Source organism: Agrococcus sp. UYP10 (assembly GCF_040547205.1).
Lineage (GTDB): Bacteria > Actinomycetota > Actinomycetes > Actinomycetales > Microbacteriaceae > Agrococcus > Agrococcus jenensis.
Window position 1 is genome coordinate 1169274 of sequence record NZ_JBEPPG010000001.1, and the last position, 222518, is coordinate 1391791.

Consider the following 222518-nt stretch of genomic DNA (forward strand, 5'->3'; position numbering starts at 1 on the left):
TCCAGTCGCTCACCACGGTGCCGGGCGGCGTGGTCGCGCTCGTCGCGATCGCCGTCGGGTTGATCGTCTACGGCGTCTACTGCGTCGCGCGCGGCGTCTGGGCGCGCTGAGCAGGACCTACTTGGCGCGGCCCTGTCGCGGGTGGGGCATGATCGGGTTCCGCAGCCGCGCGAGCCGCTTCGCGAGCTCCGCCGGGCGCACCCCGCGCTCGGCCAGGTCGTCCGCCGACAGCTCGTCGAGCGTCGCCTGCGGGCCGCGCTCGAGCGGGGGCCGCGCCGCAGGAGCTTCCGCGGCGTCATCCGAAGCATCCTCCGGCGATGACGGCACGTGCGGTGCGTGCTCGACGTGGGCCGCACCGCGCAGTCGCGCGTCGAGCGCGCTCAGGTCGGGGCCGGTGGACTGCAGGTCGCGGCCGAGCGTGCGCAGCACGCGCACGGTCGTCTCGTAGTCGGCGTCCGAGACCGAGGCCTCGGTGCGGCGCGCGACCTCGGCGTCGCCGAGCGACGCGCGCGCCCGCTCGATCGCGGCCGCCGCGAGGTCGATCCAGTCCTCGAGGCGCCGATTGCGATGCACCGCCATGGTCGCCTCCTCCGCCGATCGTCGTGCCTCCATCTTCCTCCTCCAGGCTGAGCGCGACATGGGCGAGATGGCGGGCGATACGCTCGGCGCGTGCTGCTCAGCGACCGCGACATCCGCGCCCGACTCGCGTCCGGCGACCTCGCCCTCGACCCGCTCGACCTCGGCATGGTGCAGCCGTCGAGCGTCGACGTGCGGCTCGACAAGGGCTTCCGGCTCTTCGACAACCACAAGTACCCGTTCATCGATCCCGCGGAGGACCAGCCGGAGCTCACGCGGCTCGTCGAGGTCGGGCCGGATGAGGCGTTCATCCTGCACCCCGGCGAGTTCGTGCTCGGCGCGACCTACGAGCGCGTGACGCTCCCCGACGACGTCGCCGCGCGCCTCGAGGGCAAGTCGTCGCTGGGGCGACTGGGGCTCTTGACGCACTCGACCGCCGGCTTCATCGACCCGGGCTTCTCGGGCCACGTCACGCTCGAGCTCTCGAACGTGTCGACGCTGCCCATCAAGCTGTGGCCGGGCATGAAGATCGGCCAGGTCTGCTACTTCCAGCTCTCGTCGCCGTCGGAGCACCCGTACGGGCAGGGCCCGAACCTCAACCGCTACCAGGGGCAGCGCGGACCGACGGCGTCCCGCTCGTTCCAGAGCTTCCACCGCACCCGGATCGACTGAGGCTCGGGCGATGGCCGGTCCGCTGCGCGTCGAGCACGACGTCGAGGTCGCGCGCTGGGTGCAGGAGGCGCTGCGCGACGACTTCTCGGTCAGCGCGGTCGTGCCGCCGATTCTCCAGGCGTACGCGCGCATCCTCCACCCGGCGACGCTCGACGTGACGACCGACGAGACGGATGCGTGGGGCAACCAGCGCTTCGAGTCGCGCGAGATCACCTGGGCGGAGGCCGCCGAGCTGATCGGCGACAGGGCGGGCCGCAGCCAGCCGTACACCGCGTGGCTCGCTCGCTTCGGCGAGCAGCAGTTCGAGATGCCCGGCGGCTGGCTCAACGAGCCGCACCAGGGCGACATCCCATTGTCGCTGCTGACCGAGGTCGCAGCGCTGCTGCTCGACGAGCACGGCGACGCCGACGTGCTCGCGGCGGTCTGGGAGGGGAGCGGGCTCGATACGACGAGCACCGGTGTGTTCGCCTGGTCCCCTGATGACGGCATGACCGCGGCGCAGCGCAAGCTGCGGCTCGCCGAGCTGCAGTCCGCGGCCTACGCGGCGCAGCTCGCGTCGGTCGACCCCGACGTGCGGCTCGCGATGGAGCGCCAGGAAGTGCTCGGGCTGCCGCGTGAACATGGAGGCCGCGGGCACGTGCTGCTGCACGGGCGGCTGTCGGCGTTCACGGATCCCGCATGGGAGCGCGCCGCCGGCCTCGGTTGGCGCGAGGACTGGCCGCACCCCGGGCGGACGCCCAACCTGCTCTGGCCCACCGAGCCCCACGCGTCTCCCGCGTGGATGGTCGCGACCGACCTGGACCTCGACACGACGCTCATCGGGGGCAGTGCGCGGCTGATCGGCCGGGTGCTCGCGCATCCGTCGTTCGAGGCGGAGCGGGTGCTGCCGACCGACCCGCTCGTCTGACGCACCAGGGCGCTCTCGCCGAAGCGAGGGCGCCCTGGTGCTCGGTCAGGATCAGCGCTGGTGGCGCAGATCCATCCCGATGCGCCGCAGCGTGCGCATGGTGGTGACGTAGTCGGCGTGGCTGACCGTGGTCGCGATGCGGTGCTGCAGCTGCTCCGGCGTGAGGCCGGAGTGGCGGATGCGCCGCGCGGACTTCACGATGCTGCGTGCGAGCGTCGGCCGTCCTCGACCGCCGTGGCCGAAGCCGTGGCGGTGCGGGGCGAAGCCGTGCTGCCGCGGGCCGAAGCCGTGCTCCCGCGGGCCGAAGCCCGGAGCGGAGCCGTGCGGCTGCTCACCGCGGCCGTGGGGCTGCTCGCCCGGGCCCCAGCCGTGCCCTCGCGGGTGGTCGGCACGCTCGCGGTGGGCGCCGTGCTCGCGACCGAAGCCGTGCCGGTCGCGGTGGTCGCCGTGCAGGCGGCCGAAGCCGTGCCGGTCGTGGTGGCCGCAGCCGTGTCCGGCGGGGTGCCGGTGTGCGTCAGGGTCGTGGTGCGGGTGCTCGGCGTGCTCGTGCTCGGCAGCGTGGTGCTGCTCGGCGGCGGGCTCGTCCGGGACCGGAGCAGCGTCGTGCTGCTCCGGAGCGTCGTGCTGCTCGGGAGCGTCGTGCTGCTCGGCAGCGTCGTGCTGCTCGGCAGCGTCGTGCTGCTCGGGAGCGTCGTGCTGCGGGGCGGTGCGGTCGAGCCCGTCGGTGGGCTGACCGTCGTGGGTGACGTGGTCGTCGGATCGCATGGCGATCTCCTCTCGATGGTGGGGCGGCCGTCGGGCCGCTGCTGCATCCCGTCCGGGTGGCGGTGCAACTGCATGTCATTGTGCATGTACATGTAGAGTGACATACATGTCGGACGGACGTCAAGACCCCAGCGCGGATCCCAGCCCCGAGACGCAGCAGATCGCCGAGGCGCTCGACCGCATCGGCATGCGCCGGCCGCCGCGGCCGGGACGCGGCGGGCCGCCGTTCGGCCCCGGTGGGCATTCGTTCGGGCACGGCGGGCCGCACGGGTTCGGACCGCTCGGCCACGGCGGCCCGCCGCACGGCGACGGCGGTCCGGACGAGCAGCACGGCGACGGCGCGGGCCGTGGGGGGCCGTTCGGCGCGCGAGGCATGCGCGGCGCGATGGGCGCTCGGCGGATGCTGCACGCCGTCGTGCGCGCCGAGCAGCCGGCGTCGATCACCGACCTCGGGCACGCCATCGGCGTCGATCAGCCGCGTGCATCCCGGCTCATCCAGTCGCTCGCCGACGCGGGCCTGGTTCGACGCATCCCCGATCCTCGCGACGGCCGACGCGTCGTGATCGAGGCGACGAAGGCGGGCCGAGCGCACATCGCGGCGCACGCCGAGGAGCGGGCCGCCGAGGTCGCGATCGCGGCCGAGGCGCTCACGCCCGCCGAGCGATCCGAGCTCGCGCGCCTGCTGACGCGGCTGGCCGACGCCTGGCCGTCGCGGTAGGCGGCGTCTCGGTCAGCTGCTCGCGAGCGTCGTGAGGGTGGCCGTCGCGGGATCCCAGTGCCGGATCGCGACGGCGGATGCGTCGATGCGGCCACCCAGGAGCGCGAGCGCGGTCGGGATGTCGACGAGGCGCAGCCGCCGGGCGAGCGTCACGTGCGGCAGCCACCGTCCGGGGAGGAAGTGCTCGTCGTCGGCCGGCCCAGCCGCCGCACGGACCGTCGCCTGCAGTGCGAGGAGGGCCGGGCTCGGCAGCACGGCCCGAGCGAGCACGCGGCGGTCACTCGACCCGAGCAGCATCGGCGGTCCGAGCACGAGGGGAACGGGCAGCTCGACGTGCTCGAGCGGCAGCGCCGGCAGCCCGATCCGAGCGAGCAGGGTCACGTGCGGCCGGTTGCTCGCGGCGTCGTGCCGCGCGAGGCTCGACAGCCCAGCATCGGCGAGCGCGCTCCACTCCGCCCGCACCTGCGCCTCCGCGCCGTCGTCGAGCAGCAGCTCGACGCTCGACATCCGAGTCTCCATGCCCACACCCTGCCCGACGCAGCCCGCTCGAGCCTGCTTCCCGTACCGATCTGCGGGTGCACGTCGCCACGACCCGCAGATCGGTACCGGAGATCAGCCGGGGGCACCTCGTCGCGCCAAGGCCGCGCGGACCCGCGCGACGAGCCCAGCGCCGCCGTTCCGCAGGTCGGCCTTCGTCACGCGGATGACGATCCACCCGAGCGACTCGAGCAGCTCCTGACGACGGATGTCCTTCCCCCACTGCGCCGGATCGGTCAGGTGGTGCTCGCCCTCGTACTCGATCGCGATCTTCCACTCCGGGTAGGCGAGGTCGATCACGGCGCGCAGCTCGCCGTCGACCCACACCTCGAGCTGCACGACGGGCTCGGGCAGCCCGGCCGCGATGATCGCGAGCCGCGAGCGCGTCTCCTGGGGCGACTCGGCGCCGACCCGGGCGCGCTCGAGCGCGCGTCTGAACGCGGTGGCCCCATGGGTGCCTCGGCAGCGCGCGACGAAGGCGGTCAGCTCCTCGACGGTCGTGAACGGCAGTCGCGGCAGCTGCAGGCCCGGGTAGCGCGGTGAAGGCGTGATGAGCGCGTCGATCAGAACGACGAGATCATCGGCGTCGGTCTCGCGAGCCATCGACATGACCGCGGACGCGGGGCCGAGGGCGAGCACGCCGTCGACCGTCCCCGAGGTGAGCCGATCCGGGTCGAAGCGCCGGATCCGGACGCCGTGCGCGCGCGTTCGAGTCGCACCGGCGGGCACGCCGATGACGAGCGGCTCGGCCACGCTCCACAGCATGGAGACGGGCAATCCCCAGAGCCGCGCCGCGGTGATGCCGGCGTAGACATGGCCGGGCGCCATGCGCTGCGCGTGCGCCGCGGCGAGGGCGCGCAGTTCGCTCGGCGCTCCATGCGACCGCACCCCGCGAAACGGTGCCGCGAGGTCGCGTGCGCGCAGGCGCCTGCGCGAGAGGCCGAGTTGGAGCGCCGCCGCGGTGGTGAAGGGGCCGTCGGCGAGTGGCTCGGGCAGAGGCGAGGCGGCGACCATGGGCGCATCGTGCGCCGCGAGCGCCAGCGCGGGTGCGGCATCCGGGGCCTCCTGTGGAGAGGTCTGCCTCGCGCGGAGGTGGGGCACTGCTGCCGCGGTCGCTCTCCGCGAGGTCGGAAGCAACTGCGTGCCCGAAATCGCAGGGAAGCAGGGGGGGGGCTCGGCTTGGGCACGAAGTGGCCGCGTCCCCGCGGCCCGCGGCGGCAACTTGGTGCCTCAAGAACGCAGGGAAGCCGTGGAGTACCCGGTTTGAGGCACGGAGTGGCCGCGTCCCGGCCCCTGACGGCGGCAACTTGGTGCCCCAAACCGCGGACCGGGGCGGGCGCGCGAAGTTTGGGGCACGGAGTGGCCGCGTCCCTGCCGCCTAGGGCGGCTACTCCGTGCCGCAAACGGGAGGTCCGCCACGCGGGCGGCGGGTTTACGGCACCGAGTGGCCACCTGCGTGGCTCGTGGGCCCGTCGGTACCGGAAACTCGCTAGTCGGCGCGCGTCGCCACGGCGCTCGGCTCGCCCTCGATCACCGTCGGCTTCGGGTGCACCGGCAGCACCAGCAGCAGGCCCGCGACCAGCACGAGCACGATGCCCAGGATGCCGAAGCGCACGTCGCCCGCGACCGTCACGAAGATGCCGAAGAGCGTCGGCGCGAGGAACGAGACCGCGCGCCCGGTGGTGGCGTAGAGGCCGAACATCTCGCCCTCGCGGCCGGCAGGCGTGATGCGCGCCATGAACGAGCGCGAGGCCGACTGCACCGGGCCGACGAAGGTCGACAGCGCGAGGCCGAAGACCCAGAACATGCCCTTCCCTTCGACGAAGAGCACCGCCAGGCCCGAGATCGACAGCAGGACGAGCGAGATGACGATGACGATCTTCGGGCCGAACCGGTCGTCCGCCCATCCGCCGATGAACGTGCCCGCGCCGGCCATCACGTTCGCGGCGATCGCGAAGAGGATGACCTCCTCGGACGAGAAGCCGAACACCGACGAGGCGATGATCGCGCCGAACGTGAAGACGCCCGAGAGCCCATCGCGGAAGACGGCGGACGCCACGAGGAAGAGCAGCGTCTTGGGCGCCGTGCGGCGGATGCGCCCGATCGTGCGGAAGAGGATGCGGTACGACTCGAGCATCCCCACGCGCTTGGGCGCGGCACCGGTCGGCGGCACCTCCGGCACCTTGAGCAGCAGCGGCAGCGCGAAGACCAGGAACCAGATCGCGCTCGCGAGCACCGCGAGTCGCACGTCGAGCGCCCCGCCCTCGCGGCCGTTCGGGATCTGCAGCACGCCGCCGGCGTCCGGGTCGGCGAGCGGGAAGATGAAGAGCACGAGCAGCAGCCCGAGCAGCACGATGCCGCCGACGTAGCCCATGCCCCAGCCGTAGCCCGAGGTGCGGCCGAGCGCCTCCTTGGTCGACACCTGGTGGAGCATCGCGTTGTAGTTGACCGAGGCGAACTCGAAGAACAGGTTGCCGGCGGCGAGCAGCGCAGCACCGAGCCAGATGTACTCGGGCACCGGTGCGACGAAGCACATGCCGATCATCGCGACGATCGTCACGCCGGTGTTCACCGCGACCCACAGCTTGCGGCGACCGCCGCCATCCGACCGCTGGCCGATGACCGGCGCGAGCGCCGCGACGAGCACGCCGGCGATCGCGATCGCCCACGCCACGATCGAGGCGTTCTCGGCGAGCGCGCGCGTCAGCTCGGGCGAGCCGCCCTCACCCGCCGCGTCCACGATCGCCGGGTCGACGAAGAGGTCGGATGCGATGTACCGGCTGAAGACGAAGGTGGTGATGACCGCGTTGAACGACGCGGAGCCCCAGTCCCAGAGCGCCCACGCCGTCGCGCGCCGGCTCAGCTCGCGGCGCGCGATCGGCGCGACGCCGATCTGCGACGGCTGCACCAGGTCGTCGGGTGCGGGCTTGGCGGTGACGGATGCCGCGCGCGGCTCCTGAGGGGCGCTCATGCCCCTGAGCGTAGGGCCGCAAGGCGAACGATCGGGGCGACGCGGGTGTCGCGGCGGTGTCGCGTGTCAGCGGTCCTCACCCCGCGAGTGGGCGGCCGCCTTTCACGGCGGATGCACAGCCGCGAAAGTTGACACAGGTCGACTCAAGGTGGAAAAGTTGAGCCATCGCGACTCAAGTCGGCGTCCAGCCGGGCGCAGGTCGCGGCTGCGGTTCCGGGGGACGAGCCCACCGCCAGGCAGTGCATCCGATGCGCTGCGGGGGATGTCGGTGCGCTCCTCCGCCGGAACCAGGCAGAGCAGGCAACCAGCAGGCATACCGCAGCACAGCTGCGAACAGGAGGCACCACCATGGCACGAGCAGTCGGCATCGACCTCGGCACCACCAACTCCGTCGTCGCATTCCTCGACAACGGCGAGCCCACCGTCATCGCGAACGCCGAGGGCTTCCGCACGACCCCGTCGGTCGTCGCCTTCGTGAAGGAGGGCGAGACGCTCGTCGGCGAGCCCGCCAAGCGCCAGGCCGTCACGAACGTCGACCGCACCATCTCGTCGGTCAAGCGCCACATGGGCACCGGCTGGAAGCAGGACATCGACGGCAAGTCGTTCACGCCGCAGGAGATCTCGGCGCGCATCCTCGGCAAGCTCAAGCGCGACGCCGAGACCTACCTCGGCGAGCCGGTCACGGATGCGGTCATCACCGTGCCCGCGTACTTCAACGACGCCGAGCGCCAGGCCACGAAGGAGGCCGGCGAGATCTCCGGCCTGAACGTGCTGCGCATCATCAACGAGCCCACCGCGGCCGCGCTCGCCTACGGCCTCGACAAGGGCAAGGAGGACGAGCTCATCCTCGTCTTCGACCTCGGTGGCGGCACGTTCGACGTCTCGCTGCTCGAGGTGGGCAAGGACGACGATTTCTCGACCATCCAGGTGCGCTCGACCGCCGGCGACAACCGCCTCGGCGGCGACGACTGGGACGACCGCATCGTCGAGTGGCTGAAGAAGCGCTTCCAGGAGCAGACCGGCGTCGACGTCTCGAAGGACAAGATCGCCATGCGCCGCCTGAAGGAGGCCGCCGAGCAGGCGAAGAAGGAGCTCTCGTCGTCGTCGACCACGAGCATCCAGCTGCCCTACTTCTCGCTCACCGAGAACGGCCCCGCCAACCTCGAGGAGACGCTCACCCGCGCCCAGTTCGAGAACATGACGAAGGACCTGCTCGAGCGCACCCGCAAGCCGTTCGAGGACGTCATCCGCGAGGCCGGCATCACGGTCTCCGAGATCGCGCACGTCGTGCTCGTCGGCGGCTCGACCCGCATGCCCGCCGTCTCCGACCTGGTCAAGCAGCTCACCGGCGGCAAGGAGCCCAACAAGAGCGTCAACCCGGATGAGGTCGTCGCCGTCGGCGCCGCGCTCCAGGCCGGCGTGCTGAAGGGCGAGCGCAAGGACGTCCTGCTCATCGACGTCACCCCGCTGTCGCTCGGCATCGAGACCAAGGGCGGCATGATGACGAAGCTCATCGAGCGCAACACCGCCATCCCGACGAAGCGCTCCGAGACCTTCACGACCGCCGAGGACAACCAGCCCTCGGTCGCGATCCAGGTCTTCCAGGGCGAGCGCGACTTCACCCGCGACAACAAGCCGCTCGGCACGTTCGAGCTCACCGGCATCGCGCCGGCGCCCCGCGGCATCCCGCAGGTCGAGGTCACGTTCGACATCGACGCGAACGGCATCGTGCACGTGTCCGCGAAGGACAAGGGCACGGGCAAGGAGCAGTCGATGACGATCACCGGCGGCTCGAGCCTCTCGAAGGAGGACATCGAGCGGATGGTGAAGGACGCCGAGGAGAACGCGGCTGCCGACCACGCCCGCCGCGAGGCCGCCGAGCTGCGCAACACCGGCGAGACGCTCGTCTACTCGGTCGAGAAGGTGCTGACCGACAACGCCGAGCAGCTGCCCGACGACGTCAAGACCGAGGTGCAGGCCGACGTGGACGCGGTGAAGTCGGCCCTCGCGGGCGACGACGACGAGGCCGTGAAGACGGCGGTCGAGACGCTGCAGCAGTCGCAGTCCAAGCTGGGCGAGGCGATCTACCAGCAGGCGCAGGCGCAGCAGGGCGCCGAGGGCACCGACGGTGCGCCGGAGGACGGCGCGGCTCCGCAGGGCGAGCAGTCCGCCGAGGACGACGTCGTCGACGCCGAGGTCGTGGACGACGAGGACGAGAAGAAGCAGCCGTGAGCGAGCGCGAGGAGTCGAACATGCCCGACGAGTCGAACGAGCCCGACCGCCAGGACGCCGACGGCGCCCACGGCGAGGCCGGCACCCCGCAGCCCGCAGCCGCCGAGCCCGAGCAGACCGAGGAGGCCGCGCCCAGCGCGGCCGCCTCGGCGCCCGGCCCCGACGACCTGAGCGACGAGGACCGTGCCCTGCTCGAGGGCGAGGCCGCGGCGATCGAGGCCGAGCGTGCCGCGTTCGAGGCGAAGTCCGCCGCGCAGCTCGACGAGCTGCAGCGGCTGCGCGCCGAGTACGTCAACTACCGCAACCGCACCGAGCGGGAGCGCGCGGGCGACCGCGACGCGACCACGGCATCTGTCATCAAGGCGATGCTGCCGGCGCTCGATGGGCTCGACCTGGCCGAGAAGCACGGCGACCTCGCCGAGGGGCCGCTGGCGCTCGTGGCGCAGAAGCTGCGCGCCTCGTTCGACCAGCTCGGCGTCGTGCGGCTCGGTGAGGTCGGCGAGGCGTTCGACATCGACAAGCACGAGGCGGTGGCGCAGCTGCCGAACCCGGAGGTGACCGAGATGGTCGTCGCCGACGTCGTGCAGTCGGGCTACCGCGTCGGCGAGCGCACGCTGCGAGCCGCCAAGGTCGCGGTGTTCGTGCCGGCCGAGTGAGCTGAGGTCCGGCATGGCGAGCAACGACTGGTTCGACAAGGACTTCTACGCCACGCTCGGCGTGCAGAAGGACGTCACGCCTGCAGACCTCAAGAAGCAGTACCGCAAGCTCGCGCGCCAGTTCCACCCGGACTCCAACCCGGGCGATGCGAAGGCGGAGGCCCGGTTCAAGGAGATCTCCGAGGCGCACGCGGTGCTGTCGGATGCGAAGCAGCGGCAGGAGTACGACGCGATCCGCGCGATGGCCGGTGGCCGTCCGCGGTTCGCGCCGGGCGGCTCCGGTGGCTTCGAGGACGTCTTCGGCGGCTTCGGCGGCGGCCCGCGGGTGCAGTACTCGCAGGGCGACTTCGATGACCTGCTCGGCGGGATGTTCGGCGGGAGCAGCCCGTTCGGCTCGCGTCGTCCGGCCAAGGGCCGCGACGTCACCGCGCGGGCGGCGCTCGACTTCACGTCGGCGGTGCAGGGCGACACCCTCAAGCTGACCGTCGGCGGCAGGACGATGACCGTCAAGGTGCCCGCGGGCGTCCACGACGGCCAGAAGATCAAGCTGGCCGGCAAGGGCGATCCGTCGCCGACCGGTGGCGAGCCGGGCGACCTCATCCTCACCGTGCAGGTGCGGCCGCACCCGGTCTTCACGATGGACGGGCTCAACCTGCGCGTCGACGTGCCGGTCACCTTCGCGGAGGCGACCCTCGGCGCGACGATCGAGGTGCCCACGCTCGGCGGCAGCCCGGTGCGGCTCAAGGTCGCGCCCGGCACGCCGTCCGGTCGCGTGCTGCGCGTCAAGGGCCGCGGCGTCGCGGGCAAGAAGGGCACGGGCGACCTGCTCGCGACCATCCAGGTCGCGGTGCCGAGCCACCTCACGAAGGACCAGGTCGAGCACCTCGAGCGGTTCGTCGAGGCCGGCCCGAGCGAGTCGCCGCGCGCCGACCTGCTCGCGAAGGCGAAGGCAGCCTGATGGCGAGCGCGCCGGCCGGCTTCGACGAGACGTCGCCGATCTTCTCGATCGCGGCGGCCGCGGAGCTGGCCGGCCTGCACGCGCAGACGCTGCGCCAGTACGACCGGCTCGGGCTCGTGCAGCCGAGCCGCACCGCGGGCAACACCCGCCGCTACTCGATGCGCGACGTCGGGCGGCTCCGGCAGGTGCAGCTGCTCTCCGGCGAGGGCGTCTCGCTCGAGGGCATCCGCCGCATCCTCGAGATGAGCGACGAGAACCGCGATCTGCGGCAGCGCGTGCGCGAGCTCGAGTCGGCGCTCGCGGATGCGGTGATGCAGCAGCAGGGACGCCGCGTCTTCGCGGCCGGCACCGCGGGCATCACGACGATCCGGGCAGGTGCCCGGCCGACGAGGCCGGGCTCGGTCGTGCTCTGGCGGCCCTCCGCCCGCTGACCCCCGCTCCGGGCCTGATCCCTGGCAGCGCCGGGTGCCGCGCAGGGCCGGATGCGATGATGTGCGCGTGGACCAGGAGCCTCGCGCGAGCGTCGACCCCGCGGCGCCCCCGCCGCCGGGCACCGACACGCCCGTGCCGTCGGACGCCACCGAGCGTGCCGCTGCCGCGGGCCGCATGCGACGGCGCGAGGCGCCGGCAGCGCCCGCCGCCGATCGGCTCGTGCCGGCCAAGGCGCTCGAGACGCGCGCGGAGGAGCGCGCGCGACTGCGGCGCGAGCGGCTCCTGCTGCAGCCGCCCGTGGGCGGGCAGGGCGTTGCGAACCCCGCCGCGGGCTTCGCCCCCTCCGGCGCGATGCTGCCGCCCGGGCTCATGCCGGCGGTCGCCGACTCGATGCCGCAGCGGCTCGCCCCGCAGCAGCCGACGCACGGGCAGGACCCGCATGGCGTGACTCCGTACGGAGCGAACCCCTACCCCGCGCCTGCGTACGCCGCCGGTCCCTACGGTGCTGGCCCCTACGGTGCTGGCCCCTACGGTGCTGGCCCCTACGGTGCTGGCCCCTACGGTGCTGGCCCCTACGGTGCTGGCCCCTACGCCGCAGCTCCCTACGCCGCAGCTCCCTACGCCGCAGCTCCCTACGCCGCAGCTCCCTACGCCCCGGTCGCCTATGCCGCTGGCCCGTACCCGCCGGCCGGCCCCGAACCCTACCCGCAGCTCGTGCTCGTGCCGCCGCGCATCCGCTGGACGAAGCGGCAGCGGAGCGCGGCGCTCCTGAGCTCCTGGGTCGGGCAGACGCTCATGGCGCTCGCGACGCACCTGCTCACCGCGTTCTTCCTGATCGTCGGGTTCGCGTTCCTCCTGCACGCCTCCGGCGACGAGGTCTCCGACTTCGAGGCCGACTCGTTCACGACGGTCGTCTCGCTCTGGTCGACGCCGGAGCGCGTGGGTGCGACGGTCGTCATCGGGCTGCTCGTCGGCGGCGGGCTCCTCGCGCTCGGCTGGCTCGCGCAGGCGCTCTGGTCGAAGTCGGCGGGGCTCGCGAAGCCGCACCGCTCGACCTGGCTCGCGTGGCTGTGCACGACGGCGACGACCGGCTTCATCGGCGTGATGGTGTGGCCGATGGCGCTCATGGGCGGCCTGTTCTTCATCCTCGGTGCGAGCTCCGCCTCGCTCACGACCGGCACGATGTGGACGACCCTGTTCGCGCTGCTCGGCATCGCGATCGTGCTGACGGGCGGCGTCGGCCTGCTGTACGGCTGGCTCTTCCTGTCGACGGCTCGCCCGCGGGTCGACTTCGCCGCGCTGGCCGAGGCGGAGGAGGCCGCGGCGCGCGCTCGCGACGAGGCCGAGCTCGCGCGCGTCGAGCTGCGCGGCGAGCCGAGCACCAGATGAGCCGCGCGCGGGCGGCCGCGCCCGACCCGCTCGACGCCGGGCAGCGCGCGGCGGTCCGGGCCGCCGGCAGCATCGGCCTGGCGCTGGTCGCGGCCGGCGCGAGCCTCGTGTGGGGGCTGCTCGTCGCGGCGATCGTGCTGCTGCTCGTGCGCTCGGTGGTGGTCGACCTCTTCGACGACGTCGCGTGGGGGCGCTCGGTGGTCGCGTGGGTCGAGCAACTCGACGGCACGCCGCTCGCGCCCGTCGTGCTCGGACTCGTGCTGCTCGCGGTCGGTGCGGGAGCGCTCGGCTGCTGGCTCAGCACGCGGCGGATGCACCGGGCCGGCGTGCCCGCGGCCGCGGCGGTCACCTTCCGCGGCGCCGCGCTCGGCACCGGCCTGCAGGCGGTCCTCTCGACGCTGTCGAGCTGGCTGCTCGGGCTGCTCGTGCTGCTGACCGGGGTGGTGGGCTTCTGGATCGTCGCCGCCATCTACGTCGTCGGCTCGATCGTCGTCTCGACGATCATCGGATGGCTCGCCGGGCCGCGCACGTGGCTCGCGATCGCCCGGCGTGAGGCGCGGCGCGCCGTCGGCCCGGAGCATCCGGCTGTCAGGGGCGCCACGAGCGGATAGTGCGGTCGAGGCGTCGCTGGGTGCCGCATCCGCCGGGGCAGCAGGCTGCCGGTCACCCCGCACACGCAGCGGCGCCCCCGCCGCGAGGACGGGGGCGCCGCTGCGTCAGGTTAGGCGCCGGTGCTCGCCGACTCCGAGGACGGCGTCGCGTCAGCGGTCTCGCCCGCGCCGCCGGTGCTCAGCTCCGACCGGCGGTCGCGCTGCTCGACCGAGATCTTGCGCGGCTTCGCGCGCTCGGCGACCGGGATCGTCAGCATAAGCACGCCGTGCTCGTACGTCGCCTCGATGCGCTCGAGGTCGACGTCGTTGCCGAGGCCCAGCTGGCGCATGTAGCGACCGGCCGGCCGCTCCTGCGCGAGCCACTGCGCGCCGTCCGCCGCGCCGATCGTGCGCTCGGCCTGGATCGTCAGCGTGTTCGCGTCCACGTCGAGGTCGATCGAGCCGGGGTCGACGCCCGGCAGGTCGACGTTCACGATGTAGTGATCGCCCGCGCGGTAGAGGTCCATCGGCATCCAGCTCGACGAGCGCTCGGTGCCTCCGCTCGTCAGCAGGCGGGCGGCCATCCGGTCCATCTCGCGGAATGGGTCGAAGGTCAGTGCCATTGACAACCACCTCCTCAACGTCGGGCCGTCGCCCCCATGCGACGGTCCCCGGTGTCTGTGGCAGCCCCTCGGGGCGTGCCCCGCGGAGCGACGCCAGATTAGCACTCTCGATAGGAGAGTGCCAGCGGTTCTCAGCGACCTCTCGGCAGCATCTGACCCCTTGCGAAGGGTCCCGGCGCCCCGCATGCTCGATGGGATCGCAGCCGGTGCCGATGCCGTCGCGACCGATACCGAGGGAGCGCAGATGCGACTGATCGCGCACGAGTTCATGACGCTGGACGGCGTGATGCAGGGGCCGGGCGGGGCGGACGAGGACACCTCCGGCGGCTTCCGCTACGGCGGATGGGTGGCCCCGGCGTTCGACGAGACCGTCGGCGAGGTCGTCACCGGATGGTTCGCCAAGACCGACGCGCTGCTCTTCGGCCGCGTCACCTACGGGATGATGGCCGACTACTGGCCGCAGGTGACCGATCCCGACGATCCCGTCGCGCAGCGCCTGAACACCGCGCCGAAGCACGTCGTCTCGACGACGCTCCGGCCTGAGGACGCGACCTGGGGTGGCACGGAGTCGGTCATCGGCGACGATGTCGTCGAGCGCATCCGCGCGCTCAAGGAGGGCGGCGACGGCGAGCTGCAGGTGCACGGCTCGTGGCAGCTGCTGCAGACGCTCATCGCCGAGGAGCTCCTCGACGAGCTGCGGCTCATCGTCTTCCCGACCATCGTCGGCCCCGGCAAGCGGCTCTTCGACGACGTCGCGCAGCCGTCGGGCTTCGACGTCTCGGATGTGCGCATCGCCGACAGCGGCGCGGTGGCGATGACGCTCACCCCGGCGCCGTTCCGCACCGCGACCTACGCCATCGTCGACGGCAAGGAGGTCCAGGTCGAGGGCTGAGCGCTCAGGCGCGACCTGCGCTGCGCGCGAGCATCCGCCTCGCGGCGCGGACCCGCACGAGGCGGCATCCGGCATCGGTCAGGCGGGCGACGATCACCGGCTCGCGGCGAGCGAGCAGCATGCCGCGGCGCACGAGGAACGCGGGGCTCTTGCGGCGCTCGCGGAGGTCGCGCGCGAAGCGCAGCCCCATCGTCACCCAGCGGGAGCGGTGCACGCAGAGCGCGTCGGCCAGGATGCCGCGGCGGCGCGCCTCGGCCACGACCTCGCCGACGAAGACGCCCTCGGCGACGAACAGCGTGGCGCCGTCGAGCGTGACGTCGCGGCTGCCGACGGTCGCGCTGCGCGAGATGTCGTAGACCGGGGCGCTCGTGCGACCGGTGCGCGCGAGCTGCTCGAGGGCGTCCGCCGCCCGATCGAGGTGCCACGAGCCGGGGTGGTCCCAGTCGACCTCGCCGGTCTCGAGCCGCGGCAGCGCGGGGTCGTCGCCCTCGCGGTAGAAGTCGTCGAGCCGCAGCACGGGCAGCCCCGAGCGCTCGGCGATGCGCGACTTGCCCGAGCCGGAGGCCCCGCCGATGAGCACGACGCGCGCGAGGGGCTCGGCGACGGAAGGCATGGGCTCCATCATCCCAGATCCGCCGACGCGCCCACGTCGACCGGCGTCGTTCAGCGCCGCGTCAGTCGCCAGGCGGCATGCTCGACGCATGCGGGTGCTCCTGGTCGACGACGAGGTGCGGCTCGCCGACGGCATCCAGCGGGGGCTCCGGGCCGAGGGCATGACGGTCGACGTCGCCCACGACGGCGTCGACGGCCTATGGCGCGTGCGGGAGTTCGCCTACGACGTCGTGCTGCTCGACGTGATGATGCCCGGCATGAGCGGCTACCGCGTCTGCCAGACGATGCGCGCGGAGGGCAACTGGACGCCCGTGCTCTTCCTCACCGCGAAGGACGGCGAGTGGGACGAGGTCGAGGGCCTCGACACCGGCGGCGACGACTGGCTCACGAAGCCGTTCTCGTTCCCGGTACTCGTCGCCCGCATCCGCGCGCTCGTGCGGCGCGGCGCGCGTGAGCGCCCCGTGGTGCTCGAGGCGGGCGACCTGCGGCTCGACCCGGCCGCGCGGACCGTGCGCCGCGGCGACACCGAGGTCGAGCTGACCGCGCGGGAGCTCGCGGTGCTCGAGCTGCTCATGCGCCGTCGGGGCGAGGCCGTCACGAAGGCAGAGCTGCTCGACGACGTGTGGTCGGAGGACTTCGAGGGCGACCCCAACATCGTCGAGGTCTACGTCGGCAGGATCCGCCGCAAGGTCGACCGGCCGTTCGGCCGGGACGCCATCCAGACGGTGCGCGGCGCCGGCTACCGGCTGGCGGCCGACGGTGGCTGACGCGGATCGCCCAGCGCCGCGCGGCGCGTCCATCCGCCTCCGGATCACCGCCGCCGCGCTCGCGGTCGTCGCAGTCGCGCTCGGGCTCGGCGCGGTCGGCATCGTGTGGTCGCTCGACCGCCTGCTCACCGCCTCCGTCGCCGAGCAGCTCGGCGACGAGCTCGCGGCCCTCGCCGACGGCGTCGACGCCGGCACGATCCAGACCGCGGCGCTCGTGCAGCGAGACGACGACGTGCTCGTCGCCCTGCGCTCCGCCACCGGCGTGGTCGTGAACGCCGACCGGGCGACCGCGGTGCCGGTGCCGACCGGCGCGGAGCCGCTCGAGGCGACCGTGGAGGGCGAGCGGTACGTCGTCGTCGCGCAGGAGGTCACGGCCGGCACGATCGTCGTCGCGCGCTCGGCGGCCGGCATCGACGACGCCGTGCGGCTCGCGACCTCGCTGCTCATGATCGCCGTGCCCCTCGCGATCGTGCTCGTCGGCACGGTCGTCTGGATCGTCGTGGGCCGCGCCCTCGCGCCGGTCGATCGGATGCGCGCGCAGGTCGACGCGATCGACGCGACCGCGCTCGATCGCCGGGTGCCGACGAGCGGCCGCGACGACGAGGTCGACCGCCTCGGCGCGACCATGAACCGGATGCTCGCGCGCGTCGAGGAGGGCGCGCGGGCGCGGCGCAGGTTCGTCGCCGACGCCTCGCACGAGCTGCGCTCGCCGCTCGCGTCGATGCGGCAGTTCGCCGAGCTCTCGCGCGCGCATCCCGACTCGACCGCGCCCGGCGAGCTCGCCGACGTCGTGCTCGAGGAGGGCGAGCGGATGCACGGCATCGTCGAGGGGCTGCTGCTGCTCGCCCGGCTCGACGAGCACGAGGCCGGCCAGCGGCGGCCGGTCGACCTCGACGACCTCGCGCTCGCGGAGGTGGAGCGGGTGCGCGCCCTCGGGCGCACGGCCGACGGGTCGGCCGTGCGCGTGGCGCCGGTCGTGGGCGACGCCCGGCTGCTCGCCCGGGCGCTCCGCAACCTCGTCGACAACGCCCTGCGCCATGCGCGCGACGCCGTCGCGCTCGGCTCGGTCGTGCGCGACGGGCGCGCGATGGTGTGGGTCGACGACGACGGCGCCGGCGTGCCCGAGTCGGAGCGCGAGCGCGTGTTCGAGCGCTTCGTGCGGCTCGACGAGGCACGGGCGCGCGACGATGGGGGCTCCGGGCTCGGCCTCGCGATCGTGCGCGAGGTCGCCAGGGCGCACGGCGGCGACGCCTGGATCACCGCCGCGCCCACGGGCGGCGCGCGCTTCGTGCTCGAGCTCCCGGTCGCGACCGATCGATCCTGAAGCGGTGTTCAGCATCGTTCAGACGCGCGTCAGCGGTCGTCGAGGAAGGTGAGGCCCATGAACGAGACTCCCCGCGATCCCCAGCAGCCCTTCGGCCAGGACGGCGACGCCCAGCACTCCGACGCCCTTGCCGCGAACGACCCGGCCCCCCGCGACCCCGCGGCCGGCGACGCCGCCCTGCGCGACGCCGACGCCACCACCCGCATCCACGAGGCCGCCCCGGCCGGCGCCCCCAAGCGGGGCCGCGGCATCCTGAAGCCCGTGCTCATCGGCTCGGCGGCCGCCCTCACCGTGCTCGCCGTCGCCGGCGTCGGCATGACGATCGCCGATGCGGTCGACGACGGCGACGACCCCTCGCCCTCCGCCACCTCGGCGCCGCTCGCATCGGCTCCGGCGCCGAGCGAGTCGAGCGACCCGTCCTCGACCGACGCCCCGAGCGCGACCGACGACCCGGGAGCGACGGATGGCCCCAGCCCGTCCGCCGAGCCCGGCGACGACCGCGGCGGCGACGACGACGCGCCCGCCGGCGGTGCGGCATCGGCCGCGGCATCCGACCTCGTCGCCGCCATCGACACGGCGATCGCCGCCGCCGGCGGCGGCTCGGCGACGAGCATCGAGGTCGAGCAGGGCGCCTGGAAGGTCGACGTGCGGCTCGACGACGGCAGCGAGCTCGACGTGCGCGTGCCCGTCTCCGGCGACGCGGTGGTCCGCGAGGACGACGACGACGACCGCTCGAGCGACGTGCCGCTCGACCCCTCGCGCATCGCCGCGATCGTCGACGCCGCTGTCGCGGCCGCGGGCGGCGGCACGGTGACCTCGATCGAGACCGAGGACGACCAGGTGCGCTACGAGGTGGAGGTCGCGGTCGACGGCGACGACGTCGACGTCGAGCTCGCCGAGGACCTCGCGGTGCTCTCCGCCGAGCGCTGATCCCGCACGACGACGACCGCCGCTCGCCCCATGGCGACGTGGCGGTCGTCGGCGTCGGCGCGCGTGCGGCTGCCGCGCCGGCCCGGTGCAGCTGCTGCGGCGGTTCAGTGCAGCTGCGGCGCCGGACTCGGCAGCCCGGCCACGATGCCGAGGAACTCGTCGTACTCGCGGATGTAGTCGGCGTTGTCGTACTCGTGTGAGGCGAGCACGACGAGCACCGCGTCGGGGCTGTAGGCGTACTGCGTGCCCCACGTGAGCGGCTGCATGTACAGGCCGATGTCGGGAGCGTCGAGGAGGTACTCCCGGCGCTTCGTGCCGTCGTCGGCGATCGCGTGCACGGATCCCTTGACGCAGATGAGGAACTGGTGGCACGCGCGGTGGGCATGGGCGCCGCGGGCGTAGCGCGTGGGCACGTCGTAGACGATGAACATGCGCTTCGGGGGGAACGGCAGCCCCGCCGCGAACTCGACGGCCGAGAGCGAGCCCCGGAGGTCGATGGCGTGCTGCAGCTCGATGAGGCCGAAGCCGCCGTCCGCGATCGCGTGGTTGACCGATCCCGGCGCCGCATGGATCGGCCCGATCGTCTCGGTGTCGGCGTACCCGATGATGCGGGCAGGGTTGCCCGCGACGATCGCGTACGAGGGCACGTCGCGCGTGACGACGCTGCCGGCCCCGACCATCGCGTGGCTGCCGATCCGGATGCCCGGCAGGATCGTCGCGTTCCCGCCGATCGATGCGCCGTGCTCGACGACCGTCTGCGGGTAGGCGGCGAGCCGCTGCTTGCTGCGCGGGAAGCGGTCGTTCGTGAAGGTGGCGTTGGGCCCGACGAAGACGTCGTCCTCCAGCCGGATGCCGTCCCAGATCTGCACGCCGCACTTCAGCGTGACCCGGTCGCCGATGACGACGTCGTTCTCGACGAAGACGCCGTCGTTGAGGTTGCAGTCGGCACCGATGACGGCGCCCGGCAGCACGTGCGCGAAGGCCCAGATGGTCGTGCGGTCGCCGACCCGCTCGCTCTCGCAGATGCCCCGCTCGTGCACGAAGTGGTTCATGAGTCCACCCTTCTCAATCGATGGCGCGGTCGCAGGAAGAGGAGTCGTCCCGCGAGGAAGCTGAGGGGCACGGTCACGGCCAGCAGGATCCCGCTCGTGAGCAGCAGCTCGACGAGTCCCGCGGGGTCCACCAGGGCCACGATGAGCCGGCCGACGAGGTAGACGACGACGTAGACGCCGACGAACGCGACCATCCGTCGCCAGCTGGTCCTCGTGCCGAACACGAAGTGCGGCGTCATGGCCGCGACGAGCACGAGGCCGGCGAGGTAGCCGGCGGTGTACGCGATCCAGGGCGCGACCAGCAGGCCGAGCACGATGAAGATGCCGTAGCTCACCGCGACGTTGAGCGCGCCGACCAGCAGGAAGCGCGAGGCCTGCCGCCGAAGCTCCCGGCTCATCGCTCGAACTCCGTCGCGCGGGCGACGATGGCGTGCGGGCGCCGCTTCGAGTTGTCGAACCCGCGTCGCACGTAGCTGCCGATCACGCCGAGCGCGATGAGGATCGCGCCGGTGCTGCCGAGGTTGACGAGCATGAGCGCGGTGAAGCCCTCGACCGGGATGCGGCCGAGCGCCCAGGAGATGAAGACCGTGAGCGCGATGACGATCGTGGTCAGGGTGCCGAGGATGCCGACGAGCGTGATGACCGTGATGGGCGCGTTCGTGAACGAGAACGAGCTGTCGAGGAAGTAGCCGATCTTCCGGCGTAGCGACCAGCCGCTCTTGCCGTGCTCGCGGGCCACGCGCGCATAGGGCACCTCGACCCGCCGGTAGCCGACCCAGAGGAGGAGCCCGACGAGGCTCGAGTGCGACTCCTCGAGGGCGACGAGCCGGGCGGCGACCTCGCGCGTGCAGCCGAAGACGTCGATGCCGCCCTTCGGCATCTCCGGCTGGATCAGGCGGCGGTAGAGCGACCAGTAGGTGCCGGAGAGCAGTTTCGACGAGCCCGGGTCGTCGCGCGACTGCCTCGTGCCCACCGCGACGTCCCAGTCACCGGCCTCGAGGATCGTGAAGAACTCCTCGACGAGCGACGTCGGCTCCTGCAGGTCGGCAGCCATGACGCCGACGTAGTCGCCCTTGACGACCGCGAGCCCCGAGCGGATCGCCTCGAACGACCCGAAGTTCCTGGAGTGCTCGACGAGCTGCACCGAGAACGGGGCGTCGGTGAGCTCGGCGCGGATGACGTCGGCCGAGCGGTCCGGCGAGCCGTCCACCACGAGCACGACCTCGAGGTCGCGCCAGCGGGTCGAGAGGTCGCGGAGCCGCGCGAAGAGGCTCGGGATCGTCTCCTCGTTCTTGTAGACGGGGATGACGATGGAGTACCGCGGTGCCATGGCGTCACGACATCTCGTGGAGCGCGGCGACGACGCGCGCCTGCTCGTCGTCGGTGAGCCCGGCGTAGAGGGGGACGCTGATGATGTGCTCGCTCGCCCACTCGGTGACGGGCAGCGGCGGGGCATCCGGCCCGGCGATCGGCTGGTGATGGTCGGGGATCGGGTAGTGGATGTCGTGCCCGATGCCGTGGTCGTCGAGGATCGCCGTCACGCGCTGCCGGTCGTCGACGACGACGACCGCGAGGTGGCCCGCGTAGGACGGCGTCGCGCGGTTGACCATGCGGATGCGACCGGTCGCCGCCGCCTCGTAGCGGCCGTGGATCTCGCGGCGACGGGCGACGTCGGCGTCGAGCGCGGGCAACAGGCGCCGCAGGACCGCGGCCTGCAGCTCATCGAGGCGAGAGTTCCGGCCCCCGGCCGCAGACGAGCGGTACTTCGACGACCACCCGTACTGCCGCAGCTGGCGGATGCGCGCGACGAGCTCGACGTCGTCGCTGAAGACCGCGCCGCCGTCACCGACCGCGCCGAGGTTCTTCGTCGGGTAGAAGCTCGTCGTGGCGATGGTGCCGAACGTGCCCGCGGCACGGCCGTCGCGGCGGGCGCCCATCGCCTGCGCGCAGTCCTCGACCACGGGCACGCCGCCGGCGATCTCGGCGATGCCCCCGGCGTCGGCCATCTGCCCGAACAGGTGGGTGACGACGACCGCGCTCACCGGCATCGGCGCGCTCCGGAGCGCCGCCTCCACCGTCGCCGGGGTGGCCTGCAGCGTCGCCGGGTCGACATCCGCGTACCAGGGGGTCGCGCCGATCGCCCGGGTGGCGGTCGACGTGTAGCCGCCGGCGTTGGCGACGGTGATGACCGCGGTCCCCGGCCGCGCGCCGACCGCTTGCAGCGCGAGCTGCAGGGCGTCGGTACCGTTCCCGACGCCCGCCGCGGCCGCGATGCCGAGCGACGCGGCCAGCTCGCGCTCGAAGGCGTCGTGCTGCGGGCCGAGCACGAACCATCCAGAGGCGAGCACCTCCTCGATGGCCTCGCGCACCCCTGGTGCGGTGCTCTGCAGCCCGCGGCGGAGGTCGTTGAAGCGCACCGCGTCAGGCATCGTTCTCTCCTCGACCGTCCGCGTCGGCGAGGCGCCGGCGCGAGGACCACAGGGTCGCGGGTGCGAGCGCCGCGATGAGCGCTCCTGCCCAGAACAGCAGCCAGCCCACGCCGAGCCCGGGGGTGGCGTAGGTCAGGGTGACGAGCGACGCGCCTTGGGGCACGTCGATCGTGACGAGGCCGTCGGTCGCGGTCGGCGCCCCGGTCACGCACACGTCGTCGGCGCAGACGGATGCCTGCCATCCGCGGTAGAACGGCTCGTTGAGCACGACCGCCCCGGCCGAGGTCGTCTGCAGGTCGTACTCGAGCCGGTCGGGCTCGTAGGCCACCGGCGTGACCCGCACGCCTCCGCACGCCTCGTCCGCGCACCCCTCGTCGAAGGCGGCTGCGGTGATCGCGGTGCCGGGGTGGGAGAGGAAGGCGAGCAGCTGCGCCGCCCGATCGCCCTCGCTGATCGCGGCCCGCAGCGTCTCGAAGTAGGTGTTGCCCTTGAGGTTGAGGTACCCGCCGAGCGCCGCCTCGCCGGTGTAGTAGGCCACGTTCCACTCGCTGCTCTGGATGTCGTCGAGGCCGGCGTCCGCGGGCAGCGGCGTGCGTCCCGGTCGCCGGTCGCCGGCGAGCGGTTCGGCGTCGGCGACGAGCTCCGCCACGGGGCCGTCGAACCGGCCGACCTCGGCGTCCACGCGGTCGGTCCGCCAGGGCTCGCGGTTCGAGTAGGCCCACAGCCCGCCGGAAGCGACGACGCCGACGATCAGCAGCGCCGCGAGGTCGCGCCGGCCGCTGCTCACGGCGAGCACGAGCGCCGCCGACGCGACGAGCACCGCGAGCGTGAGGGCGTAGTCGCGCAGGTCGATGCGCGCGAGCAGCCCGCCGACGGCGAGCAGCACGACGACGGCAACGGCCACGGCCACGCGCGCCCGCTGCCAGGGGAGCGGGGTGCGGTGCCGCACGAAGCCGTCGACCGCGGAGGCCGCGAGCAGCAGCACGCCGAAGAGCATGAAGACCTTGAAGTCGCTCATGGTGAAGCGGCTGAGCGACAGCCCGGGGAGCTGCTGCAGCGCCTCGAACCACGGGAACAGCGGCAGACCCAGCAGCGCGGCAGGGATGAGGATGCCGAGCCCGAGCCGCGTGAGCGGTGACCCGGGGCGCGCGAAGAGGGCGGCGAGCAGCACCGCGGCAGGGATGAAGAACGAGCGCATCGAGATGTCGTTCGGGTAGAAGCCGTAGTCGTAGCCGAACTGCAGCGAGAGGAGCATCGACCACGACCACTCGGACGCGTCGGGCTCGCGCACGCCGGTGAGGTCGTTGCCCAGCACATAGGGCAGCAGGCGCACCATGCTGAGGAGCAGGGCGGCGACCATCGCGATCCCGAGCGGCAGCAGGAAGTCGGTGAGCCGAGCGCGGCTCTGCACCTGCTGCAGCACCACCCAGACGACGCCGATGCACGCGTAGGCGACGAGCATCCCCGGGTACACGCCGGACGCCGCCTGCCACAGCACGAGCGTCGCGACGGGGATCGACCACCAGCGCCGCCACGGCCACCGCGTCGAGGCGACCAGCAGCACCCACGGCAGCCACGCGTAGCCGCGGGCGATGTCGGGATGCTCGGCGTTGCTGAAGGCGCCGACGGCGAAGAACCACCCGGCCGCGGCGACGAGGCCGGCGAGGAACGAGACGCCGTGGCGGCGGACGAGCAGGTACGCGCCGACGCTGCCGAACGCGACGTGGACGGCCGAGAGGAAGGCGAGGGCCCACGGCGTCAGCGGCATGACAGCGGCGACGGCGCCGTACGGCAGGTACCAGGCGCTGTTCTGCAGGCTGAGCGATGCGGGATAGCCGCCTCGCACCGCGGGGATCCACGACACGGGGTCGAAGAAGCCGCCGTGCGCCCACCACCAGTACGCCTCCTGTGCGTACGCGCCGAGGAAGTCCCACGGGGGCACGCGGGCCCCCCGGATCCATCCCTCGAGCACCAGCACCTCGAGCGCGACCACGAGACCGGCGAGGGCCGCGACCCTGAACCGCCGGCGCCCGGACAGCCGACGCAGGGAGGCGACGCGATCGGCCAGCGGGGTCGGGCGCACGCGCTCGTCTGCTGGGTGGATCAGGTGCATCATCGACCTCCCGGACCGTCGACAGCGGTGGGAGCGGGCCGTGGATCCCTAGGGTCGTCCGGCTCGGGGGCGAGCGGGCGCACTTGACGATCTCCTGACCCAGTCCTGAGCCATCGGAGAGGCGCCTCGGAGCGGCGGTCGCTACGCGCGCGCGGCGTTCGCCTCGCGCGGCGCCAGCGATCGGCGGCGCCACCGCGCGTACGCGACGAGTGCGGCCGCGCCCAGCAGCACCGTCGCGGCCACGATGAGGCACATCACCGCCACGCCGGCGTAGCCGTTCGCGTGCGTCGCCGGGTCGAGGAACGGGTACGGGTACCACCACGGCCGGCCGCTGGCCTGGTCGAGGGTGACAGGTCCGCGCAGCAGCGTGTAGACGAGCCACAGGACGGGGTAGATCGCGACGATGCGCAGGTCGGCGAAGCGCACCTCGCGCTTGCCGGCGGTGAGGAGCCAGTCGATCAGCATCCAGAGCGGCGCGATGAGGTGCAGCACCTCGTTCGACCAGCCGAGGGTCGCGCCCTGCGGCAGCTCGATGCCGCGCAGCAGCGTGTTGTAGACGATGCCGGTCACGACCATGTACGTCGTGGCGCACAGCAGCAGCACGTCGAAGCGGCGCCCGATCCTGGGTCGGCCGAGCTGGGCCGCGACCAGCAGCGCGAGCACGACCATGGCGAGCAGGTTCGACTCGATCGTGAAGAAGGAGAAGAAGTTCAGCAGGTCGAGCGGGATGGATTCGTCACCGCGGGCGGTCCAGAAGCCGACCGAGGTGATGAGCTGGCCGATCACCGCCGCGAGGATCGCGACGGCGATGATCGCGCGGCCGACGAGCACGACGCGGCGGATCGGCGAGGCGGTGGTCGGGCTGGTCGTCATGCGCGCTCCTGACGCTCGCGGTCCGCGATCGAGCAGGCGGTCGCCCGGTCATCGCGATCGTAGCCGCCGGCGTCTCACCACGAGCGGATCGGCAGCGGCTCGCCGTCGCCGGGCGGATCGGCGACGACCGCCTCCGCCTCGGCCCTCGTCAGGTGATCCGGGTAGAACGACTTCGAGAACCTGCCCGTCGCGTCGTGCTGATCGTGCGGGAGCTCGATCGCGGATGCCGCCACCAGGTCGAGCAGCGCCGCCGTCTCGGCCTCGCCGAGCACCAGCCGCCCGCGTCGGCGCAGGTGCACGGTCGCTCGGAACCCGCGGCGCGCCGCCAGCGTCAGCATGAGGCTCCGCTCCGTCGCGTCCGGCACGAGCGGCGCGGACGACAGGACCGCCGTGACGAGCTCGGAGGCGGCCACCTCGCGCGAGCCATGGCGCAGTCGGCTGCCGTCGGGCGCGATCCACGGCGGCTCGCTGCGACGTCGGAGCACGACGGCGGCGACGGTGACGGCCGCCACGGCGAGCGCGACCGCCGTCGCCACCGCCCACGGACCCAGGTCCACCAGCACCGGCACGAGCAGCACGACGAGCACGGGCACCTGGAACAGCTGGAACGGGATGGCCGACGCCCAGTCGCGCCGCACGTCCATCGGAGCCCGCCGAGACCCCAGGCGGATCCACCCGCGCGCATCCACCGACGGCTCCTCGGCCGGCCGGTCCCTCGACGCGACGGGGCCGGGCACCGAGGCCGTGCCCACCGCGATGAGCGATGCGCCGCAGAGCCCGAAGAGCACGATCACGGTCCAGGAGCGGATGGGCTCCAGGGCGGCGATCGGCTCCGGCACGAGCATGCCGACGGAGGTCGTGACGCTCGCCGCCAGCAGGAAGGCGCCGTAGACGAGTGCGCCCCGGCGGGCGCGCCGCGCGCTCCAGGCGTCGGGTGCCCCTCCCGGCGCGCGGGCGTGCAGCGACAGGCCGACCGCGACGCCGATCGACGCGAGGGCGAGCAGGATCGCCGCCGGGACGCCCCAGGGCGGCTGCGGGATCGCGGCGGCCGCGGCGATGCCGACGAGCGCGCTCGCGACCGCGAGCAGGAGCCCGGCGAGGCGGCGGCGCGGCGTGCGCTCGTCGCCCCCGGACGCGGCCCCCGATGCCATGCGGCGTGTCTACCACGGCTAGCCTTCGCGCATGGGCTCGATCTCCGTCACCGACGACCTCGCCCGCATCGACCTCGACGTCGTGCACCGCTGGCTCTCGACCGACGCCTACTGGGCGCTCGGGCGATCCCGCGAGACGGTCGAGGCCGCGGCCCGCGGCTCGCTGAGCTTCGGAGCGCTCGAGCAGTCCGACGACGGCGACGAGCTCGTTGGCTACGCGCGCGTCGTGACCGACCGCGCGACGTTCGCCTGGCTCTGCGACGTCTACGTCGCGCCGTCCGCGCGCGGTCGAGGGGTGGGCTCGGCGCTCGTGCGGGCGGTGCTCGAGGCGCTCGAGCCCATGGGGCTCAGCCGCGTCATGCTCGCCACCCACGACGCGCACGCGCTCTACCGGCGCCACGGGTTCGGCGAGCCCGCGCACCCGGAGTGGCTCATGGCGCTTCGGTCCACGGCCACCACCACCGCAGGCGCGGCGTCCGCCGTCTAGCCAACGCTCAGCATCCGGAGTAAACTTGAGCCGACAGCACTCAAGTTTGATCGGATGGGGGATTCGATGGCACGGATGGGCGGCATGATGCCCGGTCAGGACGACCAGCGGTCGGCGCTCGAGCAGTTCGGCACCGACCTGACGGCGATCGCGCGAGCAGGCAGGCTCGACCCGGTGATCGGCCGCGACGCCGAGATCCGCCGCATCAGCCAGGTGCTGTCGCGCCGCACGAAGAACAACCCCGTGCTCATCGGCGAGCCCGGCGTGGGCAAGACGGCCGTCGTCGAGGGCCTCGCGCAGCGCATCGTCGCGGGCGACGTGCCCGAGAGCCTCAAGGGCAAGTCGCTGGTCTCGCTCGACGTCAACGCCATGATCGCCGGCAGCAAGTACCGCGGTGACTTCGAGGAGCGCATGAAGAACGTGCTCGCCGAGATCGCGAAGGCCGAGGGCCGCATCGTCACGTTCATCGACGAGCTGCACATCATCATGGGCGCCGGCGCGGCCGAGGGCAGCCAGGGCGCGAGCAACATGCTCAAGCCCATGCTCGCCCGCGGCGAGCTGCGCCTCATCGGCGCGACGACGCTCGACGAGTACCGCGAGTTCATCGAGAAGGACGCGGCCATGGAGCGCCGCTTCCAGCAGGTGTACGTCGGCGAGCCGAGCGTCGAGGACACCGTGGCGATCCTCCGCGGCCTCAAGGAGCGCTACGAGGCGCACCACAAGGTGACGATCGCCGACAGCGCGCTCGTCGCCGCGGCATCCCTCTCGAACCGCTACATCACCGCCCGCCAGCTGCCGGACAAGGCGATCGACCTCATCGATGAGGCGGCGAGCCGGCTGCGCATGGAGATCGACTCGGCCCCCACCGAGATCGACCAGCTGCGCCGCACCGTCGACCGCATGGAGATCGAGCGGCTCGCCCTCAAGCGCGAGCGCGACGACGCGTCGAAGGAGCGGCTCGCCGCGCTCGAGCAGACGCTCGCCGGGCTGCGCGCCGAGCTGTCGGAGCTCGACGCGCGCTGGCAGACCGAGCGCGCGAGCCTCAACCGCATCGGCGGGCTGCGCGAGCAGCTCGACGAGCTGCGCAGCCGGGCCGAGCGCGCCCAGCGCGAGGGCGACCTCGAGCGCGCGTCGCGCCTGCTCTACGGCGAGATCCCGCAGATCGAGGCGCAGCTGAAGCAGGCCGAGGCCAGTGCCGCCGAGGCGGGCGCACGGATGGTGGGCGACCAGGTGACGGCCGACGACATCGCCGCGGTCGTCGCGGCCTGGACCGGCATCCCCGTCGGGCGGCTGCTGCAGGGCGAGACCGAGAAGCTGCTCGCGCTCGAGGGCGAGCTCGCGCACCGCGTGGTCGGCCAGCGCGAGGCGGTCACGGCGGTGGCGGATGCGGTGCGCCGCACCCGCGCCGGCATCTCCGACCCCGACAAGCCCACCGGCTCTTTCCTCTTCCTCGGGCCGACCGGCGTCGGCAAGACCGAGCTCGCGAAGGCGCTCGCCGAGCTGCTGTTCGACGACGAGAAGGCGCTCGTGCGCATCGACATGTCGGAGTACGGCGAGAAGCACTCGGTCGCGCGCCTCGTCGGGGCCCCTCCCGGATACATCGGGTACGAGCAGGGCGGCCAGCTGACCGAGGCCGTGCGCCGTCGCCCGTACTCCGTGATCCTCATGGACGAGGTCGAGAAGGCGCACCCGGAGGTCTTCGACCTGCTCCTGCAGGTGCTCGACGACGGCAGGCTCACCGACGGCCAGGGCCGCACGGTCGACTTCCGCAACACCATCCTCATCCTCACCTCCAACCTCGGCTCGGCGTACCTCACCGACCCGACGGTCGCGCCCGAGACGGCGCGCGACGAGGTGATGGGCGCGGTGCGCGCCGCGTTCAAGCCGGAGTTCGTCAACCGCCTCGACGACATCGTCATCTTCGACTCGCTCTCGATGGAGGAGCTGGGCTCGATCGTCGACATCCAGGTGCTCGGGCTCGACCGGCGGCTGCGCGAGCGCCGCCTCGTCGTCGAGGTGACCGAGGCGGCCAGGCAGTGGCTGGGGGAGCGCGGCTACGACCCGATGTACGGCGCGCGGCCGCTGCGCAGGCTCATGCAGCGCGAGATCGACGACCGACTGGCGCGGGCGCTGCTCGCGGGCGAGGTGCGCGACGGCGACACCGTCGTGGTCGACGTGCAGCCCGGCGGCTCGGGCCTCTGGGTCGGTCCGCAGGGCGCCGCCCGGCCGGCGCAGTGGTCGTTCGACGCGGAGTCCGACGCGAGCGACGTCGTCGAGGGCGAGCCGATCGACGACCTCTAGCGGGCGTCCGCCGGGCGCGCGCCGACCGGCATCGTCGGCACGGCATGATCGATCGGGTGCGAACCCGCACGGGAGCGGAGGATCGATCGTGGCTGTCGCGCCGCCCGTCGGGGCCGAGCCCGCCCTGCCGCCGCTGACGCCGGGCCCGCACCGGCGCCGCCTCGGCGTCATCTCGATCGTCGCGTGCTTCGGCGGCCTGCTGTTCGGCTACGACACCGGCGTCATCAACGGCGCGCTGCGGCCGATGAGCGCGGAGCTCGGGCTCGACGCGCTCGCCGAGGGCATCGTCACGAGCTCGCTCGTCTTCGCCGCCGCCATCGGCGCGCTCGCCGGCGGCCGCGCCTCCGACCGGTTCGGCCGCCGCTCGACGCTCGTGGCGCTCGCCGTGCTCTTCTTCGTCGGCACCGTCGTCATCGTCGCGGCGCCGGGCCTCGCGGTGCTGGTCGTCGGCCGGATCCTGCTCGGGCTCGCGGTCGGCGGCGCCTCGACCGTCGTGCCGGTCTACCTCGCCGAGCTCGCCCCCTTCGAGATCCGCGGCTCGATCTCCGGCCGCAACGAGCTCGCGATCGTGACCGGGCAGCTCGCCGCCTTCCTCGTCAACGCCGTGATCGGCAGCACGCTCGGCCACCTCGACGGCGTGTGGCGGGTCATGTTCGCCGTCTGCGCGCTGCCCGCGGTCGCGCTGTTCGTCGGCATGCTGCGCATGCCCGAGTCGCCCCGCTGGCTCGCCGAGCACGGCCGGCACGAGCGCGCGCTCGCGGTGCTCCGCAGCGTGCGGGCGCCCGAGCGGGCGATCGCCGAGCTCGCGGCGGTCGAGCGCTCGGTCGAACGGAAGTCGCGCGGCTGGACCGGGCTGCGGACGGTGCTCGCGCACCGCTGGCTCACGCGCATCCTGCTCGTGGGCATCGGTGTGGGCGTCGCCCAGCAGCTCACCGGCATCAACTCGATCATGTACTACGGCCAGACCGTGCTCGTGGAGTCGGGCTTCTCGGAGTCGGCCGCGCTCGTCGCCAACGTGGCGCCCGGCATCATCGCCGTGGTCGGCGGCGTCATCGCGCTGTGGATGATGGACCGGCTCGACCGCCGCAGGACGCTGCTCATCGGCTTCTCGCTCACGACCGCCTGCCACGTGCTCATCGGTGTCGCCTCGACGGTGCTCGAGCCCGGCGACCCGCTGCGGCCGTTCGTGATCCTGGCCCTCGTGGTCGCGTTCGTCGGCTCGATGCAGACGTTCCTCAACGTCGCCACCTGGGTCTACCTGTCCGAGATCTTCCCGCTGCGCATGCGGGGGCTCGGCATCGGGGTGGCCGTCTTCGCGCACTGGACCGCGAACGGCGTGCTCGCGCTGACCTTCCCGTCGCTCATCGACGCGGTCGGCATCACCGGCACGTTCTTCCTGTTCGCCGCCGTCGGCGCCGTGGCGCTCGCCTTCATCGCGACGCAGGTGCCCGAGACGCGCGGCCGCACGCTCGAGGGCCTCGAGGCCGACACCCTGTCGGGCGCGCTCTTCCGTCGCCGCGACCGCGGCTCACGGCCGCGAGCGGCGCGCGGGCGGGCTGGCTAGAGGCCGCCCGTGCCCCGCACCCGGTTGATGACGCCGTTCGGGGAGCTCGAGATGTGCACCGCGGCGAGCGCCGGGCCGTCGTCGGTGACCCGGCGATAGCCGAGCACGGCGAGGACGATGCCGACGGGGATGAGCACGAGCAGCACGATCGCGAGCACGAGCTGCAGGGCGGAGCCCTCCGTGCCGAGGAAGAAGGTCGCGACGGCGTCCAGCTCCGTGCCGCGCACGGCCTCGGCCGTGGGGCCGACGCGCGTGCCGAGCGCGATCATGGCCCCGATCGCCAGCACGAGGCCGGCGGCGAGCATGACGATGCCGGCCAGCCTGCGGCGCCGGTCAGCCGGCGTCGGCTCCGGCCGGCGCGAGCTGTCGAGCGAGCGCTCGACGGGCAGGGCCGCGGCCTCGGGCGCGGTGCGCAGGATGCCGGTCTCGCTGGGCTTCTGGGCCATGGTGACCTCCTCGTGGGATGTCACCGCACCATAGCGCGCCGGCGGCCGGTCGTGCGCAATCTTGCGGGATCGGCATCCGGCCGGCTCAGTGGAAGGGGCACTTCCCGCTCGTCGCGGGGCGCTCGGCGGATGCGCTGCGCACGCGCCCGCCGGAGGCCGGCTTCGTCGGCATGCGGCGCCGGCTGACCTCGAGCCCCTCACCGGAGATCGCCACGCGCGGGTCGCTGAGGGCGGCGATCGCGCTCGTGAGCGTCGAGAGCGTCACCCTCTCGCCCGGGCAGCGGTGTCCGGTGTTCGGGCGGCCGCCGCCCTGCGGCACGAAGGCCTCGATCGACTCGAAGTCGTCCACGCCGACGAAGCGCTCTGGGTCGAACGTCGAGGCGGTCGACCAGCTCGCGTCGTCGAGATCGGTCCCGAGCACGTCGAGGAAGACCTTGCCGCCCGCGTCCACGCGCTGGCCGTCGAGCTCGATGTCGCGGATCGCCTCGGCGGGCAGCATCGGCACGAACGGCACGGTGCGGCGCAGCTCGTGCGCGAACGCGGTCGCGAGCGGTCCGCCGGTGAGGCGGCCGCGCTCCGCCGTCTCGGCGGCGATCCGCGCCCGCCAGTCGCGGTGCTCGTGCAGCTCCTTCGCGGCGAACGCCACGAAGCGCGCGACCGCGATCGCGGGGCGGAAGGAGTTCTGCAGCTCGATGCCCGCGAGGCGCGCATCGAGCAGCTCGCCGTCTCGATCGCGATGCCAGGCCCACGCGTGGAGCGCAGTGCCGGCCGTCGCCTCGAGCGTGCCGGCCCGCACGGCCTCGATCAGCTCGCGCGCGTGCCGGTCCGACCAGGCCCGGTTCAGCATGGTGAGCAGGTACTCGGGGGAGTAGGGCGAGCCGAAGCCGTCGACGATCTGCGCCTGCCGGCGTGCCCATCGCGTGCGCGCATCCGCCGTGCCCGGGAGCCCCGCCCACGCCTGCATGGCCCGGCCGATCGCGCCCACCGCGGCGTCGTACGCCGTGCGCTCGCCGCCCGCCTGCCAGTCGTCGAGCTCGCCCCGCCACTCCTGCTCCAGGAACGGCTCGAGCCGGGTGACCTGCGCGTCGTCGTAGGCGAGGCCGAGGAACGTCTCCTTGCGGTGCCGGTGCTCCGCGGCGTCGAGCGTGTGCACCGAGCCGTGCCCGAAGAGCGACTCCTGGATGAAGCTCGGCATCGCGCCGTGCCGGCGCACGCTCTCGTCGTCGTAGAAGAGGCGCACGCCCTCCTTGCCGCGGACGAAGATCGCGTCGTCGCCGAGCACGCGCATCGGCGCGGCGCGGGCGCCAACGCGCACGCGCTTCCAGATCTCCGCGCCAGCGTCGTAGCCGCGGGTGAGGATCAGGAGGCCATCGTCCTTCAGAGGGTTGGGCATGTGGGGGACAGTAGCGAGCGCACGTGAGCGCGGCGTCCAGGCGGGCGTGCATCGCGCGCCGGCGGCTACACGTCGAAGCGGTGCCAGACGGATGGCTCGTCGACGGGGCGCAGCGGCGGCCTGTCGGTCGAGGCCGTGGCGATGAGCCGCTGACCGGCGGCGACGAGGGCGGCGCCGACGACGCCGAGCGCGATCCAGCCGAGCACGAGGGCCAGCGCCGCGGGCGAGTCGCCCTCGACGCCGAGGAAGTAGACCGCGGCATGCTCCATGCCGTTGTCCCTCGCGATCGTGGCGGTGGGGAAGACCCGGGTGCCGAGCAGCACGAACGCCGCGTAGGCGGCGATGAAGCCGGGCAGGAGCAGCCCCAAGCCGATGGCGTCGCGTCGCAGCACAGCACCTCCCCGGGTCCCGCTCAGGTGAGCCAGCCTACGTCCGCCGAGCCCGCGGCGGCAGGGGGATGTCAGGGCTCGGGCGGGCGGTCTGGCGCGATGTCAGACTCCCCTGCTAGGCTAGGGGCACTGTGCGAGCAGGGCGTCGAAGCCGGCTCGCCAGCGGGAACCACTTCCCAGCGTCGTAGAACGCTCCTCTCTCCGCCCGGTCCAGCCGGGCGTCGACGAACTTCCACGGCGAACGATCGCGACCACCGTCGCGCTCGCCGAACTGCGTCGATGCACCCACTGCTCGTCCCGCACGGTCCTGCCGTGCCTGGGGCGAGGGTGCACGCGCACGCTCAACGAAAGAGCAACGCATTGACTGACACCACACTGACCTTCGCCGAGCTGGGCGTCCCCGCCAAGCTCGTCACCGCCCTCAAGGGCATGGACCGCGAGACGCCGTTCCCGATCCAGGCCGACACGCTGCCCGACACCCTCGCGGGCCGCGACGTGCTCGGCCGCGGCAAGACCGGCTCGGGCAAGACGCTCGCGTTCTCGATCCCGCTCGTCGCCCGCCTCTCCGGCGAGCTCGCCGGCGGCGGTCGCCGCAAGGGCCTGCCGCTCGGCCTCGTGCTCGCACCGACGCGCGAGCTCGCGACCCAGATCGCCACGGAGATCGCGCCGCTCGCCAAGGCCGCCGGCCTCACCGTCACGACCATCTTCGGCGGCGTCTCGCAGCGCCCGCAGGAGACCGCGCTCCGCAACGGCGTCGACATCGTCGTCGCCTGCCCCGGTCGCCTCGAGGACCTCATGAACCAGGGCGTCGCGAGCCTCTCGGCCATCGAGATGACCGTCATCGACGAGGCCGACCACATGGCCGACCTCGGCTTCCTGCCGGTCGTCACGAAGATCCTCGACAAGACGCCCAGCTCGGGCCAGCGCCTGCTGTTCTCGGCGACGCTCGACAACGGCGTGGACAAGCTCGTGAAGCGCTTCCTCACCAACGAGGTCATGCACTCCGTCGACGAGGCGAACTCGCCCGTCGCCGCGATGACGCATCACGTCTTCGAGGTCGGCGCCGACGACAAGAACCTGCTCGTGCGCCGCCTCGCCTCGGGCGAGGGCCGTCGCATCCTCTTCACCCGCACGAAGCACCAGGCGAAGAAGCTCGCGAAGCACCTCACCGCGTCCGGCATCCCGGCCGTCGACCTGCACGGCAACCTGTCGCAGAACGCCCGCGACCGCAACCTCGCGCAGTTCTCCGAGGGCATCGTGCGCGTGCTCGTGGCGACGGATGTCGCCGCTCGCGGCGTGCACGTCGACAACGTCGAGCTCGTCGTCCACGTCGACCCGCCCATGGAGCACAAGGCTTACCTGCACCGCTCGGGCCGCACGGCTCGTGCCGGCTCGGCGGGCGACGTCGTCACGGTGATGATGCCCTCGCAGCGCGGCGACACCATGTCGCTGCTGCGCAAGGCGGGCATCGGCGCGAAGCCGCAGATGGTCATCGCATCGTCGGATGCCGTCGACGAGCTCGTCGGACCGTACGCGCCGCACGTGGCGCCCGTCCCGGGCGGCCCCGGCTCGGGCAACGAGATCCAGCAGCAGCAGGGCGGCGGCCGCTCGGCCGGCGGTCGCGGCCGTCGTGGACCCCGCGACGGTGTCGCCGGCTCCAGCGCGCACGGCGCCGGTGGCGGCGCGGCTCGCGCCGAGCGTCCCCGCAAGGACCGCTCGGGTCGCCCCGACGTCAAGCAGCCCGCGGCAGCAGGCGGCCGCGGTGGCCAGGGCGGCGCACGCTCGGGCCAGCCGGCCCGCGGCGGCCGTGGCGGCCAGGGCGGCGCAGCGCGCGGCGGCTCGTCCGTCGCGTGGTCGTCGACCGGCGGCGGCTCGCTGCAGTCCGGCGGCAGCGAGGGCGGCCAGCAGCGCCGCGGCTCGCGTCGCGCGCAGGGCTGATCCCCGCGCATCTCCTCAGCTGAGGCACGACCAGGCCCCTCCCGCTCGCCGGGAGGGGCCTTGTCGCGTCCCGAGCGCGCACGAAGGCCGTGAGCGTCGGCGCTTCGGCGTGAGGAAGCCGTGAGAGCGACGATCCCGTCGTCGCCTGAGGCGTTGGATCGGATCGTCGCCCCGCGGGGCGGCCGCGACCTTCCCCGGTCGTGCTCCCGAGTGAAGAAGCTGATCCACATGCTCGACGTGATCGTCGTGGCGAGCGCGCTCGCCCTGTTCGCCCTCCTGGGGCTCGTCGTCAAGGCGGTGGAGCGCCTGTGATGATCTTCGAAGCCATCGCCGCCGTCGCAGCGATCGGCGCGATCGTGCTGCTCGCGACCGCGCTCGTGCGTCCCGAGCGGTTCTGATGGAGTGGCTCTCGGGGGCCTCGTCCCTCCTCGTCGTCGTCGCCGCCCTCGCGGTCGTGCACCGCCCGCTCGGCGACTTCCTCGCGCACACCTACACGTCGACGCGGGACCTGCGCATCGAGCGCGGGATCTACCGCGTGATCGGCGTCGACCCGGAGTCCGAGCAGACGTGGCAGGCCTATGCTCGCGCCATCCTCGGGTTCTCCCTCGTCGGCATGCTCGCGGTGTACGCGCTGCAGCGGCTGCAGCCCGTGCTGCCGTACTCGCTCGGCCTGCCGGCGGTGCCAGAGCTGCTGTCGATGAGCACGGCGGCATCCTTCACCGCCAACACGAACTGGCAGTCGTACCTCCCCGAGTCGACCCTCGGCTACACGGTGCAGCTCGCGGGGCTCGTGGTGCAGAACTTCGTCTCTGCAGCCGTCGGCATGGCCGTCGCGGTGGCGCTCGTGCGCGGTGTCGCCCACCGCCGCTCGGGCACGATCGGCAACTTCTGGGTCGACCTCGTCCGCGGCACCGTCCGCGTGCTGCTGCCGATCTCGATCCTGGGCGCGCTCGTGCTGCTCGTCGGGGGCGTCATCCAGAACTTCAACGGCTTCCAGGACATCCAGACGCTCACGGGCGCCGCGCAGGTGCTGCCCGGCGGCCCGGTGGCGTCGCAGGAGTCCATCCGGCTGCTCGGGACGAACGGCGGCGGCTTCTTCAACGCGAACGCCGCCCACCCGTTCGAGAACCCTGCCGCCTGGACCAACATCCTGCAGATCCTGCTGATGCTGCTCATCCCGTCGGCCATGCCGCGCATGCTCGGCACCATGGTCGGGGACCGCAAGCAGGGCTACGCGATCCTCGCCGTCATGGGCGTGCTGTTCCTGGCGCTGTGGGCGGCCGCGATGGTGTTCGAGCTCGCCGGCGCCGGGACGGCCCCCGGCCTCGCCGGTGCCGCGATGGAGGGCAAGGAGGCCCGGTTCGGCATCCCCGGATCCGTCCTGTTCGGCATCGTGTCGACCGGCACCTCGACGGGTGCCGTGAACTCGATGCACGATTCGTGGACCGCGCTCGGCGGCATGATGCCGCTCCTCGCGATGATGCTCGGCGAGGTCGCGCCGGGCGGCGTCGGCACCGGCCTCTACGGCATCCTCGTGCTCTCGATCATCGCGGTCTTCATCGCCGGTCTGCTCGTGGGTCGCACGCCCGAGTACCTCGGCAAGAAGATCAGCACCACCCAGATCAAGCTCGCAAGCCTGTCCATCCTCATCACACCGGCGCTCGTGCTCATCGGCACCGCGCTGTCGTTCGCGATCCCCGCGGTGCGCGCCGATGTCGAGGGCACGTCGATCTGGAACCCCGGCGTCCACGGGCTGACTGAGGTGCTGTACGCGTTCACGTCGGCCGCGAACAACAACGGCTCCGCATTCGCAGGGCTCACCGCGAACACCGACTGGTTCAACGCCGCGCTCGGCGTCGCGATGCTGCTGGGCCGCTTCCTCCCGATCATCCTCGTGCTCGCGCTCGCCGGCTCCCTGGCGAAGCAGGAGCACGTGCCGGCGACCGCCGGCACCCTGCCGACGCACAAGCCGCTGTTCGTCGGGCTCACCGCCGGCGTCATCATCCTCGTGACCGCGCTCACCTACTTCCCGGTGCTCGCGCTCGGTCCGCTCGCAGAAGGGCTGGTCGCATGACCGCCGTCATCCAGGCGCCCGAGGCGCCCGCATCACCCCCCGAGACGAAGCGCTCGGGCATCGGTTGGGAGCAGGTCCGGCAGGCCGTCCCGGGCGCCGTCCGACGACTGTCGCCCCGGCACCTGTGGCACAACCCCGTCATGCTCATCGTCTGGGCTGGGGCCGTCCTCACCACGGCGATCGCCGTCATCGAGCCCTTCGCGGGCGGCCCCGGCACGTCCGGCGGCACGCAGGTGCCGGTGGCCTTCACCGCCATCATCGCCGTGTGGCTCTGGCTGACGGTGCTCTTCGCGAACCTCGCCGAGGCGATCGCGGAGGGGCGTGGCAAGGCGCAGGCCGACTCGCTGCGCGCCACCAGGACCAGCACGACCGCGCAGCGGGTGCACGCCTACGACGCCGACGCCGACGCGCCCGCCGAGCGCGCGCGCACGGCCGCGGTCGCCTCGAGCGACCTGCGGCTGGGCGACCACGTCGTCGTCACGGCGGGCGAGCTGATCCCCGGGGACGGCGACGTCGTGTGGGGCGTCGCCTCCGTCGACGAGTCGGCCATCACGGGCGAGTCCGCGCCCGTCATCCGCGAGTCGGGCGGTGACCGCAGCGCCGTCACCGGCGGCACGCGCGTGCTCTCCGACCGCATCGTCGTGCGCATCACGTCGAAGCCGGGCGAGACGTTCGTGGACCGGATGATCTCGCTCGTCGAGGGGGCCGCGAGGCAGAAGACGCCGAACGAGATCGCGCTCGACATCCTGCTCGCGTCGCTGTCGATCGTCTTCGTGCTCGTGGCGCTCACGCTCAACCCGATCGCGTCGTACGCCGCGAGCCCCGTGTCCCTCGCCGTGCTCATCGCGCTCCTCGTGTGCCTCATCCCCACGACGATCGGCGCGCTGCTGAGCGCGATCGGCATCGCCGGGATGGACCGGCTCGTGCAGCGCGGCGTCCTGGCGATGTCGGGCCGCGCCGTCGAGGCGGCTGGCGACGTGACGACGCTGCTGCTCGACAAGACCGGCACGATCACCTACGGCAACCGCCGCGCGACGGACGTGGTGCCGCTCGCGGGCGTCACCCGCGAGGACCTGCTGCGTGCGGCGGCGCTCTCGTCGCTCGCGGATCCCACGCCGGAGGGCCAGTCCATCGTGGAGCTGGCGCGCGCCGAGGGGATGACGCTCGACGCGCGCACGCCGGGCGACGTCGTCCCCTTCACCGCGGAGACGCGCATGTCGGGACTCGACCAGCCCGACGGCACCCGGATCCGCAAGGGCGCCGGCTCGGCGGTGCGCGCGTGGCTCGCGGCAGAGGGGGCGCCGCTCTCCGAGGCGGACGCGCAGGCGCTCGGAACCGCGACCGACGCGATCGCGTCGTCCGGCGGCACGCCGCTCGTCGTCGCGATCGCCGCACCGGGCGCGCCGGCTCGCGCCCTGGGCGTCGTCCACCTCAAGGACGTCGTCAAGGAGGGCCTGACGGAGCGCTTCGCGGAGCTGCGCGCCATGGGCATCCGCACCGTCATGATCACGGGCGACAACCCGCTCACCGCTGCGGCGATCGCGAAGGAGGCAGGGGTCGACGACTACCTCGCCGAGGCGACGCCCGAGCAGAAGCTCGCGCTCATCCGGAAGGAGCAGGAGGGCGGCAGCCTCGTGGCCATGACGGGCGACGGCACGAACGACGCCCCTGCGCTCGCGCAGGCGGACGTGGGCGTCGCGATGCACTCGGGCACGTCGGCGGCGAAGGAGGCGGGCAACATGGTCGACCTCGACTCGGATCCCACGAAGCTCATCGACATCGTGCGGATCGGCAAGCAGCTGCTCATCACCCGCGGCGCGCTGACGACGTTCTCGATCGCCAACGACGTCGCGAAGTACTTCGCCATCATCCCGGCGATGTTCATGGGCGTGTTCCCCGGGCTCGGCGTGCTCAACGTCATGGGGCTGCACTCGCCGGCGTCCGCGGTACTGTCAGCCGTCATCTTCAACGCGCTGGTGATCGTGGCGCTTATCCCGCTCGCCCTCAAGGGTGTGCGCTACCGGCCGGTCGCGGCGTCCCAGCTGCTGGGCCGCAACCTCCTAGTCTACGGGCTCGGCGGTCTCGTCGCCCCCTTCATCGGCATCTGGCTCCTCGACCTCGTCGTGCGCCTCATCCCCGGCTTCTGAGAGGCACCCATGTCCAGCACCAGAACCACTGCCCGCACCCTGTGGGTGTCGGCGCGCGCCGTCGCGGTCCTGACCATCACCACCGGCGTGCTCTACACGCTCGTGATCACCGGCGTCGGCCAGCTGGCCCTCCCCGCCCAGGCGAACGGCTCTCTCCTCCGCGACGATGAGGGGCGAGTGATCGGGTCGTCCTCGATCGGCCAGCCCTTCACCGGCGCCGACGGCGAGCCGCTGCCGGCGTACTTCCAGCCACGGCCGTCCGCGGCGGGCGACGGGTACGACGGCGGGCTCTCCTCCGGCTCGAACCTCGGCCCGGAGAGCCCGGAGCTCATCGCCGCTGTGGAGGAGCGCCGCGCAGAGGTGGCGGAGCGCGACGGCGTCGCCGAGGAGGATGTGCCCGCCGACGCGGTGACCGCCTCCGCCTCCGGCCTTGACCCGCACATCTCGCCCGCGTACGCCGCCATCCAGGTGGAGCGCGTCGCCGTCGAGCGCGGACTCGAGCCTGCCGTGCTGCGGGCGCTCGTCGCCGCGCACACCACCACCCCCGTCGCCGGCATCGGCGGCGCGCCCGTGGTGCACGTGCTCGAGCTGAACGTCGCGCTCGACGGCCTGGACGGCTGACGTGGCACGGGGGCGGCTGCGTGTGCTGCTCGGCGCCGCCCCCGGCGTCGGCAAGACCTACACGATGCTCGAGGAGGGCAGGCGGCTGCATGCCGAGGGGCGCGATGTGGTCGTGGCGCTCGTCGAGACGCACGGGCGTGCCGCGACCGCGGCCATGGTCGCGGACCTCGAGGTCGTGCCGCGCGCCGACGTCACGCACCGAGGCATGCGCCTCGACGAGATGGACCTCGACGCCGTGCTCCGCAGGGCGCCCGAGCTCGCGCTCGTCGACGAGCTCGCGCACACGAACGCGCCCGGGAGCCGCAACGAGAAGCGCTGGCAGGACGTGCACGTGCTGCTCGACGCCGGCATCGACGTGATCTCGACCGTCAACATCCAGCACATCGAGTCGCTCCACGACGTGGTCCAGCGGATCACCGGCATCGCGCAGCGCGAGACCATCCCCGACCACGTGCTGCGCGAGGCCGACACGGTCGAGGTCGTGGACCTCTCGCCGCAGGCGCTGCGCGATCGGCTCGCGGGCGGCAGCGTCTACCCGGCCGAGCGCATCGACGCGGCCCTGTCGAACTACTTCCGCCTCGGCAACCTCACCGCGCTCCGCGAGCTGGCGCTCCTGTGGCTCGCCGACGAGGTGGACCAGGCGCTGCAGCGGTACCGAGCCGAGCAGGGCATCGACGCGTCGTGGGAGGCGCGCGAGCGCGTCGTCGTGACGCTCACCGGTGGGGTCGAGGGCGAGACGCTGCTGCGGCGCGGCGCGCGCATCGCCACCCGGTCGTCCGGCGGCGAGCTCCTCGCGGTGCACGTCACGACGCAGGACGGTCTCCGCCGTGGTGATCCCGAGGCGCTCGCCCGGCAGCGCGCGCTCGTCGAGGAGCTGGGCGGCACCTTCCACCAGGTCGTCGGCGACGACATCCCGGCAGCACTGGTCGACTTCGCGAAGGCCGTGAACGCGACGCAGCTGGTGATCGGTGTGTCCCGCCGCGGTCGGCTGCAGTCGGCGCTCACCGGCCCCGGCATTGGGCAGAGCGTGATCCGCGCCGCCGGCCGCATCGACGTGCACGTCGTCAACCACGCGGCAGCCGGGGGCAAGCTCCGACTGCCGCAGCTCGGAAGCGCGCTCTCCACGGCTCGCCGAGTCGCGGGCTTCGCGCTCGCGCTCACCGCCGGGCCGCTGCTGGCGTGGCTGCTCGCGGGCGCCCGGGAGGAGGAGCAGGACCTGCTCACCACCGACGTGCTCGCCTTCCAGCTGCTCGTCGTGATCGTCGCACTCGTCGGTGGTCTGTGGCCTGCGGTGTTCGCCGCGGTCATGAGCGGTCTGACGCTGAACTTCCTGTTCACGGACCCGATCTACACGATCTCGATCGACGAGCCGGTGCATGCGGCGACCATCGCGCTGTACGTCATCATCGCCGTGCTCGTCAGCATCGTCGTCGACAGGGCTGCTCGCCAGACCCGAGCCGCCCGACGGGCAGCGGCGGAGGCGGAGCTGCTCGCGATGGTCGCCGGCAGCGTGCTGCGCGGCGACGACGCGCTGCAGGCGCTCGTCGAGCGCGCCCGTGAGGCGTTCGGGCTCGAGAGCGTCGCCCTCGTCGACGGCGGCACGGTCGCCCTCCGGTCGGGTGCGTCGACGCGGGAGCCCGCATCGATCCCGGTCGGCGACCAGGCGACGCTCCAGCTGCACGGCCGCGAGCTCGCCGCGAACGAGCGTCGGCTGCTGGGCGTGATCGTCGCGCAGCTCGAGGCCGCCCTCGAGCGCGACGACCTCGCCGAGACGGCGAGCGAGGTCGCGCCGCTCGCCGCCAACGACAAGGTCCGCACCGCCCTGCTCGCGGCCGTCAGCCACGACCTGCGACGGCCGCTCGCGGCCGCGGTCGCCGCGGTCAGCGGGCTGCGGGCCACCGGCGACATGCTCGCGGACGAGGATCGTGACGAGCTGCTCGCGACAGCCGAGGAGTCGTTGGAGGCCCTCACGGCCCTCCTCACCGATCTGCTCGACGTCTCGCGGCTCCAGGCCGGCGTGCTGGCGATCTCGTCGACCCGTGTCGACCCCGCCGCCGTCGTGCTGGCCGCTGTGGAGGAGCTGGAGCTGTCGGCTGCGGAGGTCGACCTCGACCTCGACCTTGACGCGATGGACGCAGCGGCGCCGACCGACGTGCTCGCCGACCCCGTGCTGCTGCAGCGCGTGCTCGTGAACGTGCTCGCGAACGCTCGCCGCCACTCGCCGCCGGACGCCCGCGTCCGCATCGCCACGAGCGCCTTCGCCGGGCGCGTCGAGGTGCGCATCGTCGATCACGGACCCGGCATCCCGGCAGATCGACGCGACGAGGTGTTCGTGCCCTTCCAGCGGCTCGGCGACACCGACAACACGACCGGGCTCGGCCTCGGGCTCGCCCTGGCGCGGGGCTTCGTCGAGGGCATGGGTGGCACGCTCGAGGCGGAAGACACACCCGGAGGCGGCCTCACCATGGTCGTCACCCTGCACGCGGCCGACGCCGCCCAGGAGCCAGCATGAAGATCCTCATCGCCGACGACGACCCGCAGCTGCTGCGCGCCCTCCGCATCACGCTCACCGCCAAGGGCTATGAGGTGATCGCCGCCCCCGACGGCACCGCGGCGGTCTCGCTCGCGGTCGACGCCCGGCCGGACCTCATCATGCTCGACCTCGGCATGCCCGGGCTCGACGGCGTCGAGGTGATCCAGGCCATCCGCGGCTGGTCGTCGACGCCGATTCTCGTCGTCTCCGGACGCACGGGCTCGGCCGACAAGGTGGAGGCGCTCGACGTGGGCGCCGACGACTACATCACCAAGCCGTTCGCGATCGACGAGCTGCTGGCACGGCTCCGTGCGCTCAGCCGGCGCATCCCCGACGAGCCCAGCCTCGGCACGATCGCCTTCGCCGGCATCTCCGTCGATTTCGCCGCGCGCCGCGCGATGCGGGGCGACCGGGCGATCCGCCTGACGCCGACCGAGTGGCGGCTGCTCGAGCTCCTCGTCGAGCAGCAGGGCAGGGCGGTCTCCCGCGAGTCGCTGCTCGACGCGATGTGGGGGCCGTACTACTCGCGCACGTCCAGCAACCTCCGCTTCTACATCGCGCAGCTGCGCAAGAAGCTCGAGCCCGAGCCGAGGGAGCCCGTGCACATCGTCACCGCCGACGGCAGCGGCTACCGCTTCGAGCTGGGCGGCGGCATCGACGGGCGAGAGGACCGGACGGAGGCCTGAGCGACGGGCGTGGCCCGAGCTGCGGCGCGGCGCGGCGGTCAGCGAGCGGCGAGCACCGCCGCGCCGATCGCTGCGGCGTGGCCGCCGAGGCGGGCGAGCTCGAGCCGGCGCGGCTGCGGCACGCCCTGGAGCGGCGCGTGCGTGGCGAGCTCCCGCTCGATGACCGGCAGCAGCAGGTCGGCGCACTCGAGCATCACGCGGCCGCCGAGCACGACCACCTCGGGATCGAAGGCGGGCAGCAGGCGGCGCAGCCCCGCGGCCACCGCCCATCCGGCCCGCTCGAGCACGGCGAGCGCCGTCGCATCGCCGGCGCGCGCCGCCCGCTCGAGGTGCACGGCGGTCGCCCGGCCGCCCGGCGCGAGCGCGACCGCCGCCGGCACCGCGGCCGCGTCGCGGGCGAGCGCGTTGCCGCCCGCGTAGGCCTCGATGCAGCCGCGGGCCGTGCACGAGCAGACCGGTCCCTGCTCGTCGACGGTCACGTGGCCGAGCTCGCCGCCGAGGCCGTGCGCACCGATGAGCGGCCGGCCGTCGACGACGAACGCGCCGCCGACGCCGGTGCCGAGCGCGATGAGGATCGACGACGACGCATCCGCCGCCGCCCCCATCGCCGCCTCGCCGACCAGGTAGCCGTTCGCGTCGTTGTCGATCGTCACGGGCACGCCGAGCCGTTCGGCGAGCGCCGCGCGCAGGGCGAAGTCGCGCACCGCGAGGTGCGCCGCCCAGGTGACGATCTCGCGGTCGCGCGTCAGCCACGCCGCGATGGCGAGGCCGACTGCCTCGATCGGCGCGTGGCCCTCCTCGGCGAGCAGCTCGTCGAGCTCGCGCACCGCGGCCTCGAGCGCGTCGAGCAGCGCCTCGGGCCCGTGGATGCGGTGGGCCCGATGGGTGCGGGCCAGCACGTCGTCCTCGGTCCAGGCAGGACCGCTGCCTCGGTCGCCGCCGCGCGCGCGGAGGGCGACCCCCGCGATCTTCGTCCCGCCCACGTCGAGGCCTGCGATCGTCACGGTCTCATCCTGCCGTGCCGCGCGGCATCCGGTGTCGAGAGGCCTCCGCAGGCAGGATGCAGGCATGCGGCTCGCCTCGTGGAACGTCCTGCACGGCCGGACGAGCGCCGACGCCGCGGTCGATGGGGATCGCTTCGCGCGCGCGATCGCGGCGATCGATGCCGATGTGCTCGCGCTGCAGGAGGTCGATCGCGGGCAGGCGCGCTCCGGGCTGCTCGACCTCGCCGAGATCGCCGCCGAGGCGACGGGCAGCGCCGTCGCGCGGTTCGTGCCCGCCATCATCGGCGACCCGGCGCGCGAGTGGCGCGCCGCGGAGGCCGCAGACCTCGACGCGGTCGCCGACGGCTACGGCATCGCGCTCGTCTCGCGATATCCGGTGCTCCGCTGGCACGTCCTCCGGCTCGAGTCGTCGGCGCGCTTCCGCGCGCCGGTGCTGATGCCCGAGACGCGCAGCGTCCTCTGGCTGCGCGACGAGCCGCGCGCGGTCGTCGCGGCCACGATCCGCACGCCGCTCGGCGATTGGACCGTGGCCTGCACGCACCTGTCGTTCCTGCAGGGCGTGAACGTGCGGCAGCTGCGGCGGACGATGCGATGGCTGCGCCGGCTGCCGGGGCCGAGGGTGCTGATGGGCGACCTGAACCTGCCGCCCGCGGTCGTGCGCCGGGTCGCGGAGGCCGACCTCCTCGCGCGCGGCGCGACCTTCCCGCAGCAGCGGCCGCTCGTGCAGATCGACCACATCCTGAGCGCCGATCCGCTGCCGCGATCGCGGCAGGTGCGCCTCGCGCGGCCTGCGCTCTCCGACCACATGCCGATCGCGATCGAGTTCGAGGAGTAGTCGAGGCGCGGCAGACTGGGTCGCATGCGCATCCTCGTGACCGGGTTCGAGCCGTTCGGCGGCGACGCCGAGAACGCGAGCCTCGAGGCGGTGCGCAGGCTCGAGCAGGCCTGGTGGGCCGACCCGCAGCCGGGCGTCGAGCTCGTCACCGGCACCCTGCCGGTCGCCTTCGCGGCAGCGGGGGAGGCGCTCGCGGCGCTCGTCGCCGAGCACCGGCCGGATGCTGTGCTCGCCATCGGGGAGGCCGGCGGCCGCACGGCGATCACGCCGGAGCGCTGGAGCGTGAACGAGGACGACGCCCGCATCCCGGACAACGACGGCGACCAGCCGCAGGGCACGCCGATCGACCCGGACGGCCCGCCGCGGCGCGCATCCGGGTTCGACGTCGACGCGCTCGCCGGCGCGATCCTCGCGGTGGGCCTGCCGGCGCAGCCGAGCGAGGATGCCGGCCGCTTCCTGTGCAACCACGTCGCCTACCTCGCCGCCGGCCTCGACGTGCCCGGTGGCTTCGTGCACGTGCCGGCGGTGCGCTCGAGCGGCACCGCGGGCGTCGGGCGCGAGACCGACGCGACCGCGGCGCCCACCGCATCCGCGCTCACGTTCGACGACCTCGCACTCGGGCTCGCCGCTGCCGTGCGCGCGATCGCGAGCGGTCGCGTCGGCGCGCCGGATGCCGCCGAGGCGGGGACGCGCATCGACCGCGCGGGCACGGTGATCGCCGTCGCGCCCGAGCGCGTCTACGAGGCGCTGCTCGACCCGGCCGCGCTCGCCGCATGGCTGCCGCCCGAGGGTACGACCGGCACGATCGAGGACATGGACGCTCGCGAGGGCGGCGGCTTCCGCGCCGTGCTGCGCTTCGAGCACCCCGACGACACGAAGACGACCGACGACACGGATGCGTCGGTCGTCACCTTCGTCGAGCTCGTCCCCGGGCGGCTGGTCGTCCAGCGGGTGGCGTTCGAGACCGACGAGGAGCGCTTCCGCGGCGACATGCGCATGACGTGGCGGCTCGAGCCGGTGCAGGCCGGCACGCGCGTGACGGTCTCGGCGACGGATGTGCCGGCCGGCATCGCGCAGGAGGACCACGAGGTGGGCCTCGGCTCGTCGCTCGCGAACCTCGCCCGCTACCTGGAGCGGTAGCGGTCGCCACCGCCGCGTCGCGGCGGCGCGATCAGCTGGCGGCGCGCGCCGCAGCCGCCGCGCGGTCGACCCACTTCGGGGTCTCGCCATAGCGCTGCGGTGGGATGAGCCTGCCCGCGGCGCAGTCGTCGGCCAGCTGCCGCGCCCGCTGCTCGCGCGTCTCCGCGCGCTTCGCGCCGAGCACCCAGGCGATCGCGCCGCGCCGGTAGGTCGCGGTCGCGGCGGCCAGGAACGCCTGCGCGGCGGGCGACGCGTCGAGGTGCGCCTGCAGGTCGGGCGGCAGCGCATCCACCTGCGTCTCGTAGGCGTAGATCGCGGTGCGGTCGTCGCGCCGGGCCTCGAACGCGGCGATCCCTGCCGGGCGCATCCGCCCCTCCGCCGTGAGCCGCTCGACGTGCGCCACGTTGACGGCCGACCAGTTGGAGGTCGCCTTCCGCGGCGTCCAGCGCTGTCGGCGAGCGTCGTCGTCGATGCGCTGCGAGAGCGAGTCGATCCAGCCGAAGCAGAGCGCCTCCGGAACCGCCTCAGCCCACGTCAGGCCGCGGGGTTCGACGTGCTTCGCGTTGAGCCCCATCCACAGCTCGGTGGCCGTCTCGTGGTTCGCCTCGAGCCACGCGCGGAACTCCGCCGCGTCGCGGAAGAACCTGGCGGGCCGGTCCGCCGTGCCGCCCTGCGTGCCCGTAGAAGCCATGCCGGAAGCGTGCCACAGGCCGCAGACGTCTTCAGGCCAGTGCGGATGCAACGTTCAGGAATGGGGTACAGAGTCCATAGGAGCAGGGGGACAACCTCCCGCGTCAACAGGATTGGATGACTCATGACCGACGCATACCAGCCCAATGACCCGCTCCGTCGGCCCGCTGGGCTCCCGCCCGAGGCTGAGGCGGTCTTCGACAGCCCGACCGTGCCGGTAGCGGCCACGCCCGCGACGGGCACCACCGTGCCGCCCATCACGACCACGCCGTCGACCGGCAGCGGGCAGACCTCGGGCGTGAAGGACTCCGCCAGGGACGTGAAGGACACCGCCAAGGAGGAGGCCGCCAACGTGGGCGAGTCCGCCAAGGACGCCGCAGGCCGCGTCGCGGGCACCGCGAAGGACGAGGCGCGCAACGTCGCCACCGAGGCGAAGCAGCAGGCTCGCCAGCTGCTCGACACGACGCTCCAGGAGGCGCGCAGCCAGGCCTCGACGCAGCAGCACCGCGCCGCCGACGGCCTCCGCACCATCGCGAACGACCTCAGCTCGCTGTCGTCGGGCAGCGGCGGCACGGACGGCATCGCGTCCCAGCTCATCGGCGAGGTCGGCAGCCGCGTGGAGTCGGCCGCGAGCTGGATCAGCGAGCGCGAGCCCGCGGACCTGCTCGAGGAGCTCAAGCGCTACGCGCGTCGCCACCCGGTGACGTTCATCGCCATCTCGGGCGTCGCAGGCCTGCTGGTCGGTCGCCTCACGAGCGGCCTCATCGCGGGCGCCAAGGAGGAGCGGGCTGCCACGGCCGGCACGACCGGCCCGACGTACGGCACCACCACGACCGGCTCGGCGTATGGCACCGGCACGGCCTACGGCTCCGACTCGGCGTACAGCTCCGACTACGCCACCGGCACGACCGGTGACGTCACCACGCCGCGGCACTTCGCAGCCGGCACCGACACCTGGGCCGACGAGCCCCTGACCGGCACCGCCGCGGACGACGCCATCTACGGGACCCGTCCCACGGAGGAGCGCGGGCTGTGAGCAGCTCCGAGTACGGCGCGCCCGGCGCGCATGCCGCCCACGAGGACCCGGTCGTCGCGGCCGCCACGAACGACGCGGAGCGTCGAGCGGCGCAGCAGTCGGTCGGCGACATCGTCGGCGACCTGATGCAGGACGTCTCCGCCCTCATGCGCGATGAGATCGCGCTCGCGAAGGCGGAGGGCATCGAGCAGGCGAAGCGCGCCGGCAAGGGTGCAGGGATGCTGGGAGGCGCTGGCTACGCCGGTCACCTCGTGGTCCTGTTCCTGTCGCTGACGCTGATGTTCGTCCTCGGCGGCCTGCTCGACCACCTCGGATGGGGCGCGCTCATCGTCGCCATCATCTGGGCCGTGGTCGCCCTCGTGCTCTTCCTGCAGGGCCGCAAGGCGCTCAAGCAGGTGGAGCCGATGCCCGAGACGGTCGACTCCGTCAAGCACATCCCCGATGCACTGCACACCAAGGAGGAGAACCGATGACTGAGACACCCGAGGAGATCCGCGCGCGGATCGACCGCACCCGCAACGAGGTCAGCGGCGACGTGGACGCGCTCGCCGAGAAGGTCTCGCCCAGCAGCATGGTCGACCGCCAGGCGACGCGAGCCAAGGCCGCGATCGGCGACGTCAAGGAGCGCCTGTTCGGCAGCGACCACCCCGCTGACTCCGGAGCCGTCGGCCGCGTGGGCGACCGCGTCGGCGACAGCGTGCACGGTGCCGTCGGCAACGTGCAGGGCGCCGTCGGCCGTGTCGGCGAGGGTGCGCAGGACGCCGCGCAGACCGTCGCCCGCAAGGCGAAGGGCAACCCGCTCGCCGTCGGCCTCATCGCCTTCGGCGTCGGCGCGCTCATCGCGTCGCTGATCCCGGCGAGCGAGCCCGAGAAGCAGGCCGCCGCCAAGGTCAAGGAGGGCGCCCAGCCCCTCGTGGAGGAGGCGAAGGACGTCGCCAAGGAGGCGGGCGAGCACCTGAAGCAGCCCGCGCAGGACGCCGCGCAGTCGGTCAAGGAGACGGCGCAGGACGCCACGGCCACCGTCAAGGACGAGGCGCAGGGCGCCGCCGGCCAGGTCAAGGACGACGCGCAGCAGGCGAAGGACCGCGTGCAGGGCGAGGCGCAGCAGGCGAAGGACCGCGTGCAGGGCGAGGCGCAGTCCGGCTCCTGATCCAGCAGGACGAACAGCCACGGGGCCCCGGCGGAGTACCGCCGGGGCCCCGATGGCGTCCGGGCCCCGACCGGGTCAGCTCGTGGGCGGGAAGGGCGCGGCGGGGAGGGGCTCCTCGGGCGTCGCGGCCTCGACCGGCTCCCCGCCGACGGCCTCGCGCACGGCCTCCGCGAGCGCATCCACGTCGGCCTCGGTCGTGTCCCAGGTGCACATCCAGCGCACCTCGCCGGCGGCGGCATCCCAGTCGTAGAAGAAGAACGCCTCGCGCACCGCATCGGCGACGCCCTCGGGCAAGCGCGCGAACACGCCGTTCGACTGCGTCGGGTAGGCGAACGAGACGCCGGGCAGCTGCTCGACCGCGGTGCGCAGCCTGGCCGCCATCGCGTTGGCGTGCACCGCGTTCTCGCGCCACAGCTCGCCCTCGAAGAGCGCGACGAGCTGCGCCGAGATGAAGCGCATCTTCGATGCGAGCTGCATGTTGAGCTTCCGCAGGTAGACGAGCCCGTGGCCCGCGCGCTCGGACAGCACGACGACCGCCTCCGCGCCCATCGCCCCGTTCTTCGTGCCGCCGAGCGAGAGGATGTCGACCCCGGCATCCGTCGTGAACGCCCGCAGCGGCTGGTCGAGCGCGACTGCCGCGTTGGCGATGCGGGCACCGTCGACGTGCAGCAGCATGCCCTTCGCGTGCGCGTGGTCGGCGATCGCGCGGATCTCGTCGGCTGTATAGAGCGTGCCGAGCTCGGTCGACTGCGTGATCGACACGGCGAGCGGCTGCGCGCGGTGCTCGTCGCCGTAGCCCCACGCCTCGAGGTCGATGAGCTCGGGCGTCAGCTTGCCGTCGGGCGTCGGCACGGTGAGCAGCTTCATGCCGCCGACGCGCTCTGGCGCCCCGCCCTCGTCGACGTTGATGTGCGCGGTCTTCGCGGCCACGACGGCGCCCCAGCGGGGGAGCAGCGACTGCAGGGCGAGCACGTTCGCGCCCGTGCCGTTGAAGACCGGGAACGCCTCGGCCTGCTCGCCGAAGTGGCGCCGCACGACCTCCTGCAGGTGCGCGGTGTACTCGTCGGCGCCGTAGGCGGTCTGGTGGCCGCCGTTCGCCGCGGCGATCGCGGCGAGCACCTCGGGATGCACGCCGGAGTAGTTGTCGGATGCGAAGCCGCGGCGGTCCGCGTCGTGGAGCGTCTGCACGGTTCCATCCTGGCAGGCGTCCAGGGCGGTTCCAGGTCGGGGGACGAGAGTGCTGTGCGCCAGCGGCGCCGCCGGCGCCGCGCGAGGATCGGAGTGGACATGTCTGACGAGACCGACCAGGCACGCGTGCCGGAGGGTGCGGGCGCCGTGCTCCCGGACGACGCGATCCCGGCGTCGGCCGACAGCCTGGGCGCGGCCGAGTGGCCGGCAGGCGAGGCGGACGAGCCGCAGGGGCAGCACGAGGTGCAGTCCGGTGACGGCGGCCGGGTGGCGGGCACCGCGTCGGCGGAGGACGAGCGCCTGCGGGCGGATCGCGAGACGGACGACGGCGAGCTGACGCCGAGCGACCCGTCGAGCGTCGACCAGGGGAAGCCGCCGGCGAACCTCGCCGAGCCGCTGCGCTGAGCGCACATCGGGCATCCGGCGGGCGGGCAGTAGCCTGCCCGCATGGGTGCCCAGATCGTGTGGTTCCGTCGCGACCTGCGGGTGCAGGACCATCCCGCGCTCGTGGCGGCCGCCACGGCCGGTGAGGTGCTGCCCGTCTTCATCGTCGACCCCGCGTTCGTCGGCGCGGGCACCGCGCGCGCCGCGGCGCTGCGCACCGCACTCGCCGCCCTGAGCACGGCCACCAAGGGTGCGCTCGTCGTGCGCGAGGGCGCACCCGAGCAGGTGCTGCGCGAGCTCGTCGACGAGGCGGCGGCGGATGCCGTGCACATCTCGGGCGAGTCGACGCCCGGCGGTCGCCGGCGCGATGCGCGCGTGGAGCAGGCGCTCGACGTGCCGCTCGTCGCGACGGGCACGCCTTACGCCGTCTCCCCTGGTCGCGTGCGGAAGGCCGACGGCTCGCCCTTCCGCGTCTTCACGCCCTTCTCGCGCGCGTGGCTCGCGCACGGCTGGCGCGCGCCCGCCGAGCTGCCGGACGCCGTGCGATGGCTGCGGGGGATCGAGGGCGAGCCGCTGCCCGCGGTGCCCGAGACCGAGGCGGAGCTGTCGTGGGCCGCGGAGGACACGGCCCTCGAGCGGTGGGCCGCCTTCCTCGACGGGCCCATCGACGACTACGACGAGCATCGCGACCGCCCCGACCTGGACGGCACGTCGCGGCTCTCGATCGCGCTGAAGCTCGGCACCGTGCATCCGCGCACGCTGCTCGCCGACCTCGACCGCACCGCGCCGAGGCGGAGCAAGGCCGCGCAGCGCTCGCTCAAGCGGTTCCAGGCCGAGATCGCCTGGCGCGAGTTCTACGCGGATGTGCTGTGGCACCACCCGCGGTCCGCGTGGCGCGACTTCGGAGACCAGCTGCGCGGCATGGCCTACGACGAGCCGGGCGAGGGCTTCGAGGCGTGGTGCGAGGGCCGGACGGGCTTCCCGTTCGTCGACGCGGGCATGCGGCAGCTGCGCTCGCAGGGCTGGATGCACAACCGGGTGCGGATGGTGACGGCGAGCTTCCTCACGAAGGACCTGCACGTGTGGTGGGTGCATGGCGCCCGGTTCTTCCAGGAGCAGCTCGCGGACGGCGACCTCGCCTCGAACAGCCACGGCTGGCAGTGGACGGCGGGGACGGGCACGGATGCGGCGCCCTACTTCCGCGTCTTCAACCCGGTCGTGCAGGGCCAGCGCTACGACCCCGACGGCGAGTACGTGCGGCGCTGGGTGCCCGAGCTCCGGCACATCGCAGGCGCGGCGGTGCACGAGCCGTGGAAGGTCGCGGACGGGTACGCACACGGCTACCCGGAGCGCATCCTCGATCACGCCGCCGAGCGGCAGGAGGCCCTCGACCGCCTCGCCGCGGTGAAGGCCTGAGCCGGCGCTCGCGCGCGGTGCCGGTCGCGCTGTCAGTGGCGATCCAGGTTGCCGGAGAAGACTCGCGGCGCGGAAGCAGCGGCACCGACCGGTGCCGTCCGCGCAGCAGGAGGGAGACCCGATGACGGACGCATCGCAGAGCGGCGACGAGCTGCAGCCCGGCGGCACCACCGGCGCCGAGCACGACGGCGGGATCCAGCAGGTGGCCGCGGAGTCGCAGGACGCGCTCGACGAGGCGCTCGACGGCCCGTCGCGGTGGGGCGCCGACCGGCCCATCAGCGGCGAGCCGACCGATCCGCTCGCCGGCTCCGGCGCCCCGACCGAGGGTGCGGGCGAGCCGCAGCAGGCGGTCGCCGCTGACGACGACGACGCCGCCGAGGGCGCAGCGCCCTAGCGAGACGAGCGGGGCCCGCCCGAGTCGACGACTCGGGCGGGCCCTTGCTGCGTGATCGGCTCAGCGAGCCTGAGCGCGGCGCACGAGCGCGAGCCAGACGGCCGCCCCGACCGCCCCGAGGAGGGCGACGACGCCCATCCACGGCAGCCAGCCCATCATCCCGACGTCGACCGCGAAGCCGCGGAACGGCTCCGAGAGCACGAGTCCTGCCGAGAAGGCCAGCACCACGATCGCGAGCGCGATCCAGAAGACCCAGAGGAACGACTGCCCCCAGCGGTGGAAGGCGGTGGTGATCGCGGCGCCGACGAGCATCACCGAGAGGATGAGCAGGAACGTCTGCACGAGCGTCTGCCACCACTCGCCGGTGCCGGTGAAGTGCGTGTCGAAGAAGCGGATGCCGAGCCCGAAGCCGCCGGTCGCGACCTCGATCACCTTGCCGATGGTGATGATCACCGCGTAGAAGGCCGCGTTGCCGGCGAAGACGAGCGCGGTGCCGGTCGCGAACTCGCGGCGGGTGAGGCCGAGGCCGAGCGCGAGCGGGAAGTACTGCCCCATCGCGGTGAAGCCGAAGCCGATCAGCGGGCCGAGCAGCGCGAAGATCGCGCCGTTCCACTGCATGCCCATGTTCATGCCGGCGCGCGCCTGGGCGCCATCCCCGGCTGCGGCGGCGACGTTCACGACGAGCGCGCCGATGATGAGCACGACGATGAGGGACAGCAGCATGATGACGAGCGGCCAGCCGAAGGCCTGCAGCTTGTTGACGGTGTGGAGCTGGACGACGTTGCGGATGCGCATGACGGTGCCTCTCAGGAGGTCGCGACGTCGGTCGCGGAACGGGTGCCGATGGGCTGCTCGGCGGCTGCGGCGTTCGCCGTGGTGAGGTGCACGAAGAGTGCCTGGAGCGAGACCTGGCTCACGTCGAGGCCGGCCTCGCGAGCGGCGCGCTCGTCGCCGGCGTGCGCGGTGAACGTGGCCGTGGCGAGGGTGCCGAGCACGGTGCGCTCGAGCACGTCGCGGTCCGACAGGAACGCATCCACGTCGGCCGCGCGGCCGGAGACCGCGATCGCCGCGTGGTGCAGCTCGTCGGTGTCGGCGTCGAGCAGCACGCGCCCCTCGTCGAGGATGATGACGTGCTCGAGGAGGTTCGCCACCTCGTCGATGTGGTGCGTCGAGAGCACGACGGTGCGCGGATGCTCGCTGAAGTCGGCGAGCAGGCGGTCGTAGAACATCCGCCGGGCGACCGCGTCGAGCCCGAGGTAGGGCTCGTCGAAGAACGTCAGCGGTGCGCGGGAGGCGAGCCCCACGACGATGCCGATCGCCGACAGTTGGCCGCGCGAGAGCTTCTTGATCATGCGCTTGACCGGCAGGCGGAACTCGTCGACGAGCCGGTCGGCGAACGACTGGTCCCAGTTCGGGTAGGCGCCGGCCGCGACCCGCAGCACGTCGATCGCGCGGAACGTGTCGGGGTACTTCTGGCTCTCCTGGATGAAGCACGTCTGCATGAGCACGTCGGCGTTCTCGACCGGGCTCGCGCCGAGCACCTCCATGGTGCCGTCGGTCGCGAAGACCTGGCCGGTGAGCAGCTGCATGAGCGTGGTCTTGCCGGCGCCGTTGCGGCCGAGGAGGCCGTGGATGCGGTGCTCCTCGAGCGCGATCGAGACGCCGTCGAGGGCGCGCACCTCGGGGTAGTGCTTGGACAGCTGGCGGGTGACGATGGCGGTCATCGGACGGCTTCCTTCGTGATCATGTCCGCGAGGTCCTCGGCAGAGATGCCGAGCTGTGCTGCCTCGCGGAGCAGGGGTGCGATGAACTGGTCTTGGAACGCGAACCTCCGGCGCTGCCGGAGCGCTTCGCGAGCGCCTGGGGCGACGAACATGCCGATCCCTCTCCTCTTGATGAGCACCCCGGCGTCGACCAGCAGGCTGAAGCCCTTGCCGGCGGTCGCGGGGTTGATGCGGAGGAATGCTGCGAGCTCGTTCGTCGAGGGCACGGGGTCGTTCTCGGCGTAGGTGCCGTCGAGGATCCCGTCCTCGATCTGCTCTGCCACTGCTACGAACAGCGGCTTGCTGTCGTCGAGCATGCTGCTTCCTTCGGTCGGTGGGTCGGATGTGCGCACATCCGGGAGCGTGCGGGTCGCTGAGGCGTTCCGCGCTACTCCGTTGGTTCATTACTCGACTAATGAACCATGCAACCTCGACGGTGTCAACCCATCTGCGGGATCACGTCCCGGAGATCGCGAATGGCCCCGTTCCGGGCAGGAGCGGGGCCATCTGCGACCATCCGACGGACGACGGCTACACCTTCAGCGCGTCCTTCCACTTCACGGCCGAGCCGGTCTTGAGCAGCGACCGCTCGTAGACCTTCGCGGCGAAGACGATCACGAGGATGGTCGAGACCACCAGGATCGCGAGCGAGAGGAACGGCTCCCACCACTCCATCGTGCCGAGGTAGACGCGCATCGGCACCGCGACCGGCGACGAGAACGGCACGTACGACATGATCTGCAGCGCGAGCGGGTTGTTGTTGAAGATGATCACGAGGAAGTACGGGATCATGATCAGCATGATGAGCGGGCTCGTCGCGGAGCCCAGGTCCTCGGCGCGGGAGACGAGCGCCGCCGCCGCCGCGTAGAGCGCCGCGAGCATGATGAAGCCGACGGTGAAGAGCACCACGAACCACACGATCGGCATGCCGAGCCCGTCGAGCAGCAGCTGAGAGCCGGTGATGGCGCCGCCCAGCAGCACCACCGCCGCGATGAGCAGGATCTGCCCGAACGCCAGGATCGAGTTGCCGATCACCTTCCCGGCCAGGATGGCGCGGGCCGGCACCGTCGCGAGCATGATCTCGACGATGCGCGACGCCTTCTCCTCGACGACCGAGTTGGCGATCGTCTGGCCGAACGTCATCGCCGACATGAAGAAGACGAGGCCGAAGGCGAGGCCGATGAAGTAGGTCAGCATCGGGTCTGGCGCGCTGGGGTCGAGCAGCTCGAGGTCGGGCGTGATGCTGAGCAGCTGGAGCAGGCTCGAGGGCGCCTCGCGGTCACCGATGACGACGAGCCCGGACGGGCCGTCGCCCGCGATGACGCCGGCGTCGACCGAGCCGTCGCGCACGGCGTCGCGCACGGCATCCGCGCTGTCGGCGGGGACGACGGCGACGCCGTCGAGCTGCTCGAGCGTCGGCGCGAGCTCCGACGTGGTGGCGACGTCGGTGTCCTCGTCGAACAGCTGCGGGCCGACCGACGAGAAGAGCACCGCGCCGAACACCAGCGCGAGCGTGATGATCGTCGAGATGATGAACGCCTTCGAGCGCAGCTGCGTCATGATCTCCCGCTGCGCGACGATCCCGACGGCCTGCGCGAAGCGCGTGCGCCCGCGGGTGTTCGTGCCCGGGGCGCGGGTGGTGGTGGTGCTCATCGGATGACCTCCTGGAAGATCTCGGTCAGCGGTCGGATGGAGGGGGCGAAGCTGCGGACGGTGCCGCGCTCGATCGCCTCGCGCAGCACGCGGTCGGCGTCGTCGTCGGTGGGGGCGGTGAAGCGCACGTGACCGCCGTCGAACTCGATGACCTCGATGCCGCGGATGCCGCGCACGAAGCCCGCGTCGTCGGTCTCGAGCACCCACTCGGGCCGCGCGTGGGCAGAGCGGATCTGCTCGCGCGTGCCTGCCGCGCGCACCTCGCCGCCGGCGAGGATGACGAGCGAGTCGCACAGGCGCTCGACGAGGTCGAGCTGGTGGCTCGAGAAGAGCACCGGGGCGCCGCTGCGGGCGACGTCGCGGAGCACCTCGACCGTCGTCTCGACGGCCATCGGGTCGAGCCCGGAGAACGGCTCGTCGAGCACGAGCGCGGTGGGCTCGTGCACGAGCGCCGCGGCGATCTGCGCGCGCTGCTGGTTGCCGAGGCTGAGCGACTCGAGCTTGTCGTCCCGGCGCTCACCGAGGCCCAGCTGCTCGAGCAGGTCTGCAGCGCGGGTCGACGCGTGCGCCGAGCTGAGGCCGTGCAGGCGGCCGAGGTACACGAGCTGCTCGTGCACCTTCATCTTCGGGTAGAGGCCGCGCTCCTCCGGCATGTAGCCGAACTGCGCGCGGTCATCGGCGGTGATGGGGCGGTCGTCGACGAGCACCTCGCCGGTGCTCGGCGTGAGCACGCCGAGGATGATGCGCATGGTCGTGGTCTTGCCTGCGCCGTTGGCGCCGACGAAGCCGGTCATCAGGCCGTTCTGCACGTCGAAGCTGACGTCGTTGAGCGCCCGGTGCCCGTTGAAGGAGCGGGAGATCGATCGGATGGAGAGCATGCTCCGACGCTACGTCGGCGGCCTCGCGCCGGCCTCCCCCTGACGGCTGGACTTGCGGCTCCGCCGTGCGGGGGAGCGGGGGCGGCGGCTCCGCCGAGCGGCCCCCGGACTGGTGCGCGCGGCGTCGATCGGCCAGGCTGGCCGCATGGACTTCGCCGAGCCCGACGGCCCGCTGGACGACCCGCCGACCCTCGACGCGGTGTCGGCCGAGTTCCCCGTGCGGCTCGCGACGCTCGTGGCCCAGCCGAGCATCCGCGAGACCGGCGTGAGCACGATCGCGTCGAGCAGCGACGGCGGACCGTTCCAGCTCGACGCCGCCGCCATCTCCTACGCGATCCTCTGGAACCCCGACGACCTCGACGACCCGATCAACCACGTGCGGCTCTCGCCCGACCTCGAGGCGGCGCTCGCGGATCCGTCGCCCCGACTGCCCCCGACGGCCGTCGAGTGGATGCGCTGGATGCGCTTCCCCGCGGCGTACGAGGCGGTGCAGACGGTCGTGCCGCGCGACGACGAGTCGGTCGCCGACGTCCTCGCCCTGCACATGCGCAACGTGATCGGCAACACCTTCCGCGAGGAGCGGGATCCGACGCCGCACGAGCCCGACGCCTTCATCGACGAGCCCTCGGCGCTCGACGCCGTCCCGAGCTCCATCCTCATCGACGGCGAGGAGGTCGCCTGCGTCGAGATCGGCGACGAGCACGTCGTCGGCATCGGCGTGGGGCTGGGCGACGCGGTGGCCGCGGTCGTGTGGCCGAGGCACCTGCTCCCGCTCGTGCGCCTCGAGCTGACGCGACGACCGCGGCCGGACGAGTGACCGGCGGCCCGCGCCGCGGCTAGCCCGAGGCGACCGGCCGGTACCGCAGGTTCACCTCCGCGGTGGGGTCGTCGCCGTTCACGAGCGACAGCCGGATGGGCGTGCCGCCCGGCGCGTGGTGCAGCCAGATGCCGTCGCCGAGCAGGATCGGCGCGATATGCAGGTCGATCTCGTCGATGAGCCCCCGCTCGAGCAGCTGGCTGCCGATCGAGGGCGAGAGCACCTCGAGGTTCTTGCCGGCGGCCGCCTCGAGCCCGATCCGCACCGCCTCTGCCACGTCGCAGTCGAGGAAGGTCACGCCGTCCACCGGCTGCGCGTCCTCCGGGTGGTGCGTCAGCACGAAGAGCGGCCCCTGCCACGCCCCGCCGTACGTCATGCTCGGGTCGGGGAACATGTCCCAGCCGACGCGACCGCCGAGCACGGCGCCGGTCGTCTCGACGTACTCGTCGATGAGCCCGTCGCGGTTCGTGATGCCGCTCATCCAGTCCATCGCGTGCTCGGGCCCCGCCACGAAGCCGTCGAGCGACATCGTGAAGTGCCACAGCACCTTGCCGCCTGCGGTCTGCGGCTCCGTGTCCCTCATCGCCCGCCTCCCTCGACCGCGTACTCCGTGACGACGTGCCCTGCCGGATGCGCGACCGACGACTCGAGCCGCAGCAGCCGCAGCCCGAGCGACGGCGGCGTGAAGCGCAGTCCGTCGCCGATGAGCGCGGGCGTCGTGCGCAGCCGGAGCCGGTCGACGAGGCCCGCGTCGAGCAGCGCGTCGGCGAGCGACAGCGATCCCCAGACGATGATCGAGCCGAACCGGCCCTTGAGCGCCCGCACGGCATCCGCCGCCGTCGGGTCGGGCCGCACGACCTCGATCTCGCCGTCACCCCACGGAGCGCGCTCGAGCGTGGCCGAGAGCACGAGCTTCGGCAGTCGCGCGATCGGCTCGGCGACGCGCTCCACCGCCGGATCGGCGGTCGGCCAGTAGGCGGCGAACATCTCGTACGTGCGCCGGCCGAGCAGGATCGCGTCGACGCCCTCGAGCATCGTCAGCTGGCCCTCGTCCGAGATGTCGCCGTCCGGCGTCGTCGCCTCGACGAAGCGCATGCCGCCGTCGGGCTCGGCTGCGAAGCCGTCGGCCGAGACGATCTGCTCGACGATGAGGCCGCTCACGATGAGCGCTCGCTCGTCGTCGCGAGGGCGTCGTCGAGCTCCTCCAAGGCCTCGGTCCAGCCGTGGAAGACGCTCTGCTCGCTCACGCGGTCCTCGTCGACGCCCGACAGGTGGAAGCTCATCTCGCACCGGCCGCCCTCGAGCTCGGTCAGGTCGACCGTGATCTGCATGGCGTCGGCGACCGCGTCGCCGGGGTCCGCCCACGAGAAGCGCAGCCGCTCGGGCTCCCGCACCTCCAGGTACTCGCCGCCGGTCGGGTACTCGCTGCCGTCGGGCGCGATCATCAGGTACTCGTAGCGGCCCCCGACCCGCAGGTCGATCCGCACCGACTCGGGCGGCACGGCCACCTCGTGCGGATGCCACCACTGCGCGGCGATCGTCGGGTCGGTCCATGCCCGCCAGACCGCTGCCCTGGGCGCGTCGAACGTGCGCGTGATCGTGAACTGCTTCGTTGCGGTCATCACTGCTCCTTCGGGTCGCCGACGGATGCGTCGGCCTGGTCGGACGTGCTGGTGCCGGATGGCCCGGCGTCGGATGCTGCGTCGTGGGCGTCGCTCGCGCTGCCAGCGCTGGGCTCGCCGGCGACCAGCGCGGCAAGCGTCTCGTCGAGCCGGTCGAAGCGCGACTGCCATGCGGCGCGGTGCTCGGTGACCCACTGCTCGGCGTCGTCGAGCCCCTCGGGGCGAAGCGCGCAGCTGCGCCACTGCCCCTGCCGGGTGCGCTCGATGAGGCCGGCCTGCTCGAGCACGCCGAGGTGCTGCGAGACCGCCGGCCGGCTCATCGCGAACGGCTCGGCGAGCTCGCCGACGGTCGCGGCGCCGGCTGCGAGTCGCTCGAGCATCGCGCGCCGGGTCGGGTCGGCGAGCGCGAAGAAGATGCGGCTGAGGGGATCGGTCGCGATCGGCACTGCGCACCTCCTTGCGTAAGCAACTACTTACATGGTGCGCCGGCCGGTCGGTGGAGTCAACCCCGAGTCGGTGCTGAGCGGGCTCTCGGCGGCCGGTGCGAAGGTGGGCGCATGGAGGAGGAGCGCCGCGAGACCGCGCCGGCCGCCCGCGCGCGCGTCGGCATCTCCGGCTGGCGCTACGCCGAGTGGCGCGGCGACTTCTACCCGCGCGGGCTGCCGCAGCGTCGCGAGCTCGAGCACGTCGGCGAGCGGATGTCGTCGCTCGAGCTCAACGGCTCGTTCTACTCGCTGCAGCGCCCGGCCAGCTACGAGCGCTGGCGCGACGCAGTGCCCGACGACTTCGTCTTCGCGGTGAAGGGATCGCGCTACATCACCCACATGCTGCGGCTGCGGGGCGTCGAGGCGGCGATGGCGAACTTCTTCGCGTCGGGCGTGCTCGCGCTCGGCGCCAAGCTCGGGCCGTTCCTCTGGCAGCTGCCCGAGCGCGAGGAGTTCGACGCCGAGGGGCTCGACCGGTTCCTCGCGGGCCTGCCGCGGTCGACGGGCGAGGCGCTCGAGCTCGCGCGACGCCACGACGACCGGATGCAGGGACGCGCGTGGCTCGAGGAGGTGCCCGACGTGCCGCTGCGTCACGCGCTCGAGCCGAGGGCGCGCTCGTTCGAGGATCCGGCCGCGGCCGAGCTGCTGCGGCACCACGGGGTCGCGCTCACCGTCGCCGACACGGCAGATCGCTGGCCGGCGTTCGGCGAGGTCACCGCCGATTTCGCCTACGTGCGCCTGCACGGCTCGCGCGAGCTCTACGCGAGCGGCTACACGCCCGACGAGCTCGACGCGTGGGCGGAGCGCATCCGCGGGTGGGTGCGCGGCGCTGGCACGCCCGACGGCTCTCCGCGCGACGTCTACGTCTACTTCGACAACGACATCCACGGGCACGCGCCGCACGACGCGATGGCGCTGGCGCAGCGCGTCGAGCCGACCTGATCTCCCGGGTCGGTCAGCGCTCCGGCGACGCCCGCCGGTGCAGCGCGACCGCGCGCATCCCGAGGAAGAGCGGGAAGGTGAAGGCGATCGCGATGACGGCACCCAGCACGACGAGCACCCACACCCAGCGCGCCCATCCGAGCCGGACGCCCTCGACGATCATGAAGATCGAGGCCGCGACCGCGACTACGAGCAGGTCGATCGACGCCGAGGCGCTCGCGGCGTTCGCGAACCATCCCTCGAGGTAGCCGAGCCCGCCGGGGTCGGCGAAGAACGCGATGTTGTACCACCACGTGCCGACCAGGCCGGCCGCAGAGAGCGCGAACCACACGATCGCCACCGCGGGGATGCGCCGCGCGCGAGGCTCCGACGCGGGCGCGCGGACGGGCTCAGGCACGAGGCGCGACCACCCCGTGCTCGTACGCCCAGATGACGGCGTGGATGCGGTCGCGGATGCCGAGCTTGAGCAGCACGTTCGACACGTGCGTCTTCACGGTCGCCTCGCCGACGAACAGCTCGCGAGCGATCTCGGCGTTCGACCGACCGCGCGCGAGGAGCAGCAGCGTCTCGCGCTCGCGGTCGGTGAGGTCGACGAGCACCGGGCTCGGCGGAGCGGCGAGCATCTCGCCGGTCGTGACCGCGGCGTCCGTCGAGCCCGACGCGCCGGCGAAGCGCTCGATGACGCGGCGGGTCACCTCCGGCGAGAGCAGTGCGTCGCCGCGCGCGAGCGCGTGCACGGCATCGATGAGCTGCTCGGGCTCGGCCGTCTTCAGCAGGAACCCGGAGGCGCCGGCAGAGAGCGCGTCGAACAGGAAGTCGTCGCGGTCGAAGGTCGTCAGCATGAGCACCGCGGCGTGGCCGTCGGCAGCGCAGATCGCCCGCGTCGCATCGAGGCCGTCCATCACGGGCATCTGCACGTCCATGCAGATCACGTCGGGCTGCAGCTCGGCGGCGAGGCGCACGCCCTCGGCGCCGTCCTTCGCCTGGCCGACCACGTCGAACCCGGGCTCGCTCGAGAGGATCGTCTCGAAGCCGGCGCGCACGAGCGCCTGGTCGTCCACCAGCAGGATGCGCGTCACGCGTCCCACGCTACCGGCGCCGCGGCCACGGATCGGGCGCCCCATCCGCCGACCAATCCCTCGACGCCTGCCGAGTGCGCACATATGCTGAAAGCAACCTCCTCCTGCGTGAACGCCCGAAGCTTGCGCCCGATCGAACGGCCCGCCGATGCGCCTTCGCCCTCGTCTCGTCGCTGTCGCGGCCCTCACCGCGCTCGTCGCCGGTCTGCTGACGGTCACCCCGCCCGCCGGCACCGGTGGCAGCGCCACTGCCGCCGTGGCGGCCGACTTCGAGGCCGGCTACCTCGTCTCCGACGAGCAGTTCTACGACGGTGGCGCGATGACGGCCGCGCAGGTGCAGGCGTTCATCGACGCGAAGCACGCGGGCTGCGCGGCCGGGTACACGTGCCTCGACACCTACAGCCAGAAGACCCCGTCGATCGCGGCAGACGCCTACTGCGGAGCGATGACGGGGAGGGCGAACGAGTCGGCCGCGAGCATCATCGCTCGCGTCGGGCAGGCCTGCGACATCTCGCAGCGATTCCTGCTCGTGCTGCTGCAGAAGGAGCAGACGCTCGTGACGCACCCGTCACCGAGCGCCTCGCGCTACGAGAAGGCGACCGGATTCGGCTGCCCCGACACCGCGCCGTGCGATGCGAGCGTCGCCGGATTCTTCTACCAGGTCTACTACGGCGCCCGGCAGTTCCAGCGCTACGCGGCACACCCCGAGCGCTACAACCACCGCGCCGGCGTCGTGAACCAGATCCGCTACGACACCGAGGTGGCATGCGGTTCGAGCCCGGTGCTCATCCGCAACCTCGCCACGGCGGGGCTCTACAACTACACGCCCTACCAGCCCAACGCGGCTGCGCTCGCGAACCTCTACGGCACGGGCGACTCGTGCTCCGCCTACGGCAACCGCAACACCTGGCGCATCTGGACGGACTGGTTCGGCGACCCGACCGAGCCGCTGCCGAGCGCGCAGCGCATCGCGGGCGCCGACCGGTACGCCACGTCGGTCGAGATCTCGCGCCGCGCGTTCCCGACGGGTGCTCCCGTGGTCTACCTCGCGAGCGGGGAGAACTTCCCGGACGGCCTCGCTGCGGGGCCTGCGGCCGCGCACGCCGGCGGACCGGTGCTGCTGACGCCGAGGGGCTCGGCCATGCCGGCCGTGCTCGCCGAGATCCAGCGGCTCAACCCTGCGGAGGTCGTCATCGTCGGCGGCGAGCCGTCGGTGTCGGCGGCGGTCGAGGATGCGGTGCGCGCGCTCGCGCCCGCCCGAACGGTGTTGCGGCTCGGCGGCACCGACCGCTTCCACACCAGCAGGCTCGTCGCCGAGCACGCCTTCGACTCGGCGGATGCGGCGTTCGTCGCGACCGGCCTGAAGTTTCCGGACGCGCTCGCCGCGGGTCCGGCCGCGGCGTTCCGCGGCGGGCCGGTGCTGCTGGTCGACGGCGGCAGCGGCTCGCTCGACGCAGCGACGCGCGCGACGCTGCAGGGGCTCGGCGTCGACTGGGCGGGCATCGTCGGCGACGGCACCTCGGTGTCGACCGGGGTCGCCAACGGGCTCTCGGCGGCCGTCCCGAGCGTCGTCCGCTACGCGGGGGCCGACCGCTTCGCGACCGCGGCGCAGCTCGCCGACGTCTTCGACGCGGTGAGCACCGTCTACATCGCGAGCGGCACGGACTTCCCCGACGCGCTGGCCGGCGCGGCCGCGGCGGGGGCAGAGGGCGCGCCGATGCTGCTCGCCCGGCGCGAGTGCATGCCGGCCGTCAGCCGCAGCGCGCTCCTCGGCTCGGGCGCCGACGAGGTGCTGATCCTGGGTGGCCTGCCCACGCTCAGCGCGGCGACCGCTGCGTACACCCGCTGCCCCTGACATCCGGCTGTTGAGCGTTTGCGTCCGAGTTGCGCTGCACTCGGACGCAAACCCTCAACGGGCGGATGCGTCGGCTCCCGTGGGCGCGTCGGCGGGTGCGGCGCTGGCGGGGGTCTCGGTGCTGGCGGTGGCTGCCGGGTCGCCAGCGGAGGCTGATGCCTCGTCGGCGAGAGCCGGCGTCGCCTCGTCGGCGCGCACCGGACCGGGGCTCGGCACGCGCGCCCGCACGAGCCAACCGCCGCGGGATCGCGGCCCCACCTCGAGCGATCCGCCGAGCGCGGCGATGCGCTCGCGCATGCCCATGAGACCGGCGCCCGCGCCGTGCGTCCCGGCGGCGCCGCCGCGGCCGTCGTCGGTGACCTCGACCTCGATCTCGTCGTCGAGATAGCGCAGGCGCACGTCGACCCGCGCGACCGGACCGGCGTGCTTGCGCGAGTTCGTGAGCGCCTCCTGCACGATGCGGTAGACCGTGAGGCCCACCATCGACGTCACGGGCCGCGGGGTGCCGATCGACTGCAGCTCGATCCGCTGCCCGCTCTCGCGCGCCGACTCGACGAGCGCGGGCAGCGCGTCGAGCTCGGGCGCCGCCGACGTGCCGTCGTCCTCCGATCGCAGCGTCACCACGAGCGAGCGCAGCTCGCCGATCGCGTCGCGCGCCGACTGCTCGACGTGCCGCAGCGCATCCGCCGCCTTCACGGGGTCGCGGTCGAGCACTCGCCGGGCGGCACCCGCCTGCACACCCATCGCCGACACGTGGTGGGCGACGACGTCGTGCAGCTCGCGCGCGATCCGCAGCCGCTCGAGCGAGACCGCCTGCTCGGCGAGCCGGTCCTGCTGCGCCTGGATCTCGGCGTGTGCGGCGTCGAGCGCCTCCCGCTCGACCGCGCTGCGCCACGCCCGGTCGCCGAAGACCCAGCCGGCGCCGAAGTAGGCGGCGTTGATGACGATCTGGATGATCAGGAAGGCGAAGAACGCCGAGACTCCGCGTTCGCCCGTCTCCGGGTCGAAGAAGCCGCGGACGGCCGACGAGGCGAGCCAGACCGCCATCGCGATCACGATGACGAGCCGCGACCAGAAGGCCCGGCGGCGGTCGGCATCCCACGCGCCGATCGAGTAGAAGCCCATGAAGAGGCTCACCTGCGAGGCGTACAGCTCGAGCACCGCCGCCTCGCCGGCCACGATGTAGATGGCGATCTGCGCGATCGACACCGGCAGCGGATGCACGCGGCGCAGCACGAGCGGCGCCGGCAGCAGCACGGCGGCCAGCAGCGGCGCCCAGATCGGCACGTCGGCGAACTGCAGGCCGGTCATGGCGCTGAGCGCCACCATGACGCAGCCGATGAGCGCGAGCGCGACGGCCAGCACCAGGTCGGCGCGCAGCGAGCTCGCGTCAGGGGCGCGGCGGACGGACATGGCGTCCAGCGTAGGCGCGCGGATGCGTCGGCCGCCTCCGCCGCCCGGCGGGCGGCCCGCCGTGGTCGCCTCCGCCTCGCGGGGGAGTTCCGAAAGGATGTGCGGCGGAGCGGCACGCGGCCTGCACTATCCCGCCGGCGCCCCGCTCAGCCGCACATCTTCCGGCCTCCGGACCGGGGCCTCGACCGTGACCGAACCGTGACTCCCACGATCGGCTCGGCAGGAGCATCCTGGACCCATCTGGACCGACGGGGGAGTCGCGACCAGAAGGAGCAGGCCATGATGATCGCCACCCGGCCGTCCGCTCGCGCGGTCGGCGCCGCAGCCGCGCTCGCGGCGGCTGTGCTGCTCGTCGGCTGCGGCCCCGACGCGCCGACGGCCCCGTCCGAGACGGCGGCCACGCCGTCGCCTGCGGTGGAGACCGCTGGGCCGACGCCCGTCGAGCCGACCCCCACCGGATCCGTCACGCCGGCGCCGACCGTCACGCCGGCACCGACGAGCGCCCCGGTGCCCACCGAGATGGCGAGCTCGACCTTCGAGACGCAGAACGGCACGATGCGGCTGCAGCTGCCGGAGGGCTGGACGGTGCTCGACAACAGCCGCCTGACGATGGACTTCGAGGGCGACCCGTGGTGGGAGAACACCGTCGGCTTCACGTCGCCCTCCGGCACCGAGATCACGTACTACGACGGCTTCGGCGACTCGGCCGGATTCCTGAACGCAGACTTCGGCATCGTCGAGGAGCGTGCCATGGACATCGCGGGTACCGCGGCGATGTCGTGGTGGGTGCACGCCGCCGACCGCTGGTTCGTGCACGCCGCGGTCGCGCGGCCCTCGCAGGAGGGGCTGGAGCCGATCCCGCTGTTCGGGCTGCCGGATGTCGAGCGCACCCACACCTGCACGATGCTGCTGCTCGGCGACGACCAGGCGGCGGTCGGCTCTCGGGCCGAGGCCGAGCAGCTGCTCGGCAGCGCGCCGGTGCTCGAGGCGCTCGACGTCATGACGACGCTCGAGCTCACCGGCGTCGATCCGTCGACGATGCCGGCCGGGGTGGAACCGTAGCGCCTGCAACTGATCGCGTCCCGCGTGTAACCAGGGCGCGCATCCCGGACAATCCTGGATGTGGACCTCGCGCAGACCGACGAGCAGCTGTGGCGTGCCGTCGTGCGCGGGGACGGGGTCGCCTTCGCCGCGATCTTCGACCGCCACGGAGACCGCGTGTGGCGACACGCATGGAGGCTGATGCAGCACCGACAGGACACCGAGGACGTCACGGCCGCCGTGTTCGCGGAGGCGTGGCGCAAGCGGTCGCGCGTGCGCATCGTCGATGACTCGGTGCTGCCGTGGCTGCTCGCCACGGCGACGAACTGCGCGCGCAACGCCCGCCGCAGCATCCGCCGCAACGAGCGGCTGATCGCGCACATCCCGCTCGGCCCGGACTCGCCCGACACCGCCGACGTCGCGGGGGACCGCTTCGCGCGGGTCGACGCGTCGAGCGCGGTCGGCGCGGCCCTGCGCGAGCTGTCCGAGACGGATGCTCGGCTCGTGTCGCTCGTGCTGCTCGAGGAGATCCCGCTCGCCGACGCCGCCAAGGCGATCGGCGTGAGCTACGGCGCGGCCAAGACGCGCATCCACCGCGCGAAGCAGCGGCTGCGCGGCCACCTGCAGGCGGCTGGCGCCGGCGACCTCGAGGAGGTGTCGGCATGAGCGATCGGCAGCAGCAGGGCATGAGCCCCGACTTCCGGGCGCGGATGCGCCAGGGCCTGTCGACGATGGCGGTGCGCGAGCGCGTGCGAGAACGGCGCCGCAATCGCGCGATCGCCGGCGGCGCGGTCGCCGCGGTCGCCGCCGCGGTCGTCGGGGTGGGCGTCTGGCAGTTCGCCGGCGCGCTCGACCCTCGCATCGACGAGGCCGCACCGGCGCCGACGACCACGATGGAGCCGAGCGCGGAGCCGAGCGCCGAGCCGACGGCGACCGCGACGCCCGAGCCGGAGCCGACGGAGACCGCACCCGTACCGCCGCCGGGCTTCGAGGGCGTGGCGGCCGGCGCGCCGATCGTCACCGACTTCGTGGACTGCCGCAACGGATGCGGTGACACCGGCGCCGCAGGCGGACCGACGCTCGAGCGGTATTACGACGTCTACGTGCTGTGCGAGGGATCCGGCTCGGTGCTGTTCGGCGGTGCCGAGTGGATCGACTGCGCGGACCACGAGCCGGGCACCGGTTGGGCGCTCGTCGACCGAGCCGATGTCGTCGGCGATGGAGATCCGCAGTTCACGGCGTCACCCGACTTCGACGGGCAGCTGCAGGTCGTGGATCCGGGCGAGGTGCCGCTCGGCTCGGTCGAGGGCGCGACGGCGACCGTCTACTACGCCTGCGGACCGACGGTCACGATCGGCGGCGTCACCTTCGACTGCAACGCCGATCCGGGCATCATTCCCCAGCTCGCTGCCTGGGGGGTCCCCATCGGGGACGGTTCGTTCGCGCCTCGGATGGAGTCCGGCGAAGGGGTCTCGCGGTCGGACATGCGGTGGGTGATGGAGCGATGATGCGCCGAGCTTCCGGATGGGCCGCGGGACCGCTCGCGGTCGCGGTGCTGCTCGGGCTCGTGGCGTGCGGCCCGGCCGGGGGCCTCGCTCCGGCGCCAGAGCCGGAGCCCTCCAGCACGAGCGCGACCACGGCGACGACGCCCGCGACGACATCGGCACCAGCGGACGCCACGCCGACCCCCACCGCGACCCCCACCCCGACCGCGAGCCCGACGCCCCAGGCGGCGCGCACGCCGCCCACGACGCCGCCGCTGCCCGTCCTCTCGCCAGCAGGCACGCCGGTGGCCGTCGTCGGCGCCGAGCTCGTCGAGGGCGAGCGCTACGACTACCTGATCCCGTGCGTGCCGAGCGTCCCCATGTGGTTCGACGCGGGCGACGGTCGGTACTCGTACGACTCGACGGACCGGCTGATCCCGTGCGACCACGGGCTCGTCGCTGCCATCTCGGTGAGGGTGGGCCACGAGATGTCGCTCCTGACGGTCTTCGAGCAGGACATCGGCGCGCCGACCGCCTTCCGCGTCATCACCGGAGCGGGCTTCGACGAGGCCACCGCCGCCGAGGTCGCCGCGCAGACCGGTGCGCAGCTGGTCGACATCGAGCTGGCGTGCGCCGGGGGCGACGGCGAGCTGATCGAGCTGGGCGATCGCTACGCCTACTGCACCGAGCCCTGGGGCTTCGCGGTCATCCCGGACGCCACCCTGAGCGATGCGCTCACACAGGTGGGCGTCGGATTCGGCTACTCGCGTGAGCTCTTCTTCCGGGCTTCGTGATCCCCTCGCGTCCCACCGCGTGATCCGGAAAAAAGTTGAGCGGATGTCACAGGCGCGTCGTACAGTGGTCCGAAGTCGTGCAGAGTTGCCTGATCGGCAACTCTGTGTTTCGGCACTGCCCCACGAGGAGAGATCACAACGATGTCCTTGACCGAGCCACCGAGGGTGGTGCCGGAGTCGAGCGTCTGGGCCGGGTGGCCCCACGCTGACGCTGCCGCGTGGGCGGACGCCCTGCTTGCCTTCGAGCGGCACCGCTTCACGTCGAAGCCGAAGCACATGCTGCTGCACGCGCTGTGGCACGACTGGCACGAGCGCGGCGCGCTGCCCGAGCTGCGCCGATGGGAGCAGCTCGCACGTCGCTTCGAGGCGCAGGGCGTCAGTGCCGATGCGTTCGAGCGGATGCACCGCGACGCCGGCGCGATGCCGTGGTCGCCCGCGGTCGAGCGCAGCTGCCCCGAAGCCGTGCCGCAGCAGGGCGCCTGAGGACCTCCGCCGTTCGTGATGGAATCGTGACCGGATCGGCGTGACCGCCGCCTGACGCTGGACATGTCAGAGCGTGCGGGGATGAGCCTCGCGAGAGAGGAATCCCGCCGTGCGCCCTTCCCCGAGCCGAGTGCTCGTCACCACCGCGATCGTCACGCTGACCGCCATGCTGGGCGCCTGCGCGCAGGCCCAGACCGGGTCGACCTCGGCGCCGGATCGACCCCGCTCGACACCGACCGCCAGCGCGACGCCGACATCGACGCCGACGCCGACGCCGACGACCTCCGCCGGCGCGACCGGTGCACCGGGCACCGCGACACCGCCCGAGAGCGATGCCGTCGAGCTCGTCCCGTTCGAGACGCAGAACGGCATGATGCGCATGCAGATCCCGGCGGACTGGACCGTCGAGGACAGCAGCCGCGTCGCCCTCGGCTACGACGGCCTGCAGCGGTGGGACAACATCGTGGCGGTCACCGGTCCCGATGGCGGCCACCTCTGGTTCGACGACGGCATGCCCGATGACGTGGGCGCGGCGGCGCTCGAGGAGCACGTCGTCGAGCGCATCGACATCGGCTCGGGCCTCGCGGCTACTGCCTGGTGGGAGCGCTACGAGAGTGACATCTACGTCGCCAGCGTCGCCGTGATCGACGGCGAGGCGCCGCTCTCCGACTCGTTCCGCGTCGATGGGTCCACGAGACTGCACTTCCTGAAGTTCGAGCACCCGGACGCCGAGGAGCAGTTCTCGAGCCGCGACGCGGTCGAGGCCTACCTGGGGAGCGACGAGGTCGCGCTCGCGCTCGACATCATGGCGACCGTCGAGATCTCGGGCGACGACACCGCGGTCCCGGCCGGCGTCGGCGTCGAGCACGAGGGCACCACGTACCTCCCGTACACGACGCAGAACGGCACGTCGACGTTCCTCGTCCCGCTCGAGTGGCGCATCGATGACAACAGCCGAGTGGGCTTCGGCCACGGCGGCGTGCCCGTCTGGGAGAACTGGGTCCAGCTGTTCCGGCCGAACGGCGGCAGCGCCGTGTCGTACGTCGACTACGTGCTGTTCGCCGGCGAGGAGCCCGAGTGGCCGTGGACCGCCGGTGAGGTGCGGCCGACGACGGACGGTCTGCACGCGGTCTCGTACATGCTCGGCGACACCGGCGACTACAACACCGGGCTCGTCGGCGTGAACCTCACGGACCAGGGGGACGCCACGCGGCCCACTGGCACCGTCTGCGCCGAGACCATGTGCCGCGTGTTCAGCAGCACGCAGCTGAACGAGGGCGACGCCTTCTTCGGCGGAGCGACCGAGGAGCAGCTGCTCACCGTCATCGCGTCGCTCGAGCGGCACCACGACGACGCCCGCATGCCCTGACGCAGGTGCAGCGCGAGGGCCGGGCGGAGCACCGCCCGGCCCTTTGCTGCTCCATCGCCCAGAAGCGTGACCGAACCGTGACCTCCAGCGGGTGACCGGTTCCCGCATCCGGACATCTCAGGACAAGCGGGGAGATGCCCCGCGAGAGAGGAACCCGCCGTGCGCCCCATCCAGAGCCGCCTGCTCGCCGCGACCGCCGTCGTGGTCGTCGCGACCATCACCCTGGGCGCGTGCGCGCAGGCCGAGGAGGCATCGGCACCGCTGCTGCCGGAGACCGCGCCGAGCGAGACGGCGTCACCCGCGCCGACGCCCTCGCCCACTGGCGAGAGCGAGCCGGCCACGACCGGCACCGCCACGCCGCCGCAGAGCGCGCAGCCCGCTGCCGTGGAGGCAGCGCCTGTGGAGATGGTCGACTTCGAGACGCAGAACGGCACGCTGCAGCTGCAGGTCCCGTCGAACTGGACCATCGAGGACACGAGCACGATCGCCATGCAGGGCTCGGGGCGGCAGGGTTGGAACAACGAGGTGGTCTTCTCCCCGCCGACGGGCGGGAGCCTGCAGTACTCGGATGGCTACTGGGGGGACACGGGTCCCGCGACGATCGAGACCCAGATCATCGAGCGGATCGCCATCGATCGCGGACTCTTCGCGGCAGCGTGGTGGGATCGGCACGAGGGCGGCCGCTACAGCGTCAGCGTCTCCATCGTGGGCGACGTGTCCGAGCCGTTCCACATGTTCCACGTCGGCGAGGGCAAGCGGCTGCACGGCATGGGCTTCTTCCACCCCGACGCACAGAACGGCTTCGACAGCCGCGAGGCGGCGGAGGCGTACATCGGCGGCCCCGAGGTCGCGCTGGCCCTCGACGTGATGGCCTCGGCCGCGTTCACCGGCGAGGACGACGCGCTGCCGGCCGGGGTCGGCGTCGAGCACGAAGGCACGACCTACCTGCCGTACACGACGCAGAACGGCACGGCGAGCTTCCTGGTGCCGCAGCACTGGAGCATCGGGGACCACAGCCGCCCCGGCACCAACCGAGCCGGCCAGGACGTGTGGGACAACTCCGTCGCGCTCTACCTGCCGAACGGCAACATGGTGCTGCACTACGGCGACATGTGGTTCACCAACCTCATCGAGGAATGGGAGTGGACGCTGGGCGAGGTCCGGCCGACGCAGACGGATGGGTGGCAGGCGGTCTCCTGGACGCTGGGCGACTCGGTGCCCAACCACGCGGGCTACGTCGGCGTGAGCCTCTCGGACCAGGGAGGCGCGGTGCGCCCGGCTGACAATGTCTGCAGCGAGAACCTCTGCCGCAGCTTCAGCGGCGTACCGCTCGACGTGCGCTGGCTCGACGACGGGCTCGACAGCCCCGATGACTTCTTCGGCAGCGCGATCGAGGAGCAGATGCTCACCGCCGTCGCATCGCTCGAGACGCACCACGACGACGCCACGCGCTTGCCCCAGTAGCGGCGCGGTCACAGATCCGGGGGCCGGGCGGAACACCGCCCGGCCCCTGTGGCAGCTGCGAGGTCGTCCTGCTACCGTGTCGCGCGATGGCGGAGTGGCGGATGGGCACGTCGATGCGGCGCGGGGCACAGACCCCGGGTCGGGCGCTGTCCGCGCGGGCACTGCTGCTCCTCGGCGCGACCGTCGTGCTGCTGATCACCGGTCTGCTGGGCATGCACGCGCTGGGCGGCTCGGCGGGCGGGCACGGGTCGGGCCACGCGATCGCCGGCCACCCGGACGCCGGCCAGTCGAACGTCGCGGTGGTCGCAGGTGATGCCCACGCCTCGCACGCGGCCCCTGCGCACCACGCGCATGACGCGGCGGTTGCGGTGAAGGCGAGGGGCTGCACCGATGCGTGCGCGACCGACGGGCCCGCCTCGCCGGGTCACTCGGAGCTCATGGCGTGCGTGCTCGCGCTGCTCGCCGGCCTGCTCGTGCTCGTCCCGCCCGCGCGTCTCGGCATCCCATGGGCATCGGTCGTGACCATCCCGATGTCGGCCGACGCATCCGCCGCCCGGGCCGAGCCGCCCACACCCTCGCTGATCCTGCTCTCGATCAGTCGGACCTGATCGGTCTGCCTGGCCATCGGCCAGGCCGCCGGCGTCGCATCCCGCGGCGTCGCAGATCCATCACATCCATTTGAGATCGAGAACAGGACCACCACCATGAAGACCATCAACCGCGCGCTCGGAGTCAGCGCGCTCGCCCTCGCCTTCGTCGTCACCGGCTGCTCCGCCGGCGGATCCACGGGTGCCACGCCCGCGGCATCACCCGGCATCACCGCAGCGCCGTCGTCGGCACCCGCATCCTCGGAGGCCAACGCGGCCGATCAGATGTTCGTGACGATGATGATCCCGCATCACGAGCAGGCCATCGAGATGTCCGACATCGTGCTCGAGAAGGACGACATCGACCCACGCGTGCTCGACCTCGCGCAGCGCATCAAGGACGCCCAGGGGCCGGAGATCGAGCAGATGGAAGCCTGGCTCGACGACTGGGGCATGGGCCACGGAGGCATGGGCGGCATGGACCATGGCGACGGCATGATGTCGGAGGGCGACATGGAGGCCCTCGACGCCGCGACCGGCAACGAGGCGAGCCGGCTCTGGCTGCAGCAGATGATCGAGCACCACGAGGGCGCCGTCGAGATGGCGGAGGCCGAGGTGGAGGACGGTCAGCACCCCGACGTGGTCGCCCTCGCGCAGCAGATGGCCGACGCGCAGGCGACCGAGATCGCCGAGATGGAACAGCTCCTCACCGAGCTGTAGGCCCCGTTGAGGGTTTGCGTCCGAGTTGCCCTGCACTCGGACGCAGACCCTCAACAGCCCGGTGCCGTGACGGGGCGTGTTGAGCCTTTGCGTCCGCGGGTCGCCCGGATGTGACCGCAGGGCGTTGCCGGACATGTCTCGGTAGGCGGGGTGTGGACCCCGCAGGCTCCCAGGAGGTCTCGCATGCACCGACGCACCCCGACGCTCGCTGGCGCAGCGGGCGCCCTGATCGTCGTCGTGACGACGATCGCCGGCTGCGCACCGGGCGCAGCGGCGCCGCCCGTGCCCAGCATGACCGCCGGCGCTCCGACCCCAGCGGCGACGGCCGAGCCGACCTTCGAGCCGAGCGCCGAGCCGACGGCCGACCCGAGCGCCGAGCCGACCGCCGCCCCGACCGCATCCGCTGCAGACGGGCAGGCGTTCGTCACGCAGATCGGCAACGCGACGTTCGAGGTGCCGAGCGGCTGGACCGTGCGAGACGAGAGCCGCGTCGGGCTCGATCACGACGGCCAGGACCAGTGGATGAACAGCATCGTCCTGCTCGACGGCCGCGGCCGGGAGCTGCTGCGCTACATCGACGGCGCCATCGACGCGCAGGGGCAGATCACCGCGGGCTGGGGCATGGTCGAGCAGCGTCCGATCGCTGCGGCGATCCCCGACGAGAGCGGCCTGCCGACGGCCGCAGCGAGCTGGTGGGTGCAGGGGGACGCAGGCGTGCAGGTCTTCGCCTCGGTCACGCTCGTGCCCGACGGCGAGGCGCCGTGGGGCATCGTCCCGGCGGGGGACGCCAGATCCGCGCAGTTCGTCGCCGACCTGTCGCTGCTCGACGCCTGCCAGCAGGTGGTCTACGTCTCGGATGCCGAAGCATGCCTCGAGAGCGACGACGTCGCCGAGCTGATGGCCGTGCTCGCGACGCTCGAGCAGCATGCGGTCCCGCGCGACGCGATGCCCTGATCGCACGTCCAGCCGGGCGCCTCATGATCGACCTCGAGACAGGAGCAGGCATGCGCAGCACGCACCACGGGCCACGCGCCGCGCTCGCGCTGCTCGTGGCCGGCGCGGCACTGGTCGTCGGCGGATGCGCGACGCCGGTCGTCAACGCACCGGCGGTCACGCCGACCTCGTCCTGGCAGCAGGTGGAGACGCAGACGGGGTCGGCGCGCTTCCGCATCCCGCCGGGCTGGACGGTCGAGGACCGCAGCGCGTTCGTCGGCGCGGGCGTGGTCTCGTGGGTGAACGTCGTCGCGCTGCTCGATGAGGAGGGCCAGCAGCAGCTCGCGTACGCGGACGAATCGGCGCTCGCGGAGCCGTACGTGGCGGGCGAGGAGGCGATGGCGTGGTTCTACAGCGACGGGCTGCCCGGCGCACCCGCGGCAGGGGAGGGCCTCGTCGCGGAGCGGGCAGCCAGCGAGGGCCGCGTCGTCGCCGGCTGGTGGGACGAGTCCCGCGTCTGCCTGCTCGGCTGTCAGTCCTCCTACCAGCCGCACCTGGCGGTGATCGATCCGGCGGCCGGCCCCAGCCGGGTGCTCACGACCGAGCAGTCCGACGGCACTCGCCGGCACGCATTCGGGCTCCTGCGCGCCGCCGACGGCACCGAACCGGGTGCCTACGACTCGCCGGACGAGGCAGCGCGCTTCGCGTCGGGGCCGCAGGGGCAGCTGCTGCAGGCCGTGCTCAGCACCCTCGAGCTGCTCGCGGTGCCGCTCAGCGCCCTGCCGCCCGGGGTGTCGCCTCCCGCCGATGTGCTCGACACGATCGCGTACGACGGGCCGCTCGAGCGCTTCACGACCGCAGACGGCGCGATCGCGTTCGACGTGCCGCACCTCCACACCGTCGTCGACGAATCCACCACCGGGCCGGGCGCGGAGCACCGGATCAGCGTGGTCGAGCCGTTCGGCGAGACGGTGATGACGATCGCGGACGGCGCGTCGCCGCCGCTGGACCCGACTGTGGGGCCGGGCGAGGTCACGGTGGTCGAGCAGCGCCCGATCGACGAGCGGCTGGCGGCGACGAGCTGGCTGATCGAGTCCGGGCGTGGGGTCACGGCGCACATGGCGCTCACTGAGCTGGGTACCGAGAACCCGGTCGGCTTCGTGCCGCTCGACGACGGTCGGGCGCTCGTCGTCTACGTCCAGTGGTCAGCGGGCGGATGCGCGATGCTCGGCGGCCTCAGCGAGGCGCGCGACTGCCTGGCCGGCATCGGCCCTGCCGCGCTGCTCGACACGATCGAGTCGATCGAGTCGATCGAGCTCGACGGCGGCTGACCTGCGGGGTTCGCTGCGCGCAGGAGCCGGTCGTCTCACGACCCGGTGCACGCGGATGACGCGCTCGAGCCCTCAGCGCGAGCGCGGGAACGCGAGCATCGTGAGGGCTCCCACGACCCACACCGCCCCCGAGGCTGCGAGCAGCAGGAGCGGGTCGAGGCCGGCGAGCAGACCCGCGACGGCCGTGCCACCCGCGCTGGCGGTCGTGCGCAGCGCAGAGCCGACGGTGAACACCTGCGCGACGACGTCGTCGGGGCTCTCGAGCCGCCGGAGCGTGAGCATCGCGGCGGTGGGTGCGGCGCTGAACACGCCCGACAGGCCGACGAGCACGATCGTCCACCAGAACCCCAGGTCGAGCGCGGCCGCGAGCGTCGCGAGCCCCACGAGCCCGAACCCGACGAGCATCGTCGCCTGCGGCGACAGGCTCGCGCGGCGGATGGGCTCGACGATGGCGCCGATGAGCGCGCCGATCGCGAAGGCGGTGACGATGAAGGCGCTTGCGGCTGCATCGCCCGTCGCGAGCAGCGCGATGCCGATTGCCGCGATCGGCATGATGCCGCGGCCGAACTCGACGAGCGTGCCCGAGACGGTGATCGTGGCGAGCGGCCGATGCGTCGACAGGGCGACGAGCCCCGCGCCGATCGAGCGCCACAGCCCCTTGCGCTCGGCCTCCCGCCGCTCGATGCGCAACAACGGGTAGGCGACGAGCGACACGAGCGCGATCGCGGCCATCGAGGCGAGCGCCCAGCGCGGCCCGAGCGTCGGCGCCAGCAGCGCGACGAGCGCGGGACCCGCGACACCGGAGAGGTTGTAGCTGAGCGCGTCGAGCGCGTACGCGCGGCGCGCATCCGTGCCGGCCGGCGCGACGAAGCTCGAGAGCCCGCCGAAGCCGAAGGGGTTGAGGAGGCCGCTGAGGACGAGCGCGATCGCGACGAGCCACACCGGAAGCGGATCGAGCGCTGCGGTCAGCCCGTAGGCGACGGCCGTGCCGGCGGCGGCGCCCATCATGAGCGGGCGCGGCCGGTGCACGCGGTCGAGGATCGCGCCGACGAGCGGTGCGGCGATGATGCTCGGCACGAGCGCGAGCGCCGCGAGCGCCGCTCCGAGGGCGATGTCGCCCGTGATCGACACCACGAGGATCGGGATCCCGATCTGCGCTCCGCTGGCAGCCGTTCGGATCGGCACGGATGCGGCGAGCTGGCGCATCCCCGCGGCCTTCCCCTCGTGGTTCACGAGCGATGCGGTCGGCGCGGACGCTGACGAAGGCCGATCGGCGTCGCGAGGGGATTGCATCCCTCAAGCATGCCGCCCTGCTCGCCGTCTAGCCGAATGCGCGGTCTGCGCGCGGTGTGCGAAGCGTGCACGGCGCGCGAGGCGGACGCGGATCAGCGCCGCAGGACGATGCCGGGTCGCGGCAGCCGGTCGGCTCGCCCGCGATGCCGGCGACCTCGGCCCTGCTCGTCGAGCAGGGTGCGGATGCGTCGCTCGGTCGAGCCGACCGCGCTCCCTCCGGATGCATTGAGCGCAGTCCGTGGGCGCCGTCGCTGTCGTGGGACGCACACGGAGGAGCCGGGCTCAGCCGGTTGGACGCTCGCGCTGGTGCGAAGCTCGATGCCAGGGTCGAGGGGCTCCGGCAGCTTCATGGCGAGCGAGGCGGGGGCGGCTGCGCCGAGCGATCCGCCGCGCGATCCAGTGGCGCCGGTCGCGGTGGCGAGCCCATCGACGCTCGGCATCTCGGCGGAGTCGTCGCGGCCCCACCGGGCCGGCTGGAGCTGCGACACGATCCGCCAGCTGCCGGGCCGTGGTCCGACCTTCTCGACCCGCAGCCGGCCGGCGTGGATCTCGTGGTGGTGGTAGCTGCAGACGAGGATGCCGTTGTCGACGTCGGTGGCGCCGCCGGCCTGCCAGGGGACGATGTGGTGCGTCTCGCACCAGGCGACGGGCATGCCGCAGCCGGGGACGCGGCAGCCCTTGTCGCGCTTGGCGAGGGCGCGCTTCTGCGCGCGGGTGAAGAGCCGCTGGGTGCGACCGAGCCAGAGCGGGTGGCCGTGCTCGTCGACGACGAGGTGGTGGATGTCGGCGAAGCAGACGAGCTGGTCGATGTGCTCGATCGGGACGAGGCTGCTCGTGTGCTCGATCGTGAGCGTGCGCTCGGCCTGGCGGACGCCCTGGACGTAGGCGCCGTACGCCTCGATCGTGCCGGTGAGGACGAGCGAGGGCGACTCGCCGCCGGCCAGCGGCGCGTCGCCGGAGGCCGCGTGCGCCTTCACCATCGCGATGAGGGCGTCGTGCGCCTTCTGCTCGGGCGAGCGGTCGTCGAGCGAAGGCTCCGCGCTGCTGCAGTCGGCGCCGGCGCAGCGGCCGTGGTCGCAGTGATCGTCGTGGAAGGCGACCTTGACGCGTGGGCCGGTGTACGCATCCACCAGCGACTTGAGCGCGGACCCGTCTTCGGCGGGGGAGCGCATGACGGTGAGCCACGAGCCGTCGCGCTGCTGACGGGTGCGGAACGAGCGAAGCGCCCGCTGCTGCTCGTCGTTCGGGAGCACCCCGTCCGGGTCTAGGAGCGCCACGCACCGGCGGGCCAGTACGACGAGCTGCTCGGGTGGGAGCGGCGTGGCCGCATCGGTGGCGGCCTCGACCAGCAGCTGCTCGGCCGTCTCGAGCTGCTCGACGTCGGCTCGCGGCGCGGCCGGATCGATGGTCGAGACGATCGCGTGCGCCTGCGCGAACGAGATCTCGGCCTCCGCGAGCGCGCCGGCGACCGCCGGGTACCTGGCGGCGATGGCGGCGCCGGTGATCGCGATCGACGGCGATGTCGCTCGCCCCATGAGCAGCAGGTCGAGCGCGCGGCGGGAGCCGAGACCGAACGCCCTCGAGACCGCTTCCCGCGAGTGCCGAGCCCCCAGCAGCATGCACAGTGGCTCATCGACCGCGCCGTGCGAGCGCTCCTCCACCTCGTGCGCGAGCCGCACCTGCAGGCTCTCGGCGACTCGCGCCAGCTCTGCGACTCGGCCGAGCAGCTCGGCGACCTCGGCGTTCGACGTCGTCGAGAACGACGGGGCCGCAGCGAGCAGGGCGCGGGCGGCGACGACCGCTGCTCGTGCCTGCTCGGTGCTCGTCATCGCCGCCTCCTTGTGAGGAGAGTAGAGGCGACCACCCACATCGACTCCGCCCTCGTCGCGAGCAGAGTGGATGCGACCACTGACACGCCACGCCGTGCCGGAAGACGAGTGCGCCGCGTGCTCAGGGCACGCGGCGCACTCTCATTCCGGCTTGGGGTTCAGCCCGCCAGCGGTGCCGTCACTCGGTGCCGGGGACGATCAGGCCGCCCCACGTCTCCAGCATGTAGGCGTCCGTCTCCTCGCTCGTGAGCAGCTCGTACAGCGCCGCGACGCGCGGGTCGCTCTCGAGCTCGGGCGTGGTCGCGAGGATGTTGAAGTAGTCGGAGTCGTCGCCCTCGGTGAGGATCGCCTGGTCCTGCGTGAGGCCGGCCGGCAGCGCGAACGAGGCGGTGACGAAGACCGCGTCGTTGTCCGGGATCGCGAGCGGCAGCGTCGCGTTCTCGACCTCGGTGAACTGGAAGTTCGACGGGTTCTCGGTGATGCCGTCGAGGTTGGTCGCGCCCTCCTCGATGCTGATGAGGCCCTCGGCTGCGAGGATGCCGAGCGCACGGCCCTCGTTGGTCGGGTCGTTCGGGATGGCGATGGTCGCGCCCTCGCCGAGCTCGTCGATCGAGGTGAGCGACTCCGAGTAGAACGCGGCGGCCGGCAGGTAGACCTCGCCGACCGAGACGAGCGTGCCGCCAGCCTGCGAGTTGTACGTCTCCATGAACGTCGAGTTCTGGAAGAGGTTCGCCTCGGTCGAGCCGTCGGATAGCGCCGGGTTGGGCGTGTTGTAGTCGGTGAACTCGACCCACTCGATGTCGAGGCCCGCCTCGGCCGCGAGGTTCTCGTCGACCCAGGTGAGGATGTCGCCGGCCGGCACGGGCAGGGCACCCACGCGGATCGTGCCGAGCGAGCCGTCCTCGGATGCCGCGGGGGCAGCGACGTCAGGGGTGCTGGAGGAGCAGGCGGCGAGCGCGACGACGGCGACGCCGGCGGCGATGGTCGTCGCGACGCGACGGCGGAAGATGTTGGTCATGGAGGTTCCTTAGGAGGTGCTCGACGGAGGCGTCGGGCGGCGGGGGTCGGGGATCGTGAGGTCCACGTCGAGGTGGGCCTGCGCATCCGCCGTCACGTCCTTCTTGGGGCCGCGACGAGTGCTGGGCGCGCCGAGCTTTCGGGCGAGCGCGGTCAGCGCCCACTGGATGAGCTGCACGAGGGCGAAGAGGATGATGACGACGCCGATGATGTGGATGCTGCTGTAGCGCTGCATGCCGTAGGTCAGGGCGACGTTGCCGAGACCGCCGCCGCCGACGACGCCGACCATCGCCGAGAAGTTGATGATCGACGTGATGGTCGTGGCGGTGCCGAGCAGGATCGAGGGGGTCGCCTGCGGCAGCAGCACGCGGCGCACGAGCAGCCAGCGGGAGGCGCCGAGCGATTCCGCGGCCTCGAACAGGCCCGGGTCGACCTCGCGCACCGCGATCTCGACGACGCGCACGAAGAACGGGATCGCGATGAGCGTGAGCGGCACGATGGCCGGTCCGGTGCCGATGAACGAGCCCAGCAGCCAGCGGGTGAGCGGGATGAGCGCGATCATCAGCACGATGAACGGCACGGAGCGGCCGAGGTTGACGATGAAGCCGAGCAGCGCGTTGATGACGCGGCCGAGCGCGCGCGAGCCGAAGGGCGCCTCGAGGAAGCGGCCCTGCTCGGTGCCGACGAGGATGATGCCGAGCGGCAGGCCGACGACGAAGGTGATCGCCATCGCGATCGCCGTCATGTAGATGGTCTCCCACGTGCCCTCGAGGAGCACCGCGATGAGCTGCGGCCAGAAGGTGGGGGAGCTGACGTCGATCATGCGAGCACCTCCCAGGCGGTGACGCCCTGCGCCGTGAGGCTGTCGACGACCTGGCGGGCGGTGTGCTCGTCGCCGGGCACCGCGAGGCGCGTGCGGCCGGCCTGGTGACCGTTGATGGTCTCGAGCGCGGCGCCGAGAATCGAGACGTCGAGGCCGAAGTCGCGGGCGAGCTGCGCGATCACCGGACGGTCGGCGCTGAGGCCCGTGTAGGTGACGTCGACGATGCGGTGGCCCGGGATGCGGTGGGGCTCGCCGACCGGGAAGAGCTCGGCGGCGACCTGGCTGCCGGGCGTGCGGATGAGCTCATCGAGCCCGCCCTGCTCGATGACGCGGCCGGTCTCCATGAGGGCGGCCGCGTCACAGATGCGCTTGACGACCTCCATCTCGTGCGTGATGAGCAGCACGGTGAGGCCGAGCTCGCGGCTCAGGCGGCGGATGAGCTCGAGGATCGAGCGGGTCGTCTCGGGGTCGAGGGCGCTGGTGGCCTCATCGCTGAGCAGCACGTCGGGGCCGGATGCGAGCGCGCGGGCGATGCCGACGCGCTGGCGCTGACCGCCGGAGAGCTGGCTCGGGCGGTCGTCGGCGCGGTGCGCGAGGCCGACGAGGTCGAGCATGTCGAGCGCCTTGAGTCGGCGGTCCTTCTTCGCGGCGCCGGTCGCCTCGAGCGCGAACTCGACGTTCTGCGCGACCGTGCGGTTGCCGACCAGGTTGAAGTGCTGAAAGACCATGCCGATCTTGTGGCGCTCGTTGCGGAGCGCCTGGGCGCTGAGCGCGGTGACGTCGACGCCGTCGACGGTGACGCGGCCGGTGTCGGGCCGCTCCAGCGCGTTGACGGTCCTGAGGAGGGTCGACTTGCCAGCACCGGACTGCCCGACGACGCCGAAGATCTGCCCCTTGGCCACCCCGATGGAGACGTCGTCGAGCGCGACGACGGCGTCAGGGCCGTCGCCGAAGCGGCGGCTGACGTGCTCGATCGAGATCATGGAACTCCAAGCGGGGGCGCGGTCAGCGCCCGGGATGGGGGAGTGGTAGCCCGGCTGCGGCGGCGGACTGCCTTCTAGTGTCTCGTGGATCGGGGGAGGGTGCGAGCATGTGACGCCGTGTGACGGGTTCGCTCCTTGAGGAAAGCCCTCGGCTCGCATGTGTAAAGCTGCGCGGATGGATGGTTACATGCGGTTCGTACGGTCAAGGTTGTCGGCGCCGGAGTCGGCAGAGATCGAGGAAGTCGACGCGTTGGCAAGTGCGCTTCATGAATACCTCACTCAAAGCGTCGTTCATTTAGCACAGACTCACGTGCACGGTGCAGGAAGTTCGGCGATTCAAAGCCTCGTTGGAAAGCATTTGCTCTCGTCCGCCCAGTTCGAAACTGAATCGGTTGTACTTGCCGGGCCGTCGATCACAGCCCGACCACGAGCTGATTTTTACGGGCGACTAAGCCCGGGTCGAGGTATCGTCGTCGAGGTCGAGCGTGGTGGGGCAACCACCAACAATCACGACCTGAAAGACATCTGGAAAACGCACTTAGCGGAAAACGCGCACCATCTTTTCTTGATTGTACCGAAGGCGAACTTCAGAGCAGACGGCTCAGCGCGGGAGCGTCCTTACTCCGTCGTGGTGCGTCGGCTCGCTGCATTCTTCGGAGATCCGCGCCGAGAGATCGACGTGCTCACCGCGCACGTATTCGGCTACTAGGCGACGCAGGCGCTGACAGCTCGTCCAGGGATCGGCACACCAATCAGTGGCGCTGTTCGGTCGGCGCAGGCATGGCTCGCATGCTAAGGCGTTCTTTCACTAGGTCAGCGTCCATGTCGGGCACTCCGATTCGCCCACGGAAGTGACTATTCTGCACAAGCAGCGCTTCTGCGAATGGGCTCACGAGCGACGCGATGGGATCCATCGCAGCAAGCCTTTCGGCGGTCACCGACTGCACTCTCTCTAGATCGATGACGAGATCAGGGATGTCGCGAAATGCGGGGAGGTAGTGGTACCGACCGCTCGTCGCCGTGAGCACGTCCTTCTTCAGATCGTTCCACGCGCCTTTCGATTCGGTTTCTGCCCATCTGACATGCTTCGGATGCGCCTCGAGGCTGCGAGCGTTCGCGAGCAGCACGAACTCATACTTGTTCTGGGCTAGATCGCACGAGGGGGTGAGAACCACCCACCATTCATCGTCGATCGCGCGTACTACGTCGCCCGGGCCTCGAATCGCGGTAGCTGGCGGGTAAACGTATCTGTGGCTCGGATGTGCGGTCAGAGCATGGTCCCGGTCCTCGTCCAGGATGCGGGCGAGCCGGCTGATGAGAACGCGCGCGATGTTGGTTGATTCGGCGCCCGCCGTATATTCCTCCCAGTGCGGTGCCAACTCGGTCCACATATGACGGGTCAAGACGGCTGCAACGTCAGCTGCGATATCTGCGATGATTTCGACGGCGCCGCTCGCGATTGCCGATTTGATCGCCCCTGGGAGCTGATCCATGTCGTCCTTTTTCACTACGGCGACTAGAGGCTGCATTGCTTCATCCGCAACCGATTCTGGAAGCGCAGTCCAGAAGATCACCGGTGCGAAGCGCGCGGCTCTGATTTGTTGATAGATCGTGTGGCCCGCCGTCTCATCTTCCGGTGACGGTGTCGGCCCATCACGCCGGACGTCCAGCACAACCAGATCGCAAGACCCATCGCGCACGACGGCGAGACCCGCCTCGAAGTCGGTCTCGGTGCGCACCTCGACGTCGATGTCCGCCTCAACGTCAAAAGCGTCGGCAATCTCGCGCCGAGCGTCTTCGGCAAGGTCCGCATTGTCTTCGATGATGAGGATGCGCCACAAGGGATGGGTCATCAGCTCCGCCTTCTGAACGTGGCCTCAAAGGTAGCTCCTGGCAGGGGCCCGTCGTGGACGAGCACAAGTTCCCCCGCGTACACATCCCCAACCAGCAGCCCGGCGATGCTCAATCCCAGTCCCACTCCATCCGGCTTGCTGGAGAAGTATGGATCAAAAATAAGCTCTCGGAGCTCTGGGGCGACGCCCGGCCCGGAGTCGCTGACGATGAAGGTGAGTGAAGAGTCCTCGTTGACTCGAGCATCGACTAGCACCACGCGGTCTTGCCCTTGTGGACGGGTAGACGTCCAGAAGATGGCGTTTTGAACTAGATTCACTAGTACGGTGAGGAGCTCGGATTCATCGACCCGAGTTACATGATCGCATTCTCCAGCTATAAGCGTGACCCCAAGGTCGTCAGCTTCCATTTTCATGATCGTTATGACGTTAGCAATGGCATCGTGCACGCGCACCTCTTTCGGCCGACCACGCTTTCGCCCACCGAAAGGCTCGATCTGATTGAAGAGTGACGACAAGACGCCGGTCTGCAGCTCGGCTTTCTCGAGTGCCGCCCGAGCGGCGGACACTTTCTGCTGTTCCAGCAACGCATTGCTGTCGAGATCTCTGATTCCAAAGCGAGCAGCGTTCTTCAGTCGTGTGACAATAGTTCGACCGTCGTGCAGGACTCTATCCACCAACGAGCCAAGCGTGGCCAGCCTCGAGTACCGCGACAGTACTTGCTGCACCTCCGTGACTCCTTCTTGAATCTCGCGATCTTTAGCTTCAATGAGCGTGAGAACGCGGCGGGCGTTCGGTTGGTCGATGGAGAGCTCGGACTTGATCGCGCTCAAGTCGAACCGCGCGAACAAGCCGCCTTTATTCGCCGCGCCGGGAGTATTGTCGCTGCGGCGAGCGGCATAGCGTCGGACTTCGAGTTCATTGAGCGCCGCCTGAACTAACCGTTGCAGGTCAGAATATGCGGAACCCGCAAGCATCCCCTCGCGATTAGTTTGATCCCTAAGGTTACTATTGTCGTCCGCACCAATGAACACATGTCCAATTAACTGGTTGTTTGATAGTCGCCGGGTAGGGCTCTGAACTCTTCTCAAGTCCAGTCCCAGCCAGTCATCGCCCTTCTCTCCGAAGGGGAGGACGCGAAAGCCGTCCCGGTAGATACTGACGCCAGCGACATCGTCGAGGGCGTCGCGGAAGCGCTTTAACTCAATGGACGGACTGGAGGCGCCCGTCGAGGTCGAGCCTACAGTCCTAGCCAGCGCCTCCTTGTCTCGATCCCAGACGTTGAGCTCGAATTCAAATGGGCCGCAGCTGGGGCCACGCTGTTTGTGTTGCCAAAGGAGCTTGGAGCCGAGGTCTTCGTCCAGAGCAGGTTCTTGCTGCGAGTAGCGCATGGTCGCAACTCCGTCGGAGTCAACTGAGCCTGAAAGGCGGTAGTGCGGCGCTTGGAGGCCGTCCAGGGTGTCTACGGGCCCGGCTAAGACCTCGACGTCCTCCGGTGCGTCGGTCAGCTCGAGCACTACTCGGAAGGTCGCCGCCCCAGGCCCTGCTCCAGTTCCGGGCGAACTGGCCGTCGAGGCCAACGCTTTGGATGGCCGCGGTCGTATCAACCGCGCAAGCGCGGTTCGGAGTTCTAAAAAGTCGTCGCGGGACCACGCGTGGCTCAGATGGTCCATTCTGAGCACGGTTCCCCGGTCACGATGCCACTTGCCGGTTGTTGCCGCCTCAAAGATCTCGGTCGCTGCCCCACCGCGGTCGAAGATTGCGGTCGCCCCTACCTCCCATGCAACTTCAATCTCATCCAGATAGGCATCCGCTCTATCGAACTGCCGCCAATCGATGAGCAAGCTAACTTCGATTGAGTTGATGCGCTTGCTTGTCATCATCAATTCATGACTCAGCCGGGCTGCAGCGAGTCGACCGATGCCCTTCTCGCCGAGCATCCGACGGCCAGCATCACTAACTGAGCGTTTGCGCTTCACATCTGTCGCAATATCCAACCAAGAACCTTGAAGGGTCTCCACGTCCATCCCGTGGCCATCGTCCCAGACTTCGATTCGCCCACTCGACGGGTCTTGCGGCCTAACAAACCGCACGATCACTACGCTCGCGTCCGCATCGAACGAATTCTTGACCAACTCCAGCAGAGCGACCTTGTCGCTACTGATTAGGTCATCTCCGAGTGTCCGGAGTAGGCGCGCCCGTGGTCTGAGCGCGCCAGTCCCCGACGGGTGCTCGTTGACAGTGGCAGTCATGCGTGCTCCATCGGCTGAAGGGACGACTCAGGCGCCTTAACGAACGCTCGCGCTTCCGAAAGATTAATGGTCCGAATCGCGCACATCCTAAGCGCAGCGTGCGGCCCACGCCCGACTAGTTGAGCCAGCGCGACCTTGATGTCGGTGTAGAGTCCGGTCTGAGCATCCGGAAGCTCCATTAACATGGCGACGACTGAGGCAACTCGTTTGCTTAGAATCAGTTCGTCACGCCCTTGTAGAACAGCGAAATTCTGCAGTTGAGCTTTCCCCATCATCTTTTCCACTTCAGTTGGCCAGGAGTCTTCATCCTTGCCCTGAAGGAGCGCTCGGAGCTCCCTGATCGAATGGCGACGTGTGGCACTCAGTGCTTGCACGTCGATGTGAGACAACATCTTTGGGTTGAGCTTCAATACTCCACGAAGCGGTTCCATCATCGCGCGGGCGAGGGCGACGGGGAGCCGGTGGACCTCGAGAAGCGCAGCAACTGCAGCAGCGGCAGGAGTCATCTCTGGGCCCGGGTAGAGCCACCATTCTGAACGGCGTGCGCGGGCTCCCCAATCGGCGAGGCGTGAACGCATGAGGGGCAGGCGCGCGGTCTCGATTTTCGGCGCCGCAGAGCAGGCAAGCGACTGCGCGACAGCGCGACCGAGGATTGGAGGGACGGCGTTGCCTATCTGACGGAAAGCGTCACTCCGCGTGCCTGAAAAGCGGAACCCGTCCGGGAACGTTTGGATACGCGCCGCTTCTCGGACGGTGAGCGTGCGGTGTTCGGCTGGGTGGATATACCAATACCCATCCTTCGCGATATGTGCGGTGATAGTGCGACTCAGCTGGTCCCAGTCCAGCCGCTTGTACTTGTCATTGAAGGTGTCGGACCGATAACGCTTGAGGCGCTCAGGCAGGTCGGAGTATAGCGTCGTCGATGTCATCATCGCGAACGCTTCGCGGTCGTCTTCCCTGACAGGTCGCGTCATGTGATCGAAGACGACGCCCGAGTCTGCTTGTCCCCGAAGCTCCCGAGCGAGTGCGCCCTCGGGCGTGCCCGGGTAGTGCATTTCTCTAGAGCCAGTCGTCAGCTCAAGCGGCGGCAAGTCGCCGATGGCGTCACGAACTGTCGGACCCGAGCGGTCCAGACGAGGCCAGGTTGGAACCACACCGTCTCTCCTCGCCTGAAGGATGAATCGCTTCCGATGTTGAGGCACGCCGTGGCGCCATGCGTCGAGGAGTCGGTAGTCGACGACGTAGCCGGAATCTTCAAGGAGACTTGCGATCTCTCTTACGACAACGAGGTCGTCGCCAATAGCCATGTCGGGAACGTTCTCCATCAGCACGGCGCGGGGACGTAGCGCCAAGGCAACGTCTATAAACGAACGCCAGAGCTGCATCCGAGCGTCGACCGGGTCGCGGACGCCCTCGGTGATCAGACTCCTAATTTTTGCCCGACCCGCTCGACTAAACGGCTGGCAAGGGGGCCCGCCCGCGACCAAGTCGATGGGCAGGAGGCGCAGTTTGTCAACGAGGTCGGCAACCTGCAGCGGATCCGCCATATCGATGTCAAGCGCCTTGCCGGGGAAATTCGCACGGTGAGTTGCGAGCGCTTCACGGTCATTGTCGACTGCAGCGACCACGGTCCAGCCAGCGGACTCGATGCCTAGACCAAGCCCCCCTGCGCCGGAGAATAGGTCGACCGCCAGCGGTCGACCCGCGGCGCGCTGTGTGTTGCACCATGCGAGAAAGCCTTCGTCGCTGGGCGCGCTGGGGTGAGGGTCCAAGACCAGCGGTGCCGAGCGCTCGAGCTTTACGGCGTATGAGACCACGCGTGAGCACCCTCCGTGACAAATGCCTCGTCAGTCTAGACGGCTTACGGATGTGACCGAACGAGCGACACCCTGTCAGGGGGTGCCCAGGTTAGCCTTCCGCCGCCGGTGATGGTTCGCACCCCGGCGGGGTGGATGCGGATTCTGGCAGAGCGATCTCTGCAGACGGCCAGTGCTCGAACTCGCTCGCCGCACCGTGCGTGCCGAACGGGTCCGGTCAGCCGCGGTCTTGTTGCGAGCCTTCGCCCCGCGGCAGGACTGTTTACCTCACACGAGGGCCGGCCGCCTCGAGCTGCCTAGAAGCGTAGGTGAAGAGTCATACCAGGTCCGGCGCGCCGATGATGCCGTAGAGGTCCTTCGAGTCCTCAGGCTCGGTGACGAGGTCGATCGCCTGCGAGAAGCGCGTCGCCGCCGTCGCCTTCTGCACGTAGCGCAGCGCCGTGAAGTCCTCGATCGCGAAGCCGACCGAGTCGAACACGGTGACCTCCTCGGTCGAGATGCGACCCGGCTCCGCGCCGGTGATCACCCGCAGAGCTCCGTCACGGGGAAGTCGGCCGGCAGCTTCTGGATCTCGCCCTCGATGCGCGTCTGCGGCGTGTGCTCGACGAAGACGCGGATGCGGCGCACGATCTCGACGTCGAGCTCCGTCTTGCCGGGGCAGTCGCCGCCGATCGCGTTGATGTGCACGCCGGCCGGCACCTCGTCGACCCGCTGCACGGTCGCGTTCGTCTTGTCCGCCGTGGTGCGCTTCTGCTCGGCGTCGCGCTGCATCGCGTGCCACTCGCCGAGCATCCGCCGAGCGTGGTCGAGCAGCTCGAAACCGGCACCGGTCAGAGCGACACCGCCGGCACGTCTCGTGAAGAGGTCCACGCCCAGCTCGGCCTCGATCTTCTGGATCCGCTTGGTCAACGCCGGCTGGGCCATGCGCAAGCGCACGGCCGTCCTGTTGAAGTGCAGCTCCTCGGCGAGGACCACGAGGCATTTCAGATCGCGGACGTCGAGCATGGGCCCAGTCTGGCCCGGCTCAGCGCCGCGGCGCGTAGCCTCGGAGGATGGACGAGACGACGATCACGCCGGTGGAGCTGTCGCGGGAGCTGGGGCTCGATCGCAAGGGGAAGCAGATCCGGGGGTTCCTGCGGAACCCGGTCGACGGTCGGGGACCCTTCGAGGGGCACGAGATCGGGACCGAGTGGCACCTGACTGTGGCGCAGGCCGACCGGATTCGGGAGCACTTCCGGAAGGGGTGAGTGGTCTCGATACGCGGCCGGCTTCGCCGGCTGCTACTCGACCAGCGTGGGGGAGCGGCTGCTATTAGAGCAGCGTGTGGAGCGGCCGCGCTACTCGACCGGCACGGAAGTAGGATCGGCGGGTCGGGCTCTCCGGCGTCTCCCCGCCGTGAGGCGTCCTAATACGCGCGGCGCCGCGCATTCGATCTGCGATGCGCATGAGCGCACACCCGAGGAGCCTTCATGGCCATCACCACCCCGACGCGCGAGCGCTATCGCGACGACCCGTCCGTGCTGACGGTGCTCAAGAGCCCGCGGCTGCTGACACGTGAGGCGCTCGCCGGGCTCGTCGTCGCGCTCGCGCTCATCCCCGAGGCCATCTCGTTCTCGATCATCGCCGGCGTCGACCCGCGCGTCGGGCTCTTCTCGAGCTTCGTGATGGCCGTGACGATCGCGTTCGTCGGCGGCCGCCCCGCCATGATCAGCGCAGCGACCGGCGCCGTCGCGCTCGTGATCGCGCCGATGATGCGCGACCACGGCTTCGACTACTTCATCGCCACCGTGCTGCTCGCCGGCGTCATGCAGATCGCGCTCGCGCTGCTCGGCGTCGCCCGGCTCATGCGCTTCATCCCGCGCAGCGTGATGGTCGGGTTCGTCAACGCGCTCGCGATCCTCGTGCTCATCGCGCAGCTGCCGCACCTGTTCGGCGTGCCGTGGCTCGTCTACCCGCTGGTCGTCGTCGGCGTCGCGGTGATCGTGCTGATCCCGCGCCTGCAGAAGGTCGTGCCGTCGCCGCTCATCGCGGTCGCGCTGCTGACCTCCGCCGTGCTCGTCTTCGGCTGGTTGGTGCCGAACGTCGGCGACCAGGGCGAGCTGCCCCGCAGCCTGCCCGAGTTCTTCGTGCCGCAGGTGCCGCTCACCCTCGAGACGCTCGGCATCATCGCGCCGACCGCGTTCGCGATGGCGCTCGTCGGCCTCATGGAGTCGCTCCTCACCGCCAAGCTCGTCGACGACATCACCGACACCCGCTCGAACAAGACGCGCGAGTCGTGGGGCCAGGGCGTCGCCAACCTGCTCTCGGGCGTGTTCGGCGGCATGGGCGGCTGCGCCGTCATCGGCCAGACGATGATCAACGTGAAGGTCTCCGGCGCCCGCTCGCGCGTCTCCACCTTCCTCGCCGGCGTCTTCGTGCTCGTGCTCGTCGTGGCGCTCGGCGACGTCGTCGCGCTCATCCCGATGGCGGCGCTCGTCGCCGTCATGATCATGGTCGTCGTCAGCACCTTCGACTGGCACAGCATCCGCCCGTCGACGCTGAAGCGGATGCCGCGCTCCGAGACGCTCGTCATGGTCGTCACCGTCGTGGTCGTCGTCATCACGCACAACCTCGCGATCGGCGTGATCGTCGGCGTCATCACCGCGATGGTGCTCTTCGCCCGCCGGGTCGCGCACTTCCAGACGGTGACCCGCACGGTGACGGATGCGACGGCCCACTACGCCGTCGAGGGTGAGCTCTTCTGGGCCTCGTCGAACGACCTCACGACGCAGTTCTCCTACACGGAGGACCCGGCGCACGTCGTGATCGACCTCTCCCGCTCGCACATCTGGGACGCCTCCACCGTCGCCGCGCTCGACGCGATCGAGACGAAGTACGCGCGACTCGGGAAGACGGTGGAGCTGCGTGGGCTCAACGCGGCGAGCACCGGCATGCGCGAGCGGCTGACTGGGCAGCTCGGCGCCGAGAGCTGACGCAGCCCCGACGTAGGCTGGCGGCGTGTCAGCAGAGCAGTCGCGCGTCGCGCTCGTCACCGGCGCGACTTCGGGCATCGGCGTCGAGATCGCCCGCCGGCTCGTCGAGGACGGCCTCCGCGTCGTCATCAGCGGCCGCTCACGAGCGCGGGGTGAGGCGGTCGCGGCCGACATCGGCGCTCGCTTCATCGCCGCCGACCTGACCGCGCCGGGGGCCGCCGACGAGCTCGTCGCCGCGACCGTCGCGGCCGAGGGCCGGCTCGACGTGCTCGTCAACAACGCCGCCATCGACCACACCGGCTGGCTGCTCGACACCCCCGCCGAAGAGGTCCGCACCACGTTCGAGACCAACGTCTTCGCCGCGATCGCCTGCCTGCAGGCGGCAGGCAGGGCGATGCGCGACGCCGGCCGCGGCGGCTCGATCATCAACATCACGTCGCGCCTCGCGAGCATCGGCGTGCCGACGATGAGCGTCTACAGCGCGAGCAAGGGCGCGATGCTCGCGCTCACGACCGCGGCCGCCGTCGAGCTCGCGCCGCACGACATCCGGGTGAACGCTGTGGCGCCCGGGATGACGCGCACGCCGCTCTACGAATCGTGGGTCGCGTCGCAGGACGACCCTGCCGCCACCGAGCAGCGCGTCGCCGCAGCGATCCCGCTGCAGCGCATCGCGACGCCGCAGGATGTGGCCGCTGCCGTCGCGTTCCTGGCGAGCCCGGGCGCGGCCTACATCACCGGCACGTCCATCCCTGTGGACGGTGGCTACCTGGCGCAATAGGAGGAATCGTCACCATTCGCGATGTTTCAGCCTCGTGACGTATCTCCGATCGCGCTCGATCGGATGCGTACGATCAGGTGTCGCCGCGGCTCCTGCTGCTCGCGGCTCACCCGCAGCAGAAGGAGCGCTCACGTGGCACGCGATCCCATCCCCGGCTCGAGCGCGAGCTCGCCGTACGACAACCCCGTCTCGCCGGAGACCTCCGCCGGTCAGATCGTCGGCAAGAAGCTGAAGTCGCGGCACGTCACGATGATCGCCCTCGGCGGCATCATCGGTGCGAGCCTCTTCGTCGGCTCGGCCAACATCATCATCGCGGCCGGCCCCGCGGCGACGCTCTCGTACCTCGCGGGCGGCATGATCGTCTTCCTCGCCATGCGGATGCTCGGCGAGATGGCCGCTGCGCGCCCGGCCGTCGGCTCCTTCATGGAGTACGCGCGCGTCGGCCTCGGCGACTGGGCGGCCTACATCGTCGGCTGGCTCTACTGGTACTTCTGGGTCGGCGTCATCGCCTACGAGGCCGTCGTCGGCGGCGGCATGATCGCCGAGTGGTTCCCCGCCGTGCCCGCATGGGTCGGCTCGCTCGTGCTGCTGGCGATCTTCGTCACGACCAACCTCGTGTCGCTGCGCTCCTTCGGCGAGACCGAGTTCTGGCTCGCGAGCATCAAGGTCGTCGCGATCGTCGTATTCCTCGCTGCCGGCCTGCTCTTCGCGTTCGGGCTGTGGCCCGGATCCTCGATCTCGATCCCGAACCTCTGGGAGCACGGCGGCTTCATGCCCAACGGCTTCGGCGTCGTCATCTCGTCGATCGCGCTCGTGCTCTTCGCCTACTTCGGCGCGGAGATCGCCGTCATGGCGGCGGCCGAGTCGGAGGACCCGGCCAAGGGCATCCGCCAGGCGGCCAACACCGTCATCTGGCGCGTGATGCTCTTCTACGTCGGCGCGGTGCTCGTCATCGTGACGGTCGTCCCCTGGAACGAGCTGCCCCCGCCCGACGAGATCGCGCCGTTCGCCTACGTCTTCAGCCTGCTCGGCATCCCCGGGGCCGAGGCGATCATGACGCTCGTCATCTTCACCGCCGTCATCTCAGTGCTGAACTCCGGCACCTACTCCGCGTCGCGGATGTTCGCCGCGCTGTCCGAGCAGCGGCTCGCCCCGGCGATCATGTCGAAGCGCTCGAAGCGGGGCGTGCCCGTGTTCGCGGTGCTCGCGTCCACCGCCGGCGGCCTGGTCGCGACGCTGGTCAACTTCATCGCGCCGAGCTCGGGCATCTACGACTTCATCATGAACTCCACCGGCCTCGTGGCGCTCTTCGTCTTCGTCTTCATCGCGGTGACGCAGTGGCGGCTGCGCCTCGCCATGACGCCGGAGCAGCGCGCGGCGCTCACGCTCAAGGTGTGGATGTTCCCCGTGCTCAACGTGCTGCTCATCGCGGCGGCGATCGGCATCGTCTTCATCATGCTCGGCACGGAGTCGGGCCGCGCGCAGGTGCTGACGAGCTTCATCGCCGTCGGCGCGCTCGCCATCTTCTGGCCGATCGTGCGCAAGAACCTGCGCCGTGCACGGGCCGAGGGCGTGATCGAGCCGGAGCCGGAGCCGACTCCGATCGGCTGATCGGCTGACGGGACAAGAGGGGGAGGGGCGGATGCCCTTCCCCCTCTTGTCGTTAGGGCGTGGCCCTACCCGTGCGTGCCCATCCCGCCGCCGAGCGTCGCGGCAGCCGCCACGAGCAGGCCGCCGAGCATGAAGCTCACGATGACGCCGACGAGGAAGCCGGACGACAGGTCCGGGATGAAGCGGCGGGCGCCCACCGCCGGCTGGGCGCCGTGGTGGTACTGGTGGGTGAGCGCGTGCCCCTTCCCGCGCTGCAGCAGCACGCGGTTGACGGGATAGGCGGCGAAGAACGCGACGGTGAGCGCGATCATCATCCCGATCCAGAAGACGGGGTTGACGAGCCCCGCGTCCATGGCTCCCGGGATCAGCGCCATCACGCCGTTGTCGACGAGCTCCATGGTCGCGATCGAGAGCGTGTCCGCAGCGAGCACGACACCCAGGGCGGTGCCGAGCGAGAGGCCGGCCTTGAGGAGCGGCAGGGTCGAGAGCGCGTAGCCGAAGAGGAACGCCAGGCCCACCGCGAGCACGACGGTCCACAGTGACGACAAGCCGATCGCGGTGCCGATGACGAGCCCCAGGATCTCGCCGATCGCGCATCCGGTCAGGCAGTGGAGCGTCGCGCTGGCCGCCATCCGGTTGATGCCGCCCGCTCCGCCACCGGCGTGCTCGTGCTCGTGGCTCGCCTCGCTCGAGGCGACGTGCTCCCCGTGGTGCTCCGCGTGGGGCTCACCGGCGTGCTCCCCGTGGTGCTGTCCGTGGTCGTGATCCATCGCCATGTCGGTACGGTCGCACCTGCGGGAGCGCGCGTCAACGCGCCGGGGGCCGGATGCGCGTCACTCGGGCGAGAACAGATCCTCGATGCGGCACTCGAAGACCGCGGCCAGCCGGAACGCCACGGGCAGCGACGGGTCGAAGCGACCCTTCTCGATCGAGATGACCGTCTGGCGCGAGACGCCCAGCTCGTCGGCCAATCGCTGCTGCGACCAGCCGCGCGCCTGGCGCCGCTCCGGCAGCGCGTTGCGCATCAGGCGCCCGCGCGCTTCGCGAGCAGGTAGCGCACGGCGAAGTCCAGGGCGATGAGCACCGCGAGCCCGAGCAGCAGCATGCCGGTGTCGACCTGCACGCGGGTGATCGAGAAGACCGCGGCGGCGAGGCCCACCGTGACGAAGACGTCGAGGAAGGCGCTGCGGGCTGCGGAGTCGTACCAGGCGGACTCGACCGAGTCCTCGGGGCGTTCCACCGCATCCGGCAGGCTCGAGCGGTCGACGAGCACGGCCCACGCGAGCGCGGCCGCGACGGGCAGGGTGACGAGTGCCATCACGGTGAACCGGAGGCCCGCATCGCCCGGCTCGCCCAGCAGCGCGAAGCCGGCGCCGAGTCCGGCGGCCAGCGCAGCTCCGATGAGCACCGAGACCAGGATCAGGGCGGCGCTGCCTCCGCCGAAGCGTGCGCGGCCGAAGCGCGCGGGGGTGCGGGACGAGGAGGAGCTGGTCACGGGGTGCCTTCCGGAGGAGCGGTCGATGTCAAGGTCGCTTGACTGGTCCTGTCAGCGTAGAGAAAAGTGACCTTGACAGTCAAGCGTGCTTGACGTCACCCTGTTCAGGGCGGCCCCGCGCGCGGACGTGCCGCCGGTGACCTCGTCGAGTCGAGGTGGCGCGCTACGCGCGCGGCAGCACCGCTGCGGCCACGACCACGTTGTTCACGACGATCGCCGTCATGGTGCGCGCGACCGCGTGCGCGGCGGCATCCGCGCCCCAGTCGCCCTGCTCGAGCTGCTTCGCGCGCTCGATCACCGGGGTGCCCCACGGGATCTCGCGGTGGAGCTGCGGCAGCGCGCCGCTCGCCGACACCAGCGCGGCGAGCGCGGCGATCCGCGGCGTCGGATCGGCCCCGTCCACGAGCACAGCGCGCACGTCCGCGAGCAGCGCGGCGCGACGGTCGCCGCCGTCGCCCAGCAGCACATCCGTCGTGAACAGGCCGAGCGACCTGCGCTGCTCGCGCTGGATGTCGCCGCGCTCGACGAGGCGCTCCAGCACCGGTGCGCGCAGGGTCGGACCGATGGCGGCGAGCACCGTCTGGACGCCGCGAGGTCGCTGCGCCATGTACTCCCACGCCGTGCGCAGCAGGGCGTCCGCGGGAGGGTTGGCGGCCACCGCGCCGACGCGAGCGGCTCGCGTCGCCTCCTCTGCGCGGACGTGCTCGCCGAGCGCGAGCTCGGCCAGCACCGCGCCCGCGAGCGCGTAGAAGAGCGTGCCCTCGGCGGCGATGTGGCCGGTGTCGGAGCGCCCTCCGGATCCTGGCTGGAACAGCAGCAGCATCAGGTCTTCGGCGAGGGTCGGGTCGACGGGCTGGTCCGGATCGTCCGCGGTGTGCATGCGAGTTCCTCTCGGGGTCGGTGTGGATGCGTCAGGCCAGCAGCGCCGAGACGGCGAGCCAGGCGGCGACGGTGGTGAGCGTGGTCCAGAGCACGATCGCGATGGCCTGCCACAGCAGCACCCAGCCGCGGGGCACGCCAGAGGCGACGAGCGTCGCGGCGGTGAAGTGCGTGGGGATCGCGAGCGGCCCGAGCAGGCTCGCGCCCGGCACGCCGAAGCGCACGAGCCAGCGCTTGAGGCGCTGCTTGCCCTTGGACTCCGGCTTCGCCGGCCCATCGGGTTGGTCGGCCTCGAGGGTCATGACGGCGCCGGCCTCGCCGCCGGCGGACGTGGCGCCGGATCGAGCGCCGCGCCGCGCCGTCAGCGTCTCCCGCGTGCGGGAGGTGAGCATGACGACGGCGAGCACGGCGAGCAGGTTGCCGGTCGCGGCGGCGATGCCCGCCACGATGGGATGGATGCCGCCGATGATGCCGATCGGCGAACCGCCCTCACCCTCGATGAAGGGGATCATGCCGGCGAGCATGACGATGAAGGGCTGCAGCAGCTCGGGCACGGCGGCCACGAGCTCCTGGAAGCCGATGACGAGGTCTTCGATCGGGTTCACGGTGCTCCTTGGGTGAGATCAGGCGCCGAGATCTCGGCGCGTGACCCAGTAGGCACTGTGTTCCCACCACAGGGTCAAGCGCGCCCGCGGCGGTGCGCCCGCAGTTGAGCGCTCGACATGTCGCAGGGCGGTGAGCGAGGTGCGGGCGGCGTTCAGGAGCCGGGCTCGTCCTCCGCGTCTCCGTCCGCCGGGTCGGCCTGCTGCAGCCGCGATCGCGCGATCGCGTCGCTGCGGGCGAGCGCGTCGAGCTGCGCCGGGTTGTAGAGCTCGACGACGGCGCTGACGAAGGCCTCCGTCGTGGCCTCGGCGCTGCGCCGCGACCGGGCGACGGGATCGAGCACCCAGGGGTAGTCGCGCATGTGCTGCTCCATGGCCGGGGCGAGCGCCTCGGCGACGCGCTGGCGGGTCGCGTCGTCAGCATCCGGCCCCAGCGCATTGAACGCCGCCTCCGCGGTGTCACCGACCTCGGCCTCGACCATGCGGCGCAGATCCGCGAGGGCGTCCTCGTCGTAGAGCTGCGCGTAGAGGTGCAGCATCGAGCTGTCGGCGGACGACAGCTGCGCGGAGACCGACTCGAAGCCGCGCGGGCCGTCGGCGGGGCCGTTGCCCCGAAGGATGGCCGCGATGTCCTGGCGCGCCCGCTGCAGCTGCTCGATCTGCTCGGCGAGGTGCGCGTCGACCGCGAGCAGTGCCTCAGGCGTGCGCTCGACCTCGCTGCTGATGCCCGAGATCTGCGCGAGCGGGACACCGAGGTCGACGAGGCGCCGGATGCGCAGCAGCCGCACCACGTGCTGCACGCCGTACTGCTTGTAGCCGTTGACGGTGCGCTCCGGCAGCTCGAGCAGCCCGAGCCGGTGGTAGTGCCGGACGGTGTTGACGGTCGTGCCGGTGAGGTCGGCGAGCTGGCGCGTGCTCCAGGCCATCGGATGCCTCCCTCGCAGGTGCTGGCTCGACCCTACTCACCGGTGCGCAGGGCGGCGTCCACGCCCGGCCGAGGCGCGCTCGCTAGCCTGGCTCGCGCGGGCGGGACGCGCCGCGCGCTGTGACGAGGGGACCGCATCCGATGCAGGCATGGACCGACATCGCCCACCACTTCTCGACGACCGCCGTCGCGCACCTCGCGACGCTCGAGCCGGATGGCGCACCGCAGGTCGTGCCGCTCTGGATCGACCGGCACGGCGACGACGAGCTCGTCTTCTTCACGATCGCCGGCTCGCGCAAGGACCGGAACATCGGCCGCGATCCGCGGGTCGCCGTCTCGATCACCGCGCCGGACGACGCCTACGTGATGGCCACGGTGCGCGGTGATGTCACCGCTCGCATCGACGGCGAGGAGGGGATGGCGATCGTCGACCGGCTCTCGGTGAAGTACACGGGGGAGCCGTACGCGGAGCGGGAGGGCTTCGTCGCGTTCGTCATCCGTCCGCGGAAGTGGTCCGCGGTCGACTACGGAGCCGCTGACGCGACGGCGAGCTAGCGGCCGCGGGCTCCCTGCTGCTCGTGGGCGTCGTGCTCAGCCCACGCGCTGCGAGATGAGGCAGCGCTCGCAGCCGTTGGCGCGCCCGTAGAACGCGGTCGCGAGGCGCACGGCGCTCGCACCCCCGTCGTGGGGGCCCAGCTCTCGCCGGTCCGCCTCGTCGGGCAGGCAGCTCCAGATGGTGGCGCGGTCATGGACCTGGTGGTCGCCGTGCTCGTCGGCGCGCCGGTTGACGACGTAGTGGGGCATCGGGGGCTCCTTCGCTGTGGATGCGGACTCCTTGGCTCGACGCTCGCCGGTCGGCCGGGTGCTCGTCCAGCGCTCGGGTGCACTGCTTGAGGAACGCTTGGACGCTGCAGAAGAGGCAAGCGAACGCTGTGTGCAAACGGTGTCCGGCATGAAGGCCGAGGGCCTCGGCTCGCGGTAGTGCGGCCGCTCCATCGCACCGCCCGGCCCGTCCGCCGCGCGCCGCCCGCGCTCCAGCATTCGCCATGCGAACGCGCAGAGTGCATGCACGCTGCTTCGCTATCGTCGGCCGCATGCGGAGGGCATGGGGAGCAGGGGTCGCGGTGGTCGTGACGGCGGTGCTGCTGACGGGATGCGCGACCGTGCCCACCGATCCCGACGGCACGCTCGAGCGCGTCCAGGGCGGGGTGCTGCGCGTCGGCGTCACCGAGAATGCGCCGTGGGTCGAGCTGAGCGACGGCGGCGACCCGTCGGGCACCGAGCCGGCGCTCATCCTCGAGTTCGCGGAGCGGCTCGACGCCGAGGTCGAGTGGACGCCGGGCAGCGAGGCGACGCTCGCGGAGGCGCTCGAGGCGGGCGAGCTCGACCTCGTCATCGGCGGCTTCGTCGAGGACACGCCCTGGACGGAGTTCGGCGCCTCCACCCGCCCCTACGTCGAGACCGGCACCGCCGAGGGGAACGACAAGCACGTGATGCTCGCCCCGCTCGGCGAGAACGCCTTCCTCGTCGAGCTCGAGAGCTTCCTCGACGAGGAGGCCGTCTCGTGAACCCGCGCTTCGGCCGCACCGAGCTGCCCGAGCGCCAGGCGAAGGCGCTCCGCAAGGCAATCCGATTCGAGTGGTGCACGCTCGCGTTCCTCGCGGTCGCGATCACGATGGTCTACCTCGTGATGGGCAGCTCGCAGGCGATGAAGGCCGCCTGGATCGAGGACCTGCTCTCGCTCGCTCCGCCGATCGCGTTCCTGCTCGCGGTGCGGCTCGTGAACAAGACGCCGAACCAGAAGTACCCCTACGGCTACCACCGGTCGGTCGGGGTCGCGCACCTGGTCGCGGGCGTCGCGCTCTTCACGATGGGTGCGTTCCTCATCTACGACTCGGCGACGGGGCTCATCACCGCCGAGCATCCGCCGATCGGCTCGGTCGTGCTGTTCGGGCAGACCGTCTGGCTCGGCTGGCTGATGATGGGCGCGATGGCGCTCACCATCCCGCTGCCCATCTACTTCGGTCGGGTCAAGATGCGGCTCGCCGAGGAGCTGCACGACAAGGTGCTGTACGCCGACGCCGACATGAACAAGGCCGACTGGATGACCGCGGCCGGCTCGATCGTCGGCGTCGCGGGCATCGGGCTCGGGCTCTGGTGGACCGATGCGGCGGCCGCGCTCTTCATCGCCGCGAGCATCCTCTCGGACGGCTTCAAGAACATGAAGGCGGCCATCACCGACCTCATGGACACCCGGGCGACCACCTTCGACGACGGCCGGCCGCATCCGGATGCGGCGAAGGTCGACGCCTACCTCGAGAGCCTGCCGTGGGTGGCGCGAGCCGGCTCCAGGGTGCGCGACCAGGGGCACGTCTTCCACGTCGAGGCGTTCGTCGTGCCGCACCGGGGCATGATGCCGACGCTCACCGACCTGCTCGACGCGCGCGACGGCTGCATCGACCTGGACTGGAAGGTGCAGGACATCGTGCTCGTGCCGATCGACGAGCTGCCGGAGGAGGTCGGCGGGCCCGACCGCAGTCGGCAGTCGGAGCGGAACCGGTAGGGCGTCAGTGGTGGCGACGCCGCGCGGGGCTTCGCCGGGCTGAGGCAAGGCGCAGCATTGTGCAACAGGCTGTTGCACAGACGGCTCGTCGATGACGACGCGGCACGGACCGTGCCGCGCGTGCCCGAGCGGCGCCGCCGCATCCGCTCCTAGGCTGAGCGGGACACGAGGAGGCCGTGATGTCGGAGACCGTGCCGGAACTGCTCGCGGAGCTCGCCGCGCTCGACGACCCGCGCGCCCGCGAGGTGAACGAGCGCCATGGCGACGACCATGGCGTCAACCTCGGCAAGCTGCGCGCGATCGCGAAGCGGTTGAAGACGCAGCACGAGCTCGCGCTCGAGCTGTGGGCGACGGACGAGACCGCCGCGCGGCTGCTCGCGCTGCTCATCTGCCGGCCGAAGGCCTACGCGCGCGACGAGCTCGACCGCATGCTGCGCGAGGCGCGCGCGCCGAAGGTGCACGACTGGCTCGTGAACTACGTCGTGAAGAAGCACCCGGAGGCCGAGGCGCTGCGGCTGTGGTGGGTCGACGACGCGGATCCGGTGGTGGCGAGCGCCGGATGGGCGCTGACGAGCGAGCGGGTCGCGAAGCGGCCAGAGGGGCTCGACCTCGACGTGCTGCTCGACACGGTCGAGGCCGAGATGCGCGACGCACCGGACCGGCTGCAGTGGGCGATGAACACCTGCCTCGCGACGATCGGCATCTCGCACCCCGAGCACCGCGCGCGGGCGATCGCGATCGGCGAGCGGCTCGAGGTGCTGAAGGACTACCCGACGCCGCCGAACTGCACGTCGCCGTTCGCGCCGATCTGGATCGAAGAGATCGTGCGGCGGCAGGACGCGGTCGCGCTGCAGGTCGGCTGAGCAGCGAGCTCAGCAGATGGGCCGATCGGCTCCGGGTGTGCCGCGGTGCTCGGCCCGACGCAGCGCCCGCATCGACGAGGCCGCGTGGCGCAGCCGACCGCCGGCATACGGCACGCCGCCGGCCGCCCGCCAGGCGAGGGCGACCCACGCGGTGATCGCCCGCTCCGCGACCCACGCCGGCGCCCAGAGCGCTACGGTCGGCGCGAACACCTGCCGCCCGCCGGCGACCCGCCGTCCACGCTCGGCGACCATGACGGCGGCAGCCGCCCAGACGAGGTAGCCGCCAGGCGCACGGGCCTGCAGCAGCAGGGCGGGCAGCAGCGCGAGCTCGGCCGCGAGCCGCCAGGGCTGCGCCTGCGAGTCGTACGCCTGCCGCACACGCTGCGACCGGAAGTGCCGCGCACTCGGCGGCCGGCGTTCGACGAAGAGGTCCTTCGCCCGCTCGACCGTCCCGCCGCGCGCGGCGACGGTGCGCAGCAGCTCGAGGTTCTCGAACAGCACGTCGCCGCGGTAGCCGCCGGCGGCGAGTGCTCGCCGCACGGCGACCGTGCCGGCGTAGTCCGCGCCGAGCGCCCGGTTGAGCAGCGACCTCGCCGTGTCCCAGCGCGCGTGCCACGGCAGCGGGCGGAAGTGGTCTGCGGCATGACGATGGCGGCGCGGTCCAGCCGGCGCACGACGTCCGCGGGGCCGCGCTCGTCGTAGCGGGCGTCGTCGTCGGCGATCACGATGCGGTCGCGTCGGGTCGCCCGGATGCCGGTCAGCACCCCCGCCACCTTGCCGTTCGGGCACGGCGGCCCCTCCGGCGGGATGTGGCGCACGAGCCCGGACCACGCCGCGTCGTGCTCGGCGAACACCGGCGGGTCCGAGCCGTCGACGACCACGACATCCGCCCATTGGCTCAGGCGCGCGAGGTAGGCGGTCAGCTCGGGCAGCTCGCGGTGGGACGTCGCGGCGTCCCAGCGCAGCGGGAGGATGTAGTCGACCCGCATGCGCCGCTCGCTCCCGGTCCGCGTCGGGCGGTCAGTCCGCCGCGGTGAAGAACGTGCCCGCCACCGCCCGGAGGTCGTGGAGGTCGCTCACGCCGGCGAGCTCGCGCGCCGAGTGCATCGACAGGATCGGGATGCCGACGTCGACCGTGCGGATGCCGAGCCGCGTCGCCGTGATCGGCCCGATCGTCGAGCCGCACGGCACCGCGTTGTTCGACACGAACGGCTGGCTCGTCACGCCCGCCTGCTCGCACCACGCCTGCCAGGCGGCGGCGCCCGCGCCGTCGGTCGCGTAGCGCTGGTTCGCGTTGATCTTCAGGATCGGGCCGGAGCCGAGCACCGGCTGCACGCGGGGATCGTGCTTCTCGGCGTAGTTCGGATGCACCGAGTGGCCGACGTCGCTCGAGACGCACCACGACGCCGCGAGCGCGCGCATCCGCTCCTCGCGGCTCGCGCCGAGCGCGAGGCCGATGCGCTCGAGGACGTCCTCGAGGAACGGGCCGGCCGCGCCGGAGCGAGTCGCCGAGCCGATCTCCTCGTGGTCGAACACCGCGAGCACCGGGATGTGCGCCGCATCGAACCCCTCGGCGGCAGCGGCGAGCGCGACCGTGCCGGCGTGGACGCTCGCGAGGTCGTCGAACCGCCCGGCGGCGAAGAAGGCGTCGTCCTTGCCGAACACCGCGCCCCGCGCGCTGTCGGCCGTGACGAGGTCGAACCCGCGGATCCGGGCGACGTCGACGCCGCTCGACGCGGCGACCTCGGCGAGCAGATCGGCCGACTCGGGCGACCCGAGCCCCCAGACCGGCTGTGTGTGCGCCTGCTTGTCGAGCGTCAGGCCGTCGTTGGCGCCGCGGTCGAGGTGGATGGCCAGCTGCGGGAGCCGGAGCAGCGGTCCGGAGTCGGCGAGCACGTGGCTGCCGTCGTCGAGCACGAGCCGACCGGCGAGGCGCAGCTCGCGGTCGAGCCAGGAGTTGAGCAGCGGCCCGCCGTAGACCTCGACGCCCGCCTGCAGCCAGCCGAGCCGGCCGGTGGTCGGCTGCGGCTTGAGCTTGAAGGCGGGGGAGTCGCTGTGCGCCCCGAACACCCGCACGGGCGTCGTGGCGCTCGCGGAGGCGGGCACGATCCAGGCGATGACGGCGCCGTCGCGCACCACCAGGTAGCGGCCGGCGGCCTCCGGCCACGCATCCGCCTCGTCGAGCGCCGTGAAGCCGGCGTCCTGCAGGCGGCTGGCCACCTCGGCGGCCGCGTGGTAGCTCGACGGCGACGCATCGACGAACGATGCGAGATCGTCGGCGTGGGCGCGGGCGGTGTCGGACGCGGATGCTGCGGGCACGAAGGGACCTCCTGGGCGACGGGCTCCGATCGTATCGAGCGCTCGCCGCGCTCGCCCCGGGCAGCGCGCCGCCGAACGACCGCGTGCTGTCGATCTCAACGGAGCGCTTGGGAGCGCGAGGCGATAGTGCCCTCGCGCGACCACCCGCTCCGTTGAGATCACAGGCAGCGGGCGGGGCGGAGGGTGGTCAGCGGACGGCGACGGATGCGCGGATGTAGTCGGAGGCCGTGCGCGGCTCGATGCCTGCCGCGCGGAGCGGGGCGTCGTCGGCCGTGCTCGGGTGGGTGTCGCTGAAGAGCGCCATGGCGAGCATCGACGCGAGTGCCGGCTTCATGTTCCACAGCGCCCGCGTCGCGACGTCGAGCACCCCGCGGGGCACGTGCCGCACGCGCAGCTCCCGCCCGGCCGCCGCGGCGAAGGCGGCGACCACCTCGTTGCGGGTGAGCGCCTCCGGCCCGCCCACCTCGACCACCTTCGGCGGGTCGTCGACGGTCGCGAGGTGCGCGCACAGCGCCGCGAGGTCGTCGGCCGCGATGTAGCGGTGCGCGGCCTGCCCGCGCCCATAGACGACGGCCTTGCCGTTGCCCGGGTCGATGCCTGAGAGCGGCTCGAGCCAGATCTCCATGAGCATGTCGCTGCGCACCACGACGCTCCGCATCGGCGACGCCGCGAGCGCCTGCTCGGCGTGCCACTTCGCCTCGGTGAGCGGCGCGAGGCGTTCGAGCCCGCGACCCATCCCGGTCGCCGAGACGAACACGAAGCGCTGCACGCCCGCCTCGCTCGCTGCCCGGATGAGATCGAGGTTGCCGGCGAGGTCGACATCCGCGATCGTGAGGTCCTTGTCGCCGTCGAGGATGCGGCTGATCGCGTTCGCCGAGGTGACGACCGTGTCGACGCCCGCGAGCGCGGCGCGCACGCTCGTCGGGCCGCGGAGGTCGCCGCGCGCGATCGTGACGCCGGATGCCTGCAGTGCCGACGCATCCGTGTCCGGGCGGACGAACGCGCGCACCGGCTGCTCCGCCTCGACGAGGTGCTCGACGATCCGGCTGCCCAGCAGCCCCGTGGCTCCGCACACCAGGATCATGACGGCTCCCTCTGCGCCGGAGCCGGTCGTGCTCACGACCCGCCGCAGCCCCGACGGTGTGCGCCGAACGCTACTCCGGCGCGCGACCGCTGGACAGGCGAGTCTTCTGCAACTCTGCTGGACCTGCGCCGAGAGCCCGCGCTAGCGGATCGCGCGCTTGATGGTCTCGCGCTCCTTCTCGAGCTTCCGCACGCGACGGCTCAGCTTGAAGAGGCGCACGGAGCCGAGCAGCGCGGCGATGAGCACGCCCGCGATCGCCGCGAAGAGCATCGCGACACCGAGCGGCAGGTTGAACTGTAAGCCGAAGTAGGCGAAGTCGGCGGGCACGTTGTTCTGCAGGATGAAGATGAGCAGCAGCACGAGGATGAGCGTGCCGAGGATGAGCGCGATCCACGTGCCGCCGGTGACGCCCTGCCGCTGGTGCGAGTCGAGCGAGGGGTCGAGCGTGATGCGCTTCGGCTCGACGGCGGTCGGCGCGGCCTGGGTCGTCGAATCCTGCGTCGTCGTGTCGTGCGTCGTCGCGCTGCGGTCGCTCGAGGTGTCGGATGCGGTCGCTCCGTCGCGGTGCGCGCGATCGTCGAGTCGCTCGGTCTCGGCGCGAGCGGGCGTGCCGTCGGCGTCGACGCGACGCGCGGCGTTGGGGTCGTCGTACTGGGACATGACGCTCTCCTTGCTCGCGGACTCCTGCGGTTCCACGCTAGCCCCGCCCGCCTGAGATCCCGCGGTGGATCGCGGCGCGCGGCTAGCGCGGTCGCCGCTCCGGCGCCGGCGGCACGGTCTTCGCCGCCACGATGTCGGCGATCGCGATGACGACCTCGCCGCGACGCGTCGCGACCGTGCACGACACCGGGCCGACGGCGATGAGGTCGCCCAGCGCATCCGTCGCCCCGTGGGAGTCGCCGTGCAGCCGGTAGCGCACGACGACGCGCGTGCCGGGCGGCAGCGCCCGCAGCTCGGCAGGCGTCATGGCGCGGTCACGCGGTCACCAGGACGTGCGCTCACCAGGAGCCAGGCGCGTAGTCCTTGAGGAAGACGCCGAAGAGGTCCTCGCCAGCCTCGCCGCGCACGATCGGGTCGTAGACGCGGGCGGCGCCGTCGACGAGGTCGAGCGGGGCGTGGAAGCCCTCCTCGGCGAGCCGCACCTTGGTGAAGTGCGGGCGCTCGTCGGTGATCCAGCCGGTGTCGACGGCGGTCATGAGGATGCCGTCGCTCTCGAACATCTCGCGCGCGCTCGTGCGCGTGAGCATGTTGAGCGCCGCCTTCGCCATGTTCGTGTGCGGGTGGCCGGGGCCCTTGTAGCCGCGGCCGAAGACCCCCTCCATCGCCGACACGTTGACGACGTAGGTGCGGCGGGCGCTCGACGCGGCGAGCGACGGCCGCAGGCGCGAGACGAGCAGGAACGGCGCCGTCATGTTGGCGAGCTGCACCTCGAGCATCTCGAGCGGCTCGACCTGGTCGACGTGCTGCGTCCAGGAGTTGACGTGCTCCTCGTCGGGCACGAGCCCGCCCGCGTCGATCGCGGTGCCGGCCGCGAGCCGCTCGAGCGAGCTCGAGCCCGCCGCCATCGCCTCGGCGGTGAGCTCGTCGGCGGTGCGGGCGGTGCTCGCAAGCACGGGGTGCGCGGCGACGGATGCCGTGAGCGAGAGCGGATGCGCGTCGTTCGTGTGGCCGAAGGTCACGAGCTCGGGCATCGGGCCGCCGTTCGGCCCCGTCGCGGGCAGCGGCTCGAGCTCGGCCTCGACGAGCGGCGCGTAGGCGCCCGCGGAGCGGCGGACGGTCTGGGCGGCGTTGTTGATGAGGATGTCGAGCGGTCCCGCGGCGGCGACCTCCTCGGCGAGCCCTATCACCTGCGCGGGGTCGCGCAGGTCGATGCCGACGACCTTGAGGCGGTGCAGCCACTCCGCGGAGTCGGGCAACGACGAGAAGCGGCGCACCGCATCCCGCGGGAACCGCGTCGTGATCGTCGTGTGGGCGCCGTCGCGCAGCAGCCGCAGCGCGATGTGCATGCCGATCTTGGCGCGCCCGCCGGTGAGCAGCGCGCGCTTGCCGGTGAGGTCGGTGCGGGCGTCGCGCTTCGCGTGGCTCGTCGCCGCGCAGGCGGGGCACAGCTGGTGGTAGAAGGCGTCGACGAGCGTGTACTGCTGCTTGCAGATGTAGCAGCCGCGCGAGCGGATGAGCGTGCCGGCGGTGGGCGCTGCGGCCCGCGTCGCGAGCGGGATGCCGCGCGTCTCGTCGTCGATGCGGTCGGGGGCGCCGGTCGCGGTCGCGGCGACGACGGCACGGTCGGCGGCCTGGATGCGCGCGTGCTTCGCCTTGCGGCTCGCGAGCTTGACCTCCTTGAACATGTTCGCGGTCGCCTGCCGCACCGCGACGTAGTGGGGGTCGTCGCGGTCCATGCTGTGGAGCGTCTCGAGCACGCGGAGGGTCGTCGCGACGTCGGCGGCGTCGAGCGTGGCGGGGGCCGCATCCGCTGCGTCGTCGATTGCCGCGTCGGGCGTCGCCGGCTGGTCCGCGGGCGCGCCAGACGGGTCCGAATGATGGGGGAGCACAGGAGATTCTACCGAGCGGCGCGTGGTGCGGGAGGATCGAGTCGATGAGCCTCCTCGACCACGCGCCAGCGACCTGGGATCCCGACGCCGCGTTCGAGGCGTTCGCCGCCTGGTCGGCCGAGCGCGGACTGCCGCTCTACCCGGCGCAGGAGGAGGCGCTCATCGAGATCGTGAGCGGCGCCAACCTCATCCTCTCGACGCCCACCGGCACCGGGAAGTCGCTCGTCGCGGCCGGCGCGCACTTCGCCTCGCTCGCGCAGGGCAAGCGCACCTTCTACACGGCGCCGATCAAGGCGCTCGTGAGCGAGAAGTTCTTCGCGCTCGTCGAGATCTTCGGCGCCGAGAAGGTCGGCATGGTGACGGGCGACTCCTCGGTGAACGCGGATGCGCCGATCATCTGCTGCACCGCGGAGATCCTCGCGAACCTCGCGCTGCGCAACGGCGACGCCGCCGACGTCGACCAGGTCGTCATGGACGAGTTCCACTTCTACGGCGACCCGCAGCGCGGCTGGGCGTGGCAGGTGCCGCTGCTGACGCTGCCGCACGTGCAGTTCGTGCTGATGTCGGCGACGCTCGGCGACGTCACGCGCATCGCCGACGACCTCAGCCGCCGCACCGGCCGCGAGACGGCCGTCGTCACCGGCGTCGAGCGGCCCGTGCCGCTCTCGTACGAGTACGCCATGACGCCCGTGCACGAGACGATCGAGGAGCTGCTCTCCACCCAGCGCGCGCCGGTCTACATCGTGCACTTCTCGCAGGCGGCGGCGCTCGAGCGCGCGCAGGCGCTCACCTCGGTGAAGATCATCAGCCGCGAGCAGCGCGACCAGATCGCCGACGCGATCGGCGAGTTCCGCTTCACCACGCGCTTCGGGCAGACGCTCTCGCGGCTGGTCCGCTCGGGCATCGGTGTGCACCACGCCGGCATGCTGCCGAAGTACCGGCGGCTCGTCGAGCAGCTCGCCCAGCAGGGGCTCCTGCGCGTCATCTGCGGCACCGACACGCTCGGGGTCGGCATCAACGTGCCGATCCGCACGGTGCTGCTCACGGGGCTGACGAAGTTCGACGGCACCCGGATGCGCCAGCTCTCCGCGCGCGAGTTCCACCAGATCGCGGGTCGCGCGGGCCGCGCCGGTTACGACACCGCCGGCACGGTCGTGGCGCAGGCGCCCGAGCACGAGGCCGACAACGCGAAGATGCTCGCGAAGGCGGGCGACGACCCCAAGAAGCGCCGCAAGCTCGTGCGCAAGAAGGCGCCGGAGGGCTTCGTGTCGTGGGGGCAGCCGTCGTTCGAGAAGCTCATCGCCGCCGAGCCCGAGCCGCTCACCTCGCACATGCAGGTGAGCCACTCGATGCTGCTCAACGTCATCGGCCGCGGCGGCGACGCGTTCGCCGAGATGCGCGAGCTCATCGCCTCCTCGCACGAGCCGTGGCGGTCGCAGCTCGCGCTCGAGCGCCGGGCGCTCGCGATCTACCGCACGCTGCGCACCGCCGGCGTCGTCGAGCAGCACGCCGATCCGCACGGCGGGCCCGACCGCATCCGACTCACCGTCGACCTGCAGCCGAACTTCGCGCTCAACCAGCCGCTCTCGCCGTTCGCGCTCGCGGTCATCGACATGCTCGACCCGGCCGACCCGACGCATCCGCTCGACGTCATCTCGGTCATCGAGTCGACGCTCGACGACCCGCGGCCGATCCTGTCGCAGCAGCAGTTCCTCGCGCGCGGCGAGGCGGTCGCGGCGATGAAGGCCGACGGCATCGAGTACGACCAGCGGATGGAGCTGCTCGAGGCGGTCACGCACCCGAAGCCGCTCGACGAGCTGCTGACCGAGGCGCTCGCGGTCTTCGCGTCGTCGCAGCCGTGGGTCTCGGACTTCGCGCTGTCGCCGAAGTCGGTCGTGCGCGACATGTGGGAGCGGGCGATGACGTTCGCCGACTACGTGCAGCACTACGCGCTCGCCCGCAGCGAGGGGCTCGTGCTGCGGTACCTGTCGGATGCGTACCGCGCGATCCGCCAGACGGTGCCGGACGAGGCGAAGACCGACGAGCTGCTCGACCTCATCGAGTGGCTCGGCGAGGTCGTGCGGCAGGTCGACTCCAGCCTGCTCGACGAGTGGGAGGAGCTCATGCATCCCACCGCGCCCGGCGAGGCGCCGATCGCGCCGCCGCCGCCGCCCTCCGTGGTCGCGAACCCGCGGGCGTTCCGGGTGCTCGTGCGCAACGAGCTGTTCCGGCGCGTGCAGCTCGCGGCGCTCGACAAGCACGAGGAGCTGGGCGAGCTCGACGCGGCCGCCGGCTTCGGCGCCGACGCCTGGGGCGACGCGCTCGACGCGTACTACGAGGAGCACGGGTCGATCGGCACCGGAGCGGATGCGCGCAGCGCCCGGATGCTGCAGATCGACGAGGGGCCGCTCGTCTGGGAGGCGCAGCAGATCCTCGCCGATCCGGCGGGCGACCACGACTGGCGCATCTGGGCGTCGATCGACCTCGCGGCGTCCGCGGAGGCCGGCACCGCCGTCGTGCGCGTCACCCGCGTCGGCCGCCTCTGATCCTCGACGTCGCGGGCGGTAGCGCGAGGCTGTGAGCGCGATGCGCGACCACTGGCGACGTTGAGGATCCTGCGGGTCAGGGGGCGAGGACGCGGTAGCGGATGTGCGTGGCGCGCGGGGTGCTGACGACCTCCGCGATCTCGAGCCGGATGGGGGCGGGCAGCACGTCGAACAGGCGGCGGCCCGCGCCGAGCAGCAGCGGCACGTGGTGGATCTGGATCTCGTCGATCGCACCTGCCTCGAGCGCGGCCGGCACCCACGCGGCGCCGATCATGTGCACGCGCCGGTCGCCCGCTGCCGCCTTCGCCTGGCGGATCGCGTCGACCGGATCGGCGACGTAGTGCACGAGCGGGAGCGCGGCCGCCTCGGCACTCGGCGCACGCCGGCTGACGACGAAGATCGGCACGCCCATCCCGTGGTGGTCGCCGCCCCAGTGCCCGGCCTGCTCGGCGGTGCGCCTGCCCGACAGCACCGCGCCGGCGTCGCGGACGGCGTCCATGAGTTCGCGGTCACGGCCGTCGGCGCTGCTCGGATCGTCAGGGTCGCCGATCCAGTCGTGGAGCGAGAAGCCGGCGCCGCCCGGCAGCTGAGGGCTGTCGTCGGGTCCGGCGATGAAGCCGTCGAGCGACATCGACATGTCGAGCACTGCGATGGCCATGGGTCCTCCCGGGGTGCGCTGCTGCATGGACCGTACGTCGGCGCGCCCGCTCGGGCAACGCTCGGATTCGGTCTCGCGGCCGGGCTACGCTCGCGATGGACGAAGGAGCACGCATGCCATTGACGGGCGAGTACGCACCCAGCACCTCCGAGTGGGCGCGCAAGCAGGCGGAGGCGTTCGAGGCATCCGCCGGCGCCGAGGCCAACACCCTGCGGGGCAAGCCGATCATCCTGCTGACGAGCGTCGGCGCGAGGTCGGGCAAGCTGCGCAAGACCGCGCTCATGCGGGTCGAGCACGAGGGCGAGTACGTCGTCGTCGCCTCGAAGGGCGGCGCCCCGGAGCACCCGGTCTGGTACTACAACCTCAAGCAGCACCCGCTCGTCGAGCTGCAGGACCTCGCGGAGCGCCACGACTACATCGCGCGTGAGCTCGAGCCCGGCGCCGAGCGCGACGCCTGGTGGGAGCGCGCGGTCGCCGCGTGGCCCGACTACGCGAACTACCAGGCGAAGACCGACCGCCTCATCCCGCTCTTCCTGCTCACCCGCACCGACTGACCTCTCGACGGAGCGGCTGGGAGCAGGAGGGGATACTGCCCTCGCGCTACCGGCTGCTCCGTTGAGAGAACTCGGCGGTGAGCTCGGCGGCGAGGGCGGTCACGTCGGTGTGGCCGGCGAAGTCGCGGTCGGGCTGCGCGGCGCGGTCAGCGTCGGAGACGAGCGCCTTCACGCGCTTCACGACCGTGCGGGCCGGGGTCGCGCGCAGCTGGTGGCCGACGGCGGCGAGCCACGCCTCGGCGGCGGCCTTGAGCGCCACGTAGTTGGCGTTGCCGGCGGTCGGGCGCTCGACGCCGGTCGTCGAGATGATCGCGATGACGCCCGCCTCCGAGCGCCCGATCGCGTCGGCGAAGGTGCGGGTGGTGTTGCGCAGCGTGCGCACGACGCGTGCCTCGAGCCACGCCCAGTCCTCGTCGGACTGGCCCGCGAGGCCGCCGCCGCCGCGCCAGCCACCGACCAGGTGCAGCAGGCCGTCGAGCTCGCCGACCTCCTCGCCGAGCTGCCGGACCGCGTCCGGGTCGGTGAGGTCGCACTCGAAGCGCTCGCTCGCGTCGACCATGCCGAGCCGGTCGGCGTTCGAGCCGACCGCGATGACGTGGTGGCCCGACTCGAGCAAGGCGGATGCCGTGGCGTGCCCGAGCGCGCTCGTGGCGCCGGCGATGAGGATGCGCATGGCTCCAGTGTGCCGTGCGTGCCCGCCCTCGCGGTCCGCGCGGTCAGCCGGCGGCGACGACGAGCCCGGCGGCGACCGACACCGCGAAGATGCTCGCGCCGACGAGGCTCGCTCGCAGCGCGCGGCGGCGCTGCACCGCGAGGACCACGACGGCGACTACCGTCGCGATCCAGACGGCGAGCGGCAGCTGCCAGGTGAGCAGCATCGCCCACGTGCGGGCCGTGCCGCCCTCCGGGTTCGCCGCGAACAGCAGCACACCCATGACGATGGTGGCGGCGTAGCCGAGCACCGCGACCGCGACGAGCACGGCGGCGCTGCCGAGCAGGTCGGCGGTGCGGCGACTCGGGTCAATCGGCGGGATGAGCGATGCCATGGCGTCAGCGTAGGCGCGAGTCGCGCCGACCGCGCGTCATCCGCGTCCCCAGCCCCACAGCCTGCCGTCGAAGGGCGACGGGACGGCGTGCGTCGTCAGCCGGAACAGCCGCACCGTCCGGCCGGAGTCGCGCTCGTACTGCCGGTAGCCGGGCCACTGCCGCTCGATGCGCGACCAGGTCGCCTCGCGCTCGGCGTCGGGCACGCGCTCGGCGCGCACGCGGAACCGCCGGCCCCGCACGACGACCTCCGCGTCGGGATGCGCGGCCAGGTTCGCCGTCCACGCCGGATGCGCCGCACGCGCGAAGCTCGTGCCCGCGACGATCGCGCCGCCGCGGCCGTCGGGCGTGTACATGAGCTCAGAGCTGCGCGGCTGCGCGGACCGCGCGCCGGTCGTGCGCAGCACGAGCGAGGGCACGAGGATGCCCGACACCACGAGCCGGCCGCCGGTCGCGCGGCGCAGCAGCCGCTCGGCGACCGGCAGCGCTCGCGGGCCGACGCGGCGGAACCACCGCGTGCGCGACACCGGCGCCGCGATGCGCCGCAGCGCTCGCAGCACCGGGTGCGTCACGGTGCGTCGTGGTGCTTCGCTGCGCCCGCGCGCGCCTCGCGCACGAGGTCGCGCACCTCCACCTCGCCCGGTGTCGCGCCGCCGGCGTCGAGCTGCTCGAGCACCGCGGCGACCGCGTCGTCCTCGCTGCCCTCCAGCGGCACGCGCAGGCCGCGCTTCAGGAGCTCGCCGTAATCAGGGATCCACTCGACGTCCATGCCAGCACTGTCGCAGACCCGCGGCGCTCGCGACAGGGGCGGATGCCGCGTCGCGAGCGCGCCTGCTCAGTACGCGAACGAGATGTGCTCGCGCACGTGCGCGCCGGCCTCGATCTCGTCGACGACCGCGAGCCCGAAGTCGGGACCCGAGATGACCGACTGCCCGTCGGCGTCGTAGAAGGCGTCGTCGCCGCCGGTGCGGTACTCGCCGCGCCGCGTCTGGTCGGGCACGTAGCCGCCGAAGGTGCCGGCCGGGCTCACGTAGGTCCAGTCGACGTCCATCGCGCTGACCCGCTCGAAGGCGGAGAAGAGCTCGAGCGCCTCGGGCTTGTACTCGGGCGCGAACGCTGCGGTCTCGACGATGCGGTCGCCCGCCTCGTCCTTGAGCGAGCCGAAGCCGCCGACGATGATGAACCGCGTGCCGGGCGCGAGCCGGGCGGCGACGTCGGCATAGGCATCCGCCACCTTGCCCTCCATGTCACCGCGCGGCGACAGCGCGCCCACCACGACGTCGGCGCCGTCGATCGCCTGCGCGAGCACGTGGGCGTCGAGCACCGAGCCCTGGATGACGCGAGCGCCGGCGGGCGCGTCCTGCGGCGCGGACCGCGAGACGAGCGTGAGCTCGTGGCCGCGGCTCGCGGCCTCCGCTGCGATGTGGCCGCCGGCGAACCCGGTGGCGCCCAGCACGGTGATCTTGGTCATGGTCAACCCTTCCTCGGAGCCTTCGACGCTCAGCGAGCAGTCCTCGAGGCGAACCTCCGAGCGGCGTGCGGCATTCCGCATCCGCATGCAGCGAGGAGGCTCCCTGCCGGGAACCTCCTCGCTGGTGAGCGGACGAGCGCTAGGCCGTGATGCCCTTCGTCGAGGCGATGACGTCGCGCATCTTCTTCTCGAAGGCCTCGTAGAACATCGACAGCGGGAACTCGTCGTCCATCACCAGGTCGGTCAGCTGTCGCGGGGCGCCCTCGAGCGGCAGCGCGCCGGCCTTCCACGCGGATGCGGGGTGCGGCTCGACGACGGAGGAGACGAGCTCGTAGGCGGCGAGCCAGTGCGCGATCTTCGGGCGGTCGATCGACTTCCAGTACAGCAGCTCGATCGCCTCGCCGAGCTTGTTCACGACGTCGGGCACCTCGTCCCAGTCGAACGCGAGCTGCGTGTCGGTCCAGTGCAGCACGCGGTGCTGGTGCAGCCACGCGAAGAGCAGCTGGCCGCCGAGGCCGTCGTAGTTGCGGGTGCGGGTGCCGGTGATCGCGAAGCGGAAGATGCGGTCGAAGATCACCGCGTACTGCACGAGCTTCGCGTGCTTCGCGAGGTCGCGGTCGGCCTCCGTCGCCGCTCCCTCGCCGGTCACCGGCATCGCCGCGATGCGGCGCTCGATCGCGACCGACTCGCGGAACGCGGTGAGGTCGCAGCGCAGCTCCTCGAGCGAGTAGAGGAAGAACGGCATCCGCTGCTTGATCATGAACGGGTCGAACGGCAGGTCGCCGCGCATGTGGGTGCGGTCGTGGATGAGGTCCCACATCACGAAGGTCTGCTCGGCGAGCGACTGGTCGGCGAGCATCTCGGCGGCGTCGGCGGGCAGCTCGAGCTTCGTCACCTCGCACGCGGCCTCGACGACGCGGCGGAAGCGCGCGGCCTCGCGGTCCTGGAAGATCGCGCCCCACGTGAACGTCGGGATCTCGCGCATGGCGACGGTCTCGGGGAAGAGCACGGCCGAGTTCGTGTCGTAGCCGGACGTGAAGTCGATGAAGCGCAGCGGCACGAAGAGCGCGTTCGAGTAGTCGCCGGCCTCGAGGTCGGCGATGAAGTCGGGCCAGATGACCTCGACGAGCACGGCCTCCACGAGCCGGTCGCTCGAGCCGTTCTGCGTCACCATCGGGAAGACCACGAGGTGCTGCAGGCCGTCGACGCGGTGCTGCTGCGGCTGGAACTCCACGAGCGCGTCGAAGAAGTCGGGCACGCCGAAGCCCTCGGCCGCCCAGCGCTCGAAGTCGACCGCTGCCTGCGCGAGGTACGCGGCGTCGTGGGGGAACTCCGGCGCGATCTCGCGGATGCCCTGCACGACATCGGCGACGTGGCCGCGGGCGGCGTCGTGGTCGGCCGCGTCCTCGATGGCGCCGCTCTTCGACTGCATCGGCTGCAGCGCCGTCGCTGCGGCCTTGATGCGGAGCCACGCGGGGTGCTGGCGGAGGTCGGCGGCGGTGGCCTGGGTCATCGTCATGGGAGCCTCCATGGTTCGGTCGGGGATCGGGGCGGATCGCGCTGTGCGCGATGCGCGCTGGACGATCCGTGCGTGAATCCAGCGTATGGAGTCCGTCGCGCACGTTTGTTGCACCCGGCCCCGGCTTTCCTGCCACTTCCCGGCGTCGCGCGCGGTCCGGCTGTCGGCCGCAACGGACGTGCGCGGGTGCCCGGATGCGCCCCTCAGACGAGCGTCGTCGCGATGAGGAAGCCGGTCCAGCTCGCGACCGCCGCGAGCACCGGCGGCACGATCGCCCAGCGCTGACGGGTCGCGGCCGCTGCAGCGCCGATCCCGTTGCCCACGATCGTCGCGCCGAGCAGCGTGATCCAGAAGGTGAGCCGCGCGGGGCCGACGTCGGTGCCCGACGCGTCCGCAGCCTGCAGGAGCCCGCCGTCGCCGATCGGCGCCAGCAGCAGCAGCCCGAGGAGGTTCGCGAAGATGAGCACCCACGCCGCGAGCCGCAGGCGCTCGGCGGGGGTGCGCACGCGCCGCGGCTCGAGCTCCTCCCAGTCGGCTCCCTCGTCGAAGGTCATGCGCGCGACACGTCCATCGCGACGAAGAACACGATCCAGCAGGCGACCGCGGCGAGCGCGGCCCAGCCGAGCCCCCAGCTGCGGCGCTGCCAAATGGCGAGGCCGTTGAGCACGACCGTGGCGATGCCGAGCGCGAACCAGTAGCCGGCGACGACGCCGCCGGGTGGCTCGGTGCCGGCGTTGTCCTGGGAGACCTGCGACTGCAGCCCGACCGCGGCCGCGCCGAGCGCGCCCAGGATCGCGAGCGCCAGCAGGTTGAGCGATACCCCCGTCAGGGTCGCGATCTCGAGCACGCGCGCGGTGCGCGAAGGCGCGGGCACGCCGACCGGCGCGTCGACCGGCCCGTCGACCGCCGCGTCCTGCGACGGCGCGGGACCGCCCGACGCATCCGGCATCAGAAGATCATCGGGCGGTCGTCGTCGAGCTCGGTCTCGAGGTCGAGGTCGACGACCACCGGCACGTGGTCGGAGGGCGCGTCGCCCTGGCGCTGATCGCGGTCGATCGAGGCGCGCGTGACGAGCTCGGCGAGCTCGGGTGTGCCGAGCACGAAGTCGATGCGCATCCCCTCGTTCTTGTTCCAGCGCCCGGCCTTGTAGTCCCAATAGGTGTAGCCGGGGGCGCGGTCGCGCACCACGTCGACGAGGCCCGACTGCAGCAGCGCGTCGAACGCGGCCCGCTCCGGCTTCGACACGTGCGTCGAGCCGTCGAACGCGCCGATGTCCCAGACGTCGGTGTCGAGCGGCGCGATGTTGAAGTCGCCCATGAGGGCGAGCGGGCGCCCGCCCCACGTGCCCAGGTGATCGGCGAGCACGCGCAGCCACTCGAGCTTGTAGCCGTAGTGCGCGTGCGCCAGGTCGCGGCCGTTCGGCACGTAGAGGCTCCACACCCGCACGCCCTCGACCGTCGCGGCCATCGCGCGCGCCTCGACGACCGGGTCGCCGGTGTTCGCGTAGCCCGGCTGCCCCTGGAAGCCGCGCTCGACCTCCGTCATCGGCAGCCGCGAAGCGATCGCCACGCCGTTCCACTGGCTGAAGCCGTGCGCCTGCACCTCATACCCGGCGGCCTCGAACGCCGCGTAGGGGAACTGCTCCGTCTTGCACTTGATCTCCTGCATGGCCAGCACGTCGACGTCGCTGCGCTCGAGCCAGTCGACGATGCGAGCGGTGCGGGCGCGCACGGAGTTCACGTTCCAGGTGGCGATGCGCATGCATCGAGCCTACGGGCGGGACCCCTCCGCGGGTGCTCCGACGCGCATCCGCGGGGCCTCGCGTGCGCACGGCGCCGGGGCTCGGCGCGTGCGACGGTGCACTATGGATGGATGGGCACCGCTCGCGAACGCTACCTCCAGGCTCTCGACCTGTTCTCGGCCGAGGCGCGAGCCGGCGCCGACCGGCTCGGCCTGCCCTCGGCCTGCACGGACTGGTCGATCGCCGACGTCATCCGCCACGTCACCGGCGTGCAGGCCGAGTACGGCGCCGGTGCGCTGCTCGGCCGCGCGGAGGGGGATGGCGACCTCACCGCCGACCACAGCACCGTCATGGCGCACGGCTCCGACTTCGAGGCCGTCGAGGCGTGGGAGGTGCTCGCCGCGCGGCTGCGCTCGGCCGCGCACGACGCCGACGAGGATGCCTTCCGCGCCCTGCCGCTCGCGACGCTCGACATGGCGCTCCACGCGTGGGACATCCGCTGGGGCTCCGCCCGCGTCGGGCTCGCCGGCAACCTCGACTTCCCCGCCGAGCTGCTCGAGTGGATGGAGGAGTACCGCGAGCGCGCGAACGAGGCGTCGATCCGGAAGCCCACCATCTTCGGCGCGGCGATGGAGCCGCCGGCCGACGCCTCGCCGTCGGAGCGCTTCGCCGCCTGGACCGGCCGCGAGACGCGCACCGGCCGCGAGCCGCGCGGCGACAGCCTGCCCGGCCCCAGCGACGGCTGACCGCCGCTGCCTTCTCAACGTCGCGGGTGGTCGGACGAGCCGCTGAGCGGCACGAGCGACCACAGGCGACGTTGAGAAGTAGCCTTGGGGGCGTGACCGCGCGCGACCAGCTCATCCAGCTCATCCGGGACGAAGCCGTCTTCCACGGCGACTTCGTGCTCACCAGCGGCAAGCGCGCCAGCTACTACATCGACCTGCGCAAGCTCTCGCTCGACCACCGTGCCGCGCCGCTCATCGGCGACGTGCTGCTCGACCTCATCGCCGACATCCCCGACGTCTCGGCCGTCGGCGGGCTGACGATGGGCGCCGACCCGCTCGCGAACGCGGTGCTGCACCGCGGCCTCGCGCGCGGGCTCGAGGTGGACGCGTTCGTCGTGCGCAAGGAGCCGAAGGACCACGGGCGCGGCCGCCAGATCGAGGGCCCGGAGCTCGAGGGCAAGCGCGTCGTCGTGGTCGAGGACACCTCCACGACCGGCGGCAGCCCGCTCAAGGCGATCGAGGCGCTCCGCAAGGTGGGCGCGGAGGTCGTCGCCGTCGCCGTGATCGTCGACCGCGCCACGGGCGCCCAGGCCGTGATCGAGGCCGCGGGCGTCGAGTACCGCGCAGCGATCCGCCTCGATGACCTGGGCCTCGAGGCCCAGTAGACCCGCTCCGCTGGTCGAGCCGGACGGCCGACCCCGCCCTGCTGGTCGAGCCGGACAGCCGCCCCCGGCGGCTGCCCGAGTCGAGACCACCACGCCACGCATGGCACGCCCGCTCCGCGGTGATGTCAGACTTGTCCTGACCAGTGGACGAGCGAGCGCGGAGGTGACATGGGCGGCGTGCTCATCGGCTTCGCCGTCATCGGGTTCGTCATCTTCGTCGGCTGGCTCCTCGCGCGGCTGAACGTCGTGAACCAGGAGGGCCGGCTGGTCCTCAACAAGACGTCGTTCTTCGCCGCGAGCCCCGCGCTGCTCTTCATCGTGCTGAGCGAGGCCGACGTGGGACTCCTCTTCTCGAGCGTGCTCGCGGTCGCGCTCATCGGCTTCATCGCCGTCGCCGGCATCTACATCGTGGTCGCCCGGATCTGGTTCACGCGCGACCCCAGCCGCATCGCGCTCGGCGCCACCGCATCCGGCTACAGCAACGTCAACAACATCGGCCTGCCGGTCGCGATCTACGTGATCGGCGATCCCGGCTTCATCGGGCCGATGCTGCTGCTGCAGCTGCTCGTGCTCGCGCCGCTGCTGCTCACGACCCTCGACGTGCTCACCGCCGGCCGCGCATCCTTCATGGGCATCATCACCCAGCCGCTGCGCAACCCGATGCTCATCGCCGCGGCGCTCGGCGCGCTCGTGTCGGCGCTCGGCATCCAGCTGCCCGACCCGGTGCTCGCGCCGCTCGAGATCCTCGGCGGGGCCGCGGTGCCGCTCATGCTGCTCGCCTTCGGCATCTCGCTCGGCGGGGAGCGCCCGCTGCAGCCCGGCTCCGGCCGCAAGGAGGTGGCGCTCGCGGTGGTGCTGAAGTCGCTCGCGATGCCGGTGATCGCCTACCTGCTCGCGCGGTTCGCGTTCGGGCTCGACGAGCAGCTCGTCTACGCGTGCACCGTGATGGCGGCGCTGCCGTCGGCGCAGAACATGTACCAGTATGCGCTCCGCTACGACCGCGCGACCGCGGTCACCCGCGACATCGTGCTGCTGACGACGATCGCCTCGCTGCCCGTGATGCTCGTCGTCGCCTGGCTGCTGAAGCCCGCCTAGCCAGGCCACTCCGTCAGCGGCGGGGCTGGCCGCAGGCGCCCGTCGGGCACCGGCAGCTCCCAGAAGCGCGCGTCGCCGCCGATCGCGCCGAGGTCGTCGCGCTTCACCCGCACGCGCTCGGGCGTGACCTCCGTGACGCGCACGCGCTCGTCGGCGCCGTCGACGGCGAGCAGGAACGCGTCCATGAGCCACGCCAGGCTGTGCTCGTCGAGCAGCGCCTCGGCGGCGGACCAGTCGCCCGGCTCGGCGAGCGGTCGGCCCAGAAGGTCCATCGGCTGGAAGTCGTCGCCCGCCTCGCGCAGGTAGCCGACCACCTCGCCGTCGGCGCGGCGATGGGGGATCCAGGATGCGGGGATCATGCCCACGACCCTAGGGCGGCCGGGCTCGGCCGACCAGCGCGCGGGCGTAGCGTTGCAGCGTGCGCTGGTCCGACCGCCTCTTCCGGAGGCCGCCCCTCATCGTCGCCGGGCAGCCGGCCACGGGATGGCTCGGGCTGCTGACGTCGTGGGCGACGGCCGGCTACGGGGCCGCGTCGGCCTCGAGCGCGACCGGGATGCTGCTGTCGGCCGACGAGGCATGCGGCTCGCTCTCGACCGCCGTCTGCCAGGTCGCGGGCTGGGGCGGGCTGCTCATGGGCGTCGTGCTGCTCGCGGTCGCCGCCGTGCTCGGCCTCGTGGTCGCGCGCGGCTTCGGCCCGCCGATCACGTGGTGGGTGCTGCCGCTCATGCTCGGCGCGCTCGCCTTCGCGCCGTTCCGGGCGGCCGCGGGCGCGTCGGTGCCGTGGCTCTGGCTGCTGCTGGCGGTCGCGTCGGCGATGCTCGCGCTCGCCGTCGCGGGGGCCGCGGTCCGGCGAGGCAAGGCCGCGCTCTACGGCTGGATCCGCATCGACGGGCTCGACGCGCGCGAGGCGGCCCACCGCCCGATCGACCGGGTGCTCGCCCCCGCTGCACTCGCCGCGGCCGTGATCGCGGGCCTCTTCGGCGCCCACGTCATCCGCCTGCTCTCCGAGTCCTGATCTCTCAACGGAGCAGCTGGCAGCGCGAGGGCACTATCCCCTCGCGCCGCCAGTCGCTCCGTTGAGGATCCCGATCGAGGGGGCTAGACGTCGGTGTGGGGCTCGTCGAGCTCGGACTCGGCGGGGACCGGGTCGACGAGCTCGTAGACGCCCTGCAGCGTCTCGTCGGGCCGGAAGGGGTAGGTCGCGACGAGCGACGGATCGGAGATGCCGGTCATGACGAGCACCGTGTGCAGGCCCGCCTCCATGCCGGCGATGATGTCGGTGTCCATGCGGTCGCCGATCATGCCGGTGACCTCGGAGTGCGCGCCGATCTTGTTGAGCGCCGAGCGGAACATCATCGGGTTCGGCTTGCCGACGATGTAGGGCACGCGACCCGTCGCCTTCGTGATGAGGGCGTTGATGGCGCCGGTCGCCGGCAGGATGCCGTTGGCGCTCGGGCCCGTCGCGTCGGGGTTCGTCGAGATGAAGCGCGCGCCGGCCGCGATGAGCCGGATCGCCTTCGTGATGGCCTCGAACGAGTACGAGCGGGTCTCGCCGATGACGACGAAGTCGGGGTCCGACTCCGTCATCGTGAAGCCGATCTCGTGCAGGGCGGTGATGAGCCCCGCCTCGCCGATCACGAACGCCGAACCGCCGGGCATCTGGTCGTGCAGGAAGTCGGCGGTCGCGAGCGCGCTCGTCCAGATGCGCTCCTCGGGCACGGTGAGGCCGGATGCGCGCAGGCGCGCGGCGAGGTCGCGGGGCGTGAAGATCGAGTTGTTCGTGAGCACGAGGAACTCGGTGCCGGCGTCCTGCCACTGCTGGAGCAGCTCCTTGGCGCCGGGGAGGGGCCGCTCCTCATGGACGAGCACGCCGTCCATGTCGGTCAGCCAGCATTCGATGTCGGCACGGGTGCGCATGGGCTCAGGCTACGCGCCCCGTGCGCCGCCCTCTGTGTCGGCCTCGTGAACACCTGACTTCCTTCGAATTCGAACCACCCTTGCCGAACGCTGAGGTTGCCCAGTCATGAACTGAGGATTCCTTTAGCGCGACGGGCAAGTTTGCTGAGACTGGCTCAATACCGTTCTGGAAGAACCATCGCCCCGGTGCGCGATCCCCTGCCCACCACTCCTGCGCGGTCCTCTTCCCCCTCTCGAAGGCAGTCATCCCCATGCGCATCCGCACGTCCACGCCACGACGCTCCACGCGAGCCGTCGTCGCTGCGGTCGTGCTGTCGGTCATGGGCGGACTGCTGCTGCCCTTCGCCTCCTCGGCTGCCGCGCGGGCCGTCCCGGGCCCCGAGACGATCAGCTCGACCTCGGTGGCATGGCGCGTGACGGATGCGTCCGGCGCGCTCGTCGGCGGCGCGACGTTCGAGCTGCAGGGCCCGCGCACCAGCACCGTCTGGGGCAACATGGAGTGGAACGTCAGCTGGAACACGGCCATCACCGTCACCGACTGCAGCGCTGCTCCGTGCGCGGGACCGGACGTCGACCCCGACGCCGGCGAGTTCCAGGTCGCGAGCATCGGCTCGCACCGCGTCGAGACGGGCGCGCGCTACCGCCTGCGCCAGACGGCGAGCCCGGCCGGCTACGAGTCGCCGTCGACCGCCTGGTCCGAGATGGGCAGCAACGCCCAGTGGCAGTCGCGCGTCTACAGCTTCTCGGCCTTCCAGGTCGCGGCACTGCCGGAGGTCTCGTGCGCGTCGAACCGCCTCTACGCGACAGCCGCCAACGGCATTGTGAGCGCGATCGTCGTCAACGGCAGCACGGCGAGCCTGTCGACCTTCGGCCAGTGGCCCGGCGTCGACGACGTCAACGCCCTCGGCGCGAGCGCCGACGGCACGCTCTACGCCCTCCAGCGCGCGAGCGCCACCTCCGTCGAGAGCGTGCTGCGCTACAGCAGCACCACCGGCTGGCAGTCGATCCCTGCGAGCTACACCGCCGGCAGCTCGCTCATCGCCGGCGCGGTGAGCCCCCTGAACGGTCGCTTCTACTTCGGCGGCGGCTTCCTCGAGGGCAGCGTCTACAACTTCCGCCTGCACCAGTTCGACCCGGCGACGGGCGTGGTCTCGCGGGTCGGCATCATCACGACGAGCCTCACCGCCGAGCAGAACGCCGACATCGCGTTCGACGCGGCCGGCAACCTCGTGGTCTTCCACAGCCCGCTGAACGGCAGCACGACGGTGTCGCGCTTCGACGTCGCGGCCTCCGCGGTGAGCGCCGGGACCGGCACGACCCGGCTCGCGTCGGTGCGAACGACGGTCGCGTCGGTCGCCGCCAACGTCAACGGCGTCGCCTTCGACTCCGACGGATCCGTCTACTTCGGCACCGAGACGCAGCTGCGTCGGGTGGATGCCGCGGGCGGCACGCCGACGACCATCGGCCAGCTGCCGAGCAGCGTCGACCTCGCGAGCTGCGCGGCGCCGGTGACGATCACGGTGCAGAAGGCCGTCCCGGCCCGCGCCGCCGCGACGGACCAGTTCGCGCTCTCCATCCGCCAGGGCACGAGCGGCACGGTGCTCGGCACCGCCACCACGACGGGCACCGCCACCGGTGTCCAGGCCGCCCGCATCACCGACATCACCGTCCCCACCTCCGAGACCGTCACGATCTCCGAGTCGATGGCCTCCGGCACCGCGGCCGACTACGACGCGAGCTGGGCCTGCGTGAGCGGGACGCAGGTCATCGCCTCCGGGACCGGCACGTCAGGCACCTTCACCGCGCCCGCCACGGGCGGGGCGAGCGTCGTGTGCACCTTCACGAACGCGCCGCTCGTCACGAGCATCACGGTGCGCAAGGACATGCAGGACGTCAACGGCGCGAACACCGCGCCGCGCGAGCGCTGGACGGTCGGCGCGGCGGTCGCCTCCGGCGCGACGCAGATCGGCACCGTCACGACGTCGACGCAGCAGACCGCCGCGAACGGCACCGCGAGCTGGACGATCCGCCACACCAACGCCAGCACCGCCGCCCGGATCGCCATCAGCGAGCAGCAGCAGGCCGGCTTCGACTTCGTGCAGGCGTACTGCGACGTGACCCCGCTCGGGGGCACCCCGGCGCGCACGGCGATCACGAGCGCGGCCGGCAGCACCCTCACCATCGCGCCGGGATCGACCGTGAGCTGCGTCTTCACGAACAAGGTCCGGCCGACGACGCTGACGCTCGTCAAGCAGGTCACCTTCGGCACCGCACAGGCCAGCCTCTTCACGCTCACCGCGACCGCCCCCTCCGGCGCGCTCGCCGGACCGACCGGGGTGAGCGGCGCCGCCGCCACGACGAGCGCTCGCATCACGCCGGCCGCGGCCTACCGCCTCTCGGAGTCGGGCGGTCCCGCCACCTACGCGCAGGTCGGCAGCTGGACGTGCGTGAACCAGACGGGCGCCACGGTCGCCGTGAGCGCCGCGGGCGATGTCTCGGCGGCGCAGGGCGACGACGTCACGTGCACCGTCCGCAACGCCACGGCGAACCTCGTCATCCTCGAGCGCATCGAGGGCACGACCTCGCTGACGGCGAACCAGTTCTCCCTCACCTCGACGCCGACGGCCCTCGCAGGCCTCGCGGCGACGACGGTGACGGGCTCCGAGTCGGTCGCGAGCGGGAGCACCATCCAGGTGCGCCCCGGTCACGGCTACGCGCTCACCTCGACCTCGACCGCGGCCTTCATCGGCCTCCGGTTCGAGCGCTACACCGGCACGGTGGGCGCGAACGGCTCGGTCGACCACACCAATGCCGCCCTCTGGGTGGCGGCCGATCCCGCGACCGTCTCGGTCGCAGCGGGACAGACCGGCATCTACCGGTTCGTCGCCACCGCGCCCAACCCGTTCGTGCTGCCCTCCACGGGCGGCGTCGGCACGGCCCAGATCCAGCTGCTCGGCGGAGGCTTCGCGGCCCTCGCCCTCCTGACCGGCCTCGGGCTCCTGCTCCATCGCAGGCGCCACGCGGCCTGACCCCTCACCCAGAGACCCGGCGCCACGCCGAACCCGATCACCACGATCGGCATCATCAAGGAGAACGACATGAACACCACCACTCGCAGGAAGGGCAGCCGCCTCGTCGCTGGCCTCGTCGCCGCGGGCATCGGCGTGGCCGCAGCCCTCGGCGTGGCCACCCCGGCCATGGCCGCCCCGGACTCGTCGAACATCAACCCGGCGGCGACCGGCTCGGTCGTCGTGCACAAGTTCCAGCAGCCGACCACGCAGGGCGCCCGCTCGACCGGCTCGGCGCTGCCGAGCGCGCAGACCTCGACGCTGACCCCCGTCTCGGGCGTCACCTTCTCGGTGCGCCGCGTCACGCACGCCACGGCCCTCGACCTCACGAAGTCGTCGACCTGGCAGACGCTCTCGACCCTCACGCCGGCGCAGGTCACCGCCGCAGGCAGTGGCTACTCGCTCGGCACCGCTGCCACGCAGGTCACCGCGGCCGACGGCACGGCCACGTTCGGCTCGCTCCCCGTGGGCGTCTACCTCGTCGAGGAGACCGCGGTCGGCGCCCAGCCCGTCGCGCTCCGCGCACAGCCGTTCCTCGTCTCGATCCCGCTGCCCGAGAACGGCGCCTGGGTCTACGACGTGCACGTCTACCCCAAGAACGCGATGACGGCCATCACGCTCGCGCAGGACACCACCGCCGCGCGTGCGCTCGGTGACACCGTGAAGTACACCGTCACCACGAACGTCCCGAACAAGCAGACCGGCAACCCGATCACGTCGTACGTCATCACCGACACGCTCGATGTCACGCAGGTCACCTACGCGAGCTCGGTCGTCCGCCTCGGCACCACGGTGCTCAGCGCCCCCGGCACCGCGACGCCCGACTACACGCTCACGACCGACGCCGCGACCGGCCTCGTCACCGTCACCCTCACGACGGCCGGCATCGCCAAGGTCAACGCCGCCCCGAACGGCTCGCAGGTCATCCTCGAGGTCAACGCCACCGTCACCGCCCTCGGCGACGGCAGCATCGAGAACAACGCGACCGTGAACATCAACAGCACGACGACGGTCCAGGCCACGCAGGTCGTCTCGAGCTGGGGCGCCGCCCGCATCATCAAGTACCCGTCGACGAACGAGAACCTCCGCCTGCAGGGCGCCGTCTTCGAGGTCCGCCTCCCCGGCTCGGCCACGGCCATCCCGGTCGGCAGCGGCACGCCCCGCCAGACGCAGTTCACCACCGGCGAGAACGGCGAGGTCGTCATCCCGGGCCTCATCGCGGGCAGCTACGAGCTCGTCGAGATCACGGCGCCGACCGGCTACCAGGTCAACTCGACGCCGATCGCGTTCACGGTCACGGCCGGCACCACGGCCAACGCCGTGCAGGTCAAGGTCGCCAACACGCAGGTCCCCGCCTTCGCGCTCCCCATCACGGGTGGCGACGGGCAGATGGCCTTCATGATCGGCGGCGGCTCGCTCCTCGTCGTCGCAGCTGGCGCCTTCCTGATCGTCGCCGGCCGCCGCCGCGCCGAGCAGCAGGCCTGATCCACCACGAGGGGAGGTCGCGGCAGCAGCCGTGACCTCCCCTCGCCTCTCTGCCTCATCCGTCCCCGGCCCCAGGAGCACCATGCGTCCCTTCCGCCCCACCCGCCGCGCCGTGCGCGGCGCGGTCGCGGTCGCGGTGCTGACGATCCTGGGGGCGGGGACGATGCTCTACCCCGCTGGGGCCTCCTGGTTCTCGCAGCTCGAGCAGTCGCAGCTCACGCAGGAGTACTCGGTCGAGCGCGGCAGCGAGGGCGCGGCCGTCGAGCGCGAGGCGCTCGTGCACGCCCGCGCCTACAACGACACCCTCCCCGGCGGCGCGATCGGCGATCCCCAGGACCCGAGCTCGGCCGACGGCACGGGGGAGATCGCCGAGCAGTACCGCTCGCTGCTCGCGAACGACGCGAACGGCGTCATGGCGCGCATCCGCATCCCGTCGATCGGCGTCGACCTGCCCGTCTACCACGGCACCATGGAGGAGACGCTGCGGGCCGGCATCGGCCACCTCTTCGGCTCGTCGCTCCCGGTCGGCGGCGTCGGCTCCCACTCGGTGCTCACGGGGCACCGAGGGCTGCCGGAGTCGATCCTCTTCACCGATCTCGACAAGGTGGTCGTCGACGACCTGCTCCAGATCGACGTGGAGGGCGAGACGCTCACCTACCGCATCATCAGCTCCGAGGTCTTCGATCCCGCCGACACCGACCCGCTGCTGCCGGTGGTGGGCCGGGACCTCGTCACCCTCGTGACCTGCACGCCGCTCGGCATCAACAGCCAGCGCATCTTCGTCACCGCTGAGCGCGTCGCGAACCCGCCTGCCGACGACCCCGCGCTCGTCATGCCCGAGATCCCTGGCAAGCCGTGGTGGACCGTCGCCCTCGCGGGTGCCTTCGCCCTCGGCGCGATCGTCGTGACCGGCACGTCCCGCCCTCGAACGCCGCGGCAGCCGGTGCGCGGCCGCCACGGCGCGGGGCGCGAGGGGCAGCACGCCCAGCCGGCGACCATGGCCCCCACCTCGATCATCGTCTGACGCGCCCTAGCCTGGAGCGGTGGGGGAGCGCGAGCGGGACGGATCCGAGCGGGATGCCGTCGAGCACGATGCCCCCGAGCCGCAGCTCGAGGTGGGCGTCGGTCCCTGGCAGGGCGAGCGGCCGCAGGACGACCGCCTCGATGCCGAGCTGCTCGCGCTGGGCGACCGGCGCAACGTCGTGGACCGGTACCGCTACTGGCGCATGGAGGCGATCGTCGCCGACCTCGACACCCGCCGCCACCCGTTCCACGTCGCGATCGAGAACTGGCAGCACGACCTCAACATCGGGTCGATCGTGCGCACCGCCAACGCGTTCACCGCATCCGCCGTCCACATCGTGGGCAAGCGCCGCTGGAACCGTCGCGGCGCGATGGTGACCGACCGTTACCAGCGCATCGAGCATCACGAGTCCGTCGATGCGCTCGTCGCCTGGGCCAGCGGAGCGGCGCTGCCGATCGTTGCGGTCGACAACACCCCGGGCTCCGTGCCGGTCGATGCGTCGCCGCTGCCGGAGCGCTGCGTCCTGCTGTTCGGGCAGGAGGGACCGGGGCTGACGGATGCCGCGATCGCGGCCGCGGACGCCCACGTCGCGATCCGGCAGTTCGGCTCCACGCGGTCGATCAACGCGGCCGCTGCGGCCGCGATCGTGATGCACGAGTGGGTGCGGGAGTGGGCGCGCTGAGAGGGGTGACGCCCCGCGCTTGTTCAGGGCGCGTACAGCGCACGTAGGACAAACGTTCACCTATGTGCAAGGTTGCGTCAGACGCACGAAATTCCTTGCATCTTCTGCAATCTGCCCGTACCGTCGTGATCGTCACCCGAGGTGAGCTCGACGCCGGAGCCCTCGACGCTCACCCACTCTCGACGAGGACGACGCCGCATGCCCTGGCCCCTGTCACGCCGCGCGCGCGCACGCGCTGTGGCGACGGGCCTGGCGCTGGTGCTGGCGGTCGGAGCGCTCGTCGGGCCGGTCGTCCCGGCGCCCTCGGCAGCCGCCGTCACCGGGCCCGAGCCGACCGTCGCAGCACCGTACCTGCACTGGCGGGCGACCGATGCGGCGACCGGTGCCCTCGTCGGCGGCGCCACGTTCGAGCTGCAGGGCCCCCGCGGCATGACGGGCCTGACGTGGAACACCGCGATCACGGTCGCCGACTGCTCCGCCGCGCCGTGCACGGGCGCCGACCTCGACCCGGACCCGGGCGAGCTCCAGGTCACGAACATCGGCACCCACCGCATCACGGCCTCCGACCGGTATCGCCTGCGTCAGACCGCCTCGCCGTCGGGCTATGTCGCACCCACGACCGCCGCGTCGACCTTCGTCGAGATGCCCGCCGGCGCGACGTGGACGGCGGGCGCCTACAGCTTCGGCACCTACGCGCTCACGGCGCGCGCTGCGCTCGCCTGCACGACGGGCACCTTCTACTCCGTGAGCTCGGCCGGGCTCGTCCGCCGCGTGAACAACGTCAGCGGCACGGGCACGATCACCGACTTCGGCACGTTCCCCGGCACGCTCGCCAACGTCAATGCGCTGGGCATCGGCTCCGCCGGCACGACGATGTACGCGATCGAGCGATCGACGTCCGCGGCGGACGTGCTCTCGGTGCTGCGGTACACGGTGGCGAGCGGGTGGGAGACGGTCGCGGGCTCCGCGTACACGACCGGCAACTCCTCGTCGCTCGTCGCCGGCGCGGTGAGCCGCACCAACGGCCGCTACTACTTCGGTGGCGCGCACCAGGCGGCCGGCAGCTCGACCTTCAGCTTCCGCCTCCACCAGTTCGATCCCGCGACCGGCCAGCGGTCGCTGGTCGGCACGATCGCGACGAGCTCGACCGTCGCCGCCAACGGCGACATGCTGTTCGACTCGGCCGGCAACCTCATCCTCATCCTGAGCGGCACGAGCGGCGTCACGACGCACACCGTCCCGGCGGCGACCCTCGCCGCGGCCACCGGCGGCACGCTCGCCGCGACCTCGACGACCGTCGCGAGCAGCGTCGGCGCCGACATCAACGGCTTCGCGTATGAGTCCGACGGCTCGGTCTACGCCGGCAACGGCACCACGGTGCGGCGCTACGACCCGACCACCTGGACCCAGATCGGGACCACGCCCATCACGACCGCCCTGACGAGCAGCACCGACCTCGCTAGCTGCGCAGCACCCGTCTCGATCACGGTCGTGAAGAGCGTCGCCGGTCGCGTCGCGGCCACCGATCAGTTCACGCTCGCGGTGCGCAACGCGTCGAGCACGGTGCTGGGCACCGCGACGACGACCGGCACGAGCATCGGCCAGCAGGCCGCTCGCATCACCGGCGTGAACGTGCCCACCGGCGCCGCGCTGACGATCGCAGAGACCGCCGCATCCGGCAGCCTCACCAACTACCAGTCGACGTGGGCGTGCACGAGCAACGGCACCGCCTACACGTCGGGCACGGGCGCGTCGATCGCCCTCACCACCCCGGCGACGCCCGGCGCCAACGTGGTCTGCACCTTCACGAACGCGCCGCTCGTCACGAGCGTCGTCGTCCGCAAGGTCGTGCAGGACGCCGATGGCGCGAATCCGCAGCCCGGCGTGGGCTGGACGGTGCGCGGCGCCACCACCGCGCAGACCGGCACCGTCACCGCGACGCCGGCCGCGACCACGCAGCAGACGCTCGCCGACGGGGCGGCGCGCTGGAGCCTGCGCCACAGCGCCACGTCCGCGCTCGCGACGATCGCGGTCGGCGAGACGCAGCAGGCCGGATTCGACTTCGTGAGCGGGCAGTGCACCGTCACGACCGCGGCGGGGGCGGTCTCCACCGTCGCGCTGCTGAGCGCGAGCGGCGCGAGCGTGACCGGCGTGCAGCCGGGGTCGAGCGTCGACTGCACGATCGTGAACCGCGTGCGCGTCACGACGCTCACCCTCGTGAAGGCCGTGTCGTTCGGCGACGCGGCGCCCAGCTCGTGGCCGCTCGCCGCGGTCGGGGCCACCGGGTCGCTCGCCGGCCCGTCCGGCACCTCCGGCGCCACGTCGGCGAGCGCCCGCATCACGCCGGGCGTGGCGTACCGGCTGAGCGAGTCGGGCGGACCCGCGACCTACGTGCAGGTCGGCGGCTGGGCGTGCGTGAACCAGACCGGGGCGACCGTCGCCGTCTCGGCGGCCGGTGACGTCATCGCGACCCAGGGTGACGCGGTCACCTGCACGGTGACGAACGCGACGGCACGGCTCGTGCTGCTCGAGCACGTCGAGGGCGCCGCCACCGTGGTGCCCTCCCAGTTCTCGCTGACCGCGACGCCCGCCGCGCGCCCGGGGCTCTCGGCATCGACCGTCGCCGGCTCCGACACGGCCACGACCGCCGCGACCGTGCAGGTCCGGCCGGGCCACAGCTACGCCCTCGCCTCGACCTCGGAGGCGCCGCACCTGCAGCTGCGCTTCGAGCGCTACGTCGGCACCGTCGGCGAGGGCGGCGTCGTCGACCACGCGAACGCGAGCCTGTGGCGCGCTGCGGACCCGTCAGCCGTGACGGTCGCGGCCGGGCAGACCGCGATCTATCGCTTCGTCGCCGCCGAGCCGTTGGCGTTCGCGCTGCCGTTCACCGGCGGTGTCGGCCTCGACCAGGTCCAGCTCGTCGGAGCCGGCGTCTTCGCCGTCGGCCTGCTCGCCGGATTCACCGCCCTGCTGCTGCGCAGGCGACGGACCTCATGACCACTTCCTCTCAACCACTCGACATCGACCGCCCGGTCGTCACCCAAGGAGAAACCATGCACACCACCACCCGTCCGAGGGGCGCACGCCTCGTCGCGGGCTTCGCGGCAGCGGCCGTCGGCGCCTTCGCGGCGATGGGCGTCATCGCCCCGGCGTCCGCCGCTCCCAACATCGACCCCGATCTGACGGGTTCGATCACCGTCCACATGTTCGAGCAGCCGGCCACCACCGGCACGCCGAGCGACGGCCGCCCGCTCCCCAGCACGAGCGGCCTGACGCCGCTCGAGGGCGTCACCTTCAACGCGCAGCGCGTCACGTCGATCGACCTCTCCTCGAACACCGGCTGGACGACGGCGAGCGGCCTGACCGCGAGCGACGTCATCGCCGACTCCGTGGCCTACCCGCTCGCCGCGGGCACGCCCGACACCACCGACAGCGCCGGCGTCGCGACGTTCACGGGCCTCGAGATCGGCGTCTACCTCGTGCAGCCGACCGCGGTCGGCGGCAACGAGGTCGCGCTGCCGACGCAGCCGTTCCTCGTCTCGGTGCCGACGCCCATCGAGGGCGATGAGTGGCTCTACGACGTGCACGTCTACCCCAAGGCGTCGCTGACCGACATCACCATGTCGCTCGACGACGAGGACGCGTACGAGCTCGGCGATGACATCACCTGGACGATCGACGTCCTCGTGCCGCGGCAGAGCGAGGGCGACACCATCTCGTCGTTCATCGTCACCGACCAGCTCGACGCGACCCGCCTCGACCTGCAGTCGACGACCGTCACGCTCGGCACCACGACGCTCGTGCTCGGCACGCACTACTCGCTCACCGAGGTCGACGGGCTCGTCACCATCACGTTCCTGCCCGCCGGCCTGACGCTGCTCAACGCGAGCGGCGGCCAGACGCTCGAGATCGCGCTCGTCACGACGGTCACCGCCCTCGGCGACGGCACGATCGAGAACTCGGCGAACCTGTACGTCAACGACACGGCCTTCGCCGCGCCGTTCCCGTCCGACACCGAGATCAGCTACTGGGGTGCGGCCGTGATCGTCAAGCACGCGCTCGGCGACGAGGCGGCGCTGCTCGACGGCGCGGTCTTCGAGCTGCGCAACAGCGCGGGCACCGTGCTCGAGACGATCACCGTCGACGGCACCTACACGATCCCGGGCCTCCGGACCACGCCCGCTCGCGAGGTCTACACGCTGACCGAGATCGAGGCACCGACGGGCTACGTGCTCGACGCCACGCCGCGGTCGTTCGCCGTCATCGCCGGCCCGGTCGCATCCGCGGTCGAGCTGCAGATCGCCAACGCGCAGGCTCCGGCCTTCGAGCTGCCCGTCACGGGTGGCGCGGGCCAGACCGCGTTCCTGATCGGCGGCGGCGCGCTGCTCGCGGTGGCGCTCGGTGCGCTGCTCGTGCAGGTCGGCCGACGCCGCACGGCCAAGCAGGACTGACCCGGTGCTGGGAGGCCGCGGCGACGCGGCCTCCCAGCGCTCGTGCACGACGACCGGAGGGGATCGGTGCCGCGGATGCGACGGACTCGACGCGCGACGCGCGGCGCGCTCGGCGTCGTCGCGCTGCTCGTCTCCGGCGCGTGCATCATGCTCTACCCGGCGACGGCCGCGTGGTTCGCCGAGCTGCGGCAGTCGCAGCTGCTCGGCGACTACGCGACCGTCGTCGAGCACACCGACGGCGCCGCGCAGCGCGCTGCGCTCGCGTCCGCGCAGGCCTACAACGAGACGCTGACGGGCGGCGCGATCGTCGAGCCCGACCTGGAGCGGGCTTCCGACACCACGGGTGAGGCGGCGGCGGACTACCGCGCCCAGCTCGCCGGCGACGAGCACGAGGTCATGGCCCGCGTGCGCGTGCCGGCGATCGGCGTCGACCTGCCGATCTACCACGGCACCTCCGAGGAGGTGCTGCGACGGGGCGTCGGTCACCTGTTCGGCACGGCGCTGCCGGTCGGCGGTGCCGACACGCACGCGGTCATCACGGGCCACCGAGGGCTGCCCGAGTCGACGCTCTTCACGAACCTCGACCAGGTGGGCGTCGGCGACCTCGTGCAGATCGACGTCGCCGGTGCGCTGCTGACCTACCGGGTGTCGGCCACGCGCGTCGTCGAGCCGAGCGACACCCACTCGCTGTTCCCCGTGCCGGGCCAGGATCTGCTCACGCTCATCACCTGCACGCCGCTCGGCATCAACAGCCACCGCATCCTCGTGACCGCAGAGCGCATCCCCAACCCCTCGGCGGACGACCCGTTGCTCGAGATGCCGCCGATCCCCGGGCTGCCGTGGTGGAGCGTCGGCCTCGCGGCCGCGCTCGGCGCGGCGGCGGCGATCGTCACGACGTCGTCGCGCGCTCGCGACGAGGTCGCCCGCGAGCGCCGCCAGCTCGCGCACGCCGAACTTCCCTGAGCAGTCGATCCTCCCGACCGAATCCCCGAGTTCAGGGAAGCTGGGCGATGGATCAGACGGCGGACGGCTCCGGCTGGCAGCGAGGGCACCACTGCACCTGGCGCAGCATGCCGTCCTCGAGGCCCAGCTGCGCATCGCGGATGCGCGTGCCGCAGCGCAGGCACGGCTGGCCGCCGCGGCCGTAGACCCACGTCCGCTTGCCGCGCCGCGCATCACCGGTGAAGGTCCGCTCGGTGCGGTCGCGGTTCGCGACCATCAGCCGCCGTGCGAGCGCGACGAGCGGCTCGACGTCGACCTGCGCGATCGGCGTGACCGGATGCACGCCCCGCAGGAAGCAGAGCTCGCCGCGGAAGACGTTGCCGAGCCCGGCGACCGCGTGCTGGTCGAGCAGGGCGACGCCGATCGGCGCATCCGTGTCGCGCAGCCGCCGCACCGCCTCCGCCGCCATCGCGTCGTCCCAGGCGGGATCGAGCAGGTCGGGGCCGAGGTAGGCGAGCGTCGCGAGGTCCCCCGCGCGGGGCAGCAGCTCGAGCACCGGCAGGCTCGACCCGACGATGTCGTGCTCGGCGGTCGACAGCACGACGCGGACGGTGTGGCTGGCGACCGGCGCGCGGCCGCCCGGCGCGAGCACGTGCCAGAGGCCGTCCATGCCGGCGTGCGAGTGGATCGTCCAGTGCTCGCCCCGCATGAGCAGGTGCTTGCCGACGCTGCGGACCTCCTCGATGCGCTCGCCCGAGAGGTCCGCGGTCGCGAGCGACGGCACTCGGAAGTCGCTGCGCTCGAGCGTCCGCCCCGCCATCGCGGCACCGAGGTTGACCGCGGCGCGATAGATCGTGTCGCCCTCCGGCATCAGCTCTCCCTCTGCTCAACGTCGCCAGTGGTCGCGCGTCGGCCAGAGCGCCTCGTGCGACCACCGGCGACGTCGAGATCCTGGAGGGTCACGGGCCGATCCGGTAGCCGCGCGGGGTGCGCCGCAGGTTCGCGCGCTCGAGCATCGGCGCGAGGTCGGCGTCGAGCGACGAGCGGCCGTCGACCTGCTCGAGCACGCGGCGGCGACCGCCGAGCCGCGCGACGGCATCGGCGAGGCTCTCGAGCGCCCGCACGAGCACGTCCTCGTCGTCGACGAACGTGAGCAGCGACTTGCCGCCCCGCTCGAGGTGCAGCACCGGGCGGCCGCCGACGATCGTCGTCAGGGCACCGACGCGGCGGGTCGGCCGGTGGTCGCCGCGAGGCTCGGGCCAGGGGAGCGCTGCCCCGAACGGATTCGCCGGGTCGACGGCCGAAACCGTCGCGATCGCGTCGGTCGGACCGCTCGACTGGCGGGCGCGGAGCGCGTCGACGACCGGCGCATCCGCGAACTGGGCGGCGCCGAGGCCGTCGACGAAGTAGCCGCGGCGGGTGTGGCCGGCCTCCTCGAACGCCTTCAGCACCTGGTAGACGCCGTGGAAGCCGCCCGGCACGTCTTCGGCGACGACGCTGCCGCGGGTGACGACGCCGTAGCGCGCGAGCAGCGCGTCGGCGGTCTGCGCCGCGAGCTCCGTCGGCGCCCCTGCCGGGCTCGACGCGAGCAGCCAGCGGCCCGCGAGCAGCGGCATCGCGTCGCTCCGGGATGGGCGCGCGAGGCCGATGCGGCGGCGGCTCGCGGGCGAGGCGCGCCGGCTCGGGGCGGGCGCCGCGCGGGCGCGGGCACCGAGCAGGTGGGCGCGCAGCGGCGCGATCGTGTCGTTCGTGACCCGGCCGGCCCAGACGAGCGGCCACAGCACCTCCGCGAGCCGAGCGGGGTCGAGCGCGACCATGTCGCCGAGCTGGCGGGCGAAGAGCGCACCGCCCTCGGCGAGCGCCGCCAGGATCGCGGCGGCCTCCGGGTCGTCGTGGCCCACGTCGCGGCGCTGCGCCACCCCGTCTGCCGCACGCAGCACGACGCGGCCGTCCTTGCCCGTCAGCGCGCCCGCGCCGGCCCAGGTGATGAGGCCGCTCGCGGTCAGCTCGTCGAGCATCGAGGGCCGGTAGCCCTTCACGCGCGAGGGCAGGATGAGCGTCTCGAGCGCGCTCAGCGGCAGCGGCAGGCCGTCGAGGCCGTCGAGCGCCTCGAGCAGCCCGTCGCTGCCGGTGAGCGGCCGCGTCACGTGCTGGTGGGCGAGCAGGTGGTCGGCGAAGACGGCGTGGTCGACGGGCTCGACGTCGCTGCGCAGCGCCTGCAGGCTGCGGCGCTTGAGCTTCGACAGCACCTGCGCGTCGATCCACTCCTCGCCGCTGCCGCCCGGTCGGTAGGCGCCGGGCAGCACGCGGCCCTGCGCCTCGAGCGCGCGCAGCGCCGAGCGCGCGACGGCGGGTGCGAGGCCGAGCCGGGCGCCGACATCCTCGACGGTGAACGGTCCGTGCGTGCGCGCGTGGCGGGCGACGACGTCGCCGATCGGATCGAGCACCGTCTCGAGCAGCGCCGACGGCACGCCAGGCGGCGGCGGCACGCCGAGCGCGTCGCGGAGCCGCGCGACGTCCTCGATCGCCGCCACGCGCTCCTCGTCGCCGATCCGCACGCGCACCGCGCGCCGCGCATCCACGAGCTCGGCGGCGAGGGCGGCGGCGCCGGCCTCGTCGAGCGCCGCGTCGCCGGCTCCCTCGAGTCGCGCCGCGAGCTCGCCGACGGTGAGCGGTCCGAGCAGCCGCAGCAGGTCGGCCGCGCCCTCGACGCCGCGCGCCCGCCGATCGGGCGCGAGCCGCTGCAGCTCGAGCTCGATGCGCTCCACGACCAGCGGGTCGAGCAGCTCGCGCAGCGCCGTCGTGCCGAGCACCTCGGCGAGCAGCGTCGGGTCGAGGGTAAGCGCAGCCGCGCGGCGCTCGGCGAGCGGGGCGTCGCCCTCGTAGAGGAACGCGCCGACGTAGCCGAAGAGCAGGTGGTGCGCGAACGGCGACGGGCTGGGTGTCTCGACCTCGACGACGCGGATGTCGCCGTGCTGGAGCCGCTCCGCGATCGAGCGCAGCGCCGGCAGGTCGTAGGCGTCCTGCAGCACCTCGCGCAGCGCCTCGAGCACGATCGGGAAGTCCGGGTAGCGCTTGGCGACGTCGAGCAGCTGCGCGGCGCGCTGCCGCTGCTGCCAGAGCGGGGCGCGGCGCGCGGGGTCGCGCTTCGGCAGCAGCAGCGCACGGGCCGCGCACTCGCGGAACCGGCTGGCGAACAGCGCGGTGCCGCCGGCCTCCGTCTCGACGATGCGCTCGAGCTCGTCCGGCTCGAAGCGCAGCAGGTCGAAGCCGGGCGGCTCCGCGTCGGAGTCGGGGATGCGGATGACGATGCCGTCGTCGGACGCCATCGCCGCTGCACCAAGGTCGCGGTCCTCGCGCAGCCGCCGGTCGATCGCGAGCGCCCAGGGCGCGTGCACGCGGCGGCCGTAGGGGGAGTGGACGATGAGCCGCCAGTCGCCGAGCTCGTCACGCGAGCGCTCGACGACGATCTGCCGATCGGTCGGCACCGCTCCGGTCGCGGCCAGCTGGTCGCGCACATACGCCTCGAGGTTGCGGCGGGCGCGCTCGTCGGAGTGCGTCAGCTCGAAGCCGGTGCCGGCCGCGAGGGCGGCGGTCGCGCGGCCGATCGAGGCGCCGAGATCGGCGGGCCTGCCCTCGTTGTCGCCGTGCCAGAAGGGCAGCTTGCCGACCTCGCCGAAGGCCGGCACGACGAGCACGCGGTCGTGCGTGATGTCGACCACGCGCCAGCTCGTCGCGCCGAGCGCGAAGACGTCGCCGGTCCGCGTCTCGTAGACCATCTCCTCGTCGAGCTCGCCGACGCGCGCGCCGGGCTTCCCCTCCTGGCCCGAGAGGAACACGCCGAACAGGCCGCGGTCGGGGATCGTGCCGCCGCTCGAGACGGCGATGCGCTGCGCGCTCGGGCGACCCGTGATCGTGCCTGCCTCGCGGTCCCACACGACGCGCGGCCGCAGCTCGGCGAACTCGTCGCTCGGGTAGACGCCCGCGACGAGGTCGAGGGTCGCGTCGAAGGCGCCGCGCGAGAGCTGCGCGAAGGGCGCCGCCCGCCGCACGGTCTGGAACCAGTCGTCGACCACGAGCTCGTCCATCGCCGCGGCGGCGACGGTCTGCTGCGCGAGCACGTCGAGCGGATGCCGCGGCATGCGGATCGGCTCGAGCTCGCCGCGCGCCATCCGGTCGGCGACGACCGTGGCGTGCAGGAGGTCGGCGCGGTGCTTGGGGATGATGACGCCGCGCGAGGCGTCGCCGACGTTGTGCCCGGCGCGGCCGACGCGCTGGAGGCCGCTCGCGGTGCTCGGCGGGGCCTCGACCTGCACGACGAGGTCGACCTCGCCCATGTCGATGCCGAGCTCGAGGCTCGAGGTCGCGACCACGCAGCGGAGCCGGCCGGACTTCAGCTGATCCTCGATCTCGCTGCGCTGCTCCTTCGACACCGAGCCGTGGTGGGCGCGCGCGAGCGGCGGCGCCTCGGCGTCGGGGCCGGCCGCGTCGCGCGCTGCGGCGCGCTCAGCGAGCCGCAGCCGGATGTGCTCGCTCACGTCGCGCAGGATGACGCCGCTGCCCGCTCGGCCTGCCGCCGCATCCGCCGGCGGCGCCGCCTCTGCCTCGTCGAGCCGCTCGGCGTCGAGCTCGTTGAGTCGCGCGGTGAGCCGCTCGGCCGCGCGCCGGGCGTTCACGAAGACGATCGTGGAGCGGTGCCGGTCGACGAGCTCGAGCACCTCGCGCTCGATGTGCGGCCAGATCGACGGCTGGTCGGGCTTCGTCGCGCCGAATGCGCTGCCCGTCGGCGCCGCCTCCTCGCGCTGCGGGCCGCGCAGGTCGGTCATGTCGTCGACCGGGACGGTGATCGTCAGCTCGATGCGCTTCTCGCTCGGCGGCGCCACGACCGTGACGGGCGCCGGGCCGCCGAGGAACGCGGCGACCTCCTCCGCCGGCTTCACGGTCGCGGAGAGGCCGATGCGCTGCGCGGGTCGCTGCAGCTGCGCGTCGAGCCGCTCGAGGCTCAGCGCCAGGTGCGAGCCGCGCTTCGTCGGCACGACGGCGTGCACCTCGTCGACGATGACGGTCTCGACGGTGCGGAGCGTCTCGCGCGCCCGGCTCGTGAGCAGCAGGAAGAGCGACTCGGGCGTCGTGATGAGGATGTCGGGCGGATGCTTCGCCTGCGCCCGGCGCTCCTCCTGCGGCGTGTCGCCGGTGCGGAGGCCGATGCGGATCTGCGGCGGCTCGGCGCCGTCCGCGCGCCCGCGCGCCGCGATGCCGGCGAGCGGTGCGCGCAGGTTGCGGTCGACGTCGACGGCGAGCGCCTTGAGCGGCGACACGTAGAGCACCCGAACGCCCGGCTCGCGCTCCTCGTGGGGTGTGGCATCCTCGCGCTGCAGCCGGTCGAGCGCCCAGAGGAACGCCGCGAGGGTCTTGCCCGACCCGGTCGGGGCGACGACGAGGGTGTGTTCGCCGCGAGCGATCGCCGCCCACGCCTGCGACTGCGCGGCCGTCGGGGCGGAGAACGCGCCGGAGAACCACGCGCGGGTCGCGGGGGAGAACTGCTCGAGCGCATCGCTCACCCGCTCAGTACAGCACAGCGGCCTTGGGGGACGGCCTGAGGGCCGGGCGCGCTGTGCGAGCTCACTCGCAGCTGGTGAACGACCGCTCGACGACCATGCGCGGCTCCACGTCCAGCCCCTCGACCCGTCGGAGGTGGAAGTCGTCGCGGATCAAGAGCTCGGGCGCGTCGGTGCCCGGGGATGCCAGCCGGATGCGGGCCGTGATGTTGACGCCATGGGACCCGTCGGCGTACTGGGTCTCGAAGAACGTCCCGTTGCCGTGCACGCCCTGATGGATGATCGTCCGGTCGACGTACTCGACGCCCGTCTCGAGCCCCACGGCAGTGGCGTGCACGGTGCGGATGCGGAGCTGCGTGACGACACCGCCCGAGGCGCTCGTCACCTCCTGCTCGGTGAAGCGCACCTCGCCGCCGGTGTACATGAGCGGCTCCGTGCAGCCCTCGTCGATGATGCCGCCCGCGAGCGGGATCACGATCGTGCTCCGCACGACCGCGGCGGAGGCCGGTGCCGCCGTGCCGAGGAACGCGCACCCGGCGACCGCGACGACTGCCAAGGATCGGAACCTGATCACGGTGATCATCCCCTTCGATGTGCGCTCACCGCGCTGCCTCATGACGTGCGTCCACCGTGGCACTGCCGAGCAAGCGGGTCAACGGCCGTCCTCGCCCGGCGCCTTCGGTCAGCACAGGCCACGTGGGGGACGAGCGTGAACAATGGAGCGGTGCCCGCTGCCCCCTCGCTCGACGTCGACATCGACCGCGGCGAGGGTGCCCGAGCGCTGCATCGCAGCATCGGTGCGCTGCCCGCCACTGTCGCCGATGCGCTCACGATGGCGCCGGCGATCGCCGCCGCGGTGCCGCTGCCCGCGAGCGGCCGGACCGCGGAGCGGCTCGAGGTGCTCGCCACGCTCGGCGCCCATGACCTCGAGGTCGCGCGCGCGATCGAGCCGCATCTCGACGCGGTCGCGATCCTGTCCGAGGCCGGTGTCGCCCCTCGGCCCGGCGCGTACGGTGTCTTCGCGGCGGAAGGCCCCGGCAGTCGGCTCGAGCTGCGCGAGGGGCGGCTCGCGGGCGAGAAGCCGTGGTGCTCGCTCGCCGACCGCCTCGATCGCGCGCTCGTCTCGGCGTGGCAGGGCGAGGAGCGCGTGCTCGTCGACGTCGACCTGCGGCAGGACGGCGTCCGGGTCGTGCCGGGGGCGTGGCACGCGCGAGGACTGGTCGGCATCCCGTCCGGTCCGGTCCGCTTCGACGGCGCCGCGGCGGAGCCCGTCGGGGAGCCCGGCTGGTACCTGCGGCGGCCCGGCTTCGCCTGGGGCGGCATCGGCGTCGCGGCCTGCTGGCACGGCGGCGCGGTCGCGATCGCGCGGCGCCTCCTCGGTGCGACGGCGGATGCGCCCCTGCGGCTCGCGCACCTCGGTGCGGTCGACGAGGCGCTCACGGCGTCGCGGCTGGCGCTCGCCGACGCCGCCCGGCGCATCGACGCAGGTGACGCGTCGGTCGACCCCGGAACGCTCGCGCTGCGCACGCGCGGGATCGTCGCCCGCGCGGTGGACGAGGTGCTCGCGCGCGTCGGCCGGGCACTCGGCCCTGCCCCGCTCGCGCTGGAGGCGGAGCACGCCCGCCGCGTCGCCGACCTGCAGCTCTACGTGCGCCAGCACCACGCGGAGCGCGACCAGGCCTCGCTCGGCGAGGCGGTCGCTGCGATGGCCGCCGGAGGACGGAGCGCGTGGTGACGAGCGGTCCTCCGCGCTTCGAGGGCGACGATGCCGGCACGCCGCACGACGAGTGGCTGCGCAGCGCCGCGCTGCGCGATGCGCCCACGCTCGAGCGGTCGCCGAGCGCGCTGCTCGTCGTGGCCGCGCATCCCGACGACGAGGTGCTCGGCGCCTTCGGCTCGATGCACGCTGCCGCTCGCCGAGGCATCCCCGTCACGGTGGTCGTCGCGACCGACGGCGAGGGCTCGCACCCCGGCTCTCCGACGCTCGAGCCGGCGGCGCTCGCCGAGCGTCGTCGGGCCGAGCAGGAGGAGGCGCTCGCCGGCGTGGGGGCGCGGCTGATCCGGCTGGGGCTCCCCGATGGAGCCCTGCAGGCCCACCGACGCGAGCTCGTGGCCGCGGTCGCGCCGATCGTCGCGGCGCTGCCGGACGACGCGCTCGTGCTCGCGCCCTGGTCGCGCGACGGGCACCCCGATCACGAGGCGGTGGGCGACGCCGTGGCTGCCGTCGCTCGCGAGGCGGGGCGCGCGTGCGCGTGGTCGCCGATCTGGGCTTGGCTCTGGGGCGAGCCGGGGCTGTTCGACGGGATGCCGGTGCGCCGCGTGCCGCTGGATGTCGACGCGCGCGACGCGAAGGTGCGCGCGATCGCCGCGCATCGATCGCAGGTGGCGCCGCTCTCGTCGCACCCGGCCGACCGCGTCGTGCTCACCTCGGCGATGCTCGAGCGCTTCGCGGGCGACGAGTGGCTGGTGCTCGCTCCGTCCGCCGAGCGCACCGCGTTCGACGACCGCTACGCGTCGGTGGGCGACCCGTGGTCGACGCGCTCGTCCTGGTACGAGCGGCGCAAGCGCAGCCTCGTGCTCGCGTCGCTGCCCGACGAGCGCTACCGGCTCGCCGTCGAGGTCGGCTGCGGCACGGCGACGCTCACCGCCGATCTCGCCGCCCGCTGCGACGGGGCACTCGGCGTCGACGCGTCGGTGCCGGCGCTCGCCGAGGCGCGCCGCACGCTCGCGGATGCGCCGAACGCGTGGGTCGAGCACCGCACCGCTGCCGACGGCCTGCCCGCCGCCGACGTCGACCTCGTCGTGCTGAGCGAGCTCGGCTCGTACATCGCCGACGCCGACCTGCTGCACGTCGTCGAGCAGGCCCGCGACCGTGGCGCGCACCTCGTGCTGTGCCACTGGCGAGGCGAGAGCGACGACATGCGCCGCTCCGCCGAGGAGGTGCACGCGCTCGCCGCGGGCATCCGCGGCCTGCGGCGAGTGGTCGAGCACCGCGACGACGCATTCCTGCTCGACGTGCTGGTGCCGGAGTGACGCCGATCGCTCGCGTGCTGGTCATCGTGCCGGCGCGGGACGAGGCGTCGACGGTGGGAGCGTGCATCGCGAGCATCGACGTCGCTCGCGCAGCGCTCGCGGCACGCCAGCCGGGCATCGAGACGGCGGTCGTCGTCGTCGCCGACGCGTGCGTCGACGCGACCGCAATGACCGCCCGCGCGGCGGGCGCCGAGGTGGTCGAGATCGAGGCGGCCGCCGTGGGTGAGGCGCGGCGCGCCGGGATCCAGCACGGGCTCGCCCGCTGGCCCGACGCCGAACCTGCGGCGACGTGGATCGCCATGACCGACGCGGACAGCACCGTGCCGGCACGCTGGCTGCTCGACCACGTCGCGGCCGCGCACGACGGTGCGGACCTGCACATCGGACGCGTCGTGCCCGACGGTTCGCACCTGCCGCAGCGCGTGCTCGAGGCGTGGCACGCCGCGCATGACGCCCTGCCGGCCGGAGCGGCGGTGCAGGGCGCGAACCTCGGCGTGCGGGCCGACGCGCTCGCTCGCGTGGGCGGCGTCGCGCCGATGCGGCTTCACGAGGACGTGGACCTCGTCGCCCGGCTTCGTGCGCACGGCGCGGTGCTCGACCTTCGACGACGAGCCCCGGTGCGCACGTCGGATCGCACTCGCAGCCGCGTCGACGGCGGCTTCGCAACCTACCTGGCGGTGCTCGAGGGGCGCGGGCAGCCGCTCATCGACTAGCCCTGCGCGGCCCTCTCTGCGCCCGATCGAGCGCCCTCCGGGCGCTAGTCCGTGCCCAGATCCATCGCCGCGCGGTCGTTCCACTGCTCGAGCGCCTCGGGGTCGTCGGTGGGCGACGCGACGATCTCGTCGGCGCGGCCCGCCTCAAGGGCGCCGAGCAGCGCCTTCGTCTCGCCCTCGATGAGTCCGGCGGCGGCGTACGCCTCGAGCCGCGAGCGCGAGTCGGCGATATCGAGGTTGCGCATCGTCAGCTGGCCGATGCGGTCCTCCGGACCGAACGCGGCGTCGCCGACGCGCTCCATCGACAGCTTGTCGGGGTGGTACGAGAAGCCCTCCCCGCGGGTGTCGACGATCGTGTAGTCCTCGCCGCGGCGCAGCCGCAGCACGACCTCGCCGGTGACCGACGAGCCCACCCAGCGCTGGATCGACTCGCGCAGCATGAGCGACTGCGGGTCGAGCCACCGGCCCTCGTACATCAGGCGACCGAGGCGGCGACCCTGCTCGTGGTAGGTCGCGACCGTGTCCTCGTTGTGGATCGCGTTCATGAGCCGCTCGTAGGCGATGTGCAGCAGCGCCATCCCCGGCGCCTCGTAGATGCCGCGGCTCTTCGCCTCGATGATGCGGTTCTCGATCTGGTCGCTCATGCCGAGGCCGTGACGACCGCCGATCGCGTTCGCCTCCATGACGAGCGCGACGGCATCCGGGAACTCAGTGCCGTTGATGGCGACCGGCCGTCCGGCCTCGAAGCGGATCGCGACGTCCTCGGTCGGGATCGACACCGACTCGTCCCAGAACTTCACGCCCATGATGGGCTGCACGATCTCCATCGACTCGTCCAGGTGCTCGAGCGTCTTCGCCTCGTGCGTCGCGCCCCAGATGTTCGCGTCGGTCGAGTAGGCCTTCTCGGTGGCGTCGCGGTAGGGGTAGCCGTGCTCGACGAGCCACTCCGACATCTCCTTGCGGCCGCCCAGCTCGGTGACGAACCGCTGGTCGAGCCACGGCTTGTAGATGCGCAGCGCGGGGTTGGCCATCAGGCCGTAGCGGTAGAACCGCTCGATGTCGTTGCCCTTGTAGGTCGATCCGTCGCCCCAGATCTCGACGCCGTCCTCCTTCATGGCGCGCACGAGCAGCATGCCGGTCACGGCACGGCCGAGCGGCGTCGTGTTGAAGTAGGTGCGGCCGCCGGAGCGAATGTGGAACGCGCCCGTCGCCAGAGCCACCAGGCCCTCCTCCACGAGCGACGCCTTCGCGTCGACGAGGCGGGCGGCCTCCGCGCCGTACTCGTTCGCGCGTCCGGGCACGGCGTCGATGTCGGGCTCGTCGTACTGCCCGATGTCGGCGGTGTACGTGAAGGGCACGGCACCGTTGTGCCGCATCCACGCGACGGCGCACGACGTGTCGAGGCCTCCGGAGAAGGCGATGCCGACGCGCTCGCCGACGGGGAGGGAGGAGAGGACCTTGGACATGGCCCCAATCCTACGGTCGGGGCCGGTTGCTGTGCGCCGCCTGAGAACGCCCCCGATCGGCTTGTTGCGCGCCGCGCACCGTGGGACCATCGGCTCTGGGGTACAACGCGGTGCCCCAGGACGATGAGATCGGAGGCGAAGATGCAGATCGATGAGTCGTTCGAGGTGGCAGCGCCCCGCGAGGACGTCTTCCGCGTGCTGACGACGTTCGAGCTGTTCCCCGAGTTCATGACCGGCGTGGAGTCGGTGTTCGCCGAGACGCGGGAGCGATTGCGCTGGCGCGTCTCGATCGCCGGCGTGCCCGAGACCTTCTACGCCGTGATCACGGAGCTCGTGCCCGACGAGCGCATCGCGTGGACGAGCGTCGACGCGACCACGATGGCGTGGTCGGTGCAGCTCGCCGAGCTCGACCCCGGGACCACGTGCGTGACGGTGCACGTCAAGTGGTCGCCGCCCGGCCACGAGACCGCCGCCGATGTGCCGGAGCTGGATGAACTGAGCGTCCGCTGTGACTTCCACCGATTCCGGATGCTCGCCCAGGGTCTTCACGCCGCCGCCGCGTAGCATCGCCAATCCCGTACGACGACAGCAAGAGGAGCATCGCAATGCCGCAGGTCACCGACAGCATCGACGTCAAGGCCCCCATCAGCGCCGTCTACGCGCTGTGGACGAGGTTCGAGGAGTTCCCCCGCTTCATGGGCGGCGTGGAGTCCATCACCCAGCTCACCGACGCGAAGCTGCACTGGGTCGTCTCGATCGCCGGCGTGGAGCGCGAGTTCGACGCCGAGATCACCGAGCAGCACCAGGACGAGCGCGTCGCCTGGCGCAGCACCGACGGCGAGACCCACGCCGGTGTCGTCACCTTCCACCGGATCGACGACGACCAGACGCGCGTGAACGTGCAGATCGACTGGAAGCCCCAGGGCATCGTCGAGGCCGCAGGCGCGCTGCTGCAGGTCGACGACGTGCAGATCGGCAAGGACCTCAAGCGGTTCAAGGAGATCGCCGAGGAGGCGCCCGCGCAGCTCGCGGCCGAGTCGGGCTGGGAGGGCGACATCGACCGCGCTCCCGACAGCACCGGCCACTAAGCACCGCCACCCGTACGCCCCGCTCCTGTGCTCCGGCACAGGAGCGGGGCGTACGTTCGCGTCATGGGCATCCAGCACTGGAGCACGATCGACGCCTCGCCCGACGAGGTCTTCGCCTGGCACGAGCGGCCGGGGGCGCTGCAGCGGCTGATGCCGCCCTGGCTGCCGGGCTCGGTGCGCCGCGAGGCGACCTCGCTCGAGGACGGCCGCGCCGAGCTCGCGCTGCCCGGCGGGCAGGTGTGGGTCGCACAGCACGACCCGGCCGGCTTCGAGCCCGGCCGCGCGTTCGTCGACGAGCGGATGCCCGGCCTCTCCTCCGCCGCGCTCGGCCCGCTCCGCTGGCGGCACGAGCACCGGCTCGAGCCGCAGGGCGGCGCGACCGTCCTGCGCGACCGCGTCGACACGCAGGTGGGATCGCGCCTGCTGCGGCCGATGTTCGTCTACCGCCACCGGCAGCTGGCCGACGACCTGGCGCGGCACCACGAGCTCGCCGCCGCCCCCATGACGATCGCGCTGACGGGCGCCTCCGGCCTCATCGGCACCGCCCTCGCGGCGTTCCTCACCACCGGCGGCCACGAGGTGGTGCGGCTCGTGCGGCACGAGCCGGGGCCGGGCGAGCGCCGCTGGGCTCCGGACGCGCCGGCCGCCGACCTGCTCGACGGCGTCGACGCGGTCGTCCACCTCGCGGGTGCCTCGATCTTCGGCCGCTTCGGCGACGAGCACCGCGAGCGGATCCGCGACAGCCGGATCGGGCCGACCCGCCGCTTGGCCGAGCTCGCGGTGGCGAGCGGCGTGGGCGCGTTCATCAGCGCATCCGCCATCGGCATCTACGGCGACGACCGCGGCGACGAGGTGCTCAGCGAGGCGAGCGAGCCCGGCGACGGCTTCCTCGCCGACGTCACCGTCGACTGGGAGGCCGACACTGCGGCGGCCTCCGAGGGCGGCGTGCGCACGGCGCTCATCCGCACGGGCCTCGTCCAGACGCCCCGCGGCGGCGTGCTCCAGGTGCTGCGCCCGCTCTACGCGGCAGGCCTCGGCGGGCCGCTCGCGGGCGGCCGCCACTGGCAGTCGTGGATCGACCTCGACGACCTCGTCGACATCTACGCCCGCGCCCTCGTCGACGAGCGGATGTCTGGCGCCATCAACGCCGTCGCACCCGAGCCGGTGCGGCAGGGCGACTACGCCGCGACGCTCGCGGCGGTGCTGCACCGGCCGGCGCTGCTGCCGACGCCGGCGCTCGGGCCGCGCGTGCTGCTCGGCGAGCAGGGGATGCGCGAGCTCGCGCTCGCGAACCAGCGGGTCGTGCCGTCCCGGCTGGCCGAGCTCGGCCACCGCTTCCGCCGCCCGGCCCTCGAGGACGCCCTGCGCCACCAGCTCGGCCGCTTCGCCTAGCCACAGCGCGGCGGCCGGACGCGCAGCGCCGCAGCCGCCGGAACCGCACCCGCCGGGGTGGTCACGACACGCCGCGCGCGAGCGTCGGCGACGGCGCGTCGTGACCACCCGCACGGCGGGTCGTGACCACCCGGGGTGCGGGCGGGCGGCGTCAGCGCGCGGCGGGGGAGCCGAGCGCGCGCGAGATCGCCTCGGCGGCGGCGATCGCCTGCGGGGCGAACTGCTCGATGCTGGAGCCCGGGTGCTCGAGCGCGATCGACGAGATCGACAGCCCGTAGGTGACGCGGCCGAGGTGGTCGCGGATGGGCGCCGAGACGCAGACCGTGCCGCGCTCGTTCTCGCCGAGGTCCATCGCGTAGCCACGGGCCCGCACGCGGGCGAGCTCCTCGTGGAGCGCGGCCGGGTCGGTGATCGTGTCGTCGGTGCGGGCCGGCAGGCCGACGTCGGCGATGAGCCGGTCGACCTGCTCGGGCGTCCACGATGACAGCACGGCCTTGCCCATCCCGGAGCAGTGCATCGGCAGCGAGAGGCCGACGCGCGAGCCCATCCGGTAGGGCTTCGAGGAGTCGCGCCGCAGCGCGTAGACCATCTCGAAGCCGTTGAGCACGCCGACGTGGATCGTGCAGTCGACCTCGCGCACGAGCTCGTCGACGATCGGCTCGGCGATCGCCGAGATGTCGAGCCGCGAGATCGCGCTGCCCGCGATGCCCAGGAAGCGGGCGCCCGGCTGGTAGCCGCGGTCGCTGTCGCCCGAGATGAACTCCTGCTCGACCAGCGTCGCGAGGATGCGGTGCACGGTCGCCTTCGCGAGCCCGGTCTCCTCGACGATGTCGGTGAAGCGGTCGTGCAGGATCGCGGCCTCGAGCACGCGGAGCGTCTTCTCGCTCGCCCCCACCGACGGCGCGGGGCTCGCGTCGAGCGTCCTGTGCTCCAGGGTCATGGTCCGCCTCATCTCATGTCGACGATCGCGACGCCGTCCATGTCGTCGAACGACTGGTTCTCACCGGCCATGGCCCACACGAACGAGTAGTTGGATGTTCCCACACCCGAGTGGATCGACCAGGAGGGCGAGAGCACGAGTCCGCCGTCGGCGACGAGCAGGTGCCGCGTCTCCTGCGGCCGGCCCATGAGGTGCACGACCCGGGCGTCGGCGTCGACGTCGAAGTAGACGTAGAACTCGGTGCGGCGGTCGTGCGTGTGCGACGGCATCGTGTTCCACATGCTGCCCGGGTGGAGCTGCGTCACGCCCATGACGACCTGGCAGCTGCGCACGCCGTTCTCGTGGATGTACTGGTTGAGCGTGCGGCGGTTCGAGGTGAGCGGGTCGCCGAGCTCGCGCACCGTGCCCTGACCCGGCTCGACGAGCGCGGTCGGGTAGGTGGTGTGCGCGGGCGCCGAGAAGCCGTAGAAGCGCGCCGGCGTCGCCGCGTCGTCGCTCTCGAACGAGACGTCGCGCACGCCGCGGCCCAGGTACAGGCAGGCGCCGTTGGCCATCGCGTGCCGCTCGCCATCGGCGACGACCGTGCCGGCCGCACCGATGTTGACGATGCCGATCTCGCGGTGGTCGAGGAACTGCTCGCTGCGGATCTCCGGCACCGCCTCGAGGGCGAGCGGCGCGTCCGTCGGCACCGCGCCGACCGCGACGACGCGGTCGTAGTGCGTCACGACCGTGCGCACGGCGCCCGGCACGAAGAGGTCCTCGACGAGGTAGCGGTCGCGCAGCTGCTGCTGCGTCGAGCCGGTGACCTGCTCGGGCGAGGTGGGTCCGTAGACGGGGGTCATGGGTGCTTCCTTCCGGTCGGGGATCAGAGGAGTCCGGCGAGGCCGGGCAGCCACAGCGAGAGCTGCGGGACGAAGACGATGATGAAGAGCATCACGACGAGCACGGCCAGGAACGGCCACAGGCGCCCGATCACGGACTCCAGGCGGGCCTTCGCGACCTGCGTGCCGACGAACAGCACGGGCGCCGACGGTGGCGAGATCACCGCGATCGAGAGGTTGAAGACCATCATGATGCCGAAGTGCACGGGGTCGATCCCGTACGAGACGGCGATGGGCAGGAAGATCGGCGTGAAGATGAGGATCGCGGGCGTCGGGTCGAGCGGGATGCCGATCACGAGCAGCACGAGCATCATGATGAGCAGGACGACGACCTTGGAGTCGGTCCAGCCGAAGAGCGACTCCGCGATGAGCTGCGGCAGCCGGGCGTAGGTCATGACGTACGACATGATCGTCGACACCGCGATGAGGAAGATCACGATGGCGCTCGTGCGGCAGGCGTCGTAGAGGATGCGCGGCAGGTCCTTCACCGAGATCGTCCGGTAGACGAACGACAGGCCGAGGGCGTAGAGCACGGCGATGGCCGAGCCCTCGGTGGGGGTGAAGAAGCCGGCGACGATGCCGCCGATCGCGACGACGATGAGGCCGAGCGACGGGACCGCGCGCCACAAGGTGTTGAGGAAGACGGCCATGCCGGGGAACGACTCGCCCTTGAGGTCGGGGTGGCGGCGCGCGTACACGAAGACCACGACCGCGCAGGCGAGCGCCCAGAGGATGCCGGGCACGTAGCCGGCCAGGAAGAGCGCGCCGACCGACGTGCCGCCCGCGGCGAGCGAGTAGACGATGAGCGTGTTGCTCGGCGGGATGAGCATGCCGGCCGGCGCGGAGGCGACGTTGACGGCCGCGCTGAACGCGGGGTCGTAGCCGGCCTTCTTCTGCATCGGCGCCATGGTCGAGCCGACGGCGGCGGCCGAGGCGACCGCCGAGCCCGAGACCGTGCCGAAGATCGCGTTCGCGAGGATGTTCGTCTGCGCGAGCGGCGCGGGCGTGCGGCCGACGAGCACGCGCCCGAGGTTCACGAGCCGCTCGGCGATGCCGCCGTTGTTCATGATGACGCCGGCGAGCACGAAGAACGGGATGGCGAGCAGGGCGAACGAGTTCGCGCCGCCGAGCATCTGCTGCGCGGACGTGATGGCGCCGCGGTCGAAGTCGACGATGAGCAGCATGCAGAGCGCGCTGGGGAGCGCGATCGAGATGGAGACGGGCGCGCCGATCGCGAGCAGCAGCACGAGGCCGCCCACGAGGATCGCGGTGATGGTGCCGGGGTCGATCACAGTGCGGCCGCCTCGAGGTCCTCGTCGGGCGTGCCCACGTGGCCGACGTAGCGGCTCGAGAAGGTCCCGACGATGTGGATGAGCAGGTAGATGGTGAGGAGCACGCCGGAGATCGGCAGCACCAGGTAGAGCTGGCCCTGCGAGATCGGCAGCAGCGGGTTCTTCTGCGCCCAGGCGAGCATCGACTGCTGCAGGCCGCCGAGCACCATCACGTACAGCACGAACGCGAGCGTCGCGAGGTAGGCGATGATGTCGGCGACCCGCTGCAGGGAGCGCGGCAGGCGCTCGACGAGGAAGTCCATGATGACGTCGGCCTTCTCGCCGACCGCGATCGCGATGCCGATCAGGCTGACCCACACGAAGGCGTAGCGGGCGGCCTCCTCCGACCAGGCGCTCGGCTCGCCCAGCACGAGGCGGGTGAAGACCTGCCACGCGACGAGCAGCACGAGCACGGCGAAGAGCACGACGCAGATCGCGCGGAGGGTGCCGTCGAGCCAGGCTCGAGCGGTCGTCATGAGCTTCCTCATGGCCATCAGCCGCGCGCCGCCTCGATGGCGTCGTAGATCGTCTGCGTGCGCTCGGTCGTGACGCGCTCCTCGTGGAGCGGCAGCACGGCCTCGCGGAACGCCTCGACGTCTGCGTCGCTGAACTGGGCGCCGGCCTCCTCGGCAGCGGCGACCGACTCCTCGACGGCGGCGGCGAAGCGCTCGAGCTCGGTGTCGACGGATGCGGCGAGCAGCTCCTCGAAGATGGCCGTCGTCTCCTCGTCCATGCCCTCCATGACCGACGGTGCGGCGATGAGGTAGTCGGGCATCATGAGGTGCTCGGTGCGCGAGTAGAAGCCGGCGATCTCCGCGTGCGACAGCGACGAGTAGATGAGCTCGTTGTTCTCGGCGCCGTCGAGCACGCCCGACTGGATGGCGGTGTAGACCTCGCCCTGGGCCATCGGCGTGCCGACGCCGCCCATGAGCTCCATCATGCGGACGTTGGTGTCGGAGCCGATCACGCGGATCTTCTGGCCGCTGAGGTCAGCGGGCGTCTCGACGGGGCCGGCGCTCGAGTACACGTTGCGCACGCCGCCGTGGTACGCGGCCATCACGTCGATGCCGTCCTCGAGCAGCGCGTCGTAGAGGTCGCCGACGATCGCCTCGTCGTTGAGCACGCTCATCTGGTGCTCGGGCGACTCGTAGAGGTACGGCAGGTTGACCACCGACATGTCCGACTCGAAGTTCTCGAGCAGGCTGCCCGCGACCATGGCGAAGTCGATCGTGCCGGCCTGCACCTGCTCGATCGTCGCGGCCTGGTCGCCGAGCGTCTCGTCGGTGTAGAGCTCGAGCGAGTACGCGCCGTCGGTGCGCTCCTCGAGCGCGTCCGAGAGCTCGGTGAGCGCCTGCGCCTGCGGGTGCTCGGCGTTCTGGTTGAAGGCGACCCGGAAGACGGTCGGCTGCTGCGCGCCGCCCTCTTCTCCCTCGCCGCCGGCTGCGCTCGAGCACGATGCGAGCGCCAGCGTCATGACCGCTGCGGCGCCGATGGCTCCGAGCATCCGTCGTCCCTGCATGGGGTTCCTCCTCGTTGAGTCGCCATCCCGGTCGCACTTGCGCGAGTGGGTGGGTCGGGGGCTACTCTAACCAGATAGAACCGAGTTGCGCCACACGGAACACGAAATAGAACCGAGTTTCGCGCGCAGCCACCAGCTCGAAGAGGAGACGGCGTTGCGAGCAGCGAAGTACATCGGCGGAGGACGCGTGGAGGTCGGCGAGGCCGACGCCCAGGCGCCCGCGGCAGGCGAGGTGCGCATCCGCGTCGCCTACAACGGCATCTGCGGCACCGACCTGCACATCGTGCAGGGCCACATGGACGCCCGGGTCGACATGCCCGCGACCATCGGCCACGAGATGAGCGGCGTCATCGAGGCGGTCGGCGACGGCGTCGACCTCGCGGTCGGCGCGCCCGTCACCGTCATGCCGCTCCGCTGGTGCGGCTCGTGCGCCGCGTGCGCCGCGGGCCACCAGCACATCTGCCAGCGCCTCGACTTCGTCGGCATCGACTCGCCCGGCGCCCTGCAGGAGCTGTGGACCGTGCCCGCCTCCGTCGTCGTGCCGCTGCCCGAGGGCCTCTCGCTGCAGCACGCCGCGCTCGTCGAGCCGCTCGCCGTGGCCGTGCACGACGTGCGCCGCTCGCGACTCGCCGCCGGGGAGACGGCCGTCGTCATCGGCGGCGGCCCGATCGGGCAGCTCATCGCCGTCGTGGCCCGCGCGGCCGGCTCGACCGTGATCCTCGCGGAGCCCGACGCCGCCCGCCGCGACTTCGCCGCGCAGCAGGGCGCGATCGTCGTCGACCCGATCGAGGGCGACCTCGCCGCGGTCGTCGAGGAGCGGACCGCCGGCGCCGGCGCCGACGTCGTCTTCGAGGTCGCCGGCACGCGCGGCACCGCGCTCGACGCGACCCGTCACGCGCGCACGCGCGGCCGCGTCGTCTTCGTCGCGATCCACCCGGAGCCCGTGCCGGTCGACCTGCACCGCATCTTCTGGCGCGAGCTCGAGGTGCTCGGCGCTCGCGTCTACGAGCGGGAGGACTTCGAGCGCGCGATCGAGCTGCTCGCCGCCGGGCACGTGCCGGCGGATGCGCTCATCACGCGGGTCGTGCCGCTCGACGCGACCATGGAGGCCTTCGAGGCGCTCCTGTCGGCCGCCGCGATGAAGATCCTCGTCGACGTGCAGGGGGTCGGCGCATGAGCATCTCCTTCGACCTCACCGGCAGCACCGCGGTCGTCACCGGCGCCCGCCGCGGCATCGGCTTCGCGATGGCCGAGGCGCTCGCGATGGCCGGCGCCGACATCATCGCCGCCTCGTCGAGCCAGGAGCCCGACGGCGGCGCGATCGGCCGCCGCGTGCGCGAGCTCGGTCGCGCCTTCGAGGGCCACGCCGTCGACTTCCGCGACCGCGACGCCGTGCTCCGCTTCGCCGAGGCGGTCGGCGACCGCGCCGACATCCTCGTGAACAACGCCGGCACCATCCAGCGCGCCCCCGCGGCCGAGCACCCGCTCGAGTGGTGGGACGAGGTGCTCGACGTCAACCTCCGCAGCCAGTTCGTGCTCACCCAGGCGCTCGCGCAGGGCATGCTCGCGCGCGGCTCGGGGCGCATCGTCTTCACGGCGAGCCTGCTGAGCTTCCAGGGCGGCATCAACGTGCCCGGCTACACCGCGGCGAAGTCCGGCATCGCCGGGCTCGTGAAGGCGCTCAGCAACGAGTGGTCGGGCCGCGGCGTGACCGTGAACGCGATCGCCCCGGGCTACATCGCCACCGACAACACCGCGGCGCTGCGCGCCGACGAGGACCGCTCGCAGTCGATCCTCGAGCGCATCCCGGCCGGCCGGTGGGGCCGTCCCGACGACCTGCAGGGCGCGACGGTCTTCCTCGCGAGCCCCGCCGCCGCCTACGTCACGGGCGTCACGCTGCCCGTCGACGGCGGCTGGATGGGCCGATGAGCGCGCTCGGCGGCGTCGTGCCGCTCGCGACCGTCGCGGACGCCGCGTCGGCCGACGCGCTCGCCGACGGCCTCGTCGCGGGCGGGCTGCCAGTGCTCGAGGTCGCGCTGCGCAACGAGTGGGGACTCGACGCGATCGCCCGGATCGCCGCGCGCGGCGACGTGCTCGTCGGCGCCGGCACGGTGCTGTCCATCCGGCAGCTGCGCAGCGCGCTCGACGCGGGCGCCGGCTTCGTCGTGGCGCCCGGCCTCGACGAGGAGATCGTCGAGGCCGCCCTCGCCGCCGGCGTGCCCGTGCTCCCCGGCGTCATGACGCCGAGCGACGTGCAGCGCGGCATCCGGCTCGGTCTCGACCGGCTGAAGCTGTTCCCCGCGGGTGTCGTCGGCGGCCTCGGCATGATCGGCGCGCTCGCGCCGGTGTTCCCGGGCGTGCGGTTCATGCCGAGCGGCGGCGTGAGCGCCGCGAACCTCGCCGAGTACCTCGCGCACCCCGCGGTCTTCGCCGCGAGCGGCTCGTGGATCGCATCGCCCGCCCGCATCGCGGCGGGCGCCGAGGCGGTCGCCGAGGCGGCTCGCGAGGCCGTCGCGATCCAGCAGGCGTCCGAGCGGGTGTCGCCGTGAGCGTCGTCGCGCTCGGCGAGTCGCTCGGGCTGCTCGTCGCCTCGCGCATCGGCCGGCTCGAGCTCGTGCCGACGATGGACCTCGGGTTCGGCGGCGCCGAGAGCAACGTCGCGATCGGGCTCGCCCGGCTCGGCGTCCCGGTGACGTGGATGGGCCGGCTCGGCGACGACGCGCTCGGCCGCCTCGTCGAGCGGCAGCTGCGCGCCGAGGGCGTCGGCGCGGCCGTCACGCGCGACCCGGAGGCGCCCACCGCGCTCATGCTCAAGGAGCGGCCATCGGCCGGCTCGAGCGCCGTCTCCTACTACCGCGCGGGCAGCGCAGGGTCGCGGCTCGCACCGGAGCACCTCGACCTCGACCGCATCCGCGACGCCCGGGTGCTCCACATCACCGGCATCACGGCTGCGCTGGGCGACGCCCCTCGGGCAGCGCTCGACGCCGCCGTGGACGCGGCGCGCGACGGCGGCACGATCGTGTCGTTCGACGTGAACCACCGCTCGCGCCTGTGGGATGCGGAGCGCGCGGTGCCGGCGTACCGCGCCCTCGCCGCCCGTGCTGACGTCGTCTTCGCGGGCGATGACGAGGCGGAGCTGCTCACCGGCGAGCGCGAGACCGACGCGCAGATCGCGGCGCTCGCCGCCCTCGGTCCCGCCCAGGTGGTCGTGAAGCGCGGCGCCGACGGCGCCACCGCGCTCGCGCACGGCGAGCGGGCCACCCAGGCTGCGTTCCCGGTGCACGCGGTCGACACCGTCGGCGCGGGCGACGCGTTCGTCGCCGGCTACCTCGCCGAGCTGCTCGCCGGTGCCTCGCTGGCCGAGCGGCTCCGCACCGCCGCGGCCTGCGGCGCGCTCGCGTGCACGGCCCCCGGCGACTGGGAGGCCGCCCCCGACCGCGCCGCCATCGCGCGGCTCCTGATCGGCGGCGACCCCGTCCAGCGCTGACCGCCTGACCCGACGCGGCGGGTGGTCACGACACGCCGCCCCGTCCGCGTCGGGTGGTCACGACGCGCCGCGCAGCCCCGTGTGAGGCGGCGTGTCGTGACCACCCGGCGACCGGCGCCGGGCGCGGGGCTCGCGGGGCGGGCGTCAGCGCTCCCGCACGACCCCATCGGCGAAGCCGGCCGCGCGCATCCGCAGCTCGTCGATGCGCCGGACCCTCGCCGCCTCGAGGTCGTAGCCCTCGTAGGCGAGCGGGGGCAGCTTCCGCACGTTGCGCGAGCACTCGAAGTCCTCGCACAGCAGCGTGCCGACGGTGTCGCCGCGGCGCCCGGCCGCGCCGGCGAGCTTCGCGCTGTAGAAGACGACGTCGTTCGGCAGCCGCACGTCCTGGCACCACGAGCACTGTGCTCGGGCGCGCGGCGCCGCGTCGGCGCGGCGCAGCACGATGCCGACGTGCTCGCCGTCGAGCGTGGGCGCCACGACGTACGCGCGCCGCGCGATCTTCGGGTCGCGCCAGCCGAGGTAGTCGAGCGACGCCCAGTCGGCGTCGTCGAACCAGTCGGGGAGGGTGATGCTCGTGACCTCCTTGCGGCTCGCGTTCACGAACGCGGCGCGGAGGTCGACAGGGGTGATGGGCAGCATGGTGGATCGTCTCTCGAGGGCCGGTCGACGCGACCGGCGATGGGTGGAGGAGGGCACGCCGAGATCGGCCCGTGCGGGCCATCGCGGTGCCGCGGGCCGGTCGGCGATGAACGCGGACCGGGCGCGGCGACTACCTGCCGCCGACGGGGTTGCCGCCGACGACCTCCTCACGCCTCGAGGGCGTCGCTGCTGCGAAGCTCACCCGTCCAGCGTACGCGCCCGCGCCGGGTGGGGGCCGGGCGCTCGATAGGGTGGGGTGTACGCGAACCCGTCGAAGGGATGCCCCATGCCAGGAATCGTCATCATCGGCGCCCAGTGGGGCGATGAGGGCAAGGGCAAGGCCACCGACCTGCTCGGCAGCCGCACCGACTACGTCGTGAAGTTCAACGGCGGCAACAACGCCGGGCACACGGTCGTGGTCGGCAACGAGAAGTACGCGCTGCACCTGCTGCCGTCCGGCATCCTCACCGAGGGCGTCACCCCGGTCATCGGCAACGGCGTCGTCATCGACCTCGAGGTGCTCTTCGACGAGCTGACCGCGCTCTCGGCGCGCGGCGTCGACGTGTCGAAGCTGCGCATCTCGGCGAACGCGCACGTCATCACCGACTACCACCGCACGCTCGACAAGGTCACCGAGCGGTTCCTCGGCAAGCGCTCGATCGGCACCACCGGCCGCGGCATCGGCCCGGCCTACGCCGACAAGATCAACCGCGTCGGCATCCGCATCCAGGACCTCTTCGACGAGTCGATCCTGCGCCAGAAGATCGAGGGCGCGCTCGACGTCAAGAACCACATGCTCACGAAGGTCTATAACCGTCGCGCGGTCACGGTCGACGAGGTCTTCGACGACCTGACCTCGTACGTCGAGCGCATCCGCCCGATGGTGGGCGACACCGGGCTCGAGCTGTCGCAGGCGCTCGACGCCGGCAAGACGGTCGTGTTCGAGGCAGGCCAGGCGACGATGCTCGACATCGACCACGGCACCTACCCGTTCGTGACCTCGTCGACCGCGACCGCGGCCGGCGCCGCGTCGGGCTCGGGCGTCGCCCCCGCGCGGCTCGACCGCGTCATCGGCATCGTCAAGGCGTACACGACCCGCGTCGGCGCCGGCCCCTTCCCGACCGAGCTGTTCGACGAGTGGGGCGACCTGCTGCGCAGCAACGGCTTCGAGTTCGGCACCACCACCGGCCGCCCGCGCCGCTGCGGCTGGAACGACACCCTGCTGACGCGCTACGCCTCGCGCGTGAACGGGCTCACCGACATCGTGCTCACGAAGCTCGACGTGCTCACCGGCATCGAGCGCATCCCCGTCTGCGTCGCCTACGAGGTCGACGGCGTGCGCTTCGACGAGATGCCGGTCTCGCAGTCGGACTTCCACCACGCCAAGCCGATCTACGAGGAGCTGCCCGGCTGGAGCGAGGACATCACCGGCGCCCGTGACTTCTCCGACCTGCCGGCGAACGCGCAGGCCTACGTGCGGTTCCTCGAGGACTGCTCCGGGAGCCGCATCTCGGCGATCGGCGTCGGACCCGCCCGCGACGAGATCGTGCAGCTGCACGACCTCATCGACTGAGCCTCATCGACTGAGCCCCAGCGACGGAGCCTCAGCGACGGAGCTGCGTCCACTGGACCCGCGCGCCGACCGCCGTCCGGGATGAGCCGGTGGCACCCGCCTCCTCCATTCGGATGAATCCTGCACCGCGCTCGGAGGCTCAACGGCTAGCCTCCGAGCGTGCCCGGATCGGCCGTGCACCGAGAGGGAGGCGACGTTGACCCGGATCGGCCCGACACGAGCCCCCGTCCGCACACCGACGATCGGCGTCGCCGCGGTGCTCGTGCTCGCCGCGGGATGGGCGACGCTCGCAGCGGGCGCAGGCGCGCTGCTGGCTGCGCTCGCGACGCCCGCCGAGCCCGTCGGCTGGGCCGCGCTGGTGCTCACCGCGGGCCTCATCGGCCTCGCGCTGCTCGTGGGGCTGCGGCAGCTCGTGCTGTTGCTCGTGTCGCTCACCGTCCGCGCCAGCCCGCCGCCCGCATCGACGCCGATGACCGGCGCGCGCGTCGCGATCCTCTACCCGACGGCCGACGACTTCCGCGCCGACGTCGTGCGGCGGAGCGCTCGTCAGACCCATGCGCGCACGCGCACCGTCGTCCTCGACGACTCGCGCCTGCCCGAGACGCGCGCCCGCGTCGCCGAGCTCGAGGCCGACGGCATCGAGGTGCACCGGCGCGGGTCCCGCACCGGCGCCAAGGCCGGCAACCTCAACGCGTGGCTGCGCGCGCACGGCCACGAGGTCGACCACGTCGTCGTGCTCGACGCCGACCAGGAGGTCGACGAGGGCTTCGTGGCTGGGGCGCTCGCGCGCTTCGCCGCGCACCCAGAGGCGGCCGTCGTGCAGGGCCGCATCCGGTCGCGCGACGGCGACACCTCGTTCGCCCGGGACTTCTCCGGCCTCTTCACCCGCCACGCCGACACGAAGCTCGCCGCCCGAGCGGTGCTCGGCGTCGTCGACTTCTCGGGACGCGGCGCCATGCTCGACGTCTCGGCGCTGCGCGACGCCGGCGGATTCCCCGAGGTCGTCATGGAGGACACCGCGCTCACGATCGAGCTCGAACGCCGCGGCTGGTCGATCGTCGCCGCGCCGGAGCTCGTCTCGATCGAGGACGCGCCTGTCGACCACACGGCCTTCGCGGTGCAGTTCGGCAAGTTCGCCGAGGGCGCGGTGCAGCTGCTCGTGCGCTCGCGCAGGAGCTTCGTCGACCCGAGGCTGCGCGTGCGCCGTCGCGTCGACCTCGCGCTCGAGCTGCTCGTGCCGGTGCTCGCCGCGCTCGTGCCGCTCGCCCTGTTCGCCTACTCCGTCGTCGGCGCCGTCACCGGCATCGCCGCCTTCCCGTGGCAGCTCGGCCTGCCGCTCGCGGTCCTCAGCCTCGTGCCGCTCGTGCCGGAGGCGCTGCACCGCTGCCGCTCGCGCGGGCTGCCGTCGGGGATCGCCTTCGCGGTCCGCGCCTCGATGCTCTACGCCTCGATCGGCGTGGTCGCGGCGCGCGCGGTGGTCGCGGTGGCCGTCTCCGGCCGCGCCCGGTTCCGCATCACGCCGAAGGAGCGCGCGGGCGGCAGCGCCACCGTGGTCGTGCGTCGCCGCGCGCTCGAGCTGACCGTGGCCGTGCTCGCGCTCGCCGTCGCCGTGCTGTGGGCGGGCCGCCCAGAGATCGCCGCGCCGTTCGTCGTCATCGCGGCGACCGCGCTCGCGTTCGGGTGGCGCGACGCGGTGGGTGAGCGGCTCGGCTGACTCCGCTCAGCCGCCCGCGCGCAGCACGCCCTCGAGCCCCGCATCCGGCCTGCGTCCGGTGAGGAAGCGCAGCGCCTCCTCGCCCACACCGCGGGCGGATGCGTTCGCCGCGGCGAGCTGCACCGCGTCGAGCAGGTGCGCGGGTGGCGGCGACCACGCGACCGACGCGGCGTCGGCGATGTCGATGCCGTGCACCGTGAGCTCGAAGACGCGCGTGCGCAGGTACTCGTCGAGGCGCATCGAGACGCCCGCGGTCGGCTCGCCGATCGCGACCAGCCGGTCGAGCCCGGCGCGATCGACGGCCTCGACCGCGGTCGCGGCGAGGTCGGCGATCGCGCCGACCGGATCGTCGCCCAGCATCGACGCGCTCTCGCGGCCGCGGGCGGCGATCGCGTCGTCGTCGCCGCTCTGCCGCAGCACCACCTCGAGGTAGTCGCTCGCGGTCTGCACCGTGAGCTCGCGCGGCTCGGGCTGGGCGAGGTAGCCGACGACGGTCGAGAGCGCGCGGGAGGTGTGCCCGATCAGCTCGCGGAGCGTCCACTCGCCGAGGCCCGGGTCACCGAAGCGCTCGGGCGGCACGAGCGCCACGAGGTCGACGAGCTCGAACGCGGCCCGACCGAAGTGCACCGTCATGCGCGCATCGTCGCATGCCGCGCGAGGGCGGGCAACGCCTGCGCTGCGGGGCGGGCCGGGCGGCGAGCGCTGCCCAGCAGAATGGGGAGGTGAGCATCCTCGACCTGCCCGTCCTGACGCATCCGCTCGTCACCCTCGAGCCGCTGTCGCACGACCACGCCCCCGCGCTCGCCGCTGCCGCCGCCGAGGGCGATCTGTGGCGTCGCGCCTGGTACACGTCGGTGCCCGAGCCGGATGCGGTGGGCGCAGAGATCGATCGCCGCCTCGGCCTGCACGCCGAGGGCACGATGGCGCCGTGGGCGATCGTCGCCGGCGGCCGCGCAGTGGGGATGACGACCTACATGCACATCGAGGCGGAGACGCCACGGCTCGAGATCGGGTCGACGTGGATGGCGGCGTCGGCGCAGGGGTCCGGCATCAACCCGGCGATCAAGCTGCTCATGCTCGAGCGCGCGTTCGACGAGCTCGGCTGCATCGCGGTGGAGTTCCGCACCCACTGGCACAACCGGCAGTCGCGCGACGCGATCGAGCGGCTGGGCGCGAAGCTCGACGGCGTGCTGCGGAGCCACCAGATCTACAAGGGCACGCTGCGCGACACCGTCGTCTATTCGATCATCGCCCCCGAGTGGCCGGCCGTGCGCCGCGGCCTCGAGGCGCGGCTCGACGCCCGCGCGACCTAGGCTGGAGGCATGAGCTCGCCCGACGACCAGCTGCAGCGCCTGCGGCGCTCGATCGACAACGTCGACGCCGTCCTCATCCACACGCTCGCGGAGCGCTTCAAGCTCACGCAGGCGGTCGGCGAGCTGAAGGCGCGGCACGGCATGCCGCCGTCGGACCCCGGCCGGGAGCGCACGCAGATCGCCCGGCTGCGGCGCCTCGCGGAGGACGCCGACCTCGACCCCGAGTTCGCCGAGAAGTTCATCACCTTCGTGATCGCCGAGGTCATCCACCACCACGAGCGGATCGCCGGCGGCGAGTAGCGCTCAGGAGAGGCGCGGAGGCGGCGCCGACGCTCAGCGCTCGGCGGCCGCCGCGATGTCGTCGAGGTCCTGGCGCATCATCTTCCGCGTCATCGCCATGCCGGCGGGCGCGGTCAGCTTCGCCATGACGCGCTGCACCCATGAGGGCGACAGCAGGGTGCCGCTGAAGCGCATCCGCAGCAGCGTGTGCACACCGGCCTCCGACGGCATCGGCTCGAGCGTGAACTCGGTGCGGTACGTCATGCCGTGCGTCTCCGAAGCGATGATCGTGGAGCGGCCGTCGTCGATGCCGACGACCTCCATCTCCTCGGTCGACTCGGCACCGAGCGCCCTGCGGGTCTCGCGCCAGCGCGTGCCGATGCTGTAGCCGACGCCCGCGAGGCGCTCGACGCGCGTGACGCCGGACAGCACCGTCGCGGACCGCTCGATGTCGGTGAGGACGCTCCAGACCGCGGTCGGCGGCGCCGCGATCGACCGCTCGAGCGCGAGGGTGATGTCGCTCATGCTGCCGGCGGCCAGAGGCCGATGACGAGAGCCATCGCGGTGATCACGAGCAGCTCGTTGAGCGCCGTGTGGCCGGTGACGCGGAAGCCGCGCGGGTCGAACGCGTCGTGCACGACGACGCGGGCGAGCGTGAAGCCGACGAAGAGGATCCAGGCGGTGACGAGCGCGTTGAGCAGGAAGGATCCGCCGTAGAACTCGTGGCTCATCCAGGCGGCGCCGGCCAGCACCCACGCGGTGACGAAGGCGCAGACGATGATGAGCGGGTAGATCCACGGCTTGACGCCGCGGCCCATCGACTCGCGGTCATGGCCGATCGCCCGCATCCACGAGGTGCCGAGCACCTTCGGGTGGTAGTAGACGAAGCCCACGGCCATCGCGACGACGGTCGCGAGCAGGACGGCGAGGATGTTGATCGCCGGGACGGTTGGCTCCATGGCTGAAGCATAGGCTTCCCAGCCTCGCGCGGAGATCACGACCTGCTCTCAACCGGGCCAGTGGTCGGCCGACGCGACTATTGCGCCGCGCGACCACAGGCCCGGTTGAGGAAGCAGGGATCAGGCGAAGCGGCCCCGGATGGGTGTGCGGTTGGTGGCGCGGAGGTCGTCGAGCGAGAGGCGCGCGACGTCCTGGATCTCTATAGCGCCGCTCGTCGCATCCGTCACGCCGATGCGGAGCACGGGCACGCCGCGCGCCTCGCACATGCCGGTGAACTTGACCTCGTCCTCGCGCGCGACCGCGACGAGCGCGCGGGCGCCCGACTCCGAGAAGAGGGCGGCGGTGTCGTCGATGCCGTCGCGCTCGGTGACGCCTGTGAGCCAGATGCGCGCGCCGATGCCGAACCGCAGCGCTCCCTCGACGACGGCCATGCCGAGCCCGCCCTCCGAGAGGTCGTGGGCGGCGGTGGCGAGGCCCTCGAACGCGATGCCGTGCATGAGCCCCGCGAGCGCCTTCTCGGCGGCGAGGTCGACCTTCGGCGGCAGGCCGCCGAGGTGGTCGTGCACCGCGCCGGCCCACGCCGAGCCGTCGAGCTCGTCGCGGGTGGTGCCGAGCAGGAAGAGCGCCTGGCCGTCGTCCTGCCAGCCGGAGGGCAGGCGGCGGTCGACGTCGTCGATGATGCCGAGCACGCCGACGACGGGCGTCGGGTGGATCTGCGTCTCGCCGGTCTGGTTGTAGAACGACACGTTGCCGCCCGTCACCGGGATGCCGAGCTCGACGCAGCCGTCGGCGAGGCCGTCGACGGCCTCCGCGAACTGCCACATCACGGCGGGGATCTCGGGGTTGCCGAAGTTCAGGCAGTCGCTCACGCCCACCGGCGTCGCGCCCGAGACGGCGACGTTGCGGTACGCCTCGGCGAGCGCGAGCTTCGCACCCTCGCGCGGGTCGAGCTGGCAGTAGCGGCCGTTCGCGTCGACCGCGACCGAGAAGCCGAGCCCCGACTCCTCGTCGATGCGCACCATGCCGGCGTCGTCGGGCGTCGAGAGGGCCGTGTTGCCGAGCACGTAGTCGTCGTACTGGTCGGTGATCCAGGATGCGTCGGCCAGGTTCGCCGAACCGGCGAGCGTCAGCAGCTGGTCGCCGAGCGCCTCGCCGGTCGCGCGGTCGAGCGTCGCGGCGGTGTCGGCCTGGAGCGCGTCCTGCCAGTCGGGGCGCGCCATCGGGCGGTCGTAGACGGGGGAGTCGACCGCGACCGTCTTCGGGTCGACGTCCACGATCACGTCGCCGGTGTGGGTGATGACGAGTCGGCCGTCGCCGGTGACCTCGCCGAGCACGCTCGTCTCGACGTCCCACTTGCCGGTGATGGCGAGGAACTTGTCGAGCTTCGCCGGGTCGACGATCGCCATCATGCGCTCCTGCGACTCCGACATGAGGATCTCCTCGGCCGTGAGCGTGGGGTCGCGGAGCAGCACGTGGTCGAGCTCGACCTTCATGCCCGAGTCGCCGTTCGCGGCGAGCTCGCTCGTCGCGCACGAGATGCCGGCGGCGCCGAGGTCTTGGATGCCCTCGACCACGCCCGCGGCGTAGAGCTCGAGGCAGCACTCGATGAGCACCTTCTCGGCGAACGGGTCGCCCACCTGCACCGCGGGGCGCTTCGTGGGGCCCTCGTCGTCGAACGACTCGGAGGCGAGGATGGATGCGCCGCCGATGCCGTCGCCGCCGGTGCGGGCGCCGAAGAGCACGACCTTGTTGCCGACGCCCGTCGCGTTCGCGAGGTGCAGGTCCTCGTGCCGCAGCACGCCGACGGCGAGCGCGTTCACGAGCGGGTTGCCCTGGTAGACGGCGTCGAAGACCGTCTCGCCGCCGATGTTCGGCAGGCCGAGGCAGTTGCCGTAGAACGAGATGCCGCCGACGACGCCGTGCACGACGCGAGCGGTGTCGGGGTGGTCGATCGCGCCGAACCGCAGCGCATCCATCACCGCGACAGGGCGCGCACCCATCGAGATGATGTCGCGGACGATGCCGCCGACGCCCGTCGCGGCGCCCTGGAAGGGCTCGACGAACGACGGGTGGTTGTGGCTCTCGATCTTGAAGGTGACGGCCCAGCCCTCGCCGACGTCGATGACGCCCGCGTTCTGGCCCATGCCGACCATGAGGCGCTCGGTCATCTCGGGCGTGACCTTCTGCCCGAACGTGCGCAGGTGCGTCTTCGACGACTTGTAGGAGCAGTGCTCGCTCCACATGACCGAGTACATCGCGAGCTCGGCGCTCGTCGGGCGGCGGCCGAGGATGTCGCGGATGCGCGCGTACTCGTCGGGCTTGAGCCCGAGGGCGGCGAACGGCTGCTCGCGCTCCGGGGTCGCGGCTGCGCGGTCGACGGTGTCTCGCTCGACGGTGGGGCGCTGGGTGGAAGCGGTCACGACTCTCCTCGGAGCTCTGCTCTGCGGTCCCTCGATCCTATCGAGCGGGCCGCGCCGGGCCGGTCGCGGGTCGGCGCCCTTGCCCAGCGCAGCGGCTCAGCGGCGAGCGCTCAGGCGAACCACTCGCTCGGCGGGCCAGCGGTGAGCAGCGCCGCGAACACGACGGCCACGACGACGAGGGCGATGACGGCGAGCAGGATCGGGTGGGTCACGCCCCAGCGGAACGCGCGATCGATCGCGGTCGCGTCGCGCGGGTCATCGCCCGGCTCGGTGCGCCACGCGCCCTCGAGCGCGCCGCGCCGCTCGAGGCGGCGCTCCCACGGCACGGTCGCGTAGGGCACGACCGCCGTGACGACGCCGAGCAGCACCGTGCCGGCCGACCAGCGCTGGTTGCGGCCGATGACGAGCTGCATCGCCGTATAGGCGAGGAAGACGAAGCCGTGGATGGGGCCGGCGATCGGCACGAGCGCGTCGACCTCGAAGCCGTACTTCGCGATCATCGCCGTGATGAGCAGCGTCCAGGTGACGGCCTCCGCGATCGCGAGCGAGCGGTACACCCGCTTCGGCGTCAGTCCGGTCGAGGTCGTGCGCGTCACATCCGTCATGTAGCCAGCCTACATTTCCTGCCCTGGTGCACAACGCAAGCCCGAACCGATGATCGCGCGGCTCGGCGGCGTCGGCCGCACGGTCCGCGGCTGACCGAGGCGCGGCGGCTTGCGTTGTGCGAACGCGGTCGGGGAGGAGGTGCGGGAGGGAGAGGCGGGCAGGCCGTCAGGCGGCGATGCGCTCGAGCGCCGACTTGAAGATGTCGAGGCCGTCGAGGCCCGCCTTCATGCGCGTCGTCGTCGGGCCGAAGCCGAGCTCGACGGCGTGCTCCGGATGCGGCATGAGGCCGACGACGTTGCCCTTCGCGTTCGCGAGGCCGGCGATCGCGTCGACGGAGCCGTTGGGGTCGTCGCCGACGTAGCGGAACACGACGAGCCCCTCGCCCTCGATGCGCGCGACCTCGTCGGGCGTCGCCACGAAGCGGCCCTCGCCGTTCTTGAGCGGGATGACGATCTCCTGGCCCTCGGCGAACCGGTTCGTCCAGTCGGTCGACGTGCGCTCCACGCGCAGCACCTGGTCGCGGCGCACGAAGACGCCCGTCTGGTTGCGCACGAGGCCGCCCGGCAGCAGCCGTGCCTCGGTGAGCATCTGGAAGCCGTTGCAGATGCCGAGCACCGGCATGCCGCGCTCGGCCGCGTCGACGACCTCGGTCATGATCGGCGAGCGCGCGGCGATCGCGCCGCAGCGCAGGTAGTCGCCGTACGAGAAGCCGCCCGGCAGCACGAGCGCGTCGACGCCGTGCAGGTCGTGCTCGCCGTGCCAGAGCGCGACCGGCTCGTGGCCGGAGAGCCGCACGGCGCGCTGCGCGTCCCGGTCGTCGAGCGTGCCGGGGAAGGTGATGACGCCGACCCTCACAGCGAGGCTCCCTGCGCCGCCTCGTCCACGACGTGGATGTCGACGACGTCCTCGATGACCGTGTTCGCGAGCACGTCGTCGGCGACCTGGCGCACCTCGGCGAGCAGGGCGTCCGTCACCGGTCCGTCGACCTGCAGCTCGAAGCGCTTGCCGACGCGCACGTCGCCCACCGCCCCGTGGCCGAGCCGGGCGAGTGCGCGGGTGACCGCCTTGCCCTGCGGATCGAGGATCTCCGCCTTCGGCATGACGTCGACGACGATGAGGGCCATGGGTCGCTCCCTGGGGCTCGAGGGGTGGGGGTGCGCCTCCAGTCTACGGATGCGGCGGATGCCGTCGGCGGCCGGTGCCGTCCGCGGCGCCCGGATTCCCGGCGGCCCCGCACCGCCGCCGGGCTATTGTCTGTCCATGACCTTCAGGGGCGACGCGAACTTCGACACCAGCACGGTGAGCCGGGGCGGCGGTGGCGGCCGCGGCGGCGGCGCGATCGCGGTCGGCGGCGGCGGCATCCTGACCGTCATCCTCGTGATCGTCTCGATGGTGTTCGGCGTCGACCTGACCGGTCTCGCACCGGGCTCGCCGATCGAGCCGCAGTCGCAGACCCAGTCGCAGGGCGAGGAGGTCACGGGCTGCACCGGCGAGGAGGCCAACGACCCGAGCAACGTCACCTGCCGCATGGAGGGCGGGGCCGACTCGCTGTCGCGCTTCTGGACCGAGACGGCGGCCGCGAACAGCATCCAGTACGCAGACCCCTCGGTGCAGCTGTTCGACCGGCAGGTCGAGACCGGATGCGGCAGCGCGACGAGCGCGGTCGGGCCGTTCTACTGCCCGCCCGACCAGCGCATCTACATCGACACCACGTTCTTCCAGCAGATGCGCGACCAGTTCGGCGCGTCCGGCGGCTCGCTCGCGCAGCTCTATGTGCTCGCCCACGAGTGGGGCCACCACATCCAGGGCATCACGGGCCAGCTCGAGCGCGTGCAGCAGGGCGACACCGGGCCCCAGTCGTCGGCCGTGCGCAGCGAGCTGCAGGCCGACTGCTACGCCGGCGCGTGGATCGCGGGCGCATCGCAGACGCGCGACGACGACGGCGGCGCGCCGGTGCTGATCGCGCCGACGCAGCAGGAGATGAACGACGCCCTGAACGCGGCGAACACGATCGGCGACGACGCCCTGCAGCAGATGGGCGGCGGCGGCGTGAACCCCGAGGGCTGGACGCACGGCTCGAGCGAGCAGCGGATGCGCTGGCTGTCGACCGGCTACAACGAGGGCGTCGGCGCCTGCGACACCTGGAACGCCCCAGAGGTCTAGGTCCCGGTCTAGGTCCCCGCGCTCCCGTTCCCAGCGGCTTCGCCGCCTCGGCGTCCTCGCCCTGAGACCGGCGTCGCTGCGCGGTCGTCCTCCACGCGATAGTCGAACGCGCCCGTGTAGCGGAACACCTCGCCGAGCACGACGGCCCGCACGCGGACATCGACGTGCTGCTGCCCGGATGCCGCGTCGACGCGCTCGGTCACGCGCACGCCGGCGATCGGCGGCAGCGGCACCCGCAGTGCGCCGACCCGCCACGCGATCCGGCGCGACGTGAGCGCGAGCCCGCCGTCCCGCACCTCCGCGTCGAGCGCGACCTCGAGCCCTCCGCGCGCACCGAGGCGGTCGATCAGCGTGCCGCGCTCGACGCGCATGGCGTCGACCATGCGCCGCTCCACGTGCGGGAAGGCGAAGGTGCGCACCGCGTGCAGCGTGCCGTCGGCGTCGTAGCGGTTCTCGACCCGCAGCCCGACGCCGGTGCCGCGCTCGGGGAAGAGCACGTCGCGGGCGGCGAGCAGGCGCAGGATCGGGCGCAGCATCCGCCAGCGCGAGCCGGCGATCGCGTAGACGCCCTCGCCGCGGCCGACCTGCCCGGCCGGCACGACGCCGCAGTACCGGCGGAGGGTCGGGTCGAGCTCGGCGAAGCGCTCTCCGAGCACCCGCTCGTACACCGATGCGCTCATGCGCAGCGGGGGAGGAGCAGCGACGACCCGAGTGCGTAGGGCCGACCGGGGATCCAGGAACTGAACATGTTCAGAAGTGTACTAGGGTTGCGGCATGGACGCACCCGTGCACGCTTCTGCAGACGCATCCGCACCCCCATCGCCGCCTCGCGCCGTCGTCGCGGGCGCCAGCGGCTTCCTCGGGTCGGCGGTCGTGCGCGCGCTGCTGGAGGACGGGTACGAGGTGACGCGCATCGGCCGCACAGAGGCCGCTCACTGGGGCGACGCCGGCTCGATCGCCCGGGCCGTCGATGGTGCCGCGCTGCTCGTGAACCTCGCGGGGCAGTCGGTGAACTGCCGCTACCACGACCGGAACCGCGACGAGATCTACCGCTCGCGGGTCGACACCACGCGGATGCTGCGCGAGGCGGTGACCGCGGCAGCGTCCCCGCCGCGCGTCTGGCTGAACGCCTCCACCGCGACCATCTACCGGCACGCCACCGATCGCGCGAACACCGAGCAGGCCGGGGAGCTCGGCGCAGGGTTCTCCGTCGACGTCGCTCGGGCGTGGGAGCGGGAGCTGTTCGCGGGCGAGCTGCCGCGCACCCGCCGCGTCGCGCTGCGGATGGCGATCGTGCTCGGCGACGGTCCGGCCACCCGGCTCCTCGCCACGCTCGCGCGCACGGGCCTGGGCGGACCGCAGCACGACGGCTGGTGCCCGCCGCACCGCCGCTACCGGGGCATCGGCCCCGACCCCACCGGCGAGCGACCGCCCTGGTACCGCACGCGCGGCCGGCAGCGCTTCAGCTGGGTGCACGTCGACGACGTCATCGGCGCGATGCGCTTCATCGTCGACCGCGACGACCTCGACGGCGTCGTCAATGTCGCGAGCCCGCATCCGCGCGACAACCGCACGCTCATGCGGCTGCTCCGCGAGCGCGTCGGGATGCCGATCGGGCTGCCGTCGTGGCGGTGGATGCTGGAGCCCGCGATGTGGCTGCTGCGCACCGAGCCGGAGCTCGTGCTGAAGAGCCGGTGGGTGCTGCCCGCCCGCCTCCAGGACGCCGGCTTCGTCTTCGCGCACCCCCACCTCGAGGAGGCGCTCACGGAGGTGCTGGGCCGCCGGACCCCGACGGAGGCGCGGGATGCGCGGCGACCGGTCGCGCGCTGAGCGACGAGCCGCCTCAGCCGGCGGACGGCCCTAGCCGACGAGCGGCTCGCCCTCGCCGCCCGTCAGCCGCTCCAGCAGCTCCCGGTAGCGCGCCGCGGTGCGCTCGACGATCTCGGGCGGCAGCACCGGCGGCTCGCCCTCGCCGTCCCAGTGCTCGCTGAGCCAGTCGCGCACGATCTGCTTGTCGAACGACTCGACACGGCCCTCGGCGAGCGGCGCAGCGTCCCAGTACCGCGACGAGTCCGAGGTGAGCACCTCGTCCGCGAGCACGAGCTCACCGGTGATGCGGTCCCGCCCGAACTCGAGCTTGGTGTCGGCGAGCACGAGCCCGGCCTCCGCCGCGATCGCGGCGCCCTGCTCGAAGACGCGCAGCGACAGGTCGCGGATGGCGGCCGCGTCCTCCGCACCGACGAGCTCGACGGTGCGCTCGAACGAGACGTTCTCGTCGTGCTCGCCCTGCGGCGCCTTCCACGCGGGCGTGTAGATCGGCTGCGGCAGCGCGTCGCCGTCGACGAGGCCCTCGGGCAGCTCGACACCCGAGATCGAACCCGCCTGCTGGTACTCCTTGAGCCCCGAGCCCGTCACGCGCCCACGCACGACGCACTCGACGGGCAGCATGTCGAGCGTGCGCACGAGCATCCCGCGTCCGCGCACAGCGGCCGGCGTGCGCTCGTCGCCCTCGGGCGCGAGCTGCGAGGGCAGCCCGAGCCGGTCGATCCACCAGCGGGTGAGCGTCGTGAGCAGCTCGCCCTTGCCGGGGATGGCCGGCTCGAGCACGTGGTCGAACGCCGACACCCGGTCGGAGGCGACCATGAGCATCTCGGGCGCGCTCGCGAGGTCGAGCCCGGCGGGCACGTACAGGTCGCGCACCTTGCCGCTGTAGGCGAGGTCCCAGCCCTCGAGCGCGGGCGCGTCGGTCACGCGCCGGCCGCGATGTCGGTGCGCGCCTGGCCGCCCTCGAGCCCGATCCGCGCGAGGCCCGCGTAGGCGCGCTCGCGAGCCTCGGCGATCGTCGGGCCGGTGCCGACCACGTTGAGCACGCGTCCGCCGGTCGCGGTGAGGCCGTGCTCGCCGGCACCGGTCGCGGCGTGCAGCACCTGCACGCCCTCGAGGCTGGCCGCGTCGTCGACGCCCGTGACGGGCCGGCCGGTGATCGGGTCGCCGGGGTAGCCCTCGCTCGCGAGCACGACCGCGACGGCGGCGGCATCGCTCCAGACGAGCGGCGGCGCCGCGTCGAGCGACCCGTTCGCGGCGGCGAGCAGCACGTCGCCGAGGCCCGACTCGACGCGCGGCAGCACGACCTGCGTCTCGGGATCGCCGAAGCGCGCGTTGAACTCGATGACCTTCACGCCGTCGTCGGTGACGATGAGGCCGCAGTAGAGCAGGCCCGTGAACGGCGTGCCGGCATCGGCCATGGCGCGGATCGTCGGCAGCGCGACCGTCTGCACCACCTCGTCGACGAACGCCTGCTCGCTGCCGTAGCGGTCGGCGAGCCAGGGGAGCGGCGAGTAGGCGCCCATGCCGCCCGTGTTCGGCCCGGCGTCGCCGTCGCCGAGGCGCTTGAAGTCCTGCGCGGGTGCGAGCGGCACGGCGTGCACGCCGTCGGTGATCACGAAGAGGCTCACCTCCGGTCCGGCCAGGAACTCCTCGATGAGCAGCGGCCCGTCCGGCAGGAACGCCTCCGCGTGCGCCTCGGCGGCGGCGCGGTCGTCGGTGACGATGACGCCCTTGCCGGCGGCGAGGCCGTCGGCCTTCAGCACCCACGGCGGCGGCGATGCGTCGAGCGCTGCGCGCACCTCGTCGAGCGTGGTCGCGGTGGTGTCGGCGCCGGTCGGCACACCCGCGCGCGCCATGACCGCCTTGGCGAACGACTTGGAGCCCTCGATCGCGGCCGCGGCCTTCGTCGGGCCGAACGCGGGCACGCCCGCCTTGCGGAGCGCATCCGCGACGCCGGCGACGAGGGGCGCCTCCGGGCCGATCACGACCAGGTCGAAGGCGCCGTCGACGGCGAGCTCGGTGACGAGCTCCGGGTGCTTGATGTCGATGCGCACCGCCTCGACGTCCTGCGCGATGCCGGCGTTGCCGGGCGCGGCCGTGATCTCGTGGCCGCCCTCCGCCAGGAGTGCCGCGATGATGGCGTGCTCGCGCGCGCCGCTGCCGAGAACGAGGATCCGCACCGCTCCATTGTACGAAGCCTGGGAGTGCGCGGTGTCGCGCGCACGGATGCATCGGCGATGAGTGCGCTGGACGTCGGGCCCTGGCGGGCTCGCCCCGCGGTCGTTGACACCGCCGAGCCGCCGTGCGGAGGATGGATGCGACGACACCCGAGGGGAGCGCACCGTGACGAGCGCCGACGCACGCCCGACGCCCGAGCGCGTCGAGCGCTCGACGACCGACCGGCGGCTCGTGCTCTCCGGGGTGCTCTTCGGGGCCGGCATCGCCGCGTCGGTCGTCGACCTGTTCGTGCTGCACCTGCTGCTGCAGTGGCACCACTTCTACGACCTCTCCACGACCGAGGTGGCGCTCGCGGCCGACGGCCTCTTCCACGCCGTGGCGTGGGGCATGACGGTCGCGGGGCTGTTCCTGCTCGCCGACGCCCGGCGGCGCGACGCGGTGCCGTGGGGCCGGTGGACCGGCGCGGTGCTCGCGGGGCTCGGCGGCTTCCAGCTGCTCGACGCCCTCGTCAACCACAAGCTGCTCGGCATCCACCAGGTGCGCTACGACGTCGACCTGCTGCCGTACGACCTGGCGTGGACCGGATCGGCCGCGGTCCTGCTCGTCGCCGGCCTCGTCGTGCTCTGGCGGACGCGGCGCCGGGCGTGAGCGCGCCGGTCATGGCCGCCGCGCACCTGCACGGCACCGCCGTCGATGCGTGGGCCGTCGTCGAGGGCGCCGGCCTCACGGCGCTCGGCGTCGTCGCCGCGCTCTACGCCATCGCACTCTGGACGTCGCGACGGCGGAGCCCCTGGCCGCTCGGGCGGTCCGCGTGCTGGTTCGCGGGACTCGCCTGCGCCGCGCTCGCCATCGGGCCGATCGCGAGGGCCGCGCACGAGAGCCTCACCGCGCACATGGCGGGGCACCTGCTGCTCGGCATGGTCGCGCCGCTGCTGCTCGTGCTCGGGGCGCCCGCCACGCTCGCGCTGCGGGCGCTGCCGGTCGACGAGGCGCGCGCGCTCTCGCGCCTCCTCCGCCGGCCCCCGGTGCGGTGGCTCACGCATCCGGTCGTCGCCGGCCTGCTCAACGCCGGCGGGCTGTGGCTGCTCTACGGCACCGCAGCCGACGAGGCGGGGCTGTTCGCGCTCATGCACGGCTCCGCGTTCGTGCACGCCGTCGTCCACCTGCACATCCTGCTCGCCGGGTACCTCTTCACGGCCTCGCTCGTGGGGCGGGACCCCGACCCGCACCGCGCCCCGCTCGCCGTGCAAGCCGGGGTGCTGCTCACCTTCATCGCGGTGCACTCGATGCTCGCGAAGCGGCTCTTCGCGCATCCGCCCGCCGGGTTCGACGCGGTCGACGCGCAGGCGGCGTCGCAGCTCATGTACTACGGCGGCGATGTCGTCGACGTGACGCTCCTCGTGCTGCTCGGCCTCGGCTGGTTCGCTGCGAAGCGACCCCGCGTGCGGGCGGCGCGGGCCGTAGCGGCCGCGTAGCCTGGCGGGATGCCGAAGCGCATCCCCGACCTCGACGGCGTCGACGCCGTGCGCGCCGCCCTGCAGCCGGGCGCCGCGCGCGCCGACACGGCGCTCGCCGTGCGCTACACGCTGCAGTGCCTCGGCGAGCGGGCGCCGGGCAAGAGCGTCGAGGTGCGAGTGCCGCCGTTCGGTGCCGTGCAGGCCGTCGAGGGTCCCGGTCACACGCGGGGCACGCCGCCGAACGTCATCGAGACCGATGTCGCGACGTGGCTCGCGCTCGCGACCGGCGCCGAGACGTGGGCGGAGGCGGTCGGTCGCGGCGTCGTGCGCGCGTCCGGCGTGCGCGCCGACGTCTCGCCGTGGCTGCCGCTCGTGCGTCCGGTGGAGCGCCCGGTGGAGCGCTGACGCGACGGCGCTCGCGCACTGCGGTGACCACGCCGCCCGGATCCCAGCCGGTGCCCCCATACTGAGACCATGGCCCAGGTCGTCCGTCCGCAGGGATTCATCGGTCCCCTCGTCGTGACGGTGATCGGCGTCATCCTGCTCTTCAACGGGGTCCCGGCGCTCTGGCAGTGGATCGGCTGGGTCGCGCAGACGGCCCTCGTCGTCGGTCCCGAGCGCGCGATCGAGATGGCGCTCACGCCGCTGCTGTTCGCGGCCGGTGCGACCTTCGTCGGCTTCCTCATGCTGCGCGGCGGCTTCGGCTCACTGCGCTCGCTCATGCGCGGTGCCACGCAGCGGGCGCAGGCGCAGGTGCGCGGCGGTGTGCAGCAGGTGCGCGGCGGCGTCCAGCAGGCGCGCACCGAGGTCGGGCAGCGCTACGGCGAGGCCCGGGCGCAGGCGGAGCACCTGCAGCCGTCGGGCCAGCAGGGCTGGTTCGAGCGCATCGAGTCGCTCGGCCGCGAGGTCGAGGCCGAGCGCGCGCGCCGATCCGGGCAGCCGGTCGCGCAGCAGCAGCGGCCCCCGCAGCAGCGCCCGCCGCAGCAGCAGCGCCCGCAGCAGCCGCAGCAGCAGCGACCGGCGCCGCAGCCGCAGCAGCGAGCGCCCCAGCAGCAGCAGCAGCCGCGCGCGGGTGCACCGGGCGGGGAGCGGCTCGGTCGCATCGAGGAGCTGCGGCAGCGCGTCGACACGCGCGTGCAGCAGGCGACGCGCATCGGCGACGCCGGCACGCAGGCCGCGCAGCGCGTGCGCCAGGCGGCCTTCGACGAGGCCGCGCGCGTGCAGCAGCGGCAGCTGCCGAACCCGTCCGACGAGGTCGCGGCGCTCATCGGGCGCCTCGACCTCGCCGACCACGAGCGCACGGTGCACCACGGCTCGTCGCTCACGCGGTCGTCGCTGCGCACCTCCGCGCTCTCGAAGACGTCCCTCAGCCTGAACTCGCTCCGGCAGCACCGCCGCTGACGCTCGACCGCGTCACCGCGGGCCGAGAGCACGTCGGCCACCGGCCCGGTTGCGGACGCACCGGTGGGCGCGTGGGATGCTGGTCGGCATGGATGCCACGCGCGAGCCGGCCCCGCAGGGCGACGAGGGCGAGCAGCACGAGACCACGCGCGAGGAGCTCAGCGTGACCGTGCGACGCTCGCCCAGGTACGGCGTCTTCATGGCGATCGGATCGGTGCTCGGCATCGTCACGGCCTGGATCCTGTCGTCGATCGCGGAGCCCGCCGTCAACGAGGCCGGGCAGCCGGTCGACACGACCGCCGTCGTCGGGCTCGTGCTCGTCATCGGCTTCGTCGCGGGCGCCGCGATCGGCGGCATCGTCGCGCTCATCGTCGACCGCTCGCTCGCGAAGGGCACGCGCACCGCGGTCGCGGAGCGGGTCGAGACGCGCGAGCGCGAGACGCTCGACGAGCTCGCCGCGGCCGACGCGGGCGAGGCGGCGTTCGAGCACCTCGACACCGGCTCCGCCGTCGATGCCGCGCCCACCGAGCTGGACGCTGACGGTGCCGGGCGCACGGATGCGCGCGACCGGCCCTCCGACGACGACCGCCCGCGCGAGGCCTGACGTGCCGCGTGCGCGGCTCGGGCTGGCGCACGCCCTCGCGTGCGCCGGTTGGGGCGCGGCCGCGGCGCTGGTCGCCTCGCAGCCGATCGCGCCCGCATCGATCGCGCTCGGCGCCGCCGTCGCCGCGGGCACCGCTGCGATCGCCGTGCTCCTGCCGCTCCGCGCCCGACCGGGCAGCATCGTGGTCGGTGCGCTCGTCCTGTCGATCGTCGCGGTCGTCGCGGGCGGGGTCGCGTCACTGCTCGCGGGCGACCTGCGGGCCGCCGTGCTCGTCGCGCCGCTCGCCGCCGCAGCCGGCATGCATGCGCGCGCGATGAGCGGCGCCGCCGCTGCCGATCCGAGCCTCGCGCCGCGCGTGCGGCTCGCGCCGAGCCTGCTCGCCCTCGCGGGAGGCGCCGCGCTCGCAGCCGGGGCATCGGCGCTCGGCCAGCCGGCGCTCGTCGTGCTCGGGGTCGTCGTGCTGCTCCAGCTCGCGGCGCTCACGCTGCTCCTCCGCCGGGTGGCCGACGTCGAGCCGCAGACCGAGCCCGCCGACGTCGCGGCGGCGCCGCCGGCTCGGCTGCTGCCGCTGCTCGCGGTCGCGGTGGCCGGCGCGGCAGCGGTGGTCGCGCTGCGCCCCGCCCTCTCGGCGCTCGGCGCCGAGGAGCCGCAGCCGGCCGGACCGGCCGCGCTCACCCTGGCGATCGGCGGGCTCGCGGGCCCGCCGCTCGCGCGCCTCGTGGCGCGACTGGGGCTCGGCCGTGGCGGTGCGCTGCTCGCGACGCTCGCAGGGGCCGCAGCCCTCGCCGCACCCATCGCGCGCCCCGGCGCCCTCGACCTGCTGAGCGCCGCGGTGCTCGGCATCGCGCTCGCGGCAGCGGTCGCGCTCGCCGAGCTCGCGCGACGCTCCGGCGTGACGTTCCCGCCGCGCGCGGTGACGCTGCTGCTGCTCGCGGCAGCGCTCGGTGCCGCGGTCGCGGCCCTGCTGCTCACGAGCGTGCCGCTGCCGGACGTGGTGCTCGGCGCATCCATCGCCTGCCTGGTGGCGGGCCTCGGCGCGTGGGCTCCCGCCCCCCGCGAGCGGGTCGCCTGACCGCAGGAGCGGTCAGCTGAGCTGGGTGCGCTCCACCCAGTCGAGGTACTCGTCGGTGACGGTGCCCGTGACGTACTCACCGGTGAAGCACGACATGTCGAGGCCCTGGATGTCGGAGCCGTCGAGGATGGCGCGCTGCAGGTCGTCGACCTCCTGGTAGACGAGGAAGTCGCTGCCGAGCGCGTCGTTGACCTGCGGGATCGAGCGGCCGGAGGCGATCAGCTCGGCGCGCGACGGCATGTTGATGCCGTAGACGTGCGGGTAGCGCACGGGCGGCGCCGCCGAGGTGAACGTGACCGAGTTCGTGCCCACCGACCGCATCATCTCGACGATCTCGCGGCTCGTCGTGCCCCGCACGATCGAGTCGTCGACGACGAGCACGTTCTTGCCGCGGAACTCGCTCTCGAGCGCGTTGAGCTTCTGCTTCACCGACTTCTTGCGCTCCTGCTGCCCGGGCATGATGAAGGTGCGGCCGACGTAGCGGTTCTTGTAGAAGCCCTCGCGGTACTCGATGCCGAGTCGGCGCGCGACCTCCATCGCGGCGGGCCGCGACGAGTCGGGGATGGGCATGACGACGTCGATCGCGCCGGACGGCGTGTAGCGCTCGATCGTGTCGGCGAGTCGCTCGCCCATGCGCAGGCGCGACTCGTAGACGTTGATGCCGTTCATCACCGAGTCGGGGCGCGCGAGGTAGACGTACTCGAACGAGCACGGCAGCAGCACCGGGGCGTCGTGCGTCTGCGCCGAGGCGAGCTCGCCGTCGGGGGTGATGAACACGGCCTCGCCGGGCGCGACGTCGCGCTCGATGTGGAAGCCGGAACCGGTGAGCGCCACCGACTCGCTCGCGACCATCCACTCCGTGCGGCCGCTCTCGGCGAGCCGCGAGCCGAGCACGAGCGGGCGGATGCCGAACGGGTCGCGGAAGGCGAGCAGGCCGTGGCCGGCGATGAGCGCGATGACCCCGTACGAGCCCTCGACCCGCTCGTGCACGCGGCGCACGGCGGTGAACAGCCGCTCGGCGTCGAGGTCGCCGCCCTTGACGAGCGTCTGCAGCTCGGAGCCGAGCACGTTGACGAGCATCTCGGTGTCGCTGCCGGTGTTGACGTGCCGGTGGTCGACGGTCGCGAGCGCGTGCTCGAGCTCGCGCGTGTTCGTGAGGTTGCCGTTGTGCACGAGCACAATGCCGTAGGGCGCGTTCACGTAGAACGGCTGTGCCTCCAGCTCGTTCGTCGCCTCGCCGCGGGTGGCGTAGCGCACGTGGCCGAGGCCGATCTTGCCGAGCAGTGCCCGCATGTCGCGAGTGCGGAACGCCTCGCGCACCTGGCCCTTGGCCTTCTTGACGTGGATCGACCGGTGCTCGGCCGTCGCGATGCCGGTGGAGTCCTGCCCGCGGTGCTGGAGGAGCGCGAGTGCGTCGTAGACCTGCTGGTTGACGCTCGAGTCGGAGACGATGCCGACGATGCCGCACACAGGCGAGCTCCTTCTGTCGCGGGGGGAGGAGTCCAGTCTACCGAGGCGCGCGTGCCGAGCCGCGCCCCGGCAGCCGGACGAAGATCGTCCTCGAGGACGAGGGTCCTCGGCCCGGAGGTCGAGGGCGTCGACGGGCGGCACCGCGCATCGTGGAGGTGTGCAGCCCCGCCGCGTCCTCCTCGTCATGGACTACCGACTCGAGTACCTCGGCGGCGCCCAGGCGGCGCTGCGGCAGCAGGCCGCGGCACTGCTGGCCGCCGGCCACGCCGTGACCGTCATCGCCCCGGACGCGCCGGCAGACGCCGCGCTCGCGGCGGTCGGCGCGACCCTGCGGCGAGCCGCGTCGTGGGGTGCGGTGCCCGGTGTCGCGCTGCCCATCGTGGTGAACGGCGCGCGCACGCGTCGCGTGCTCGCCCGCCTGATGGACGACGAGCGCATCGACCTGGTGGTCGTGCACTCGGAGCTCGGCCTGGCGGCTGCCGCGATCGAGGTCGCGCGCGCCCGGAGGACGCCCACGATGCACGTCGTCCACACGTTCTTCTGGCGCGCCCCGCGCATCGCCGCGCCGCTCGCGCCCGTGGTGACGGCGCTCCACGCTGCGCTGACGGGGTTGCGCGGAGCGGCGCCGCGCACGGCGGACCGCCTACTCGACTCGGCGCTCCGCGGCATGACCTGGCGCGCGTGCATGGCTGCGGACCTCGTGGTGTCGCCGTCGAGGCACCAGGCGGCGGCGCTGGGTGCCGCGGGCGTCGAGCACGTGACCGTGATCGGGAACGCGGTGGGAGCGATGCCGTCAGCCCGACGACCGCGCACGGACGAGCTGCGGCTCGTCTGGGCCGGACGCTTCGCGCCCGAGAAGCGGCTCGACGTCGCGCTCGAAGCGATGCGCCTGGTGGATGCGGCGCTGGGCCCGGGGCGCGTGCGGCTCGACGTCGCCGGTGGCCGGCTGCCCCGCCGCGCGCGATCGGCCTCTGTCGTCGCGCACGGCCGCGTCGCGCCGCACGAGGTCGCCGCACTGCTCGGTCGCGCCGACGCGGCGGTCATCACGTCGTGCGGCTTCGACAACCAGCCGATGGTCGCGCTCGAGGCGTTCCGCGCGGGGCGCCCGATCATCGTGAGCGACCCCGTGCTGGCGGCGGAGTTCCGACCCGCCGCGATCGCCGCCGAGACTGCGACCGCATCCGGGCTCGCAGCGACGATCCTGGGCCTGGTCGCCGACCGGTCGGCGCTCCTCGACGCTGCGCTCGGCGCGGCCGCGCTCGCATCGGAGGCCTCGCCCGCCGTGCACGTCGACCGGCTGCTCGCCGCGCACGACCGCCTCGCGGCGCGCTCGCGGGTCGCGCCCTCCGGTCGCGCCTGGATCGACTGAGGCGCGGAGGATGCCCAGACCGGGTCAGCCCTCCGGGTGCTGCAGCCGGTCGGCGAGCCGCTCGGAGAGCTCGCGCAGCGGCTCGAGCGCCACGCTGTGCTCGTCGTCGACCGCGACGAACGGCACCATCGCGGGCGTCGGCAGGAACCACCGCACCCGGAAGCGGGCGCGCGTCGCGTCCTCGGCAGCGGGGGAGAGGTCCACGACGAAGGTCGCCACCCGCACGCCGTGCCTGCGCACGCCGCCGGTGACCGTGCTCCCGACGAGGATGCGGTCGACGGCGAGCTGCGTCGTGTCGTCGCTCGTGCCCAGCGCCTCCGACCGGATGAGCTCGACGACCCGCTGCTCGTCCGCCGGTGCGACGACGTCGAACGACAGCGCCGCCATGCGGTCGCCGATGGACTCGCCGGGCCGCGGTGCGTCCTCCGGCGGCGCTCGCGAGAGCCCGGGCTGCGTCAGGCGCTCGGCGAGCTCGCGGGTCGGCACCGCGAGGACCGCCGGGTAGGTCTCGGCGATGATCGGGGCCGTCGCGACGATCGCGCGCGGGCGGTCGGCCCGCACGGCGAAGACGACGCAGACGCCGGCCAGCAGCGCGAGCGAGGCGGCGACCGCCCACCACGTCGGCCAGGGCACGCGCGACGCGCTCCAGGAGCCGAGCGCGACGCCGTGCGCCGTGGCGACGAGCAGCGATCCGGCGTCGCGGGTGTGGCCGAGGGCGGCCGTCGCCAGCGGGGTGCTGAGGCGGATCTCCGAGAGGGTCGCGCCCGAGCCCAGCTCGACGAGTGCCAGGCGAGGGACGGATCCGCCGGTGGCGACCATGAGCGTGCCGTCCGTCGACCCGTCGGCGGCGCCGGTGATGGGATCCGCGGGGTCGTAGCGCGCGGAGGCGTGCAGCGAACGTGGGTCGAGCAGCAGCAGCTCCGCGTCGTTCCAGACGGCGACCGCCGCGCCGTCGTCGACGAGCGCCACGCCCGTCGGGCCGCCGCTCGGGGGGATGGCGGAGTCGAGCACACGCCCCGCCGCCGCGTCGAGCACGAACACCGCGTTGTCGGTGAGCGCGTACACCGTCGATGCCGGCCCAGCCGCGACGGCGGTGATCTCCCGATCGAGGTCCACCTCGCGAGCGGGGCCGCTCCCGCGGCTGCGCAGCTGCAGCCGGTGGGAGCCCGCGGGCGCCACCGCCACGTACGCGCCGTCGGCGCTCGTCGCGACCGCTGCGCCGGCCGCGCCGTCGAGCTCCACGGTCGTCGCGCTGAGCGGTGAGGCGTCGGCACCCTCGACCTCGAACAGCGACAGCGCGCCGGTCGCGTCCACGGCCGCGAGCAGGTCCGCCGTCGGCGAGAGGGCGACGCCGAGCACATCGCCGCGGAGCCCGAGCGTCGTCTCCGTGCGCGATCCGCCCGCGAAGGCCGTGAGGTGCACGGCCGAGCCGCCGCCGCGAGCAGCGGTGCCGTCGGCGACCGCGACCAGCGAGCGGTCGCCCGGGGCGTCGCCGCCCGTCGCTGGGCCGTCGAGCCCGCCGAGGTCGACCGCGCCGAGGTCCGGTGCCGCGAGCGTGCCGTCGCTCAGCCGGGTGGCGGCGGCCTGCGTCAGCGTCTGGTGGAGCAGCGGCACGCCGAGCGAGCAGAGGGCGAGCGCGCCGAGCGCGGCCGCGGCGACCCTCGCCCAGCGGCGGTCCCGGCGCGCGGGCCCTTCGACGTCGCTCGCCACGCAGACCTCCTCCGCGCTCGGTCGCGATCCGCGACATGGCGTCGAAGGTACGCGCGGCCAGGGCGGGCGTCTATGACCTCGTGTACCCCGATGGTCGTCGCGGCGAGTGCGGATGCGCGCTCGCCCGCGGTCGCCGCCGGCTCACCGCGGCTCCGCGCTCAGGGCACCAGCACCTCGAACGCGTGCCCGGCGCCGACCGGGTGCGCCGCGATCAACGGCTCGACGATCGCCCGTGCCCGCTCGAGATCGGGCGCCGAGATGTACACGGTCGTCCCGTCGGCGTCGCTCCACCACGTCTGCACGACGAAGACGCCGTCGGCGGCGTCGGGCAGCTGCTCCATGAAGTCCATGGCCGCGTACGTGCAGGGCACGTGCTCGTAGCGGACGTCGGGCGGCGCGGCGGCGGGCAGGTGCAGCGCGAGCACGCCGCACTCGCCGAACTCGACCTTCGCGCGGCCGAGCATGGAGAGGGAGGAGCCCCGCGGTGCGCACTGCTCGACGAGCAGGTCGATCAGGTCGTCGAGCTCGTCGTCGACGGGATCGGCGAGCGCGACGTCGACGACCGCCGCGACAATGCGGCGATCCGCGTCGAGCTCGGTGCCGCCGCCGGTCATGCGGTTGCCGCGGCGCTGCTCCTTGAAGCGCCGGATGAGCGCATCCTCGTACCAGTCGCCGCGATGCATCGGCTGGAGCGGCAGGTTCAGCCGCACGCTGACCTCGGTGCGGCGACGTCGCCAGCGGTCGAGCAGCCCCACGGCGCGATCAGGCGGCGACGCGGTCGCGCGAGGCCGCGAAGGCCGCGACCGCGCGATCGACGTCGTCGTCGGAGTGCGCCGCCGAGAGCTGCACCCGGATGCGGGCCTGGCCCTTGGGCACGACAGGGAACGAGAAGGCTGTGACGTACACGCCCTCCTCGAGCATCGCGTCCGCCATGCGGCCCGCGAGCCGCGCGTCGTGGAACATCACCGCGGTGATCGGGTGCTCGCCGGGCAGCAGCTCGAAGCCCGCCGCCTCCATGCCCTCCCGGAAGCGCACGGTGTTGCGCTGCAGCCGCTCGCGCAGCTCGCCAGCGCCCTCGACGAGGTCGAGCGCGGCGAGCGATCCCGCCACGACCGACGGCGCGAGCGCGTTCGAGAACAGGTAGGGCCGCGAGCGCTGGCGCAGCAGGTCGACGATCTCGGCGCGCGCCGCGATGTAGCCGCCGGAGGCGCCGCCGAGCGCCTTGCCGAGCGTGCCGGAGATGATGTCGACCCGGTCCTGCACGCCCGCGAGCTCGGGGGTGCCGGCGCCCGACGGCCCGGTGAAGCCGACCGCGTGCGAGTCGTCGACCATCACCATCGCGTCGTAGCGCTCGGCGAGGTCGCAGATCGCCTCGAGCGGGGCGAGGTAGCCGTCCATCGAGAAGACGCCGTCCGTGACGATGAGGCGGCGGCGCGCGCCGGCCGACTCCTGCAGCCGCGCCTCGAGCTCGGCCATGTCGCGGTTGGCGTAGCGGTAGCGGGCGGCCTTCGACAGCCGGATGCCGTCGATGATCGACGCGTGGTTGAGCGTGTCCGAGATCACGGCGTCGTCAGCGCCGAGCAGCGTCTCGAAGAGCCCGCCGTTCGCGTCGAAGCACGACGAGTAGAGGATGCAGGCGTCCTGGCCGAGGAACGTCGCGAGCCGCGACTCGAGCTCGAGGTGCTGGGTCTGGGTGCCGCAGATGAACCGCACCGAGGCCATCCCGAAGCCCCAGTCGTCGAGCGCGGCCTTCGCCGCGTCGACGATCTGCGGGTGGTCGGCGAGGCCGAGGTAGTTGTTCGCGCAGAAGTTGAGCACCTCCGCGCCGCCCGCAACGACGGTTGCCGACTGCGGCGAGTCGAGCGGCCGCTCGCGCTTCGTCAGGCCGGCGGCCTCGATGTCGGCGAGCTCTTCGGTGATGGATGCGCGGGCGGAGAACACGGTTCAGGCTCCCTGAGAGTCGGTGGGGGTGTCGGTGCTGGTGAAGTCGAGGATGACCTTGCCGGCCGCGCCCGATCGCGCGCGGTCGAACGCGCCCTGCCAGTCGGCGAAGGCGAAGCGGTCGGTGATGACGGGGGCCACGTCGAGCCCGGTCTGCGCCATCGCCGACATGGCGTACCAGGTCTCGTACATCTCGCGGCCGTAGATGCCCTGGATCGTCAGCATGTGGGAGACGACCTTGCCGAAGTCGATCTCGATCGGCCGCGACGGCAGCCCCAGCACGGCGATCCGGCCGCCGAAGTTCAGGTTCTCGATGATGTTCCCGAGCGCGCTCGGCGCGCCCGACATCTCGAGCGCGACGTCGAACCCCTCCTGCATCCCGAGCTCGTGCTGCACGGCCGCGAGCGGCGAGGTGCCGTCGGCGTCGCCGCGCGGGTCGAGCGTGCGGAACCCCAGCGACCGCGCGAGCTCGAGCCGCGGCTCGGCGATGTCGGTGATGACGATGTGCCGGGCGCCCGCGTGCCGGGCGACCATCGCGGCCATGAGCCCGATCGGTCCGGCGCCGGTGACGAGCACGTCCTCGCCGATCACCGGGAACTTCAGCGCCGTGTGCACGGCGTTGCCGAACGGGTCGTAGATGCCGAAGACGTCGAGCTGGTCGGGCGTCGCCGAGCCGGCGGTCACGCCCGGGTGCACCCACACGTTCGACGCGGGGAGCACGACGTACTCGGCGAAGCAGCCGTCGCGCTGCACCCCGAGGTTCGAGGTGCGGATGCACAGGTGGCGGCGCCCGGCGCGGCAGTTGCGGCAGTGGCCGCAGACGACGTGGCCCTCGCCCGACATGATCTGGCCGACGGCGTAGTCGGTGACGCCCTCGCCCACCTCGACGATCTCGCCGCAGAACTCGTGCCCGACGGTGAGGCCGGGTGTGACGGCCGACTGCGCCCACGCATCCCACGCGTCGATGTGGAGGTCGGTGCCGCAGATGCCGGCGCGCAGCACGCGCACCTTGACGTGGCCAGCGGGGGTCTCGGGCTCGGGCAGCTCGATCAGCTCGAGTCCTGGCCTGCCTCGGGTCACGAGTGCATGCATGGGCGTCTCCGTCGACAGTGGTGGGTGTGCCGCCCCCATCCAACCATCCGCGTGCGTCCTCAACCGGGTCAGTGGTCGGCGGGCGGGATAGTCGCGCCCGCGGACCACAGAACCGGTTGAGGAGCCGGAGGCGGTGTCGGGGCTCGGTAGCCTGGGAGCATGACCGATCCGTATGCGTCCGCCGGCGTCGACACCGAGGCGGGCGACCGCGCGGTGGAGCTCATGAAGGCCGCCGTGTCGCGCACGCACGGCCCCGGCGTGCTCGGCGGCGTCGGCGGCTTCGCCGGCCTGTTCGACCTCTCGGCCGCGGGCGCCTACGCGAAGCCGCTGCTCGCCACCTCGACCGACGGCGTCGGCACGAAGATCGCGCTCGCGCAGGCGATCGACAAGCACGACACGATCGGCCAGGACCTCGTCGGCATGGTCGTCGACGACATCGTCGTGGTGGGCGCGAAGCCGCTCTTCATGACCGACTACATCGCGTGCGGCCGCGTCGTGCCAGAGCGCATCGCCGACATCGTGCGCGGCATCGCGCTCGGCTGCGAGGCCACCGGCACCGCGCTCGTCGGCGGCGAGACGGCCGAGCACCCGGGCGTCATGGAGCCCGACGACTACGACGTCGCGGGCGCCGCGGTCGGCATCGTCGAGGCGGATGCGGTGCTGGGCGCGGAGCGCGTGCAGACCGGCGACGTCGTGGTCGCGATGGCCTCGTCGGGCCTGCACTCCAACGGCTTCTCGCTCGTGCGCCACATCCTCGCGGAGCGCGGCATCGCGCTCACCGACCGGGTCGACGAGCTGGGCGGCGTCGCCGCCGAGGTGCTGCTCGAGCCGACCAGGCTCTACACGCTCCCGCTGCTCGGCATGCTCGACGAGGGCCTCGGCATCCGCTCCATCTCGCACGTCACGGGCGGCGGCATCGCCGCCAACCTCGCGCGCGTGCTGCCGCAGGGCATGTCGGTCGAGATCGACCGCAGCGGCTGGCAGGTGCCCGCGGTGTTCGGCGCGCTCGCGCAGCTGGGCGGCTTCCCGCTCACGCAGGCCGAGGGCACCTGGAACCTCGGCCTCGGGATGCTCGTCGTCGTCGACGAGGCCGACGCCGCGTCGGTCGTCGCGGCGAGCGAGCGCGCCGGCATCGCCGCCGCCACCGTCGGCCGCGTGGAGCCGATCGGCACCGACGCGCTGCAGGGCGCGGGATGGGTGCAGGGCGCCAAGGGCGTCGACGGCGGGGCCGTGCGACTGGCCGGCGCCTACCGCTGAGCGCCCACGCAGCTGCCACGGGACGTCCAGGAGACTCGGACCCGGGCGGCCTATGGTTGCCCTGCATCGAGCCGAGCAGCACACGTCGACGAGCACAGGGAGGTACGGGATGCAGCCAGATCCGGATCGCTTCCGGCCGCGCGACGCGTCGCCGGCCGTGCAGTCACCGCCGTCGGCGAGCGCCGACGACCCGAAGCGCGAGCCGCGGCAGCCGCAGCGCTACGCGGCGCCGCAGTACGGCGCCCCGCAGCAGTACAACGACCCGCGGCCGGGCAGCGCGAAGGCCCGCCCCGGCCCCGGCTACGCGCCGCCGCAGCCCACGGCCCGCTACGGGCAGCCGCCGCTCGAGGGCCGCGACGCGCCGCTCATCCACCCGGCCGCCGCGCAGGCGTCGAGCGTCACCCACTACGGCGCACCGGTCTACCGCACGCCCGTCTACGCCTACGCGCCGCAGCCGCAGCGCGGCCTGTCGATCACCGCGCTCGTGCTCGGGCTCTGCTCGTTCGTCTTCGCGTGGACGCTCGTCGTCGTGCCGATCCTCGGCATCGTCTTCGGCTTCATCGCGCTCAAGCGCGAGCCGGCCGGCAGGGTCATGGCGATCGTGGGGCTCATCGCCTCGGCGATCGGCCTGCTCTTCGTGCTGCTGTTCTACCTGCTGCCGCTCTTCGGCGTGCTCATGGCGATGGTCCTCACGGCCGGCGCCGTCTGACCCTGCCGTCGTCCGGCGATCGGCCCTACGCTGGAGCCGACGCGTCCCGCGTCCCTGCACCAGCCTTCGTCACGCGAGGAACCACGATGACCTACACCCCTCCTGAGCAGCCCCAGGGCGGCTACCAGCCGGCCGACAGCGGCTACCAGCCCGCCAGCGGCTACCAGCCCTACCAGGGCAGCTCGCCCAGCTACAGCGCCGCTCCCTCCACCTCGAAGAAGCTGTCGATGTGGGGACTCATCCTCGGCATCTCCAGCATCATCATCCCCATCTGGATCAACGCCATCGCCGGCGCGGTGCTCTCGGGCATCGGCCTCGCGAAGGAGCCCGCCGGCAAGACGATGGCGATCTGGGGCCTCGTGACCTCGGTGCTCGGCTTCATCTGGGCGTTCATCTTCTGGCCCGTCGTGCTGTTCGGCATCATCTTCGCCGCGGTCGCGCCCTACGCGACCACCGGCTACTGACCCATCGCTCGACGACGAAGGGCCCGCCGATCGGCGGGCCCTTCGTCGTGCGCGGCGGCGGATGCCGCGCTCAGCACTCGATGAACGCCACGGCGAGCCCGCCGAGCGAGGTCTCCTTGTACTTGTCGCTCATGTCGGCGCCGGTGCGGCGCATCGTCTCGACGGCGGTGTCGAGGCTCACGTAGTGGGTGCCGTCGCCCTGCTGCGCCATCCGCGCCGCGTTGATGGCCTTCACGCTCGCCATCGCGTTGCGCTCGATGCACGGGATCTGCACGAGCCCCTTGATCGGGTCGCACGTGAGGCCCAGGTTGTGCTCGATGCCGATCTCGGCGGCGTTCTCGATCTGCTCCGGCGTCGCGCCGAGCACCGCGGCGAACCCCGCCGCTGCCATCGCGCACGCCGAGCCGACCTCGCCCTGGCAGCCGACCTCCGCGCCCGAGATCGACGCGTTCGACTTGATGATGATGCCGATCGCGCCGGCGACGAGCAGGAAGCGCACGTGCCACGGCACCTCGTCGTCGACGCAGTTCGCGAAGCGGTCGGCGTAGTGCATGACGGCGGGGATGATGCCCGCGGCGCCGTTCGTGGGCGCGGTCACGACGCGCGCACCCGCGGCGTTCTCCTCGTTCACGGCGAGCGCGTAGAGGTTCACCCACTCCATGCCCTCGAGCAGGTCGGGCCTGCCGGTCTTCGGGGCGGCGTCGCGCGCGAGCAGCTTCTCCTGCCAGTCCTTCGAGCGCCGCTTCACGTCGAGCCCGCCCGGCAGGATGCCGTCGGTCGCGATGCCGTGCGCCACGCACTCCTGCATGACCTCCCAGATGCGCTCGAGCTGCGCGATCGTCTGCTCCCGCGGGCGCCAGGCGGTCTCGTTCTCGAGCATGAGCTCGGCGACCGACATGCCGGTCTCGCGGCAGCGCGCGACGAGCTCGTCGCCGTGCGAGAAGGGGAAGGGCATCGGATGCGCCTGGATCGCCGGTGCCGGCACGGGGGAGAGCACGTCGCCCTCGTCGTGCCGCATGACGAAGCCGCCGCCGATCGAGTAGTACCCGGCGGTCGCGATCGTCTCGTCGTCGGCGTCGTACGCGGTGATCCGCAGCGCGTTCGGATGCTCGGGGCGCACGGTGAGCGGGCGGAAGACGAAGACCTTCGCCTCGTCGAACGCCACCGGGCGGCGCCCGCCGAGGCGCAGCTCGGTCGTCGAGCGGATGCGCTCGAGCGTCTCGGCGATCTGCGCCGTCTCGACGGTGTCGGGCGCGAGGCCCGAGAGGCCGAGCATGATCGCCGTGTCGGTGCCGTGCCCGGAGCCGGTCGCGCCGAGCGAGCCGAACAGGTCGACTCGCAGCCGTACGATCTCGTCGAAGCGACCCGACGCATCCGCCTGCACGACGAAGTCGAGCGCGGCCCGCATCGGGCCGACGGTGTGCGACGACGACGGGCCGATGCCGATCTTGAACAGGTCGAGCACCGAGAGCGATTCGAAGACCGGCGCCGTCTCGGTGGCATGCCTGCCGAGGGCGGCGGGCGCGTTCAGCGGTGCGGTGGGCACGTGCGAGGTCACGATCGGCTCCTTCGCCTAGGCGCAGCGGAGCCGGGGTGGTGGCTCAGGCGCTGCGGCCCGTCTGGTACTCGTCAGCGTAGTCGTCGTCGTCGTCGGTCTCGGTGGCCGGCGCGTACTCCGCGTAGTCGGCCCACTTCTCGGCGTCGGGGCCGGCCTCGGGGGTCGCTCCCAGCTCTGCCGCGAGGACGTTGTAGTTGATGTTCGGGCTGAACGACTTCAGCTCGCGCGCCAGCTTCGTGTGCTTGGCCTTCTGCCGACCACGTCCCATGCTGGACCCCCTTGCGGACTGCGCCGGCCCGGGGCCGGCGAACGGTGAGAGAACTGCGGTTTAAGTCCAACCTCCATCCTAGCATCGAGCCCGCCTGTCGGCTGTGGCCCCGCGATGCGTGGGGATAGGGTTCCGCTTCCTCAGGCCGCGGTCGCCGGCGCGAGCATCGCGCCAATGAGCAGGCCCGCGGATGCGGCGATCGCCCCGCCGACCACCGTGACGGCGAGCGTCGCGAGCGCCTGGCCGCTGCGCCGGTGCTCAAGCTGCTCGACCGCCTGCACCGCGAACGCCGAGTAGGTCGAGAGTCCGCCGCAGAAGCCGGTCACGAGGATCGCGCGCCACGCGTCGTCGAGCACGAGCAGGCTCGTGAGGATCCCGGCGAGCAGGCTCGCGACGAGGTTCACGGCGATCGTGGCGCGCACCGGGCGCTCGCGCGCGAGCGCCCCCGCCAGGAAGCGGACGACCGCGCCGATGCCGCCCGCGCCGGCGATCACCAGCAGCTCGAGCGGCGTCACGCGGCGCGCCTGCGTGCGAGGCGACGGCCGAGCGCGAGCCCCGCCCAGGCGGCGAGCAGGCAGGCGACGAGCATGCCGACGGCGATCGCGATGCCCGGCAGCGCCGGCACGAGCGCGGGCCACCCGTCGCCCGCGGCGCTCGCCGAGGCGCTCGCCACCGCGATCGCGCTGAAGGTCGTGAAGCCGCCGAGCAGCCCCGCGCCGATCCCGTGCCGCACCCAGTCGGGTGCGCCCGCGAGCGCGGCGACCGCGAGGCCGAGCAGCGCGCAGCCGACCGCGTTCACCGCCAGCAGCGCCCACCAGTCGGCGATCGCGGCCTCGAGCAGCGCGCGCCCGGCCGTGCCGATCGCGCCGCCCACTGCGACGGCGAGCACGGAACGGGCGAGGCGCATGCGAGCCAGCGTAGGCGGCCGAGCGAGCGGGCCGACGCGAGGGGGTTGACGTTGACGCCACGTCAACCCGTAGCGTCGTCGACATGGAGTGGTCGATCCAGCGCATCGCGAAGCTCGCCGGCGTCTCGAGCCGCACCCTGCGGCACTACGACGCCGTCGGCATCCTCGCCCCCGCCCGCACCGACGCGGGCGGGATGCGCTGGTACGACGAGGCATCGCTCGCCCGCCTGCAGCGCATCCTGCTGCTGCGCGGGCTGGGCGTGGGGATCCCCGCGATCGCCGAGAGCCTGGAGCGCGCGTCCGACGAGGAGGCGCTCTCGGGGCACCTCGCCGACCTCGCGCGCGAGGCCGACCGCATCCAGAGGCAGATCCGCGCCGTCGAGCAGACGCTGCGGGCACGAGAGGGAGGAGCCGCCATGACGGCAGAGGGAGCGCTCGACGGGTTCGACCAGGGCCAGTACGAGCAGGAGGTGACCGAGCGCTGGGGCGCGGACGCCTGGCAGCGCGGGCAGCGCTGGTGGAAGGGCATGTCGGATGACGACAAGCGCGGCTTCCAGCAGGAGCACCGCGACATCGCCGCGGGCTACGCCGCGGCTCGGGAGGCTGGCGAGCCCGCCGACTCGGAGCGGGTGCAGGCGCTCGCGGAGCGCCACTACCGCTGGATCGGCGCCGGCTGGCAGACGGCCGAGCCCGACCCCGCGATGTTCGCGAGCATGGGCGACATGTACGTCGCGGACCCGCGGTTCGCGGCCAACTACGGCGGCGCCGAGGGCGCCGCGTACGTCCGCGACGCGATGCGGGTGTTCGCCGAGCGGCGGCAGCGCTAGGCGCAGGGCGCGGGGCGGATGCGGGGGCCAGCCCCCATATCCGCCCCACAGCCGGTGATGCGAGGATCGCGAGGTGCATCTGCTCTCGCTCGCCAGCCTGAAGAACCGTGCGCTCATCGTCCTCGCGACGATCTGCATCGCCATCTTCGGCGGGGTCGCCCTCTCCAGCCTCAAGACCGAGCTCACCCCCGAGCTCGAGCTTCCCGCCGTCGTCGTCACGACGACGCTGCCAGGTGCGAGCCCCGAGATCATGAGCGAGGACGTCACGGGACCGATCGAGCGCGCGATCCAGTCGGTGCCGGGCCTCGAGGGCACGACCGGCACGTCGTCGACGAGCTCGAGCGTCGTGTTCGCCGAGTTCACCTACGGCATCAACATCCCGACCACCGAGCAGCGGGTGCAGCAGGCGGTCAACCGCATCCTCTCCCAGCTGCCCGAGAACGCCGAGCCGACCGTGCTCACCGGCTCGATCGCCGACTTCCCGGTGCTGCGCATCGCGATCTCGAGCCCCGGTGACCAGGCTGCGCTCGTCGACCGCATCGAGACGGTCGCGGTGCCGCAGCTCGAGCGCACCGAGGGCGTGCGCGCAGTGCAGCTGCAGGGCGCCCCGGGCCAGCGCATCACGATCGACCCGGACGACGCGGCGCTCGCGGCCGCGGGCCTGTCGCGGCTCGACATCACCGAGGCGATCGACGAGCACGGCCAGCTGCTGCCGGGCGGCACGGTCGACGACGGCGACCAGACGCTCAGCGTGCAGATCGGCGAGCGGCTCGCTTCCGTCGACGATGTCGCGAGCCTCCCGCTCAGCCGCGAGCAGGCCGCCGAGCCCGATCCCGCGAACCCCGCGAACGCACCGCCGGCCGACACCCTGACGATCGCCGACATCGCCGACGTCGCCCTCGAGCAGGACCCGGTCTCGTCCATCGCCCTCGTCGACGGCGAGCCCGCGATCATCCTCTCCATCACGAAGACGCAGGCGTCGAACACCGTCGACGTCTCCCACGCCGTGCAGGAGCTGCTGCCCGGCCTGCAGTCCGAGCTCGGCGACGACGTCACCTTCACGACGGTGCTCGACCAGGCGCCCTACATCGAGCACTCCATCGAGGCGCTCGCGGTGGAGGGCGTGCTCGGCCTCGTCTTCGCCGTGCTCGTCATCCTCGTGTTCCTCTGGTCGCTGCGCTCGACCCTCGTCACGGCGGTGTCGATCCCGATCTCGGTGCTGATGACCTTCATCGGCATGTGGGGCTTCGGCTACTCGCTCAACGTGCTCACGCTCGGTGCGCTCACGATCTCGATCGGCCGCGTCGTCGACGACTCGATCGTCGTGATCGAGAACATCAAGCGCCACCTGGCCTTCAGCGCCAGCAGGTCGCGGGCGATCGTGGATGCGGTGCGCGAGGTCGCCGGCGCGATCACCGCCTCGACCATCACGACCGTCATCGTGTTCCTGCCGCTCGCCTTCGTGAGCGACATCACCGGAGAGCTCTTCCGGCCCTTCGCGCTCACCGTGACGCTCGCGCTGCTCTCATCGCTCATCGTCTCGCTGACGATCGTGCCCGTGCTCGCCTCGTGGCTGCTCAAGCGGCCGAAGGAGGCCGTGGACGTCGACGCCCAGGCCGCGGCGGCCACCGCCGCTGCTGCTGCCGTCGTCGCCGAACCGCGCCCGACGCGCCGCCGCCGCCTGCTCGGCCGCCGCCTGCCCGGCCGTCACCGCGCATCCGAGACCACCGCCACGTCGGCCACCGTCGCGTCGGCCGCCGCCGACGAGGCCGCGGCGCCCCGCCCCGCGGACGCCCCGGAGCGCCGCGACCGGCTGCGGCGCGGCTACCGGCCGATCCTGCTCGCCACCCTGCGCCGCCCGTGGCTCGTGCTCGTCGGCGCCGTCGCGATCCTCGGCGCGAGCGTCGCGGCGCTCCCGCTCCTCGCGACGAACTTCCTCGGCGACGACGGCCAGACCACCGTGCAGGTCTCGCAGGCGCTCGAGCCGGGCGCATCGCTCGACACGCAGCTCGACGCCGCGCAGTCGCTCACGACCGAGCTCGAGCAGCTCGAGGGCGTCGAGACCGTCTCGGCGACCGTCTCGAGCGGCGCCTCCTCGTTCGCGGCCTTCACGGGCGGCGGTGGCGGCGGCGCCATCTCCTACGGCGTGATCGCCGCGGAGGGCACCGACATGCCCGCGCTGCGCGAGCGCATCCTCGCCACCGCCGAGAGCGCGGAGGGCGAGATCACCGTCGGCCAGTCCGCGGGGCTCGGCGGCAGCGACATCGCGATCGACGTGCAGGCGCCGACGCCCGACGCGCTCGACGCGGCCACCGCATCCGTCGTCGACGCCGTCACGGGCCTCGAGGGCGTCGCGCAGGTGACCGACTCGCTCGAGGGCGCGCAGCCGCTCGTGCAGGTCGCCGTCGACCGCGAGCTCGCCGCGAGCCTGGGGCTCAGCGAAGCCGCCGTCTCGGGCCTCGTCGCGCAGGCGATGCAGCCGACCCCGGTGGGCGAGATCCAGCTCGAGGGCTCGCTCGTGCGCATCTGGCTCGACGCGATCGCGCCTGCCGCGACGCTCGACGAGCTGCGCGAGCTCGAGCTGCCGACCCCGAACGGCCCGCTCCCGCTCGCCGACGTCGCGGAGGTCTCGCAGATCGAGGGCCCCGTCTCGATCGAGACGAGCGACGGCGCCCGCACCGCGACCGTGACGGTCACGCCCGACGCCGCCGACGTCGGCGGCATCTCAGGCGGCGTGCAGACCGCGCTCGGCGAGATCGAGCTCGCAGACGGCGCGACCGCGACCGTGGGCGGCGTCGCGACGCAGATCACGGATGCGTTCACGCAGCTCGGGATCGCGGCGCTCATCGCCGTGCTGCTCGTCTACGTCGTCATGGTCGCGACCTTCAAGAGCCTGCTGCAGCCGTTCCTGCTGCTCGTTTCGGTGCCGTTCGCCGCGACCGGCGCGATCGCGATGCAGCTCATCACCGGCGTGCCGCTCGGCGTCGCCTCGATGGTCGGCGTGCTCATGCTCGTCGGCATCGTGGTGACGAACGCCATCGTGCTCATCGACCTCGTGAACCAGTACCGCGACCGGGGGCTCAGCGTGCGCGATGCCCTCGTCGAGGGCGCCGAGCGCCGACTGCGGCCCATCCTCATGACGGCGGCGGCAACGATCTTCGCGCTCATCCCGATGGCGGCGGGGCTCACCGGTCAGGGCGGCTTCATCTCGCAGCCGCTCGCGATCGTCGTGATCGGCGGCCTCATCTCGTCGACCCTGCTGACGCTCGTGGTGCTGCCCGTGCTCTACCTCGTCGTGGAGGGCGCGATCGAGCGCCGGCGCATCCGCGTCGGCAAGGGCACGCGGGCCGATCGGCGCGGCGAGCTCGCCGAGGCGGGCGCTCGCTGACCGCACTCACAGCCCACGCGCACAGCGCGTTGGTTGAATGGCCCTGCCCGTCGATCCCGTCGAGCAGGGAAGGAGGATGCCGGTGCCGAGCTTCCTCATCGTCCACTGCGCGAGCCAGGACGGTCGCATCGACGCCTACCGGCAGCCGCCGACCCTCGACATCGGCGGGCTGCGCGTACCGCTGGACTGGGGCGACACGACCCTGCACGTGCCCGCGGGCGACCTGCCGGTGACGGTGTTCGTGACCCGCACCTCCGGCCAGGTGGAGGGCGCGAAGATCACGGTGCGCGCGCCCGCCGGCACCGGCACCCGGCTCACCTTCGTGCCGCCGATGCAGCCGGGTGGCGCCTCGCACCTGCGGATCGACGGCCAGTGGCCGGCCGACTCGTCGATGCACTACTACGCGGCGCGCGACGCCCGCACGCTCGCGCCGCCCGCCGCCTCGTCGGTGCCGACGCCGCACATCGGCGGAGGCAGGCAGGTGGCCCAGGCGGGGCTGCGGATGGCCGGTACGATGCCGCCGCCGCAGCCTGCCGCGCCTGTCGTGCGGTCGGCGCCGATGCAGTCGGCGCCCGTGCAGCCGGCGGCGACGCAGCAACCCGCGCCGCTGCCGCCCGTCGGTCCGACGCCGGGCTCGACCGCCTCCGTGCCGCCGCGCGCCTCGTCGTTCGGCCAGCAGCAGGGCGCGCTCGTCGACCCGGTGGTGCCGGCCTCCCAGCCGTCGCCGTCGCAGCCGACGTCCCGACCTGCGCCCCAGCAGCCGGCACCCCAGCAGCCGGCACCGCAGCAGCCTGCACCCCAGCAGCCGGCTCCCCAGCAGGCCGTGCCGCCACGGTCGGCGCCACCCTCGCAGCAGGCAGCGCCGCCGCAGCAGCGGCCGCAGGCCCAGCCCCCGTCGTTCGGGCAGCGGAAGCAGCCCCCGCCCATCCTCACGCCCGCGGAGTTCGACCGCCTGGAGCGCGAGGCGCAGGAGCAGCAGACGCGCGCCTACGAGGCCTGGGTCGCGCAGCAGCACGCGCGGGCTGCGCAGCAGGCCGCGCCGGGCACCCACGGCCCCGCGCACACGCAGCACGACGGCGCCCCGCGCCCGGTCGGGCTGCCGACCGCCAGCACGGGGCAGGCACAGCCCGCCTGGTATCCCGACCCCTACCGGCGTGCGGATGCCCGCTGGTTCGACGGTCGGCAGTGGACGTCGTCGGTCATGCGAGCAGGGGTGCGCGTGCAGGACCTGCCGGGCTGACCGGGGCTTTGCCCCTGTCGCTCGCCACGCCGATGCCGTAAGGTGGACAGGTCGGCTCGGGACAGGCGTGTTTGTGTGCGCCACATGGAGTGTCGCCGCGGCCGGAGTTCCCGCGAGCATCCTCGCGGTTGACCAGATGATCCCGCGATGACTGCGGCTCTACCAGCGCGAGCTTCGATCTTGCGCGCAATCCCGAGATGAGCGATGGCACGGAATGACGAGCGCCCCTACGGCGCGAACCGATCGACCGACCGACAGACGAACCGCCCCGGCTCCCGCAGCCCCGGGCACCGCGGGCACCGCGACGAGCAGCCCTCGAAGGGCCGCTGGAACCGCGACGACCGCGACCGCCGCGACGCCGGCCGTGGCGCCGAGAGCGCCTCGCGCCGCCCCAACTGGACCCCGCCCGAGGAGCGCAACCGCGACGATCGTCGCGGTCCGGCGTTCCGCACCCGCGGCGGCGCCCAGGGCGGCCGCGACCACCAGCGCGACGACCGCCTGCACCGCGGCGAGCGGCCGCGCGGCTTCGACCGTGCCCGCGACGAGCACAACGGCCGTGGGCGCGGCGCCGCCCCCGAGCGCGGCTTCGACAGCCGTGGCGGTGAGCGTCGCTTCGATGACCGTCGTCCGGCTCGTGATGACCGTGGTGGGGAGCGTCGCTTCGACGACCGCCGTCCGGCTCGTGATGACCGTGGTGGGGAGCGTCGCTTCGACGATCGCCGTCCCGCCCGTGACGACCGTGGCTTCCACGACCGCCGTCCGGCCCGTGATGACCGCGGTGGTGAGCGTCGCTTCGACGACCGCCGTCCGGCTCGTGACGATCGTGGTGGGGACCGCCGTCCCGCCCGCGACGACCGCGGTGGCGAGCGTCGCTTCGACGACCGTCGTCCCGCTCGCGACGACCGCCCGCGCCGCGACGACCGCCGCTTCGACGAGCGCCCGCGCCGCGACAGCACGTACTACCCGTCGGCCGAGTCGAAGCCCTTCGCGCCCAAGGAGGACGTCGTCCTCGAGCGCCTCGAGGCGCAGGCCACCCGTGCCGAGGACATCGAGGGCATCACCTTCGCCGACCTCGGCCTCGGCACCGGCATCGCCGGCGCGCTGAAGTCGATGGGCGCACCGACGCCCTTCCCGATCCAGGCCGCCACGATCCCCGACGTGCTCGCGGGTCGCGACGTGCTCGGCCGCGGCCGCACCGGCTCCGGCAAGACGATCGCGTTCGGCGCGCCGATCATCGAGCTGCTCATGCGCAACCGCCCGGAGCGCCGTGAGATCGGCCGCCCGCCCCGCGCCCTCATCCTCGCGCCGACGCGCGAGCTCGCGCAGCAGATCAACCACACGGTCATGGGCCTCGGCCGCGCCGTGGGCGTCTTCACGACCGTCATCGTCGGCGGCGTCAAGCAGGACCGCCAGGTCGAGTCGCTGCGCCGCGGCGTCGACATCGTGATCGGCACCGCCGGTCGCATCGAGGACCTCGTCGAGCAGGGCCGCCTCAACCTCGGCGGCGTCGAGATCGCCGTGGTCGACGAGGCCGATCACATGTGCGAGCTCGGCTTCCTCGAGCCCGTGCAACGCATCCTCCGGGGCACGCGCCCCGGCAGCCAGAAGCTGCTCTTCTCGGCGACGCTCGACTCCGAGGTCGCGACGATCGTGCGCGAGTTCCTGCCGGAGCCCGCTGTGCACGAGGTCGCCGGCGAGGACCAGGCGACGTCGACGATCGAGCACCAGGTGCTCGTGGCCGACCGCTTCGACAAGGATGCGGTGCTCGAGCAGATCGTGCGCAACCCGGGTCGCATCATCGTCTTCACGCGCACCCGCGCCTACGCCGACCGGCTCGCCGAGCAGTTCGACGACGCGGGCATCGCTGCGGCGAGCCTCCACGGCGACCTGTCGCAGTCGCAGCGCAACCGCGCGCTCGAGAAGCTGCGCCGGGGCAAGATCGACGTGCTCGTCGCGACGGATGTCGCCGCGCGAGGCATCCACATCGACGATGTTGCGCTCGTCGTGCAGGCCGACCCGCCGGACGAGTACAAGACCTACCTGCACCGCTCGGGCCGCACCGGCCGCGCGGGCAACGACGGTCGCGTCGTCACCGTGATCGCGCCCGCGCGCCAGAAGCGCATGCAGCAGCTGCTGCAGCGGGCAGAGATCAAGGCGCCGATGATCCCCGTGCGCCCGGCGTCCGAGATCCTCGAGACGCTCACGGCCGGCTCGGCAGCCGCCGACGCGCAGATGGCCGAGGCCACCGCGGAGTGAGCACGGCGGGCATCCGGTCCTCCGGACGCCTGCCGCAGGACGCACGCCCGTCAGGGCCAGACGGCCCGGATCCTCGTGATCCGGGCCGTCTGCCGTGCGCGCGCCCGAACGGGCTTGCGTTGTGCTGACGCTGGCGTAGCGTGAGGGCATGCGCGTCGTCGTCATCGGTGGATCCGGGAATGCGGGAGCGGCGATCGTGCGGGCGCTCGGCCGTCGGGGCGCGCAGGCGGTGCCGGTGTCGCGCTCCGGGAAGGCCATCGCGGGTGCCCCCGGCGCGAAGGCCGACATCGTCTCGGGCGACGGCCTCGACGCCGCGCTCGAGGACGCCGACGTCGTCGTCGACGCCTCGAACTCGCGCAATCCGCTCGATCTCAAGCCCTTCACGATCGGCGCCAGGAACGTGGTCGCCGCCGCCGAGCGCGCAGGCGTCCACCGTGCGGTGCTGCTGTCGATCCTGGGCGTGGACCGCTCGAAGCTGCAGTACCACCGCAAGAAGCACGAGCAGGAGCTGACCTACCTCGGCTCCTCGCTCGAGGTCGCCGTCGTGCGGGCGTCGCAGTTCCACGAGTGGTCGGTCGACTTCTTCGAGGCGGGCGCCGCGGTCGGCGCCATCCCCGTGTTCCTCGGCGGCCGGCTCCAGCCGGTCGACGTCGCCGAGGTGGCCGAGCTCGTCGCCGACGAGGCGACGGCGCCGTCCGGGCAGCAGATCATCGACTTCGCCGGTCCGCAGGTGCGCGTCTCCCGCGACCTCGCCCGCGCCTGGCAGACCGCGACCGGCGCGCGAGGCCTCATCGTGAACGGCCCGTTCCCGCCCACGATGCTCGACTACCTGCGCAGCGGCGCGAACCTCACCGAGGAGCGCAAGGGCAAGGTCTCGTTCGAGGAGTGGCTGGCGCGCAGGCGCTGACCGCCATGGAGCTCCGGGACGCGCTGCAGCAGGTCGCCGACGAGGCGGTCGAGCAGCACGGCGTGCCGGGCGTCGTGGCGGCCATCGCCGACGCCGAGGGCACAGTCATCGCGGTCGCCGGCGAGCGGGCCATCGGCGGTGCCCGGATGACGCGCGACACCGTCTTCCGGATCGCGTCGGTCACGAAGCCGATCATCGCCGCGGCCGCCCTGGCGCTCGTCGACCGCGGCGTGCTGCGACTCGACGCGCCGGTCGTCGAGTGGCTGCCGGAGCTCGCCGAGCCGCGCGTGCTGCGGCATCCGGCGGCGGAGCTCGACGACACCGTGCCCGCCGAGCGGCCGCTGCTCGTCGAGCACCTGCTCGCGCTCACCGGCGGCCTGGGCTTCACCGACGACATGGGGACGCCGCTCGCCGCCGCGCTCACCGACCGGCTGCGGCAGGGCAGGGACGACCCGGCCGGCTGGCCGGACCCCGACGCCTGGCTCGCCGAGGCGGCCAGCCTGCCGCTCGCGCACCAGCCGGGCGACGGCTGGACCTACAACACCGGCTACGACATCGTCGGCGTGCTGCTCGCGCGTGCCGCGGGCCGGAGCCTCGGCGCAGTGCTCGCCGACGCGCTGCTCGACCCGCTCGGCATGAGCGATACCGGCTTCCGCCTGCGCCCGGAGCTGGTGCCGCGCACCGCCACGGCCTACGCGGCGCAGGGATCCGCGCTGGAGCCGATCGATGGGCCGGACGGCGCGTGGACGGGCGACATCGCGTTCGAGTCGGGCTCCGGCGGCCTCGTGTCGACCGTCGACGACCTGCTCGCCTTCGGGCGGATGCTGCTGGCAGGGGGCGAGGCCGCGCCGGCCGCCGGTGGCGGCCGCGTGCTGAGCCCCTCGGCCGTCGCGCGCATGCTGGCGCCCGGCGAGCCCTCGGCGCCCGACCACGTGTTCCTCGAAGGCCAGTCGTGGTCGCTCGGCGGCAGCGTCGACGTCGTCGAGCGGCACCCCTGGGAGGTGCTCGGGCGCTACGGCTGGATCGGCGGCTCGGGCACCGCGCTCTACGCCTACCCGGCCGCGGGCCAGGTGTCGGTCTGGCTCACGCAGCGCGAGCTCGCGGGTGCCGACGACGCCGAGCGCATGGTGCCGATGCTGACGCTCGCGGCCGAGCGCGCGAGGCGGGTGGACCGAGGCCCCGGCCACTGACGTCCGACCACGGACGTGCTGCCCCCGCGCGGCGGTCCACCAGCGGTCCCCAGGGCCACCGCCCTCGGCACGTCGTGTCCGCCGCGCGGCTTAGGCTGGATGGGCGGGGACGCGAAGGGGGACGCGTGACGGACGCGAGGCACGACGAGTGGGCACCGCCCAGCGATGACGACGCTCCCGAGCCCTGGGACGCGTGGCAGGACGCGCCGGACGACGGCTGGGTGCCGCCCTCCGACGACGACGCGCCGCTCGCGGGTGCCGGGGCATCGGTGGCGCCAGGCGCTGCTCGGAGCAGCGACCGCGGCAGCGCGCGCAGCAGCACCCGCACGCTCGCCCGTCCCTCGGCCGCCCGGGCGCCGGGCATCGCGGCGACGGCCAAGGCCGCGACGCCGCTCGAGGCGCTCACCCGCGTCTGGGGCTACGACGCGTTCCGCGGCGAGCAGGCCGAGATCATCGACGAGCTCGTCGCCGGTCGTGACGCGGTCGTGCTCATGCCCACCGGCGGCGGCAAGAGCCTCTGCTACCAGATCCCGTCGCTCGTGCGCGAGGGCACCGGCGTCGTCATCAGCCCGCTCATCGCGCTCATGCACGACCAGGTCGATGCACTCGAGCAGCTCGGCGTGCGCGCCGCCTTCCTCAACTCCACCCAGTCGATCGACGAGCGCCGCGACGTCGAGCGCCGGCTGCTCGCGGGCGAGCTCGACATGCTCTACCTCGCACCGGAGCGCCTGCCCGTCGCGCAGGGCCTCCTCGACGCGGCCCCGATCGCGCTGTTCGCGATCGACGAGGCGCACTGCGTCAGCCAGTGGGGCCACGACTTCCGCCCGGACTACCTGCAGCTGCAGGTGCTGGGCCAGCGGTGGCCCGACGTGCCGCGCATCGCCCTCACCGCGACCGCCACGGCAGAGACCCGCGCCGAGATCGTCGAGCGGCTCGGGCTCGACGGCGCGCGCGTGTTCGTCTCGAGCTTCGACCGGCCCAACATCCAGTACCGCATCGCGCCCAAGCAGGACGCGAAGGCGCAGCTGCTGCGCATCATCCGCGACGAGCACCCGGGTGCCGCCGGCATCGTCTACTGCCTGTCGCGCAAGTCGGTCGAGTCGACCGCCGCGTGGCTGACGACACAGGGCGTCGACGCGCTGCCGTACCACGCTGGCCTCGACGGCAGCGTCCGCGCCGCGAACCAGCAGCGCTTCCTGCGCGACGACGGCGTCGTCATGGTCGCGACGATCGCGTTCGGCATGGGCATCGACAAGCCCGACGTGCGCTTCGTGGCGCACCTCGACCTGCCCAAGTCGGTCGAGGGCTACTACCAGGAGACCGGTCGTGCCGGCCGCGACGGAGAGCCGTCGACCGCGTGGCTCGCCTACGGGCTGCAGGACGTCGTGCAGCAGCGGCGGATGATCGCCGAGGGCGACGGCGACGCCCAGCGCAAGCGCAACCAGACGCTGCACCTCGACGCGATGCTCGCGCTGTGCGAGACGGTCGAGTGCCGTCGGCAGCAGCTGCTGGCCTACTTCGGCGAGCCGAGCGAGCGCTGCGGCAACTGCGACACCTGCCTCACGCCGCCCGACTCCTACGACGGCACCGTGCCGGCCCAGAAGCTGCTCTCGACGATCGTGCGGCTGCAGCGCGAGCGGCGGCAGGCGTTCGGCGCAGGCCACCTCGTCGACATCCTGGTCGGCGCCGACACCGAGCGCATCCGCACGCAGGGCCACGACCGGCTCGCGACCTACGGCATCGGCAGCGACCTGCCGGCCGCGCAGTGGCGCGGCATCGTGCGGCAGCTGCTCGCCCAGGGACTGCTCAAGGTGCAGGGCGAGTACGGCGTGATCGCGATCACCGAGGCGTCGGCCGCGGTGCTCGCGGGCGAGCGCGAGGTGCGCCTGCGGCACGAGGCCAAGGCGCCGGCGAAGGCCGCGCGGCGCTCCGAGAGCACGATGCAGCTCGACGACGTGCAGCAGCAGCGGTTCCAGGCCCTGCGCACGTGGCGCGCGGCGACGGCCAAGGAGCAGGCGGTGCCCGCCTACGTCGTGTTCAACGACAAGACCCTCGCCGCGATCGCCGAGCGCAGGCCGGCGACCATGGTCGAGCTGTCGACCATCTCAGGCGTGGGGGAGTCGAAGCTCGAGCGCTACGGCGACGCCGTGCTCGAGGTGCTGGCGGCCGCGTGAGCGGGCAGGGCGCGCCGGGGACGGCGTCGGGCTCCGTGCGGCTCGACGTCTGGATCTGGGCCGTCCGGCTGCTGAAGACCCGGGCGGCGGCGACCGCCGCGTGCCGCGGCGGCCACGTGAAGCTCAACGGCCAGGCGGCGAAGGCCTCCCAGCCGGTGCGCGTCGGCGACGAGGTGCGGGTGCGGATCGCCGGCTTCGACCGGGTCGTCGGCGTGCAGCAGCTGCTCGCGAAGCGGGTCGGCGCCGCGATCGCCGTCGACGCGTACGACGACCGGTCGCCTGCCCGACCGACCGCCATCGACGCCGCGCAGGTGCCGCGGCGCGACAAGGGCTCCGGGCGGCCGTCGAGCCGCGAGCGGCGCGAGATCGACCGGCTGCGCGGCCGGATCGACTGAGCCGGCTACCAGAGGCCCGGCACGTCGTCCATCGCCGCACCGATGAGCGCGACGACGACCACGACCGCGAAGCACACGGCGACGAGCCCGCTGATGATCGCGAGCCACCCGCCGACCTTCGGCACCGAGCCCGTGCCCTTGGCGCTCAGCACGAGGCCGACGACGGCCAGCACGACGGCGACGGCGAGGACGATGAGGATGGCGACGAGCGGCGCAGGCATGCTCGAGTGAAGCACACCGCCGTGGCCCGGCGGCTCCGACTCAGGCGCCGGCGGTGAGCGCTGTCAGGAGCGCGATGCCCGCGACGATGCCGAGCAGCACCCCGACCACGATGAGCGCGATCGCGATCCCTCGGCGGCGTGGCCGCTCCTCCGGACGGTTGCGCCGCTGCCCGGCGGACAGCTGGAAGATGCCGAGCGCGAGCGCACCGACGCCCAGCGCGAGCAGCACCGTGGAGACCCCTTGGCCCATGCCGAAGATCGCGTTCATGCGGCAAGGCTAGGAGCCGACCCTGAGCGGTGGCCGGACCCTTCCGGGCCGGATCCTGACCGTTAGGGCGTGCCGATGACGAGCCAGATCGCGGGCGGCACGGCGATGACGCAGCCGATCACGAGCGCGGTGATGCCGAAGGTCAGCATCGCGGAGCCGGCGCCGCCGTCCGGGCCGCGCCGCCGCCCGCCGACGAGCAGCGCGACGCCGACGAGGATGATGAGGACGCCCAGCAGCAGCGCGCCGACGAGCAGCAGGAACGGGAACGCGGTCGCCATGGCGTCAGCCTCTCACGCGCGGCTTTGGGCGGCCCGAGACCTCGCACGCGGGGCTGGCTAGGCTTGAGCGCGTGCCCTCCACCGACGTCTCGCCCCTGATCGCCCGCTCCTGGCTGCTCGTCCCGGCCTCGAAGCCAGAGCTCTTCCAGATCGCGCAGGAGAGCGAGGCGGACGCGATCATCATCGACATCGAGGACGCCGTCGCCGCGAAGGACAAGGCGCAGGCCCGCGACGACACGGTCGCGTGGCTCTCGAGCGGCCACCGCGCGTGGGTGCGCATCAACGACGCCGCGAGCGAGTTCTGGAGCACCGACTGCGCCGCCCTCAAGGACGTGCCGGGACTCGAGGGCGTGATGCTCGCGAAGACCGAGTCCGCGAGCCACGTCAACGACACCGCCGACCGCCTGCCCGAGGGCATGCCCATCCTCGCGCTCGTCGAGACCGCGCGCGGCGTGCTGCACGTGGAGCAGATCTCGAACGCCCCGTCGACCTTCCGCATCGCGTTCGGCACCGGCGACTTCAAGCGAGACACCGCGACCGGCGAGGACCCGGTCGCGCTCGCCTACGCGCGCTCGCAGCTCGTGATCGCCTCGCGCGCGGCGCGGCTGCCGGCGCCCATCGACGGACCGACGCTCTCGGCGGAGGCGCTCGTCGACGGCACCCGGCTCGCGAAGGAGATGGGCATGTCGGGCAAGCTGTGCCTGACGCACACGCAGGCCGCGACGATCAACGCCGGTCTCGCGCCCAGCCCGGAGGACGTCGCGTGGGCGCACGGCTTCGTGCGGGCCTTCGAGGAGTCCGGCGGCAAGATCACCGACGGCAGCGACCTGCCCCGCCTCGCCCGCGCCCAGAAGATCCAGACGCAGGCGCGCGACTTCGGCATCGAGGCGGACGCGGCGGAGCTCGGCAGCCTCAACTACTAGCCGGCACGGCGAAGGGCGGGGCGCGATGCGCCCCGCCCTTCGCGGTCGGATCGGTTCAGCGGAAGGTGTCGCGGACGTCGTCCGCGGCGTCCTTCACGTGCTCACCGGCCTGCTTGGCGTTCGCCGTGGCCTGGTCCTTGTGACCCTCGGCCTCCAGGCGCTCGTTGTCCGTGGCGTCGCCGAGGCCTTCCTTGGCCTTGCCGACGGCGTCCTTGGCTGCGTTCGAGATCTTGTCGTCGAGACCCATCTGAACCTCCTATCGTCGGGAGCTGGTTGCTCCTCGGGCAACGCTAGGCGGACAACCTGGGAGCCGTCAGGACGTCCCTGACCGACCGCCGTCCCGCCGCGCCGCGCCCTCCGACACGATCGGGTTCGACGCCGTGACCGGGCGCGCGACCGAGCCGGGTGCCGACGCATCCGCCTCGAGCTGCGCCCGCTCGGCGCGCTGCTGCATCGCCTCCTCCATGGCCGACTTCTGCCGCAGCGGCGGCGCCTTGAAGAAGAGCGCCAGCACGAGCGCGACGAGCACGACGACGAGCGCCGCCCAGAACGGACCGGTGGTGGCGTTCGAGAAGCCGTCGAGGAACGGCGCCGCGAGGCGAGGGTCGGCCGTGTTGAGGAAGGACGAGTCCTCGTTGAGGGCGCCGCCGATCTGGGCCGGGTTCTGCAGGATGCCGAGGATGCGCTCGTTGCCGGGATCGGCGAGCACGCTCGGGTCCTCGAGCGCGCTCGCGAGGTCGGCCCGCAGGTCCTGCCGGCCGAACGCGGCCTGCAGCGTCTCGGGGAGGCGCGAGTAGAGCATCGAGAACACGACCGCGACGCCCGCGGTGCCGCCGAGCTGCCGGAAGAAGGTCGCCGAGCTCGTCGCGACGCCCATGTCCTTCGGGTCGACCGCGTTCTGCGAGGCGATCGTGAGCGTCTGCATGAGCTGGCCGAGGCCGAGGCCGAGCAGCAGCTGGCCGAGCAGCAGCATCCACAGCGGGGTGTCGAACTGCAGCGTGACGAGCACGCCGTAGCCGATCGCCATGACGGCGAGCCCGATCACGGGGAAGAAGCTGTAGCGGCCGGTGCGGGCGATGACCTGGCCGGAGCCGATCGACGCGATCATGAGGCCGAGGATCATCGGCAGGGTCGACAGGCCCGCCTCGGTCGGGTTCATGCCGTGCACGATCTGCAGCACGAACGGGATCATCATCATGCCGGCGAACATGCCGAAGCCGGTGAAGACGCCGAGCACCGTCGCCATCGAGAACGTGCGGTTGCGGAACAGCTGCAGCGGGATCAGCGCGGCGTCGCCCATCCGCCGCTCCACGACGATGAAGAGCACGATGCCGACGGCCCCGACGACGTAGCAGGCGATCGACATGAGCGAGCCCCAGCCCCACTCGCGGCCCTGCTCGGCGACGAGGAGCAGCGGCACGACGCCGACGGCCAGCAGCGCGGCGCCCCACCAGTCGATGCGCACGCGCTCGTGGTGCGCGGGCAGGTGCAGGTAGCGCCACACCATCCACAGCGCCGCGGCACCGATCGGCAGGTTGAAGAGGAAGACCCAGCGCCAGCCCTCGAGGAAGAGCAGCTGGTCCGCGCCGGCGAGGACGCCGCCGATCAGCGGGCCGAGGATCGACGAGATGCCGAAGACCGCGAGGAAGTAGCCCTGGTACTTGGCGCGCTCGCGGGGGCTCAGCACGTCGCCCATGATCGTGAGCGGCAGCGACATGAGGCCGCCGGCGCCGAGGCCCTGCAGGGCGCGGAAGGCCGCCAGCTGCACCATGTCCTGGGCGAACGAGCAGAGGATCGAGCCGACGAGGAAGAGCACGATCGCGATGATGAACAGCGGTCGGCGCCCGAAGATGTCGCTGAGCTTGCCGTAGATGGGCGTGACGATCGTCGAGACGATGAGGAACGCGGTGACGACCCACACCTGCAGGTCGAGGCCGTGGAGGTCGTCGGCGATCGTGCGCATCGACGTGCCGACGACGGTCTGCGACAGCGACGACAGGAACATCGCCATCATCAGGCCGACCAGCACGAGCATGATCTGGCGGTGGGACATCAGGGGTTCGTCGGGCTCGCGCGGCTCGACGGAGCGCGGTTCGCGCTGCGGCATGGATGGATCCTTCGGTAGAGAGATCGTTAGTCTAGCGAATGGCTTGCCCTCTTCGCCACTGGCGCGTCGCATGTCGCGGCGGCACGTACGGCCAGCGCGCGCATGCGACGATGGACGGGTGCGAAGGGTGATGGTGGTGCTCGCGACCGTGCTGCTGGTGAGCGGATGCGCGCCCGTCGCGACGCCGGACGCGTCGTCCTCGCCCGCGTCGCCCACGGCATCCAGCGCCTCGCCGACACCGACACCCACGCCCACGGCGACCGCCGCGCCGGAGCCGGCCGCGACGACCGAGCCGGCCGCCGCGCCCGCGCCCGCGACCGCCGCGCCGCAGCAGCCGAGCACCGCCGGCGTCGACATCGACTCGGCCGCGAGCCTGCAGGTGCTCGTCAACAAGCGCCGACCGCTCGTGCCTGCCGACTACCAGCCGGTGCTCGTGCCCGTCTCAATCGCGCAGGACGGCGACGAGGCGGTGCGCCCGGAGGTCGACGCGGCGCTCGCGCAGATGTCGGCCGCGATGCAGGCCGACATCGGTGAGGGCATCCACGTCTTCTCGTCGTACCGCGGCTACGCGCGGCAGACGCAGCTCTACAACGGCTACGTCGCGCAGTACGGGCAGGCGCAGGCCGACACCACGAGCGCGCGGCCGGGGCACAGCGAGCACCAGACGGGGCTCTCGGTCGACCTCATGGGCACCGGCGGCGCCTGCCGCCTCGACGTCTGCTTCGGCGGCACCGCCGCCGGGCGATGGATCGCCGAGCACGCCTGGGAGCACGGCTTCATCGTCCGCTACCCCGACGGGCTGCAGGGCATCACCGGCTACCACTTCGAGCCGTGGCACGTGCGCTTCGTCGGCGCAGAGGTCGCGACCGCGATGCACGAGCAGGGCATCGCGACGTTCGAGGAGTACGCCGGCACCGGCAACGCCCCTGACTACGGCTGAGCCGACGCGCGGGTCAAAGCCGGGCGCGCACGCAGGAACGGGTCGTAGCCTGCCCGCATGGCGAAAGCAGGACGATCCGGTGGCGGCTTCAAGAGCAGCGGCAGGAGCGGTGGCGGTGGCGGCTTCGGCGGCGGATCGCGCAGCTTCTTCGGCGGCGGGTCGCGGTCGAGCGGCGGCGGCTCGTTCGGCGGCGGATCCCGGTCGTCGTCGGGCCGCTCCGGCAGCTCGTGGGGATGGGGATCGAGCTCGGGGTCGAGCTCGTACCGGCACTCCGGCTCGAGCGGCTCGTCGGGCACCGGCACCGATTGGGTGATGGCCGCCGTCGCGATCGTCGTCCTGCTCGTGCTCTTCGCGATCTTCGCCGGCAGCTGATCGAGCGCCCGCGGCCCTAGCCTGGTGCCATGGAGACGGCAGCCAGCAGCGGAGCGGCGGCACGCGCAGCAGCGCGTCGAGGACGCACGAGCGCGGTCGGCGCGGCCTCGCGAGGCGCTGCCCGGCGACGCGGCGCCCGAGCCGCGGTCGTGCTCGCGACAGCGGTCGGACTGCTGCTGACCGGCTGCACGCAGGGGTCGCTCCAGCCCGCGCCCAGCGCGAGCGATCCGGCGGCGCAGCCGAGCGCATCCGCGCCGACCCCGACGCCCACCCCGGAGCCGAGCACGGTCTCGGTCTCGGCGATGGGCGACATGCTGCCGCACGACTCGGTGACGCTCGACGCGCAGCAGCCCGACGGCAGCTACGACTACGGGCAGTTCTTCGACGCCGCGCGCCCCATCTGGGCCGACAGCGACCTCGTCTACTGCAACCAGGAGGCGCCCTCGGCGGGCGTCGAGCTGGGCCTCACCTACTTCCCGGCGTTCAACGCGCCGGTCGAGTTCGCGCAGGGCCTCGATTCGGCTGGCTGCAACACGATCGGCCTCGGCAACAACCACACGTTCGACCGCGGGCAGGAGGGCGTCGACCGCACGCGCGCGGTGTGGGACGAGCTCGACCCGCTGCTTATCTCGGGCGCGTTCCGCTCGGAGGAGGAGCGGATGGCGGTGCCGACCGCCGAGGTGAACGGCCTCACGGTCGCGTTCCTCAACTTCGTCGACCTCTCGAACACCCCCACGAACGACTACGTCGTCACGTGGCTCGACGACCCGCTCGTCGAGCAGCAGCTCGCCGAAGCCGAGGAGATCGCCGATGCGACGATCGTCGCGGTGCACTGGGGCGACGAGTACTCGGCGGTCGTGAACGATCGGCAGCGCGAGCAGTCGCAGCGGCTTGCCGACCTGGGCGCGGAGGTCATCATCGGCACGCACCCGCACGTGCTGCAGGAGGCCGAGTGGCTCGAGCGCGCCGACGGCTCGCGCGCGTTCGTGTACTACTCGATCGGCAACGCCCTCACGACGCAGATGGCGATCCCGAGGGTGGTGAGCGCGGTGGCGCAGTTCGACCTCGTCGGCATGCCCGGCGGCGAGGTGGAGGTCGTGGACCCGGCCGCGGTGCCGCTCTACATGCACTTCGACCTGACGCCGCAGCAGTTCGCCGCGCAGGACTGGATCCACCGCCGCAACCTGCAGCTGCATCCGCTCGTCGACGCGGCAGAGCCGATCACCCGGTCGGCCTGGCGGAACGAGCTGACGGTCGAGTCGGGGGTCGCGCTCGTGACCGAGGTGCTCGGCCCCGACGTGCGGATCGTGACGGACAGCTTCGAGCAGTAGCCGCCCGCCCGAGAGGTGGCGCTGCGCCCGAGGGGTAGTGATGCGCCCGAGGGGTAGCGGCGCGCGGGCACCTCTCGCGCGCCGCGCTACCTCTCGCTGGCGGGCGCCGCGCTCGCTCGACCGGCGCCTGCTGCAGGTGAGCGGCGCTGGCTCTAGCGCGCGAGCGCCTCGAGCTCGAGCACGGCGGCCGCCACCTCGTCGGGCGTCTCGAGCGCGGGGAAGTGCCCGCCGCGCTCGAGCACCGAGAACGATCGCAGGTCGCGGTAGCTGCGCTCGGCGAGCGAGCGCGGGTAGTCGCGCTCTCGGCGCTGCACGCGCACCGCGACCGGCACGTCGACGAGCGGATGCGGTCGGCCGCCGGCGTCGGTATAGGGCCGGAACGACGTGCCGATCGATCGCGACAGCCAGTAGAGCATCACGGTCGTGAGCACGACGTCGTCGGGGAGGCCGTCGTCGCCGGCCCACTCGAGCAGCTTCTCGCCCACCCACGCGAGCATCCCGATGGGGGAGTCGAGCAGCGCCGCCGCCGTGGTGTCGGGGCGCGAGCCCTGCTGGTGCGCGTAGCCGCCCGCAAGCGGGCCCTCGGCGGCCATGCGCGCGAAGAACGCCGTCTCGGCCGCATCCATCGGCTCGCCGCGGTCGCGCACGCCGAACGACGCGTGCGTCGCGACGAGCCCGGCGACGACGTCGGGGTGGCCTCCCGCGAGCCAGTCGCTCACGCCCGTGCCGACGTCCTCGCCGTAGGTGAGGAAGCGGTCGTAGCCGAGCTCGTCGACCATGAGCGCGCGCCAGCGCCGAGCGACGGCCTCGTCTGTGAAGGGCTCGGCAAGCGGCTCGGACCACCCGAAGCCCGGCAGCGACGGGATGACGACGTCGAGCTCGCCGCGGAGCGCCTCGGCGAGCGGCAGCATCTCGGCGAAGGAGTAGGGCCAGCCGTGCGAGAGCACGATCGGCAGGCGGCCGGGCCGCCCGCCGCGGAGGTGCACGAAGTGGATGCGCGTGCCCTCGATCGTCGCGATGCGGTGGTCGTGCGCGAGGAGCCGCGCCTCGACCGCGCGCCAGTCGAAGTCGTCGCGCCAGCGGTCGAGCAGGCGCTGGAGCGTGGGCATCGGCATGCCGTGCGCGCCGGGTGTCGGGTCGGGCACGATGCTCGCGTCGAGCCGGCGCCGCAGCCGCTCGAGCTCGTCGTCGGAGGCGCGGAACGTGAAGGGCTCGCTCATGGGGCGAACCTACGCGCGTCCGCCGACATCGGTGTCGCCGCATCCGCCGCCAGGTGGCGCTACCCGCGACCGGTGGCGCTACCCGCCACAGGTAGCGCTGCAGCCCCACCCGCCGCGGGTAGTCGCACCTGTCGCAAGCGGTTCCGACCGGCGCCCGGGACCATCCGCGCCGAGAGGTGGTGCTGCCCGCAAGCGGTGGCGCTGCAGCACCACCCGTGACGGCCGAACCGACCTGTCGCGGCCGATCCCACCCGTCAAGGCCGGGCCCACCTGTCCCGGCCGGGCCCACCTGCCCCGGCCGGATCCACCTGTCACAGCCGGACCCACCCGTCCCCGCCGGGCCCACCTGTCAAGGCCGCGCCCACCCGCCCCGGCCGAGCGCACACGCGGTCGCCGCCCCGACCCGCAGACGCCCCCGCCTACGCGCCCAGCGCGTCGTCGACGATCCGCTTCGCCTCGGCCTGCACCTGCCGCAGGTGCTCCGGCCCGGCGAACGACTCGGCGTAGATCTTGTAGACGTCCTCGGTGCCCGACGGCCGCGCCGCGAACCACGCGCGCTCGGTGACGACCTTGAGGCCGCCGATCGCGGCGCCGTTGCCGGGCGCCTCCGTGAGCTTGGCGACGATCGGGTCGCCGGCCAGCTCGGTCGCCGTCACGGCGTCGCCGGTGAGCTTGCCGAGCCGCGCCTTCTGCTCGCGCGACGCCGGCGCATCCACGCGCTCGTAGACCGGGGCGCCGAAGCGCTCGGTGAGCTCGCCGTACAGCTGCGACGGGCTCTTGCCGGTGACGGCGCGGATCTCGGACGCGAGCAGGCACAGCAGGATGCCGTCCTTGTCGGTCGTCCAGACGGTGCCGTCGGACTGCAGGAACGACGCCCCCGCGCTCTCCTCGCCGCCGAACCCGACCGACCCGTCGACGAGCCCCGGCACGAACCACTTGAAGCCGACCGGCACCTCCCAGAGGCGGCGGCCGAGCGCCTCCGCGACCCGGTCGATCATCGACGACGACACGAGCGTCTTGCCGATCGCCGCGTCGGGCCGCCACTGCGGCCGGTGCGCGTAGAGGTACTCGATCGCGACCGCGAGGAAGTGGTTGGGGTTCATCAGGCCGCCGTCGGGCGTGACGATCCCGTGCCGGTCGGCGTCGGCGTCGTTGCCGGTGAGGATGTCGAACTCGTCCCGGCGGGCGAGCACCGATGCCATCGCGTTGGGGCTCGAGCAGTCCATGCGGATCTTCTCGTCCCAGTCGAGCGTCATGAACGCCCAGGTGGGGTCGACGATGGGGTTCGTGACCGTCAGGTCGATGCCGTAGCGCTCGGCGATCGCGCCGTAGTAGTCGACCGCGGCCCCGCCGAGCGGGTCGGCGCCGATCCGGATGCCCGACGCCTTGATCGCGTCGAAGTCGACGACGCTGCCGAGCGCGTTCACGTACGCCTCGCGGAAGTCGTAGAGCTCGACGCGGGTGTCGCTGCCGCCCGTCACCTGGGCGCGCTGCACGCCCTCGAGGCCGTCGGCGATGAGCTCGTTCGCGCGCTTCGCGATCCAGCCGGTCGCGTCGGAGTCGGCCGGTCCGCCGTGCGGCGGGTTGTACTTGAAGCCGCCGTCGCGGGGCGGGTTGTGCGATGGCGTCACCACGATGCCGTCGGCCTGGTCATCCGCGGATGCCGTGGCGTTGTAGGCGAGGATCGCGCGCGAGACCGCCGGGGTCGGCGTCACCGAGCCGCGGGCATCCGCGCACACCCGGACGCCGTTCGCGACGAGCACCTCGAGCGCCGTGCGCTCTGCTGGGAGCGACAGCGCGTGCGTGTCGCGGCCGATGAACAGCGGGCCGGTGATGCCCTGCCCGGCGCGGTACTCGCAGATCGCCTGCGTGATCGCCAGGATGTGCGCCTCGTTGAAGGCGGTGTCGAAGGCGCTGCCGCGATGGCCGCTCGTGCCGAACGCGACCGCCTGGTCGGGGTTCGAGACGTCGGGGACGAGCTCGAAGTACGCGCGCTCGAGCGCGGCGACATCGATGAGGTCCTGGGGCTGGGCGACGGTGCCGGCTCGGGTCATGGCTCCATCCAAGCATCGAGCGGCTCCCGGAGCGATGGGCGCCCCGAGAAGACCCGTTGCCCCGCCCGGGGGCCGGTGGAACACTGGCGCTCGTGGACGATCGTGGCCGTGCTCTCGACGCCGCGCACCGCAGCGCGATGGCCTTCCTCGGCACCCTCGAAGAGCGGCCGGTGTGGCCGCGAGCCACCCTCGACGACATGCTCGTCACCTTCGGCGGGCCGCTGCCCGACGAGGGCCTCGATCCGGTCGAGGTCGTCGAGCAGATGGCCGCGGGCGCGGACCCCGGCCTCGTCGGCATCCCGGGCGGCCGCTTCTTCGGCTTCGTGATCGGCGGCACGCTGCCCGCGGCGCTCGCCGCCGACTGGCTCGTCTCCGCGTGGGACCAGAACTCCGGCTCCGCGATGCTCACCCCGACCACGGTGGCGCTCGAGCGCGTCGCCGGGCGCTGGATGCTCGACCTCCTCGGCCTGCCGCAGACCGCGAGCGTCGGGTTCGTCACGGGTGGCCAGATCGCGAACTTCACGTGCCTCGCCACCGCACGGCACGCGGTGCTCGCGCGCGCCGGCTGGGACCTCGCGGAGCGCGGGCTGCGCTCGGCTCCCGCGGTGCGCTTCGTCGTCGGCGCCGACCGCCACGGCTCGATCGATCGCGCCGCGCGCTTCCTCGGCATCGGCCGCGCCGAGATCGTCGTCGTCGACGCCGACGACCAGGGGCGGATGCGCCCGGAGGCGCTCGAGCGCACGCTCGAGCAGGGCGCGGGCCCCCTCATCGTCTGCCTCCAGGCCGGCGAGGTGCACACCGGTGCCTTCGACGACCTCGCCGCGCTCATCCCGATCGCCCACCGGAACGGCGCTTGGGTGCACGTCGACGGCGCCTTCGGCCTCTGGGCCGCCGCGTCGCCGGCGCTGCAGCACCTGACGGCGGGCCTCGAGGCTGCCGACTCCTGGGCGACGGATGCGCACAAGACCCTCAACGTGCCCTACGACTGCGGCATGGCGATCGTGCGCGACCCCGCCGACTCGATCGCCGCGTTCCGCACCGGCGGCGACTACCTCGTCTACACCGGGCTCGACCCGTGGGACGTGACGCCCGAGCTCTCGCGACGGGCGCGCGGCGTGCCCGCCTGGGCGGCACTCCGCAGCCTCGGCCGGTCGGGCGTCGCGGCGCTCATCGACCGCCTGCACGAGCACGCGGTCGCGATGGCCGACGGGCTCGCCGCGATCGACGGCGTCGAGGTCGTCAACGATGTCGTCTACACGCAGGTGATGTTCCGCCTCGGCACCGACGACGAGACGCGCGCGCTCGGTGCGGCGCTGCTCGCGGAGGGGACCGCGGTCGTGACCGGCGCCGAGTGGCGCGGGCACGCGACGCAGCGCTGCTCGATGTCGTCGTGGGCGACGACGCCTCAGGACGTCGAGCGCACACTGGCCGCCATCCGCTCGCTCGTCCCCGCCTGAGCCGTCTGCCCTGGCCGCCTGCCCTGGCCGCCTGCCCTGACCGCCCGTCCGCACGAGCACCTGGCGTCCCCGCCGCCAGCCGCCGATCATCCCCTGCCGTCGGCATCCGCACGTGCCCCGATGCACAACGCACGCCCACGGGCCGGCTGGCGCGGCGCAGGCGGCGAGCGTCGCCCAGCCACCGCCGCTTGCGCTGGCCGGGCGTGCGTTGTGCGAGCGGGAGGGGAGCGGCGGCCCGGATGGTCTGCGGCCCCCGAGCCACAGCCGGAGCCGCAGCCGCGGCCGCCGGGCTGCAGCGCCCTCCGCACAACGCAAGCCCTACCGGCCGGGATGGCGGCGGATGGCCGACCATGACTCGGGAGCCGCCAGAACCGCTGGCTGGGCTTGCGTTGTGCTCCAGGGCGCGGGCTCATCGCCGGGCGGAGGCGGAGCCGTCCGTCGGGCGCGAGCCTAGGCTGGTGCCATGGTCCAGCCCCGCGTCGTCACGTTCCTCGGCCCTCGCGGCACGTTCACGGAGGCCGCGCTCGAGCAGGTGCCGGGGCTCGAGACCACCGAGCGGGTGCCCGTCGCCAACGTCGCCGAGGCGCTCTCGGCCGTCTCCGAGGGCCGCTCCGACGCCGCCATGATCGCGATCGAGAACTCGATCGAGGGCGGCGTCACCGCCGCGCAGGACGCGCTCGCCGCGACCCCGGGCATCCGCATCCTCTCCGAGCACGTCGTGAGCGTGAACTTCTCGCTCGTCGCACCCGCCGGCACGCGCATCGAGGACGTGCGCGTCGTCGCCGCCCACCCGGTTGCGTGGGCGCAGTGCAGCGGCTGGCTGCAGCGCGAGCTGCCGGGCCGCGCGCACCTGCCGGCCGCGTCGAACGTCACCGCGGCCGCCGATCTCACCACCGGCACGGCGCAGGCGGCGCTCTCGACGCCGACGATCGGCCACTGGGTCGACGGCCTCGACGTGCTCGCCGACCGCATCGGCGACAACCCGGATGCCGTGACGCGCTTCCTGTTCGTCGGCCGCGCCGGCGAGGCGGGAGAGCCGACCGGCGCCGACAAGACGAGCCTCGTCGTCGAGCTGCCGAGCGACGAGCCGGGCGTGCTGCTCGACATGCTCGAGCAGTTCGCGACCCGCGGCGTCAACCTCTCGCTCATCCAGTCGCGGCCGATCGGCGACCGGCTCGGCCGGTACCGCTTCGTCATCGACGCCGACGGCCACATCCGGGACGAGCGGGTCGCGGATGCGCTGCTCGGCCTCGCGCGCTTCAGCCCCTCGGTGACGTTCCTCGGCTCCTACCCGCGCGCCGACCAGCAGCACATCCGGGTGGAGCGCCGCTACTCCGACCGCTCGTTCGAGGACGCGCGCGACTGGCTGCGCGGGCTCATCGCCGGCGAACCGGGCGCCCGCTCGGCCGACTGACCGACCGGTCCCGGCCGCTCAGGCCGCGGGACCGCTCGGGCTCCGGCGCCGCTCAGATGGCGGGGCGGCTCAGATGGCGGGGCCGGCGTCGCGCGCGTGCTCCTTGGGCACCCGCACGACGAGCGCGTCCTGGCGGATGCCCGCGCGCAGCGCGATCGCCTCGCCCACGACGTCGCCGTCCACCTGCACGGCGCGCGGCTCCTCGAGCCGCACCTGCGTCTCCTTCGCCTGGCCGTAGCCGAGCGCCGCGCCGCTGCGCTGGCGTCCGAGACGGCCTCGGCGCCGCAGCAGTTTCGTCACGAGCATGTTGTTGCGGGCGATGTAGCCGCTCAGCTGCAGCCAGCCGCGCACGCCGCGCGGGCGCACGAGCGCGATGTCGAGCATCCCGTCGTCGACGGCCGCGTCGGGGAGGATGATGATGCCGTTCGTGACGGTGCCGCAGTTGCCGATCAGCATCGTGTTGACCGTCGATCGCACCGTGCGGCCCCCGTCGAGGCGCACGCTCACGCGCACCTTGTCGAGGCTCGAGATCACCCGGCCGGCGGCGTCGACGTAGGCGAGCCAGCCGACCTTCTTCTTGAGGTCCTCGTCGGTCTTGTCGATCATCTCGGCGTCGAGCCCGAAGCCGACCATGACCGCGAATGCGTGCTTGGAGCGCTTGCCGTCCGGCGCCTCGATCTCCAGCTCGCCGAGGTCGATCTCGCGCTCCTCGCCGTCGAAGGCCGTGTGCACGGCGTTCCGCAGGTTCGTGACGTCGATGCCCAGGTTGCGCGCCAGCAGGTTGCCCGTGCCCGCGGGGATGATCGCGAGCGGCACGCGCGCACCGGTCGCCGCATCGGCGGCGACCCGCACCGTGCCGTCGCCGCCGGCGACGAGCAGCAGGTCGACGCCCTGCTCGAGCGCGGTGCGCACCGCGGCCTCGCCCGCGTCGTCCGCATCCGTCTCGATCCAGAACGGCTCCGACCAGTCGAGCGGCTGCGCCGACTCGACCTGGGGCGCGAGCGTGTCGCGGTCCATCTTGGACGGGTTGTAGACGATGGCAGCGCGCATCCTCGCACTGTACCGGCGGATCCGCCGCGGAACCCCGGGAATGGACGCACCCGGCTCGCAGGTGCGTGCTGCGGCGCGCTCGTAGAATGGTCGGCGTGATCGATCCTCAGCTGCTGCGCGAGCAGCCCGACCTCGTGAAGGCAAGCCAGGAGCGCCGCGGCGACCCGGTCGGCTACGTCGACGAGGCGCTCGGCGCCGAGAGCGCCCGCCGTGCCGCCATCACCGAGTTCGAGCGGCTGCGGGCCGAGCAGAACGCGCACGGCAAGCTCGTCGGCGCCGCCGCCAAGGACGACCGGCCGGCGCTCATCGAGCAGGGCCGCGCGCTCGCGGCCGGCGTGAAGGATGCGCAGGCGCGCGTCACCGAGGCGGAGGCGGCGTTCGACGCGGCCGTCTCGAAGCTCGGCAACCTCGTGCACCCCGACGTGCCCGCTGGCGAGGAGGCGAACTTCGTCACCCTGTCGACCCACGGCGAGGAGCGCACGTTAGACTTCGAGCCGCGCGACCACGTCGAGCTCGGCGAGAGCCTGAAGGCGTTCGACATCGTGCGCGGCGCCAAGGTCGCGGGCAGCCGCTTCTACTACCTGACCGGCATCGGCATGCGGCTCGAGCTCGCGATCATGCTCATGGGCCTCGACCAGGTGCTCGCCGACGGCTTCACACCGCTCACGACGCCCACCCTCGTGCGCCCCGAGATCATGCGCGGCACCGGCTTCCTGGGCGAGCACGCCGACGAGGTCTACCACCTGCCCGCCGACGACCTCTACCTCACGGGCACGAGCGAGGTGGCGCTCGCGGGCTTCCACGCCGACGAGATCGTCGACCTCGCGCAGCCGCTCCGCTACGCCGGCTGGTCGACCTGCTACCGGCGCGAGGCGGGCTCCGCGGGCCGCGACACCCGCGGCATCCTGCGCGTGCACCAGTTCAACAAGCTCGAGATGTTCTCCTACGTCAAGCCCGACGACGCCGAGGCGGAGCACGAGCGGATGCGCGCCCTGCAGGAGCGCATGCTGCAGGCCTGCGAGCTCGACTACCGCGTCATCGACGTCGCGGCCGGCGACCTCGGCTCCTCCGCCGCACGCAAGTTCGACATCGAGGCCTGGATCCCGTCGCAGCAGCAGTACCGCGAGCTCACCTCGACCTCGAACTGCACCACCTACCAGTCGCGCCGGCTCGGCACCCGCTTCCGCACCGAGTCCGGCAAGACCGCACCGGTCGCCACCCTGAACGGCACCGCCGCGACCACCCGCTGGCTCGTCGCGATCCTCGAGACGCACCAGCAGCCCGACGGGTCGGTGCGCGTGCCGGCGGCCCTGCAGCCCTACCTCGGCGGCATCAGCACGATCGAGCCGGCGTGATGCAGCCGCTGCTGATCGGCCTCGACATCGACGGCACCGTCGTGCACGAGGACGACTCGCTCGCGCCCCGCGTGCTGGAGGCGGTGCGCGCTGTCGTCGACGCCGGCCACGTCGTGGTGCTCGCCACCGGCCGCTCGCAGGCGACCACCGAGTCGACCGCCGTGCGGCTCGGCATCGAGCCGAGCCACCTCGTCTCGGCGAACGGCGCGCTCGTGCTCCAGCGCCGCGGCGACGCGTACGAGCAGGTGCACGTCGAGACCTTCGACCCGTCCGAGGCGCTCACCGCGATCTCGGCGGTGCTGCCGAAGGGCTCCTACATGGTCGAGGACCCGAGCGGTCACCGGCGCTACACGAACGGCATGGTCGACTGGAACCTCGACGACGCCGAGATGGTGCCGTTCGAGGGCCTGCTCGCGCAGCCCGCGATGCGCGTCGTCGTGATGAGCCCCGACCACGAGGTCGACGAGTTCCTCGAGATCGTCGAGTCGCTCGGCCTGCACAAGGTCTCGTACGCGATCGGCTTCTCGTCCTGGCTCGACATCGCGCCCGACGGCGTGAACAAGGCGACGGGCCTCGAGCGGGTCGCCGAGGCGCTCGAGATCCCGCGCGACCGCATCGTCGTCGTGGGCGACGGTCGCAACGACATCGACATGTTCCGCTGGGTCGCCGAGGGCGGCGGCCGGGCGGTCGCGATGGGGCAGGCGCCCGACGAGGTCAAGCAGGCCGCGACCGACGTCACCGCCGCCGTCGAGGACGACGGGCTCGCGCTCGTGCTCGAGGAGCTGCTCGTCCGGGCCTGAGCGGGGTCCCGACTCCAGCGCCGCCCACAGGCGGCTGCGAGCGCCGTCGAAGGCCGCGCATCCGGTGTCGCTCTATGATCGTCCGAAGGCCCGCCGCGCGCCCCCAGCGCTCAGGGCACGGGAGGGCTGTCCGAGCGGCCGATGGAGCCGGTCTTGAAAACCGGTGGGCAGAGATGTCTCGTGGGTTCGAATCCCACGCCCTCCGCGGCAGAAGGAGAACGCATGGCAACCGAGCGCACCGGGAGCGTCGTCGACACCACGTCGATGTCGCCGCGGCACGGACGGCTGCGCCGCCACTCGGGCGTCGCGCACGTCTTCCGCTGGATCGCGCTCGGGCTGGCGACCGTGCTCGTCGCCGTGGTCGGCGTCGTGGGGTTCTCGATCCTGCGCTTCACCACGGGCATCCAGACGGTCGACCTGGTCGCCGACGTGCCGCCCGCGCAGGCCGGGTTCGCCCCCTACGAGGGCGGCTTCAACATCCTGCTCGTCGGGTCCGACCAGCGCGAGGGCCAGGGCGAGGAGTTCGGCGAGTCCGCCTACGACGGCGGCAGCCTCAACGACGTGACGATGCTGCTGCACGTCAGCGACGACCACCAGCTCGCGCGCGTCGTCTCGTTCCCGCGCGACCTGATGGTCGACTTCCCGGCCTGCGAGGACCCGGAGACGGGCGACACCGTGCCCGCCGCCAACAACGTGCAGTTCAACCAGGCGCTCGGCCGCGGCGGGCTCTCGTGCGTCGCCGAGGTGGTCTCCGACCTCACCGGCATCGAGGTGCCCTACGCCGCGATGATCACGTTCCAGGGAGTCATCAGCATGTCGACCGCCGTCGGCGGCGTGCCGGTGTGCTTCGCCGGGCCGATCGACGACCCCTACACGGGGCTCGTGATCGAGTCGGCCGGCACCCACGACCTCGAGGGCGCGCAGGCGCTCGCGTTCCTCCGCTCGCGCCACGGCGTCGGCGACGGCTCCGACCTCGCGCGCATCTCGTCGCAGCAGGTGTTCCTGTCGTCGCTCATCCGCACGCTGCAGTCGGATGCGGTGCTCACCGACGTCACGAAGCTCTACGCGATCGCGCAGGTCGCGATCGAGAACATGACGCTGTCGTCCGGGCTCGGCGACGTCGGCACGATGGTGTCGATGGCGCGCGTGCTCGCCGACATCCCGCTCGAGACGATGCAGTTCGTGCTCTACCCGAACGTCTACTCCGGGGCCCGCGTCGTGCCCGACGAGGAGCGCGCGGACGAGCTGATGCGCCGCATCCGCCAGGACCTGCCGATCGAGCTGGGAGACGATTCCCTCGGCGTCGGCTCGACCGACGAGACGCCGGGCGCGACGGAGACGCCGGTGCCCACCGAGACGCCCGCAGCCACCGAGACCCCGACGCCCACGCCCACGGACGAGCTCGACGGGGTCGTAGGGCAGGACGCGTCGCAGGAGTCGTGCGTCGTCCCGTTCGGCTCCTGATCGGGCCGTTCCCCGGGCCGCACGTCCGAGGCTCGCGCGTTTGGTAGAGTTGCCGTCGGCCTGCCAGCAGGTGGGCCGAGGAGACGTCGCATAGTCCGGCCGAGTGCACCACCCTGCTAAGGTGGAGTCCCCATTAGGGGACCGAGGGTTCAAATCCCTCCGTCTCCACGTCTGCCCCTTCGTCTCGCCACGAAGGGGCATTCGCATGTCCGGCGGGGATGCGCGTCGTCGACCGACCGCGGGCTGGGCGGCGAGCACATGTGCGCGCGGCTTGCGACGCCCAGCGTCGGAAGCGGTGCCTTGGCGAGCGCCCGCAGGCGGGGACCAGGCCGGCGGGACGCTCTCGCTGTGTGTGGTGGTGCGGTGGCCACGGTAGCCCACGTCCCTGACGGCGCGGGTCGAGGTTCCTGCGGGTCGCCTCGATGCGCCATCGCCCCGCTGGCGCTGTCGCGCTGCCAGTCCTAGAGTCGGTCGCAAGGGAGCAGGTGGCGAGCTGCGATGCTCTGCGCGGGCCCGCGTCGAGGTGATCCCTCCTCGACCGCTGCGGTAGGAGGAGGACGGGTGCCATGGACGGCATGCTGACGGCGGAGCGGCTCGGCGAGGCGCTCGCCACGCTCGCCGAGACGCTGACCTCGGAGTACGACGTCCTGCAGATGCTGGGCACCGTCGTGAGCGAGTGCGTCGAGCTCGTGGATGCGGGCGCCGGGGGACTGCTGCTGAAGGATGCGCACGGGCGGCCCGAGCTCGTCGCCTCCTCGGAAGAGGGGGTGAACTTCGTCCAGGTGATGCAGCTGAACGCCGGGGATGGCCCGTGCGTCGAGGCCGCGCGGACCGGCACGACGGTCTCGGTCGCCGACGTCGAGCAGGTGGGCGGCAGCTGGGCGGAGTTCCGCGAGACCGCGCTCGGCTACGGCTACCGGGCCGTGCATGCCGTGCCACTGCGCGCGCGCGACGAGGTCATCGGCAGCATGGGCCTGTACCGGACGGCCCCCGGTGAGCTGAGCCGTGCTGACGCTGCTGCCGCTCGCGCGCTCGCGAACCTCGCGTCGATCGGGATCCTCCAGGAGCGAGCGATCCGCGAGAGCGGTCTGCTCGCAGAGCAGCTGCAGCATGCGCTCGACAGCCGCGTCTGCATCGAGCAGGCGAAGGGCGTGATCGCCGCATCGGCCGACGTCGACATGGATCGAGCGTTCCGGATGCTCCGCGACCACGCCCGCAAGCACAACCTCAAGCTGCTCACGGTCGCCCAGGGCGTCGTCGATCGGAGCCTCGAGATCGGCCCGGCGAGGGACCGCAAGCCCGCGCCGTGAGCGTCTGCGGCGTGCTCGCGCAGGGGCGACGGCTCAGCGCGGCGCGTCGGTGACGATCGCTCGCAGCACCTCGAGCGGCAGCTTCGGGCGCCGGTGCTCGTCGACGAGCCCGTTCGCCTCCTGCAGCGTGTCGGTCAGCTGCGTGTAGCAGAGTCCGGCGAGCGCGCCGCCGTGCAGCGCGCCGAAGACGTCGCGGAGCCTGCGCTCGAAGTCCTCGGGCGACGACGCGACGCCGTAGCCCCAGGTGGCGATCGGGGCGTCGGGCGCCCAGGTGACGCCGCCGAACTCGCTGACGACCACCGGCGCGTCCGCGAGGCCGGGCGACGCGGCATCCGGCAGCACGCGGATGCGGCGGCCGGCCGGCCCGATGCCCGCTGCCGTGCGCTCGATCGCGGCCGCGTCGCGGTACGACGCCGCGAGGCGCTCGCGGTCCTGCTCGTAGTCGTGGATCGTCAGCAGGTCGGAGTCGCCGTGCTCCCAGCCGTCGTTCGAGATGACGAGGCGCGTGTCGTCGAGCGCCTTCGTGAGGTGGAAGAGCGCCCGCACGAGCTGCTGCTGCCGCTCGTCGTGGGCGATGTGCTGCACGCCCCAGCTCTCGTTGACCGGCACCCAGGCGACGATGCACGGGTGTGAGCGGTCGCGCTCGATCGCCTCCTGCCACTCCCGGCTGAGGCGCTCGACGCTCGTCGCCGAGAACGCGTACGCGCTCGGCATCTCCTCCCAGACGAGCAGGCCGAGCCGGTCGGCCCAGAAGAGGAAGCGCGGGTCCTCGATCTTCTGGTGCACGCGCACGGTGGTGAAGCCGAGCGCCTTGATGAGCTCCACCTCGGCGCGCAGCGCGTCGGCGCTCGGCGCCGCGAGGTGGCTCTCGGGCCAGTAGCCCTGCTCGAGCACGGCGATGACCGGATGCGGCCGGTCGTTGAGCAGGAAGCGGCCGCCCGCGGCGCTCACGCTGCGCAGCCCGAGATAGGACGCGGCCGCGTCGATGGGCGCGCCGCTCGCGTCGAGCAGCTCGACCGTCGCGTCGAGCAGTCGCGGATGCTCCGGCGACCACAGCATCGACTCGTAGCCCTGGCCGTTCTGCAGCGCGTGCACGGGCAGGTCGATGCGCGCGCGCGGCGACTGCACGCGCTGCGTCACCGCGGCGAGCTCCTCGCCGTCCTCGTCGGCGATGCGCACCCGCACGGAGGTGCCGGCGGGCGGGCGCCGGGAGAGCCCGAGCTCGAGCGAGACGCGCGCGGCCGGCAGGTCGCTCGACCACCCGAGGCGGTCGATGCTCGTCTCCGGTACCGCCTCGAGCCACACGGGCTGCCAGATGCCGGTCGTGCGGTCGTACCAGATGACGTGCGGCTCGGGCAGCCAATCCTGCTTCCCGCGCGGCTGCTCGAGGTCGAGCGGGTCGTCCTCCGCCCGCACGACGAGCTCGAACGGCCGCTCCTCGCGTGCCGCATCCGTCGCGTCGACCGCGAACGGCGTGTGGCCGCCCTCGTGCTCGCCGAGCATGGCCCCGTCGGCCCACACCGTCGCGCGGTAGTCCACGGCGCCGAAGCGCACGAGCAGGCGCATCCCGGGCTGCCAGCCGGCGGCGCGCACCTCGTCGACGGTCACGGTGCGGCGGTACCAGACCACCGGGTGGTGGTCGCGCTCACCGATGCCGGATGCGTCCGACTCGGGTGGGAAGGGCACCACGATCGTCCGCGCTGCGGTGCGGCCGGGCCGAGCCCAGCCCTCGCGCACGCCGGCGTCGTCGTCGTCGTGCTCGAAGCCCCAGGGGCCGCTGAGGTCGGTCCAGGCGGACCGGAGCAGCTGGGGGCGCGGATGCGTCCCGGTCTGCGCGGTGGCACGGGGCAGCGCGTCGGTGGTCATGCGCCCCATCATGGAGCAAGGCTTGCAGCGCTGTAAAGCCGAGGCGTCCGGGTCAGCGTCCCGCGGTGCTCTGGCGCTGCTCGATGCCGTGCGGCGCGATGCGGTGCCGACCCACCCCCTGGTGGCCGCCGATCCGCTCGATGAGCAGCTCGAGGGCGATGCGAGCGATCCCGCGCTTGTCCGGCGCGATCGAGCTGAGGGTCGGCGTGCTGATGGTCGCGAGGTGGGTGTCGTCCCAGCCCAGCACGGCGACGTCGTCCGGCACCGACAGTCCGGCCTCCGCGAGCGCCTGGAGCGCGCCGATCGCGAACCGGTCGTCGCGGCACAGCACGGCGTCGATGTCGAGGCCGCGGGCGAGCGCGGCAGAGAGCGCGGCGCGGGCGTCCTCGACGCGGAAGCCGCCGGTCTCCAGCACGAGCGAGGTGTCGCCCGGCACGCCGGCGCGCTCCAGCGCCTCCTGGTAGCCGTGCAGCCGCTGGGCGGTCGAGCTGGTGACGTCGTGCGAGACGGTGCCGAGGAAGGCGATGCGTCGGCCGGTGCGGCGCAGCAGCTCGGTGCCGTCGCGCGCCGCTCGCACGTTGTCGATCATCACGTGGTCGGTGGTCAGCGGCCGCGCCGATTCGCCCAGCAGCACGAGCGGCAGATCGCGGCGCAGCTTGCCGATCTCGACCGTCGTCATGCTCACCGGGTGGAAGATGACGCCGTCGACGAGGCCGGCCTCGCGGTCCATGATCACCGCGCGCTCGGCCTCCGCCTCGCCGAGCGTCTGCTCGATGAGGACCCGGTAGCCCATCTCGGCGGCGACCTCGGCGATCGAGCGGGAGAGCTCCGAGAAGTAGGGGTGGTCGATCTCGGGCATCGCGAGCGCGATCATGCCCGTGCGCCCGGTGGCGAGCCGGCGCGCCGTGAGGTTGGGGCGGTAGCCGAGCTCGTCGATCGCCTCCTGCACGCGGGCGCGCATGGCGGGGGAGACGTGCGGATGGTGGTGCACCACGTTCGAGACGGTCTTCATCGAGACGCCGGCGCGGGCGGCGACGTCGGTGAGTCGAACGCGCGTCATGCTGCCCCTCTCGCGGCCCGGTGGGCCGCCGCCATCCTAAGCCGCGATCGGGGGACTGGACAGCGGCTTTACAGCGCTGTACGTTGTCGGCACGGTGCCGCGTGCTGGTGCCCACTTGTTTTCAACGAGGAGGATCAAGTGCTCACGACTTCCCCGCGCCGCTCCCGGCGCACCACGGTCACGGTCGCGGCTGCCGCGGCCGTGGCGCTGCTCGCCGGCTGCAGCGCAGGACCGGGCGAGACGCCCGGCGGCGAGTTCACCGGCGAGTACGACGGCCCGGCCGTCACGCTGTCGTTCTGGAACGGCTTCACCGGTGGCGACGGCCCCTTCATGCAGGGGCTGGTCGACCAGTTCAACGAGGAGCACGAGAACATCACGGTCGAGTCGAACACCATGCAGTGGTCCGACTTCTACCAGCGGCTCCCCGCGGCCGTGACCGCGGGCGAGGGCCCCGACGTCGGCGCTATGCACTTCGACCAGCTCGGCTCGAACGCGGCGCGGCAGGTCATCATGCCGCTCGACGACATGGCGGAGCAGCTCGAGCTCACTGCCGACGACTTCACCGAGGCGGTGTGGGAGGCCGGCGTCTACGCCGACGAGCGCTACGGCATCCCGCTCGACATCCACTCGCTCGCGATGTACTACAACACCGAGCACTTCGAGGCGGCCGGCATCACCGAGCCGCCGACCGACGCCGAGTCGTTCCAGGCCGCGCTCGACGCGCTGCAGGCAGCGGGCTATGAGACGCCGTTCTGGATGCCGTCGCGCTGGCCTGCGCACCTGATGTTCCTCAGCCTTGACTGGCAGTACGGCGGCGAGCCGTACGCGGCCGACGGCACGGCCGCGACGTTCGGCGACGAGGCGGGCGTGCAGTCGCTCGAGTGGATGCGCAGCATGGTCGAGCAGGGCTACAGCCCCGCCGACGTGGCGCAGGACGCGCAGTATGTCGCCTTCAAGAACGGCGAGACGTCGATCACGTGGGACGGCATCTGGCAGTTCAACGACCTCGACGCGTCGGGCCTGCCCTACGCGGCAGCGCCCATCCCGGCCATCGGCGGCGAGCAGGCCGCATGGGCCTCGTCGCACCAGTTCTTCCTGCCCCGGCAGGAGGACCCGGACCGCATCAACGCGGCGAAGGTTTTCATCGCCTGGATGAGCGAGCACTCGGCGGACTGGGCGCAGGCGGGCATGATCCCGGCACGTCAGTCGGTGCGGGACGAGGGCGCGCTCGAGGGCACGCCGCAGGAGCCGCTCGCCGAGTCGCTCGACGCCATGCGGTTCATCCCGACGACGCCGGGCATCGGCACGGTGCAGACCGAGACCGTCGAGGTCGCGGTCGCGGAGGGCGTCCTCGGGCAGGGCGAGCCCGCCGCGGTGCTGGAGGCCGCGCAGGGCACGGCGACGCAGCTGATGGAGGAGAACCTCGAGGCGTTCGGGGAGTGACCCGATGACCTCCACCAACCCAGCCGGCGTCCTCCCCGTTGCGGGGCGGGCGCCGGCCAGGCGGGGGCTGCAGAGCCACGGGCGCGCGACGCCCTGGCTCTTCCTCGCGCCCTACCTGCTCATCTTCGGCGGCTTCGTCGCGCTGCCGGTGGTGCTCGGCCTCTGGATGAGCCTGCACCGCTGGGACTACACGCTGCCGCGCAAGCCCTTCGTCGGGCTCGAGAACTACACCGACCTGCTCGATCCCGGATCGACGACGTTCGGGCCGTTCTGGCAGGCCATGCAGGCGACCGGCGTCTTCATGGCGCTCTCGGTGCCGCTGCTGCTCGTCGTGCCGCTGCTCGTCGCGATGCTGATGAACGGCCGCTTCCCGGGCCGCAACTTCTTCCGGGCCGTCTACTTCGCGCCGTACGTGCTGGGCGTCGCGGTCGTCGCGGTGCTCTGGCGCTACCTGCTCGACACGAACATCGGCCTCGTCAACTACTACCTCGAGCTGCTCGGCCTGCCAGGCGACACCGCGTGGCTCACGTCGACGATCCCGGCATGGACGTCGCTCGTCGGGGTCACCGTGTGGTGGACGCTCGGCCTGAACGCCGTCATCTACCTCGCGGCCCTGCATGACATCCCGGCCGACCTGTACGAGTCGGCGCGCATGGACGGCGCCAACGCCTGGCAGCAGTTCTGGGCGGTCACGCTCCCGGGGCTGCGCCCCGTGCTCATGTTCGTGATGATCAACACGATCATCGCGTCGGCCAACATGTTCGGCCAGTCGTTCCTCATGACACAGGGCGGACCGGGCCGGGAGACCCGCACCGCGATCTACCTGATCGCGGAGGAGGGGCTGCGCAACTTCCAGATGGGCAGCGCCGCCGCCATGAGCTACGTGCTGACCGTCGCGCTCGTGCTGCTGAGCGTCATCGTCTTCTGGCTCTTCCGCGAGCGCAAGGAGAAGGAGTCATGACCACAGCGACCGCTGCGCCGACGCCAGCACCGGGATCGGCACCGACGCCTGCACCCAAGCCGACAGCGAGCCGACGCCGGCCGCCGAGGCAGCGCGCCGGCATGTGGGCGCGCTGGCTCGTGCTCGTGGTGATCGCGCTGCTCTTCATCAGCCCCCTCGTGTTCATGCTGCTCACGTCGTTCAAGACGCGGGCCGACGCGACGAGCCTGCCGCCGCAGTGGCTGCCGGAGGAGTGGACGCTCCAGGCGTACGAGTCGATCCTCGGCGCCACCGCCACCCCGGTGTTCACGTGGTTCCTCAACAGCATGCTCGCCGCAGCCCTGCACGCGGCGCTCGTCGTGGTCACCGCGACCCTCGCGGCGTATCCGCTCGCCCGCATGCAGTTCCGCGGCAAGGGCATCGTCTTCGGCGCGGTCATCGCGACGCTGCTCGTGCCGCCGGTCATCCTGATCATCCCGAACTACCTCATCGTGAGCGAGCTCGGGTGGCTGAACTCGCTCATGGCGGTCATCGTGCCGACGGCGGCGAGCGCGTTCGGCGTCTTCCTCATGCGGCAGTTCTTCCTGAGCCTGCCGCCGGAGCTCGAGGAGGCGGCGCGGCTCGACGGGGCGAACCCGTGGAGCACGTTCGTGCACATCATCCTGCCGCTCGCGAAGCCCGCGATCGCGACGCTCGCGCTGCTGGCGTTCCTCGGCAACTGGAACGACTTCCTGTGGCCGGTCTACGTGCTCTTCAACCCCGACGTGCAGACGCTGCCCGCCGGCCTCGCGACGCTGCAGTCGGCGAACGCGGTGCGCTACGACCTGCTCATGGCGGGCGCGGTGATCGCGTCGGCGCCGGTGCTGCTGCTCTACGTGCTGCTCCAGCGCTTCATCGTCGAGGGCGTCTCGCGCTCCGGGATCAAGGGATGACGCACGCGCGACGTCCGCGTGCCTGGCTGGCGGGCGGTGCGCTCGCCGTCGCGGCGGCGCTGCTCGCCGGCTGCGCGAGCGGCCCGCCGCCCACCGAGCCGGTGCTCGCGGACGACTTCGCCGATCCGGATGTCGTGCAGACGGATGAGGGCTACTGGGCGTACTCGACCGAGTCGAACCGGCAGACG

Annotated in this window: 222 protein-coding genes and 2 tRNA genes (2 of these 224 cut by a window edge); 117 read left to right on the forward strand and 107 right to left on the reverse strand. The window is 72.6% G+C overall.

What is annotated here, in order from left to right:
* Positions 1-110, forward strand: partial view of a DUF1206 domain-containing protein gene (locus tag ABIB37_RS05800; RefSeq protein ID WP_354257892.1) — the 3' portion only. Its footprint begins 742 nt before the window's first position; 110 of the gene's 852 nt are visible here — the last part of the coding sequence; its start codon lies beyond the left edge, outside the window; the stop codon is at positions 108-110.
* Positions 111-117: 7 nt separating this feature from the next.
* Here ABIB37_RS05800 and ABIB37_RS05805 read toward each other — a convergent pair whose 3' ends face one another.
* Positions 118-612, reverse strand: coding sequence for a hypothetical protein (locus ABIB37_RS05805; protein ID WP_354257894.1), 495 nt, complete (start codon positions 610-612; stop codon positions 118-120).
* Positions 613-669: 57 nt separating this feature from the next.
* Here ABIB37_RS05805 and dcd point away from each other — a divergent pair, with 57 nt between their 5' ends.
* Together dcd and ABIB37_RS05815 are read left to right on the forward strand one after the other, a co-directional pair.
* On the forward strand, positions 670-1248 hold the full coding sequence (gene dcd / locus ABIB37_RS05810; protein WP_123696517.1) for a dCTP deaminase: 579 nt from the start codon (positions 670-672) through the stop codon (positions 1246-1248).
* Positions 1249-1258: 10 nt separating this feature from the next.
* A complete protein-coding gene (locus ABIB37_RS05815; RefSeq protein ID WP_354257897.1) occupies positions 1259-2155 on the forward strand; it encodes a hypothetical protein in 897 nt (298 codons plus the stop codon).
* 51 nt (positions 2156-2206) lie between these two features.
* Here the strand turns inward: ABIB37_RS05815 and ABIB37_RS05820 are convergent, their stop codons facing one another.
* Complete coding sequence (locus ABIB37_RS05820; RefSeq protein WP_354257899.1) at positions 2207-2920, reverse strand: hypothetical protein; 714 nt, start codon at positions 2918-2920, stop codon at positions 2207-2209.
* 106 nt (positions 2921-3026) lie between these two features.
* On the opposite strand from ABIB37_RS05820, the gene ABIB37_RS05825 reads away from it, so the two are divergent.
* Positions 3027-3638, forward strand: a complete 612-nt coding sequence (locus ABIB37_RS05825; protein ID WP_354257902.1) for a MarR family winged helix-turn-helix transcriptional regulator — start codon at positions 3027-3029, stop codon at positions 3636-3638.
* Between the two features lie 12 nt (positions 3639-3650).
* Here the strand turns inward: ABIB37_RS05825 and ABIB37_RS05830 are convergent, their stop codons facing one another.
* From ABIB37_RS05830 to ABIB37_RS05840, 3 genes are all read right to left on the reverse strand, one after another.
* On the reverse strand, positions 3651-4157 hold the full coding sequence (locus tag ABIB37_RS05830; protein WP_354257905.1) for a 2'-5' RNA ligase family protein: 507 nt from the start codon (positions 4155-4157) through the stop codon (positions 3651-3653).
* A gap of 93 nt (positions 4158-4250) precedes the next feature.
* Complete coding sequence (locus ABIB37_RS05835; RefSeq protein WP_354257908.1) at positions 4251-5003, reverse strand: endonuclease domain-containing protein; 753 nt, start codon at positions 5001-5003, stop codon at positions 4251-4253.
* Positions 5004-5664: 661 nt separating this feature from the next.
* The gene (locus ABIB37_RS05840; RefSeq protein WP_354257911.1) at positions 5665-7146 is read right to left on the reverse strand and encodes an MFS transporter; all 1482 of its coding nucleotides are present in this window, start codon (positions 7144-7146) and stop codon (positions 5665-5667) included.
* A 348-nt stretch (positions 7147-7494) separates the two neighbouring features.
* Between ABIB37_RS05840 and dnaK the strand changes: the two genes are divergently transcribed.
* The 6 genes from dnaK to ABIB37_RS05870 all read left to right on the forward strand — a co-directional run bounded on the left by dnaK (position 7495) and on the right by ABIB37_RS05870 (position 13424).
* Positions 7495-9378 carry a molecular chaperone DnaK gene (gene dnaK, locus ABIB37_RS05845; protein ID WP_123696511.1) on the forward strand — a complete coding sequence of 628 codons (1884 nt, stop codon included), beginning with the start codon at positions 7495-7497 and terminating at the stop codon, positions 9376-9378.
* A complete protein-coding gene (locus ABIB37_RS05850; RefSeq protein ID WP_354257914.1) occupies positions 9375-10034 on the forward strand; it encodes a nucleotide exchange factor GrpE in 660 nt (219 codons plus the stop codon). The genes dnaK and ABIB37_RS05850 overlap by 4 nt, the downstream gene beginning before the upstream one ends.
* A gap of 13 nt (positions 10035-10047) precedes the next feature.
* Entirely contained in the window at positions 10048-10992 is a 945-nt protein-coding gene (locus tag ABIB37_RS05855; RefSeq protein WP_354257917.1) for a DnaJ C-terminal domain-containing protein, read from the forward strand.
* Positions 10992-11423, forward strand: a complete 432-nt coding sequence (locus tag ABIB37_RS05860; protein WP_123696509.1) for a heat shock protein transcriptional repressor HspR — start codon at positions 10992-10994, stop codon at positions 11421-11423. Before ABIB37_RS05855 ends, ABIB37_RS05860 begins: the two co-directional genes overlap by 1 nt.
* A 67-nt stretch (positions 11424-11490) precedes the next feature.
* Positions 11491-12813: a hypothetical protein gene (locus ABIB37_RS05865; protein ID WP_354257920.1), complete on the forward strand. Its 1323-nt coding sequence runs from the start codon at positions 11491-11493 to the stop codon at positions 12811-12813.
* Entirely contained in the window at positions 12810-13424 is a 615-nt protein-coding gene (locus tag ABIB37_RS05870; RefSeq protein ID WP_354257923.1) for a hypothetical protein, read from the forward strand. Before ABIB37_RS05865 ends, ABIB37_RS05870 begins: the two co-directional genes overlap by 4 nt.
* Positions 13425-13534: 110 nt before the next feature.
* Here the strand turns inward: ABIB37_RS05870 and ABIB37_RS05875 are convergent, their stop codons facing one another.
* Positions 13535-14026 carry an Hsp20/alpha crystallin family protein gene (locus ABIB37_RS05875; protein ID WP_354257926.1) on the reverse strand — a complete coding sequence of 164 codons (492 nt, stop codon included), beginning with the start codon at positions 14024-14026 and terminating at the stop codon, positions 13535-13537.
* A gap of 244 nt (positions 14027-14270) precedes the next feature.
* Between ABIB37_RS05875 and ABIB37_RS05880 the strand changes: the two genes are divergently transcribed.
* Positions 14271-14918 (forward strand): dihydrofolate reductase family protein, encoded by a 648-nt coding sequence (locus tag ABIB37_RS05880; protein ID WP_354257929.1) that lies wholly within the window; start codon positions 14271-14273, stop codon positions 14916-14918.
* 4 nt (positions 14919-14922) lie between these two features.
* Here the strand turns inward: ABIB37_RS05880 and ABIB37_RS05885 are convergent, their stop codons facing one another.
* Positions 14923-15531, reverse strand: coding sequence for a uridine kinase family protein (locus tag ABIB37_RS05885; RefSeq protein WP_354257931.1), 609 nt, complete (start codon positions 15529-15531; stop codon positions 14923-14925).
* Positions 15532-15619: 88 nt separating this feature from the next.
* On the opposite strand from ABIB37_RS05885, the gene ABIB37_RS05890 reads away from it, so the two are divergent.
* From ABIB37_RS05890 to ABIB37_RS05900, 3 genes are read left to right on the forward strand one after another with little or no spacing between them, the layout of a single operon-like run.
* Complete coding sequence (locus ABIB37_RS05890; protein ID WP_354257934.1) at positions 15620-16297, forward strand: response regulator transcription factor; 678 nt, start codon at positions 15620-15622, stop codon at positions 16295-16297.
* Complete coding sequence (locus ABIB37_RS05895; protein WP_354257937.1) at positions 16290-17621, forward strand: sensor histidine kinase; 1332 nt, start codon at positions 16290-16292, stop codon at positions 17619-17621. The genes ABIB37_RS05890 and ABIB37_RS05895 overlap by 8 nt, the downstream gene beginning before the upstream one ends.
* Positions 17622-17678: 57 nt before the next feature.
* On the forward strand, positions 17679-18551 hold the full coding sequence (locus tag ABIB37_RS05900; protein WP_354257940.1) for a hypothetical protein: 873 nt from the start codon (positions 17679-17681) through the stop codon (positions 18549-18551).
* A 104-nt stretch (positions 18552-18655) separates the two neighbouring features.
* On the opposite strand, the gene ABIB37_RS05905 is transcribed toward ABIB37_RS05900, so the two are convergent.
* The 7 genes from ABIB37_RS05905 to ABIB37_RS05935 form a co-directional block, all read right to left on the reverse strand.
* Positions 18656-19603, reverse strand: coding sequence for a WxcM-like domain-containing protein (locus tag ABIB37_RS05905; protein ID WP_354257942.1), 948 nt, complete (start codon positions 19601-19603; stop codon positions 18656-18658).
* Positions 19600-20001 (reverse strand): GtrA family protein, encoded by a 402-nt coding sequence (locus ABIB37_RS05910; protein ID WP_354257945.1) that lies wholly within the window; start codon positions 19999-20001, stop codon positions 19600-19602. The genes ABIB37_RS05905 and ABIB37_RS05910 overlap by 4 nt, the downstream gene beginning before the upstream one ends.
* On the reverse strand, positions 19998-20933 hold the full coding sequence (locus ABIB37_RS05915) for a glycosyltransferase family 2 protein (RefSeq protein WP_354257947.1): 936 nt from the start codon (positions 20931-20933) through the stop codon (positions 19998-20000). Before ABIB37_RS05915 ends, ABIB37_RS05910 begins: the two co-directional genes overlap by 4 nt.
* Before the next feature lie 4 nt (positions 20934-20937).
* Complete coding sequence (locus ABIB37_RS05920) at positions 20938-22032, reverse strand: DegT/DnrJ/EryC1/StrS family aminotransferase (protein WP_354257950.1); 1095 nt, start codon at positions 22030-22032, stop codon at positions 20938-20940.
* Positions 22025-24148, reverse strand: a complete 2124-nt coding sequence (locus ABIB37_RS05925) for a putative glycosyltransferase family protein (protein ID WP_354257953.1) — start codon at positions 24146-24148, stop codon at positions 22025-22027. Before ABIB37_RS05925 ends, ABIB37_RS05920 begins: the two co-directional genes overlap by 8 nt.
* Before the next feature lie 138 nt (positions 24149-24286).
* On the reverse strand, positions 24287-25018 hold the full coding sequence (locus tag ABIB37_RS05930) for a Pr6Pr family membrane protein (protein ID WP_354257956.1): 732 nt from the start codon (positions 25016-25018) through the stop codon (positions 24287-24289).
* A 74-nt stretch (positions 25019-25092) separates the two neighbouring features.
* Positions 25093-26169, reverse strand: coding sequence for a hypothetical protein (locus ABIB37_RS05935; protein ID WP_354257959.1), 1077 nt, complete (start codon positions 26167-26169; stop codon positions 25093-25095).
* A 31-nt stretch (positions 26170-26200) separates the two neighbouring features.
* On the opposite strand from ABIB37_RS05935, the gene ABIB37_RS05940 reads away from it, so the two are divergent.
* From ABIB37_RS05940 to ABIB37_RS05950, 3 genes are all read left to right on the forward strand, one after another.
* A complete protein-coding gene (locus ABIB37_RS05940; RefSeq protein WP_354257962.1) occupies positions 26201-26656 on the forward strand; it encodes a GNAT family N-acetyltransferase in 456 nt (151 codons plus the stop codon).
* Between the two features lie 66 nt (positions 26657-26722).
* Entirely contained in the window at positions 26723-28957 is a 2235-nt protein-coding gene (locus tag ABIB37_RS05945) for an ATP-dependent Clp protease ATP-binding subunit (RefSeq protein WP_502914031.1), read from the forward strand.
* Between the two features lie 88 nt (positions 28958-29045).
* A complete protein-coding gene (locus ABIB37_RS05950; RefSeq protein WP_354257967.1) occupies positions 29046-30521 on the forward strand; it encodes a sugar porter family MFS transporter in 1476 nt (491 codons plus the stop codon).
* On the opposite strand, the gene ABIB37_RS05955 is transcribed toward ABIB37_RS05950, so the two are convergent.
* The 3 genes from ABIB37_RS05955 to ABIB37_RS05965 form a co-directional block, all read right to left on the reverse strand.
* Positions 30518-30967: a hypothetical protein gene (locus ABIB37_RS05955; protein ID WP_354257970.1), complete on the reverse strand. Its 450-nt coding sequence runs from the start codon at positions 30965-30967 to the stop codon at positions 30518-30520. The genes ABIB37_RS05950 and ABIB37_RS05955 overlap by 4 nt on opposite strands.
* Positions 30968-31052: 85 nt before the next feature.
* On the reverse strand, positions 31053-32360 hold the full coding sequence (locus tag ABIB37_RS05960; RefSeq protein WP_354257972.1) for a cytochrome P450: 1308 nt from the start codon (positions 32358-32360) through the stop codon (positions 31053-31055).
* A 65-nt stretch (positions 32361-32425) separates the two neighbouring features.
* Complete coding sequence (locus ABIB37_RS05965; RefSeq protein WP_354257975.1) at positions 32426-32752, reverse strand: hypothetical protein; 327 nt, start codon at positions 32750-32752, stop codon at positions 32426-32428.
* 357 nt (positions 32753-33109) lie between these two features.
* On the opposite strand from ABIB37_RS05965, the gene ABIB37_RS05970 reads away from it, so the two are divergent.
* The 6 genes from ABIB37_RS05970 to ABIB37_RS05995 all read left to right on the forward strand — a co-directional run bounded on the left by ABIB37_RS05970 (position 33110) and on the right by ABIB37_RS05995 (position 42748).
* Positions 33110-34687, forward strand: a complete 1578-nt coding sequence (locus ABIB37_RS05970) for a DEAD/DEAH box helicase (RefSeq protein ID WP_502914032.1) — start codon at positions 33110-33112, stop codon at positions 34685-34687.
* Between the two features lie 397 nt (positions 34688-35084).
* Positions 35085-36761: a potassium-transporting ATPase subunit KdpA gene (gene kdpA, locus ABIB37_RS05975; RefSeq protein ID WP_354257978.1), complete on the forward strand. Its 1677-nt coding sequence runs from the start codon at positions 35085-35087 to the stop codon at positions 36759-36761.
* Positions 36758-38908, forward strand: a complete 2151-nt coding sequence (gene kdpB, locus ABIB37_RS05980; protein ID WP_354257981.1) for a potassium-transporting ATPase subunit KdpB — start codon at positions 36758-36760, stop codon at positions 38906-38908. Before kdpA ends, kdpB begins: the two co-directional genes overlap by 4 nt.
* 9 nt (positions 38909-38917) lie before the next feature.
* Positions 38918-39529: a potassium-transporting ATPase subunit KdpC gene (gene kdpC / locus ABIB37_RS05985; RefSeq protein ID WP_354257984.1), complete on the forward strand. Its 612-nt coding sequence runs from the start codon at positions 38918-38920 to the stop codon at positions 39527-39529.
* Between the two features lies 1 nt (position 39530).
* The gene (locus ABIB37_RS05990; protein ID WP_354257987.1) at positions 39531-42041 is read left to right on the forward strand and encodes a sensor histidine kinase; all 2511 of its coding nucleotides are present in this window, start codon (positions 39531-39533) and stop codon (positions 42039-42041) included.
* The gene (locus tag ABIB37_RS05995; RefSeq protein ID WP_354257990.1) at positions 42038-42748 is read left to right on the forward strand and encodes a response regulator transcription factor; all 711 of its coding nucleotides are present in this window, start codon (positions 42038-42040) and stop codon (positions 42746-42748) included. The genes ABIB37_RS05990 and ABIB37_RS05995 overlap by 4 nt, the downstream gene beginning before the upstream one ends.
* Positions 42749-42786: 38 nt before the next feature.
* On the opposite strand, the gene ABIB37_RS06000 is transcribed toward ABIB37_RS05995, so the two are convergent.
* On the reverse strand, positions 42787-43752 hold the full coding sequence (locus tag ABIB37_RS06000; RefSeq protein WP_354257993.1) for an ROK family protein: 966 nt from the start codon (positions 43750-43752) through the stop codon (positions 42787-42789).
* 64 nt (positions 43753-43816) lie between these two features.
* Between ABIB37_RS06000 and ABIB37_RS06005 the strand changes: the two genes are divergently transcribed.
* Together ABIB37_RS06005 and ABIB37_RS06010 are read left to right on the forward strand one after the other, a co-directional pair.
* Positions 43817-44587, forward strand: coding sequence for an endonuclease/exonuclease/phosphatase family protein (locus tag ABIB37_RS06005; protein WP_354257996.1), 771 nt, complete (start codon positions 43817-43819; stop codon positions 44585-44587).
* 24 nt (positions 44588-44611) lie between these two features.
* Entirely contained in the window at positions 44612-45727 is a 1116-nt protein-coding gene (locus ABIB37_RS06010) for a pyroglutamyl-peptidase I family protein (RefSeq protein ID WP_354257999.1), read from the forward strand.
* A 31-nt stretch (positions 45728-45758) separates the two neighbouring features.
* On the opposite strand, the gene ABIB37_RS06015 is transcribed toward ABIB37_RS06010, so the two are convergent.
* Complete coding sequence (locus tag ABIB37_RS06015) at positions 45759-46418, reverse strand: YdeI/OmpD-associated family protein (RefSeq protein ID WP_354258002.1); 660 nt, start codon at positions 46416-46418, stop codon at positions 45759-45761.
* A 123-nt stretch (positions 46419-46541) separates the two neighbouring features.
* Here ABIB37_RS06015 and ABIB37_RS06020 point away from each other — a divergent pair, with 123 nt between their 5' ends.
* The 3 genes from ABIB37_RS06020 to ABIB37_RS06030 are packed head-to-tail and all read left to right on the forward strand — an operon-like array spanning position 46542 to position 48603.
* Positions 46542-47453 carry a hypothetical protein gene (locus ABIB37_RS06020; RefSeq protein ID WP_354258005.1) on the forward strand — a complete coding sequence of 304 codons (912 nt, stop codon included), beginning with the start codon at positions 46542-46544 and terminating at the stop codon, positions 47451-47453.
* A complete protein-coding gene (locus tag ABIB37_RS06025; protein WP_502914033.1) occupies positions 47450-47926 on the forward strand; it encodes a phage holin family protein in 477 nt (158 codons plus the stop codon). Before ABIB37_RS06020 ends, ABIB37_RS06025 begins: the two co-directional genes overlap by 4 nt.
* Positions 47923-48603 carry a DUF3618 domain-containing protein gene (locus ABIB37_RS06030; protein ID WP_354258008.1) on the forward strand — a complete coding sequence of 227 codons (681 nt, stop codon included), beginning with the start codon at positions 47923-47925 and terminating at the stop codon, positions 48601-48603. Before ABIB37_RS06025 ends, ABIB37_RS06030 begins: the two co-directional genes overlap by 4 nt.
* 75 nt (positions 48604-48678) lie before the next feature.
* On the opposite strand, the gene ABIB37_RS06035 is transcribed toward ABIB37_RS06030, so the two are convergent.
* Entirely contained in the window at positions 48679-49791 is a 1113-nt protein-coding gene (locus ABIB37_RS06035) for a threonine aldolase family protein (protein WP_354258011.1), read from the reverse strand.
* A 99-nt stretch (positions 49792-49890) separates the two neighbouring features.
* On the opposite strand from ABIB37_RS06035, the gene ABIB37_RS06040 reads away from it, so the two are divergent.
* The 3 genes from ABIB37_RS06040 to ABIB37_RS06050 all read left to right on the forward strand — a co-directional run bounded on the left by ABIB37_RS06040 (position 49891) and on the right by ABIB37_RS06050 (position 51985).
* A complete protein-coding gene (locus ABIB37_RS06040; RefSeq protein ID WP_354258014.1) occupies positions 49891-50196 on the forward strand; it encodes a hypothetical protein in 306 nt (101 codons plus the stop codon).
* A gap of 42 nt (positions 50197-50238) precedes the next feature.
* Positions 50239-51591, forward strand: a complete 1353-nt coding sequence (locus ABIB37_RS06045) for a cryptochrome/photolyase family protein (RefSeq protein WP_354258017.1) — start codon at positions 50239-50241, stop codon at positions 51589-51591.
* A gap of 121 nt (positions 51592-51712) precedes the next feature.
* On the forward strand, positions 51713-51985 hold the full coding sequence (locus ABIB37_RS06050) for a hypothetical protein (RefSeq protein ID WP_354258020.1): 273 nt from the start codon (positions 51713-51715) through the stop codon (positions 51983-51985).
* 60 nt (positions 51986-52045) lie between these two features.
* On the opposite strand, the gene ABIB37_RS06055 is transcribed toward ABIB37_RS06050, so the two are convergent.
* The 5 genes from ABIB37_RS06055 to ABIB37_RS06075 form a co-directional block, all read right to left on the reverse strand.
* Positions 52046-52780: a hypothetical protein gene (locus ABIB37_RS06055; RefSeq protein WP_354258023.1), complete on the reverse strand. Its 735-nt coding sequence runs from the start codon at positions 52778-52780 to the stop codon at positions 52046-52048.
* Positions 52781-52791: 11 nt separating this feature from the next.
* Positions 52792-53709 carry an ABC transporter ATP-binding protein gene (locus ABIB37_RS06060; RefSeq protein ID WP_354258026.1) on the reverse strand — a complete coding sequence of 306 codons (918 nt, stop codon included), beginning with the start codon at positions 53707-53709 and terminating at the stop codon, positions 52792-52794.
* Entirely contained in the window at positions 53706-54065 is a 360-nt protein-coding gene (locus tag ABIB37_RS06065; protein ID WP_354258029.1) for a GntR family transcriptional regulator, read from the reverse strand. The genes ABIB37_RS06060 and ABIB37_RS06065 overlap by 4 nt, the downstream gene beginning before the upstream one ends.
* 214 nt (positions 54066-54279) lie before the next feature.
* Positions 54280-55401, reverse strand: coding sequence for an ABC transporter permease (locus ABIB37_RS06070; RefSeq protein WP_354258031.1), 1122 nt, complete (start codon positions 55399-55401; stop codon positions 54280-54282).
* Positions 55398-56279, reverse strand: coding sequence for an ABC transporter ATP-binding protein (locus tag ABIB37_RS06075; RefSeq protein WP_354258033.1), 882 nt, complete (start codon positions 56277-56279; stop codon positions 55398-55400). Before ABIB37_RS06075 ends, ABIB37_RS06070 begins: the two co-directional genes overlap by 4 nt.
* A gap of 145 nt (positions 56280-56424) precedes the next feature.
* Here ABIB37_RS06075 and ABIB37_RS06080 point away from each other — a divergent pair, with 145 nt between their 5' ends.
* The gene (locus ABIB37_RS06080; protein WP_354258035.1) at positions 56425-57096 is read left to right on the forward strand and encodes a hypothetical protein; all 672 of its coding nucleotides are present in this window, start codon (positions 56425-56427) and stop codon (positions 57094-57096) included.
* A 19-nt stretch (positions 57097-57115) separates the two neighbouring features.
* Here the strand turns inward: ABIB37_RS06080 and ABIB37_RS06085 are convergent, their stop codons facing one another.
* Genes ABIB37_RS06085 through ABIB37_RS06100 form a run of 4 tightly spaced genes read right to left on the reverse strand, consistent with a single transcriptional unit; the run spans position 57116 to position 59164 of the window.
* Positions 57116-57679 carry a dihydrofolate reductase family protein gene (locus tag ABIB37_RS06085; protein WP_354258038.1) on the reverse strand — a complete coding sequence of 188 codons (564 nt, stop codon included), beginning with the start codon at positions 57677-57679 and terminating at the stop codon, positions 57116-57118.
* On the reverse strand, positions 57676-58257 hold the full coding sequence (locus ABIB37_RS06090) for a dihydrofolate reductase family protein (RefSeq protein WP_354258041.1): 582 nt from the start codon (positions 58255-58257) through the stop codon (positions 57676-57678). Before ABIB37_RS06090 ends, ABIB37_RS06085 begins: the two co-directional genes overlap by 4 nt.
* The gene (locus tag ABIB37_RS06095) at positions 58254-58718 is read right to left on the reverse strand and encodes an SRPBCC family protein (RefSeq protein WP_354258044.1); all 465 of its coding nucleotides are present in this window, start codon (positions 58716-58718) and stop codon (positions 58254-58256) included. The genes ABIB37_RS06090 and ABIB37_RS06095 overlap by 4 nt, the downstream gene beginning before the upstream one ends.
* Positions 58718-59164, reverse strand: coding sequence for an ArsR/SmtB family transcription factor (locus tag ABIB37_RS06100; RefSeq protein ID WP_354258047.1), 447 nt, complete (start codon positions 59162-59164; stop codon positions 58718-58720). Before ABIB37_RS06100 ends, ABIB37_RS06095 begins: the two co-directional genes overlap by 1 nt.
* A 111-nt stretch (positions 59165-59275) precedes the next feature.
* On the opposite strand from ABIB37_RS06100, the gene ABIB37_RS06105 reads away from it, so the two are divergent.
* Positions 59276-60145, forward strand: coding sequence for a DUF72 domain-containing protein (locus tag ABIB37_RS06105; protein ID WP_354258050.1), 870 nt, complete (start codon positions 59276-59278; stop codon positions 60143-60145).
* A gap of 13 nt (positions 60146-60158) precedes the next feature.
* Here ABIB37_RS06105 and ABIB37_RS06110 read toward each other — a convergent pair whose 3' ends face one another.
* Together ABIB37_RS06110 and ABIB37_RS06115 are read right to left on the reverse strand one after the other, a co-directional pair.
* Positions 60159-60485, reverse strand: coding sequence for a DUF2834 domain-containing protein (locus ABIB37_RS06110; RefSeq protein WP_354258053.1), 327 nt, complete (start codon positions 60483-60485; stop codon positions 60159-60161).
* A 49-nt stretch (positions 60486-60534) separates the two neighbouring features.
* On the reverse strand, positions 60535-61224 hold the full coding sequence (locus tag ABIB37_RS06115) for a response regulator (protein ID WP_354258056.1): 690 nt from the start codon (positions 61222-61224) through the stop codon (positions 60535-60537).
* A 148-nt stretch (positions 61225-61372) separates the two neighbouring features.
* On the opposite strand from ABIB37_RS06115, the gene ABIB37_RS06120 reads away from it, so the two are divergent.
* Positions 61373-63079, forward strand: a complete 1707-nt coding sequence (locus ABIB37_RS06120) for a cell wall-binding repeat-containing protein (RefSeq protein ID WP_354258058.1) — start codon at positions 61373-61375, stop codon at positions 63077-63079.
* A 54-nt stretch (positions 63080-63133) separates the two neighbouring features.
* Here ABIB37_RS06120 and ABIB37_RS06125 read toward each other — a convergent pair whose 3' ends face one another.
* Positions 63134-64492, reverse strand: a complete 1359-nt coding sequence (locus tag ABIB37_RS06125) for a sensor histidine kinase (RefSeq protein WP_354258061.1) — start codon at positions 64490-64492, stop codon at positions 63134-63136.
* 279 nt (positions 64493-64771) lie between these two features.
* Here ABIB37_RS06125 and ABIB37_RS06130 point away from each other — a divergent pair, with 279 nt between their 5' ends.
* The 5 genes from ABIB37_RS06130 (at position 64772) to ABIB37_RS06150 (ending at position 68294) form a co-directional block, all read left to right on the forward strand.
* The gene (locus tag ABIB37_RS06130; RefSeq protein WP_354258064.1) at positions 64772-65554 is read left to right on the forward strand and encodes a RodZ family helix-turn-helix domain-containing protein; all 783 of its coding nucleotides are present in this window, start codon (positions 64772-64774) and stop codon (positions 65552-65554) included.
* Positions 65555-65656: 102 nt separating this feature from the next.
* Entirely contained in the window at positions 65657-66199 is a 543-nt protein-coding gene (locus ABIB37_RS06135) for an RNA polymerase sigma factor (protein WP_354261546.1), read from the forward strand.
* Positions 66196-67041, forward strand: coding sequence for a hypothetical protein (locus ABIB37_RS06140; RefSeq protein WP_354258067.1), 846 nt, complete (start codon positions 66196-66198; stop codon positions 67039-67041). Before ABIB37_RS06135 ends, ABIB37_RS06140 begins: the two co-directional genes overlap by 4 nt.
* Positions 67041-67811 carry a hypothetical protein gene (locus tag ABIB37_RS06145; RefSeq protein ID WP_354258070.1) on the forward strand — a complete coding sequence of 257 codons (771 nt, stop codon included), beginning with the start codon at positions 67041-67043 and terminating at the stop codon, positions 67809-67811. The genes ABIB37_RS06140 and ABIB37_RS06145 overlap by 1 nt, the downstream gene beginning before the upstream one ends.
* Positions 67812-67958: 147 nt before the next feature.
* Positions 67959-68294: a hypothetical protein gene (locus ABIB37_RS06150; protein WP_354258073.1), complete on the forward strand. Its 336-nt coding sequence runs from the start codon at positions 67959-67961 to the stop codon at positions 68292-68294.
* A 66-nt stretch (positions 68295-68360) separates the two neighbouring features.
* On the opposite strand, the gene ABIB37_RS06155 is transcribed toward ABIB37_RS06150, so the two are convergent.
* Positions 68361-68675: a hypothetical protein gene (locus ABIB37_RS06155; RefSeq protein ID WP_354258076.1), complete on the reverse strand. Its 315-nt coding sequence runs from the start codon at positions 68673-68675 to the stop codon at positions 68361-68363.
* Between ABIB37_RS06155 and ABIB37_RS06160 the strand changes: the two genes are divergently transcribed.
* The 6 genes from ABIB37_RS06160 (at position 68674) to ABIB37_RS06185 (ending at position 74698) form a co-directional block, all read left to right on the forward strand.
* A complete protein-coding gene (locus tag ABIB37_RS06160) occupies positions 68674-69663 on the forward strand; it encodes a hypothetical protein (RefSeq protein WP_354258079.1) in 990 nt (329 codons plus the stop codon). The genes ABIB37_RS06155 and ABIB37_RS06160 overlap by 2 nt on opposite strands.
* Positions 69664-69822: 159 nt before the next feature.
* Positions 69823-71127 carry a hypothetical protein gene (locus tag ABIB37_RS06165; RefSeq protein ID WP_354258082.1) on the forward strand — a complete coding sequence of 435 codons (1305 nt, stop codon included), beginning with the start codon at positions 69823-69825 and terminating at the stop codon, positions 71125-71127.
* An 86-nt stretch (positions 71128-71213) separates the two neighbouring features.
* On the forward strand, positions 71214-71735 hold the full coding sequence (locus tag ABIB37_RS06170) for a hypothetical protein (protein ID WP_354258085.1): 522 nt from the start codon (positions 71214-71216) through the stop codon (positions 71733-71735).
* A 96-nt stretch (positions 71736-71831) separates the two neighbouring features.
* A complete protein-coding gene (locus tag ABIB37_RS06175) occupies positions 71832-72434 on the forward strand; it encodes a DUF305 domain-containing protein (protein WP_354258088.1) in 603 nt (200 codons plus the stop codon).
* A 183-nt stretch (positions 72435-72617) separates the two neighbouring features.
* Complete coding sequence (locus ABIB37_RS06180; protein WP_354258091.1) at positions 72618-73388, forward strand: hypothetical protein; 771 nt, start codon at positions 72618-72620, stop codon at positions 73386-73388.
* A gap of 50 nt (positions 73389-73438) precedes the next feature.
* Complete coding sequence (locus ABIB37_RS06185) at positions 73439-74698, forward strand: hypothetical protein (protein ID WP_354258093.1); 1260 nt, start codon at positions 73439-73441, stop codon at positions 74696-74698.
* Positions 74699-74770: 72 nt separating this feature from the next.
* On the opposite strand, the gene ABIB37_RS06190 is transcribed toward ABIB37_RS06185, so the two are convergent.
* The 5 genes from ABIB37_RS06190 to ABIB37_RS06210 form a co-directional block, all read right to left on the reverse strand.
* Entirely contained in the window at positions 74771-75991 is a 1221-nt protein-coding gene (locus ABIB37_RS06190; protein WP_354258096.1) for an MFS transporter, read from the reverse strand.
* A gap of 92 nt (positions 75992-76083) precedes the next feature.
* Positions 76084-77820, reverse strand: a complete 1737-nt coding sequence (locus ABIB37_RS06195; RefSeq protein WP_354258099.1) for an HNH endonuclease signature motif containing protein — start codon at positions 77818-77820, stop codon at positions 76084-76086.
* A 178-nt stretch (positions 77821-77998) separates the two neighbouring features.
* Positions 77999-78838, reverse strand: coding sequence for a MetQ/NlpA family ABC transporter substrate-binding protein (locus tag ABIB37_RS06200; RefSeq protein WP_354258102.1), 840 nt, complete (start codon positions 78836-78838; stop codon positions 77999-78001).
* A 9-nt stretch (positions 78839-78847) separates the two neighbouring features.
* The gene (locus tag ABIB37_RS06205) at positions 78848-79660 is read right to left on the reverse strand and encodes a methionine ABC transporter permease (protein WP_354258105.1); all 813 of its coding nucleotides are present in this window, start codon (positions 79658-79660) and stop codon (positions 78848-78850) included.
* Positions 79657-80643, reverse strand: a complete 987-nt coding sequence (locus ABIB37_RS06210; protein ID WP_354258108.1) for a methionine ABC transporter ATP-binding protein — start codon at positions 80641-80643, stop codon at positions 79657-79659. Before ABIB37_RS06210 ends, ABIB37_RS06205 begins: the two co-directional genes overlap by 4 nt.
* A gap of 187 nt (positions 80644-80830) precedes the next feature.
* Here ABIB37_RS06210 and ABIB37_RS06215 point away from each other — a divergent pair, with 187 nt between their 5' ends.
* Positions 80831-81352: a hypothetical protein gene (locus ABIB37_RS06215; protein WP_354258110.1), complete on the forward strand. Its 522-nt coding sequence runs from the start codon at positions 80831-80833 to the stop codon at positions 81350-81352.
* 43 nt (positions 81353-81395) lie between these two features.
* Here ABIB37_RS06215 and ABIB37_RS06220 read toward each other — a convergent pair whose 3' ends face one another.
* From ABIB37_RS06220 to ABIB37_RS06240, 5 genes are all read right to left on the reverse strand, one after another.
* Entirely contained in the window at positions 81396-82496 is a 1101-nt protein-coding gene (locus ABIB37_RS06220; RefSeq protein ID WP_354258113.1) for a DNA-binding transcriptional response regulator, read from the reverse strand.
* Positions 82496-84745 (reverse strand): sensor histidine kinase, encoded by a 2250-nt coding sequence (locus tag ABIB37_RS06225; protein ID WP_354258116.1) that lies wholly within the window; start codon positions 84743-84745, stop codon positions 82496-82498. The genes ABIB37_RS06220 and ABIB37_RS06225 overlap by 1 nt, the downstream gene beginning before the upstream one ends.
* A complete protein-coding gene (locus tag ABIB37_RS06230; protein WP_354258119.1) occupies positions 84742-86562 on the reverse strand; it encodes a DNA cytosine methyltransferase in 1821 nt (606 codons plus the stop codon). The genes ABIB37_RS06225 and ABIB37_RS06230 overlap by 4 nt, the downstream gene beginning before the upstream one ends.
* 316 nt (positions 86563-86878) lie before the next feature.
* Complete coding sequence (locus ABIB37_RS06235; protein WP_354258122.1) at positions 86879-87088, reverse strand: hypothetical protein; 210 nt, start codon at positions 87086-87088, stop codon at positions 86879-86881.
* On the reverse strand, positions 87085-87567 hold the full coding sequence (locus tag ABIB37_RS06240) for a LysR family transcriptional regulator (RefSeq protein WP_354258125.1): 483 nt from the start codon (positions 87565-87567) through the stop codon (positions 87085-87087). The genes ABIB37_RS06235 and ABIB37_RS06240 overlap by 4 nt, the downstream gene beginning before the upstream one ends.
* Positions 87568-87614: 47 nt before the next feature.
* On the opposite strand from ABIB37_RS06240, the gene ABIB37_RS06245 reads away from it, so the two are divergent.
* The 4 genes from ABIB37_RS06245 (at position 87615) to ABIB37_RS06260 (ending at position 91923) form a co-directional block, all read left to right on the forward strand.
* Positions 87615-87809 carry a hypothetical protein gene (locus ABIB37_RS06245; RefSeq protein WP_354258127.1) on the forward strand — a complete coding sequence of 65 codons (195 nt, stop codon included), beginning with the start codon at positions 87615-87617 and terminating at the stop codon, positions 87807-87809.
* 222 nt (positions 87810-88031) lie between these two features.
* A complete protein-coding gene (locus tag ABIB37_RS06250) occupies positions 88032-89534 on the forward strand; it encodes a SulP family inorganic anion transporter (RefSeq protein WP_354258129.1) in 1503 nt (500 codons plus the stop codon).
* A 25-nt stretch (positions 89535-89559) separates the two neighbouring features.
* Entirely contained in the window at positions 89560-90312 is a 753-nt protein-coding gene (locus tag ABIB37_RS06255) for an SDR family NAD(P)-dependent oxidoreductase (protein ID WP_354258132.1), read from the forward strand.
* Positions 90313-90444: 132 nt separating this feature from the next.
* Positions 90445-91923, forward strand: coding sequence for an amino acid permease (locus ABIB37_RS06260; protein WP_354258133.1), 1479 nt, complete (start codon positions 90445-90447; stop codon positions 91921-91923).
* A 65-nt stretch (positions 91924-91988) separates the two neighbouring features.
* Here ABIB37_RS06260 and ABIB37_RS06265 read toward each other — a convergent pair whose 3' ends face one another.
* The 6 genes from ABIB37_RS06265 to ABIB37_RS06290 form a co-directional block, all read right to left on the reverse strand.
* Positions 91989-92699: a DUF4396 domain-containing protein gene (locus tag ABIB37_RS06265; RefSeq protein WP_354258136.1), complete on the reverse strand. Its 711-nt coding sequence runs from the start codon at positions 92697-92699 to the stop codon at positions 91989-91991.
* Positions 92700-92756: 57 nt separating this feature from the next.
* Entirely contained in the window at positions 92757-92948 is a 192-nt protein-coding gene (locus ABIB37_RS06270) for a helix-turn-helix transcriptional regulator (protein ID WP_123696423.1), read from the reverse strand.
* Complete coding sequence (locus ABIB37_RS06275; protein ID WP_354258138.1) at positions 92948-93418, reverse strand: hypothetical protein; 471 nt, start codon at positions 93416-93418, stop codon at positions 92948-92950. Before ABIB37_RS06275 ends, ABIB37_RS06270 begins: the two co-directional genes overlap by 1 nt.
* Before the next feature lie 163 nt (positions 93419-93581).
* A complete protein-coding gene (locus tag ABIB37_RS06280) occupies positions 93582-94298 on the reverse strand; it encodes a GOLPH3/VPS74 family protein (RefSeq protein WP_354258141.1) in 717 nt (238 codons plus the stop codon).
* Between the two features lie 31 nt (positions 94299-94329).
* Positions 94330-94902 carry a small multidrug efflux protein gene (locus ABIB37_RS06285; RefSeq protein WP_354258144.1) on the reverse strand — a complete coding sequence of 191 codons (573 nt, stop codon included), beginning with the start codon at positions 94900-94902 and terminating at the stop codon, positions 94330-94332.
* A gap of 152 nt (positions 94903-95054) precedes the next feature.
* Entirely contained in the window at positions 95055-95825 is a 771-nt protein-coding gene (locus ABIB37_RS06290) for a MerR family transcriptional regulator (RefSeq protein WP_354258146.1), read from the reverse strand.
* Between the two features lie 140 nt (positions 95826-95965).
* Here ABIB37_RS06290 and ABIB37_RS06295 point away from each other — a divergent pair, with 140 nt between their 5' ends.
* Complete coding sequence (locus ABIB37_RS06295) at positions 95966-96379, forward strand: TIGR03618 family F420-dependent PPOX class oxidoreductase (protein ID WP_354258148.1); 414 nt, start codon at positions 95966-95968, stop codon at positions 96377-96379.
* A gap of 36 nt (positions 96380-96415) precedes the next feature.
* Here the strand turns inward: ABIB37_RS06295 and ABIB37_RS06300 are convergent, their stop codons facing one another.
* Positions 96416-96628: a hypothetical protein gene (locus tag ABIB37_RS06300; protein WP_354258150.1), complete on the reverse strand. Its 213-nt coding sequence runs from the start codon at positions 96626-96628 to the stop codon at positions 96416-96418.
* Positions 96629-96918: 290 nt separating this feature from the next.
* Between ABIB37_RS06300 and ABIB37_RS06305 the strand changes: the two genes are divergently transcribed.
* From ABIB37_RS06305 to ABIB37_RS06315, 3 genes are all read left to right on the forward strand, one after another.
* Entirely contained in the window at positions 96919-97392 is a 474-nt protein-coding gene (locus ABIB37_RS06305; RefSeq protein WP_354258152.1) for a transporter substrate-binding domain-containing protein, read from the forward strand.
* A complete protein-coding gene (locus tag ABIB37_RS06310) occupies positions 97389-98387 on the forward strand; it encodes a cation efflux transmembrane domain-containing protein (protein WP_354258155.1) in 999 nt (332 codons plus the stop codon). The genes ABIB37_RS06305 and ABIB37_RS06310 overlap by 4 nt, the downstream gene beginning before the upstream one ends.
* A 179-nt stretch (positions 98388-98566) precedes the next feature.
* Positions 98567-99250 carry a DNA alkylation repair protein gene (locus tag ABIB37_RS06315; RefSeq protein ID WP_354258158.1) on the forward strand — a complete coding sequence of 228 codons (684 nt, stop codon included), beginning with the start codon at positions 98567-98569 and terminating at the stop codon, positions 99248-99250.
* 9 nt (positions 99251-99259) lie between these two features.
* Here ABIB37_RS06315 and ABIB37_RS06320 read toward each other — a convergent pair whose 3' ends face one another.
* The 6 genes from ABIB37_RS06320 to ABIB37_RS06345 all read right to left on the reverse strand — a co-directional run bounded on the left by ABIB37_RS06320 (position 99260) and on the right by ABIB37_RS06345 (position 105202).
* Positions 99260-99790: a hypothetical protein gene (locus tag ABIB37_RS06320; RefSeq protein WP_354258161.1), complete on the reverse strand. Its 531-nt coding sequence runs from the start codon at positions 99788-99790 to the stop codon at positions 99260-99262.
* Positions 99791-100270: 480 nt separating this feature from the next.
* Positions 100271-101569, reverse strand: a complete 1299-nt coding sequence (locus ABIB37_RS06325) for a M18 family aminopeptidase (RefSeq protein ID WP_354258163.1) — start codon at positions 101567-101569, stop codon at positions 100271-100273.
* A gap of 187 nt (positions 101570-101756) precedes the next feature.
* Positions 101757-102653: an SDR family oxidoreductase gene (locus ABIB37_RS06330; protein ID WP_354258166.1), complete on the reverse strand. Its 897-nt coding sequence runs from the start codon at positions 102651-102653 to the stop codon at positions 101757-101759.
* Between the two features lie 141 nt (positions 102654-102794).
* Entirely contained in the window at positions 102795-103313 is a 519-nt protein-coding gene (locus ABIB37_RS06335) for a LapA family protein (protein WP_354258169.1), read from the reverse strand.
* 82 nt (positions 103314-103395) lie between these two features.
* Positions 103396-103620 (reverse strand): putative acetyltransferase, encoded by a 225-nt coding sequence (locus tag ABIB37_RS06340; RefSeq protein ID WP_354258172.1) that lies wholly within the window; start codon positions 103618-103620, stop codon positions 103396-103398.
* Between the two features lie 31 nt (positions 103621-103651).
* Positions 103652-105202: an SDR family NAD(P)-dependent oxidoreductase gene (locus ABIB37_RS06345; protein WP_502914034.1), complete on the reverse strand. Its 1551-nt coding sequence runs from the start codon at positions 105200-105202 to the stop codon at positions 103652-103654.
* Between the two features lie 44 nt (positions 105203-105246).
* Here ABIB37_RS06345 and ABIB37_RS06350 point away from each other — a divergent pair, with 44 nt between their 5' ends.
* A complete protein-coding gene (locus tag ABIB37_RS06350) occupies positions 105247-107748 on the forward strand; it encodes a DEAD/DEAH box helicase (RefSeq protein ID WP_354258175.1) in 2502 nt (833 codons plus the stop codon).
* 76 nt (positions 107749-107824) lie between these two features.
* Here ABIB37_RS06350 and ABIB37_RS06355 read toward each other — a convergent pair whose 3' ends face one another.
* Positions 107825-108406 carry a dihydrofolate reductase family protein gene (locus tag ABIB37_RS06355; RefSeq protein ID WP_354258178.1) on the reverse strand — a complete coding sequence of 194 codons (582 nt, stop codon included), beginning with the start codon at positions 108404-108406 and terminating at the stop codon, positions 107825-107827.
* A 113-nt stretch (positions 108407-108519) separates the two neighbouring features.
* Here ABIB37_RS06355 and ABIB37_RS06360 point away from each other — a divergent pair, with 113 nt between their 5' ends.
* Positions 108520-108960, forward strand: coding sequence for a nitroreductase family deazaflavin-dependent oxidoreductase (locus ABIB37_RS06360; protein ID WP_354258181.1), 441 nt, complete (start codon positions 108520-108522; stop codon positions 108958-108960).
* A gap of 46 nt (positions 108961-109006) precedes the next feature.
* On the opposite strand, the gene ABIB37_RS06365 is transcribed toward ABIB37_RS06360, so the two are convergent.
* The 9 genes from ABIB37_RS06365 to ABIB37_RS06405 form a co-directional block, all read right to left on the reverse strand.
* Positions 109007-109633, reverse strand: a complete 627-nt coding sequence (locus ABIB37_RS06365) for an SDR family NAD(P)-dependent oxidoreductase (RefSeq protein WP_354258184.1) — start codon at positions 109631-109633, stop codon at positions 109007-109009.
* Positions 109634-109676: 43 nt separating this feature from the next.
* On the reverse strand, positions 109677-110006 hold the full coding sequence (locus ABIB37_RS06370) for a hypothetical protein (RefSeq protein ID WP_354258187.1): 330 nt from the start codon (positions 110004-110006) through the stop codon (positions 109677-109679).
* 36 nt (positions 110007-110042) lie between these two features.
* Positions 110043-110576 carry a nitroreductase family deazaflavin-dependent oxidoreductase gene (locus tag ABIB37_RS06375; RefSeq protein ID WP_354258190.1) on the reverse strand — a complete coding sequence of 178 codons (534 nt, stop codon included), beginning with the start codon at positions 110574-110576 and terminating at the stop codon, positions 110043-110045.
* Positions 110573-110773 (reverse strand): hypothetical protein, encoded by a 201-nt coding sequence (locus ABIB37_RS06380; protein ID WP_354258193.1) that lies wholly within the window; start codon positions 110771-110773, stop codon positions 110573-110575. The genes ABIB37_RS06375 and ABIB37_RS06380 overlap by 4 nt, the downstream gene beginning before the upstream one ends.
* Before the next feature lie 66 nt (positions 110774-110839).
* Positions 110840-111475, reverse strand: a complete 636-nt coding sequence (locus tag ABIB37_RS06385) for an NAD(P)-dependent oxidoreductase (protein WP_354258196.1) — start codon at positions 111473-111475, stop codon at positions 110840-110842.
* 139 nt (positions 111476-111614) lie between these two features.
* Positions 111615-112994, reverse strand: a complete 1380-nt coding sequence (locus tag ABIB37_RS06390) for a DUF6421 family protein (protein ID WP_354258199.1) — start codon at positions 112992-112994, stop codon at positions 111615-111617.
* 203 nt (positions 112995-113197) lie between these two features.
* Entirely contained in the window at positions 113198-113548 is a 351-nt protein-coding gene (locus ABIB37_RS06395) for a hypothetical protein (protein WP_354258202.1), read from the reverse strand.
* Positions 113545-113943: a hypothetical protein gene (locus tag ABIB37_RS06400; protein WP_354258204.1), complete on the reverse strand. Its 399-nt coding sequence runs from the start codon at positions 113941-113943 to the stop codon at positions 113545-113547. The genes ABIB37_RS06395 and ABIB37_RS06400 overlap by 4 nt, the downstream gene beginning before the upstream one ends.
* Positions 113943-114755 (reverse strand): exodeoxyribonuclease III, encoded by an 813-nt coding sequence (locus ABIB37_RS06405; RefSeq protein ID WP_354258207.1) that lies wholly within the window; start codon positions 114753-114755, stop codon positions 113943-113945. The genes ABIB37_RS06400 and ABIB37_RS06405 overlap by 1 nt, the downstream gene beginning before the upstream one ends.
* 111 nt (positions 114756-114866) lie before the next feature.
* Between ABIB37_RS06405 and ABIB37_RS06410 the strand changes: the two genes are divergently transcribed.
* The 3 genes from ABIB37_RS06410 (at position 114867) to ABIB37_RS06420 (ending at position 117220) form a co-directional block, all read left to right on the forward strand.
* A complete protein-coding gene (locus tag ABIB37_RS06410) occupies positions 114867-115481 on the forward strand; it encodes a DinB family protein (RefSeq protein WP_354258210.1) in 615 nt (204 codons plus the stop codon).
* Positions 115482-115573: 92 nt separating this feature from the next.
* A complete protein-coding gene (gene pyrE, locus ABIB37_RS06415; protein ID WP_123696398.1) occupies positions 115574-116125 on the forward strand; it encodes an orotate phosphoribosyltransferase in 552 nt (183 codons plus the stop codon).
* A 168-nt stretch (positions 116126-116293) separates the two neighbouring features.
* The gene (locus tag ABIB37_RS06420) at positions 116294-117220 is read left to right on the forward strand and encodes an AEC family transporter (protein WP_354258213.1); all 927 of its coding nucleotides are present in this window, start codon (positions 116294-116296) and stop codon (positions 117218-117220) included.
* Here ABIB37_RS06420 and ABIB37_RS06425 read toward each other — a convergent pair.
* Complete coding sequence (locus ABIB37_RS06425; RefSeq protein WP_354258216.1) at positions 117217-117579, reverse strand: hypothetical protein; 363 nt, start codon at positions 117577-117579, stop codon at positions 117217-117219. The genes ABIB37_RS06420 and ABIB37_RS06425 overlap by 4 nt on opposite strands.
* 59 nt (positions 117580-117638) lie before the next feature.
* On the opposite strand from ABIB37_RS06425, the gene ABIB37_RS06430 reads away from it, so the two are divergent.
* A complete protein-coding gene (locus ABIB37_RS06430) occupies positions 117639-118235 on the forward strand; it encodes a hypothetical protein (RefSeq protein ID WP_354258217.1) in 597 nt (198 codons plus the stop codon).
* An 83-nt stretch (positions 118236-118318) separates the two neighbouring features.
* On the opposite strand, the gene ABIB37_RS06435 is transcribed toward ABIB37_RS06430, so the two are convergent.
* Positions 118319-119137 (reverse strand): HAD-IIA family hydrolase, encoded by an 819-nt coding sequence (locus ABIB37_RS06435; RefSeq protein WP_354258220.1) that lies wholly within the window; start codon positions 119135-119137, stop codon positions 118319-118321.
* A gap of 251 nt (positions 119138-119388) precedes the next feature.
* Here ABIB37_RS06435 and ABIB37_RS06440 point away from each other — a divergent pair, with 251 nt between their 5' ends.
* The 7 genes from ABIB37_RS06440 (at position 119389) to ABIB37_RS06470 (ending at position 130810) form a co-directional block, all read left to right on the forward strand.
* Entirely contained in the window at positions 119389-122166 is a 2778-nt protein-coding gene (locus ABIB37_RS06440) for a hypothetical protein (RefSeq protein ID WP_354258223.1), read from the forward strand.
* 69 nt (positions 122167-122235) lie between these two features.
* A complete protein-coding gene (locus tag ABIB37_RS06445) occupies positions 122236-123690 on the forward strand; it encodes a SpaH/EbpB family LPXTG-anchored major pilin (protein WP_354258226.1) in 1455 nt (484 codons plus the stop codon).
* Positions 123691-123772: 82 nt separating this feature from the next.
* A complete protein-coding gene (locus ABIB37_RS06450; RefSeq protein ID WP_354258229.1) occupies positions 123773-124714 on the forward strand; it encodes a class C sortase in 942 nt (313 codons plus the stop codon).
* 19 nt (positions 124715-124733) lie between these two features.
* Positions 124734-125396 carry a TrmH family RNA methyltransferase gene (locus tag ABIB37_RS06455; protein ID WP_502914035.1) on the forward strand — a complete coding sequence of 221 codons (663 nt, stop codon included), beginning with the start codon at positions 124734-124736 and terminating at the stop codon, positions 125394-125396.
* A 198-nt stretch (positions 125397-125594) separates the two neighbouring features.
* A complete protein-coding gene (locus ABIB37_RS06460) occupies positions 125595-128393 on the forward strand; it encodes a hypothetical protein (protein ID WP_354258231.1) in 2799 nt (932 codons plus the stop codon).
* A 56-nt stretch (positions 128394-128449) separates the two neighbouring features.
* On the forward strand, positions 128450-129847 hold the full coding sequence (locus tag ABIB37_RS06465) for a SpaH/EbpB family LPXTG-anchored major pilin (RefSeq protein ID WP_354258234.1): 1398 nt from the start codon (positions 128450-128452) through the stop codon (positions 129845-129847).
* Between the two features lie 75 nt (positions 129848-129922).
* On the forward strand, positions 129923-130810 hold the full coding sequence (locus ABIB37_RS06470; RefSeq protein WP_354258237.1) for a class C sortase: 888 nt from the start codon (positions 129923-129925) through the stop codon (positions 130808-130810).
* A 52-nt stretch (positions 130811-130862) separates the two neighbouring features.
* Here the strand turns inward: ABIB37_RS06470 and ABIB37_RS06475 are convergent, their stop codons facing one another.
* From ABIB37_RS06475 to ABIB37_RS06485, 3 genes are all read right to left on the reverse strand, one after another.
* Positions 130863-131660 (reverse strand): DNA-formamidopyrimidine glycosylase family protein, encoded by a 798-nt coding sequence (locus ABIB37_RS06475; RefSeq protein ID WP_354258240.1) that lies wholly within the window; start codon positions 131658-131660, stop codon positions 130863-130865.
* A gap of 88 nt (positions 131661-131748) precedes the next feature.
* Positions 131749-136350 (reverse strand): ATP-dependent helicase, encoded by a 4602-nt coding sequence (locus ABIB37_RS06480; protein WP_354258243.1) that lies wholly within the window; start codon positions 136348-136350, stop codon positions 131749-131751.
* 61 nt (positions 136351-136411) lie between these two features.
* Positions 136412-136903, reverse strand: coding sequence for a hypothetical protein (locus ABIB37_RS06485; RefSeq protein ID WP_354258245.1), 492 nt, complete (start codon positions 136901-136903; stop codon positions 136412-136414).
* A gap of 168 nt (positions 136904-137071) precedes the next feature.
* Here ABIB37_RS06485 and ABIB37_RS06490 point away from each other — a divergent pair, with 168 nt between their 5' ends.
* The 3 genes from ABIB37_RS06490 to ABIB37_RS06500 are packed head-to-tail and all read left to right on the forward strand — an operon-like array spanning position 137072 to position 140093.
* Entirely contained in the window at positions 137072-138082 is a 1011-nt protein-coding gene (locus ABIB37_RS06490; protein WP_354258247.1) for an acyl-CoA dehydrogenase family protein, read from the forward strand.
* On the forward strand, positions 138079-139380 hold the full coding sequence (locus ABIB37_RS06495) for a PIG-L family deacetylase (protein ID WP_354258250.1): 1302 nt from the start codon (positions 138079-138081) through the stop codon (positions 139378-139380). Before ABIB37_RS06490 ends, ABIB37_RS06495 begins: the two co-directional genes overlap by 4 nt.
* 14 nt (positions 139381-139394) lie before the next feature.
* On the forward strand, positions 139395-140093 hold the full coding sequence (locus ABIB37_RS06500) for a glycosyltransferase family 2 protein (protein ID WP_354258253.1): 699 nt from the start codon (positions 139395-139397) through the stop codon (positions 140091-140093).
* 44 nt (positions 140094-140137) lie between these two features.
* On the opposite strand, the gene argG is transcribed toward ABIB37_RS06500, so the two are convergent.
* Positions 140138-141559: an argininosuccinate synthase gene (gene argG / locus ABIB37_RS06505; RefSeq protein WP_354258255.1), complete on the reverse strand. Its 1422-nt coding sequence runs from the start codon at positions 141557-141559 to the stop codon at positions 140138-140140.
* Positions 141560-141700: 141 nt separating this feature from the next.
* On the opposite strand from argG, the gene ABIB37_RS06510 reads away from it, so the two are divergent.
* From ABIB37_RS06510 to ABIB37_RS06520, 3 genes are all read left to right on the forward strand, one after another.
* On the forward strand, positions 141701-142123 hold the full coding sequence (locus tag ABIB37_RS06510; protein WP_354258258.1) for an SRPBCC family protein: 423 nt from the start codon (positions 141701-141703) through the stop codon (positions 142121-142123).
* 41 nt (positions 142124-142164) lie between these two features.
* Positions 142165-142647 carry an SRPBCC family protein gene (locus ABIB37_RS06515; protein ID WP_354258261.1) on the forward strand — a complete coding sequence of 161 codons (483 nt, stop codon included), beginning with the start codon at positions 142165-142167 and terminating at the stop codon, positions 142645-142647.
* 63 nt (positions 142648-142710) lie between these two features.
* On the forward strand, positions 142711-144039 hold the full coding sequence (locus ABIB37_RS06520; protein ID WP_354258264.1) for a TIGR01777 family oxidoreductase: 1329 nt from the start codon (positions 142711-142713) through the stop codon (positions 144037-144039).
* A 151-nt stretch (positions 144040-144190) separates the two neighbouring features.
* On the opposite strand, the gene ABIB37_RS06525 is transcribed toward ABIB37_RS06520, so the two are convergent.
* Genes ABIB37_RS06525 through ABIB37_RS06545 form a run of 5 tightly spaced genes read right to left on the reverse strand, consistent with a single transcriptional unit; the run spans position 144191 to position 148710 of the window.
* Positions 144191-144979 carry an IclR family transcriptional regulator gene (locus ABIB37_RS06525; RefSeq protein ID WP_211333817.1) on the reverse strand — a complete coding sequence of 263 codons (789 nt, stop codon included), beginning with the start codon at positions 144977-144979 and terminating at the stop codon, positions 144191-144193.
* 8 nt (positions 144980-144987) lie between these two features.
* Positions 144988-145821, reverse strand: coding sequence for a 5-dehydro-4-deoxy-D-glucuronate isomerase (kduI, locus tag ABIB37_RS06530; RefSeq protein WP_354258268.1), 834 nt, complete (start codon positions 145819-145821; stop codon positions 144988-144990).
* A 23-nt stretch (positions 145822-145844) separates the two neighbouring features.
* Complete coding sequence (locus tag ABIB37_RS06535; RefSeq protein WP_354258270.1) at positions 145845-147152, reverse strand: TRAP transporter large permease; 1308 nt, start codon at positions 147150-147152, stop codon at positions 145845-145847.
* Entirely contained in the window at positions 147149-147667 is a 519-nt protein-coding gene (locus ABIB37_RS06540) for a TRAP transporter small permease (protein WP_354258273.1), read from the reverse strand. Before ABIB37_RS06540 ends, ABIB37_RS06535 begins: the two co-directional genes overlap by 4 nt.
* 17 nt (positions 147668-147684) lie before the next feature.
* Positions 147685-148710 (reverse strand): TRAP transporter substrate-binding protein, encoded by a 1026-nt coding sequence (locus ABIB37_RS06545; RefSeq protein ID WP_354258276.1) that lies wholly within the window; start codon positions 148708-148710, stop codon positions 147685-147687.
* 154 nt (positions 148711-148864) lie between these two features.
* Here ABIB37_RS06545 and ABIB37_RS06550 point away from each other — a divergent pair, with 154 nt between their 5' ends.
* Genes ABIB37_RS06550 through ABIB37_RS06565 form a run of 4 tightly spaced genes read left to right on the forward strand, consistent with a single transcriptional unit; the run spans position 148865 to position 152197 of the window.
* Positions 148865-149887, forward strand: a complete 1023-nt coding sequence (locus tag ABIB37_RS06550) for a zinc-dependent alcohol dehydrogenase (protein WP_354258279.1) — start codon at positions 148865-148867, stop codon at positions 149885-149887.
* Positions 149884-150639 (forward strand): SDR family oxidoreductase, encoded by a 756-nt coding sequence (locus tag ABIB37_RS06555; RefSeq protein WP_354258282.1) that lies wholly within the window; start codon positions 149884-149886, stop codon positions 150637-150639. Before ABIB37_RS06550 ends, ABIB37_RS06555 begins: the two co-directional genes overlap by 4 nt.
* Positions 150636-151259 carry a bifunctional 4-hydroxy-2-oxoglutarate aldolase/2-dehydro-3-deoxy-phosphogluconate aldolase gene (locus tag ABIB37_RS06560; protein WP_354258285.1) on the forward strand — a complete coding sequence of 208 codons (624 nt, stop codon included), beginning with the start codon at positions 150636-150638 and terminating at the stop codon, positions 151257-151259. The genes ABIB37_RS06555 and ABIB37_RS06560 overlap by 4 nt, the downstream gene beginning before the upstream one ends.
* Complete coding sequence (locus ABIB37_RS06565) at positions 151256-152197, forward strand: sugar kinase (RefSeq protein WP_354258288.1); 942 nt, start codon at positions 151256-151258, stop codon at positions 152195-152197. The genes ABIB37_RS06560 and ABIB37_RS06565 overlap by 4 nt, the downstream gene beginning before the upstream one ends.
* A 144-nt stretch (positions 152198-152341) precedes the next feature.
* Here the strand turns inward: ABIB37_RS06565 and ABIB37_RS06570 are convergent, their stop codons facing one another.
* The gene (locus ABIB37_RS06570; protein WP_354258291.1) at positions 152342-152836 is read right to left on the reverse strand and encodes an FBP domain-containing protein; all 495 of its coding nucleotides are present in this window, start codon (positions 152834-152836) and stop codon (positions 152342-152344) included.
* A 286-nt stretch (positions 152837-153122) separates the two neighbouring features.
* Here ABIB37_RS06570 and ABIB37_RS06575 point away from each other — a divergent pair, with 286 nt between their 5' ends.
* Together ABIB37_RS06575 and ABIB37_RS06580 are read left to right on the forward strand one after the other, a co-directional pair.
* Complete coding sequence (locus tag ABIB37_RS06575) at positions 153123-154409, forward strand: adenylosuccinate synthase (protein WP_354258294.1); 1287 nt, start codon at positions 153123-153125, stop codon at positions 154407-154409.
* Between the two features lie 196 nt (positions 154410-154605).
* Positions 154606-156123: a glycosyltransferase family 2 protein gene (locus ABIB37_RS06580; protein ID WP_354258297.1), complete on the forward strand. Its 1518-nt coding sequence runs from the start codon at positions 154606-154608 to the stop codon at positions 156121-156123.
* Between the two features lie 6 nt (positions 156124-156129).
* On the opposite strand, the gene ABIB37_RS06585 is transcribed toward ABIB37_RS06580, so the two are convergent.
* Positions 156130-156756: a maleylpyruvate isomerase N-terminal domain-containing protein gene (locus tag ABIB37_RS06585; RefSeq protein WP_354258300.1), complete on the reverse strand. Its 627-nt coding sequence runs from the start codon at positions 156754-156756 to the stop codon at positions 156130-156132.
* A gap of 89 nt (positions 156757-156845) precedes the next feature.
* Here ABIB37_RS06585 and ABIB37_RS06590 point away from each other — a divergent pair, with 89 nt between their 5' ends.
* Positions 156846-157436 (forward strand): GNAT family N-acetyltransferase, encoded by a 591-nt coding sequence (locus ABIB37_RS06590; protein WP_354258303.1) that lies wholly within the window; start codon positions 156846-156848, stop codon positions 157434-157436.
* Between the two features lie 9 nt (positions 157437-157445).
* Positions 157446-157736: a chorismate mutase gene (locus ABIB37_RS06595; RefSeq protein ID WP_123696366.1), complete on the forward strand. Its 291-nt coding sequence runs from the start codon at positions 157446-157448 to the stop codon at positions 157734-157736.
* A gap of 33 nt (positions 157737-157769) precedes the next feature.
* Here ABIB37_RS06595 and ABIB37_RS06600 read toward each other — a convergent pair whose 3' ends face one another.
* The 6 genes from ABIB37_RS06600 to purS all read right to left on the reverse strand — a co-directional run bounded on the left by ABIB37_RS06600 (position 157770) and on the right by purS (position 162825).
* On the reverse strand, positions 157770-158240 hold the full coding sequence (locus ABIB37_RS06600) for an SRPBCC family protein (protein WP_354258307.1): 471 nt from the start codon (positions 158238-158240) through the stop codon (positions 157770-157772).
* Positions 158237-158674, reverse strand: a complete 438-nt coding sequence (locus tag ABIB37_RS06605; RefSeq protein WP_354258310.1) for a DUF1761 domain-containing protein — start codon at positions 158672-158674, stop codon at positions 158237-158239. The genes ABIB37_RS06600 and ABIB37_RS06605 overlap by 4 nt, the downstream gene beginning before the upstream one ends.
* 120 nt (positions 158675-158794) lie before the next feature.
* Entirely contained in the window at positions 158795-161095 is a 2301-nt protein-coding gene (gene purL, locus ABIB37_RS06610; RefSeq protein WP_354258313.1) for a phosphoribosylformylglycinamidine synthase subunit PurL, read from the reverse strand.
* Positions 161096-161205: 110 nt separating this feature from the next.
* Positions 161206-161700 carry a DUF3817 domain-containing protein gene (locus ABIB37_RS06615; RefSeq protein WP_354258316.1) on the reverse strand — a complete coding sequence of 165 codons (495 nt, stop codon included), beginning with the start codon at positions 161698-161700 and terminating at the stop codon, positions 161206-161208.
* Between the two features lie 166 nt (positions 161701-161866).
* Positions 161867-162556 (reverse strand): phosphoribosylformylglycinamidine synthase subunit PurQ, encoded by a 690-nt coding sequence (gene purQ, locus ABIB37_RS06620; protein ID WP_354258319.1) that lies wholly within the window; start codon positions 162554-162556, stop codon positions 161867-161869.
* Positions 162553-162825, reverse strand: a complete 273-nt coding sequence (gene purS / locus ABIB37_RS06625; protein WP_123696361.1) for a phosphoribosylformylglycinamidine synthase subunit PurS — start codon at positions 162823-162825, stop codon at positions 162553-162555. Before purS ends, purQ begins: the two co-directional genes overlap by 4 nt.
* A 136-nt stretch (positions 162826-162961) precedes the next feature.
* Here purS and ypfJ point away from each other — a divergent pair, with 136 nt between their 5' ends.
* On the forward strand, positions 162962-163864 hold the full coding sequence (gene ypfJ / locus ABIB37_RS06630; protein ID WP_354258322.1) for a KPN_02809 family neutral zinc metallopeptidase: 903 nt from the start codon (positions 162962-162964) through the stop codon (positions 163862-163864).
* An 8-nt stretch (positions 163865-163872) separates the two neighbouring features.
* Here the strand turns inward: ypfJ and ABIB37_RS06635 are convergent, their stop codons facing one another.
* Complete coding sequence (locus ABIB37_RS06635; protein WP_354258325.1) at positions 163873-164544, reverse strand: DUF4166 domain-containing protein; 672 nt, start codon at positions 164542-164544, stop codon at positions 163873-163875.
* A 94-nt stretch (positions 164545-164638) separates the two neighbouring features.
* Here ABIB37_RS06635 and ABIB37_RS06640 point away from each other — a divergent pair, with 94 nt between their 5' ends.
* Positions 164639-165694: an epimerase gene (locus ABIB37_RS06640; RefSeq protein WP_354258328.1), complete on the forward strand. Its 1056-nt coding sequence runs from the start codon at positions 164639-164641 to the stop codon at positions 165692-165694.
* A gap of 30 nt (positions 165695-165724) precedes the next feature.
* Here the strand turns inward: ABIB37_RS06640 and ABIB37_RS06645 are convergent, their stop codons facing one another.
* Positions 165725-166615, reverse strand: coding sequence for a phosphoribosylaminoimidazolesuccinocarboxamide synthase (locus ABIB37_RS06645; protein ID WP_354258331.1), 891 nt, complete (start codon positions 166613-166615; stop codon positions 165725-165727).
* Positions 166612-167871, reverse strand: coding sequence for a phosphoribosylamine--glycine ligase (gene purD / locus ABIB37_RS06650; protein ID WP_354258334.1), 1260 nt, complete (start codon positions 167869-167871; stop codon positions 166612-166614). Before purD ends, ABIB37_RS06645 begins: the two co-directional genes overlap by 4 nt.
* 163 nt (positions 167872-168034) lie before the next feature.
* Here purD and ABIB37_RS06655 point away from each other — a divergent pair, with 163 nt between their 5' ends.
* The 6 genes from ABIB37_RS06655 (at position 168035) to ABIB37_RS06680 (ending at position 172403) form a co-directional block, all read left to right on the forward strand.
* Complete coding sequence (locus tag ABIB37_RS06655; protein ID WP_354258336.1) at positions 168035-168517, forward strand: DUF2243 domain-containing protein; 483 nt, start codon at positions 168035-168037, stop codon at positions 168515-168517.
* Positions 168514-169344, forward strand: coding sequence for a cytochrome c oxidase assembly protein (locus ABIB37_RS06660; protein ID WP_354258339.1), 831 nt, complete (start codon positions 168514-168516; stop codon positions 169342-169344). Before ABIB37_RS06655 ends, ABIB37_RS06660 begins: the two co-directional genes overlap by 4 nt.
* A gap of 9 nt (positions 169345-169353) precedes the next feature.
* A complete protein-coding gene (locus tag ABIB37_RS06665) occupies positions 169354-169731 on the forward strand; it encodes a sterol carrier family protein (protein ID WP_123696356.1) in 378 nt (125 codons plus the stop codon).
* A 69-nt stretch (positions 169732-169800) separates the two neighbouring features.
* A complete protein-coding gene (locus tag ABIB37_RS06670) occupies positions 169801-170727 on the forward strand; it encodes a hypothetical protein (RefSeq protein WP_354258342.1) in 927 nt (308 codons plus the stop codon).
* 88 nt (positions 170728-170815) lie between these two features.
* Entirely contained in the window at positions 170816-171331 is a 516-nt protein-coding gene (locus ABIB37_RS06675) for a hypothetical protein (RefSeq protein ID WP_354258345.1), read from the forward strand.
* A gap of 1 nt (position 171332) precedes the next feature.
* The gene (locus ABIB37_RS06680; protein ID WP_354258348.1) at positions 171333-172403 is read left to right on the forward strand and encodes a hypothetical protein; all 1071 of its coding nucleotides are present in this window, start codon (positions 171333-171335) and stop codon (positions 172401-172403) included.
* A 12-nt stretch (positions 172404-172415) separates the two neighbouring features.
* Here the strand turns inward: ABIB37_RS06680 and purF are convergent, their stop codons facing one another.
* The gene (gene purF, locus ABIB37_RS06685; RefSeq protein WP_354258350.1) at positions 172416-173873 is read right to left on the reverse strand and encodes an amidophosphoribosyltransferase; all 1458 of its coding nucleotides are present in this window, start codon (positions 173871-173873) and stop codon (positions 172416-172418) included.
* Positions 173874-174057: 184 nt separating this feature from the next.
* On the opposite strand from purF, the gene ABIB37_RS06690 reads away from it, so the two are divergent.
* Complete coding sequence (locus ABIB37_RS06690) at positions 174058-175242, forward strand: glycosyltransferase (RefSeq protein WP_354258353.1); 1185 nt, start codon at positions 174058-174060, stop codon at positions 175240-175242.
* Between the two features lie 24 nt (positions 175243-175266).
* Here the strand turns inward: ABIB37_RS06690 and ABIB37_RS06695 are convergent, their stop codons facing one another.
* The 4 genes from ABIB37_RS06695 to tdh form a co-directional block, all read right to left on the reverse strand.
* A complete protein-coding gene (locus ABIB37_RS06695; RefSeq protein ID WP_354258356.1) occupies positions 175267-176952 on the reverse strand; it encodes a hypothetical protein in 1686 nt (561 codons plus the stop codon).
* 158 nt (positions 176953-177110) lie between these two features.
* Complete coding sequence (locus tag ABIB37_RS06700; protein ID WP_354258359.1) at positions 177111-177707, reverse strand: hypothetical protein; 597 nt, start codon at positions 177705-177707, stop codon at positions 177111-177113.
* A gap of 7 nt (positions 177708-177714) precedes the next feature.
* Entirely contained in the window at positions 177715-178893 is a 1179-nt protein-coding gene (locus ABIB37_RS06705) for a glycine C-acetyltransferase (RefSeq protein WP_354258361.1), read from the reverse strand.
* 3 nt (positions 178894-178896) lie between these two features.
* Entirely contained in the window at positions 178897-179985 is a 1089-nt protein-coding gene (tdh, locus tag ABIB37_RS06710; protein WP_354258364.1) for an L-threonine 3-dehydrogenase, read from the reverse strand.
* A gap of 159 nt (positions 179986-180144) precedes the next feature.
* Here tdh and purM point away from each other — a divergent pair, with 159 nt between their 5' ends.
* From purM to ABIB37_RS06725, 3 genes are all read left to right on the forward strand, one after another.
* Positions 180145-181242: a phosphoribosylformylglycinamidine cyclo-ligase gene (gene purM, locus ABIB37_RS06715; protein WP_354258367.1), complete on the forward strand. Its 1098-nt coding sequence runs from the start codon at positions 180145-180147 to the stop codon at positions 181240-181242.
* 109 nt (positions 181243-181351) lie between these two features.
* Positions 181352-181951 carry a DUF4190 domain-containing protein gene (locus ABIB37_RS06720; RefSeq protein WP_354258369.1) on the forward strand — a complete coding sequence of 200 codons (600 nt, stop codon included), beginning with the start codon at positions 181352-181354 and terminating at the stop codon, positions 181949-181951.
* A gap of 86 nt (positions 181952-182037) precedes the next feature.
* Positions 182038-182415: a hypothetical protein gene (locus tag ABIB37_RS06725; RefSeq protein WP_354258372.1), complete on the forward strand. Its 378-nt coding sequence runs from the start codon at positions 182038-182040 to the stop codon at positions 182413-182415.
* 70 nt (positions 182416-182485) lie between these two features.
* On the opposite strand, the gene ABIB37_RS06730 is transcribed toward ABIB37_RS06725, so the two are convergent.
* The 4 genes from ABIB37_RS06730 to ABIB37_RS06745 form a co-directional block, all read right to left on the reverse strand.
* Complete coding sequence (locus tag ABIB37_RS06730; RefSeq protein WP_354261552.1) at positions 182486-183946, reverse strand: L-serine ammonia-lyase; 1461 nt, start codon at positions 183944-183946, stop codon at positions 182486-182488.
* A 70-nt stretch (positions 183947-184016) separates the two neighbouring features.
* Positions 184017-184241: a DUF3073 domain-containing protein gene (locus tag ABIB37_RS06735; RefSeq protein ID WP_354258375.1), complete on the reverse strand. Its 225-nt coding sequence runs from the start codon at positions 184239-184241 to the stop codon at positions 184017-184019.
* 140 nt (positions 184242-184381) lie between these two features.
* Positions 184382-184756 (reverse strand): fluoride efflux transporter FluC, encoded by a 375-nt coding sequence (locus ABIB37_RS06740; protein WP_354258378.1) that lies wholly within the window; start codon positions 184754-184756, stop codon positions 184382-184384.
* A complete protein-coding gene (locus ABIB37_RS06745; RefSeq protein WP_354258380.1) occupies positions 184753-185148 on the reverse strand; it encodes a CrcB family protein in 396 nt (131 codons plus the stop codon). The genes ABIB37_RS06740 and ABIB37_RS06745 overlap by 4 nt, the downstream gene beginning before the upstream one ends.
* 83 nt (positions 185149-185231) lie before the next feature.
* Here ABIB37_RS06745 and ABIB37_RS06750 point away from each other — a divergent pair, with 83 nt between their 5' ends.
* The 8 genes from ABIB37_RS06750 to ABIB37_RS06785 all read left to right on the forward strand — a co-directional run bounded on the left by ABIB37_RS06750 (position 185232) and on the right by ABIB37_RS06785 (position 197525).
* The gene (locus ABIB37_RS06750; RefSeq protein WP_354258383.1) at positions 185232-185975 is read left to right on the forward strand and encodes a MerR family transcriptional regulator; all 744 of its coding nucleotides are present in this window, start codon (positions 185232-185234) and stop codon (positions 185973-185975) included.
* Positions 185976-186048: 73 nt separating this feature from the next.
* The gene (locus ABIB37_RS06755) at positions 186049-189363 is read left to right on the forward strand and encodes an efflux RND transporter permease subunit (RefSeq protein WP_354258387.1); all 3315 of its coding nucleotides are present in this window, start codon (positions 186049-186051) and stop codon (positions 189361-189363) included.
* Positions 189364-189445: 82 nt separating this feature from the next.
* Positions 189446-190603 (forward strand): DUF2510 domain-containing protein, encoded by a 1158-nt coding sequence (locus tag ABIB37_RS06760; RefSeq protein WP_354258390.1) that lies wholly within the window; start codon positions 189446-189448, stop codon positions 190601-190603.
* A 204-nt stretch (positions 190604-190807) separates the two neighbouring features.
* Positions 190808-192859: a DEAD/DEAH box helicase gene (locus ABIB37_RS06765; RefSeq protein ID WP_354258393.1), complete on the forward strand. Its 2052-nt coding sequence runs from the start codon at positions 190808-190810 to the stop codon at positions 192857-192859.
* Between the two features lie 148 nt (positions 192860-193007).
* Positions 193008-193766, forward strand: coding sequence for an SDR family oxidoreductase (locus ABIB37_RS06770; protein WP_354258396.1), 759 nt, complete (start codon positions 193008-193010; stop codon positions 193764-193766).
* A gap of 5 nt (positions 193767-193771) precedes the next feature.
* Entirely contained in the window at positions 193772-194956 is a 1185-nt protein-coding gene (locus tag ABIB37_RS06775; protein WP_354258399.1) for a serine hydrolase domain-containing protein, read from the forward strand.
* 125 nt (positions 194957-195081) lie between these two features.
* On the forward strand, positions 195082-197130 hold the full coding sequence (gene recQ / locus ABIB37_RS06780) for a DNA helicase RecQ (RefSeq protein ID WP_502914036.1): 2049 nt from the start codon (positions 195082-195084) through the stop codon (positions 197128-197130).
* Complete coding sequence (locus ABIB37_RS06785; RefSeq protein ID WP_354258402.1) at positions 197127-197525, forward strand: RNA-binding S4 domain-containing protein; 399 nt, start codon at positions 197127-197129, stop codon at positions 197523-197525. Before recQ ends, ABIB37_RS06785 begins: the two co-directional genes overlap by 4 nt.
* Positions 197526-197530: 5 nt before the next feature.
* Here the strand turns inward: ABIB37_RS06785 and ABIB37_RS06790 are convergent, their stop codons facing one another.
* From ABIB37_RS06790 to ABIB37_RS06800, 3 genes are all read right to left on the reverse strand, one after another.
* Positions 197531-197746: a hypothetical protein gene (locus ABIB37_RS06790; protein ID WP_354258405.1), complete on the reverse strand. Its 216-nt coding sequence runs from the start codon at positions 197744-197746 to the stop codon at positions 197531-197533.
* A 40-nt stretch (positions 197747-197786) separates the two neighbouring features.
* On the reverse strand, positions 197787-198014 hold the full coding sequence (locus ABIB37_RS06795; RefSeq protein ID WP_354258408.1) for a hypothetical protein: 228 nt from the start codon (positions 198012-198014) through the stop codon (positions 197787-197789).
* Between the two features lie 62 nt (positions 198015-198076).
* Complete coding sequence (locus tag ABIB37_RS06800) at positions 198077-198292, reverse strand: hypothetical protein (protein ID WP_354258411.1); 216 nt, start codon at positions 198290-198292, stop codon at positions 198077-198079.
* 71 nt (positions 198293-198363) lie between these two features.
* Between ABIB37_RS06800 and ABIB37_RS06805 the strand changes: the two genes are divergently transcribed.
* Complete coding sequence (locus ABIB37_RS06805) at positions 198364-199215, forward strand: HpcH/HpaI aldolase/citrate lyase family protein (RefSeq protein WP_245989724.1); 852 nt, start codon at positions 198364-198366, stop codon at positions 199213-199215.
* Between the two features lie 55 nt (positions 199216-199270).
* Here ABIB37_RS06805 and ABIB37_RS06810 read toward each other — a convergent pair whose 3' ends face one another.
* Positions 199271-199462, reverse strand: a complete 192-nt coding sequence (locus ABIB37_RS06810) for a CsbD family protein (RefSeq protein ID WP_354258414.1) — start codon at positions 199460-199462, stop codon at positions 199271-199273.
* A gap of 66 nt (positions 199463-199528) precedes the next feature.
* Positions 199529-201322: an MDR family MFS transporter gene (locus ABIB37_RS06815; protein ID WP_354258417.1), complete on the reverse strand. Its 1794-nt coding sequence runs from the start codon at positions 201320-201322 to the stop codon at positions 199529-199531.
* A 118-nt stretch (positions 201323-201440) separates the two neighbouring features.
* Here ABIB37_RS06815 and ABIB37_RS06820 point away from each other — a divergent pair, with 118 nt between their 5' ends.
* Genes ABIB37_RS06820 through ABIB37_RS06830 form a run of 3 tightly spaced genes read left to right on the forward strand, consistent with a single transcriptional unit; the run spans position 201441 to position 203965 of the window.
* On the forward strand, positions 201441-202262 hold the full coding sequence (locus ABIB37_RS06820) for a M15 family metallopeptidase (protein ID WP_354258420.1): 822 nt from the start codon (positions 201441-201443) through the stop codon (positions 202260-202262).
* Between the two features lie 57 nt (positions 202263-202319).
* Positions 202320-202634: a hypothetical protein gene (locus tag ABIB37_RS06825; protein WP_354258423.1), complete on the forward strand. Its 315-nt coding sequence runs from the start codon at positions 202320-202322 to the stop codon at positions 202632-202634.
* A gap of 29 nt (positions 202635-202663) precedes the next feature.
* Entirely contained in the window at positions 202664-203965 is a 1302-nt protein-coding gene (locus ABIB37_RS06830) for a CapA family protein (RefSeq protein WP_354258424.1), read from the forward strand.
* Between the two features lie 152 nt (positions 203966-204117).
* On the opposite strand, the gene ABIB37_RS06835 is transcribed toward ABIB37_RS06830, so the two are convergent.
* Together ABIB37_RS06835 and pgm are read right to left on the reverse strand one after the other, a co-directional pair.
* Positions 204118-205185, reverse strand: a complete 1068-nt coding sequence (locus ABIB37_RS06835) for an epoxide hydrolase family protein (protein ID WP_354258426.1) — start codon at positions 205183-205185, stop codon at positions 204118-204120.
* Positions 205186-205604: 419 nt separating this feature from the next.
* Positions 205605-207239, reverse strand: coding sequence for a phosphoglucomutase (alpha-D-glucose-1,6-bisphosphate-dependent) (gene pgm / locus ABIB37_RS06840; protein ID WP_354258429.1), 1635 nt, complete (start codon positions 207237-207239; stop codon positions 205605-205607).
* 92 nt (positions 207240-207331) lie between these two features.
* Here pgm and ABIB37_RS06845 point away from each other — a divergent pair, with 92 nt between their 5' ends.
* Complete coding sequence (locus ABIB37_RS06845; RefSeq protein ID WP_354258432.1) at positions 207332-208696, forward strand: pyridoxal phosphate-dependent decarboxylase family protein; 1365 nt, start codon at positions 207332-207334, stop codon at positions 208694-208696.
* 463 nt (positions 208697-209159) lie between these two features.
* Positions 209160-210110: a prephenate dehydratase gene (pheA, locus tag ABIB37_RS06850; protein WP_123696327.1), complete on the forward strand. Its 951-nt coding sequence runs from the start codon at positions 209160-209162 to the stop codon at positions 210108-210110.
* A 69-nt stretch (positions 210111-210179) separates the two neighbouring features.
* On the opposite strand, the gene ABIB37_RS06855 is transcribed toward pheA, so the two are convergent.
* A complete protein-coding gene (locus ABIB37_RS06855) occupies positions 210180-211160 on the reverse strand; it encodes a diacylglycerol/lipid kinase family protein (RefSeq protein WP_354258435.1) in 981 nt (326 codons plus the stop codon).
* A gap of 95 nt (positions 211161-211255) precedes the next feature.
* On the opposite strand from ABIB37_RS06855, the gene serS reads away from it, so the two are divergent.
* The 6 genes from serS to ABIB37_RS06885 all read left to right on the forward strand — a co-directional run bounded on the left by serS (position 211256) and on the right by ABIB37_RS06885 (position 216089).
* Positions 211256-212515 (forward strand): serine--tRNA ligase, encoded by a 1260-nt coding sequence (gene serS, locus ABIB37_RS06860; protein ID WP_354258438.1) that lies wholly within the window; start codon positions 211256-211258, stop codon positions 212513-212515.
* Complete coding sequence (locus ABIB37_RS06865) at positions 212515-213315, forward strand: HAD family hydrolase (RefSeq protein ID WP_354258440.1); 801 nt, start codon at positions 212515-212517, stop codon at positions 213313-213315. The genes serS and ABIB37_RS06865 overlap by 1 nt, the downstream gene beginning before the upstream one ends.
* A gap of 120 nt (positions 213316-213435) precedes the next feature.
* A tRNA-Ser gene (locus ABIB37_RS06870) sits at positions 213436-213520 on the forward strand.
* A gap of 17 nt (positions 213521-213537) precedes the next feature.
* Positions 213538-214779 (forward strand): LCP family protein, encoded by a 1242-nt coding sequence (locus tag ABIB37_RS06875; RefSeq protein WP_354258443.1) that lies wholly within the window; start codon positions 213538-213540, stop codon positions 214777-214779.
* Positions 214780-214858: 79 nt separating this feature from the next.
* Positions 214859-214947, forward strand: a tRNA-Ser gene (locus ABIB37_RS06880).
* Between the two features lie 398 nt (positions 214948-215345).
* Positions 215346-216089, forward strand: a complete 744-nt coding sequence (locus ABIB37_RS06885) for a GAF and ANTAR domain-containing protein (RefSeq protein WP_354258446.1) — start codon at positions 215346-215348, stop codon at positions 216087-216089.
* A gap of 33 nt (positions 216090-216122) precedes the next feature.
* On the opposite strand, the gene ABIB37_RS06890 is transcribed toward ABIB37_RS06885, so the two are convergent.
* Together ABIB37_RS06890 and ABIB37_RS06895 are read right to left on the reverse strand one after the other, a co-directional pair.
* A complete protein-coding gene (locus tag ABIB37_RS06890; RefSeq protein WP_354258448.1) occupies positions 216123-217955 on the reverse strand; it encodes a glycoside hydrolase family 2 TIM barrel-domain containing protein in 1833 nt (610 codons plus the stop codon).
* Between the two features lie 52 nt (positions 217956-218007).
* Positions 218008-219015 (reverse strand): LacI family DNA-binding transcriptional regulator, encoded by a 1008-nt coding sequence (locus tag ABIB37_RS06895; RefSeq protein ID WP_354258451.1) that lies wholly within the window; start codon positions 219013-219015, stop codon positions 218008-218010.
* Between the two features lie 138 nt (positions 219016-219153).
* On the opposite strand from ABIB37_RS06895, the gene ABIB37_RS06900 reads away from it, so the two are divergent.
* The 4 genes in view from ABIB37_RS06900 to ABIB37_RS06915 are tightly spaced (at most 4 nt apart) and all read left to right on the forward strand, a layout consistent with a single transcriptional unit that may run on beyond the window.
* Positions 219154-220458, forward strand: coding sequence for an ABC transporter substrate-binding protein (locus ABIB37_RS06900; RefSeq protein WP_354258454.1), 1305 nt, complete (start codon positions 219154-219156; stop codon positions 220456-220458).
* 4 nt (positions 220459-220462) lie between these two features.
* A complete protein-coding gene (locus tag ABIB37_RS06905) occupies positions 220463-221419 on the forward strand; it encodes a carbohydrate ABC transporter permease (protein ID WP_354258457.1) in 957 nt (318 codons plus the stop codon).
* Positions 221416-222330 (forward strand): carbohydrate ABC transporter permease, encoded by a 915-nt coding sequence (locus ABIB37_RS06910; RefSeq protein ID WP_354258460.1) that lies wholly within the window; start codon positions 221416-221418, stop codon positions 222328-222330. Before ABIB37_RS06905 ends, ABIB37_RS06910 begins: the two co-directional genes overlap by 4 nt.
* Positions 222327-222518, forward strand: partial view of a glycoside hydrolase family 43 protein gene (locus tag ABIB37_RS06915; protein ID WP_354258462.1) — the 5' portion only. The gene runs 768 nt beyond the window's last position; 192 of the gene's 960 nt are visible here — the first part of the coding sequence; its start codon is at positions 222327-222329; its stop codon lies off the right edge, out of view. Before ABIB37_RS06910 ends, ABIB37_RS06915 begins: the two co-directional genes overlap by 4 nt.

Excerpts from the sequence above, each read along its gene's own strand:
- ABIB37_RS06615 (WP_354258316.1), bottom strand. The coding sequence starts at position 161,700 with ATGACGGATGTGACGCGCACGACCTCGACCGGACTGACGCCGAAGCGG.
- ABIB37_RS06750 (WP_354258383.1), top strand. The coding sequence starts at position 185,232 with ATGGAGTGGTCGATCCAGCGCATCGCGAAGCTCGCCGGCGTCTCGAGC.
- ABIB37_RS06570 (WP_354258291.1), bottom strand. The coding sequence starts at position 152,836 with ATGCTGCCCATCACCCCTGTCGACCTCCGCGCCGCGTTCGTGAACGCG.
- purM (WP_354258367.1), top strand. The coding sequence starts at position 180,145 with ATGACCGATCCGTATGCGTCCGCCGGCGTCGACACCGAGGCGGGCGAC.
- dnaK (WP_123696511.1), top strand. The coding sequence starts at position 7,495 with ATGGCACGAGCAGTCGGCATCGACCTCGGCACCACCAACTCCGTCGTC.
- ABIB37_RS06200 (WP_354258102.1), bottom strand. The coding sequence starts at position 78,838 with ATGACCAACATCTTCCGCCGTCGCGTCGCGACGACCATCGCCGCCGGC.
- ABIB37_RS05890 (WP_354257934.1), top strand. The coding sequence starts at position 15,620 with ATGCGGGTGCTCCTGGTCGACGACGAGGTGCGGCTCGCCGACGGCATC.
- ABIB37_RS06130 (WP_354258064.1), top strand. The coding sequence starts at position 64,772 with ATGATGATCGCCACCCGGCCGTCCGCTCGCGCGGTCGGCGCCGCAGCC.
- ABIB37_RS06340 (WP_354258172.1), bottom strand. The coding sequence starts at position 103,620 with ATGACGCCTGCCGAGCTGCGGGCGCTGCCGCCCGGCACGCGCGTCGTC.
- ABIB37_RS06095 (WP_354258044.1), bottom strand. The coding sequence starts at position 58,718 with ATGACCGCAACGAAGCAGTTCACGATCACGCGCACGTTCGACGCGCCC.
- ABIB37_RS06245 (WP_354258127.1), top strand. The coding sequence starts at position 87,615 with ATGGACGAGACGACGATCACGCCGGTGGAGCTGTCGCGGGAGCTGGGG.
- ABIB37_RS06435 (WP_354258220.1), bottom strand. The coding sequence starts at position 119,137 with ATGCGCACCCGTGCCGACATCGAATGCTGGCTGACCGACATGGACGGC.
- ABIB37_RS06215 (WP_354258110.1), top strand. The coding sequence starts at position 80,831 with ATGCGGTTCGTACGGTCAAGGTTGTCGGCGCCGGAGTCGGCAGAGATC.
- ABIB37_RS06125 (WP_354258061.1), bottom strand. The coding sequence starts at position 64,492 with ATGTCCGTCCGCCGCGCCCCTGACGCGAGCTCGCTGCGCGCCGACCTG.
- ABIB37_RS05875 (WP_354257926.1), bottom strand. The coding sequence starts at position 14,026 with ATGGCACTGACCTTCGACCCATTCCGCGAGATGGACCGGATGGCCGCC.
- ABIB37_RS06855 (WP_354258435.1), bottom strand. The coding sequence starts at position 211,160 with ATGCGCGCTGCCATCGTCTACAACCCGTCCAAGATGGACCGCGACACG.
- ABIB37_RS06225 (WP_354258116.1), bottom strand. The coding sequence starts at position 84,745 with ATGACTGCCACTGTCAACGAGCACCCGTCGGGGACTGGCGCGCTCAGA.
- ABIB37_RS06290 (WP_354258146.1), bottom strand. The coding sequence starts at position 95,825 with ATGGCCTGGAGCACGCGCCAGCTCGCCGACCTCACCGGCACGACCGTC.
- ABIB37_RS06355 (WP_354258178.1), bottom strand. The coding sequence starts at position 108,406 with ATGGCCATCGCAGTGCTCGACATGTCGATGTCGCTCGACGGCTTCATC.
- ABIB37_RS06875 (WP_354258443.1), top strand. The coding sequence starts at position 213,538 with ATGGCAACCGAGCGCACCGGGAGCGTCGTCGACACCACGTCGATGTCG.
- ABIB37_RS06220 (WP_354258113.1), bottom strand. The coding sequence starts at position 82,496 with ATGACCCATCCCTTGTGGCGCATCCTCATCATCGAAGACAATGCGGAC.
- ABIB37_RS06775 (WP_354258399.1), top strand. The coding sequence starts at position 193,772 with ATGGAGCTCCGGGACGCGCTGCAGCAGGTCGCCGACGAGGCGGTCGAG.
- ABIB37_RS06865 (WP_354258440.1), top strand. The coding sequence starts at position 212,515 with ATGCAGCCGCTGCTGATCGGCCTCGACATCGACGGCACCGTCGTGCAC.
- ABIB37_RS06395 (WP_354258202.1), bottom strand. The coding sequence starts at position 113,548 with ATGACCTTCGACGAGGGAGCCGACTGGGAGGAGCTCGAGCCGCGGCGC.
- pheA (WP_123696327.1), top strand. The coding sequence starts at position 209,160 with ATGGTCCAGCCCCGCGTCGTCACGTTCCTCGGCCCTCGCGGCACGTTC.
- ABIB37_RS06545 (WP_354258276.1), bottom strand. The coding sequence starts at position 148,710 with ATGCAGGGACGACGGATGCTCGGAGCCATCGGCGCCGCAGCGGTCATG.
- ABIB37_RS05830 (WP_354257905.1), bottom strand. The coding sequence starts at position 4,157 with ATGGAGACTCGGATGTCGAGCGTCGAGCTGCTGCTCGACGACGGCGCG.
- ABIB37_RS05820 (WP_354257899.1), bottom strand. The coding sequence starts at position 2,920 with ATGCGATCCGACGACCACGTCACCCACGACGGTCAGCCCACCGACGGG.
- ABIB37_RS05915 (WP_354257947.1), bottom strand. The coding sequence starts at position 20,933 with ATGGCACCGCGGTACTCCATCGTCATCCCCGTCTACAAGAACGAGGAG.
- ypfJ (WP_354258322.1), top strand. The coding sequence starts at position 162,962 with ATGACCTTCAGGGGCGACGCGAACTTCGACACCAGCACGGTGAGCCGG.
- ABIB37_RS06910 (WP_354258460.1), top strand. The coding sequence starts at position 221,416 with ATGACCACAGCGACCGCTGCGCCGACGCCAGCACCGGGATCGGCACCG.
- ABIB37_RS06335 (WP_354258169.1), bottom strand. The coding sequence starts at position 103,313 with ATGTCCCAGTACGACGACCCCAACGCCGCGCGTCGCGTCGACGCCGAC.
- ABIB37_RS06140 (WP_354258067.1), top strand. The coding sequence starts at position 66,196 with ATGAGCGATCGGCAGCAGCAGGGCATGAGCCCCGACTTCCGGGCGCGG.
- ABIB37_RS06410 (WP_354258210.1), top strand. The coding sequence starts at position 114,867 with ATGGGCACCGCTCGCGAACGCTACCTCCAGGCTCTCGACCTGTTCTCG.
- ABIB37_RS05900 (WP_354257940.1), top strand. The coding sequence starts at position 17,679 with ATGAACGAGACTCCCCGCGATCCCCAGCAGCCCTTCGGCCAGGACGGC.
- ABIB37_RS06595 (WP_123696366.1), top strand. The coding sequence starts at position 157,446 with ATGAGCTCGCCCGACGACCAGCTGCAGCGCCTGCGGCGCTCGATCGAC.
- ABIB37_RS06690 (WP_354258353.1), top strand. The coding sequence starts at position 174,058 with ATGGACTACCGACTCGAGTACCTCGGCGGCGCCCAGGCGGCGCTGCGG.
- ABIB37_RS06665 (WP_123696356.1), top strand. The coding sequence starts at position 169,354 with ATGCCGAAGCGCATCCCCGACCTCGACGGCGTCGACGCCGTGCGCGCC.
- ABIB37_RS06040 (WP_354258014.1), top strand. The coding sequence starts at position 49,891 with ATGTCTGACGAGACCGACCAGGCACGCGTGCCGGAGGGTGCGGGCGCC.
- ABIB37_RS05825 (WP_354257902.1), top strand. The coding sequence starts at position 3,027 with ATGTCGGACGGACGTCAAGACCCCAGCGCGGATCCCAGCCCCGAGACG.
- ABIB37_RS06180 (WP_354258091.1), top strand. The coding sequence starts at position 72,618 with ATGCACCGACGCACCCCGACGCTCGCTGGCGCAGCGGGCGCCCTGATC.
- ABIB37_RS06370 (WP_354258187.1), bottom strand. The coding sequence starts at position 110,006 with ATGGCATCGCTCATCCCGCCGATTGACCCGAGTCGCCGCACCGCCGAC.
- ABIB37_RS06195 (WP_354258099.1), bottom strand. The coding sequence starts at position 77,820 with ATGACGAGCACCGAGCAGGCACGAGCAGCGGTCGTCGCCGCCCGCGCC.
- ABIB37_RS06145 (WP_354258070.1), top strand. The coding sequence starts at position 67,041 with ATGCGCCGAGCTTCCGGATGGGCCGCGGGACCGCTCGCGGTCGCGGTG.
- ABIB37_RS05855 (WP_354257917.1), top strand. The coding sequence starts at position 10,048 with ATGGCGAGCAACGACTGGTTCGACAAGGACTTCTACGCCACGCTCGGC.
- ABIB37_RS06470 (WP_354258237.1), top strand. The coding sequence starts at position 129,923 with ATGCGACGGACTCGACGCGCGACGCGCGGCGCGCTCGGCGTCGTCGCG.
- ABIB37_RS06050 (WP_354258020.1), top strand. The coding sequence starts at position 51,713 with ATGACGGACGCATCGCAGAGCGGCGACGAGCTGCAGCCCGGCGGCACC.
- ABIB37_RS06575 (WP_354258294.1), top strand. The coding sequence starts at position 153,123 with ATGCCAGGAATCGTCATCATCGGCGCCCAGTGGGGCGATGAGGGCAAG.
- ABIB37_RS06005 (WP_354257996.1), top strand. The coding sequence starts at position 43,817 with ATGCGGCTCGCCTCGTGGAACGTCCTGCACGGCCGGACGAGCGCCGAC.
- ABIB37_RS06190 (WP_354258096.1), bottom strand. The coding sequence starts at position 75,991 with ATGCAATCCCCTCGCGACGCCGATCGGCCTTCGTCAGCGTCCGCGCCG.
- ABIB37_RS05860 (WP_123696509.1), top strand. The coding sequence starts at position 10,992 with ATGGCGAGCGCGCCGGCCGGCTTCGACGAGACGTCGCCGATCTTCTCG.
- ABIB37_RS06450 (WP_354258229.1), top strand. The coding sequence starts at position 123,773 with ATGCGTCCCTTCCGCCCCACCCGCCGCGCCGTGCGCGGCGCGGTCGCG.
- ABIB37_RS06815 (WP_354258417.1), bottom strand. The coding sequence starts at position 201,322 with ATGCCGCAGCGCGAACCGCGCTCCGTCGAGCCGCGCGAGCCCGACGAA.
- ABIB37_RS06720 (WP_354258369.1), top strand. The coding sequence starts at position 181,352 with ATGCAGCCAGATCCGGATCGCTTCCGGCCGCGCGACGCGTCGCCGGCC.
- ABIB37_RS06675 (WP_354258345.1), top strand. The coding sequence starts at position 170,816 with ATGGATGCCACGCGCGAGCCGGCCCCGCAGGGCGACGAGGGCGAGCAG.
- ABIB37_RS05870 (WP_354257923.1), top strand. The coding sequence starts at position 12,810 with ATGAGCCGCGCGCGGGCGGCCGCGCCCGACCCGCTCGACGCCGGGCAG.
- ABIB37_RS06020 (WP_354258005.1), top strand. The coding sequence starts at position 46,542 with ATGACCGACGCATACCAGCCCAATGACCCGCTCCGTCGGCCCGCTGGG.
- ABIB37_RS06555 (WP_354258282.1), top strand. The coding sequence starts at position 149,884 with ATGAGCATCTCCTTCGACCTCACCGGCAGCACCGCGGTCGTCACCGGC.
- ABIB37_RS06670 (WP_354258342.1), top strand. The coding sequence starts at position 169,801 with ATGGCCCAGGTCGTCCGTCCGCAGGGATTCATCGGTCCCCTCGTCGTG.
- ABIB37_RS06830 (WP_354258424.1), top strand. The coding sequence starts at position 202,664 with ATGGAGACGGCAGCCAGCAGCGGAGCGGCGGCACGCGCAGCAGCGCGT.
- ABIB37_RS06300 (WP_354258150.1), bottom strand. The coding sequence starts at position 96,628 with ATGCCCCACTACGTCGTCAACCGGCGCGCCGACGAGCACGGCGACCAC.
- ABIB37_RS06890 (WP_354258448.1), bottom strand. The coding sequence starts at position 217,955 with ATGACCACCGACGCGCTGCCCCGTGCCACCGCGCAGACCGGGACGCAT.
- ABIB37_RS06185 (WP_354258093.1), top strand. The coding sequence starts at position 73,439 with ATGCGCAGCACGCACCACGGGCCACGCGCCGCGCTCGCGCTGCTCGTG.
- ABIB37_RS06280 (WP_354258141.1), bottom strand. The coding sequence starts at position 94,298 with ATGCACACCGCGGACGATCCGGACCAGCCCGTCGACCCGACCCTCGCC.
- ABIB37_RS05960 (WP_354257972.1), bottom strand. The coding sequence starts at position 32,360 with ATGCCCAACCCTCTGAAGGACGATGGCCTCCTGATCCTCACCCGCGGC.
- ABIB37_RS05910 (WP_354257945.1), bottom strand. The coding sequence starts at position 20,001 with ATGAGCCGGGAGCTTCGGCGGCAGGCCTCGCGCTTCCTGCTGGTCGGC.
- ABIB37_RS06240 (WP_354258125.1), bottom strand. The coding sequence starts at position 87,567 with ATGCTCGACGTCCGCGATCTGAAATGCCTCGTGGTCCTCGCCGAGGAG.
- purS (WP_123696361.1), bottom strand. The coding sequence starts at position 162,825 with ATGGCCCTCATCGTCGTCGACGTCATGCCGAAGGCGGAGATCCTCGAT.
- ABIB37_RS05805 (WP_354257894.1), bottom strand. The coding sequence starts at position 612 with ATGGAGGCACGACGATCGGCGGAGGAGGCGACCATGGCGGTGCATCGC.
- ABIB37_RS06175 (WP_354258088.1), top strand. The coding sequence starts at position 71,832 with ATGAAGACCATCAACCGCGCGCTCGGAGTCAGCGCGCTCGCCCTCGCC.
- ABIB37_RS06465 (WP_354258234.1), top strand. The coding sequence starts at position 128,450 with ATGCACACCACCACCCGTCCGAGGGGCGCACGCCTCGTCGCGGGCTTC.
- ABIB37_RS06600 (WP_354258307.1), bottom strand. The coding sequence starts at position 158,240 with ATGAGCGACATCACCCTCGCGCTCGAGCGGTCGATCGCGGCGCCGCCG.
- ABIB37_RS06425 (WP_354258216.1), bottom strand. The coding sequence starts at position 117,579 with ATGATCCCCGCATCCTGGATCCCCCATCGCCGCGCCGACGGCGAGGTG.
- ABIB37_RS05945 (WP_502914031.1), top strand. The coding sequence starts at position 26,723 with ATGGCACGGATGGGCGGCATGATGCCCGGTCAGGACGACCAGCGGTCG.
- ABIB37_RS06365 (WP_354258184.1), bottom strand. The coding sequence starts at position 109,633 with ATGCGCATCCTCATCGCCGGCGCCACGAGCGCGCTCGGGCACGCCACG.
- ABIB37_RS06560 (WP_354258285.1), top strand. The coding sequence starts at position 150,636 with ATGAGCGCGCTCGGCGGCGTCGTGCCGCTCGCGACCGTCGCGGACGCC.
- ABIB37_RS06640 (WP_354258328.1), top strand. The coding sequence starts at position 164,639 with ATGGACGCACCCGTGCACGCTTCTGCAGACGCATCCGCACCCCCATCG.
- ABIB37_RS06055 (WP_354258023.1), bottom strand. The coding sequence starts at position 52,780 with ATGCGCATCCGCAACGTCGTCCAGCTCCACACCGTCAACAAGCTGCAG.
- kdpA (WP_354257978.1), top strand. The coding sequence starts at position 35,085 with ATGGAGTGGCTCTCGGGGGCCTCGTCCCTCCTCGTCGTCGTCGCCGCC.
- ABIB37_RS06835 (WP_354258426.1), bottom strand. The coding sequence starts at position 205,185 with ATGAGCGAGCCCTTCACGTTCCGCGCCTCCGACGACGAGCTCGAGCGG.
- ABIB37_RS06295 (WP_354258148.1), top strand. The coding sequence starts at position 95,966 with ATGCAGGCATGGACCGACATCGCCCACCACTTCTCGACGACCGCCGTC.
- ABIB37_RS06810 (WP_354258414.1), bottom strand. The coding sequence starts at position 199,462 with ATGGGTCTCGACGACAAGATCTCGAACGCAGCCAAGGACGCCGTCGGC.
- ABIB37_RS06885 (WP_354258446.1), top strand. The coding sequence starts at position 215,346 with ATGGACGGCATGCTGACGGCGGAGCGGCTCGGCGAGGCGCTCGCCACG.
- ABIB37_RS06400 (WP_354258204.1), bottom strand. The coding sequence starts at position 113,943 with ATGCCGGATGCGTCGGGCGGTCCCGCGCCGTCGCAGGACGCGGCGGTC.
- ABIB37_RS06380 (WP_354258193.1), bottom strand. The coding sequence starts at position 110,773 with ATGGACGTCGAGTGGATCCCTGATTACGGCGAGCTCCTGAAGCGCGGC.
- argG (WP_354258255.1), bottom strand. The coding sequence starts at position 141,559 with ATGTCCAAGGTCCTCTCCTCCCTCCCCGTCGGCGAGCGCGTCGGCATC.
- ABIB37_RS06635 (WP_354258325.1), bottom strand. The coding sequence starts at position 164,544 with ATGAGCGCATCGGTGTACGAGCGGGTGCTCGGAGAGCGCTTCGCCGAG.
- kdpC (WP_354257984.1), top strand. The coding sequence starts at position 38,918 with ATGTCCAGCACCAGAACCACTGCCCGCACCCTGTGGGTGTCGGCGCGC.
- ABIB37_RS06725 (WP_354258372.1), top strand. The coding sequence starts at position 182,038 with ATGACCTACACCCCTCCTGAGCAGCCCCAGGGCGGCTACCAGCCGGCC.
- ABIB37_RS06605 (WP_354258310.1), bottom strand. The coding sequence starts at position 158,674 with ATGGAGCCAACCGTCCCGGCGATCAACATCCTCGCCGTCCTGCTCGCG.
- kduI (WP_354258268.1), bottom strand. The coding sequence starts at position 145,821 with ATGACCCCCGTCTACGGACCCACCTCGCCCGAGCAGGTCACCGGCTCG.
- ABIB37_RS06065 (WP_354258029.1), bottom strand. The coding sequence starts at position 54,065 with ATGCTCGACGACAGCAAGCCGCTGTTCGTAGCAGTGGCAGAGCAGATC.
- ABIB37_RS06350 (WP_354258175.1), top strand. The coding sequence starts at position 105,247 with ATGAGCCTCCTCGACCACGCGCCAGCGACCTGGGATCCCGACGCCGCG.
- ABIB37_RS06540 (WP_354258273.1), bottom strand. The coding sequence starts at position 147,667 with ATGACGACCGCTCGAGCCTGGCTCGACGGCACCCTCCGCGCGATCTGC.
- ABIB37_RS05955 (WP_354257970.1), bottom strand. The coding sequence starts at position 30,967 with ATGGCCCAGAAGCCCAGCGAGACCGGCATCCTGCGCACCGCGCCCGAG.
- ABIB37_RS06825 (WP_354258423.1), top strand. The coding sequence starts at position 202,320 with ATGGCGAAAGCAGGACGATCCGGTGGCGGCTTCAAGAGCAGCGGCAGG.
- ABIB37_RS06155 (WP_354258076.1), bottom strand. The coding sequence starts at position 68,675 with ATGCGCATCATGCCGTTCTGCGTCTCGAACGGGACGAGCTCGACGGCA.
- ABIB37_RS06770 (WP_354258396.1), top strand. The coding sequence starts at position 193,008 with ATGCGCGTCGTCGTCATCGGTGGATCCGGGAATGCGGGAGCGGCGATC.
- ABIB37_RS06460 (WP_354258231.1), top strand. The coding sequence starts at position 125,595 with ATGCCCTGGCCCCTGTCACGCCGCGCGCGCGCACGCGCTGTGGCGACG.
- ABIB37_RS06315 (WP_354258158.1), top strand. The coding sequence starts at position 98,567 with ATGTCGGAGACCGTGCCGGAACTGCTCGCGGAGCTCGCCGCGCTCGAC.
- ABIB37_RS05905 (WP_354257942.1), bottom strand. The coding sequence starts at position 19,603 with ATGAACCACTTCGTGCACGAGCGGGGCATCTGCGAGAGCGAGCGGGTC.
- ABIB37_RS05930 (WP_354257956.1), bottom strand. The coding sequence starts at position 25,018 with ATGACGACCAGCCCGACCACCGCCTCGCCGATCCGCCGCGTCGTGCTC.
- ABIB37_RS06210 (WP_354258108.1), bottom strand. The coding sequence starts at position 80,643 with ATGATCTCGATCGAGCACGTCAGCCGCCGCTTCGGCGACGGCCCTGAC.
- ABIB37_RS06060 (WP_354258026.1), bottom strand. The coding sequence starts at position 53,709 with ATGACCGCCATCGTCACCCGCCAGCTGTCCAAGCACTACCCCGAGGTG.
- ABIB37_RS06510 (WP_354258258.1), top strand. The coding sequence starts at position 141,701 with ATGCAGATCGATGAGTCGTTCGAGGTGGCAGCGCCCCGCGAGGACGTC.
- ABIB37_RS06520 (WP_354258264.1), top strand. The coding sequence starts at position 142,711 with ATGGGCATCCAGCACTGGAGCACGATCGACGCCTCGCCCGACGAGGTC.
- ABIB37_RS06765 (WP_354258393.1), top strand. The coding sequence starts at position 190,808 with ATGGCACGGAATGACGAGCGCCCCTACGGCGCGAACCGATCGACCGAC.
- ABIB37_RS06330 (WP_354258166.1), bottom strand. The coding sequence starts at position 102,653 with ATGATCCTGGTGTGCGGAGCCACGGGGCTGCTGGGCAGCCGGATCGTC.
- ABIB37_RS06790 (WP_354258405.1), bottom strand. The coding sequence starts at position 197,746 with ATGCCTGCGCCGCTCGTCGCCATCCTCATCGTCCTCGCCGTCGCCGTC.
- ABIB37_RS06895 (WP_354258451.1), bottom strand. The coding sequence starts at position 219,015 with ATGACGCGCGTTCGACTCACCGACGTCGCCGCCCGCGCCGGCGTCTCG.
- ABIB37_RS06360 (WP_354258181.1), top strand. The coding sequence starts at position 108,520 with ATGCCATTGACGGGCGAGTACGCACCCAGCACCTCCGAGTGGGCGCGC.
- ABIB37_RS06515 (WP_354258261.1), top strand. The coding sequence starts at position 142,165 with ATGCCGCAGGTCACCGACAGCATCGACGTCAAGGCCCCCATCAGCGCC.
- ABIB37_RS06075 (WP_354258033.1), bottom strand. The coding sequence starts at position 56,279 with ATGCTCTCCATCCGATCGATCTCCCGCTCCTTCAACGGGCACCGGGCG.
- ABIB37_RS06445 (WP_354258226.1), top strand. The coding sequence starts at position 122,236 with ATGAACACCACCACTCGCAGGAAGGGCAGCCGCCTCGTCGCTGGCCTC.
- ABIB37_RS06390 (WP_354258199.1), bottom strand. The coding sequence starts at position 112,994 with ATGACGATGACCCAGGCCACCGCCGCCGACCTCCGCCAGCACCCCGCG.
- ABIB37_RS06265 (WP_354258136.1), bottom strand. The coding sequence starts at position 92,699 with ATGGCGATGGATCACGACCACGGACAGCACCACGGGGAGCACGCCGGT.
- pgm (WP_354258429.1), bottom strand. The coding sequence starts at position 207,239 with ATGACCCGAGCCGGCACCGTCGCCCAGCCCCAGGACCTCATCGATGTC.
- ABIB37_RS05920 (WP_354257950.1), bottom strand. The coding sequence starts at position 22,032 with ATGCCTGACGCGGTGCGCTTCAACGACCTCCGCCGCGGGCTGCAGAGC.
- ABIB37_RS06405 (WP_354258207.1), bottom strand. The coding sequence starts at position 114,755 with ATGCGCATCGCCACCTGGAACGTGAACTCCGTGCGCGCCCGCACCGCT.
- ABIB37_RS05935 (WP_354257959.1), bottom strand. The coding sequence starts at position 26,169 with ATGGCATCGGGGGCCGCGTCCGGGGGCGACGAGCGCACGCCGCGCCGC.
- ABIB37_RS06795 (WP_354258408.1), bottom strand. The coding sequence starts at position 198,014 with ATGAACGCGATCTTCGGCATGGGCCAAGGGGTCTCCACGGTGCTGCTC.
- ABIB37_RS05925 (WP_354257953.1), bottom strand. The coding sequence starts at position 24,148 with ATGATGCACCTGATCCACCCAGCAGACGAGCGCGTGCGCCCGACCCCG.
- ABIB37_RS06735 (WP_354258375.1), bottom strand. The coding sequence starts at position 184,241 with ATGGGACGTGGTCGGCAGAAGGCCAAGCACACGAAGCTGGCGCGCGAG.
- ABIB37_RS05835 (WP_354257908.1), bottom strand. The coding sequence starts at position 5,003 with ATGGCGCCCGGCCATGTCTACGCCGGCATCACCGCGGCGCGGCTCTGG.
- ABIB37_RS06085 (WP_354258038.1), bottom strand. The coding sequence starts at position 57,679 with ATGAGGGACACGGAGCCGCAGACCGCAGGCGGCAAGGTGCTGTGGCAC.
- tdh (WP_354258364.1), bottom strand. The coding sequence starts at position 179,985 with ATGCATGCACTCGTGACCCGAGGCAGGCCAGGACTCGAGCTGATCGAG.
- ABIB37_RS06525 (WP_211333817.1), bottom strand. The coding sequence starts at position 144,979 with ATGACCCTGGAGCACAGGACGCTCGACGCGAGCCCCGCGCCGTCGGTG.
- ABIB37_RS06745 (WP_354258380.1), bottom strand. The coding sequence starts at position 185,148 with ATGCGCCTCGCCCGTTCCGTGCTCGCCGTCGCAGTGGGCGGCGCGATC.
- ABIB37_RS06475 (WP_354258240.1), bottom strand. The coding sequence starts at position 131,660 with ATGCCGGAGGGCGACACGATCTATCGCGCCGCGGTCAACCTCGGTGCC.
- ABIB37_RS06585 (WP_354258300.1), bottom strand. The coding sequence starts at position 156,756 with ATGACGGTGCACTTCGGTCGGGCCGCGTTCGAGCTCGTCGACCTCGTG.
- ABIB37_RS06015 (WP_354258002.1), bottom strand. The coding sequence starts at position 46,418 with ATGGCTTCTACGGGCACGCAGGGCGGCACGGCGGACCGGCCCGCCAGG.
- ABIB37_RS06270 (WP_123696423.1), bottom strand. The coding sequence starts at position 92,948 with ATGCGCAACGCGCTGCCGGAGCGGCGCCAGGCGCGCGGCTGGTCGCAG.
- ABIB37_RS06440 (WP_354258223.1), top strand. The coding sequence starts at position 119,389 with ATGCGCATCCGCACGTCCACGCCACGACGCTCCACGCGAGCCGTCGTC.
- ABIB37_RS06070 (WP_354258031.1), bottom strand. The coding sequence starts at position 55,401 with ATGAGCACCACCACCACCCGCGCCCCGGGCACGAACACCCGCGGGCGC.
- ABIB37_RS06420 (WP_354258213.1), top strand. The coding sequence starts at position 116,294 with ATGGGCGGCGTGCTCATCGGCTTCGCCGTCATCGGGTTCGTCATCTTC.
- ABIB37_RS05815 (WP_354257897.1), top strand. The coding sequence starts at position 1,259 with ATGGCCGGTCCGCTGCGCGTCGAGCACGACGTCGAGGTCGCGCGCTGG.
- ABIB37_RS06305 (WP_354258152.1), top strand. The coding sequence starts at position 96,919 with ATGCGGAGGGCATGGGGAGCAGGGGTCGCGGTGGTCGTGACGGCGGTG.
- ABIB37_RS06045 (WP_354258017.1), top strand. The coding sequence starts at position 50,239 with ATGGGTGCCCAGATCGTGTGGTTCCGTCGCGACCTGCGGGTGCAGGAC.
- ABIB37_RS06170 (WP_354258085.1), top strand. The coding sequence starts at position 71,214 with ATGGCGGAGTGGCGGATGGGCACGTCGATGCGGCGCGGGGCACAGACC.
- ABIB37_RS06250 (WP_354258129.1), top strand. The coding sequence starts at position 88,032 with ATGGCCATCACCACCCCGACGCGCGAGCGCTATCGCGACGACCCGTCC.
- ABIB37_RS06010 (WP_354257999.1), top strand. The coding sequence starts at position 44,612 with ATGCGCATCCTCGTGACCGGGTTCGAGCCGTTCGGCGGCGACGCCGAG.
- ABIB37_RS05885 (WP_354257931.1), bottom strand. The coding sequence starts at position 15,531 with ATGCCTTCCGTCGCCGAGCCCCTCGCGCGCGTCGTGCTCATCGGCGGG.
- ABIB37_RS06030 (WP_354258008.1), top strand. The coding sequence starts at position 47,923 with ATGACTGAGACACCCGAGGAGATCCGCGCGCGGATCGACCGCACCCGC.
- ABIB37_RS06160 (WP_354258079.1), top strand. The coding sequence starts at position 68,674 with ATGCAGATCCCGGCGGACTGGACCGTCGAGGACAGCAGCCGCGTCGCC.
- ABIB37_RS05940 (WP_354257962.1), top strand. The coding sequence starts at position 26,201 with ATGGGCTCGATCTCCGTCACCGACGACCTCGCCCGCATCGACCTCGAC.
- ABIB37_RS06105 (WP_354258050.1), top strand. The coding sequence starts at position 59,276 with ATGGAGGAGGAGCGCCGCGAGACCGCGCCGGCCGCCCGCGCGCGCGTC.
- ABIB37_RS06905 (WP_354258457.1), top strand. The coding sequence starts at position 220,463 with ATGACCTCCACCAACCCAGCCGGCGTCCTCCCCGTTGCGGGGCGGGCG.
- ABIB37_RS06120 (WP_354258058.1), top strand. The coding sequence starts at position 61,373 with ATGCGCCTTCGCCCTCGTCTCGTCGCTGTCGCGGCCCTCACCGCGCTC.
- ABIB37_RS05840 (WP_354257911.1), bottom strand. The coding sequence starts at position 7,146 with ATGAGCGCCCCTCAGGAGCCGCGCGCGGCATCCGTCACCGCCAAGCCC.
- ABIB37_RS05880 (WP_354257929.1), top strand. The coding sequence starts at position 14,271 with ATGCGACTGATCGCGCACGAGTTCATGACGCTGGACGGCGTGATGCAG.
- ABIB37_RS06800 (WP_354258411.1), bottom strand. The coding sequence starts at position 198,292 with ATGGCGACCGCGTTCCCGTTCCTGCTGCTCGTCGGCGCGCTGCTGCTG.
- ABIB37_RS06205 (WP_354258105.1), bottom strand. The coding sequence starts at position 79,660 with ATGATCGACGTCAGCTCCCCCACCTTCTGGCCGCAGCTCATCGCGGTG.
- ABIB37_RS06385 (WP_354258196.1), bottom strand. The coding sequence starts at position 111,475 with ATGACCAAGATCACCGTGCTGGGCGCCACCGGGTTCGCCGGCGGCCAC.
- ABIB37_RS05995 (WP_354257990.1), top strand. The coding sequence starts at position 42,038 with ATGAAGATCCTCATCGCCGACGACGACCCGCAGCTGCTGCGCGCCCTC.
- ABIB37_RS06080 (WP_354258035.1), top strand. The coding sequence starts at position 56,425 with ATGGACTTCGCCGAGCCCGACGGCCCGCTGGACGACCCGCCGACCCTC.
- kdpB (WP_354257981.1), top strand. The coding sequence starts at position 36,758 with ATGACCGCCGTCATCCAGGCGCCCGAGGCGCCCGCATCACCCCCCGAG.